Source organism: Streptomyces sp. NPDC111507 (assembly GCF_055638955.1).
In genome coordinates this window covers 1,284,923-1,513,927 of sequence record NZ_JBVKBU010000001.1, presented here as the reverse complement: position 1 = coordinate 1,513,927, position 229,005 = coordinate 1,284,923, and the positions used below count along the sequence as shown (strand labels likewise).

The window sequence follows — 229,005 nt, the reverse complement described above, 5'->3', positions numbered from 1 at the left end:
CCGGGCTCGGCTCCGGCGGGGGAGGCCGACCAGGTGCCGACCCAGGTGCCGGCGGAGGCGGGGGCGGCCCGGTCGCGCGGGGCGCGGTTGTCGGTGGTGGCGTTGCGGGTGCCGCCGGTGCCGTCGTCGGCGGCGACACCCACGTATATGGCTCCGGATATGGCCACGATCACGGCGATGACGGCGGCCAGCAGGGCATAACCATGACGCTTGGTCATGCGGTGCGTGTCTCCTCGGGCGAGGGGAGCCCGAGGCTCCGAAGTGATGATCACATGATGGGGTACGGGGTGGGGACGAAATCGACGGGACCCCCCTCCCGCGGCCTCGAACGACCCGCAGGCGCCCCGGAGGTGCCCCTGAGACGCCCCCGAGATGTCCCGGAGACGGCCCCAGGATTCCCCTGAGTTCCCCCCGTCCGAACAGACGCAGGGAACTCCTGTTCCGTTCCGGGAGTCGGTCAGGAAGGGACAATGGGTACGGAGCCCTCGGACGGCTCGGCGGACGGGTGGAGTGAATGGAACGAACAGAACCGGAAGACGCGGGCGCCGAAGGGCGGTCCGCCCTGCCCGGCGCCCCCGGCAACCGCGCGACGACCGCCGTCGACCAGGCCGAACGCACCTCGGCCGGCCCCGGCCGTGAGCGCCGCGCGGGGACCGTCCCCGGCCCGACGAACCGCGCGATGACCTCGTTCAGCCCCGCCGACGAGGAGAAGCGTCGCGGTGTCCGCCAGATGAAGCTGACGGCCACCGGCCTGCTGCTCTTCGTCGCCCTCGTGTACGTCCTCGCGACATGGGCGTCCCACGAGGGCGCCGGAGCCTGGGCCGGTTATGTCGCGGCGGCCGCCGAGGCCGGCATGGTCGGCGCGCTCGCCGACTGGTTCGCGGTCACGGCCCTCTTCCGCCACCCGCTCGGGCTGCCCATCCCGCACACCGCGATCATCCCCACCAAGAAGGACCAGCTGGGCGTCTCGCTCGGCGAGTTCGTCGGCGAGAACTTCCTCTCCTCCGACGTCGTACGCCAGCGCCTGCGCGCCGTGGGCATCGGCAGCCGTCTCGGTGCCTGGCTCGCCGAACCGGAGCACGCCGACCGGGTCACCGCCGAGCTCGCCGCCGCGCTCAGAGGCGCCCTGACCGTGCTGCGCGACTCCGATGTGCAGGCAGTGGTCGGAGAGGCGATCACCCGCCGCGCCGACGCCCAGGAGATAGCGCCCGGCATAGGGAAGATGCTGGAGAAGATCGTCGCGGACGGCGGCCACAAGCGGGTCGTGGACCTGATCTGCATCCGCGCCCAGGACTGGCTGGTGCTCCACGACGAGCAGGTCATGGACGCGATCCAGGGCGGCGCGCCCGGCTGGACCCCGCGCTTCGTCGACAAGAAGGTCGGCGAGCGGGTCTACAAGGAGCTGCTCCGCTTCGTCACCGAGATGCGCGACGCCCCCTCCCACCCGGCCCGCGGCGCCCTCGACCGCTTCCTCACCGACTTCGCCTCCGACCTCCAGTCCGACACCGACACCCGCGCGCGCGTGGAGCGCCTGAAGGGTGAGGTGCTCGGCCGCGGCGAGGTCCAGGACCTGATCGCCTCCGCCTGGACGGCCGTACGATCCATGATCGTTTCCGCTGCCGAGGACGAGCGCAGTGAGCTGCGGCTGCGCGTGCGGGCCTCCCTGCTCTCGCTGGGCGCCCGCATGGCCACCGATCCCAAGCTCCAGGCCAAGGTCGACCGGTGGGTCGAGGGCGCGGCGGTCTACGTGGTGACGACGTACCGGACCGAGATCACCTCCCTCATCACCGACACGGTGGCGGGCTGGGACGCCGAGCACACGACCAGGAAGATCGAGGCCCACATCGGCCGTGACCTGCAGTTCATCCGGATCAACGGCACGGTGGTGGGCTCGTTGGCCGGGTTGCTGATCTTCACGGTGTCGCGGATCGTGGGGGCGTAGATCCCTCTCGGGAGGGTGTGACCGCACTCGGGCGGGCGTAGGCCGTGCTCCGGAGGGAACCCGGGCAGGCGTCGCTCGACGAGGAGGGAGCCTCATGTCCACCGTTGAGGAGAAGGGCCGGGGGGAAGGCCGGGACCAAGCCGGGGGCCGGGTCACCACCGCCGTTCCCGCCCGTCTCGACCGCCTCCCGTGGTCACGCTGGCACTGGACCGTGGTGATCGGCCTCGGCACGGTGTGGATCCTCGACGGCCTGGAAGTCACGATCGTCGGCAACATCGCCGGACGCCTCTCCGAGCCCGGCAGCGGCCTGCCGATCACCTCCGCGCAGGTCACCGGCACCGCGGCCGCCCTCTATGTGGCCGGTGCGTGCGTGGGGGCGCTGTTCTTCGGCCGCCTCACCGACCGCTTCGGCCGCAGGAAACTGTTCATGGTCACCCTGGCGGTGTATCTGGGGGCCACGGCCCTGACCGCCGTCTCCTTCGAGCCCTGGTGGTTCTTCACCTTCCGCTTCCTCACGGGCTTCGGCATCGGCGGCGAGTACGCGGCCATCAACTCCGCGATCGACGAGCTGATCCCCTCCCACTACCGCGGCCGGGTCGACCTGATCATCAACGGCAGTTTCTGGCTGGGCGCGATCGGCGGCTCCCTGCTGTCGATCGTCGCTCTGGACACCGCCCTCTTCCCGGCGAACATCGGCTGGCGGCTGACCTTCGCCCTCGGCGTGGTCCTCGGCCTGGTCATCCTCGTCGTACGCCGCAATGTCCCGGAGAGCCCACGGTGGCTGCTGATCCACGGCAGGCAGGAAGAGGCCGAGCAACTGGTGGCGTCGGTGGAGGAACGGGTCCGCGCCGACCTCGGCGGCCGCGAACTGCCGCCCCCCGCCGGGGAGATCACCATCCACCAGCGCAAGACCATCGGCTTCCTCACCATCGCCCGCACGGTCCTCGCGACCTACCGCAAACGCGCCGCGCTCGGCCTCTCCCTCTTCATCGGCCAGGCGTTCCTCTACAACGCGATCACCTTCGGCTTCGGCGCGATCCTGACCACGTTCTACGACGTCCCGGCGGGCTCCACCGGCTACTACTTCGCCGTGATCGCGCTCGGCAACTTCCTCGGCCCGCTGCTGCTCGGCAAGCTCTTCGACACGGTAGGACGCCGCCGGATGATCTCGTCGACGTACCTGCTCTCCGGGCTGCTGCTGTTCGGCACGGCCTGGCTCTTCGGCCGGGGCTCGCTGAGCGCGGTGACCCTGACAGCCTGCTGGTGCGTGGCCCTCTTCTTCGCCTCGGCGGGCGCGTCGAGCGCCTACCTCACGGTCTCCGAGATCTTCCCCATGGAGACCCGCGCGATGGCCATCGCCTTCTTCTACGCCATCGGCACGGCGGCCGGCGGCATCAGCGGACCGCTGGTCTTCGCGAACCTCACCCAGTCCGGCGTGGTCGGCGACACCGTGCTGGCCTTCCAGATCGGCGCGGGCCTGATGTGCGCGGCGGGCCTGGTCGCCGCGTTCCTGGCGGTGAACGCCGAACGGCGCTCACTGGAGGACATCGCGCCCCCGCTGTCGACGGTGGCACCGGCGGACTCCGCCTGAGAGCGGGACCTGAGTACGGGACTGAGTACGGGAACCTGAGTACGCGTACTCTGTCGGGCCGCCGCCCGGGCGGGAACCCTCGTACGCATGACCGAGAAGCTGTTAGGCCCTCTGCGAACGCGCCCCTGGCCGGAACGCTGGCTGACGCGCGTGCTCGGCGCCGCCCTCTCCGGCGCGGCGTACCTCCTCTGCCTCCCCTGGGACCTGCGCAACCGCCCCGGGGCGACCGGGTCCATCACCGAGACGACCTCGGTGACCGTCCTCGGCGCCGTCCTCCTCGGCGTGGCCCTGCTGCTCCTGGCCGCCTACCTCGGCCGCCGGGACGCGCTGGCCTGGCCGTTGCTGCTGGTGGCGGGACCACCGGCAGCACTCATGTACATCTCCTTCCACTCCCACCCGGAGCCCCCGGACGCGGCGGTCTGGCCGCTCACCTGGGCGTTCTTCACGCTGGTGGTCGCGGCGGGCGTGTTGATCGCGACGGCGGTGGCGAGGCGGTACCGGGCGGCGGACTGGGCGAAGTCCGAGGGCTCCTGGGACTCTGGGGGCTCCAGCGGCTCCGGGAGCTCCGGGGACTCGTCGGACGAGGCGCTCAGCCTCGCCCGGTGGTGGTGAAACGCCCGGCGGGGAGGACTCACAGACTGTTGAACGGACGATTCACGCCCCGTAGAAGTACCGCGAGCCCTTCTCGATGAAGTACCCGGCGTAGACGCGCCCGAGGGCGGGCTTTCCGCGGTACATCCCCACGTAGGGCCGGGCACTGTCGACGACGACAGGCCGTGTCATACAGGCGAACCGGACCCGCTGGCGCTCCTCCGCCCACCGTACGGCGGCCGGGTCGACGCGGTCGCTGACCAGGACGGGGAAGGCGCCGACCCCGTTCTGCAGACCGACGGGCAGGCCGCCCTTGGTGTCCTTGGCGTACTTCGTCACCTGTTCGGTGAAGCCCTCGACGACGGGCACGGTGATCTCCGGAACCGCCGCGGCCACGGTGAACAGATGCAGCTTCGTCGCCATCCAGCGCAGCCGGAAGTCCGCCCGTCGCCCCACCAGCACGGGCACCCCGGCCCAGTCCTCCCAGCGGGTGGTGCACCCGTCGGCCGTCAGCCGGCCCTCCACGGCGGCGAGGTAGGCCGCCGGGGTCGAGGGCGTCGAGGGACCGTGCGGTCCGTTCACCTGTCCATCCATGAGCCGGATCCTAGGGCTAGGCGCCGGTGGTGGACCCCGGTCGGACGATCATCAGGACCGTGACGGTGGCCCAGAGAAGGTTGAACAGCCCGGTGAACATGGCGAGCCGGGCGGTGGCCCGGGCACTCACCGTGCCGGCGTCGCGCTGGATGCCCTCCACGATCGCGGTCTGCCGGGGCAGGACCAGCGCGGCGAGGACGACGGCGGCCAGGGTCGTCAGCGCGATCGAGACGATCAGCCAGGTGTCGCCGAGCACGCCCATGTTCTTGGCCGTGGCGAACCCGAACACGGGCACGGCGACGCCGACCGTCGCGTACACACGGCAGATGCGGTGCAGCACCCGCACGGTGGACAGGGCCTGGGCGTCCCCGGGCTCGGCGAGCGCCTTGCGCACACTGGGAGGGAACATGCTGGCGGCGACGGTGACGGGCCCGACGGCGACGATCGCGGCCAGGACATGCACGGCGAGGAGGAACTTGTTCACGGGCTGACGCTAGGGCGGCGCGCGATCTTGCAGAAGCGGCACTTCTGCCAGGGCCCAACGGATTCTCGCCAGCCGCCGCGCCGCAGGGAACCGGCGGCCCGGACACCGCCACCAGGCGGCCCGGACACAGCTGTACGAGGCTGCGGGCGGCGCCCTACGAGACCACGAGGCTACGGACGCCTACGAGGCCACGAGGCTACGAGCCCCCCGCTTGGCCACAATCCGCCGTATGCCTACGCTCTGGCCATGCACACCGTGGCCGTACTGGCGCTCGACCAGGTCATCCCGTTCGACCTCTCCGCCCCGATCGACACCTTCGGCTGGGCCCGGCTGCCGGACGGCCGGGAGCCCTACCGGATCCGGGTCTGCTCGCCCACGGCGGACGCGGAGGTGAGCGCGGGCGCGTTCACGATCCGCGCCCCCTACGGCCTGGAGGCGCTGGCCGAGGCCGACACGATCATCCTGCCCGGCGTCGCCGACCCGGCCGCCCCGCTCCCGCCGGGCGTGACGCAGGCGCTGCGCGCGGCGGCCCAGAACGGCACCCGGATCGCCTCGATCTGCGTGGGCGCCTTCGTCTTCGCCGCCACCGGCCTGCTGGACGGGCTGCGCGCCACCACCCACTGGGTCGCGGCGCAGAACCTGGCGGCCAGGTACCCCTCCGTGACCGTCGACCCGAACGTCCTCTACGTCGACAACGGCCAGTTCCTCACCTCGGCGGGCGCGGCCGCCGCCCTCGACATGTGCCTGCACATGATCCGCAACGATCACGGTTCGGCGGTCGCCGCGCACGCGGCCCGGATGTCGGTCATGCCGCTCGAACGGGAGGGCGGCCAGGCCCAGTTCATCATCCACGACCAGCCGCCGGTACCGGCCGGCACCACGATGGAGCCCCTCCTCGCCTGGCTGGAGGAGAACGCGGAGCGTGAGCTGACCCTGGAGGACATCGCCGCCCACGCCGGCATGAGCACCCGTACGCTCAACCGCCGCTTCCGCGACCAGACCGGCACCACACCGCTCCAGTGGCTGCACCGCGCCCGGGTCCGCCGCGCCCAGTACCTCCTGGAGACGACCACGTACCCGGTCGAACGCATCGCGACCCAGGCGGGGTTCGGCTCGCCGACGGCGTTCCGGGAGCGGTTCAAGCGGGTGGTGGGAACGAGCCCGTACGCGTACCGCCGGACGTTCCAGGGCACGGGCCCCACCTCGGTCCCGGTCCCTGCCGCTGTGCCGCTCCCGGAGTCCGTGCCCGCCGCGGCCTCGTAGACCCTCGGGCCTGCAGCGCCCTGTGCCTGCTCAGGCGCGCCGGTCGGCCACGGCCCACGAGGCGAGGGCCACGGCCCCGGCGACGCCGAACACGGAGGGCCAGGCGCCCACCTTCTTGGCCAGCGGGTGGGACCCGGCGAAGGCGGCGACGTACGCGACGGTCAGCGCACCGGCGGCCTTCCCGCCGGCCTGCCGCCGCCACTGCTGCGCGGCCGTGGCCCCGGCGGCTGCCAGCACCACCCCGCCGAGCTGCCGCTTCTTGGTCCACCGGGCCACGCCGTACCCGCCGATGAGCCCACCCGCGGCCACCGCCGCGGCCGGTACCTTCGCCATTGCTGCCTCCCGCTCCTGCCTGCGTCTTTCGAACAAACCGAGGCTAACGCGCACGAACGGACGCCCGGCGACCGCCCCACCCCCGCCCTACCCCCGGGCGACCGTACGGGGACTGTTGTAGGCGGACACGCTGAGCGCCGGACGGTTCGACGGCAACGCGTGCGCCGGCCAGGACAGGGTGACCGTCCGCGACTCGCCGGGCAGCAGCCAGAGGTAGTTGTCGCTGTACAGCGTCGGCAGGACGCGCTCACCGCTGTGATCGTCCAGCAGCGACAGCCGGACCATCGGGGCGAGGGCCGACCCACGGTTCTTGACGACAGCGGTCAGTTCACGTCGGTCACCGGTGCCGGCACCGGAGCGCGACACGCGGGTGATCGAGGCCGAGAGCCTGACCCGCGGGAGGTCGTTGAGCGCCTTCATCGCGGCCGGGGTCCGATGACGCCAGTAGGTGTTGGCCGAGAGCGTATGACCCGTGCGGTCCTCGAGGGTCAGTCGCAGCAGGTGCAGATCGGGCAGGTCGTCGGTCCAGTCCACGGCGAAGGCGGGTGTGGTGGAGGCCGACGCGACATCGACCACGGCTTTCCTGGTCCCGCCGATCCGGCGACCGGCGAGGTCGTGGAGCCGGGCGGTGACCGTCGCGCCCTCGACCTTCCCGCGCGTGTGGTTCACCACGAGGAGCCGCCATCTCAGCGGGTCGGCCTGGACGTGCAGGGGCTCGCAGGCGGTGCGGGCACCGTAGTAGGTGCCGTTGACGTCGAAGTCGTAGTCGTAGGTCTGCCAGACGGTGCTGTGCCAGGCGGGGTGGGACATCCAGAGCATGAGGCCGCTGGCGTCGTCCCACAGGTGGGCGTTCCATGCCTCGAACATGCTGCGTGCGTTCTCGTAGTTGACGAACTGCGCCTTGCCGGCGAAGTCGTCGAGGCCCGTCGCGGCGCCCAGGCGTGCTTCGATCGCCGCCCGGTACTGCTGCGGAGCCTGATTCCCGTGCTCACTCCAGTCGTGGTAGTACCACGCTCCGCCGATCGGCCACTCCTTCTCGTCGCCCACCAGATTGCGCATGCTCTCGGCGGTGGAGACGACCGGCATGCCGATCTCGGTGTGGAACCCGAAGCTGTTGCTGCCGTAGGTCGACGGGTCGTAGTACTTCTCGGGCTCGACCCAGTTGTAGGGGCCGCCGCCGGTGATGATGCCTCCGGCGGAGTTGTTCTGGTAGAGGATGCCGGGGGCCTGCTGCTCGACGGCGTCGCGCATGCCCTTGTCGATGGGGGCCGGCGGGTCGCCCTCGTTGGCGCCGCACCACACCACCACACAGGGGTGGATGCGGTAGCGCAGTACGGTGTCGCGCGCGATCGCGTTGAACGCGTCATGGTCCGGCGGGTCCATGGCCCAGGCATTGGGGAAGTCGTTCCACACCAGGATGCCGTGTTCGTCGCAACTGGCGTAGAACTCCTCGCGGTTGATGCTGCCGACCCAGTTGCGGATCACCGTGAAGTTCATGTCGCGGTGCATGCGCACCGCCGCGTCCATCCGCTCGGCCGGCATCCGCCGCAGCAGTTCGTCCCAGCCCCAGTTGCCGCCCCGGGCCAGCACCCGTACACCGTTCACGCTGATCTTCAGCGGCACCGGGCTGTTGTCCACGGACTTCACGTCCGTCCAGGTGCCACCGTCGGGCGACACCTGGATGACGTACGTCTTCGGATAGGCCTGCTCCCACAGGATGGCCACGCGGTCGAAGCTCTGGACGGAGCCGAGGTCGACCTGGATCCACTGGTGGTCCTCGTACTGCGACGACCACCGGCTGTCGGGGCTGCCGTCGGTGGCGGCTGCGGCCGGATGGTCGGACTCCTCCGTGGAGGCCGTGGCCGCCTTGTGCAGTGCCAGGTCGGTGCCCGGACGGGAGCTGTCGATCACCGAAAGGGACCACAGGGAGTTGCCCCAGCTGGTGTGGCGCACACCGCAGTTGATCCGTACGAAGCGGGCCGTGCGGGCGGTGAAGTCCTCCACCTGCAGGCTCGCCCGGTCGGTGTTGAACGGCAGTGGTACGGCGGTGTTGTCGACGGACTTCACGTCCGTCCAGGTCGAGTCGTCCGTGGACACCTGGACCACGTACGTCCGGGCGTAGGCCTGCTCCCACACGAGGTCGACGCCGTCGAAGGACTGCGGGGAGCCCAGGTCCACGCGGATCCACTGATCCTCCTGGTAGGCCGAGGACCAGCGGGTGCCGGGGTCACCGTCGGTGGCGTTGCCGGGGCCGTGGTCGTCGCCGTCCGTCGTGGAGGAGGTGGCGCTCGCGTGCAGGGCGAGGTCGGTGCCCGGCCTGGCGCTGTCGGTCACGGACAGGGTCCACAGGGAGTTGCCCCAGTCGGTGGCCCTGGTCAGGCACCTGACCCGCACATACCGGGCCTGCTGCCTTCCGACCTCCAGCGACTGGGCGCGGGCGTCGCCGGACGAGGTGAAGGGCAGCGGCACGTCGTACTCGTAGCCGAACTGGCGGATACCGAAGCGGGTGGTGCGCCGGTCGCTCTCCGTCCCGTCGACCGAGGCGGCCAGGGTGAGGTCGTGAAGGGTGGGGCTGCCGAGCCCGTTGGGCCACCACAGTGCGGCGTCGCGCAGCCGCAGCCGGCTGAAGGCGTCCGGGGTGAAGGTGACATCGACGCTCCGGCCGGCCGGGACGGTGACGGCCTTGGAGACACGTATGGCGCCGAACGACGCGGAGACGGTCGTGGTGTGCTCGGCCGCGTCGGCGTTGCGGACCGGGACGGTGAGGGTGAGTTCGGCGACGGAGGTGTCGGGCAACTCCGGCAGAACCGTGTCCACCCGGGGGTCGCCGATGACCACGGGCCCCGTGGATCTCAGCCGGACATGGTTCCAGATCCCCGCGACCCGGTCCCGTACGGCCGGCATCCAGTCCCACCCCGAAGCGGCCAGATACGTGGGCGAGTTGAGGTTCATCTGACCCGCGCCCGCGTCCACCCAGGATTCCCCGGCGGGCCCCTTGTCCCCCGGACTGCCGGGGACGGGCATCGGCGTGATCTTCACCGCCAGCGCGTTGTGGCCCTTCGTCCCCTTCTCGGCGAGCAACTCCGTCACGTCATGGGCCGAGCGGGCGAACGGGTAGGTGAGCCCTCCCACCTGATGCCCGTTGAGCCAGATGTCGGCCTGGTGGTTGATGCCGTCGAACTCCAGCCAGACCCGGCGGCCATGGCCGGTGCGCAGACCGGACGGCAGGTCGAAGTCACGCTTGTACCACCAGGAATGGCGGGAGAGCGCCTCAGGGATGTGCAGATTGTTCAGACCGGCGACCGGGTCCGGGAGCTTTCCCTGGTCGACGAGTGAGGCGAGGACCGTGCCGGGCACGGTGGCGGGCAGCCAGCCGCTGGTGTCCACGGTCGGCTTCGACAGGTCGGGGCCCTCGCCGTCGGCCCAGTCGTCCAGGGTCAGCCGCCAGCCGGACTCCAGCGGCACCGTGCCGTCCGCCGCGACGGCCAGCCCGGGAGCCTCGCCGTGGTGGGTTCCCCAGTCGGTCCAGCCGGTGACCGAGGGTCGTCGCCCGCCGGCCGTGCCGTACACCTCGAAACCGTTCAGCCCGAGCGGGTTGGGACTGGACCGCCGCTGAGCCGTCATCCGCACCCACCGCGCCGTCACGGACCGGGGCAGCGGAATGTCCACCACCCCGCCCGTACCGGCCGTCGTGCGGTACACGCTCGTCCAGGAGCCGCCGTCCCTGGACGTCTCGACCACGAAGGCGAGCGCGTAACTGGACAGGATCTCCTTGCCGGTGGTGCCTTCCGCCCTATTGCCGGTGGCGGGTGGAGTGAAAACCGGATCGCTCGCGTCGGCCTCGAAGGTGAGCCGGACCCGCGTGACCTGGCAGTCGGCCTGCAGATCGACCGAGATCCACTGCGGATCGTCCCCCGCCGCCGCGCGCCATCCGCTTCCCCGGACCCCGGGCGATGCGAGACGGTCGACGACGAACTCGCCCGGAGTCGGCGCGTAGTCCGTCGAGGAGACCTCGACGGGGCGGTAGGCGGCGAGTTCACCGGACGGCGCCGACGTGGCGGCCGCGTCGCCGCGCCCGGCGGCCGTGCTCGTCGCCGGGAACAGAGCGCTCAGACCGAACCCGCCCAGAAGAGTCGAACCCGTAGTGACCACCGACCGCCGGGAAGGACCGGAAGGATCCCGCGGCGCATGTGACTGACCTGCCATGAACGTGAGTCCCATCAGAAAACAGCGCGGCCGACGAATACGCGGTGGCGCCGGAGCCGTGGAATGACAACGTTGCCAGAGGTTGTGACAACGTTGCCAAAGGTGACCGCGCGCCCAAGCTCCTGTCAAGAGCTCTGACACGATCACCGTCGCTCCGACGCGGTCACGGCCCACCGGGCAGCAAGTCGCCCCAGGGGTAGGGGAGTCATGAAGTGTGTCCTGAAGTGCGCCGCGTGCCGGTGCACGACGTGCCCGTCGCCGAAAGCCCTCCACCGCACCGGCGAACCGGAACGGTTGATCACTCTCGCGGCCAGGCGACGACCGCGTCGACGCCATCACCGCCTGAAAATCCACCACCCAGGCTGGAAGCTCACCCGAGACCCCACAGGCACCACCACCTGGACGGGCCGCTAGGGCTCGCCCGGCGGATCACGGGCCGAGCCAGGGCCGGACCGAGGCGAGGGCCGGCCAGTGCCCTAATCGTGTTGACCGCCCCCGGCAGGCAGTGCTGGAGTCGGCACGTGGACAGCATCCCCGCCAACCGGCGGCTCTGGAACCAGATCAGCAGCGCCTACCAGCACAAGCACGACCCGCAAATCGGCGCCACACCCCGGCTGTGGGGCATGTACTCCATCCCCGACGCGCACCTGCACGCCCTGGGTGACGTCACCGGCAAGCGCGTCCTCGAACTCGGCTGCGGTGCCGGCCAGTGGTCCAGGGCGCTCGCTGCCGAGGGCGCCATCGTGGTCGGGCTCGACCTGTCCGAAGCCCAACTCGCCGCTGCGGCCCGCGCGATGGGAGCGGCCCGCTACCCGCTAGTGCAAGGCGCCGCCGAACAGCTCCCCTTCGCCGTCGACAGCTTCGACCTGGTGTTCTGCGACTTCGGTGGGCTCAGCTGGGCGCCCCCGCACCTGGCCGTCCCGGAGGCCGCACGCGTCTTGGGCCGAGGCGGGCGCCTGGTGTTCAACGTCGCCAGCCCATGGTTCGAAGCTTGCTACGACGAAGCCGCCAGCCGCGTGACCACGACGCTGCAGCAGGACTACTTCGGGCTGAACACCATCGCTGAAGACGACGGCGCGACCAGCTATCAGCTCACCTACGGCGACTGGGTCAAGGTCCTGCGCGGCGCGGGTCTCATCATCGACGGCCTCATCGAGCCGCGGCCCGAACTCGGAACACCCAACGGCTACAACGAAACCGACCCACCCGACTGGGCACACCGCTGGCCGGCGGAACTGCTCTGGGTAACCCACAAACCGTGAGCTCCGCCGCGCCGAGACGTGAAGGCATCCCCTCGCCGGACAGGCCCTAGGTGTATTGCCCCGATACGCGCCCGCGCGCCCACCCACTCCCCGCAGCCGCTGAGCCGACCCGGCGTGCTTGCGAGAGGCGCCCGCGCCCCGCAAACTGGGCCCACATCCCAGCCAACCGAAGCGCATGCCCACCTCGGGACCCCACCCCTCCGGACCGCGGAAGCACGAGACTGACTAGAAGCGGGCGATCCCACGGCACCGTCAACAGTCAGGCCTACGGCGTAACGAGTGTCCGCTCACGCCGCTGTCGGAGCGCCACTCTCCACGGTCTGTATGAAGGCTTGCCAAGCATCTGCGCGGAAGGCGACCACGGGCCCACCGGTCTTCTTGGAATCACGCACCAGGGTGCCGTCCACGCTGCGGGCGCACTCGACACATTCGCCGCCTGCGCCGTTGCTGTAGGAGGACTTGAACCAAGGAGAGGCATAGACGGGCACGGACGGTGCAGTGTTCATCTCGAGTGTTCCTTAAGAACGGTCTTGATCAGTTCGGCGGAGCGCTGAGGGCTCAACGCCGCTGCTCGCAGTCCGTCGAAGGCCCTCGTGTACTCACGCACATGATGCTCGCCTTCGAGATAGACGGCATCGGTGATGCCGTCTCGATATACGAGGTCGGGGTCCTCCTGGTCGGGGAAGCCAAGCATGGTGAACGAACCCGTGGCCGGATAGGTACCTGAATCGAAAGGCAGGACCTGCAAGGTCACACTCGACAACTCGGCCGACTCCAAGAGGCGTTCGAGCTGCTCGCGCATCAGCGTTCGGTCCCCGATGACATTGCGCAACGCACCCTCGTTCACGACGAACCAGGCGTCGGGACCGTCGGGCCGCGTCAGTATTGCCTGCCGTTCCATGCGCACACGAACCGCACGAGCGATGTCCTGAGCGGACATGTGTGCACCGGCCTTGTGGAGTTCGCCGGCGTACGCCGAGGTCTGCATGAGACCCGGCAACAACTCGCACTGGTACTGGCGAAACGTGGAGGCGTCCTGCTCCAGGCCGACGTAGATGGAGAACCACTCGGGAACTCCGGCGCCGTGCACCTGCCACCAACCACGCGTCCTGGCCTGCCGGGCCAGCGCCTTCAGGAACTCGCGCAACTCATCACTGGTGTCGTAGAACCGGCACAGGGCATCGATGTCGGACGGCTGGACCTTGCCGCTGCCGGTCTCCATCCGATTGACCTTGGAGCCGCTCCATTCCAACGCATCACCGACCTGCGCACAGGTCAGCGCATTCCGCTCGCGGAGCTTCTTCAGCTCGATCGAGAGACGTCGACGACGTGCAGTCGGCGATCCGGCCATCCCAGCCCCTTCCTGAAAAGGCTTCCTGATAACGGGCGTTCAGTCTCGCGCCAAGGGGTGTGCTTGCCAATCACTCGGAAGTGGGAATCCCGCCGTGCATATTGCACGGCGGGATGCGCGGGCGCCATCCTGGCAAGCAACACCACCCAGAGTGAGCACAGGTAACGCTCCGCCGAACAGGTAGGAGGCAAGGAAGTTGCCGACGATGAGAGGGGTCTCGGTGATCCACCAGACGTGTATGTCACGGAAGCCGTGGGACTTGGCCTTCACGGCAGAACCTGAAGAAGTAGCAGCTTTACGCCGCATCATGCGACTGCACCTTGACCTCTGGGGCTTGCACGAAGTCATCGACGCGGCCCAACTCTGCGTCAGTGAACTCGTCGCCAACGTGATCACGCATGTCGGCCCGGGTACCCCGACCACCCTCACCGTCTCAATGGATGGCACCCACCTGCGCATCGAGGTCCACGACCCCGACCCTCGGGCTCTTCCGACGCTCCTCGATGCGGGCGCCGACTCCGAGGGCGGTCGCGGCATGGCGCTCGTCGACGCCATCGCCGATCGTTGGGGCGTCCAACTCCATGCCGACCGAAAGGTCACCTGGTGCGAACTGGCCACCAGCCTGAGCTCGCCCAACGGTCATACAGGAGGTGTCCGTGTGGCAAGAGCAGGGGCAATGCTCGGTCTCTACGGCGCAGCGCAACTGAACCGGGGCGCGGGGGCGAGCACGTCAAGCGTGGCCGTGGTGGAGGAAACGGCGATCGCCGTCATCGCCGACCTCCTTCATTGGCTGCAAGCGCACGGCCGCGACGTGGACGAGGCGCTGGACCGTGCCCAGATGTACTTCGAGGCAGACGCCGGCGCTGAGGGAGACTCGGTCTGAGGGGTTAGCCGGCAGCGATCGCGGAGTATGTCCATACGTCCGCCGGAATCTCGTGTGCCAGCTTCCACGTGATCGCCATCGGCTTGCTTCCTTTGTGCTCGACGTACTCGGCGGGGCCGAGCAGCATCCACGGCTGGGCTCCGCCGATGTCAGTGCTCTTGTAGCGGCGTACGAAGAGCAAGACGTGGCTGCCCGTGATGGCGTGGTGCTGATAGCGGAGCCCAGTGGGTGAAGTGGCCGAGGTCTGGTTCTGGGATTCCCAGTGGAAGAGGCTCTCGCTGAGCGCATAGTCGTGGTAGCGGGTCTGCGGGGAGAAGTCCTTCTCGTCTTTGTCCAAGGTGATGAGCAAGGCGTCGGTCTTGATCGAATCACACCACTTCACCCCCTCACGGAAGTCGCCTGGCATGAAGCCGCCGATGAAGGATTGGCCGAGCGCGGGGAGGATCTCTTCGCGGCTGTAGGAAGCGTGCACGGTCAGTGGAATACCGGCCTCGCTACCGACCCCTAGGAGTGGGATCGGGACATGCTCGGTGTGGGCGAGGTTGTACTCCAGCACTTGGCGTAGCTCGTTGCGTACCGCGTGCTGGTGGTGCAGCATCGTGAACCCGGCGTCGTAATTGGCGAAGCCCTTGCGGGTGTTTCCGCCGAGCGGCCACAGTTGGAAGAAGAGCATGCGGGCGTAGGCTTGACCCTGCTCATCGAGTGCGCCGTATGCGGGGGCATCGTCTTCCAACAGCCTTGTGTACGCGGAAACGCGCAGCGGGTCGTCCACGTGCAGGAAGGCGGAAACCCGCTTGAGTAGCATGGCTTCGCCTTCAGGCGCCTCGCCCTTCAGGAGACCAGACCGACGGAGGAGCCCAGTCCATGAGTTCCCGTTTCCTCGGTAAAGCTCTTTTAGCTCGCGGCCGCTCTCATCGAGGTACCGGCTCAGCCTTGGCTCGGCATAGTCGGCGACTTCGCGAGCGAGAGCTGTCACATTGACGCCGATCTGATCCTTGATATTGGCGATGATGGTTTTCTTCGCCTTCTCTTCAAGGATGATCTGGCAGCCGGAGGGTAGCTGGGGGAAGCCATGCTCGATGTTGTCCAGGAGTCGCTTGCGGGTGAGGTTCGTTAGCGCTCGGAACTGGTTCTCGAAGCGGAATTCCTTGCGGTGTTGACCGATGAAGTCCAGCACGGTCAGCACTGCTTTTTCCTCAGTGCGTCGGAGGCCTCGGCCGAGCTGCTGAAGGAACACGGTTGCGCTGGAGGTGGGGCGCAGCAGGAGTAGGGTGTCGACGTCGGGGATGTCGAGGCCCTCGTTGAAGAGGTCGACCGAGAAGATCACCTGCAATGACCCCGTCCTGAGGTCAGACAGTGCCTGATGACGCTGGTCGGCTGGAGTCTCGCCTGACAGAGCTACGGCATTGAGGCCGGCCGCGCGAAAGTACTCTGCCATGAAGTGTGCGTGCGCGACCGACACACAGAAGCCTAGAGCCCGCATGGCTCCTGGCTCGGAGACCTTCTCCTTGACGGCCTTCACGACCAACAGGGCCCGCGCATCATTTTCCGTAAGAACATTGCTCAGAGCGCTCGCGTCGTACGCTCCACGCTTCCACTCCACCGCACTCAAGTCGGTGTTGTCACTGATACCGAAGTAGTGGAAAGGGCTGAGGAGATCGTTCTCCAAAGCCTCCCATAGGCGCATTTCGGCAGCGATCCGGCCATCGAAGAACTCATCTTGGATGTTCTTGCCGTCCATGCGCTCGGGGGTCGCTGTCAGGCCCAGCAGCTCCAACGGCTGGAAGTGATCGAGGATCTTCCGATACGTCGGTGAGGTTCCGTGATGGAACTCGTCGATCACGATCACGTCGAAGTGATCGGGAGCGAGCTGGTCCAGCGCTCGAGCGTTCAGCGACTGCACGCTGGCGAAGACGTGCGTCCAGCGCTCTGGGATCTCACCGCTGTGGAGGGATTCGCCGAAGTTTGGGTTCACCAAGACATCTTGGTAAGTCCGCAGAGACTGCTGCAAGATTTCCTTGCGATGCGCGACGAACAATAGTCGCAGGTCACGGCCATGCTTCTTGCGCAGCTGTTTGTAGTCGAGTGCCGCCATCACAGTCTTGCCGGTGCCAGTGGCGGCCACCAGCAGATTGCGATGCCGGTCATGAACCTCCCGCTCAACTTCCAGTCGCTCTAGCATGTCGCGCTGGTGCGGATACGGCCGTACCTCAAGGCCGGACAACGTGATCTTGCGGTCCGCGGAGGACGTTGAGGAGGTACCTCCAGCGATCGCCAACGCCTCCTGCAACCGGATTCCGTCCGCATCAGGATCGTATGTTTCGAACGAAGGGTCGCTCCAGTACGCCTCGAAGGTTGCTTCGAACTTTCGCAACACGTCGGGAGTGGCGATGGAAGACAGCCGGACGTTCCACTCCAGGCCATCGAGCAGGGCGGCTTTGGAGAGGTTGGAGCTGCCGACGTACGCCGTGTCGTAGCCACTCCCACGCCGGAACAGCCATGCTTTGGCGTGGAGTCGAGTAGAGCGTGTCTCGTAGTTGACCTTGACCTCGGCGTTGAAATCTTGCACCAGCCGATCCAGCGCGCGCCGTTCGGTCGCTCCGATGTACGTCGTCGTGATGACGCGTATCGGTACGCCCCGCTCATGGGCCGCCTTCAGGGATTGCTCGATGATGCGCAGACCGTGCCATTTCACGAACGCGCAGAGCAGGTCGACACGGTCAGCAGTGGCTAGCTCCGCGCGCAGCTCGAAGCCGAGGCTTGGATCCTCGGGCGAGTTTGTGATGAGCGCAGTATCAGAGAGCGGGATGCCTGGCCGTATGGCGAAGACACCTGGAGCCTCCTGCCGTGTCAGCGCCAGGAGTTGGCGAGGACCGTCCGCCACCAACTCCACCCACTCCTGTGCTCCTTCAAGAGTGCTGATGGACTCCAAGATGTGGTTCGCCGCGTAAACCCGCTCCTCGGCAGGGAGTCTGTGGAGAACACGGCGCACGGTCTGAGCGATATGTCTTGCCAGTACATGGGAAACGGACTCAGCTCCTACTGCATCGCTCACTGGATGCCACCCGAGGTTCGCGAACTCCTTCAGCTTCTGCTCAAAGCGCACGGTGATGAGCTCCTCGTACACCCCTACGGCAGGCTGCGTCAGATCCCCCGACTCGGACACGCTGGCTCCCTTGATCACTCAGACGGTTGTGCCCATGTGTAACAGAGGGCACTGACAGTGGGCAGGCGTTGACCGATCACTGGACGTGGGGATACCCCTTGGCGCTTGGCCAGACAGGGCACGATCGCCGCAAGCGCCCTGCATCGGTGTCCATGTAGCCGCTGCCTCACCCCAATCTTGATCCCCGAAGACGGTGCCAGTGGGGCATGCTTGGGCCAAAGTCAAGCTGCTGCAGCAGTTACTCCCACTGTATGCCGGAGTGGAGGGATCAAACTCCTAAGGTGCGTGCCGTAGTTATGCCACAGGGGCGGACTTCCATGGGCAACGGCGGTTCGCCGTAGCCGAGATGCCCCGTCCGCGTTGTCGTCCGTAGCTGCAGAAGTCTGTGGACTACTCTAGAATCATTTCATGTCTCAAGAGAAGCTTGGAAGAATCCTGGGCTCAGTGGCTATGCGAATGCGTGCAGATTTTGAGCAGTCAAGGAACTTCAGACATAACGGTGAAGCGGGAACTTCCCGAGAAGCTCTTGTTCGCGAGTTTCTCGCCAGCTATCTACCATCCCATGTGGAAACGGTACATAACGCTGAAATCATCACCGCCTCAGGTGAGACCTCTCCTCAATGCGACGTTGTTCTTGCGGATCGAGGAACCCCGCCTTTCACTACCCTAAACGGGTACCGAATTCTCCCAAATGAGTGCGTTTATGGCGTCGTTGAAGTAAAGACTAAACTAGACAAGGAACAACTTGTAGACGCATGTAACAAAATAAGTAAACTGCGCCGCATGTCGAAGGCTTCCTATCGCCCGACGCCTGGTCTTATTCCGCGAAAAACGTCAGCCTATGGGAAAGTGTACGACTTCTTTCCAACCTCTGGGATTATCGTCGCTTTTGACAGTCTCAAATTGGAGACCATCGGTAGCCACCTCATGGACTGGTGTCAAACCCGGCCTCCGACCGAATGGCCTGATAGCATATGGGTGTTGGGTAAGGGGCAACTGCAGTGGCAGAACCCTGACAATCGCCTTCTCGAACGCTCACCCGAGCCGGGGTCTCTACTCGCGCAAATAGATACGGATGCATCTCAGGATATCCTACTGGCTCTCGCGCTACACTTGAATATTCATTTCTCTGATGCGTGGATGAACCCCATTGACCTCGTGCCATACGCGGGAGCAACTCGCCTCGGCGTCATTTCGCGTCGATGGCGTATGTCTCCCGTAGGTAGGACATCTAAGATGTTAGAAGGCTGAGGGGAGCACTTCGAGGGCTTAGAGGATGTCTCACGTGGTGAGCTTCGCGAGTCGCTTGTAGCAGGTGAGTGCCGCAGCGAGCCCGAGGAAGGCAAGGAAGTGGTTGCCTTTTCGTTCGTACCGGATGGTGAGGCGGCGGTAGCCGAAGAGCCAGGCGATCGACCGCTCGATCTTCCAGCGGTGCCGGCCGAGGCGCTCGCCGGACTCGATGCCGGGCCGGGCGATCCGAGGAACGAGGCGGCGATCGCGGAGCCAGCGCAGGTATTTCGCGGAGTAATACGCCTTGTCCGCGCGGACCTTCATCGGTCGTCTGCGGCGGGGTCCGCGCCGGGAGCGGATGGCGGGTATCCCCAGGATGAGCGGCTTGAATGCCTGGCTGTCGTGCAGGTTCGCACCCGACACCGCCACGGCCAGCGGTAAGCCCTGGGCCTCGGACAGCACGTGTATTTTGCTGCCTTTCTTGCCGCGATCGACCGGATTCGGCCCGGTCAGCGAGCCCCCCTTTTTGCTCGCACCGACGCGGCATCGACGATCGCGGACGACCAGTCCAGCTCACCCCTGGTGCCGAGTTCGTCCAGCACCGCCCGGTGCAGCCTGCGCCACAACCCGGCCTCGGTCCACACGCTGAACCGACGGTGCGCGGTGGCTGGCGAGACACCAAACGTTTCCGGCAGATACCGCCACGCACACCCGCTGGTCAGTACGTACACCACAGCCGTGAACACCGCCTGCTCGTCACGCGGAGCGGTCCCGCCACCTTGCGGTCGAGCCGCGAATGTCGGCAGTAGCGGGGCGACCAGCTCCCAGAGCTCATCAGATACCAGACGCTTCGACAGATCAGCCCTCACGGCCGCCATCATGCTGCTCGAACATCAAATCGCGCGGCACAGCCCTCTATGCCTTGATCGATGCGGCCGATCTGGCGGCCTGTTCGATCTTCGCGTAGTAGGCGTCGCGGGCTTCCTGATCGATCCGCATCTCGTGTTCGGGCCGCATCCCGGTTCGGCCATCGACGTCTTCGCGCAGGATGTCGGCGTGCCCGGCATGCCGGTTGGTCTCGCCGAGGACATGGACCATGATGGCGAACAGGTTCGTGTTGGAATGAGGCTCCGGCCACCACGGCACCTGGCCGGGGGCGTCGAGGGGAAGCTCGTTGATCGTCGCGTCCGAGTGTTCCCACGTGCGCCGGTAGGACTCGATGATCTGATCGCGGGTCTCGTCCTCAGTCGCCCACAGATCGCTGCCGTCGTGGTCCTGCCACCGGAGCAGCGGTTCCGGGGAAGGGCGGTCGAAGACCTCGCCAAAGTACCTGGCCTCGACGCTGGCCACGTGTTTGACCAGGCCGAGGAGGTTGGTCCCGGTCACCGTCAAAGGTCGGCGGGCGTCGTATTCGGACAGGCCCTCGAGCTTCCAGAGCAGCGCCTTGCGGTCCCGCCGCAGTCTCCCGTGCAGGTTTTCCTTTGCGAATTCATCGATCATGCGGCATCAGCCTGCCATGGGCTGTTCGTGGTCTCAAGATCCCTTACGTGGTCCGCAACGACTGGCAGAGCCGAGACCCGGCTATGACCACCGCGCCCTGAGCAGCTACGAGAAGCTCGCGAAACTTGCCACGTGAGACAACCTCTTAGTCGGCAGGTACAGATTCACCAATGAAGCTGCCATTTTCTGATCTATAAATTATTTCAACCCCGTAAGATTCGCACAGATCGAACATGTCCAGATCTGGCTTTGCGGGGAGAAGGATGACCCGCTTGGGTGGCTCCGCGTGGTCCTCAGTCAGTACATAGCGGCTGTAGTCTAGAATTTGCCCGAGAGCCATTCTTACGTCCTCGCGGGCGCTAGATCCCTTAGCTTCGTAGAGTACGTGCTCCGTTGCATCATAGAGATCTGTCCTTAGGGTGGACGTAAGGCCCTTGACCTTTATTTGGAAGGCGCCAGTTTTGCGTCCCACAGATTTAAGAAAGGCCATGTAGGTACGGGTTAGCTCTGCTTCACGACGCACAGCGATGTGTGCTGCGGCCGACGAGCGAAGACTCATCTTCTTATTGAAGGCCTCCGAGACGACGAACGTGCCGCTGGTAGCGGCATTCTTGGCGGCCTTTCGCAAAGAGCTGGATTTATTTCTCTGCTTCTTAGGAAAGGCCAGCCCTCCAATAGTCGCGGGATCGCTTTGAAGGGTCGCTGCAGTAACTACCTCGAGGGGGACGAGTTCACATGTGGTCTCTTTCGCAACCGGGATCAAGCTATTTGAAGAGCGCTGCGTTTCCCCTTCCGGGCGAAGGCGAAAAACGATTGCATTGCGCTTCTTTCCGTCCTGGCCATGAACTCTGCGCCACACGTAAGCTTCCAATGGATCTAGAGTAAATTCCCCGAGGTACTGATGTGTCTTGGCGGCGCTTTTGGGATCCTGACCGACCTGTTTGAAAACTCGCAATGTTCGACCCTGTTCAGCGTGGCACAGGATGGCTCGGTTGCCCCCGCCGGCGGACCCGGCGAACGTCTGATTGCCAGACCTCCCAGCCCCGGTGTACTCGAAGATGGGCCCCAGATCATCTTCCTCTGCCAGCCAACCGTCGTAGTAGCCGTTTACCTCTCCGACGCTGGGGTCCGAGTAGAGGTTGACACTCCGCTCTTCGATTGCGGCGCATATACCGCCCTGTGTGCTTCCTCCGAACACCCGTTTGATCTCTGCTCGCGTGCGTACATTTCCGGGCACGATCGCATCAACTTCTGTCGCCATGTCATGACTCTAACAACTGCCCACGCGTTGACTTGAGTTGTCGGTAGTGAGGGGACAGCAGGCGAGTTTGAGGGAGGCTCCGTGGATGTCGGAGCGTGGTTCCCAGCGCAGGTGCCGGAGGTCGTGCAGCCAGGGGAAGGCGACCTGGACAGTCGGCGTCGCTGATGAGGCCGTGGCGTCGATCGGACACCCCAGACGCGCCCTGTGGTTCAGCGGGTCGTCGTCCTCGATACGGCGAACGTCACGTTGCTGCGTGCGGCCGGGCTGCCCGGGCTGGTCTGGAGATGGGCAGATCTGGGCTATGGCGTATTTTCCGGATCTCGCCGGGAACGGCTGAGGCTCTGCTCTTCAGCGCAGCCTCATGGGGAGTTCACGACGTTGACGCTCGTGCCGCTCGAGGGACGTCAGGAACTCTCGTAGCAGCAGCTCTGCCGTGGCGTGCCGCGAGGAACGGGACACGATGAACGCCTTCATGGCGTCTACCCGTAGGAGGGGGATCGGCCATGCGTGTGGGGATTACCGGGCATCGGGGTTTGAGCCGAGACGTTGAGCAGCGGGTTCGGCAGCTCCTCGAAGTGGCCGTTCGCGAAATCGATGCGGCTGAATTGGTAGGGGTTTCGTGCATCGCGGACGGTCCGGATGCGTGGTTCGCGGAGGCTGTGCTGACGCGTGGCGGAGTTCTCGAAGTCGTTGTCCCGCTGAGCAGTACCGCGAAGGTCTCCCGGAGAGTCACTGGCCGGTCTACGACGAGTTGATGGGTCGTGCGGCACGGGTGCACCACACGGGCAGGACGGCGTCGGACTCGGACGCACATATGACGGGCAGCGAGATTCTGGTCGGCTTGGCCGAGGAACTGTTCGCTGTCTGGGACGGGAAGCCGGCGTGGGGGTACGGAGGCACGGCGGATGTGGTGTCGTACGCCGAACGGAACGGGGTCCCGGGCCGCGTGCTGCGGCTGGAGGCGCAACACGTGAGTAGGACCGGATGTGGTGGGAGCCCGCACAGCACTTCTCAGGTAGTGGTGGCAGGCGGCACGGAGATCCGGTTGTCGCGGGCGAGTTGAGTCAGCCGGGTACCGACCTGGAACGGCACAGGGTCAGCATGCCCTGTTTGAACGGCCCCAGGGTGCGGATGCCCTTGCGGATTCCGAACGCTCGCGGTGTCTGATGCCGGGGCAGACCCTTTCTGAGGTTCCTGGTCAGGAAGATCTCGGATCTGTCGGACGGGTGGCATACGTTGAGACTCGTCCGCACTATCTGGGAGAGTCATGACAAGTAGGTTCACCGAGTTGGTCGTTGACTGCCACGATCCGGAGAGACTCGCGGCTTTCTGGTGCGAGGTCCTGGACTTCAAGGTGATCGACCGGAGCCAGGGCAAGGTCGAGATCGGCTCCTGGGTGCCGACCGTCGAGGATGTCCGGGCTCGCCAGATGCCGCCCACCTTGCTGTTCATCCAGGTACCCGAGGGCAAGACCGTGAAGAACCGGCTTCACCTCGATGTCAGCCCGATCGACGGCAGCACCGAGGACGAGGTGACCAGATTGCTCGGCCTCGGCGCCACCAAGACGGATGCGGGCCAGGGCTCAGACCGAAACTGGGTGGTCATGGCAGACCCCGAGGGCAACGAGTTCGACGTCCTACGCACCCTGGCGCCGCAGAGCTAGGCCGCCAGCGGGCACTCGCAGCCCGTCACACACCGCAACCATTGTGCTGCCGGGAAGGCCTCGGTGGCGTACGAGGGAATAGAGAGGGACGATCGAAGTGGGGGCAGAAATTTCGCAACCCCGCAAGTTCGGGGATGCGTACATCACCGAAGGCGACAACCATGAAAATGGCACAGCGCAACCTTAGGCGATGCTTCGGCGTTCTCGCCTCGCTTCTTCTTGCCTCGCTGGCGCTGTCACCAGCCGTTGCCGAGGCTGCTGTTGTCCCGCAATCGGCGACTTTGAAGGCGTCGTTCGCGGACACCCTGAGTCCTACCTCGAAACCGGGCAACTCACATCAGGACTGGAAGCGAGGTTACCGTCGAGGTTACTACGATGGGTCGGGCGACTACGGCTGCTATCTGCACGTGCCCTCGGTTGTGGGCTCAACGTCCTACAAGGCGGGCTATAGGAGTGGATACAAGGCGGGTTGGAAGAACCACCACTGTGTCGCCTGACAAAGCCGGTGCCGAGGCGGTGAGCTGAGCTCAACCCACAGTGCACGGCCCACAGCCCACTGCCCATCTTTCAATGACCCTTTCCACGGCCGCGCCCTGACGTCGAAGCGCGTGAAATACCGAGGCTAACTAGGACGGCAAAGCAGCGGCTTGGCCAGTTCGGCGCAGGGGCGGTCGCCGTGGGAGCGGATGATGTCCTTGCCGACCTCGTTGGCGAGGTAGCGCAGGAATCCCGCGGCGAGGGAGTCCGCGGGCGGCTCTCCGTAGGTGTACGCGTACTCGGTCTGCCAGTACGGGTATGCGCCCTCGTCCGCGCCTTCGAGGGTGGCCGGGTAGCCGTCGATGCGGATCTGCTGGATGTCGTCGTGTGCGGTGGCGGCGCCGACCTCGCTGTGGCCGAGGGCTCCGGGCGTTGAGGCCACGGTGCTCAGGAGGGTCTCGGTGTCGCTGACCTCGCAGCGGCCGGGCTTGGTCTCGTCCAGTGCCGTGCAGTCGTTCGCGGTGACCGCCAACAGGGGTGTGCCGGCCAGTACTTGGCGCTCCAGTGTGGTCCGGGTGCCCGAGCCGGGGTTGCGGCTGACGAGGTGGATGGGCACGTTGTTGCCCTTCACCTGGATCCAGTTGGTGATCTTTCCGGCGTAGATGTCCCTGATCTGCTTCAGGGACAGGTCCTGGACGCCGGCGTCCTTGTTGACGACCAGGGCGAACAGGGACAGGGCGACGGGTCTGGGGAGCAGTTGCGGACGGCCGTCGCTCTTGGGGCCGTCGCTGAACGCCAGCCGGTCGCCGAGTCCCTGGCTGCCTGTCGGTTTGGTCTTCCGGCCCGCCGCGGCCAGGTCGTCGAGTCCTGACACGCTGCCGTGGAACGTGTCGTTGGTGATGGGGATGAAGGCGTCGGGGCAGGTCTTGTGATACTGCTTCGCGGCCTCCCGGAGTACCGGCGCGAACGCGGTGGAGCCGGAGAGGGTGAGTGTCCCGGTGGCGCAGTCCAGTGGTGCGGCCGTGGCGTCGTGCCTGGTGAACGTGAGGATGGACTGGACGGCGCTGACCATGACGAGGAGGGCGAGCACCCACCTGACCGGCTTCGAGGCGAACGGGTAGTACTCGGTCTTCTTGATCTTCCCGCGGCGTACTCCGCCCACGATGCTCGCGACGACCTCGGGCTCGGGGAACTCCTCGTCCGTGAAGCTCTCCTCGCGTTCCAGGACCGCCAGCACCTTGTAGTGGTCGCCGCGGTTCAGTTTCACCTTGGGCAGTTCGATGACGCCGTCGGTGACGCCGAGGCCGGGGACGTGCGGGGTGGGGTGCTGGTCGTCGGTGCTCGGCGTGAAGAAGCCGCGCAGCTCGTTGCGGCTGAGTTCGGTCACGACCATGCCGACGACGCGGCGGCCCCGGCATTTGACCTGGATGCCCGCGTGGCCCCGGTCGGGCGCCAGATAGCTGTTCTCCACGATGGGGGCCCAGCCGCTGTTCTCGATCCGCAGCAGCACGAACGACGGGTCACGCAGCGGCCCGCCGTTGGTCCGCTGCATCTGCTGAAGCACCCCGGCGTACGGTAAGGCGCGTTCGTCCCGGGCGGTGGTGTCCATCTGGACCCGGTAGCCGAGCCGTTTGCGGCCGACGAGGACGAACTCCCAGAGCGCCGCGATCCCGGGAAGGGCCAAGCCCAGTACGGCGAACCCGAGTTGCCAGGAACCGTTCACGGTCGACTCCCGCGGAAGAAGAGGCTGGGAGGGCCATGGTGGCGGGCGGGTTCCCGGGGTGCCGGGGGTGCTCAGATCCTTGCGATTGTTTTCACCGGGGCGTCACCTGGGACACCTGGCGTTTGCCGAGCGGGGGGACGGCGGCACGACGCCGGGAGCCGAGAGGGCGGGCTGATGACGCCCGGTACCCCCGGCTCCGAGGCCGGGGAGTCGGGGAGCCGGGAGCCGGGAGTTGGGGAGCCGGGAGTCGGGGAGCCGGGGGGAAAGAGAGTCGCGTTACTCGGAGGTGGTTACTCGCATGCGGTTACTCGGCGGTGGTTCCGTGGCACTCTCCGTAACCCTGCTCCGAACCGCACCAGCACTCGACGCCCCGCTGCGGCGGCCAAGCCACCGCCAGCCCGCGCGCCGCCAGCGTCGTCGCGTACTGCGGGAGCAGGGTCGCGTCCGACGGGGAGGCGGCCTCCGAGGCGGCGAAGGCCTCGTAGGACGGGACGGTTCCGGTGACGATGCCGAGGTTCGGGGTGCCGGAGGTCGCCAGTTCCCGTAGCGACGCCTCTATCGTCGCGAGGTGCTCCTCGTGGGACGGGTACTCCGAGGTGAGGGTGGGGTACGCCGTGAGGAGTTCCGTCAGTTCGGTGGTCGGCCAGTGCAGGATCGCCACCGGGAACGGGCGGGACAGCGCCTCCCTGAACGTGCCCAGCTCCGCCCTGAGGCGGGAGATCTCCGCCTGGAGTTCGGCGGGGTTGTCCGAGCCGAGGGACCAGACGCGCTTCGGGTCGTGGAGTTCGTCGAGGGAGACCGGGGACGAGTGGAGGGTGTCGGCCAGGGCGTCCCAGTCGTCGTGGGCCGCGCCCAGCATGCGGCGGACGCGGTGGCGGCCGAAGAGGAGCGGGTAGGTGGCGTACGGGGGCTCCGACGTCTCCGTGAGGAGGAGCTGCGCGGCCTGGGTGAACGTCTCCTGCGCCGCTTCCAGTTCGTCGTGGGACTCCAGGGCCTCGGCCACGATCACCCAGGGGGCCGGGTCCCGGGGAGACGCGGCGCGGATGCCGTCGATGATCGCCCGGGCCTCGGCCTCGTGGCCGTACTCCCACAGGTTCGACGCCTTGAGGGCGCGGGCCAGGTGGGGGTGGTCCAGGGGGGTCGAGGACGACAGCAGGCGGTCGTAGAGCGCGGTGGCTCCGGGGCGGTCGCCGGCCAGTTCGAGGTGGGCCGCGGCCTGCACGAGCAGGTGTTCGGCGTCCTCGGGGTAGAGGCCTGCGGTCCGTTCCAGGCGCGCTGCTTCGGCGTTGTGGTCGACGTGCTCGGCAGACGTGTCGGGGCGCATGGGGGACACCGTACTGCCCATGCCGTTCGAGGGAGAGATACCTGCAGGCCAGAGGGTGGGATCTCGTCGGTGCCCCGGGGTGCCGGTGAACGGTTCGGGCGGTCATGGGGCTGGTGAGTTCGGGGCGCAGCCCTTATCTTGCGGGCCCGGTCAAGGAGGCGAGGCAGTCGAGGAGACGAGGCATCGGTATGCGGGCTCCCGGCATCGTGCGGCGCGGCCTCGGGGCTCCCGGCGTCGTGGATCACGGCACTCGGCGGCGGCGGGCCGCGTACCGGCGGGTGGTGTGGGGCGGGGGCGAGGTTCTCGTCACCGTCGGCCTCCTTCTCCTGCTTCTCGTCGTGCATCAGCTCTGGTGGACCAATCGGCAGGCCCGGGAGGGCGCCGAGAGGAAGGTCCAGGCGTTGGAGAAGGAGTGGGGGAGCGGGGAGGAGGACGGGAAGGGAGAGGGGAAGGAGCAGGAGCAGGGGGCGGGGGTGTCGGGTACGGGGAGTGGTTCGGGTGGCTCGGCGGGGGGTGGTGCGTCCGGTGGGGGTGGCTCCGGGGCGTCCACCGGGAGTGGGCGGGCGCAGGGAACGCCCCGGTTGTCCCAGGCGTACGCCGTGCTCTCCATTCCCCGGCTCGGTCTTCGTGTGCCGGTCGCGGAGGGGGTCGGCAAGCGGGATGTCCTCAACAAGGGGTACGTCGGGCACTACCCGCACACCCAACAGGCCGGACAGGCGGGGAACTTCGCGCTCGCGGGGCACCGGAACACTCATGGGGAGCCGTTCCGGTACATCAACCGGCTGCGGCGGGGGGACGAGATCGATGTCGAGACGGCGGCGGGGCGCTACGTCTACGTCGTCGACAGGACGCTTCCGCAGACCTCCGCGCATGACGGAGGGGTCATTAGGGAGGTGCCGCGCAGTACTGTTCGGCCCGCCTACGGGTACAGCGCGCCGGGGTACTACATCACCCTCACCACCTGCACGCCCGAGTACACCTCCCGGTATCGGCTCGTGGTGTGGGGAAAGCTGACCTCCATGCGCCCCCGTTGACCGCGGTCACCGTCCTCAGTCCGAGGAGCAAGTCAATTCCGGAATGTGACCGGCGGTACGGAGGTCGGCTCGTACGGCGAATGCGCCACCTGTGGAACCGTCGTACCCGTCCCGGACGTCGAAAATGATGCCGGGACCCGGACTCGATCCGGACCCGGCGGATCCGGTCAGTCGTGTGCTGCTGAGGCCGAAGCGTCTGCTGGAGCCGATCGACACCGGTCAGGCGTAAGACCGACACCGGTCACGCGTAAGCAGGTACGGGGGACGTGAGCCCGCGTACGAGAGGGCGAGAGGAGGGGTGGTCGTGGTCCGGAGCTCGGCGAACGCGCGAAATCTGCGCCCTGTCGCCCTTCTGCTCGTGCTGCTCCTCGAACTCGCCGTGCTGGATGCCGGCAGCCTCCCGGCGGCCGTCGCCGTCGCGTTCACCGCGACCGCCGCGGCCGGGGCCGCGCTCGCCGTCTGCGCCCTCATCGGCTCGCGCCGCGCGTCCGCCGTCCCGCGTACGCGGGTTCGTACGGCGATCCGCGACCGTGAGCACCGTACGGCGTTCCTGCCGCAACGCGATCCCGACGCCTCGGGGCGTCCGCGCCCCCGAGCGCCCGGGCGGGCCCTCCTGACGGCCGCCGCGTAGGGATCCCAGCAGGAACTCGCCCGTCGTACCACCCCTGTCTGCGTACCCCGCGCGGGTCGTCATGCCGAAGCGTCACTTCTCATTCCGGCACGACGAGACCCCCGGAGGGCTCACCCATGTCCGCCTTCATGCCCACATCCATGCCCACAACCATGCCCACATCGATGTCCGCATCCATGTCTGCTTCCACGCCCGCACCCATGTCCGCTTTCGCCGGGCTGGTCGAGCGGCTTGCCGATCTGCTCGAACCGCTGTTCCACGCTTCCGCGGCCGCCGCCGCGATCGTCCTGTTCACCGCGCTCGTACGGCTGCTCGTGCATCCCCTGTCCCGGGCGGCGGCGCGGGGACAGCGGGCGCGTGCCGCGTTGCAGCCGCGGCTCGCCGAGCTGCGCAAGAAGTACCGGAAGGATCCCGAGCGGATGCGGAAGGCGGTGCTGGAACTGCACGAGAAGGAGAAGGTGTCGCCGCTGTCGGGGATTCTGCCCGGGCTTCTTCAGCTGCCGGCCTTCATTCTTCTCTACCACCTGTTCTCCAGTTCCACCGTCGGCGGTGAGGCCAATGAGCTGCTGAGCCACCAGCTGTTCGCCGCGCCGCTCGGCGGACGGTGGCTGGACGTGCTCGGGGACGGTGGGGTGTTCGGTGCCGCCGGGTTCGTCTACCTCGCTCTGTTCGTGGCCGTCGGCGCGGTGGCCGTCTTCAACTACCGGCGTACGAAGCGGACGATGGCCGCCTCGTCGGCCGCGGCCGACGGGGCGGAGGCGCCCGGCCTCGGTGCGGTGAGTGCGTTTGTGCCGTTCCTGTCCTTCTTCACGCTGATCACCGTGGCGGTGGTGCCGCTGGCCGCCGCGTTGTACGTGGTGACCAGTACGGCCTGGAGTGCCGTGGAGCGGGCGGTCCTGTATCCCTGAGGGTGTGGCGGCGGTCCAGTCCGTGAACGGGGTATTGCGGAGTGGACGTGCAGCTTGGAGGATCGACCAGTCCTCCGATGGCTGCACCCGTCGGTGGCTGCCCGCGATCGAGGGAGACTGTGATCATGAAGCTGCTGCGAGTCGGTACGGCGGGATCGGAGCGGCCCGCGCTGCTCGACGCCGAAGGGGTTCTCCGGGATCTGTCGGGAGTCGTGCCGGACATCGACGGGGCGCTGCTCGCCGACGACGCGGCGCTCGGGCGGGTCCGTGCGGCCGGCGAGTCGGGGGAACTGCCCGTGCTGGACGCGGACGGGCTGCGTGTCGGGCCGCCGCTGGCCCGGATCGGCAAGATCGTCTGCATCGGGCTCAACTACCACGACCACGCCCGGGAGACCGGGGCCGAGCCGCCCGCCGAGCCGGTGATCTTCTTCAAGGCGGCGGACACGGTGGTCGGGCCGGACGACACCGTGCTCGTGCCGCGCGGGTCGGTCAAGACCGACTGGGAGGTCGAACTCGCGGTCGTCATCGGGCGTACCGCCCGCTATCTGGAGTCGCACGAGGAGGCGCTCGCGCGTGTCGCGGGGTACGCGGTGGCGCACGACGTCTCCGAGCGGGAGTTCCAGATCGAGCGCGGGGGGACGTGGGACAAGGGCAAGAACTGCGAGACGTTCAATCCGCTGGGGCCGTGGCTGGTGACGGCGGACGAGGTTTCCGACCCGCAGGATCTTTCGCTGAAGCTGTGGGTGAACGGTGAGCTGAAGCAGGACGGGACCACGGCCGAGCAGATCTTTCCGGTGGCGGAAGTCGTCCGGTACGTCAGTCAGTTCATGACGCTCTATCCGGGGGACGTCATCAATACGGGGACGCCGGCGGGGGTTGCCTTGGGGCAGCCGGAGCCGAAGCCGTATCTGCGGGCCGGAGATGTGGTGGAGCTGGAGATCGGGGGGCTGGGGCGGCAGCGGCAGGAGTTCAAACCGGCGTAGGCACTCCGTTGGGGTGGGCGGGGGGTGCGTGATCGGGTGCCGGTTCGTTGTGGCTGGTCGCGCAGTTCCCCGCGCCCCTGAAAGCCCGCGATCACCTGTGCGGCCAAGGCTCCGCGGTTCCCCGCGCCCCTGAAGAGACAGGGGCGCGGGTGTGGGGGCTACTTTTCCAGGAAGTGGCCCAGCGCCTCGACGACCATGGCGTGGTCCTCCAGTTGCGGCAGTCCCGACACCACCACCGTGCCGATCACGCCCGCGCCCTCGACGGCGATCGGGAACGCGCCGCCGTGCGCCGCGTACGTGTCGGGGTCGAGGCGCGAGGAGTCCTCGAAGGTCGTGCCCTTGGCGCGGAAGCGGGAGCCGACCAGCAGTGACGAGCAGCCGTAGCGCTCGACGACGCGGCGCTTGCGGTCGATCCAGGCGTCGTTGTCCGGGGTCGAGCCGGGCAGCGCCGCGTGGAAGAGCTGCTGACCGCCGCGGCGGATGTCGATCGCGACGGGGGCGCTCCGCTCACGGGCGAGCTCGACGAGCAGGGTCCCGAGGGCCCACGCGTCGTCGTGGGTGAAGTGCGGGAGCGTCAGCCGGCGCTCCTGTGCTTCCAGTTCGGCGATCTCCGGCGCGTTCACAGGGACACCGCCGTGCCCTCGGTGGCGGAGCGGCGGGCCGCCTCCAGGACGTCGAGGGCGGCCGCGGCCTCCTGCGCGGTGACCGGGTTCGGGGCGCCGTCGCGGAGGGCGGCGGCGATGGCCGCGTAGTACGCGGGGTACGCGCCGGGGAGGGTGGGCTCGGGGCGGCCGCCGCCCGTGAGCGGGGACTCGCCGGAGCCGACGCGGCCCCACAGGGACTCGGGCTCGACACCCCACTCGGCGGTCGCGTCGGGGCGCTTGCCCTCGCGCAGGTCCGCCTCCTGCGGATCGAGGCCGTACTTCACGTAACCGGCCGCCGAGCCCAGGACGCGCAGGCGCGGGCCGAGTTGGGCCGTCGTCGCGGAGACGTAGAGGTGGGAGCGGACGCCGTTCGTGTGCGTGATCGCGATGAAGGTGTCGTCGTCGGTCTGCGCGCCGGGGCGGCGGACGTCCGTCTCGGCGTACACCGAGGCCGCGGGGCCGAAGAGGACGAGGGCCTGGTCGACGACGTGGCTGCCGAGGTCGTAGAGGAGACCTCCGATCTCTGCCGGGTCGCCGGACTCGCGCCAGCCGCCCTTGGGCTGCGGACGCCACCGCTCGAAACGGGACTCGAAGCGCCATACGTCGCCCAGCTCGCCCTCGTCGAGCAGCTTGCGGAGGGTCAGGAAGTCGTTGTCCCAGCGGCGGTTCTGGAAGACGGAGAGGAGCAGACCGCGCTCTTCGGCCAGCGCGGCCAGCTCGCGGGCCTCCGCCGCCGTACCGGCGAGGGGCTTGTCGACGACGACCGGCAGGCCCGCCTTGAGGGCGGCGGTCGCGAGCGGGACGTGGGTCTTGTTCGGGGAGGCGATGACGATCAGGTCCAGCTCGTCGGCGCGCGCCCAGAGCTCTGCGGGCGTGGCGGCGAACGAGACTCCGTCGCCGAACTCGGCGCGGGCCTGCTCCTGCCGCTCCGGGTTCGAGGTGACGATCGTGTCCAGGGCCAGGCCCTCGGTCGCGGCGATCAGCGGGGCGTGGAAGACGGAGCCCGCGAGGCCGTAACCGACGAGGGCCACGCGGAGGGGAGGAGTAGCAGTCATGACGTCCACTTTCGCAACGCTGTTGCCAAAGTGCAAGCGCGGGGGACAATGGCGTACGTGAACAGGACCAACGCCGAGTCGGGAGTCAATCTGCTCGCCCTGCGCAGCCACAACGCCGCGCTCGTGCTCGATCTGCTGCGCACGGCCGGGGAGGGCGGCATCAGCCGGCTCGAACTCGCCGAGCGCACCGGGCTGACCCCGCAGGCCGTCAGCAAGATCACCGCTCGGCTGCGGGCGGACGGGCTGGCGGCGGAGGCGGGGCGCCGCGCGTCGACCGGCGGCAAGCCGCGGACCGTGCTGCGGCTCGTGCCCGAGGCCGGGCACGCGGTCGGGCTCCACCTCGACCGCGACGAGGTGACGGCCGTGCTGTGCGACCTCACCGGCGCGGTGGTCGCCGAGCGGCGGGTTCCGCTCGACCTGGGGGCCGGGGCGGACGCGGTCGTCGAGTCGGCGGCAGGGGAGGTCGAGGCGCTGCTCGCGGGGGCGGGGGTGTCCGTACTGGGCGTGGGCGTCGCCCTGCCGGGGCCGCTCGACCATGCCCGGGGTGTGCTGCATCGGGTCACCGGGTTTCCTGAGTGGGACGGATTCCCGCTGCGGGACGCGCTGGCGGGGCGGCTCGGGGTGCCCGTGGTGGTGGACAAGGACACGAACGCGGCCGCGTTGGGGATCGCGGTGGTGGGGCGTGGGGGTGGGAGAGGGAGTGGAGCCGGGGCGTCGGGGGGTGTCTCCGCCGACTCTTCCGGCGCCGCTGACTCTCTCGGCGCCGCTGACTCTCCCGGCACTCCCGGCCCCTCCAACCCCCTCGCATCCTTCGCCTATCTGCATCTCGGTACGGGGCTCGGGGCGGGGCTCGTGATCGGTGGGGGCGTGCACCGGGGTGCGCGTACGGGGGCGGGGGAGTTCGGGCATCAGGTCATCCAGCTGGACGGGCCCCCGTGCGGCTGCGGCAACCGTGGCTGCATCGAGGCCCTGTGCCTCGCCGCCGTGGACCGGGGTGCCGTGGGTGAGGCGGCGCGGGTGCTCGGGGTGGGCGCCGCGAATCTGGTGGGGTTGCTGGACATCGACCTCGTGCTGCTCGGCGGGCGTACCGTCGCCGCGCACGAGGAGGCCTTCGTACGGGGTGTCGGTGCCGTTCTTGAGGAACGGGCTCGGCTGGAGGGCGTGGACGACGGGGCGATTCCGGTGCGGGTGGCGCCCGGTGGGGCGCGTGGGGTCGCGGAAGGCGCGGCGCAGTTGTTGCTGGCGCCGTTGTTCGGGCGTGGGGAGGACTGAGCGGCCGGGCTGTTCGGGACGGTCCCCGGCCGGGTGGCCCGGCTGTCCTGAGGGGCTTCGGGGCGGGGTGACTCGGCCGTTCGAGGGGACTTCGGGGGCCGGGCGGGGTGTGTCGTGGGCGTGGCGGGGCGGTGGGCGCCGGACGGTGTGGGACGGTCACGGGGCCGTTGCCCTGTACGCCGTTGCCCTCATCGCCCGACGCCCCGAGCCCGCTCCCGACCCCCTCCCGCCGCCCTTGACCGGCAAAGGCCCCTCATGCGACTGCGCAAGACCAGCCCCTTCGCCCTGACCGCCGTTGCCCCCGCCCTGGGCCTCGGACTCGCACCGCCGCCCGCCGCACAGGCGCTCACGCCTCTCGGGCCCACCGCGAGTCCCCGCCCCACCTGTGCCGCGCCCGACACCCGGGCCTTCCCGATCAAGACCCGGATCCACGGCGGTCCGGACGCCTATGACGTCGGCGGCGACTTCCGGACCTGGTACATCGACCTGACCAACACCACGGCGCACACCTGCGGAAACATCCACCCGATCGTCGTACTCGTGGACAGCAAGCGGGTGCTGCGGCCGGGGCAGGCGCGGCTGGAGTTCTACGAGGGGGAGCGCACGCATCCCGTCGAGTTCGAGAAGAGCGACCAGGACGAGAACATCGGGGCGTTCGACGACGGGTTCCCGGGGTTCACGGTCGGACCCGGGCGGACGCTCACCGTGAAGGTCCGCCTCTCCGTGACCTCCGACGCCGCCGTGCCCAACGACGTCGTCGCCAACGCGGCCGTGGTGCAGCGCCACAACAACGACGGGGACTGGGTGGGGGAGTCGAACGCGTACCGCTTCCGGATCGACGACGAGAGCAAGACGAGCGACGGCGACGTTGTGGACGCGGGGGGCACGGGGGGCACGGGGGGCACGGGGGGCACCGGGGACGGTGGGGACGGTGGGGGCAGTGATGGCGGAGGCAGCGGCGGAGGCGGTGACGGCGGAAGCGGCGGAGGCGGCGGTGATGGCGGAGGCGGCGGCGGTACGAGCGCGGCTCCCGACGCCAGCGGTACCGCCACGGGCAGTAGCACCGGCAGCAGCACGGGCGGCGTCACCGGCACCGGCACCAGCAGCCCCACCGGTGCCGGTGACGGCGGTGGTGACGGCGGTGGCGGCGGTCGCGACGGCGGTGACGACGACGGCGACGCCGCAGGAAAGGAACGGGACGGGTCCTCGTCGGCGGACGACGGGTCCTCGTCCGCGGACGAGCTGGCCATGACCGGGCCGCGCGAGGCCGCTCTGGCGGTGGGCGTCGCCCTGCTCGCCGCCGGAGGCGTGCTCTTAGTGGCCTCCCGCTGGTCCCGGTCCCGGCGTCGCTGAGCCCTCCCACCGGCGCACCGCCCGTACCGCATCTGCGACCATCCCCCCGTGGACTACCCGAACGACCAATCGCCCGGCGCCCCCGTCCGCTCCGGCATCCCGGAGCACGGCCGTATCCCGAAGTACTACGCGGTCAAGGCGCACATCGCCGTGCTGATCGAGGAGTTGGGCGAAGGGGGGCTCCTGCCCACCGAGCGCGATCTCGCGGAGAAGTACGAGGTGGCCCGCGAGACCGTACGGCAGGCCCTGCGGGAGCTGCTGCTCGAAGGCAAGCTGCGGCGGCAGGGGCGCGGCACGGTCGTCGCGGGGCCGAAACTGGAGCAGCCGCTCTCCCTCGCGAGCTACACCGAAGGCGTACGGCGGCAGGGGCGCACCCCCGGTCGTACGCTCATCTCGCTCGACCGCTTCCCCTGTCCGCAGGCGCTGGCCACCGAGGCGGGGCTGACGCGCGGCGAGCCCGTCTGGCACATGGAGCGCGTGCTGCTCGCCGACGACGAGCGGGTCGGGCTGGAGAGTACGTACGTCGCCGTGGCCCGGGTGCCCGACCTCGACCGTGACTTCGACCCCGACTCCTCCTTCTACGCCTACCTCCACGACCGGCTCGGCATCGCGTTCGGCGACGCGGACGAGCGGATCGAGACGGTGCTGGCGACGCCGCGCGAGGCGCTGCTCATCGGTACGCCGCCCGCGCTGCCGATGCTGCTGATCCACCGGGTCTCGCGGGACACGAAGGGGCGCCCGCTGGAGCGGGTGCGGACGCTGTACCGGGGGGACCGGTTCTCGTTCACGGCGCACCTGGGCAGGTGACGTCCACTGCGTACCCCGGCAGCTGACGCGCGGCGGGCCGGGGCTGGCTGGAGATCGTCCTTTCGGCCAAGTATTGTCACGAGAAGATAACGGGTCTAGCCCAAACGTGATGGGCGGTTCACCATCTGGATGCTGTCCGGACCCCTCTGATTCCCCCTTCCCGAGGAGCGTGGCCGTCGTGAGAGTGATAGTCGTCGGAGCCGGCGTGGTGGGTACCCTGCACGCCTGGCACGCAGTGGAACGCGGCCACGAGGTCGTACAGATCGAGCGTGAGGCGGAGGCCCGCGGGGCCTCGCTGCGCAACTTCGGGCAGATCTGGGTGAGTGGTCGCGCCGGAGGAGAGGAGCTGGAGACCGCCCTGCGGGCGCGGGAGCTGTGGGAGGAGATCGGGGCACGCGTCCCGGACCTCGGCTTCCGGGCGTGCGGATCGCTGACCCCCGTGCGCAACCCGCGCGAACTCGCCGTCGCCGAGGCCGCGCTGGCCCGCGAGGACGCCGCCGCCCGCGGCTACGAACTGCTCGCCGCGGACGAGGCGCGCGCCGTGAACCCCGCCCTGCGGGGTGCGTTCGAAGCGGCCCTGTTCTGCGAGCGCGACGCGGCCGTCGAGCCGCGCACGGCCCAGCTCGCCCTCCGCGCCGAGCTGTCGAAGTCCCCGAACTACACCTTCCTGCCGGGGCGCGAGGTCCGTGACGTCGTCGGAGAACACGCCGTGCGCGACGACCACGGAGAGGTCCACACCGGTGACGTCGTCGTGCTGTGCACGGGCGCCTGGCTCGGCGGTCTCGTACGGGAGCTGGCCGGGCCCGAGCTGCCCGTACGGCGGGTGCGGCTGCAGATGATGCAGACCGAACCGCTGGGCGAGCCGCTCACCACCTCCGTCGCCGACGCCGACAGCTTCCGGTACTACCCCGCGTACCGCAGCCCCGCCCTCGACGACCTGGACGCACACCAGCCGCAGGCCCCGATCGCCGCCGCGCACCGGATGCAGCTGCTCATGGTGCAGCGCGCGGACGGTGGGCTGACCATCGGCGACACCCACGAGTACGAGCACCCCTTCGCCTTCGACACCCTCGAAGACCCCTACGACCACCTCACCGAGGTCGTCGAGTCCTTCCTCGGCCGCCCGCTGCCGAAGATCCGGCGCCGCTGGGCCGGGGTGTACGCGCAGTGCACCGACCCGAGCCGGGTCGTGCACCGGCAGCGGGTGCGGGACGGGGTGTGGCTGGTCACCGGGCCCGGCGGGCGCGGCATGACCTGTTCGCCCGCCATCGCCGAAACGACCGCCAACGACTTGGGCTGGTGAAAGAAATGACCGAGGACATACGACTCGTCGTGCTCGACATGGCGGGCACCACCGTCGCCGACGGCGGCCTGGTGGAGCAGGCCTTCGCCGTGGCCGCCGGGGAGCTGGGCGTCGAGCCCGGGTCCGCCGACCACACCAGGAAACTCGACCACGTCCGGGCCACCATGGGCGAGTCCAAGATCTCCGTCTTCCGGCACCTGTTCGGCGAGGAGTCCCTCGCCCGGCGGGCCAACGCCGCCTTCGAGAAGGCGTACGGGGAACTCGTCGACGGCGGGCGCCTCGCGCCGATCGCCGGGGCGCGCGAGGCGATCGAGGAGCTCCAGGCGGGCGGCCGTACCGTCGTCCTGACCACCGGGTTCGCCCGCGTCACCCAGGACGCCATCCTCGACGCCCTCGGCTGGCAGGGGCTGGTGCCGCTCACGCTGTGCCCGGCCGACGCCTCAGGTCGCGGGCGGCCGTACCCCGACATGGTCCTGGAGGCCTTCCTGCGCACCAAGGCCGCGGAGGGCGTCCAGCAGGTCGCGGTCGTGGGCGACACCTCGTACGACATGCTCAGCGGCGTACGCGCCGGGGCGGGCGTGGTGGCCGGTGTGCTCACCGGGGCGCACGGCGACGAGGCGCTGCGCGCGGCCGGGGCCGGTCATGTGCTCGGCTCGGTGGCCGAACTTCCCGCCCTGCTCGACGGACCCACCGGAGCCGACCCGCTCCCTGGAGACGATCCGTATCCCGGACGCGGGCGATGAGCGGCGGCAGCGGTATCCGCTTCGACCGGGTGTCCGTCGCGTACGACGGCACCACGGTCCTCGACTCCCTCGACCTCACCGTCGAGCCCGGCGAGGTGATGGCGTTGCTCGGGCCGTCCGGGTCCGGGAAGACCACCGCGCTGCGGGCCGTCGCCGGGTTCGTGCGGCCCGCCTCCGGCCGGGTGTTCATCGGCGACCGGGACGTGACCGCTCTGCCGCCCCACCGGCGCGGCGTCGGCATGGTGGTGCAGCAGTACGCGCTGTTCCCGCACATGCGGGTCGAGGACAACGTCGCCTTCGGGCTCAGGGCGCAGAAGGTCGCCAAGGGCGAGATCCGCGGACGGGTCGCCGAGGCGCTGGAGATGACTGGGATGGCGGCCTACGCCCGGCGCCATCCGCGGGAACTGTCCGGCGGGCAGCAGCAGCGGGTGGCCATCGCGCGGGCGCTCGCCATCCGGCCCGGCGTCCTCCTCCTCGACGAGCCGCTGTCCGCGCTCGACGCGCAGCTGCGGTCGGGGATGCTGGCCGAACTCGCCCGGCTGCACCGGGAGTTGCCCGACATGTCGATCCTGTACGTCACCCACGACCAGATCGAGGCGCTGACGCTGGCCGACCGGATCGCGGTGATGGACAAGGCGCGGTTGCAGGACGTGGGGACGCCGCGGGAGCTGTACCGGGCGCCGAGGACCGCGTTCACGGCGTCGTTCGTGGGCAACGCGAACCTGTTGCCGGTGACCGTGGGCGCGGGAGGTGTCGCCTTCGGCGGAACCGAGCTCGAGGTGTCGACGGGCAACGCCGTCGAGGGCGCGAGCGCCACGCTGTGCGTACGGCCGCACCTCGTCGGACTCGGCGGGGGGCCCAACGCCCTCACCGGGTCGGTGGCCGAGGTGCAGTGGCGCGGCGCCACCCACCGGCTCTACGTCGACGTGGACGGACACCGGCTCAAGGTGGACCTGCGGGAGTTGCGGCAGCCGCCCGCTCTCGGGGAGGAGATCACCGTGCACTTCGCAGCCGAGGACGCGGTGCTGCTCTCCGCAGAGGTGACCGCGGGGGTGACCGGGGATGTCTAGCGCCATGGCGGCCACCAGGTCCCGTCCGCGCGTACCGACCTGGGCCTGGGCCCTGCCGCCCGTCGCCGTCCTCGGACTCGTCTTCCTCTACCCCCTCGCACTCGTCGTCCAGCAGTCCTTCCAGCCGGACACCGGGGGCACCTCCCTCCAGCCGTACGCCGACGTCCTCGCGTCCCCGTCGTTCCTGGAGGCCCTCCGTACGACCGTCTGGATCGCCGTCGCGGCGACCGTCGGCTGTCTCGTGCTCGGGTTCGTGCTCGCCCTGGTCATCGCGTTCGTGCCGTTCCCCGGCGGGAAGGCCGTCGCCAGGTTCATCGACGTCTTCCTGTCCTTCCCGTCCTTTCTGATCACGCTCGCGCTGCTGTTCATCTACGGCACGGTGGGCATGGCCAACGGCCTGTGGACGGACGTGACCGGTGCCGCCGAGGGGCCGTTCCAGTTCCTCACCACTCCGTGGGGGGTCCTCCTCGCCGAGATCACGTACTTCACCCCGTTCGTGATGCGGCCCCTGCTCGCCGCCTTCTCGGGGATCGACACCGCCCAGCTGGAGGTGGCGTCCTCACTCGGGGCGCGGCCCGCCCGGATCGTGCGGCAGGTCATCCTGCCCGAGGCGCTGCCCGCGCTCGCGGCCGGCGGCAGCCTCGTCCTCGTGCTCTGCCTCAACGAGTTCGGGATCGTCCTGTTCACCGGGGCGAAGGGCGTCACGACCCTGCCGATGCTCGTCTACAGCAAGGCGATCCTGGAGTCCGACTATCCGGGCGCGTGCGTGGTCGCCGTCGTCAACGTCCTCGTCTCCGTCGGGCTCTACGGCCTCTACCGGGTGGTGAGCCGCCGTGCTGGTGCATAGCCGCAAGGGGAAGTGGGCCACCTGGGCCGTCTTCTTCCTGCTCTTCCTGCCCCTGTTCGCCCTGCCGCTGCTCGTCGTCCTCGCCGCGTCGTTCGCCACGAACTGGTCGAGCGTGCTCCCGTCCGGCTTCACCACCGGGCACTACACGGCCGCCACCCGTGGCGCGTCCCTCCAGGCCCTCACCACCAGCCTGGTCACGGCGGTCACCGCGAGCCTGCTCGCACTGGTCGTCGGCACCTGGGCGGCGCTCGCCGCGCACGCGCTGGGGAAGCGCGGCAGGCGGGTTCTCGATGCCCTGTTCATGCTGCCGGTCGCCGTGCCCTCGGTCGTCGTGGGCCTCGCGATCCTCGTCGCCTTCTCCAAACCGCCGATGCTGCTCAACGGCACCCGGTGGATCGTCATCCTCGCGCACACCGTGCTGGTCACGGCCTTCGCCCACCAGTCGGTGTCAGCCGCCCTCGCCCGTCTCGACCCGGCCTACGAACAGGCCGCGGCCTCGCTCGGCGCCCGGCCCTCGTACGTGCTGTGGAGGGTGCGGCTGCCGCTGCTGCTGCCCTCGCTGACCGCCGCCGCGGGGCTCTGCTTCGCCCTGTCCATGGGCGAGCTGAGCGCCACCATGATGCTCTACCCGCCCGACTGGACCCCGCTTCCCGTCCAGATCTACGCGGCCTCGGACCGCGGCGCCCTCTTCACCGGCTCCGCGCTCGCGGTCGTCCTCATGACCACGACGGTGCTCGTCCTGTTCGCCGTCTCCCGGATCCGCACCAAGGCCTCCTACCGCTGACCCCGATCAGATCCTGATCGGTCAACCTTCCGAACCTCGCAAGGAGTTCATCTCGCCATGCCCAGAAACCTCCACCACCTCAAGCCGATCGCCGCCGTCGTCGGCAGCCTCGCCCTCGCCGCCACCCTCACCGCCTGCGGCGGCGCCTCCAGCGCCTCCGACGCCAAGGTCGTCACCGTCTACAGCGCCGACGGCCTCAAGGGCGAGAACGGCGACGGCTGGTACGACCAGGTCTTCAAGGACTTCGAGAAGCAGACCGGGATCAAGGTCAAGTACGTCGAGGGCGGCTCGGGCGAGATGGTCCAGCGCGCCGTCCGCGAGAAGACCAACCCGCAGGCCGACGTCCTCGTCACCCTCCCGCCGTTCATCCAGCAGGCCGACGGCAAGGGGCTGCTCCAGAAGTACGCCCCGAAGGGCTCCGACCAGGTCGCCGGCGGCGACAAGGCCGCCGACGCCACCTGGACCTGCGTCGTCAACAACTACTTCGGTTTCGTCTACGACAAGAAGGAGCTGAAGCAGGCGCCCACCACCTGGGAGGAGCTGCTCGACGCGCGGTACAAGAACAAGCTCCAGTACTCCACCCCTGGCGTCGCCGGAGACGGAACCGCCGTGCTCGTCAAGGCGATCCACGACTTCGGCGGCAAGGAACAGGCGCTCGCCTACCTGAAGAAGCTCCAGGCCAACAACGTCGGCCCGTCCGCCTCCACCGGCAAGCTCGCGCCCAAGGTCGACAAGGGCGAACTCCTCGTCGCGAACGGCGACGTCCAGATGAACTACGCCCAGTCCAAGGACATGCCGAACCTGGGCATCTGGTTCCCGAAGGCCACGGACAAGGCCACCGACGCCGCCGGGAAGCCCACCACGTTCGCCCTCCCGTACGCCGCGGGACTCGTCACCAGGGCCCCGCACGCGGACAACGGCAGGAAGCTCCTCGACTTCATGCTCTCCGCCAAGGCGCAGCAGCAGGTCAGCGAGATCGGCGGCGGCTTCTCCGCACGGGGGGACGTCAAGGCCACCGACGCGAACGCCATCGCCCTGACCAAGCTCATGGACGGCGTCGCGCTCTTCGAGCCGGACTGGGCCGACATCGACAAGAACCTGACCTCGTACGTCGAGGACTGGAAGACGGCCACGGGAAGCTGACACGCCACCCTGACTAGGCTGGGGGCGTCGGCACATCGTCGTTCCGGCGCCCCCGGATCGTGTGCGTACGTACGCCAGGACGGCAGGAGAACCAGCACCATGGCAGAGCGCAAGCCCATCGAGTCGTGGCTCACCGACATGGACGGTGTCCTCATTCACGAGGGAGTGCCGATCCCCGGCGCGGACGCCTTCGTCAAGAAGCTGCGGGAGTCCGGGAAGCCGTTCCTGGTGCTCACCAACAACTCGATCTACACCGCTCGTGACCTGCACGCCAGGCTGCGGCGCATGGGCCTGGACGTGCCGGTCGAGAACATCTGGACCTCCGCGCTCGCCACCGCCAAGTTCCTGGACGACCAGCGGCCCGGCGGCACCGCGTACGTCATCGGCGAGGCGGGCCTGACCACGGCACTGCACGACATCGGGTACGTCCTGACCGACCACGAGCCGGACTACGTGGTCCTCGGCGAGACCCGTACGTACTCCTTCGAGGCCATGACCAAGGCGGTCCGGCTGATCAAGGGCGGCGCCCGGTTCATCGCCACCAACCCCGACGAGACCGGCCCGTCCGCCGAGGGCCCGCTGCCCGCGACCGGTGCGGTGGCCGCGCTGATCACCAAGGCGACCGGCAAGCAGCCCTACTTCGCCGGCAAGCCGAACCCGCTGATGATGCGGACGGGGCTCAACGCCATCGGGGCGCACTCCGAGACCAGCGCGATGATCGGCGACCGGATGGACACGGACGTCCTGGCCGGCCTCGAGGCGGGCATGGTGACCTATCTCGTCCTCACCGGGCTGACCACCCGCGAGGAGATCGAGCAGTATCCCTTCCGGCCCTCCAGGATCGTGGACTCGATCGCGGACCTCGTCGAGCGGATCTGACGCCGCGCGGGCCGAGGGCCACCGGCCCGCGCCAAACCTTTCGAGACCCGTTTGGAGTAGTCGGGGGCGTCTGAGGATGCGTCCCGCGACCGGGCGGGGGAGTCTCCAGATATCTGGAGGTTCACGATGGGTTCATGTCGACTCGCTCTCTGTGCGCGACTCACTCTCTGTGCCGGTGCGGTGCTCGCGGCGGCGTTCACTCCCGCCGCGTACGCGGCCGACGGCGGCGTCTCCGTCTCTCCCGTGTCCCCGGCCCCCGGCAGCGACGTCCAGCTGCGGGCGCTGGGCTGTACGGGGACGACCGGTACCGCGGTCTCGTCGGCGTTCGTCGCCGACGCGCGGCTCACCGGCCAGGGCGGGGTGCTCACCGGCGACACCCGCGTCCGCTCGTCGGCCACGCCCGGTGCCTACGAGGTCAAGGTCAGCTGTGACGGCCGCCAGGACCGGGTGACCGGCACGGTCACGGTCACCGCGCCGGGCGGCCCGACCTCCCTGAGGTCCGCCCTCGCCGTCCCGAACGCCTTGTCGTCCGCCCTTGCCGTCCCGAACGCCTTGACGTCCGCCCTCGCCGTCCCGACCGGCCCGGCCTCGCCCGTCGCCCCCGTGCACGCGGGCGGCGGCGGCACCGCGCACTTCGCCTCGGTGGACGCCCGCTCGTCGAGCCCCGGCACCAAGCACGCGGTGATCGGCCTCGTCCTCGCGAGCGCCGCCGCGGTGGCGGTCGCGGTCCGCAGCGCGCGCCGGGGCCACGACACCCGGGACTGACATGTCCGACGACATGCCCGTACACGGGCGTTCCTCCGGCGCCGGCCGGCTGCTGACCGGTGTCGCCTGGGCGGTGCTGCTGCTCGGGCTGTGGCTGTGGGGCCGCGACCTGACCGACGTACGGCAGGGGATAGCGGCGCCGACGACGGGGGACATCGCGGCGGTCGGACGACCGCCCGAGGTACGGCTGCCACCCGCGCTGAAGCCGCTGACGAGTGCCGCGCCGCAGCGCATCGACATTCCCTCGATGGGGGTGCAGGCGCCGGTCGTGGGCCGCGGGCTCGACGGGCAGGGGGCGATCGATCCGCCACCCTTCGATCAGCCGGGCGTGGTCGGCTGGTACGCCGCCGGGGTGCGGCCGGGGGCGGCCGGGACCGCGCTGTTCGTGGGGCACGTCGACACCGAGACCCGGCCCGCGGTCTTCTACAAACTCAGCACGGTACGGCCGGGGCAGACGGTCCGGGTGGTCCGCGACGACGGGACCGTCGCCGAGTTCACCGTGGACGACGTGCAGGTCTTCCCGCGCGACCACTTCGACGCCCGACAGGCCTACGGGCCACGGGAGTCGGGGCGGGCCGAGCTGCGGCTCGTCACCTGCGGCGGCACCTTCGACCGGGTGAGCCGCACCTACACCGCGAACGTGGTCGTGTCGGCGTACCTCACGGGCCACGGACGATGATTCGGGTGACTCGCGGACGATGATTCGGGTGAATGCGGCCGGTGCCCCGGTGACCGGTTCCACCTGGCCCGGTCGGCGGCCCGCTCCCCCCGGAGCCGCCGACCGGGCTGGTCCTCGACCGCGCGCGCACGGGCTGCGGGAGTAACCCGGCGGTCGGCGCGGGAGGTTCTGGGTCCGTTTGAGGCAACTCTAGAACGTATGAGCGTTCTGGCCTAGGACCTGTCCCCGGGGCTGTAACAGCTCACCGATAAGGCGCGGGCGATCTCGTGGGCGAGGCGCCACCTATGTCACGATTGACCCCAAGGACAGTGCACCCGAGGGGGAGTTGCATGTACGGCAGCAAGGGGGCCGGGGCTCGGGCGTCCGTCGCGGTGGTGGGGGCGTTGCTGGTGCTCGCGGGGTGTTCCTCCGGAGGCGGCGGCGACAAGAGCGACGGTTCCGGCTCCAAGGTCACTCAACAGCCCAAGAACTCCGACCCGTTCTGGGTCAACCCGGCGGGCAACGCGGCCGAGCAGGTCACCGCGTATGTCAAGGCGGGCAAGAAGGACGACGCCGAGCAGATCCGCAAGATAGCCGAACAGCCGACCGGCGAGTGGATCGGGCCGGAGAATCCCGAGCAGGAGGCGCGCGGCTTCACCGAGGCGGCGCAGCAGGCCGACCGGGCGGCCATCCTGGTCCTCTACAACATCCCGCACCGCGACTGCGGCCAGTTCTCGCAGGGTGGCGCGGCGGACGGCGACGCCTACAAGGCCTGGATCGACGGGGTCGCCCGCGGCATCCAGGACCGGCCCGCCACGGTGATCCTGGAGCCGGACGCGATTCTGCACCTGGTCAACCAGTGCACTCCGGCGCAGTTCCAGGAGGAGCGGTACTTCCTGCTCGAGACCGCGGTCACCAAGCTCAAGGCCCTGAAGAACACGAAGGTGTACCTCGACGCGGGCAACGCGGGCTGGGGTCACCCCGACCAGATCTTCCAGTCGCTGAAGCGGGCGGGCATCGACCGGGCCGACGGCTTCTCCGTCAACGTCTCCAACTTCTACTCGACCAAGGACTCCATCGCCTACGGCAGGCAACTGTCCGCGAAGGTCGGCGGCAAGCACTTCGTCATCGACACCAGCCGCAACGGAAACGGCCCCTACACGGCCGGCGACGCGGACGAGAGCTGGTGCAATCCGCCGGGGCGCGCGCTGGGCGAGACCCCGACGACCAAGACCGCCGATCCGCTCGTCGACGCGTATCTCTGGGTCAAGCGGCCCGGTGAGTCGGACGGGGAGTGCAAGGGGGGTCCGAAGGCGGGCGACTGGTGGGCGGAGTACGCGTTGAAGCTCGCGAAGGCCAGCGGCTGAGCGAACGAGCTCGGGGGCGCTGGTGGTTCGGCGGCTGCGGGTACGTCGTGGCGTGTCGCGCAGTTCCCCGCGCCCCTAGGCCCTGTCGTCAAATTCCCGTCTGCCCTGCGACGCCATGCACGCGCCCCCAAGTTCTCGACTTCGCTCGAACAGGGAGGGGCCCCCTTCGCCGCACCGGGCACAGACCCGAGTACATCCAGTACGAGGGCCTGTGCCCGGCACGCCGAGAGCACGCACCTGACGCCGCCGGGCCCGCCCTTCGGGCGGACGACGGGAATTTGACGGCAGGACCTAGGTGAGTTGGCGGCGACCTTCGCGAGGAAGTCGCCGCCACTCACGTACAACTCTCGAAAATCACGGAACCTTGACCCACTGCGCCGTGCTCGGCGTCCCCTGGTCGTCCGTCACGAACAGCATGTACCAACCGGACTCCACTAGATTCCGGTTCTTCGGCACGGTCACCGTGACCCCGTTCTTCGTCTTCTTGAAGTCCAGCGCGATGGACCGCTGATCGACGTCGGTGACGTGCGTGGACGCGCTCGGCCGGATCAGCCGGGCCGTCCTGATGGTCGACGCGTGCCGCGAGGTGAACGTCGCCGAGCCGCCGCGCGCGATCGTCTTCGGGCCGCCGGTCAGATCGGGCCGCGAGTCCCGGTAGAGGTACGGCGGCGTGTAGATCTCGATGCGCTGCTCGAACGTGGCCGGTTTGGTGTTGGCCTTGTCCGCGTAGAGCGAGTTGGAGCCGAAGAACATCACCCGGCCGTCGGGCAGCAGGATCGAGCCCGAGTGGTAGTTGCGGCCCACCAGCGGATCGGCGACCCGGTCGAAGGTGTTCGACTTGGTGTCGTAGATCCGCGCCTGGAGGATGTTGGAGTCGCTGCGCCCCCGGTAGTCCTCGGAGCCGCCGGACACGAGGACGGAGTCGTCCGGCAGGATCGAGGACTGCGGGTAACGGGTGCCCTTCTCCAGTTCGGGCCCGTCCACGAACCTCGGGTTCTTGTCCTTGAGGTCGATCAGCCGGGTCTTCTTGCTGGACAGCTTGGACTCGCCGACCCCGCCGCCGCCGATCACCATGTACTTCTCGTCCTGCGCGGGCGGCAGCAGCACCGTGCCGGACGTCTCCATCATGTTGGGGTCGCTCAGGCCCGGCAGCTTGGTGAACTTGTTGGTGGCCACGTCCCAGACGCCGGGGTCGCGGCCCACGTTGTCCGGTCCGTAGCCCGCGTTCGAGCCCGAGTAGAACATCTCGCCGTTCTGCATCAGGGAGATCGCCGGGTAGGTCGGGAACTGGCGGATCCCCTTGGTGTACGTCCATTTCTTGGTCTTCGGGTCGAACACCTCGTTCTTGCCCGGGACCAGCTGGCCGATCTCGTCCAGACCGGAGAGGCTGAGGATCTTGCCGTCGCTCATGGTGGTGAGCGTCGGGTACCAGCGGGCCTCGTTCATCGGGTCGACCTTGATGTACTTCTCGGCGACCGGATCGAACTCGTACGCGTCCCGAATGCCCTGGAAGTCCTTCTTGTCCAGGGCGAGCTTCTGGGCGATGCCGTAGGTGTTGCGGGCGTCGGTGCCGGTCAGGCCCTGGATGCGGTAGTTGTCCTGGGTGCCCGTCTCGTACTTCTGGCCGCTCTGCTGTGCCTCGACATAGATACGGCCGAGGCCCGGGTCGTTGCGCAGGAACTTGCCGGTCGCCTTGTCGAAGACCTTCGTCGCGCGCGGGACGAGCACCGGGTCCTTGGAGACGAACGTCTTGCCGTTCTCCTTGCCGGTGAACCTGGTGCCCGCGGGCAGCGTGATCGGCTTGTCCGGGTTCTCGTTGTGGACGACCATCAGGCCGCCCGCCTTGGTGACGTCACCCTTCAGCGTCTCGTACCGCTTGGTGCCGCCCGCGATCAGCAGATTGCCGTTGGCGAGCTGGGTGTGGCCCGTGCAGAACAGGTCGGCGGGCGTCGGGATCTTCTTGATGGTGCCCTTGACCGGGTCCCAGATCCGCGTGTCGAACTTCTTCGCGTCGAAGTTGTCCTGGTTGTTGCCCGAGCCCGCGATCAGCAGGATCTTGCCGGTGTGCAGCAGGGCCGCGTGGATGGTGTTCTGTCTGTACTCCTTGGGGAACTGGATGATGTCCCAGTGCCCGTTCTTGGCCTTGTACTCGGGCTTGTTGATCGTGTAGTCGTGGTATTTCTCCGTGCTGAAGCGGTACACCCACGGCCCGTTCATCCCGGCCAGCGCGAGCACCACCGCCCCGCCTATCGCAAGTCGACGAGCACGGCGGCGACGGGCACCGTCTTTCATTTTTTACGTCCCCCAAGGGAAATCTGCATGGTCTGGTCATTGCCCGCGCCGCTGCCGCCGCCCTGTCCCTGCGCCGCCGCCCAGCTGGGCTTGTGCTGCGGGGCGTGCGGCGCGTGCGGCGCGTGCTGCTCCTGCTGGGGCGCCGAGGCCTGAGCGGGCAGCGGCACCGTCTCCTCGGGTGAGGCGGGCGGCACCGACGGCTTCTTCTTCGCCTGGCGCAGGGCCCACCGCCAGGCGAGGATCGGCGAGGCGGTGATCAGCAGGGCGAAGGAGGCCCAGGTGATCATCGCGGGGTGGGAGTGCCCGAGCAGGAGTCCGGCGATGATCGAGCCGGCGAAGACCAGGATGAAGAACAGGTGGATCCGGAAGGTCCCGAACAGTGTGTCGGGACTGGCCGAATCACCCTTGGGGGTCACCACGAACTTGCTCTTGCGGCGCAGCACCGCGTCCATCAGCGAGCGGGCGTAGATCGGCGCGGAGAGCGCCGACATGATCATGCCCGCCACGCCGCCCGAGCCCTCGGGCTCGTGCGGGGAGACGTTGTGCCGGCGGTTCCACACGTACAGGCCGATCTGCAGCGCGGAGGCGTTGCCGTACAGCATCAGCCAGACCGTCGGGTCGATGTTCACACCGGATGCGCCCAGGCCCAGGAAGAGTGCGCAGCTGAGGGCCGCGAGGATCCAGTTGAGGGCGGACATCGGGTAGAAGATGATCATCATGGTGTAGTTGAAGAGCTTGCTCGGCGGCAGCGAGAAGAAGCCCTTCCAGTACTGCTTGAGGATCGTCTCGTACGTGCCCCGGGACCAGCGCAGCTGCTGGGTGAAGAAGTCCGTCCAGGCGTTCGGGCCCTCGCCGACCGCGAGGACGTCGGGGGTGTAGACCGAGCGCCACTTCTTGCCCGTCGCCGGGTTCTTGGCGCGGTGCATCTCGAAGCCGGTCGCCATGTCCTCGGTGATCGAGTCGTACAGACCGCCGATCTGCTTGAGCGCCTTGATGCGTACGGCGTTGGAGGTGCCCACGAACATCGGCGCGCCGTAGCGGTTGCCGGCCCGCTGGATCAGCGCGTGGAAGAGGAACTGCTGTGACTCGGCGGCCTTGGTGATGGGGTTGTCGTAGTTGCCGTAGACCTGCGGGCCGATGACGAAGCCGATGTCCGGGTCGCGGAAGAAGCCGAGCATCCGCTCCAGATAGTTGGGCAGCGGCACGTGGTCGGTGTCGACCGAGGCGAAGAAGTCGTACTCGTCGCCGTGCGCCTCCAGCCAGGCGTTGTAGTTGCCGTGCTTGGTCTTGGCGCGGTGCGGGCCCTTGGCCTGGTTCCACTTCGCGACGCCCTTGCGGGAGAAGTGGTGCACGCCCAGGCGCTCGCAGACCTCCTTCACCTCCGGGTCGTCGCCCTCGTCGAGGAGCCAGATGTGCAGAAGACCCCGGTGGCGCAGCTTGACGGCCGCCTCCAGGGTCTTGGTCACCATGGCAAGGGGTTCCTTGCCGGGCACGAAGGAGGTGAGGAAGGCGACTCTGGTGCCGGTCTCCGGGACCACCGGGATCGGGTCGCGGGCGACCAGGGTGGCGTGCGCGTTCGACAGCACGTTCATGCAGCGGAAGAACTCGATCAGACCGATCGAGACCAGCATCACGATGTCGAGCACCGGCAGGAAGTCGTAGGCCGGGTAGTCGCGTTCGGTCCAGTGCTCCGGCTGGAGCAGCCAGCCCAGCAGGATCAGCGACAGCAGCGGCGCGGCGCCCAGCATCAGGGCGGCTCGTACGCGGTGCGGCTCCTGGGACAGCAGCGAGCGGTACTGCACCTTGTACGGCTTGTCCGGATCGGGCTGTGTGAGGGGACCCGCGAGCCGGCTGTAGTGCTCGTAGTCGTATCTCGGCAGGGTCTTCTTGATCCTGCGGAAGTTGCTGCCGGTCCGGTGCGATGGCATCCGGAGCTGGGTCGTCTCAGACGGGTCGAAGTTCTGCCGGGCGCCCGTCGGCGTCGACGTCATGAGTCATTCCCCCCGCACGCACGTCCAGGTGCGTGTTCGTCGGTTCTTGTCGCCCGTTCGAGTCCCCCTTGACCGTCACGGACGCATGCTGGCAGGTCGGCATCGCCACATCCTCCACACAAGGGAGACATAGAAATGCGACCTTCCGGTTGCATGATGCCCCCCTCGGCATCGGTTCATGAACGGGGCCCCCAACCCCCCATGGTCGCAACCGGCCATACCCCCAACTGTCAGGTATCGACAGTCCCTTGAAGCCCAGGGTTCTACGGCGTTCATCATGATCGCAAGATGCGAAACGCGGTGTTAACCGGTCATACGCGCTAATTGGGACGCGTGTACGAAGATGGGGTCACCACCCCATACGCCGGGCGCATATGCCCGGCCTGTATGCGCCCCTATGCGACTCTTTGCGCCCGTTGTGTCCGTGGGGAGCCCGCCCCGCCCATCAAGGGATCCCGCCCCGCCCATAAGCCGAAGGGCCCCTCACGCTGGTGAGGAGCCCTTCGGTGTCGGTGCGCCGCCAGGGACTCGAACCCCGGACCCGCTGATTAAGAGTCAGCTGCTCTAACCAACTGAGCTAGCGGCGCCTGCTGACCCGAGAACTCTACCCGACCAGGGAGGGTGCTCCGGACCACGAGGGTGTCGTGAAGTGAGCGGTGAGGTGTCCCGAACCGGTCGGAAGTGGTCCCTGTACATCATTCGGACCGTCAACATGCGACAAGAGGCGACAGTTGCGAAACTGGCGATTGTGCAGAAGTGCGGAGACATGGACCTGTGGTGTGAGGGGAATCTCATGGAGGCTCCGGTATTCGAGGAATTCGATCCCGCGAGCGACTGCGATTGCCCCGGATGCGTGCACTGGCGGCGCGTCATTCCCCCTTCCTCACTCCCCGGGCCCGTGGGACACCCGGCGGCGCGGGGCGCGCTGCTGCTGGCCGCGGTGGCGGGCACCGTCCTCGCCGCCGGCCAGCCGGTACCGGCTGTGGCCGCCGCGCACGGACCCGCCCGGCCGGGCGACCCCCGAGGTGACCGGCCGGGCGACCCCCGAGGTGACGATTCCGACACCCCGCAGGGCGACCAGGCCCCGCTGCACGGCCCCGACGGGGGCCCGGCGGGGCCCGCGCAGCCCGGCGCGGGGGGCGAGCTCCCCGCGACCACCCGGGCGGCGATCATCAAGCGGGCCAAGAAGTGGGTCGCCTCGCGGGTGCCGTACAGCAACACCGAGTACTGGCCGGACGGATACCGGCAGGACTGCTCGGGCTTCGTCTCGATGGCCTGGAACCTGCCGGGAAACGAATGGACGGGCAGCCTCAGCACGTTCGGCGTACGCATTTCACGCGACCAGTTGCAGCCCGGCGACATGCTCCTGTTCCACAATTCGGCGGATCCGCAGAAAGGCTCGCACGTCGTCCTTTTCGGCGGCTGGTCGGACTACACCCACACCTATTACCTCGCCTATGAACAGACCAGCCCGCACGCCCGCGGGCAGTCCGCTCCGTACGCCTACTGGAGCAACTCGGGCCGCTATGTTCCCTACCGCTACAAGGGACTGGCCGAGGAGACGAGCGGCGCGGGCGTCTCCGCGTCGGGGGCGGGGAGCAGCCGCTACCCGGGCCGGTCCTTCTTCGGCCCGGGCGCGGACAACTCCCATGTCACCCGGCTGGCCCGGCTCCTCGTGGAACGCGGCGCGGACCGCTTCTACTCGACCGGACCCGGACCGAGCTGGTCGGACGCGGACCGGCGGGCCACCCAGGCGTTCCAGCGGGCGCAGGGCTGGCGGGGCACGGACGCGGACGGGCTGCCCGGGCCGCAGACCTGGTCCCACCTGGTGGGGAGGAAGGGCAGGGACATTCCGGCGGCGGGGAGGTCCGTGCCGGGGACCCCGGTGGCGGGCGGAGCGGGGACGAAGGGATTCTCGGCCCCGTCCGTTCCCGGCTATCCGGGGCGCGAACTGCTGCGGCCCGGCGCCGACAACGAGTTCGTCACCCGGCTCGGCGAGCAACTCGTGAAGAAGGGGTTCGGCACGTACGACACGTCGGGCCCGGGGCCGCGCTGGGGCGAGGCGGACCGGCGGGGCGTCGAGGCGTTCCAGCGGGCGCAGGGCTGGCGCGGCGGCGCGGCGGACGGCAGTCCGGGGCCGGAGACCTGGCGCCGGCTCTTCTCGTGAAGCCCCGGGTGGCAGGGCTCGCACCACGGCTCGCACCCGGGCTCCTACTAGGCAACGCGTCGGGCAGCACACCAGGGCTCACACCAAGGCTCGCACCAGGAATCGCACCAAGGCTCGTACCAGGCATCGCACTACGGCTCGCACCAGGAATCGCACCAGGGCTCGTCGCCCGGCCGGGATCACCCTTCCACGCGCGGAGGCATGGAGGCAGCTATGAGTACGACGACTTCACCCACCCCGGAGTCCGGGGGGACGCCGGAGGGCGGCGGCGCCTCACGGTCCGCCCGGCTCATCCACAACGAGGCGACCACCGAGATCCCCGTCCATCTGCTCTTCCGTGACGACCCCGAGCCGGTGTCCGTGCCGCTCTCGCCCGCCGTGGTGGGGCGGCGGCGTGGCACGGGCGAACAGCCCCGGATCCGGCGCCCCGTGCTGGGCAGGGCCCCGCGCCCGGTGCCGGAGGTCGACCCCGAACTGGTGGAGCGCCCCGCACGGGTGCTGCCCGGAGTGGCGGGTGTGCTGACCGGGGCCTGCGGGGTGGCCGGATGTGTACTCACCACTTGGTGGTCGGGTGTGCTGCCGCACAGCGCGGCGAGGGTGATCGGGCTGCCCTGGTACGCGGGGGCCGGGCTCGGCCCCGCGCAGTGGGCCGCGTACGCCGGGGCCGGCGCGCTCGGGCTGTTCGGGTTCGGCGGGCTCTCCCGCGGCCGGACCGGGGGCGCCTGGGTGCTCGGCCTCTTCGGCCGCTACCGGGGCACGGTCCGGCGCACCGGGCTGTTGTGGATCAACCCGATGGTGCTGCGGCGCCGGGTCGACGTACGGCTGCGGCACTGGCGCAGTGAGCCGATGTCGGTGGTCGACGCGAACGGGGTCGCGCTGCGGGTGGTGGTGCTCGTGGTGTGGCGGGTCAAGGACACCGCGCGGGCCGTGCTCGGCGTCGAGGACCACGAGACGTATCTGCGCGAGTGTGTGGAGGCGGCGATGTCGCGGATGCTCTCGCAGTTGCCGGCCGAGGCGCCGCCCGCCGTCATCAAGGACGTGGCGACCCTGCGCAACACGGACGTGGTCGGCGAGGTGCTCACCGGGATGATCGCCGCGGACACCGCGCCGGTCGGCCTGGAGGTGTTCTCGGCGCAGCCGACCCGGATCGAGTACGCCCCCGAGGTCGCGGCCGTGATGCAGCGCCGCCGGATCGCGACCCTGGACGCCGAGCACCGAGACACCGTGCTCACCTCCGTCGTCGACTCCGTCGAGGACACGGTGACCCGGCTGACCATGCGCGGGCTGGTCGAACTCGACGACTACGAGCGCAAAGCGCTGGTGAAGGACCTGACGGTGGCGTTCTACGCGGGGCGCAGGGACTCCTCGCCGTGACGGGGGGCCGGCAGCGGGGCCGTGACGGGGACCGAGAGCTCGGCTATTGGTCTGGACATGTTCAAGTTGCGGCAATAATCTGGGACTTGGTCTAGACCTGAAAATCGCGCGCACGGCTCACGAGAACCTCCCCCACGTCCTCCAGGAGCGGCAGCATGCGCATACGGACGACCAGGATCCCCGCGGCAAGGGTCCGTACCAGCAGGAAAGTCAAGCTGTACGCCGCTGTCGTGGGCCTCGCCACGGCGGGCACGTTCGTGCTCTCCACCGGCGGAGCCGACGCTCACGGCTACACCGATCAGCCCCTCAGCCGGCAGAAGTTGTGCGCCGCCAACGGCGGCAGTGTCGCGGGCTGCGGTGACATCCAGTGGGAACCGCAGAGCGTCGAGGGCCCTAAGGGCTTCCCGGCGGCGGGTCCCGCGGACGGACAGATCTGCTCCGCGAACCACACCAACTTCAGCCAGCTCGACCAGCCCAAGACCCCCTCGGGTGCGGCCTGGCCGACGACCAAGGTCACCGGCGGGCAGAGCTACACCTTCCGCTGGCAGTTCACGGCCGTGCACGCCACGACCGACTTCAAGTACTTCGTCACCAAGTCCGGCTGGAACCAGAACCACGCACTGACCAGGGCGGACCTGAACACCACCCCGTTCCTGACCGTCCCGTACAACGGGCAGCGCCCGCCGTCCACGTTCAGTCACACCGGCACGCTGCCCTCCGGGCTGAGCGGTCACCACGTCATTCTCGGCGTGTGGACGATCGCCGACACCGCGAACGCGTTCTACTCGTGCGCGGACGTCACGTTCTGAGCGTGCCCCGGCCGGAAATGTTCTGAGCCTCTCTTGAGGAGCTCGCGCACCCCCCACGGGTAGGTTCCACGCACGTCGACATGACCATGACGGCGTGCGTGGAGCTGTACCGGACAACGGGGGAATGTCATGGACGTCTTCTTCTATGCCGTGCCGGCGGTGATCATGGTCGGGGCGATCTTCATGGCGGTCGTGGTGGTCCGCCGGTCGCTGGACATCAACCGGGCGTGGGACAGCGGACTGATCGCGGAGGGGCGCTGTCTGCGGGCGTACACGACGACCAGTGGCGGCGGCGGTGACACGTCCGTCTCCACGACGCTGCACCACGTGTACGAGTTCATGACGCGTGACGGCCGCACCGTCCGCTTCGAGGAGCCGAACGGCCCGGCGACGATCATCGAGGGCGACATCGTCCCCGTCCACTACATCGCCGAGCGTCCCGAGAAGGCGACGGCCCACGCGCCGAGCCGGGGCCTGCTGGCGGCGGGCGCGGTCTTCACCCTCGTCTTCTGTACGGTGATCGTCCTCTTCTGCATCGGCTTCATGGTGGGCGTCCACGAGTTCTTCTCGATGTGGGACTCGGCCGGGAGCGGAGGGGACGAGTTCGAGGGCACGGGGCTCCCCTTCTGACGGTGCGTCAATTATGGTGCGCCCCCATGGGGTCCATGAGGCGTACCGTCGCGGAACTCGTACAGGAACGGTGGGGCGACCACCGGCCGGGACTGTGGTTCGAGGGGCGGGTGCTGAGCCACCACCGGGTGGCGGCGGGCGCGGCGGCGCGGGCGGCGCTCCTCGCCGACCTGCTGCCGCCCGGCGCCGCGCCGCACGTCGGGGCGCTGCTCGACAACACCCCCGAATATCCACTGTGGTTGAGCGCGGCGGCCCTCTCCGGTGCCGCCGTGGCCGGGATCAACCCGACCCGGCGCGGCCCCGAACTGGCCCGCGACATCCTGCACACCGAGTGCCGTGTCCTGGTCACCGAGCGGACCCATCTGCCCCTCCTCGACGGCCTCGAACTGCCTGGCGTACGCGTCCTGGTCACCGACACCGAGGCGTACGGGGAACTCCTCGCGCCGTACGAGGGCGCGAAGCCGGACGCGGCGCCCTCCGTGTCGCCGGACGCCCGCCTCCTCCTCTACTTCACCTCCGGCTCGACCGGCGCCCCCAAGGCGGCGATCTGCACCCAGGGCCGGCTGGCCGCCGCCGGGCGCTCGCTGGTCGACCAGTTCGGGGTGCGCCCGGACGACACGCACTACATCTGCATGCCGATGTTCCACGGCAACGCGGTGATCGCCGACTGGGCGCCCGCCCTGGCCGCGGGCGCGGGGATCGCGCTGAGGCGGCGCTTCTCGGCGTCGGGGTTCCTCACGGACGTACGGGCCTGCGGGGCGACGTACTTCACCTATGTGGGCCGCGCGGTGCAGTACCTGCTGGCCACGCCCGCCCGCGGCGACGACCGCGACAACCCGCTGCGGATGGGCTTCGGGACGGAGGCCGGGGCCGTGGACGCGGCCGCCTTCGAGGAGCGCTTCGGGGTGCGGCTGGTGGAGGGGTACGGCTCGTCCGAGGGCGGCGCCGCCATCCAGTGGACGCCCGGCGCCCCGGCGGGCGCGATCGGGCGGGCGGCACCCCGCGACGACCTCGCGGTGGTCGACCCGGAGACAGGAGCCGAGTGTCCGCCCGCCGTCTTCGCCGAGGACGGGAGGCTTCTCAACGGCGACGAGGCGATAGGGGAGTTGGTGAACCGCGGGCCCAACCCCTTCGAGGGGTACTGGCGCAACCCGGCCGCGGACGCCGACCGCCGCCGATGGGCGTCCCCCCGCCCGAGCGAAGCCGAGAGCGGCGGAGGCTGGTACTGGACCGGCGACCTCTTCTACCGCGACGCCGACGGCTTCCTCTACTTCGCCGGGCGGACGGACGACCGGCTGCGTGTCGACAGCGAGAACCTCGCCGCCGCGATGATCGAGAACATCCTCGCCCGTCACGAGGACGCCGCCGCCGTGGCGGTGTACGCGGTCCCCGACCCGGTGGCGGGGGACCAGGTGATGGCGGCGATCGCGCCGCGCGAGGGGGCGGGCTTCGATCCGTCGGCCTTCGCGGAGTTCCTCCTCGCCCAGCCCGACCTGGGGACCAAGATGGCACCCCGTTTCGTCCGGATCGTGACGCGGATGCCGGTCACCGCCACCAACAAGATCCACCGGGTGGGGCTGCGCCGCGAGGGCTTCCGCTGCGCCGACCCGGTGTGGTGGCGGCCACCGGGGGAGTCGGCGTACCGCAGACTGCGCGCGCCGGACATCGAGGGGCTGCTGGCCGAGTACCGGGCGCGCGGACGCGAGAAGTTGCTGCCGACCGGGTAGGTTCCGGGCGTGCTTCCCGCGCGGGCGCTCGCCGGCCGGAACTTTCGGCGGTCCGGCGGACGTCCCGTCTCAGGGAGTCCCGGGCAAGAGGAATCCTCTCCGCCCCACAGGGGGAGGATGCCCCCGGACACCTGTGTCGCCCGCGCCGAGGAAAGAGGGAACATGCGTCACCTGATCCGGGTCGTGAACATCGCCGATGCCGCACCGCCATGCGGCGGACGGGGGCGGGCGGCGGTCCGGGGACGGCGCGTGGCGCGGCACCGGTGACGGCCGAGGGGCGCTACCGCGTCCTGGTCGCCGGCTACTCCGTCTCCTCGTACGGCACCTTCCTCAACATGGTGGCGCTCAACCTGTTCGTCTACGCCACCACCCACAGCGCGCTCGCCATCGGACTGTTCATGGCGGTGCGGCTGGGCGCGGGGTTCCTGGCGGGGACGGTCGCGGGGCGCGTACAGGCGCGGTTCGGGGTCAAGCCGGTCATGCTGTGGGCCAATATCGCCCAAGCCGTTGTCATGTTCCTGCTGGTAGTGACGCCGGACGGGGGACTGCGGACCGGCGTGCTGTTCACGGTGTCCGCGGCCGTCGGGGCGTGCAGCACCGTGTTCATGGTCGCGCTGCGCAGCTCCATCCCCGACCTGGTCGGCGCGGACCGGCGCGCCTGGGCCAACTCGCTGATGGTGGGCGGCCGTTCGCTGGCGATGGTCGCCGGGTTCGCCTCGTCCGGTGTGGTGGTGCCCTGGCTCGGCTTCACCGCCGCGTTCCTGGTGGACGCGGCGAGCTTCCTGGTGTGCGCGGCGGCGGTCGCGTGGCTGCCGGGCATCGAACGCGCCCCCGAGCCCCCGCGGGCGCCCGACGAGCCTCGCGAGAAGCACGGCGTGTGGGCGGCGATGACGGCGCTGGCCACCGTGCCCGCCCTCGGCCTCATGATGTGTCTGCGCACCGTCGACGCCCTCGGCTCCTCCTCGCACAACGCGGCCCTGCCCGTCTACTCCAGCACGCTCCACCCGGACGACCCGGCCGCGTTCGTCAGCCGCTTCTGGCTGTTCTGGGCGCTGGGCAACGTCCTGGCGCAACAGGTCATCCAACGCTGGGCCAAACGCTCCGGACGGGCCGTCGGCGCGCTCGGCTTCGGTCTGGGCACCATCGTCATGTCCTCCGCGTTCATCCTCGGCTTCGCCGGGTTCCCGATGGCGGCGACCGTGCTGATCGCCCTCGTCGCGGGCGCCGCGGACGGGCTCACCGAGGTGTCGTACACCTCGCATCTGCAGACCCTGCCGGAGACCCTGCGCGGCCACGCCTTCGGGCTCACGGCGACGGTCGAGAACCTCGGCTTCGGGATCGGCATGATCGGTGTGTCGGCGGCCCTCGAATCGTTCTCCGCGTTCACCGTCGTGGCCTGGTCGCACGGCCTCGCCCTCGTGGTCGCGGGGATCTACCTGCTCCGGTTGTACGCGGTCCACGGCGCCGGCAAGGAGGGGACGAGCGGTGCGTACGGCAGTCGTCGGGATGGCGCTGAGGTTTCCGGGAGCTGACACCCCCGACGCGTACTGGCGGGACATCCGGGCGGGTGTGACGCACGTACGGCGGTTCACCGACGCCGAGCTGGCGGCGGCCGGGTTCGCCTCCGAGGAGTACGGCGCGCCCGACTTCGTGGCCGCGAGCGCCCCGCTGCCCGGCATCGACGGCTTCGACGCGGCCTTCTTCGGGATGAGCGCCCGCGAGGCCACGGTCACCGATCCGCAGCAACGGCTCTTCCTGGAGTGCGCCCACCACGCCTTGGAGGACGCGGGGTACGCACAGCCGCGCGCCGGAGTGCGGATCGGGGTGTGCGGGAGCACCGGCTACCGGCTCTACTCGCTGCACAGCTATCTCGCCAACAACCTGCGGGAGGAGGCGGGTTCGGGGGACTGGCAGCGGCAGAAGCAGGCGCAGGTCGGTACCTACCCCGATTTCGCGGCCCCTCGGGCGGCCCACCGCCTCGGACTGACGGGCCCGGCCCTGAACGTGGCCACGGCCTGCTCGTCGTCCCTGGTGTCCGTCCATCTCGCCTGCCAGGCCCTGCACTTCGGCGACGCGGACCTCATGGTCGTCGCCTCGGCCGCCCTGCACGTCCCCCAGGTCACCGGGCACCGGCACGTACGCGGCTCGACGATCTCGCGCTCCGGGACCGTGCGCGCCTTCGACGCCGACGCGGACGGCACCGTCGGCGGCAACGGCGTCGCCGCCGTCGTCCTCAAGCCGCTGGAGAAGGCGCTCGCCGACGGCGACACCGTGTACGCGGTGATCGCCGGGTCCGCCGTCACCAACGACGGCGCCGACCGCCCCGGGTTCGCCGCGCCGGGCTCCACCGGCCAGCGCGACGCGGTGCTCGGCGCGCTGCGCGCGGCCGGGGTGCCCGCCGACTCCCTCGGCTACCTGGAGGCGCACGGCACCGGCACGCTCAAGGGCGACCCGATCGAGTTCGCCGCCCTCACCGAGGCGTTCCGGCTGCACACCGACCGCACCGGGTTCTGCGCGCTGGGCTCCACGAAGCCGGCGATCGGCCACCTGGACAGCGCGGCCGGGCTGGCCGGGCTGATCAAGGCGGTGCTGGTGCTGCGCCACGGGGAGATACCGCCGCTGGTCCATCACACCCGCCCCAACCCGGCCCTGGACGTGACCGGGAGCCCCTTCGTCCTGCCGACCAGCGCGCTGCCCTGGCCCGCCGGGGAGGGCCGTCCGCGCCGGGCCGGGGTGCACTCCATCGGGATGGGCGGGACGAACGCCCACGTGATCCTGGAGGAAGCGCCGACCCCGGCCCCCTGCCCGCCGGACCGCGGGCAGGCCCCCGCACTGCTGCCGCTGTCCGGCCACACCCCCGAGGCGCTCCTCGCCTCCGCACGGGCCTTCCGCGACCACCTCACCGAACATCCCGGGACCGACCCCGCCGACCTGCTCCTCACCACCGCGCTCGGGCGACGGCACCTGGAGCACCGACTGGTGGTGACCGCCGCGGCCGGCCACACGACGACGGCGCTGGACGCCTTCGTACGGGGCGAGGCGGGGGCGTACGCGAACGGCGTCGCCGGGGCGGAGGCGGGCACGGGACCGGTGTTCCTCTTCACCGGCCAGGGCAGCGGGTACGACGGGATGGGCGCGGCGCTCGCCGAGCGGTTCCCGGTGGTGGCCCGCACCTTGGAGGAGTGCGCGCGGATCCACCGGGACGAGACGGGGGAGGAGGGATTCCTCGACCGGTTGCTGGGCGGCGCCGACGGTGGTCCTGCGGAGGCGGCGCGGGCCCAGGACCCGGAAGGAGCGCGGGTCTGGGACACCGCCTTCGCACAGCCCGCGCTCTTCGCCCTGCAAGTCGCGCAGGCACGGCTGTGGCGGCGGTTCGGCGTCGAACCGGTCGCGGTGGCCGGACACAGCGCCGGGGAGTACGCGGCCCTGTGCGTGGCCGGAGCGCTGACGCTGGAGGACGGACTGCGGCTGGTCTGCAGGCGGGGGCGGCTGATGCGCGACGGCACCCCGGCCGGGGCCATGCTCGCGGTGTTCGCCGCCGAGGACGTCGTACGGGGGCTGGTCACCGAGATCGACGGCCTCGAACTCGCCGTCGTCAACGGGCCCGGGCAGTACGTCGTGGGCGGACCGCCCGAGGCGGTGGCCGCCGCCCGCGCCCGGCTCGCGGAACGCGGCACGCCCGCGGAGCCCCTGCCGGTGGACCGCGCGTTCCACACCGCCCTGCTCGACCCCGTCCTGGCCGACTTCCGGGACGCCTGCGGAAAGGTACGACTGCGGCCCACCAGGACCGAGTTCGTGAGCGGTCCGGACGGGGTCCGGCACCCGGTGGGCTGGCTGCCGGACGCCGACCACCTCGTACGGGGGACCCGACGGCCGGTGGACTTCGCCGCCGTACTGCGCACGCTGGAGCGGACACCCGGGCGGCCGGTCCATCTGGAGATCGGCCCCGACGCGCCCCTCACCTTGCTCGTCCGGCGCGCCCGGCCGGACATCGCCGCCGTCCCCACCCAGCGCCGCGGCGACCGTGGCCTCGGCACCCTCTGGGCGGCCGTGGCCCGGCTGCACTGCGCGGGCCACCGGCTCGACTGGCTGGCCCTGCTCGACGGCAGCGGAGGCCGCCGGATCCCGCTGCCGCCGTACCCCTTCCAGCACCGGTCGTACTGGACAGGACCGCCGCCCACCCCCTTGGCCGACGACCGCAGGACGGAGGACGGCATGACCGAACAGGCCGTACTGGCACGGGTGCTGGCGCTCAGCGCCCGTCATCTCGGATACGCGCCGGAGGAGATCACCGCGGAGCGGACGTTCGTCGGGCTCGGCGCGGACTCGCTCCAACTCATAGGAATGGTGCGACAGCTGGAAGCCGAGTTCGGGGTGAAGATCGGAATGCGGGAGATCCTGGAGGAGGCGGGGACTCCACGGCTCGCGGCCCGGTTGATAGCGGAGCGGACGGAGCGGACGGAGCGGACCGGCCGGGGGACGGTCTCTGACGCTGCGGGCGTCACCCCGGACGACGAGCCCGTGCATGTCACCCCGGACGAGGAACCCGTCTACGCCACCCGTGCCGAGGTCGAGGAACTCGCCCGTCAGATACGCCAACTCGCCGAGACCCAGACCAGGATGCTCGGTCAGCTCTCCGAGGCCGTGGCCCTGCTCGCCGAGGGCCGCAAGGAGGTCGGGGGATGACCACGGTAGGGACCAGCCCCGAATCGCGGGCGAGCGCCGAGGCCGTCGCCCGAACCGTCGCCGTCTCCGGACGACTCGACGAACTCCTGACGGCGGCCCGCCACCGCCCCGAGCCGCCCGCCGGGCAACCTGCCGAGCCGCCGGCCGGGCAACTTGCCGAGCTGCCGGCCGGGCAACCCGTCGAGCCGCCTGCCGGGCACCCCGTCGAGCCGCCCGCCGGGCCACCCCTCCACCACGGCCCCCACGTCACCCTCCCCCCTGACTCCGGCATGACCGGCACCGGTGCGAGTGAGGCTCAGCGGGCCCATGCCGACGACCTGGTCCGCCGCTTCACCGAGCGCACCCGCGCGTCGAAGGAGCTGGCCCAGCGGCACCGGACGGTGCTGGCGGACAGCCGGGCCGTGGTCGGCTTCCGGCGGGTGACGAAGGAGATGCAGTACCCGATCGCGGCCCGCTCGGCGCACGGGGCCCGGCTGACGGACATCGACGGCAACGACTACACCGACATCACCATGGGCTTCGGCGCGCTGCTGCTCGGCCACGAGCCCGCCCCGGTGACGGAGGCCGTCCGCCGACACCTCGCCGGCGGACTGCGCCTCGGTCCGCGCTCCGAGGACACGGGCGTGGCCGCCGATCTGCTCGCGGAACTCACCGGCATGGAGCGGGTGGCGTTCGCGAACTCCGGCACCGAGGCCAACTCCGCCGCCCTGCGGCTCGCCCGCGCGGCCACCGGACGCGACCGCGTGGTCATGTTCCGCGGCTCCTACCACGGCCACATCGACTCGGTCCTCGGCCGCCCGGGCCCCGACGGCCGCCACGCCGTCCCCGTCTCGCGCGGCATCCCCGCGAGCGCGGTGTCCGAACTCCTCGTCCTCGAATACGGCAGCCAGGAGAGCCTGGAGGTCATCGACGAACTCGGCGACACGATCGCCGCGGTCCTCGTCGAACCGGTCCAGTGCCGCGACCCCGCCCTGCGTCCCGTCGCCTTCCTGCGCGCGCTGCGGGAGCTGACCGCCCGGCGCGCCATCGTCCTCCTCTTCGACGAGATGCTCACCGGCCTGCGCCCCCACCCCCGCGGCGCCCAGCACCACTACGGCGTCGTCCCCGACCTGGCCACCTACGGCAAGGCCCTCGGCAGCGGTCACCCCATCGGCGCGATCGCGGGCCGCGCCGACCTCATGGACGGCATCGACGGCGGCTTCTGGCGGTACGGGGACGACAGCCGCCCGACGCGCGACACGACCTTCTTCGGCGGTACGTACATCCAGCACCCCCTGTCGATGGCCGCCGCCCGCGCGGTCCTCACCCACCTCAAGGAGCGGGGCCCGGAGCTCCAGCGGACGCTGAACGCCCGCACCGACGCGCTCGCCGCCGACCTCGACGACTTCTTCCGCGCCGAGGAATTCCCCCTGGAAACCGCCCACTTCGGGTCCATGTTCCGCTTCACCCACCGCGCCGACATGGAACTGCTCTACCACCACCTCCTCCTGCGCGGGATCTACGTCTGGGAGTGGCGCTCCTTCTACCTCTCCACCGCGCACACCGACACCGACGTCGAACGGATCACGGACGCGGTGAAGGACTCGCTGCGGGAGCTGCGCGCGGGCGGCTACTTCCCGGCCACGGCCCGCCACGGCCGACGTCACGGTCACGGCGACGCCTCCGAGCGGCCCGCCCCCGACTTCGGCGTCTACTTCTTCGGCGACCACCCCGACGGCGAGGACAGCGTGGGGGCCTACGAACGGCTGATCGAGACCGCACGCTTCGCCGACACCCACGACTTCAGCACGCTCTGGCTCCCCGAACGCCACTTCCACTCCTTCGGCGGCCTCTTCCCCAACCCGTCCGTGCTGGCCGCCGCGCTCGCCCGCGAGACCCGCCGCATCCGTCTGCACGCGGGCTCGGTCGTCCTCCCGCTGCACGACCCCGTGCGGATCGCCGAGGAGTGGGCGGTGGCCGACAACCTCTCCGGCGGCCGGGTCGGCATCGGCTGCGCGAGCGGCTGGCACGCGAGCGACTTCGCCCTGCACCCCGACCGCTTCACCGACCGCACCGAGATCGCCTTCCAGCACCTGGAGGACGTACGGCGGTTGTGGCGCGGCGAGAGCGTCGCGCGCCGTACCGGCGAAGGGCACCCCATCGACGTACGCCTGCATCCGCGACCCGTGCAGGAGCTGCCGCCGATGTATCTGGCGACATCCGGGCGGCGTGCCTCGTACGAGGAGGCGGCCCGCCGCGACCTCGGCGTCGTCACCAACCTCATGAACCAGACGGTCGAACAGCTCGCGGCGAACATCCGCCACTACCGCCGGCTGCGCGCCGAGACCGGCCTCGACCCCGACGCGGGCCGCGTCACCGTCCTGCTCCACACCCACCTGGCCGAGGACCACGCCGCCGCCCGGGCCGCCGCGCGCGAGCCGATGAGCCGCTATCTGCGTTCCTCCCTCCAGATGCGTTCCGCCGCGAGCGCCCTCGGCGGCCGACCCGAGGACGTGGCCGACGCGAGCGAGGCCGACCTCGCCTACCTCTTCGACCGCGCCTACGACCGCTACTGCGACCAACGGGCCCTCATCGGCTCGCCGGACACCTGCGCGGCCACCGTCGACGCGCTGCGGGCCGCGGGGGTCGACGAGATCGCCGCCCTGGTCGACTTCGGGCTGCCGCCTGAGGAGATGAGGGCGGGCCTGGAGCAGCTGGACGTCCTGCGCCGTCGCTACCACGAGCCCCCGACGGAGCCGAAGAGGCCGAAGACGCCGAAGAGGCCCGAGGAACGGCGGGCTCCCGCGACCCCGGCTCAGCGCCGCCTCTGGCTCGCCGCCACGCTGCTCGCCAACCCGGCCGCGTACAACGAGATCCAGGGCGTACGGCTGCGGGGTCGGCTGGACGCCGGGGCCCTGCGGACCGCCGTGGACGGCCTCGTCCGCCGCCACGACGGGCTGCGGACCGCGTTCGTGGCCGGGGGAGACGGGGTCTTCCAGGTCGTACGGGAGGACCGGGACCGGCCATGCCCGGCCCTGATCGTCGACGACGTCCGGGGCCGGGACGCCGACGAGGTGATCCGCGCCGCCCTGCGGGAGGAGAGCGCCCGCGCGTACGACCTCGCGTCGGGGGCGCTGTTCACGCCCCGGCTGCTGCGGCTCGCCGAGGACGACCACGCGCTGATCCTCGGCATGCACCACCTCGTCACCGACGGCCACTCCGCGGCGCTGGTCGCCGCCGACCTCGGGGAGTTCTACCGGGCGGCGCTGGAAGGACGCGCGCCCCGCTTCGAGCGGGCCGCCGGGAGCACACTCGACACGATCGCGGTGACCGGGGAAGCGGACGACCTGGACTGGTGGCGCGCCCACCTCGGGGACGGGCCGGGCGCGCCCGTACTGCCCACGGACCGGCCGCGCACCCGCACCGTCGCCGGACGCGGCGGGGCCGTGGGGCTGCGGCTCGGCCCGGAGCGGGCGGGGCGGCTGCGGGAGTGGAGCGGGCGGCAGGGGGTCACCCTGTTCGCGACGCTGCTCACCGCCTGGCGGATCGTGCTGCGCCAGTACGCCGGACAGGACGACTTCGTCATCGGGTCCACCTTCGGCCGCCGCACCCCCGAGACGCGGGACACCGTCGGCTTCCACGTGTCCCTGCTGCCGCTGCGCGGGACCCTGACCGACGGCACGGCACTCACCGACGCCGTACGCGCCACCCGGGACACGCTCTTCGCCGCCGACGCCCGCCAACACGTCGACCTGGACGCCCTGTCGGCGGCCCGCCACCCCGACCCGGGCAACCCGCGCCCCCTCGTCACGGTCTCCGCCGACCTCGACACCGCGCCCCTGACCGCCCTCGCCCTGCCGGGCCTGCGTGCCACCCCCCTCGACGGCGGCACCGAGTCCGCGCCCCTCGAACTCGCCCTCATGGCGACCCGGCTCCCCGACGAGGACCTCGGCCTGCGCCTCCGCTACGACGCCGACCTGTTCGACGAGGCGACGGCACGGGGGTGCCTGGACCGTCTGGAGAGCGTGCTGGCCGGCATGACGGCGGGCGCCGCGGAGACGGTCGGCGACCTGACACCGGGCTCCGTCACCCCGGGCGTCCCCGACGGCGCCCACCGGCTCCGTACCCTCTGGCAGCACACCCTCGGCCCGGTCGGTGATCTCACCCCGGACGCCAACTTCTTCGAACTCGGGGGGAATTCGATCGGCGCGATCAGACTGGTGAACCGGGTCCGGGACAGCTTCGGCGTGGAATACCCCTTGGCGGACTTCTTCGCCGACGCCACGCTGGGGGCGATGACCGCCCGGCTCGCGCCACCCCGGGGCGTGACCGTGGTGGACACGGCGCCCGTCAGCGACCAGCAGGCCCGCATGATCGCGGGCGTCCTGAGCATGCCCCGCCCCGAGGTGTGGAACATCCCGACCCGGATCCGCTTCACCGGCCCCCTGGACGTAGCCGCGCTGCGCACCGCGGTGGCCGGGCTGCTCGACCGGCACCACGGACTGCGGTGCCGCTTCGCACCCGGAGACGGGCAGCCGGTCCCGTCGCAGGGAAAGGACGACGGGACCGGCTGGCGCCAGGAGGTTCTCGACGTGCCGCCCCCGGCGCTTCCCGTCGAGGACCTCACCGGCATCCCCGCCGAGTCCGAACGGCTCGCGCGCGCCGAGGAGTTGTGCCGGGAAGCCGCCGCGACGCCCATCACGCTGACCGACCCCGCGCTGCCCGTGCTGCGGCTGCTGCGCGTCGCGCCCGACCGGTGGACGCTGATGTTCGTCGTGCACCACATCTGCGTCGACGGCTGGTCCCTCTCCCTCCTCCTGAGCGAGCTCGCCGCGCTCTACACGGCCGCCGCCGCGGGCCGCCCGCACGGTCTGCCCGAACCGGCCGCGCAGTGCACGGACTACGCCCGCTGGCAGCGCGAGCACGCCGACCCCGCCGAGGAGGCCCGCAGGACGGCGTACTGGACCCGGTATCTGAAGGGGATCCCGGCCGCGGTCGAGATCCCCGGCGACCGGGCCCGGCCCGCCGTACCGAGCGGACACGGCGACACCTTGCGCGGCACCGCCCCCGGTCAACTGCGCAGGGCCGTCGAGGAGTTGGCCGCGGCCCGGCACACCACGCCCTTCGGGGTCGCGGCCACGGCGCTCGGCGTGCTGGTGGCCCGCCGGTCCGGGGTGCGGGACATCGCGATGGGTACGCCGTACGCCCACCGCGAGCGCAGCGCGTTCGAGTCGATGGTCGCGCTGACGTCCACCGGCGTGGTCGTCCGGGTGACGCCCGACCCGGACGAGACGCGCGGCGCCCTCGTGGAGCGCACCGGCGCCGGCGCCCTGGAGGCGACGGCCCACGTCCTGCCGACCGCGCGGATCGTGCGCGCCCTGCGCGAGAGCGGCGCCCGCGCGGTGCCCGAGCGCTTCCCGCTGACCATCGCCTTCCAGAACTCCCTGGACACGGACATCGAGATCCCCGGACTCGACGTCGAGGTCGACGACCTCGCCCCGCCCGTGTCCCGCGGTGACCTCTCCTTCGGTCTCGCCCCGCGCCGCGACCCGGCCAAGGGCTACCGCACCTTCCTGGAGTACTCCGCCGATCTGTGGGACCCCGCCACGGCTCAGGAGCTGCTCGACGACTGGCAGGCCGTCCTCGCCGAACTGTGCACTCGGCCGGACGCGCCCGTCGCTTCACTCCTCAACCCTCTCCAGCCCCTCCGAAAGGCGTGAGCGCCCATGTCCCCCACACATGACCGCAGTCACAGCGACGATCTGCTCTCCTTCGTCCGCTCCAGCCCCTCGCCCTACCACGTGGTCGCGAACGCGGCCCAGCGCCTGGAGAAGGCGGGCTTCCAGGAGCTGCGCGAGACGGACGACTGGACGGCGGGTGCCGAGGGCGGCCGATACGTCGTCCGCGCCGGAGCGCTGCTCGCCTGGTACGTCCCCGCGGGCGCCCCCGCCCGCACCCCGTTCCGGATCGTCGGCGCCCACACCGACTCCCCGAACCTGCGGATCAAGCCCGAGCCCGACACCGGCTCCGCGGGCTGGCGGCAGATCGCCGTGGAGATCTACGGCGGCGTCCCCCACAACACCTGGCTCGACCGCGACCTCGGCATCTCGGGCCGGCTGACGCTGCGCGACGGATCCAGCCGCCTCGTCTGCGTCGACCGGCCGCTGCTGCGCGTGCCCCAGCTAGCCATCCACCTCGACCGCACCGTCAACGAAGGCGTCGTGCTCGACCCGCAGCAGCACATGACCCCGCTGTGGGGCCTCGGCCCCGCCCGGCCCGGCGCCCTGCTCGCCCGGGTCGCCGCCGAGGCGGACACCGATGTCGCCGAGGTCCTCGGCTGGGACCTGATGCTGCACGACATCCAGCCGCCCGGCTACCTCGGTGCCGACGAGGAGTTCCTCGTCTCACCGCGTCTGGACAACCAGATCTCCGTGCACGCGGGCGTCACCGCGCTGGTCGCCGCCGCCACCGCCGTCCGGCCACCCGCCCACATCCCCGTGCTCGCCGCCTTCGACCACGAGGAGGTCGGCAGCGGCTCCCAGTCGGGCGCCCAGGGCCCCCTGCTGGAGCGGGTGCTCGGCCGGTCCGTCGCCGCGCGCGGGGGCAGCGCCGAGGACTTCAACCGGGCCCTCGCCGGCGCCTTCTGCGTCTCCGCCGACATGTCGCACGCCGTGCACCCCAACTACGCCGAACGCCACGACCCGGACCACCACCCCCTCCCCAACGGCGGCCCCGTCGTCAAGGTCAACGCCAACCAGCGGTACGCCACCGACGGCACCGGAGTCGCCGCCTTCGCCGCGGCCTGCGAGCGCGCCGAGGTGCCCTGGCAGCCGTTCGTCTCCCACAACGCCATGCCGTGCGGCACCTCGATCGGCCCGATCACCGCGGCCCGGCTGGGAGTCGCCACCGTCGACGTGGGCGTACCAGGGCTGTCGATGCACTCCGCGCGGGAGCTGTGCGGGGCGCAGGACCCCGGTCTGCTGGCCCGGGTCCTCACCGAGTTCGTCACCACGGGCTGAGCCCGGGCCCCTTCGTATCCGAAAGCCGAGACTCGGGAGCGATGTCAGCAGTGGAAGAGACCCACCTCGTCTGTCTGCCCTTCGCCGGGGCGGGCGCGTCCTTCTTCAAGCCGTGGCAGGACCGGGCGCCGGTCGGCCTGCGCGTCCTGCCGGTGCAACTGCCCGGCCGCGAGGAGCGGTTCGTGGAGGAACCCCACACGGACGCGGTACGGGCCGCCGCCGAGGCGCACGCCCAGGTGACCCGGCAGCTCCCGGAGGGCGCACGGGTGGCGGTGTTCGGGCACAGCCTCGGCGCGGTGCTCGGCTTCGAGCTGGCGCACCGGCTGGAGGCCGAGCCCGGTGTCCGCCTGGACGCCCTCGTCGTCAGCGGCGCGCCGGGCCCGTGGACCGGCCGCGCGGACCGTGCGAGCGGTCTGCCCGACGCGGAGTTCCTGGCCCGGGTGCGCACCTTCGCGGGGTACGCGCATCCGGCCCTGGAGCACCCGGAGATGCGCGAGCTGCTGCTCCCGCTGCTGCGGGCCGACGTACGGATGCACGAGACGTACCGGCCCGCCTGCGACCGCCCGCTCGCCGTCCCGGTCCTCGCCCTGCGCGGCCGCGACGACGAGCTGGTGAGCGCGGCCGAGGCCGCCGAGTGGTCCCGCGCCACCACCGGGAAGCTCACCACGGCGGAACTGGACGGCGGCCACATGTACCTGACCGAGAACCCGGGCGCGCTCCTGCGTCTGATCGGAGCCGAACTCCGCGCCGGAGGCACGCGGTGAGCCCGGGCGGTCCGAGGCTCTCGGGCAAGGTCGCCCTCGTCACCGGGGCGGCCCGCGGCATCGGCCGGGCGACCGCCGTCGCGTTCGCCCGCGAGGGCGCCGATCTGATGCTCGTGGACATCGCGGCGGACCTCCCGGGTGTGCCGTATCCGCTGGGCTCCGAGAGCCAGTTGGCGCACACGGCGGAGCTCTGCCGGGAGACGGGCGCCGCCGTCCGAACGGCCCGGGTCGACGTACGGGACCTGGCCGCGGTTCAGACGGCGGTGAAGGAGACGACGGCCCGCTTCGGACGGCTCGACGTCCTCGTCAACAACGCCGGGATCGCCGCGCCGTCCGGCCGGGCCGCCCACGAGATCGAGGAGCACGAGTGGCAGCTGATGCTGGACGTGGACCTCTCCGGGGCCTGGCGCACGATCCGCGCGGCGGGCGCCCTGATGACCGCGCGGGGCGCCGGCTCGATCATCAACATCGCCTCCACGGCCGGCCTGGTCGGCTACCGCCACTTCGCCGGGTACGTCGCCGCCAAGCACGGCCTGATCGGACTGACCAAGGCGGTCGCCCTCGACTACGCGCCCCGCCGGGTCCGCGTCAACGCCATCTGCCCCGGATCGGTCCGCGACGACCCCCGTGTGGAGGGCCGGATGCTCGCCGAGATCGCCCGCGCCCTGGACGTGCCGGTCGCCGAGCACGAGCAGACCTTCGTCCAGGCCCAGCCCATGAACGCCCTCGTCGAACCGGACGACGTCGCCACCGCCGCCCTCTGGCTCGCCTCCGACGAGTCCCGCCAGGTGACCGGCACCGTCCTCACGGTCGACGGAGGCTTCTCGGCCCGCTAGGCCCTGTCCCCAGGACATCGCGCACGTCCTGTCCGGTCACCGTGCCGGTACCGGCCGGGGCTTTCGACGCCCGTGGCAGACGAATGAAGGCCCCTCACCGTGGTGAAGGGCCTTCTCATGTGCGCCGCCAGGGACTCGAACCCCGGACCCGCTGATTAAGAGTCAGCTGCTCTAACCAACTGAGCTAGCGGCGCATGACTCTCGCCTCCCGCTTCCGCGGTCGGCGACAAAAGAAATACTACCTGGTCCGGACGGGTGCTTCCGACCACCCAGGGCGTGATCCGAAGGAGCGGGTCCTAGATGGCCAGGGAGAGCAGGACGGGGGTGGCGCCGCGGTTGAGCGTGTCCGCGGCGCGGCGCAGGCGGTGGGCGTGTTCGACCGGGAGGGAGAGGGCGAGGCAGCCGACCGAGGAGCCCGCCGTGATGGGGACGGCCGCGCAGACCGTGCCGATCGCGTACTCCTGGAGGTCGAGCACCGGCACCGTGGCCGGCTGGGCGTCGAGCCGGGACAGCAGCAGCCGCTCGTTGGTGATGGTCCGCGAGGTGAGGCGGGCCATCTTGTGGCGGGAGAGGTGGTCGCGCCGGGCGTTCAGGTCGAGCTGGCCGAGAAGGCTCTTGCCGACCGCGCTGGCGTGGGCCGAGGAGCGGAAGTCGACCCATTCGTTGACCGCGGGGGTCGCCGGACCCTCGGCGCACTGGGTGACGTGCACCTCGCCGTCGATGTAGCGGCTGATGTAGATCGCGGCGCCGACGGAGTCGCGCAGCCGGTCGATGGTCTGCTGGAGTTTCTCGCGCAGTGCCTGGTCGCGGCCGTGGGCGGAGCCCAGCCGGCCGAGGGCGGCACCGGCGACGTACGCGCCGTCGCCGACCTGCTCGACGTACCCCTCCCGGCGCAGCATCCGCAGCAGTGCGGTCAGGCGCTCCGTGCCGAGGCCCGTCTGGCGGGCCAGCTCGACGTCGGTGACACCGCCGGAGTGCCGGGCCACCGTCTCCAGGACGCGCAGGGCGTCCTGGGCCGAGTGGTACGGCGCGGTCGGCTCGTTCATCAGCGCCACGGTTTCCCCCTGCGCTTTTTGGGCCATCGATCCGGACAGCTGAGCTCCTCCACGATAACTGTCAAACGCTTGGTGGGGAGGGGCTGTTGGCGAGAAAGTCGGTGCGCTCCGGTTCGCTCAGCAGGAGTGCGACACCCTGGCATATGCCGAGGTCATGGCTCGACGGGCATGCCACATGGTCCGGACCTCGTACCTTGTCGCGTTCACTACGTGTAGTCACAGGATCGCGCTGAGGAATTCCCGGGTCCTTTCGTGCTCCGGATCGGTGAAGATCCGGTCGGGCGAACCGGACTCGATGACATGGCCGGAATCGAACATCAGCACCTGGTCCGAGATGTCGCGGGCGAAATTCATCTCATGGGTCACACAGAGCATCGTGATGTCGGTGGTGTGGGCGATGTCTCGGAGGACGTCGAGGACGCCCGTGACCAGTTCGGGGTCGAGCGCGGACGTCACCTCGTCCAGAAGCAGCACCTGGGGCCGCATCGCCAGCGCCCGCGCGATCGCCACCCGCTGCTGCTGTCCGCCGGACAACTGACTCGGGTAGGCGTCGCACTTGTCCGCGAGGCCCACCATCTCCAGCAGCTCCCGGGCCCGCGCCTCGGCCTCGTCCCCGGACAGCCCGAGGACGGTGACCGGCGCCTCGGTGATGTTGCGGAGCACCTTCATGTTCGGGAAGAGGTTGAACTGCTGGAAGACCATCCCGATCTTCTTGCGGACCTCCCGGATCTGCTTCTCGGGGGCCGGGTGGAGCCGCTCACCGGCGACCGTGATCGTGCCCTCGTCGGGCTTGGCCAGGGTCATCAGCAGCCGAAGGATCGTCGTCTTGCCGGAGCCGGACGGGCCGATCAGTGTGACGTGCTTGCCGGAGTCGACGCGGAAGTCGAGGCCGTCGAGGACGGTGTTGTCCCCGAAGCGCTTGGTGACCTTGTCGAAACGGATCAGCTCGCCGCCGTCCACCGGCGGATTGGCCGTGCTGTCGGCTTTGTCTTCGGGGTTCGTCGAGGTGTCGAGGGGAGTGTCAGCGGACAAGACGTCGCTCCAGGGCTCGCAGAAGGAGGGAAGCGGGATAGGAAACGAGGATGAAGGCCACGCCGATGACCGTGAGTGGTTCGGTGAACTGGAAGTGCTCCTGCGAGTACAGCCGCGCCTCACCGAGCATCTCCAGCACGGTGATCGCCATCAGCATCGGGGTGTCCTTGAGCATCGAGATGACGTAGTTGCCGAGCGCGGGTACCACCCGGCGGATCGCCTGCGGAAGGATCACCGCGGTCCAGGTGTGCCGCAGCGGCAGGTTGAGCGCCGTGGCCGCTTCCCACTGGCCGGCCGGCACGCCCTCGATACCGGCCCGGTAGACCTGCATCGTGTACGTCGAGTAGTGCAGCCCGATCGCGACGACACCGGTGGTCAGCGCGGAGAACGTGATGTTCCACTCGGGCAGCACGTAGAAGAGGAAGAACAGCTGCACCAGCAGCGGGGTGTTGCGGATGAACTCCGTGACGACCCCGACCGGCCAGCGCACCCAGCGGGTCGGTGTGCGCATCAGCAGCGCCCACACCAGACCCAGGGCGAAGGAGATCACCGAGCCGAGCGCCAGCGCCTGGAGGGTGATCAGCAGTCCGTCCCAGAAGTGCGGCATGAAGTCGCGCACCGCGCCCCAGTCCCAGTTCATGCGGCACCTCCCGTCGCGCCGACGCCGGTGGCTTCCGCGCGTCGCGGTGGGGTCTTGGCGGGCTGGGGCGCCTTGCCGATCCCGGCCTTCAGCCGCCGCTCCAGCGCCCGCATCAGCCGGGTGATCACGAAGGCGATCGCGAAGTAGATCAGCAGGACGTACGCGTAGATCTCCGCGCTCTCCTGGAGCGCGAGCCGTACGAGGTTGCCGCTGAACGTCAGATCGCCCATGCCCATGATCGACACCAGGGCCGTGCCCTTGAGTAGTTCGACCAGCAGGTTGCAGAAGGAGGGGATCATCTCGGGCACCGCCTGCGGCAGCAGGATCAGCCGCATCCGCTGCCAGGGCGTGAAGCTGAGCGCGATGCCGCCCTCGCGCTGGGCGGGGTCGACGGCGTTCAGGGCGCCGCGCACGATCTCACTGCCGTACGCCCCGTAGGTCAGCCCCAGCGCCAGCGTGCCCGCCCACATCGGGACGAGCTGCCAGCCGAAGGCGAGCGGCAGCACGAAGTACACCCAGAAGATCATGATCAGGGCGGAGGTGCCGCGGAACACCTCGGTGTACAGGCCCGCGAGGAAGCGGACGATCCACCGCCGCGAGGTGCGCGCGACACCGACGGCGAACGAGACGGCCCCGGCCACCAGCGAGCTGAGGAACAGCAACTGGACGGTGACCCAGACACCTTTGAGTACGAGTTCCCAGAGTCCCGAGGTCATCCGCGGCAGAGCTCCTTCGCGGTCATGTCGGTCATCTCGGCCCGGGTGAACCCGAAGGGCCGCAGAATGCGGAACAACTCCCCGTCGGCCTTCAGCTTCTTCAGCTCCACGTTGAAGGCGTCGCGCAGCCGCGTCTCGGCGGAACGGAACGCGAAGCCGCCGCCGTCGACGTGCGGCTTGCCCTTCACCAGGGGCGTGAAGGGCTTCGTGCTCTCGGCCTTGCGGGACTTCGTGGCCACCTGGCGCGTGGTCAGCGCGGTCCCGGCGAAGACGTCGACACGGCCTGCCTCGACCGCGTTCAGCCCGGCGACCTGATCGGGCACGATCAGGATGTCGCTCTCCTTGTACCCGGCCTCGACGGCGTACTGGATCTCGGCGTACCCGGTGCCGGTCGCGAACCTGGCCTTCTTCGCCACGACGTCCTTGTAGTCGTGCAGGCCCTTCGGATTGCCCTTGCGCACGATGAAGGCGTCCAGCATCTGGTAGTCCGGGTCGGCGAAGACGACCTGCTGACAGCGTTCCGGGTTGATGTACATCCCGGCGGACACGATGTCGAACTGCTGCGAGTTGAGCCCGGGAATGAGCGAGCCGAACTCGGTCGGGACGGGTTGCACCCGGTCGACGCCCAGCCGCTTGAAGATCACCTTGGCGAGTTCGGGTGCCTCGCCGGTCAGTTCACCGTTCTTGTCGATGTAGCCGAACGGGATCTCACCGGCTATGCCCAGCCGTACGACGCCCTGCGCCTTGAGCCGGTCGAGGAGATCACCGCCGTTGCCGGACGTGGTGGCGACCCGGGTGCAGCCGGCGGCGCCCAGCGCGCCGACGGCACCGAGCGCGGAGACACCCGCGAGCAGCGACCGCCGACTCGGACTTCGTCTCTGCGCGTCGGTCCCGTCATTCCCGTCATTCCTGAGTGGTGGAGCCATGGCCGCGCGGCTACCCGAGAGCATGCGAAGTATTCGGATCGATTTCGGCCCCGTACGACGCCGAGTGGTGTCGAGGCGCCCTTGACTCCGGGGAGACCATGGAATGCATGGCTGATCGATTCATCGAGGTCTCGCTGGTCAAGCGCGGAATCCACTGCACCGCGAAACTGCTCGACGACCGGGCGCCGGTCACCTGCGCGGCGGTGTGGGACGCGCTACCCCTGGGCGGCGACGTCTACCACGCGAAGTACGCACGCAATGAGATCTACGCCCTTTTCCCGCCTTTCGCGAAATCGGAGCCACCGCTGGAAAATCCGACAGTCACCCCCATTCCCGGAGACCTCTGCTATTTCGCCTTCGCGGGCACGGAACTGGGTACGAAGGCCTACGGCTACGACACCGACGTACGCCCCGGCACCACGGTCGTCGACCTCGCCCTCTTCTACGAACGCAACAACCTGCTGCTCAACGGCGACGTGGGCTGGGTCCCGGGCATCGTCTGGGGCCAGGTGACCGAGGGCCTGGAGGCGATGGCCGAGGCCTGCAACGACCTCTGGCGCTCGGGCGCCCTGGGGGAGACGCTCAGCTTCCGCAGGACGTGAGGACCGGCGGTGCGATGCCCGCGACGCCCGCCTCGTACAGCGTGTGCGCCGTGCGCAGGACGAGGTCGTCGCGGTGGCGGGCGGCGACGATCTGCAGGCCGACCGGGAGGCCGTCGCCGTCCGTGCCGACCGGGACGCTCGCGGCGGGCTGCTGGGTCATGTTGAAGGGGTACGTGAACGGGGTCCACCCCGTCCAGCGGCGGTGGCCGGAGCCCGGCGGCACCTCCATCCCCGCCGCGAACGCCGTCAGCGGCAGGGTCGGCGTCACCAGCACGTCGTACGACTCGTGGAAGCGCCCCATCCGCCGCCCGAGCTCCATCCGGACGTCCACCGCGGCCAGGTAGTCCAGCGCGCTGAACCGGGCGCCCCGTGCGCAGATCTCCCGCAGCCCCGCGTCCAGCAACTCCCGCTGCCGAGGCCCGAGCCGCTGGGCCACCCGGGCCGCACCGCCGAACCACAGGACGTGGAAGGCCTCCACCGGGTCGGTGAGGTCGGGGTCGGCCTCGGTGACGTACGCTCCGAGCCCCGCGAGCCGCTCCACCGCCCGCCGCACCGCCGCCGCGACGGCCGGCTGGACCGCGACCTGCCCGCCGAGGGACGGCGAGTACGCGACCCGCAGCCCGCGCACCCCACCCCCGAGGGCCTCGACGAAGGACCCGTCCACCGGCCCGAGCGCCGACCAGTCACGGGCGTCCGGCCCGCTGATCACGTCCATCATCAGCGCCGCGTCGGCCGCGTCCCGTGTCATCGGCCCCACGTGCGAGAGCGTCCCGAACGCGCTCGCGGGGTACAGCGGCACCCTCCCGTACGTCGGCTTCAGACCGAAGATCCCGCAGAACGCGGCCGGGATGCGCACGCTGCCGCCCCCGTCCGTGCCCAGCGCCAGCGGCCCCGCCCCGAGCGCGACGGCCGCCGCGCTGCCGCCGCTCGAGCCGCCCGCCGTGCGCGTGACGTCGTACGGATTGCGGGTGACCCCCGACAGCGGCGAATCCGTGACGCCCTTCCAGCCGAACTCGGGTGTCGTCGTCCTCCCGAGGAACACCGCTCCGTGCTCGCGCAGCCGGGCGACGGACGGCGCGTCCTCGTCCCAACGTCCCTGCGGATCAACGGTCCTGGAGCCGCGCAGGGTCGGTCCGCCGCGCATCAGCAGGATGTCCTTGACGCAGACCGGTACCCCGTCCAGCAGCCCGGCGGGCTCACCCCGCCGCCAGCGGTCCGCGGACCGGGCCGCCTGCGCGAGGGCCGCGTCCGCGTCGAGACGTACGAACGCGTTCACGGCCGGCTGGATCTCCACGGCCCTGCGCAACGCCGCCCGCGTGGCGTCCACGGGGCTGAACTCGCCCTTGCGGTAGCCGTCGAGGAGTTGTACCGCGGTCAGCTCGACGAGTTCCGACATCGGCCCCTCCAGAGGGAGTCTCAGTGCCCCGGTACGTATCCGCGCTTCTTGTCGACCACGTTCGGCAGCGGTCTGCCCGCCTCCCAGCGCTCGTACATCTCCACGAACTGCGCCCCGAGTTCGTCCCGCCAGCCGACCGTGTCCCCGCTCATGTGCGGCGACACGATCAGCCCGGGGACACCCCACAGCGGGCTGTCCGGGCCGAGCGGCTCGTCCAGGAAGACATCGAGGGCCGCGCCCGCGATCCACCGCTTCGACAGCGCCTCGGCGAGCGCGTCCTCGACGACCAACTGCCCACGGCCGACGTTGATGAAGCGCGCCGAGGGCTGCATCATCCCGAAGCGCCGCGCGTCGAACATGCCGTACGTGGCCTCGGTGAGCGGCGCCGCCGACACCACCCAGTCGGCGCGCGCCATCAGCCGGTCGAGCTCCTCGGGCCCGTGGATCCCGGTGCGCGCGGTACGCCCCACCAGGGCCGTCGTCACCCCGAGCGCCTTGAGCGTCTTGACGATCGTCCGCCCGATCGGCCCGGAACCGACCACACACGCGCGCGTGCCCGCCACCCGCTGCGACTCCCGGTGCCGCCACTCCCGCTGCCGTTGAAGGTCCCACGTCCTCGGCAGGTCCTTGGCCATCGCGAGGACCAGCGCGGCGACGTACTCGGCGATCGGCCGGTCGAAGATCCCGCGCGCGTTGGTCACCACCGTGTCGGACGCGGCGAGTTCGGGGCACAGGAGATGGTCGACGCCCGCGCTCGCCGTGTGCACCCAGCGCGGCCGGGGACCCTCGCCGGGCCAGGCGCGGCGCACCGCGTGCGAGGTGAAGTCCCAGACCAGCAGTACGTCCGCGCGCGGCAGTCGCTCGGCCAGCGTCGACTCGTCGGCGTGCTCGATCCGCACCCGGCCGGTGAGTCTGCCGAGGCGGGGGAGCGGCTCGGCGTCCAGGACGAGGAGGGTGGTGCGGGACCCGGCGCCGGACCCGGAGGCCGGGGCCGGCGCGGATACGGGGCGGGGCGGGCGAGGGAAACCGTTTCGCAATGCGTCCGCTTTCCTGGGTTCCTGAGTTCCTGAGGGGACGAACGTGCGGGGTGGGCGGGGGCGGCCGGAGCCGTCTGAGATGCGCGGATTGACCACGCTCGCACCCGAACCTACCTTCGTCAACACGGACGTACACACGGTCCGTTGCCCCTTCGTCTCCCTTCGTGAGGCCGGTGCTGCCATGGACGTCTCCTTTCTCGGCGGCCCCCGCCCCCAGCGCGGGATCGGCGTCGTCGCCCCCTTCGACTTCGCCCTCGACCGCGAGCTGTGGCGCTGGGTCCCCGACGACGTCTCCCTGCATCTGACCCGTACCCCGTTCGTGCCGGTCGAGGTGAGCCTGGACCTGGCCCGCCTGGTCTCCGAGCACGAGACGCTCGGCGACGCGGTCCGCGCGCTGAACGCGGTCGCGCCCGAGGTCGTGGCGTACGCGTGCACCTCCGGCAGTTTCGTGGGCGGGGTCGCGGGCGAGCGGGCGATGTGCGAGGCGATGACGCGGGCGGGGGAGGTGCGCGCGCTGACCACCTCCGGCGCGCTGCTGGAGGCGCTCACCGAGCTGGCCGCCCACCGGATCGCGCTCGTCACGCCCTACACGGTCTCGGTGACCCAGTCCCTGGAGGAGTACCTCGCCGAGGCGGGCGTCCAGGTCACCAGGCGCGCCTTCATGGGGCTGACCAGGCACATCTGGAAAGTCCCGTACCGTGATGTGGTCGACATGGCCCGCCGCGCGGTGCGGGGTGAAGGGGCCGACGCCCTCTTCATCAGCTGCACCAACCTGCCGACGTACGACGTCATCCCCCAGCTGGAGGCGGAACTGCGCATACCGGTGATCTCGGCCAACCAGGTGACGATGTGGGCGGCACTGCGTCACCTGGGTACCCGGGCGGTGGGCCCCTATCAGCGGCTGATCGATCAGTCCGCCCGCGGGGGACCTGTACTGCCGGAAGAACAGGAAGGTTGGGCATGACCGCACTCGGATTCCTCTACCCGGGCCACTCGGCCGAGGACGACTACCCGCGCATCGAACAGCTCCTGGGCAGCGACGTCCGCCTCCAGCTCGTCCACACGGACATCGGGGAGGACGCCCACCGGGTCGACGCGCTGCGCGAGATGGGCTCGGCGGTCCGGCTCTCGGCGGGCGTCGAGGAGCTGCGGCTGTCCGGTGCGGAGGCCGTGGTCTGGGCGTGCACCAGCGGTAGTTTCGTGTACGGCTGGGAGGGCGCCCACGAGCAGGTGCGCGCCCTGGCCCGGGCGGCCGGGCTGCCCGCCTCCTCCACGTCCTTCGCGTTCGCGCACGCCGTCCGGGAAGTCGGGGCCCGGCGGGTCGCGATCGCGGCGACGTATCCGCAGGACGTGGCGGACCTCTTCGCCGCGTTCCTTCGGGAGGCGGGGGTGGAGGTCGTGTCGATCAGGGCCTCGGGGATCGTCACGGCGGCGGAGGTCGGGACCTGGGGTGAGGCGGAGGTCCTCGAGCTCGCCCGGGCCGGCGACCGTTCCGACGCGGACGCCGTCCTTCTGCCCGACACGGCCCTCCATACGGCGGCGCACCTTTCGGCCCTGGAGAAGGACCTCTCCAAGCCGGTCCTCACCGCCAACCAGGTCTCGGTCTGGGAGGCCCTACGCCTCGCCGACCGCAAGGTGAACGCCCCCGCCCTCGGCACCCTCTTCACAAAGGAGCCCATCATCCAGGCGTAACGCCTCCCGGGGCGCGCACGTCGTCTGCGGCCGGGTGGGGGCCGTTCGCGCAGTTCCCCGCGCCCCTAAGGGCGGGGCTTCGCCCCACATCCCCCCGCCCGAAGTTCTTCGGCTGACGGCCGGTGGAGGCTGGTCGCGCAGTTCCCCGCGCCCCCAAAAAGCCCCTGGGCCGCGTCTTCAGCCCGTCCGGCGTTTGAGGACGAGGCCGTTCAGGCCGATGCGGGGGTCCAGGGGGCGCAGCGCCCCTGGTGGGGGCTGGGGCGGAGCCCCAGAGGGATGGGACGGGTAGGGGCGGCGGGGGCGAGAGACCCTTCCGGCGTGCCGGGGCGCGATGGCGGGAATAAACGGGGACTGTCTCCTGTTGGCGCCCTGAGGACAGCAACACGTACGCAACAGGAGGCACCCCGGTGGATGACACGGACGAGATCCGAGGCACCGCGCAAGGCACCGCGCCCGTACCCCTCTCCGTACTGGACCTGGTCACCGTAGGCGCCGGCCGCACCGCGACCGACGCCCTGCGCACCAGCGTCGCCATCTCCCGCCTCGCAGAGTCCCGCGGCTTCCACCGCTACTGGGTCGCCGAACACCACTCCATGCCGGGCGTGGCCTCCTCCTCACCCGCGGTGATCCTCGCCCACCTCGCCGCCCACACGACCCGCATCCGCCTGGGCTCGGGCGGCGTCATGCTCCCGAACCACGCCCCCCTGGTGATCGCGGAGCAGTTCGGCACGCTGGAAGCCATGGCCCCGGGCCGAGTGGACCTGGGCCTGGGCCGAGCCCCCGGCACGGACGGCGCCACCGCCGCCGCCCTCCGCCGCACCGAGCGCCTCCACGAGGGCGCCGACGACTTCCCCGAGCAGCTCGCGGAGCTGACCCGCTTCCTGGACGACGACTTCCCGGCCGGTCACCCCTACGCCCGCATCCACGCGGTCCCGGGCCCCGTCCAGTCGACCTCCCCGGGTGGCGTACAGTCCCCGCACCGCCCCCCGATCTGGCTCCTCGGCTCCTCCGGTTTCAGCGCCCGCCTGGCCGGCGTCCTCGGCCTCCCCTTCGCCTTCGCGCACCACTTCTCGGCCCAGAACACGATCCCGGCGCTGGACCTCTACCGCGAGTCCTTCCGGCCGAGCGCCGTGCTGGACGCCCCTTACGCCCTGATCGGCGTCTCCGCCCTCGCGACGGACGACGAGAAGGAGGCCCGCCGTCAGGTCAGGGCCGCGGCCCTGAACATGGTCCGTCTGCGCACCGGCCGTCCGGGTCTCGTCCCGACCCCCGAGGAGGCGGAGGCGTACGACTTCAGCCCGATGGAACGTGAGTTCGTCGACTCCTGGAACGCCAACGTCATCCACGGCACCGCGGACGAGGTCCGCGCCGGCCTCGACGACCTCCACAAGCGCACCGGCGCCGACGAGCTGATGCTCACGGGCAACGCCCACGGCGGCGACGTACGCCTGCGCTCGTACGAACTGATCGCGGACGCGTACGGGCTGCCGACCGCGGACTAGGACCCGTTCGCCGTCAGGAACTCGCGGTCAAGAGGGCGGAGATACGATCCGGCGCCACCGGGCGGGAGTACAGCCAGCCCTGCCCGGTGTCGCAGCCGATCCCGCGCAGCCGGGTGGCCTGGGAGGCGGTCTCCACGCACTCGGCGGTGACCGTCAGGCCGAGCCGGTGGGCGAGTTGGATGAGGGCCTCGACGATGACCTCGTCGGCGGGGTTGGGGTGGACGCCGCCGGCACCGCCGTCGGGCCCCTCGTACTGGAAGCCGCGCACGAAAGAGCCGTCCAGCTTCAGGACGGAGACCGGCAGGCGGCTGAGGTAGGCGAGGTTGGAGTACCCGGTGCCGAAGTCGTCGATGGCGATGCGCACGCCCATGTCGCTGAGGGCCTGAAGGGCCTGGAGGGGCCGCCCGGCCGAGCCCATCACCGCCGACTCCGTCAGCTCCAACTGGAGCAGATGCGGGGCCAGACCCGTCTCCGCGAGGATCTCCGCCACGTCCGCGACCAGGTCGGAGTCCCACACCTGCCGTACGGCGACGTTGACGCTGACGAAGATCGGCACCGCGTCGGGATGGTCCAGCTGCCAACGTCGGGCCTGGCGGCAGGCCGTGGCCAGTACCCAACGGCCGAGCTGCACGATCGAACCGTCTTCCTCGGCCAATCCGATGAACCGATTCGGCGTCAGCGTGCCGAACTGCGGATGGTTCCAGCGGACCAGCGCCTCGACCCCGCGCACCCCGCCGTCCTCCATGCCCACCAAGGGCTGGTACTCCAGGGCGAATTCGTTCCGGTCGATCGCCGCCCGGAGGGTGGAGGAGAGCGCCTGACGGGTCATCCGGTGAGCGTTGCGCTCCGGGTCGAACAGCGTCCAGCGGCCCTTGCCGTCCGCCTTCGCCCAGTACAGCGTGGTGTCCGCGGCCTGCATCAGATGGGTCGCGCTCGTCCCGGCGGCGCGCCGCTCGACGACCCCGATCGACGCGGAGACCGACAGCCGCTGCCCGGAGAGGTCGAAGGGCGCCTGCAGTGACTTCAGGACGGACTCGGCGAGGTCGGCCAACTGGTCCGTCCCGGTCGAGTCCTCGACCAGCAGCGCGAACTCGTCGCCGCCCAGCCGGGCGACCAGGGGAGTGGCCCCCCGGGCGTAACCCGCCTCGTCGGCGCAGCGCGTCAGCCGTTCGGCGACGGCCGCGAGCAGCCGGTCGCCGACCCGGTGGCCGAGTGTGTCGTTGACCGCCTTGAACCCGTCCAGATCCAGATAGCAGAGCCCGATCCGGCCGGTGCCGCCCTCCTCGTACGCCTCCGCCTCCAGGGCGGACGAGAGCCGCTCGAAGAACAGCGTGCGGTTGGGCAGCCGGGTCACCGGGTCGTGCATCTGCAAGTGCCGCAGCCGCGCCTGGAGTTCACGGCGGGCGCTGATGTCCGCGATGGACAGCAGTACCGCCTCCTCCCGCGCCGGCAGCGGAGCGACCGTCACCTGCACCCAGAGCGAGTGCCCGTCGGGATGCTTGAGGCGGCGGGTGCAGCGCAGCCTGGCCTGCCGGCCACGCAGCACCTCGCGGTACGCGTGCCAGGTGCGGGCGTCGGAGGCCAGATCCACCAGATCGGCCGCGATCCGTCCCTCGAGCGCGCCCGATCCGGTGCCGAGCAGCGCGCCGAGCGACTCGTTGGCGGTGACGACCAGGCCCTCGCGGTCGACCACGGCCATCGGAAGGGGCGCGGCGCCGAAGGCGGCACGGAAGGCGCCGGGAGATGTCGAGGTCCCGGCGGGCGGGATGAGTGCCGCATCGGGGACGGACTCGCAAACGCCGGGCATGGACTCGGGCGGGTCGGAGATGGGCCCGGGCGTGTCGAGGGGGGACTCAGGCGTGTCGAGGGTGTCGAGGAGTGTTTCCGCCGGGGCGTACGTGCCGGGAGAGGCCTCGGCGCAAGGGGATGCGTCAGGGGGTGAAACGGCGGAGACGGATGTGCCGGGAGGCACCCCGGCGTACGTACGAGGAGACGTACGCGGAGATGTGTCGATGTGACGCTCTGTGACGGCCGACCGGATGAGATCTGCCGCGGGCGTCGGCCCTTCGGACGTTCCGCTCACCGCTCGCTCCCGCAGTGCACTCGTTCTTCGTATGGGTCTCTCGGGTGGTCGGCCGGTGCTGGACGGCCGAACAAGCCGTGTCCGTGCAGGAAAGTGTGCCGATCATAGAGGCTGGTTCCGGAGCCTTCCAGCCACAGTCCAGTGTCCCGGAACAACCACCGGTTCTGACAGATCGTTTCTGCCTGCATCTGGGCCGGTTCCTGTGCCTGGCGATCGCCTGTGACGTTCCGTGAGTGTTCGGGGTGTCGTTCGGGGTTTCGGCCGCTCATGGTCCCTCACCCGTCTGGTGCAGACAAACAGGGCAAAGTGTCACGAACTCACCCAGTCTGGGTGCGGTGTCCCGAAAACCGCATCCGGAGGTCGACGTGCCGCGTCAGCGCCCCCTGAGGGATCTCGCCCGAGAGGCCCGGCGGCGTCGAACCCGTGACGTTTCGCGGGTTCCTGACGTCCTGACGGTTCTCGGCGTGCCGCGGGTCCCCGCTCGTCCGGGCGCGCTGTGGGCCGTCGCTCGTACGGGCGCGCTGCGGGCCTTTCTTCGTCAGGGTGCGCCGCGCTGGCGCAGTACCGCGGCCGTGTTCACCTCCATGACGGCGCTGGCGGCGACCTCCCTGATCACGGGCCCCGCACTCGCCGAACCCCTCTTCTCCCCCTGTGCCCTGAGGCGGACCGAGGCCCACCACTCGGAGGGCCTGGACACCTGGAACGCCGACTATCCGCGCCCCACCCGCTCCCTCGACGCGGTGCTCGTCTATCTGTCCTTCCCGGACTCCCGGCCCCGCACCACCCCCGCCGAACTGGCCGCCGACTACTTCCCGGCCACCAGCCAGTTCTTCGAGCGCGCCTCGTACGGCAGGTTCACGCTGCGCCCGCATCCGCAGCGCGACTGGATCCGGATGCCGCACGCCTCCACCTCGTACGCCATAAAGCGCGACTGGAACGCCGCGCGGCGCGGCGCCTATCTGCGTGACGCGGTCGCCGCGGCCGACCGGCAGGTCGACTTCTCCCGCTACGACATCGTCTATTTCGTGGCCGACCCGGACGCGCCGGGCGTCGACTCGGACGCGACGAAGGTCGTCAACCTCGACACCCCCATCGAGGCCGACGGCAAGGACATCCGCCGTGTCGTCACCGTCTTCGAGAAGCACCCGCCGGACCGCCTCGTCCTCGCCCACGAGACGGGGCACGTCTTCGACCTGCCCGACCTCTACCATCGCCCCACCGACGGCAAGGGCGACTGGGACACCTACGTCGGCGACTGGGACCTCATGGGCAGCCAGTTCGGCCTTGCCCCCGACCTCTTCGGCTGGCACAAGTGGAAACTGGGCTGGCTGGAAACTCGCCAGGTGGCCTGTCTGCGGGAGCACGGGACCACGAGGCTGACGTTGGAGCCGCTGGGGTCGGGTCCGGTGACGGGCGGGGCGGGGACTGCGGCATCGGGAGCGCCGGTCTCCGTCGCGAGCGCCGCTGCCCAGGCCGGTCCGGGACCGGCTCTGGGTTCCGCGGGGTCGACCTCGGACTCGGAGGGCTCCGCCTCGGGGTCCGGGGGGTCGGTTCCCGGTCCCGGGATGCCCCGCTCGGGCTCCGTCTCCGGGGGGCCCGTCTCGGGCTCCGGGGCGCGGACCTCGGCCCTGCCTGCCCCGGCCCCGCCGGCCTTGGGGGCGGTTCTGCCCACCTCGGCCCCAGGGGCGCGCCTCTTCGGTTCCGGTCGCGGTACGAAGTTGGCGGTGGTCCGTACGGGGCCCGACAGTGCGCTGGCCTTCGAGGCGCGCACCTCGACGGGCAACGACGGCGCCACCTGCACCCAGGGCGTCCTGATCTACCGCATCCGCAGCGAGGCCGACTCCGGCGGTGGCCCGGTCGAGGTCATCGACGCCCACCCGCACACCGAGTCCTGCTGGGGCGAATCGGTCTACCCGCCCCTGGCGGACGCGCCGGTCGGACTCGGGGAGAGTTTCACGGTCCCCGGCGAGAAGGTGCGTGTCGAGGTCGAGGGCCGGACGGCTTCCGGGGCGTGGACGGTGAAGATCACGACAGGCTGAGCCCCTCGCCCGCGCTGAGCCGGACACGCAAGAAGCCCCTCGCTTTCGCGAGGGGCTTCCTACCGTCTGTGCGCCGCCAGGGACTCGAACCCCGGACCCGCTGATTAAGAGTCAGCTGCTCTAACCAACTGAGCTAGCGGCGCCTGCTGACGTCGTAGACCTTAGCATCCTGATCGGCGGGAGGAAAAATCGATATCCGCACCGCGGCGGAGGCGGCCGTGCGGGCCGCCCGGACGGCCGCCCACACCAGGATCTCGGGCCCCGGAAGCCACGGATGCCGGGTGTCGGGGGCCACCAGCCAGCGGGATGTGAGGTGGGCGACGGGGCTCAGGGCGGGCACGGTCACGGCGTCGCCGACCCCATGGCAGAGCAACGGAGGAATGGCGTCGACGCGCCCGGATCCCCCCGACTCGCCCGCCCCCCACTCCTCCCACTCCAGGAGTGACGGCAGGCGCTGTGCGGTGCCCGGCGCGCTGAACAGCAGCGTCCGCCCGCGGTGCACGGCCACCGGGCCCGAGCCCGGCCCCTCGTCCCACAGCTGGTCGAGCATCCGCCGGCCGAAGATCGCGGGCACGTTGATGATGTCGAAGGCGGTGCCGCAGGGCAGGACGACCGGGGAGGTCGGGCGTTCCTCCCAGAGGGCGAGGGTGCTGCGCGGATACGTTCCTGCCGAGGCGAGCCAGGCGGCTCCGTCCGGGGTGACGCCACAGACGTCGAACCGGTCGGGCAACGGGGCGGCGGAGCTTGCCGGATTCCGTGTGCTGCTCATGGCTATGAGATCTACCGTCGGTAAGCACCCGGCCCCCGAGAGTTGCGAAAACCCGGGACAGGACGCGGGGGGAGGAGTACCTTGCCCCGCGGCATATGCCAGACCCTTGAGGCCTTCAGGGGTGCGGGGAACTGCGCGACCAGCTCAGGCCGCGGAGGCGGGAGACCCCCCGACTACACCGGAACGACCGGCTCACGCATGGTCGCCCACTCCATGCCCAAGCCCCCGCCCATCACCCTCGGCTCCCCGCAGCAGATCCCGCCCGAACTCGATCATCTTCTTCGCATAGTCCTCGGTCCACTCGGCCCGCTCGGCGATCGAAGCCGGCGTGAGCCGATCGAACCGCCGGGGATCGGCCAGCTGCGCGGCGGCGATCGCCTGGAACTCGAGCGCCCGATCGGCCGCGGCGCGAAACGCGAGCGTCAGCTCCGTGGCCCGTGCCAGCAGCGCCCGAGGATCGTCGATCGACTCGAGATCGAAGAAGTGCTCCGGATCACCGGCCGCCTCCGCGGGCTCGAAGAGCAGGGGCGCGGGGCGTAGCCGCGGTTCGTTCCGACGCGGCGTGGGCTCCGCCATGTCTTCTCCTCCTCGTACGGTTCAGGGGCCCGCTTCGTGGGTGGGCCACCGTCCATTCTCCCCCGTCCGCGCAAGTAGGCCCGCGTGAGCGGACCCGTACAACCGTGCCATCCGGACCCACGGCCGCCCCTGTGGATCCGCTGTGGATCCATGGGTGGATCTACGGTCGCCACGGCACCCGATGCTCCGCCAAATGCGACAACACCGCGTGATTGGCCTCCCAGCCGTCCGGAAACTTCACCGTGACCCCCAGCTGCACCGGCTCCGTCGACGGATGGTCGTCCAGCAGTTCCGTCACCCCCGCCCGGCACACCACGATGCACGCGTGCCGATGCCGCGAGGCGAGGACGCACAGCCGCCCCGTCTCCAGGTGGAACGCGGTCGCGTCGGGCCGCCCGGACAGCGGATGCAGCACCACGGTGACGTCGAACTCCCGCCCCTGAAGCCGGTTCGCCGTGTCGACGGTGACGTCCGCGACCCCGAGGTCGGCGAGCGCCGCCCGTACGGCCGCCGCCTGGTCCCGGTGCGCCGTGCCGACGGCGATCCGGTCGGCGGTCAGCGGCACCGGCTCGTCCGCCCGCTCCGAGGTGGCCGCACCGCCCCGGTCCAGCAGCCGTCGTACGACCTGGGCCACGGCCCGCACCGCCTCCGGGTCCGTACGCGGCGTGTGCCGGGCGGGCAGCTCCAGCAGCCCCCAACCCGCCTCCGCCGCCTCGTCGATGACCCGGTCGGGACCCGAACCGTCCGACGCCACGGCGAACTTCAGCCGCCGGTCACCATGTCCGGTGCCGCTGCGGAACGGCGTGTACGGGTAGAACGCGTCCGAGACGAGCGGCGCCGCGGAGGCCGGCAGCCGCCAGGACACCGGGAGGCGGTGCTGCGGCAGTTCGGGGTTGTGGGCCAGCAGGGTCGTCACCGCGGACGCCGACGGGTCGTACGACAGCCCCGCCCACTGCTCCGAGCCGACGATCGCGAACGGGTCCAACTGCCCGGGGTCGCCCACGAACAGCGCCCGCTCGAAGAGCCCCGCCACGGCCAGCAGCGCGTCCGACCGCATCTGGTAGGCCTCGTCGACGATCGCGTGCCGCCACGGCTCGACCCCCTTGACATGGGCCCACTTGGCGGCGGTCGAGATGACCACGTTCAGGCCGGCCAGATCGCCGGCCTTGGTGGACTTGCGTACGTTCGGCAGGTCGTCCAGCGCCTTGTCGTAGGGGTCGGGATCGCTGCTGTGCAAGCGCCCCACCGGCAGCTCCCCGTTCTTCTCGGCGAGCCGCAGCACCAGGTCGTCGACCTGGGCGTTGGTCTGCGCGATGACCATCAACGGGCGCCCCGCGGAGGCGAGTTCGAGCGCCGCGCGGACGACGAGGGTGGATTTCCCGGCACCCGGGGGCGAGTCGACCACGACGCCGCGGTGCGTGCCGTGCAGGGTGTCGTCCAGGATCGCGTCGGTGGCGCGGCCGGCCGCGGCCGCGGGATCGAAGACCGTCGTCACAGGATGTCCTCCTCCGTCACCGGGTCCGGCCGCGGTACCGCGTCGGGCTCGCCCGGCGGTCCGCCGTGCGTCCACGGGGTCTCCTCCGGGTCGGGCAGCTTCGCGCCGCCCCGCTGCTCGTGCTCGAAGAGCGTGAAGCAGAGGAGGTCCCCCTTCTCCGGCACGGACCCGGTCTCGGGTTCCTTGCCGCGCCCCATCTTGTCGACGATCCGCAGGACCACCAGCCCGTCGCCCTCCGACGACTCCTCGTACCCGACGAACTCGGCCGCCTGCGGCTTCCCGCCCAGCGACCGGTACACCTTCGTCCGCTCCCCGAGGTGCGGCCGGTCGTCCGTGCGCACGGTCACCAGGGGGCGGGGGCTCGGCCGCTTGCTCTCGCTGTACGCCATGACGACGTCCGTGACCTCACCCGCGAAGGCCTCCCCGACCAGCCGCCGCCCGGCCATGACCAGCGGATCGTCGAGGGCTTCCTGCGCGTCCAGGCGAGCCTGTTCGCGCTCGCGCGTGGCCAGCTTGTTCGCCGCGGTGACCGCGTCGTCACGGCGTGGCTGCGGGGGCTCGCCCGCGGTGATCCGGTCACGGTGGCCGGTGAACGACCAGCGGTCACGGGTCCACCGGTCGGCCGCGTGCGTGCCCTCGGGGAGCGTCCGCAGCAGGTCGAGGCCGCGCCACACCGCGTCCCAGGTGGGCCGGGTGACCTGCTCGACGAGAGCGCGGATCTCCCGCTCGGCGGCGGTGAGTTCACCGAGCCGGTCGTCCGCCTCCAAGCCGTCCTCGGCGGCGGCCAGAGCGGTCCGCGCGCGGTCGTAGCGCTCGATGGCGGGAGCGAGCAGTTGGTTGTCGAAGGCGGGATCGGTGGCCGGGCCCGCGGGCGGGCACACGAGCTGTCCCCGGGCATCCCGCCGCAACTCGGCCCGCAGCGCGCCCGCCGCGCCCGACGCACCCTCCGGGGGGTCGATCCAGGCGAGCAGCGCCCCCAGGTGCTGGTCCTCCAGGCTGCTCTGGCCGGTCGCCCAGTGCCGGGACAGTACGTCGGTGAGGGCGAGCAGCAGGGCGGAGCCGGGCACCCGGGCCCGCTCCCCGAAGTGCGTCAGCCACCGCCCGAGCAACGGCACCCGGGGCGGCGCCGGATGGGGTGCCTCCGGCTCCTGCTCCGCGGTGCGCCGAAACCGCGTGGAGCGGCCGAGGAGCCGTACGAACTCCACGCCCGCGCGGCTCGGCACGATCAGCTGCGGGGCGTCCGCGCACAGTTCGACCTCGACCTTGACGCGCTTGCCGGTCTCGGGATCGGTCTCGCTGCGCTCGGCCGCCTCCACCACGTCCGCGTACGTGTCCACGTACGGCAGTACGACATCGGCCAGCTCCGCGAGGAACGCGAACCGCAGGTCGCGGTCCCGGGGCTGCGGCACGACCAGCAGGCGGGGCGCGTCCCGGTCCGCGCCCACCAGCGCCCCGAGCGGGGCCCCGGCCTCACCCGCGGTGGTCAGCGGTACGAACACCAGGGGCCGCTCGGTGAGATGCCGGTGCCGCACGGTGGCGAGGGGCTGGGCCCGCCCGCTCTCGACGGCCTCCAGCCGGGCGAGGGTGGCGATCAGCGACAAGGGGCCACCTCCGGGAGGACTTCGCCGGCGGGCTCCGACCGGCCGGTGGGAGGCGTCGCGCGCTCCCGCAGGGCCTCCGCCCGCAGCGCCGCGGCCCTGCGCAAGGCCACGACCGCCGGGTCGTCGGGGTCCCCGGCCGCGCCGTGGGCCGCCGCGAGGACCTCACCGATCGTCGTCAGCCCGCCCAGTTCGGAGCGGAGTGACCGCCCCAGGGCCGTCACCACGCCTTCGGCGCGGGAGCGGTCGCGGCAGTGGAAGGCGAGCTCGCAGGCGGCCAGGCACTCGGGGGCGTAGGTCGCGGGGACGGACTCGACGGCGCTCGTCAGGTCGGCGGCCGGGAGGTCGGGGGCGAAGCAGGTGCCCTCGGGGAGGGTGTCCGCGATGTCCTCGACGCGTGTGAGGCGGTCCAGCTGGCGGCGGGTGACCGCGCGCTGCTTGCGGATGTCGACGGCCGACGCGGTGGGCAGGTTGGAGAAGTCCTTGGGGCAGACCAGCAGGACCCGGTGGCGAACGTCGGGGACGGCGCCGCCGTCCCGGGCGCCACGCCCCTGTGGCCCCGCACCGAGGCGCGCGGCCACCTCCTCCAGGGCCAGCACGTAGACCGCGGACTGGCGGGCGGCGGCGCCCACCTTCGCCGGGTCCGCGGAGCCGTCCAGCATCGGGAAGGACTTGATCTCGACGACCGTCCAGCTTCCGTCGGGGTGGACGACGACGGCGTCCGGCTCCAGGAACGCGGGGGAGCCCGCGACGTCGAGGGCGAGCATGGGGTGGTCGAGCAGGGTCCAGGCGGCGGCCGTGGTGGCCTCGCGCAGGGCGAGCGCCGTACGCGCCGCGCGCCCCTCGGGGCCGACCGCGCTCAGGTCGGGGACGACACCGGCCGCGGGCGGCTCGGCGCCCGGGTCGAGCTTCTCGTGCACCAGCCGCAGCAGCTCCGCGCCGCCGTCGGCCTTGACCCGCGCCTCGAACGCGTTGCCCCGCATGAAGGCGAACTGGGACTGGCCGAAGGCGGACGGCGAGCCCAGCGCGTCCGCCAGCTTCGCCTTGTCGACGCCCGCGCCGTCCAGCAGGGCGCGCCGATCGCACCCTGGGTTCGCGGCGAGCGCCGCGAGGGCCCGCGCGTCCAGCGCCTTGGGCGGTACGGCGGAACCGCGCAGCTCAGCGAGCCGCTGCCGCAGCACCTTCCCCGGCATCCTTGGGGGAGGCACCCGGCTCGGCTTCGGGCCCGGTTCGGGACTCGCGCTGTCGGGGAATTCGCTCACCCGCGGAAGTCTGGCATCCGCCACTGACAATTGAGGAACGTGCGCCGCGCGAGGCGCCCGCGACCCACGGGATGCGGGCACTGAGCAGCCCCCGCACGCGGTCCGCGAGCCGCAGCACGTACGGGGTCAGCAGCAGCCCGATGCCCATCACCGTGGCGCCCGCCGCCGCGTCGAGGAAGTAGTGGTTGGCGGTGCCCATCACGACGATCGTGGTCAGCAGCGGGTAGGCGATGCCCGCGAGCCGGACGACGGGTGTGCGGCCGTAGCGCCACAGCATCACTCCGCACCACAGCGACCAGCCCACGTGCAGGCTGGGCATCGCCGCGTACTGGTTGGTCATGCCGCCGAGGCCGCGCGGCGCGCTCGCCTCGCCGCCCCACCAGCCGTACGAGCTGTACTGGGCCATCGTGTCGACGAAGCCGTGGCCCGCGGAGAGCAGCCGGGGCGGGCAGGTCGGCATCAGCGTGAAGCCGATCAGCCCGATCAGCGTGGATGTCATCAGCCAGGTGCGGGCGGCGCGGTAGCGCACGGCCCGGGAGCGGAAGAGCCAGATCAGGATCGCGGGCGTCACCAGGTAGTGCAGCGACGCGTACCAGAAGTCGGCGGGGACGCCGAGCCAGGCCTCGCGGGTGAACAGCCGGTTCAGCGGGTGCTCGGCGTTGAGGTGGAGGGCCTTCTCGATGCGCAGGATCTCCAGGCCGTGATCGACGGCGTCGTCGGTGTCGCCCCGGGCGAGCAGCCGGCCCGCCGAGTACGACGCGTACACCATCACGAGCAGCGGCAACTCGGTCCACCAGCGCAGCCGGGTGTGCGATGCGGCGGTGCGCAGTTCGGTCCACCGGCGGAGCCGGGCGCGCGGTGCCGCCTCGGTTCGCCGTGCATCGGTCTGCGGCATCCGATCGCCCTCCCCCATCTGCTTGCGTGACCTGTGGTTGTTGCCTACGTGACCAGCCGATTGCGCTCCGATGACGCGGCCATCCGATTTTACGGTGTATGTGAACGGCTTAAGGAGGCGCCCCCTGGTCGTCAAAGACGCAGAGATCGCCCGCCGGGTTGCCCGAGGCGGGGGTGGGACATGATGGAATGACCCATCTCTCAGGTCCGCGTGTCCTCCTCGTCCCGCACGTCCTCCACGCGCACCGGAAAGGCTTCTCTTCATGGCACCGCGCATCCTGCTGGCCCGGCACGGCCAGACGGAGTGGTCACTGTCCGGAAAGCACACCGGCAGGACCGACATCCCGCTCCTGGAAGAGGGCCGACGCGGCGCCAAGGTGCTGGGGGAGCGACTGCACCGGGCGCCCTTCGACGGGCTCTCGGGGGTCGAGGTGCGCACCAGTCCGCTGGCACGCGCGCGTGAGACGTGCGAACTGGCCGGCTTCGGTGAGCGTGCCACCACCTGGGACATGCTCATGGAGTGGGACTACGGCGCGTACGAGGGCATGACCCCGGCCGAGATCCAGGCGGTGCGCCCGGGCTGGTTCATCTGGCGCGACGGTGTTCCCGAGGGGGAGAGCCTGGAGCAGGTCACCGCGCGCGCGGACGAGGTCGTCGCCTGGGCCCGTGCGGAGGACCGGGATGTGCTGGTCTTCGCGCACGGGCACATCCTGCGCTCGATCGGCGCCCGCTGGCTCGGCCTCCCGCTCGACTTCGCGGCCCGTATCCGCCTCAACCCGACCTCGCTGTCGGTGCTCGGCTGGGCCTATGGAGAGCCCGCGATCGAGGCGTGGAACGACTGCGGGCACCTGGCCGCGTAAGCACCGGTCGGCGGCCGGGATCACGCGATGCGCGGCAGACTCGCGTGGCGCTCGAGGAACGCCGACACACCTGACGCCCGGCGGTGCGGCAGCAGTACGCGCGCGGTGCCCGCCAACATGGTCTGGATGCGCGACGACTGGACCTCGCCCAGCAGGTCGATGACGCGCAGACCCGCGAGGGCGGCCTCGTCGGGGCGGCCGCCGCGCGCGAGGTCGTCGGCGAGCTCGGCCGTGTAGAGGGCGATGTTGCGGGTGAAGTGCGGGTCCTGGAGGTGCGCGGCGCGCCGGGCGTGGCGGGCCGCGCGGGTCCAGTCGCCCAGCGTCGACCAGCACTGCGCCTCCAGACCCTCCAGTTCGGCCTCTCCGTAGAAGGTCATCCACTCGGGATCGGTCTCCGAGGGGCCGCGTTCGAAGAGCGTCTGCGCGCGGACGAGCGCCTGCTCGCACCCTGGGCGGTCGGCGAGTCCGGCCCAGCCGCCCGCCTCGCGCAGCGCGAGCAGCGAGAGCAGCCGCGGGGAGCCGAGCGGGCGTGCCGCGCGCTGCGCCGCCTGCGCCGCGCGCACCGCCTCGCGCGGGCGCCCCGCGTCGCGTGCAAGGAACGCCGTGTTGCAGAAGGCGTGCGCCTCGAGGGCCGCGTCGCCGGACATTCTGGCGGTCGCCAGCGCCTCGGCGTAGTGCGAGCGCGCGTCCTCGAAGCGCCCGGAGTCGTGTGCCAACCAGCCCACCGAGATCGCCAGTTCGCCCGCCCCCGCGTACAGCCGGTCGGCGGTGGTCTGCCGGGTGGTGCCCGCGTCGAGCAGCTCGTAGGCCGTGCGCAGCGGCGCCGCGGCCCGCCGGTAGAGGCCGTCGGCCCCGTGCCGGTCGTCGAGCAGCCGGATCCGGCGGACGGCCTCTTCGAGGGCGCCCGCCTCGGACGTCCCCACCCGGTGAACCCGACGGTCCGCGGCCGCGGCCGGAGTGCCGAAGGCGACCCCGAAGGGGCCCAGTGAGGCTGCCGCCACGGTGGCGGTGCCTCCAGTCATGAATGCGCGACGTTGCACGTCGCTCTCCTCGTGGTTCTCGTGCGTGTCATACGGGTCCTGCGTGTCATACGTCTCGTGCGTCTCCTCCGTCTCACCGGTGGCGTACGTCGGGCTCGTGGTGTGGAGAGGGGGCGCCTCGTCCGTGTCGCGCGCCCCTCGGCCGCGTACGGACGAGCGGGGCGAGAAGCCCAGGTCGGTCAGCGTGCGGCCGGGGAACATGTGCAGGAACACGCGTTCGTAGGCGTAGTTGGGGCAGCGGATCTCGCCTGCCTCGACCCGCCCGATGTAGCGCGCGTCACAGCTGACCCGCTCTCCGATCTCGCGCGCGGCCCTCCGTACCGCCGCGGCGAACTCGCCCGGCGAGCGCTGTCCGCGCAGCCGCCGGAAGGCGAGATTCGGCCGTGGTGGCCGGGGGGACTGGGACGAGGTCACCGCTGACGACGCCATGGCCGGGCCCTCTCTTGCGAACCGTCGAACCATGCCGGACTCAAGACGAGTTGTCCGTGTTGCGGCGTGTGTCGCCTTGTCCCGGCGGAGCAAGAACGTACCTGCTGTGACGGCGTCGCCACGCTGGGTTTGGCTACAAAACGGATATCTCATCCACGATCTGCCATGAACTGCCATCCTTTGCGGCTGTGTTGTGCCGTAGCCGTTGACGTTCTGACGCGTTGAACCCGGTGGACCGGGAGCGCACCCGAACTCCCGACCCACTCGTGCAGGAGGAGGGGTTCCGTGTTGGAGGCCGGGATGGAGAGCACCGAGTTTCGTACGCCGCTGCCGACCGACGGGCACCGGCCGTCCCCCGAGTGCGACGCCCCGCCGGAGCCGGTCGCCGACTGCGACCTCGTGACCGTTCCGGCGCGCCAGGGGCTGGAGGCGGTCGACATCCTCCGCCGCGGCTCCTGCGCCCTGGTCGGGCCCGTCCTGCTCGACGACGGCTGCGACACCCTCGGCTTCCTGGTGCCGCCCGGCACCGCGGACGCCTGGGACATGCCGGGCAGCACCTGCACCCAGACCAACGGTCGCGGCCTCAGCCTGGTGGCACCCGAGCCCCCGGTCGAGGGCTCGGACTGGCTGCTGCCGCCCGGCGACGCGGACCTCGCGACCGACCCGGCCGTGCTGCGGGCGGCGCTGGGCGAGGCGGCCCGGCTGATCGAGGCCGCAGACAACTGCCGCTGACACCGGGGACACCGGGCGGCGCCCCCCACGGGTTGCCGCTGCGCCGACCTCCCTGTACGCCCTGATAATGGCAGGATGGGAAGGTCGAGGAACAAGCGGTCCGACGACGCACAGGGCGCGGCGCGTGACGCGTCGCGCGGTTCGCGCCGCGGGCAGGCGTCGGCCGACGCCGTCGTCGAGACGGTCGAGGGCGGCCTCGCCGAGCTGATACCCGACCGGGACCGCCCGCGCGCCTGGACCCTCCTCATCGACGGCGCCCCCCAGTCCCACGTCGACCTCGACGACCCCGCCCATCTGAGCTTCGAGTACCAGCGCCGCCTCGGCCATGTCATCGACCTCGTGGCCCCGCCCGGCAAGCCCGTGCACGCCGTCCACCTCGGCGGCGGCGCACTCACCCTCGCCCGCTACACCGCCGCGACCCGCCCCCGCTCCACCCAGCAGGTCGTCGAACGCGACGGGGCCCTCGTCCAACTGGTCCGTCGCGAGCTCCCCCTGGACCCGAACGCCCGTATCCGCGTGCGCTCCCTGGACGCCCGCGAAGGCCTCGCCAAGGTCCCCGACGGCTGGGCGGACCTGGTGATAGCGGACGTGTTCAGCGGCGCCCGCACCCCCGCACACCTCACCTCGGTCGAGTTCCTCACCGACGTCCGCAGAGCCGTCAAACCCAGTGGCCTGTACGCCGCCAACCTCGCCGACGGCCCCCCGCTGGCCCACCTGCGCGGCCAGATCGCCACCGCCGCGACCGTCTTCCCCGAACTCGCCCTCATCGCCGACCCCACGGTCCTGCGCGGCAAACGCTTCGGCAACGCCGTCCTCGTGGCCTCCGGCCACCCCCTGCCCCTGGCCGAACTCACCCGCCGCGCCGCCTCGGACCCGCACCCGGCGAGACTCGAACACGGCAGACAGCTCACCGACTTCACCGGGGGAGCGCTGCCGGTGCTGGACGCGGCGGCGGTGGCATCCCCGGCCCCGCCGGCTTCCGTGTTCCGGTAGGGGCACGGGGAACTACGCGCCCAGCCACAACAAACCCGCACCCGACCCGCAAGGCCTGCGCAGCTAGTACGTGCCGATCTCCACCCGCGGCGGCCCGTCGTGCCACGTACAGAACACCGACACCCGATCCGCCCCCGAAGTGAACTCCACCCGAATCCACGACTCCGTCTTCCACACCTGCATCGACCACCCCGAACCAGGCGTCGCCGAGACGAGCGTCGCGGAGGTCGTGCCGAGATCGAAGACGGCCCGCCCCCCGTCGGTGTCGTAACTCTTGACCCGCCCCGCCGGTCCGGAGGCGCTCGGACCCGGGTCGGTGGAGGGCGATGCCGAGGCAACCGGCGTCGCGCTCGGCCGCGGGCTCGCCGTCGGCTTCGAGGCGGCGGGGCTCGGACTCGCCGAGGGCCGACTCGTCGACGAGGCAAGCGCCTTGGCCTCCTGCGTCGTCGTCCCGCCCGCCACGATGGGCAGCGCGCGCGGCGGATCGTAGGCCGTCCCCGTCATGACCGTGTGGACACCCCACCACGACAGCGTGACCGCCGCGCCCGTGGCGAGCGACCAAGCCAGTACGTGTACGAATCCTCGGAGCATCGCCAGCCATACTGCCTCACGCGCCCCATGGGCGTCTCCCGTCTCTCGGGACAGGACGGCGGCCCGAGTTGTCCACAGGCACCGGACCGGCATCGCACGGATGGCGTACGGTGCGGCGCATGGCAAGTGTGCTCGTGGTCGAGGACGACCAGTTCGTACGCAGCGCTCTCATCCGGCATCTGACCGAAGCCGCGCACACGGTGCGCAGTGTCGGCACCGCCCTTGAGGCGCTGCGCGAGGTTGCCCATTTCTCTTTCGACGTCGTCATCCTGGACCTCGGACTGCCCGATCTGGACGGGGCGGAGGCGCTGAAGATGCTGCGCGGTATCACCGACGTCCCGGTGATCATCGCCACCGCGCGGGACGACGAGACGGAGATCGTCCGCCTGCTGAACGACGGGGCGGACGACTATCTGACCAAGCCGTTCTCGGTCGAGCACCTGTCCGCGCGGATGGCCGCCGTCCTGCGCCGCTCGCGGGCGACGGGGGACACGCCCGCGTCGCCGGTCATCCGGGTCGGCGGCCTGTCCATCGACCCGCTGCGCCGCCAGGCCGAGCTGGACGGCGCCCGACTGGACCTCACCCGGCGCGAGTTCGACCTGCTCGCGTTTCTCGCCGGGCGGCCCGGTGTCGTCGTCGCGCGCAAGGAGCTGCTCGCCGAGGTGTGGCAGCAGTCGTACGGGGACGACCAGACCATCGACGTCCATCTGTCGTGGCTGCGCCGGAAGCTGGGCGAGACGGCGGCGCGGCCGCGCTATCTGCACACGCTCCGCGGGGTCGGTGTGAAGCTGGAACCACCGGGCTTGGAGCCGCCACGATGAGGTGGGCACTGGTCAAGGTGTGCGTGGCGGTGACCACGATGGTCGTGGTGGCCTTCGCGGTCCCCCTGGGGCTCGTCATCAAGGAGATGGCCAGGGACCGCGCGTTCTCGAACGCCGAGCGGCAGGCCGCGGCCATCGCGCCCGCGCTGTCCATCACCACCGACCGGGACCAGCTGGAGCGGGTCGTCGCCTCCGCCGGCTCGGACGACGGGATGGCCGTGCACATACCGGCGAGCGACGGCGCCAAGGCGGTCGACATCGGACGGCAGCGCGCCGCCGCCAAGGACATCGCGACCACACGGAGCATCGGCCGGGCCTCCACCACCGAGGTCCCCGGCGGCTCCACCCTGCTCCAGCCCACCGCGCTGAGCTCCGGCGAGATCGCGGTCGTCGAGGTGTACGTCCCCGAGTCCGAGGTCAGCAACGGGGTCGGCACCGCCTGGGCGGTGCTCGCCGCGGTCGGGGTCGCGCTCATCATCGGCTCGGTCGCGGTCGCCGACCGGCTGGGGGTACGGATGGTGCAGCCGGCACAGCGGCTGGTCGAGGGCGCGCACGAGCTGGGGGAGGGGAAGCTCGGCGCGAGGGTACCCGAGGAGGGGCCGAACGAACTGCGGCTGGCGGCGGTGGCGTTCAACTCCATGGCGGATCAGGTCGTACAACTCCTGGCGAACGAGCGGGAGCTGGCCGCTGATCTCTCGCACCGCCTGCGCACCCCGCTGACCGTGCTGCGGCTCAACACGGCCTCGCTCGGTGACGGGCCGGCCGCCGAGCAGACGCGGGCGGCGGTGGCGCAGTTGGAGCGGGAGGTCGACACGATCATCAGGACCGCCCGGGAGGCCAAGCCGCAGACGGCGGCGACCATCATCGGCGCCGGGTGCGACGCCTCCGAGGTCGTCCGCGAGCGGATGGACTTCTGGTCGGCGCTCGCCGAGGACGAGGGACGCAAGGTGCGGGTCGCGGGAGTGGACCGTCCCGTACGGATACCCGTCGCCCGGGCCGACCTCGTCGCCGCCCTCGACGCACTCCTCGGGAACGTGTTCCGGCACACCCCCGAGGGCACGGCCTTCGCGGTCGACGTGCACAACGGCGAGGACGCGGTGATCGTGCTGGTGTCGGACGCGGGACCGGGCATCGTGGACCCGGAGGCGGCGATGGCGCGCGGGAAGGGTTCCGGGAGCGACGGTTCGACCGGCCTGGGTCTGGACATCGTGCGCCGGCTCGCGGAGTCGACGGGTGGGGACGTGCGGATCGGTTCCTCGGTGCTGGGCGGCACCGAGGTGCGCCTGTGGATCCAGCTGGACGGGCGGGCTCCGGTACGGCGCGGGCACAGGGGATCCGTGCGGCGTCGTAGGCGGGGCGTGGGAGCGAGCCGGGCGTGAGGCGAATTGGTCTCTACCTTTAACCGTCCCCGATGCCTTCCTTAAGCGCACCATAAGATCGCCAACGGGCGTCCCGATCAGGCGTTTTGCCCGATCTCGGATCGCTAGCGTGCTGCCGCACCCCACCCCCCCGTGAACGGCGAAGGCAGGCACACGCGATGAGCACTACGCACCGGCGCAAGGTCAGTGGCAGGAACAAGGCGATAGGCGGGATCGTCGCCGCGGCCGTGGTCGGTGGTGGCGCCTTCCTGTTCTCCGGGACCGCGCTGGCGGCCGGCGTCGGTGCCGCGTACACCAAGACCAGTGACTGGTCGACGGGTTACACCGCGCAGTACGTCATCACCAACGACACCGGCCAGGCGAAGGGGGACTGGACGCTGGAGTTCGACCTGCCGTCGGGTGCCGGGCTCAGCTCGCTGTGGAACGGAACGTCGACGGTGAGCGGGCAGCACGTCACCGTCAAGCCGCCGTCCTGGGACAAGGACGGGCTGGCGGCCGGCGAGTCGGTCACCGTCGGCTTCGTCGTGAACGGCACCGCGGACCCGAAGGGCTGTGTCATCGACGGCGCCAAGTGCTCCGTGGACGACGGCGCGACGCCGGAGCCGAGCGGCCGCCCGACCCAGTCGCCCACCCCGACCCCGACACCCACCGCCACTCGGCCGCCCACGTCGACCCCGACCTCCACGCCCACGCCCACCCCCACCCCCACTCCCTCCGCCTCGCAGACCACCGGCAGTGGCACGACGACCGGCGCGGGCTTCGCGCCGTACGTCGACACCTCCCTCTACCCGGCCTTCGACCTGGTCGGCAGCGCCACGGCCGCCGGTGTGAAGGACTACAACCTGGCCTTCATCACCGACGGCGGCGGCTGTACGCCGAAGTGGGGCGGGGTGACCGACCTCGCCAGTGACGGCGTGGCGTCGCAGATCGGCGCGCTGCGGGCGAAGGGCGGCGACGTCAGGGTGTCCTTCGGCGGCGCCTCGGGCTCGGAGCTGGCGACGACCTGCTCGTCGGCGGACGCGCTGGCGGCGGCGTACGGGAAGGCCGTGGACGCGTACAACCTGACCAAGGTCGACTTCGACGTCGAGGGCGGCGCGCTGCCGAACACGACCGCGAACACGAACCGGGCGAAGGCGATCGCGAAGCTCCAGCAGCAACACCCGGACCTGGACGTGTCCTTCACCCTCCCGGTCATGCCCGAGGGCCTGACCCAGGACGGCGTGAGCCTGCTCTCCGACGCCAAGTCGAACGGCGTGAAGATCTCCGCGGTCAACATCATGGCGATGGACTACGGCCCCGCGTACAACGGTGACATGGGCACCTACGCCGAGCAGGCCGCCACCGCCACCCAGGCCCAGGTGAAGAGTGTCCTCGGGCTGTCGGACAGCGCGGCGTGGAAGTCCGTCGCCATCACCCCGATGATCGGGGTCAACGACGTCGCCGCCGAGACCTTCAAGGTCGACGACGCGGCCCAGCTGGTCGACTTCGCCAAGTCGAAGGGCCTCGGCTGGCTCTCCATGTGGTCCGCCGCCCGCGACAAGCAGTGCCCGGGCGGTGCGAAGAACTCCGCCGACGCGACCTGCAGCTCGATCGTGCAGGACGCGGGCGCGTTCTCGAAGGCGTTCGGCGCGTACAAGTAGCCGACCCCGCCCGGGGGTCACCCGTCGCGGCGGAACAGAGCCGTCCAGAGGAACGGCTCACCGAAGAGCCCGGACTCGGGCGGCTCGTCGCGCATGCGGCGCAGTTCGACCTCGGTCAGGTCGGAGAAGACCCAGCGCAGGGACTCCGGTGTGTAGGCGAGTCCGCCGTGCAGTGTGGACTGCCGGTAGAAGGCCTCGTCGGGGAGTTCGCACCCCATCGCGCCGGCGGCGAAGCAGGTGAGGGCGAGGTGGCCGCCCGGGGCGAGGACGCGGTCGAGCAGGGCGAGGTAGCTGATGCGGCGGTGCGGCGGCAGATGGTGGAAGCAGCCCGAGTCGTGGACGAGGTCGTACGGGCCGCCCCAGTCGGGGTCGGTGAGCGCGAACGCGTCACCGCAGTGGAAGCGGATCTCGGCCCCGGCCTCGCGCGCACGGTCCTGCGCCCAGGCGATGGCCGTCGGGGAGAGGTCGACCGCGTCCACCCGAAAGCCCGCAGCGGCCAGATGAAGGGCGTTGCGCCCCGGCCCGCAGCCCAGATCGAGGGCGCGGCCCGGGGCGATCAGGTTCTTGTCGAGGTATCCGGCCAGGTTCTCGTCCGGCTTCGCGACGAAGAACGGTACGGGCTTGGAGCGGTCGGCGTAGAAGCCGTCCCACCAGGCGGCGCCACCCGCCGTCCACCGATCGGCCCCCGGCGCGAACAGGCCGTCCAGCAGCTTCAGCACATCGTCGACGGTGCGTATGTTCCGGTCCATACGGTCCCCTTCCAGGATGGGGGAACTGTAGGACCGAAGGCCACGAAAGGCCAGGTCAGGGCGGTTTTCCGGAGGGGCGGGAAGGGGCTTTGCGGGACCCGGGACGGGAGGCCGCGCCCACCCCGCCGGAGGTGCGCCGCACGGTCGCCCAGCCCCCCTTCGACCGGCGCGCCGGGGGCCTTCCCGAAGGCGCCGAGACCACTTTCTGCCGGGCCTGCCGGTGGAGCCGGGGACGACGGGGTGTCCCGCACCGGCGGCATCGGCCCCTTCTGCTCGACCGCGTCGGGGGCGCGGCACCCCCCCAGGTGCCGCGCCCCCTCCCCCCTCCCCCGCTTCCCCCGGACCATGGACTCTGTGGCCTACGCGGCGCCGGCCGGCGCCGCCGTCGGCAGGGAACCCGTCCGCGCCACCTGCCCGTACCAGTGCGCGCTGGACTTGGGCGTACGGGCCAGGGTCGCGTAGTCGACGTACACCGCCCCGAACCGCTTGTCGTAGCCGTACGCCCACTCGAAGTTGTCCATCAGGGACCAGAGGTAGTAGCCCCGCACGTCCGCGCCGTCGGCGATCGCGCCGCGCACCGCCGCCAGATGGCCGTGCAGGTACGCGATGCGCTCGGGGTCGTGGACGCGGCCCTCCGGGTCCGGCTTGTCGTCGTAGGCCGCGCCGTTCTCCGTGATGTACAGCGGCAGACCCGGGGCCTCCCGCGAGTAGCGCATGATCAGGTCGTGCAGGCCGGTCGGGTCGATCGTCCAGCCCATCTCCGTACGCTCGCCGGGGGTCTGGTGGAACGCGACATCGTCCGCACCCGGCCACGGCGAGTACGCGCTCGCCCCGTGCCCGTCCGCGCGCGGGCCGTCCGCCGACTTCTCCGCCGCCGACACCAGCGCCGGGGTGTAGTAGTTCAGACCGAGCGCGTCCAGCGGCTGCTTGATCACCGCGAGGTCGCCGTCCAGGACGTACGACCAGTCCGTGATCGAGGAGGTCTCCGCGAACAGGCCCTCCGGGTAGGCGCCGTGCAGCATCGGGCCGTGGAAGACGCCGTTGGCCAGGTTGTCGATGCGCCGGACCGCCGCCAGGTCCGCCGGGGACGGGGAAAGGGGCCTGACCACCGACGAGTTCAGGCTGACCGCGACCGTGTTGCGGGCCGGCATCGCGGACCTCAGCGCGGTGGTGCCCAGGCCGTGCGCCAGGTTCAGGTGGTGGGCGGCCTTGAGCGAGGCCGCCGCGTCCGTACGGCCGGGCGCGTGCACACCCGAACCGTAGCCCAGGAACGCGCTGCACCACGGCTCGTTCAGGGTGATCCACTGCTCCACACGGTCGCCCAGCGCCTCACCCATGATCTGCGCGTACTCGGCGAAACGAAACGCCGTGTCGCGCTCCGGCCAGCCGCCCGCGTCCTCCAGCTCCTGCGGGAGGTCCCAGTGGTAGAGGGTGACGGCCGGCTTGATGCCGTGCGAGAGGAGCTCGTCGACGAGGTTGCGGTAGAAGTCCAGGCCGCGCTGGACCGCGGGACCACGGCCCGTCGGCTGCACCCGGGACCAGGAGACCGAGAAGCGGTACGCGGACAGGCCCAGCTCCGCCATCAGCGCCACGTCGTCCCGGTAGCGGTGGTAGTGGTCGACAGCGATGTCACCGGTCTCACCACCGGCCGTCTTGCCGGGCGTGTGGCTGAAGGTGTCCCAGATGGAGGGCGTACGGCCGTCCTCCCGTACCGCACCCTCGATCTGGTACGCGGAGGTCGCCGCGCCCCAGAGGAAGGCGGGGGGAAAGGTCACGGACGATGCGGACTCAGGCATGGAAGCGCTCCCATAGGAGGTCGTGGAGACCGACAGTAAGAAGAAGAGGGGGAGGGGCGAGAGGGAGAGAAGAGGGGGAGGAGGGGCCGGGGCGGCGGTGGCCCGGCTCCCCTTCTCCCACCGGCGAACGAGGTCAGCCCTTGACGGCTCCCTGCATGATGCCGCCGACGATCTGCTTGCCGAACAGGGCGAAGACGAAGAGCAGCGGCAGCGTGCCGAGCAGCGCGCCCGCCATGATCAGGGACTGGTCGGGAGTGAAACCGCGGCCGAGTCCCGCGACCGCGACCTGCACGGTCGGGTTGCCGGTCTGGGTGAGCACCAGGAACGGCCACAGGAAGTCGTTCCACGTCTGCACGAACACCAGCATGCCGAGCACCGCCATGGCGGGCCGGGCGGCCGGGAACACCACGTGCCAGATCACCCGCCAGCTGCTCGCGCCGTCGACACGGGCCGCCTCGATCAGCTCGTCCGGCAGCGCCTGGATCAGGTACTGCCGCATGAAGAACACCCCGAACGCGCTCACCAGCGACGGGAAGATCACCGCCTGGAGCTGGTCCGTCCAGTCGAGCTTGGCGACCATCATGTAGAGCGGGATCACGCTGAGCTGCGGCGGCACCATCATCGTGCCGACGACGATCAGCATGAGGGCGCCCCGGCCCTTGAAGCGCAGCTTGGCGAAGGCGAACCCGGCGAGCGTCGACAGGAAGACGACGGTCACCGCGGAAACGCCCGCCACGAACGTGGTGTTGACGAAGGCCTCGCCCAGGTTGGCCTCCGTCCAGGCGACATCGAGATTGTGGAAGAGGTTCGAGCCGAACCAGAACGGCGGCGGGGACTGCGCCAGCCGGTTGGTGTCGCGGGAGGCGGCGATCGCGGTCCACACCAGCGGGCCCAGCGAGCCGATCGTGAACAGCGCGAGGATGACGTACGCGAGGGGTCCCGCGTGCATCTGCCCGCCCGCGCGCGCCGACTTGGGGCGCCGCGGACGCTTCGGCGGTTCGGGTACCGCGTCCGCCGGGGGTTTCGTCAGGGTCGTCGTCACGGCCGGTTCTCCTTAACTACTGGCGCGCAGCCGGCGCGAGATGACGTAATTGACGATCCCGATCACGATGAGGATCAGGAACATCGTCCAGGCGATCGCGGAGGCGCGGCCCAGGTGCTGGTTCACCCAGCCCTGCTCGTAGAGGTACAGGCCGAGTGTCTGGAACTGGTGCTCGGCGCCGCCGGACGCGCCCTTGTTGGCGTCGAACAGCAGCGGCTCGCCGAAGACCTGGCTCGCTCCGATGGTCGAGACGACGACGGTGAACAGGATCGTCGGCCGCAGCGACGGCAGGGTCACGTGGAAGAACTGCTGCCAGCGGTTGGCCCCGTCGAGGGCCGCCGACTCGTACAGGTCCTGCGGGATCGCCTGCATCGCCGCCAGGTAGATCAGCGCGTTGTAGCCGGTCCAGCGCCAGATGACGATCGTCGAGACGGCGATCTGCGAGGGCCACTTGTCGTTCTGCCAGTCGATCTTGTCGAAACCGATGGCGTGCAGCGCCCAGTTGATCATGCCGTAGTCGCGGCCGAACAGCAGCACGAACACGAGCGAGGCGGAGGCGATCGACGTCGCGTACGGCGCGAGCATCATGACCCGGTAGAAGATCGAGCCGCGCAGCTTGTAGTTGAGGATGTGGGCGAGGCCCATCGCCATCAGCAACTGCGGGACGGTCGAGATGATCCCGATGGTCAGGGTGTTCTTCGCCGCGTTCCAGAAGAAGTCGTCGTCGAAGATGCGGGTGTAGTTGCGCAGGCCCGCCCATTGCATGTCGGTGGGTGCCGTCAGCTCCACCGTGTGCAGCGAGGCCCAGCCCGTGTAGATGAGCGGGAACAGGCCGAACGCGAGGAACAGCAGGAAGAACGGTGAGACGAACGCGTACGGGCTCCACCGTATGTCCCGCTGCCAGCGGCGGGAGAGCCGGTTGCGGCGCCGCTGCTCCTTCTCGTCGGGTACGGCGGCGGGCGGACGGCCCGGGGCCGCGCCCCCCTCCTCGGTGGGGGGCGCGGCGGTGTCGTGCCGGGTGGCCATACCGGTCACTTCTCCAGGTTGTTGTCGATGGTCTTGGTGGCCGTCTTCCAGGCCTCCGCGGCCGACTTGCCCTTCGTGACGAGGATGACGCCGTTGTCGGTCAGACCCTGCTGGATGATCTGGTCCTTCGGGCCGATCACCTGGGTCGGGATGGCCTTGGCGGCCTCGGCGAAGACCGTGCCGATCGGGGTGTCACCGGTCATCGTGTTCTTCGCGCCGGTCACCAGGGGCAGGTTGTAGGCACCGGGTGCGCTCGGGAAGCTGCCCTGCACGCTGAACAGCTTGGCCTGCTGGGCGGGGGCGGTCAGCCAGGTGACCAGCTTCTCGGCCTCCGTGACGTGCTTGCCGTTCTTGGGCACGGCCAGGAAGGTGCCGCCCCAGTTGCCGGACTTGGGCGCGGCGGCCACGTCCCACTTGCCGGCGGCGTCCGGCTTCGACTTGCCCTTGAGGTAGCCGAGCATCCACGGCGGGCAGGCCACCGCGGCGAACTTGCTGTTGGCGATCGTCGTGTCCCAGGCCGGCTGGAACTGCGTCTGGGCGCCGACCAGGCCCTCCGAGGCGGCCTTCGCGGTCAGGTCGAAGGCGGACTTGATGGCCGGGTTCGTCTTGTAGACGACCTTGCCGGAGGAGTCGTAGAACTTCTCCTGGTTGCTGCTGATGATCGCGTTGAGCAGACCACCGGGCGAGTCCATGAAGGTGGTGCCGCTGGGCGCCTTCTTCTTGTACGTCTCACCCGCGGCGACGAGCTTGTTCCAGTCGCCCGCCCACAGCTGCCCGACCTTGTCGCGGTCGGTGGGCAGGCCGGCCTGCTGGAAGAGGTCCTTGCGGTAGCAGATCGCCATCGGGCCGATGTCGGTGCCGAGTCCGATCGTCTGGCCGTCCTGGGTCGTGGCCTGCTGCCACTTCCAGTCCAGCCAGTTGCTCTTGCTCACGCCCGAGACCTTGGACAGGTCGACGAGCTTGCTCGCCTGGGTCTGTACGACCTCGGCGATGTTGCCGACTTCGACGGCCTGGACGTCCTGCAGGCCGCTGTTGGTGGTGAGGTGGTTGACGAGCGCCGGGTAGTAGTTCTCGTTGCGCTCGACGACGTTCTCGGCGATCTTGATGTTCGGGTTGAGCTTCTCGTACTCGGCGTAGAGACCGGCCTCCTTGAATCCCTGAGTACCGAAGAGACCCAAGGTGATCGTGGTCTTGCCCTTGCCTCCGCCCGTGTCGCTGCTGCTCCCATCGCTGCTTCCACCACTGTCGTCGGCACAGCCGGCCAGCAGCCCTGTGGTCAGCGCGGCGACGGCCGCGAGGGCCCCCAGACTGCGGGACCGACGGGTGATCGTGCGCATTGCGTCCTCCTGTTGCCTGACGTGCCGACCCCCCGGCCAACTGCACTGTTGGGCCCGTTGTTTCTCGCTGCGGCTCGGGCGGGGAACGTGCGGGATGTGTATGTGTCAGGTACCGTGGGAGCGCTCCCACAGGTGATGTGTTGAAGAGTCGTCGGTTCGCGCGGGGGTGTCAAGGGAGCCGACGCGGAGAGATGCGTTCAGTTATCGGCCTGTTAGCTAACTCCGGGGGAGGAGCGGGAGAGGCATCGCGGACGGTTGAAGTGGCTCGTGTCAGTGGGGTATTGGCCCCGGCGGGACGGTCGGTCGAGGGTCCCTGGCCGGGATGGACGGAACCTCGTCCACGTACGGGTTGCCGAGGTCCGGGTGATGAACGGGACTGTTAGATTCCAGGCCAGTCGCGGAGCGCGCGACGTCGACGGGAGGCGGACCATGGCAAGCCACGGAGCGCGGGGCCGGGGAGGCGGCCGGCCGACCTTGGAAGAGGTCGCGGCACGCGCGGGCGTGGGCCGCGGCACGGTGTCCCGGGTCATCAACGGCTCCCCGAGGGTCAGCGACGCGACCCGCGCGGCCGTCGAGGCGGCGGTCGCCGAACTCGGCTACGTCCCGAACACGGCGGCACGCGCCCTCGCCGCCAACCGCACGGACGCGATCGCCCTCGTCGTCCCCGAGCCCGAGACCCGCTTCTTCGCGGAACCGTACTTCTCGGACATGCTGCGCGGTGTCGGCGCGGAGCTCTCCGACACCGAGATGCAGCTGCTGCTGATCTTCGCGGGCAGCGACCGGGAGCGGCATCGCCTCGCCCAGTACCTGGCCGCGCACCGCGTCGACGGCGTACTCCTCGTCTCCGTCCACGCCGACGACCCGCTGCCCGACCTCCTCTCCCAGCTGGAGATCCCGGCCGTGATCAGCGGTCGCCGCTCGGCGGACGAGACACTGCCGTCCGTGGACTCCGACAACTACGGCGGCGGCCGCATGGCCGTCGAGCACCTGATCGCCGGGGGACGTCGGAGGATCGTCCACCTGGCGGGGCGCCTCGACGTCTTCGGCGCCCAGCGCCGTGTCGACGGCTACCGCGAGGGGTTGCGCGCGGCCGGACACGACGTGGACGACCGGCTGATCGTCCCGGGCGACTTCACCGAGGAGGGCGGCCGGCGCGCGATGACCGAGCTGCTGGCCCGCTGCCCGGACCTGGACGCGGTGTTCGCGGGCTCGGACGTGATGGCGGCGGGCGCTCGCCAGGTCCTGCGCGAGCTGGGCCGCCGCATACCTGACGACGTCGCCCTCGTCGGCTACGACGACTCCGCCATCGCCCGCCACATGGACCCGCCCCTGACGAGCGTGCGCCAGCCGATCGTGGAGATGGGGCGCGCCATGATCGATCTGCTGCTCGGGGAAATCGCCGACCGTCGCCCCGCGGTTTCGCGCGGTCTGGAGAAGCGGCAGGTCGTCCTGCCGTCCGAACTGGTGGTGCGGGCCTCGTCCTGACGCGCGGAAAGGCTTCGATAGTGCAATCTGATCGGTATGGTCCTCCATCCGTTGCTCGGAGTCGATGAAGTACCCGCCATGGAGCCCTACCTGGGCAGGGTGGGGGAGGTGTTCCAAGCGTTCCCGGAGCAGGACTCGGGGTGCGTGTCGTACGGCGTCCGTCTGCTCGACGGCGCACGCTGGTTCGTCAAGGAGGCGGCGACCGACCGCGGCCGGCACTCGCTCGAACGCGCCTGGGCCTTCCACCGGGCCGTACGGCACCGGGCGATCGTCCCGCAGGTCCACCGCATCGCCGTGGGCCGCGGCGGCGCGGCGGTGGTGATGCCCTGGCGGGAGGGCGAGGTGCTGTACCCGGCCATGGTGGGCGGACCGCGCGACCGTACGGGCCCCAGCAGCCCCATGGCCCGCTTCCGCGCCCTGCCGATCTCCCGCGTCCTCGCCGCCTTCGAACGCGTCCTCGACGCCCATCTCGCGGTGGAGGTCGCCGGGCATGTCGCCGTCGACTTCTACGACGGCGCGCTGCTCTACGACTTCGGGGGCGACGTCGTCCATCTGGTCGACCTCGACGAGTACCGGCCGGGCCCGTTCGTGGTCGAGGAGGAACGCCTGCCGGGTTCGCGCCGGTTCATGGCTCCCGAGGAGTTCGTGTGCGGGGCCGTGATCGACACCCGTACGACGGTCTTCACCCTGGGCCGCACCGCCCGGCTCCTGCTGGACGCGGGCGACGAGGAACGTGCCTGGCGGGGCACCCCGGCCCAGCAGGCGGTGATCGTCCGGGCGACCCGGTCCGACCCCGGGGAACGCTTCGAGGACGTCCACCGGTTCGCCGACGCGTGGCGGGCCGCCAATCGCCCGCACGAGGGCTGAGTCACCGCCGCAGCGGCAGCTCCCACCGGACTTCGCCGTCCTGGTACCGGTCGGTCGGGCCCAGGCCGGCGGCCGCGGCGACGGCCGCGGAGGCCCGGTGGTCAGGGTGGACATGCGCGACGACCGTACGGACGCCGGGCTCCTCGGCCAACCGGCCGACCAGCCCCCGCGCCGCCTCCCCGGCGAACCCCCGCCCCTGCCAGGGCGTGCCCACCACCCAGGCGATCTCCGCGACCTCCCCGGTGACCGTCGCCTGGACCGTACCGACGAGACACCCCTCCTCGCGCAGCCGCAGTACCCAGTTGCACCAGACGACGGCCGGGTCGGGGGAGCCCGCGACGAGGCGTTCATAGCGTGAACGCAAGGCTTCTGGAGTGGCGGGTGCGCCGCCGATGAACGTATGCAGCGCCGGGTCGGACAGCACCTCGGCCATTTCCCCGGCGTGTTCGACACGCAGGGGAAGGAGATCGAGACGGGCGGTGCCCAGGGTGTGGGCGGGGAGGTGGGGTGGAGGCATTGGGTGAGCCTAGAGGGCGCGCCGGACGCGCACGGACCCGACCGCACGGCTCCACGGTATGACCGCACGACCGAGGCCCGGTCCGCTTGTGCGGACCGGGCCTCAGTCGATCAGGGTGAGTGACGGGACTTGAACCCGCGACATCCTGGACCACAACCAGGTGCTCTACCAGCTGAGCTACACCCACCACGACCGGTCTTGGTTTCCCTGACCGGCCGAGAAAAAGTGTACAGGGTCCGAAGGGGTGCTCGCGCCAGGCTTTCTCCGGGGTCCCTCGGGGCCCCGGACATGCGTCATTCGGCGGGCAGCACGTGCTTCGCCGCGATGGTGCGCGCGGTGTCCGAGTCGGGGCCGGGCTGCGGGACGAAGATCGCCTCGCGGTAGTAGCGGAGCTCCGCGATGGATTCGCGGATGTCGGCGAGGGCGCGGTGGTTGCCGTTCTTCTCCGGGCTGTTGAAGTACGCCCGGGGATACCAGCGGCGGGCCAGCTCCTTCACCGAGGAGACGTCCACGATGCGGTAGTGGAGGTAGTCCTCGAGGGCCGGCATGTCGCGCGACAGGAAGCCACGGTCCGTGCCGACCGAGTTTCCGCACAGCGGGGCCTTGCCCGGCTCCTTGACGTGCTCACGTACGTAGGCGAGGACCTGTGCCTCGGCGTCGGCCAGGGTCGTGCCCTCGGCCAGTTCGTCGAGGAGACCGGAAGCCGTGTGCATCTGGCGCACCACGTCCGGCATCGTCTCCAGCGCCCGCTCCGGCGGGCGGATCACGATGTCCACCCCTTCGCCGAGCACGTTCAGTTCCGAGTCGGTGACCAGCGCGGCCACCTCGATGAGTGCGTCCTCCGACAGCGAGAGCCCGGTCATCTCGCAGTCGATCCACACCATGCGATCGTTCATGGCCCTAACCCTACGGCGCGCTTCGGCACACGGGCAGATCCGGGACGGCGGTGACCTGCGTGGTGGCCTGGGACGGGGGCGGCCCGGAACCCTCGTCGGGTCCCGGGCCGCCCCGTCTCGCATCATCGCCTCAGGGCGCGCTGCGCTGCCCCGGCAGGCGCCCGGCCGCGTACAGCTCGGTGCCCGTCTTGCCCGGCTCCGTCGACAGGGACGTCGACGGGCCCAGGGCGGTGGCGGCCGCCGTGCGGCGGGTCTGCAGCGGCACCGGGCTCTCCTGGTTCAGGACGGGCGACGGCCCGGCCTGGCCCGCGGAGCCGTCCACGTCCGACGGCCGTTCCGACTGCGGCCTGCGCGCGCGGTACGCCGCCCGGTACGCGGCCGGGGACGAGCCGAGCTGGCGCCGGAAGTGACCCCGCAGCGCGACCGGCGAACGGAAGCCGCAGCGTCCGGCGACCTCGTCGACCGAGTAGTCGGAGGTCTCCAGCAGCCGCTGCGCCTGCAGTACGCGCTGAGTGATCAGCCACTGCAGGGGAGCGCTCCCGGTGAGCGAGCGGAACCGGCGGTCGAAGGTGCGGCGGCTCATGTACGCGCGCGCCGCCAGCGTCTCGACGTCGAACTGCTCGTGGAGGTGCTCCAGCGCCCAGGCGACGACCTCCGCGAGGGGGTCGGCGCCGATCTCCTCCGGTAAAGATCGATCGAGATAGCGCTCCTGACCGCCGCTCCGGCGCGGTGGCACGACAAGACGGCGGGCCAGCGCGCCGGCCGCCTCGTTGCCGTGGTCCGTCCGCACGATGTGGAGACAGAGATCGATTCCGGCCGCCGTACCCGCGGAGGTCAGTACGTCTCCGTCGTCCACGAAGAGTTCTCGCGGGTCGACGTGGACCGACGGGTAGCGCTTGGCCAGCGTCGGTGCGTACATCCAGTGGGTCGTCGCCGGTCGGCCGTCCAGCAGTCCGGCGGCGGCCAGCACGAACGCGCCGGTGCACAGTCCGACTATGCGGGCTCCCTCCTCGTGCGCCCGGCGCAGCGCGTCGAGCGCCTCCTCCGGTGGCGGTGAGGTGATCGAACGCCAGGCCGGCACCACGACGGTGCCCGCCCGTGAGATCGCCTCCAGGCCATGCGGCGCGGTGAGTTCCAGGCCTCCTGTGGTCCGCAGCGGGCCTTCTTCGCCGCCGCACACCAGAAGTCGGTAGCGCGGCACGCCGGCGTCCTGGCGGTCAATCCCGAACACCGACAGCGGTATGGAACTCTCGAAGATGGGGCCGCCGCTGAACAGCAGCACCGCGACGATCTCCTTGCGGCGTCGCCCGGAAAGTTTCCGGGCCGCGGCTTCCGGCGCGGCAGTGGAGTCGTGGCTCATACTGCTAAGCCCCCCTCGGTGGTCGCGGCTCCTCGGTTGTGTCGCTCCTGCACGTTTCCCCTCGGTCCTGCACGAGTCCCCCGCCGTAAGACAGTCAAGATCGAATCTACTGTGTCCCGTGGCGCCAAGGTGACCAGTTCGGCAGTCGGCAGAATGTCGACATGGCAACTTGGCGTGAAGCATTCGATCACGAAGCGTTGCACTCGTGGGCCTTGCAGGGAAGTGCGCCTCGTGTCAGTGGCCAATCCCCATAGGGTGCGCGAGCCCTCCAGAGGGCTTTCGGCGCAGGTGGAACGGGGGTTGGGGGGTCGTTCGAGCAAGGGATGCGCGGGTGACCGAAGTTGGCTGAAAAGAAGCGGGGGCGTGCGCGGAAACCGGTCAGTCAACCGGCTTCTTCCCTCCGCTGTGACGCCCGCCCCTGTGCGCCCCCGAGCCACTACTGCCCCGCAAGCCGTTCATGATGTGCGAGTCGGTCAAATCCTGCGTGCCACGGTGCCGTGCGGGGTGCTCGAGCGGGACGCCGCCGCGAGGGGCGTCGCGCGGTGTGTCCTGGTCACGCGTGTCCCGGCCCCGGACCTGGACGCGGGTGTCCGGATCCTGTGCGTCCCGGTTCCAGCCGCCCGGGTCCCACGTGATCAGGTTTCGCGGGGCACGGTCCCAGGTGATCAGGTTCTCCGGGTGCCCGTCTCGTCCGGTCAGGTTTCCCGGGGTCCGCTCCCATGCGGTCGGGTTCGCGGTGTCGTGTGCCTGTGTGCCGGGATCGCGTCCGACCGCATCCCGGCCGTCCGGATTCTGTGTGTCCCGGTCCCGTGCGTCCCGGTTCCGTGTACCCCGGTCCTGTCCGTTCCGGTCCCCCACGGTCTGGCCCTCCACGTTCCGGCCCCCCGCGTTCCGGTCCCGAGCGGCGCGGCTCTGGTCGCTGCGGGCCCCGGCGCCGGGGCTCCGTGCGCCGGGGGTGGTCCCCTCGGCGTGGGCCGTCTCGCCGTGGGCCCCGCCACCGCCGTCCCGAGGGCCGCCTCCCCTCTCCGCACCGCCCGCTCCTGGATGGCCCCCGTGGCCCCGGTCGCCCCCGTCGCCGCGATCCCGCGTGCCGGGGTCCGCCTCCCCGCGGGGCGCCTCGGCGCGACCCCGGCGCCCACGCCCGGGGCGGCCGTGGTGGTGGTGCGGAGCGCCTCCGTGGAGGCCGGTCCTGCTGTGCCGGGCCCGGGGCGAGGCCGGCTCATCCGCACGGAGGCGGGCCGCGACGCGCTCGGACTGACGCAGCAGGACGAGGCAGGCACCGGTCACGGCAGCCAGGCCCAGCGCCGTGCCGGCCGCGCCGGCGAGGGAGGTGCCGAACCCGACGAGGACGACGGGGACCAGGACGCAGCTGAAGGCCGCCCACCGCACCACCTCGCTCGCCGTGTCCGGCCCGGGCGACGCGGCGGGTGCCGGGGAGGAGCGGTGGGACGCGGTCTCTGGTCCTGGCACGGTCTGCTCCCTGGTTTCCTGGTACTCCAGTGCTCTCCATGGCGGTGGCTCATCGGTTCAACGCGTGTTCGACCCGCCGGTCACCTACGAAAGGGCTTGAGCCTGGGTGAACCCTGTGCAAACCGCCTGTACGGGGCAGCAACCATTGCGTTAAGGGCGCCTCTCATGCATGCTCCGGGGAACGCCGCGCAGTGCGCGCGAGATCTGGGCAGAGGAGGCGTGCCGCCGTACCCTTGGGGGTATGGGGTTGGGAAGATGATTCCCGGACACAGCTCTGCCGCACGTTGTCGTCCCCACCACGAGGATCTAAACGCCGAGATACCCATGGCCGGTCACGAATACTTTGATCCCGCGGACCGCAAGCGCCCGCTCGCCGATCCCACGGCGGCCGAGCCCCTGGCGGCGGAAGAACCCCGCCAGTCCTGCGATCCTGCCTTCAAGCACGGCGTCGTCGTCGGTTTCGACGGCTCGACGTCCAGCGAGCGCGCCCTCGCCTACGCGATCGGCATGGCCCACCGCTCCGGCTCGGGCCTGATCATCGTGCATGTCGCGAACCGGCTGCCCACCACGGTGTGGGCGGGCTGTGAACCACCGGTCTTCGTCGACGTGCCCGACCACCGCACCGAGGTGCTCGGCCTCGAACTCGCATGCGCCGAATATCTGGCCGAGGTGCCCTGGATCCTCGTTGAGCGCGGCGGTGACATCTGCCACGAACTCGAAGAGGTCGGACGGGAGTACGAGGCGGACGCGATCGTCGTCGGCTCCACGCACGGCATCGTCGGGCGCATCTTCGGCTCGGTGGCCGGACGGCTCGCGAAGCGTGCGCAGCGCCCGGTGATCGTCATCCCCTGACACATCCTCCGACGCGCCCCTGACCCACCGTCAACTCCCTTTGGCGAGTGTCTGAAACGGCATGAATCTACTCGCGCGTAGAGGTGGTTTGTGCCCTTGTGAAGGGTACATACCGGTCACCGGACCAACCGTACGGCCGGTACCACGCAGCACAACTGCACATGCATGAAGGGAGCCCGCCGTGGACAAAGACGTCTCCGCGGGAAGCATCACCTCGACCCTCGGCCACCTCGCGCTCGGCCTCACCCTGTTGCTCTTCGGCCTCGGTAACACCCAAGTGATCGACGGCGTGACAGCGGCCGACTCCGTCTCCCTCGCCACCTATGTCGGTGGCATCGCGCTCTTCGTAGCCGGGCTGTTCGCCTTCCGCGACCACGACGCCTTCACCGGTACGGCCTTCACGGCGCTCGGCGCGTTCTGGTTCACCTGGGGCGTCACGGCCGGCACGCAGATGTCCGCCAACGCGACCGGTCTCTTCCTGCTCCTGTTCGCGCTCGTCGCGCTCAGTCTGACCGCCGGCGCGAGCGGCGCCCCCCTTCTCAACCGGGGAACGTACGCACTGCTCTTCGTCGCCCTTCTCCTGCTGGCCGTCGGGCAGTTCGGCGACAGCGGAGGGCTGGGGAAGGTCGGCGGCTGGTTCGCCGTCGCGAGCGGCGCGCTCGCCTGGTACGGGGCCACGGCGGCCATGGCTCACTGGCCCACCGCACTGCCCGGACGCGCCGCCGGCCGGGGGGTGACGGCCACCGGCTGACGTCGGCGCGGGCCGGGGCATGGGCGGCCCCGGCCCCCTGAAGGAACGGGTCCCTGTGCGGTGGTGGCGCGCACAGGGACCCGTTCTCGGCGTTTGCGCCTAAACCGGCGCCGCTCTCGCGGAGGTGGTTGCGCGCCGCGAGGGTTCCTCGATTGTCGCTTCGGTGGGCCGGTGGATCTTTACTCCACCGTCACCGACTTGGCCAGGTTGCGCGGCTTGTCGATGTCGCGGCCCAGGGCCAATGCCGTGTGGTAGGCGAGGAGTTGGAGCGGGATGCCCATGAGGATCGGGTCCAGCTCGTCCTCGTTCTTCGGGACGACGATCGTCTGGTCGGCCTTCTCCTGCTCCTGGTGCGCCACCGCGAGGATCCGGCCGCTGCGGGCCTTGATCTCCTCCAGGGCGGCGCGGTTCTTCTCCAGGAGGTCGTCGTCGGGGACGATCGCGACCGTGGGCAGCGCGGGCTCGATGAGCGCCAGCGGGCCGTGCTTGAGCTCGGAGGCCGGGTAGGCCTCGGCGTGGATGTACGAGACCTCCTTGAGCTTCAGTGAGGCCTCACGGGCCACCGGGTAGCCCCGGACGCGGCCGATGAAGAGCATCGAGCGGGCCTCGGCGTACTCCTCGGCCAGCTTCTTGATCTCGTCCTCCTGCTCCAGGATCTCGGAGATCTGCGCGGGCAGCCTGCGCAGGCCCTCGATGATCCGCTTGCCGTCGCGGACCGACAGGTCGCGGGTGCGGCCGAGGTGCAGGGCGAGCAGCGCGAAGGCGACGGTCGTGTTGGTGAAGCACTTCGTCGAGACGACGCAGACCTCGGGGCCCGCGTGGACGTACATGCCGCCGTCCGCCTCGCGGGCGATCGCCGAGCCGACGACGTTGACCACACCGAGCACCCGCGCGCCCTTGCGCTTCAACTCCTGCACGGCGGCCAGTACGTCGTACGTCTCACCGGACTGGGACACGGCCACGTACAGGGTGTCGGGGTCGACGACCGCGTTGCGGTAGCGGAACTCGGAGGCCGGCTCGGCGTCCGCGGGGATGCGGGCGAGCTCCTCGATCATCTGGGCGCCGATCATGCCCGCGTGGTATGAGGTGCCGCAGCCGAGGATCTTCACGCGGCGGATCTGGCGGGCCTCACGGGCGTCCAGGTTCAGGCCACCGAGGTGCACGGTGGAGAACCGGTCGTCGATGCGGCCGCGCAGCACCCGGTCCACGGCCTCGGCCTGCTCGTGGATCTCCTTGTGCATGTACGTGTCGTGGCCGCCCATGTCGTACGAGGCCGCCTCCCACTCCACGGTGGTCGGCTCGGCCGTCGTACGGGTGCCCTCGGTGGTGTACGTGCGGAAGTCGTCGGCCTTGAGGGTGGCCATCTCGCCGTCGTCCAGGGTCACTATCTGGCGGGTGTGGGTGACCAGGGCGGCGATGTCCGAGGCGACGAACATCTCCTTCTCGCCGATGCCGAGGACGACCGGGGAGCCGTTGCGGGCCACCACGATGCGGTCGGTGAAGTCGGCGTGCAGGACCGCGATGCCGTACGTGCCCTCGATCACCCGGAGTGCGTCGCGGACCTTGTCCTCGAGCTTCTCGGCCTGGGAGCGGGCGATCAGGTGGGTGAGGACCTCGGTGTCGGTCTCCGAGAGGAACTCGACACCGTCCGCCTCGAGCTTCTTGCGCAGGTCGGAGGCGTTGTCGATGATGCCGTTGTGGACGACCGCGACCTTGCTGTCGCCGGACATGTGGGGGTGCGCGTTCACGTCGGAGGGGGCGCCGTGGGTGGCCCAGCGGGTGTGGGCGATGCCGGTCGTGCCCTTGAAGCGTGCGGGGACCTTGGCCTCCAGGTCACGGACCCGGCCCTTGGCCTTGACCATCTTCAGACCGGCCGACTTCGGCGTCGTGACGACGATGCCCGCCGAGTCGTAGCCGCGGTACTCGAGGCGCTGGAGGCCTTCGAGCAGCAGCGGTGCCACGTCACGCCTGCCGATGTATCCGACGATTCCGCACATGTATATGTATTCCTCAGCCGTAGACAATGCGGCGCAGCTGCCTGAGCGTGAGCTCCGGCGGCGCGACCGCGCGGTACTTCAGGTCCGCCTCGATCCGTTCGAAGATCGTCACGTTGACCAGGCCCTGGGCCTGGAGCTCGCGGTGGCGGCGACGGACGTAGTCCTCGGTCGTCTCGTCGAAGTAGGCGAGCACGTCCTGGATCACCCGCAGTGCCTCGCCCCGGTTCAGGGGGGTGGAGCGCGTCAGGTGATCAACAAGTTCGTCGTGCACCCGTTGATCCTGGGGTACCGGGAGCCGATTCGCAAGAATCCTGCCCGATATCGGGCAAGTGGCTGTTGAAGGTCTTATGGGGGGCTGTTAGCAAACTGTCCATCCTGCGTCTTGTGCCGCGTCGATTGCCGGGAGCAACTTCTGTGGCCATGGACATTCCACGCATGGGCGTACCGGAGAAGCTCGCCGAGCGCATGACCATGGCAGAGCAGCACGAGTATCTCCGCGCCAAGTTCTCCCGGCGCAACATGATCAGAGGCGGGGCCGTGACCCTCGGCGCCGTCGCGGGCGGCGCCTTCGTGCCCGGCGCCGTCGCACAGGCCGCTGTCCCGACGCGGGCCACCACCTCCTCGGCCGAGAAGGTCGACGGCGCCCTCGTCGCCCCCTTCGGCCGTCACCTCGCCTTCGGTAATGACCCGCGTACGGAGATCACGGTCTCCTGGCAGGTTCCGGCCGCGGTGAAGAAGCCGTTCATCCGCATCGGCGCCCACCCCTGGGACCTCTCCCGCAAGATCGAGGCCGAGGTCCGCGCCCTCTACACCCCGGCGGGCGTCGGCGCGAGCGGCGACCACACGCAGTACTACGTGCACGCCAAGCTCAGCCACCTGCGCCCCGGCAAGACGTACTACTACGGTGTCGGCCACGCGGGCTTCGACCCGGCCGAGCCCCACCTGCTGGGCACCCTCGGTACCTTCACCACCGCTCCCTCGCACGCCGAGCCGTTCACCTTCACGGCCTTCGGCGACCAGGGCGTCAGCTACCACGCCCTGGCCAACGACAGCCTGATCCTCGGCCAGAACCCGGCCTTCCACCTGCACGCCGGCGACATCGCCTACGGCGACCCGGCCGGCCAGGGCAAGACCTCCGACACGGTGTTCGACTCGCGCACCTGGGACCAGTTCCTCGCCCAGACCGAGTCCGTCTCCAAGTCCGTGCCGTGGATGGTGTCGTACGGCAACCACGACATGGAGGCCTGGTACTCGCCCAACGGCTACGGCGGCGAGGAAGCCCGCTGGACGCTCCCCGACAACGGTCCGGACAAGAAGAACCTCCCCGGTGTCTACTCCTTCGTCTATGGCAACACGGCGATCATCTCGCTGGACCCCAACGACGTCTCCTTCGAGATCCCGGCCAACCTCGGCATCTCCGGCGGCACCCAGACGAAGTGGTTCGAGGGCCAGCTGAAGAAGTTCCGTGCCGCGAAGGACATCGACTTCATCATCGTGTTCTTCCACCACTGCGCGTACTGCACCTCCACGGCGCACGCCTCGGAGGGGGGCGTGCGACAGGAGTGGGTGCCGCTGTTCGACAAGTACACGGTGGACCTGGTCATCAACGGCCACAACCACCAGTACGAGCGCACGGACGTCATCAAGGGCAACGAGATCACCAAGAAGCTGCCGATCGGCGACACGGCGTACTCCGAGACGGAGGGCGTGGTGTACGTCACGGCGGGTGCGGCGGGCCGCAGCCTGTACGCCTTCACTGCCCCGGACTCGTACGAGGGCCACGAGAACGAGGTCGACTCCGTGGCCTCCTTCATCAACCTCAAGGACGGCAAGCAGAACGAGACCGTCGCCTGGTCGCGCGTTCGCTACCTGAACTACTCCTTCCTGCGCGTGGACGTCACCCCCGCGCCGAAGGGCCACTACACCACCCTGAAGGTCCAGGGCATCGCCGAGACCGGTGACCGGATCGACCACTTCACGGTGGCGCGCAGGGCGAAGTAGCCTCACCGCCTGCCCGGAAGACGAGGCGTACGGCATCCGGGCAGGCGGTCCGCGCCGGCGCTGTTCCTAGATGCGCCTGAGGACCGCCTGCTTGGCCAGGGCGAACTCCTCGTCCGTCAGGACGCCGGACCTGTGGAGGTCCCCCAGTTCGCGCAGGCGGCGGAGCAGGGCGTCGTGGTCGTCCTCCGGGGCGGCCGCGGCCGGCCGCTCCGTCGCCTGCGCGGCTTCCGGAGAGGCCGTGGGATGCGGGAGCCGGGCCTGTACAGCCGCCGCGACCAACGCCATCAGCGGGTCCTTCTTGAAGCCCCACAGTTCGACGGAGTTGGGGTCGTACTTCGGCGGGGCCTTGGTCTCCGCGCCGCGGACGGTGAAGCGCAGGTAGCCGTTCTCCAGGCCGACCGCGGGGTGCCACTCGACGGTGGTGAGGTCGGTGAGGGCGAGCGAGCGGGCTCCGGCGGCGGACTTCGAGTCCTCGGTCTTCCAGTTCCACTCCAGGCGCACGTGCTCGCCGTCGAAGCTCGCGGTGCCGTCGCCGGCGGCGACGGACAGCGGCACGGAGGGGCCCGGGAGCAGATAGCCGTCGACCGGGTCGGCCGGCACCCGGTCCAGGAGCAGCGCGTCCCGGACCTCGTCCACGACGTACTCGGCGACGCCGTAGCGGTCGGACTCCACGGCGAGCTGGTAGGGGTCGTTCGGCTCGGCGAGCCTGCCACCGGTCGCCTGGAGCAGCGGGTCGGCGCCGTCGCGCAGCCGGAGCCGCAACCGGCCGCTCTTCCTGCCCTGTTCGAAGGAAATCCCCGCCAACGCTCCCAGCGGGAGCGTCAGTTCACCCAAGGTTCTGCGGAGCAGGCTCACGTTCTTGTCGCGCCCCGGAGTCAGCCGCAGCGCGTCGCCGTCGAAGGTCCACGTCCCGTCCTTCTGGATGATTTCCGCCATGAGGGGGATTGTTTCACCGGGTCTGCGGAAGAGTGGTCTATACCCATTCGCAATTCATTTGCAGGGTCCTTCGAAGGGAGCGCATGTGAGACAGCACAGAACGCCCCGTCTTCTCGGTACGCTGCTGCTCGTGGCGGCCGCCGGTATCTCAGTCGCCGGTGCCGCACACTCCGAGTCGGGCCGCACCGCGACCCCGCTCGGGCAGGTGGTGCCGGCCCCCGCCTCGGTCCACGCGGGCGGATCCCCGTACCGCATCACCGACGGCACCCGTATCCGGGTCGAGGACTCGCCTCAGGCCCGCCGGGTCGGCGCGTATCTGGCCGACGTCCTGCGTCCCTCCACCGGGTACCGACTGCCCGTCACCACGCACGGCGCGGGCGGTATCCGGCTGCGGATCGCGGCGGGGACGACGGGCACCGAGGGCTATCGCCTGGACAGCGGGCGGGACGGTGTCACCATCACGGCCGCCGCGCCCGCCGGGCTCTTCCACGGCGTCCAGACGCTGCGCCAACTGCTGCCCGCCGCCGTCGAGAAGAACTCCGTGCAGCCCGGCCCCTGGCTCGTCGCGGGCGGCACCATCAAGGACAGCCCGCGCTACGGCTACCGCGGCGCGATGCTCGACGTCTCCCGGCATTTCTTCGGTGTCGCGCAAGTCAAGCGGTACATCGACGAGTTGGCCCTCTACAAGGTCAACAAACTGCATCTGCACCTGAGCGACGACCAGGGCTGGCGCATCGCGATCGACTCCTGGCCGCGGCTCGCCACATACGGAGGGTCCACGCAGGTCGGTGGCGGGCACGGGGGTTACTACACCAAGGCCGACTACAAGGAGATCGTGCGGTACGCGGCCTCCCGCTATCTGGAGGTCGTCCCGGAGATCGACATGCCGGGCCACACCAACGCCGCGCTCGCCTCGTACGCCCAGCTGAACTGCAACGGGACCGCGCCCCCGCTCTACACCGGCACCGACGTCGGGTTCAGCTCGCTGTGCGTGGCGAAGCCGGTGACGTACGACTTCGTGGACGACGTCGTGCGGGAGCTGGCGGCGCTCACGCCGGGCAAGTACCTGCACATCGGTGGGGACGAGGCCCACTCCACCAGCCACGCCGACTACGTCACCTTCATGGACAAGGTGCAGCCGGTCGTCGCGAAGTACGGGAAGACGGTGGTCGGCTGGCACCAGCTGACCGGGGCGCACCCGGTGAAGGGCGCGATCGCGCAGTACTGGGGGCTCGACGACACCAGTGCCACGGAGAAGGCGCAGGTCGCCGAGGCCGCGCGGAACGGCACGGGGCTCGTGCTGTCGCCCGCCGACCGGGTCTACCTCGACATGAAGTACACCGCCGACACCCCGCTCGGGCAGGACTGGGCAGGCCTGGTGGAGGTGAAACGGTCGTACGACTGGGATCCGGGCGCCTATCTTCCGGGAGCGCCGGCTTCGGCGATCCGGGGCGTCGAGGCGCCGCTGTGGACGGAGACCATCGTCACGGGGGCCGACATCGACTACATGACCTTCCCGCGGCTGCCCGGCGCGGCCGAGCTCGGCTGGTCGCCCGCGTCGACGCACGACTGGAACACCTACAAGGTGCGGCTCGCGGCGCAGGGGCCGCGTTGGGAGGCCCTGGGGATCGGCTACTACCGCTCGCCCCAGGTGCCCTGGCCCACGGCGTAAGCGCTCCGCTGGAAGTGCGGGGAGGTGCCGTCGATCGTCTGCGGCTCCGTCGTGGCCGGTCGCGCAGTTCCCCGCGCCCCTTCAGGGCGCGGCCGAGAAGATGGGGCTCAGGAGGACCGTACTCCTGAGCCCCACCGGTTTCAGAGACCCGCGATCGGGTTCTTCAGGCTGCCGACCAGCTGAAGCGCGCCGGACGGATCGGCCAGGTCCACCATCTGCTTGTTGTTGCGCAGCTGGAGCCGGTTCAGGCAGGACAGCGCGAACTCGGGCGCGAACATGTCGTACTGCCGGAACTTGTCGGCGAGTTCGGGCGCCGACGCCTGGTACTCGCGCACGGACTCGGCGACCGTCCGCCAGAAGTCGTCCTCGTCGAGGATGCCCTCGTCGGCCAGGCCGGCCGCCAGGAAGCGGAAGAAGCAGTCGAAGACGTCCGTGAAGATGGACAGGAGTTTCTTGTCCTCGGGGACCTCGACGCGGATCCGCTCGACCATGGGCGGCAGCACCGCCTGCGGGTCCATGACGGCGATCTCCTCGGCGATGTCCTTGTAGATCGCGCGCTGCACGGCGCCGTCCTTGAGGACGAGGATGACGTTCTCGCCGTGCGGCATGTAGACCAGGTCGTAGGCGTAGAAGCTGTGCAGGAGGGGTGTGAAGTAGGCGCGCAGATAGCGGCGCAGCCACTCCACGGGGGTCAGCCCGGACCGCTCGATCAGCGCGCCCGCGAAGGAGGCGCCCGTGTGGTCGACATGGACGAGGGAGGCCATGGTGGCCAGGCTCTCGCCCTCCTGGAGCGAGGGGACCGGGCTCTCGCGCCACAGGGCCGCGAGCATCTTGCGGTACGGGGAGTAGCGGTCGGTGGCGGCCTCGTACTCCAGGTGGCGGTAGCCGACGGCGGCGCGCTCGCGGATGACCGACAGGCCGGTGGACTTGAGCACCGGGTCGTTCTCGACGAGCTGGGCCAGCCAGTCGTTGATCGCCGGTGTCGCCTCCATGTAGGCGGCGGACAGACCGCGCATGAAGCCCATGTTGAGGACGCTCAGCGCCGTCTTCACATAGTGCTTCCCGGGGCTGGTGGTGTTGAAGAACGTCCGGATGGACTGCTGGGCCAGGTACTCGTCGTCGCCCTCGCCGAGACAGACCAGGTGGCGCCGGGCGACCTCGGCCGCGAAGGTCATCGAGAGCTTGTTCCACCACTGCCAGGGGTGGACGGGGATGAGCAGGTAGTCCTCGGGGTCGAGGCCCTGTTCGGTGAGGGTGGCGGTGAACCGCTCGACCGTCCCGGCCCCCAGCTCCTCGCGCACGAAGGACTCGTACTCGATGCCCACACCCGCGGTGAAGGAGGCCCGGGAGCGGTGCGCGGCCAGCCACACCAGCCGGACCGGGCTCGCGGTCTCGGGGGCGTACGAGAGGTACTCGTGCACGCCGAAGCCGAGCCGCCCGTTGTTGGCGACGAAACAGGGGTGGCCCTCGGTCATGCCGGTCTCGATCTCCTGGAAGGAGGACTTCGCGAGTTCGGCGGAGGGGATCTGCGGCTTGGTGAGTTTGAAGCAGGTGCCCGAGAGGGTGGAGGAGATCTCCTCCAGGTAGACCGGGAGCACCTCGTCGCTCAGGCCCAGCGACGTCTTCAGCTCGATGAAGAAGTCGAGTGCGGCCAGCGGGAGTTCGGTTCCGTCGCGGTGGCGGGTGATCGACTCGGGGTCGACCTGCCAGTGGTCGAGGGAGCGGAGGGTGGCGGTGAAGCGGTAGCGGGTCAGGCCGTCGTCGCTGCGGACGACGTACCTGCCGTCGCCCTCGGGCTCCGGAGTGATGAGGCGCTCGTGCGCGAACTCGGCGAGGGCCTTGCGGACGAGAAGGCGGCCCGCGCGCTCCCAGCGCTCGGGGGAGAGGTGGGCCACGGCGTCGGCGAGGCTCATACGGTCACCCCTGCCGTCCGCTCGAACCGCTCCCGGGTGCAGAAGCTCAGCAACGCCCTTTTCTCCGGCTTCTGTATCTCGCGCTCGGGCACGAACCCGACGGCTTCGTTCAGCGCGTGCACGGCCGTGTTGCGCACGTCGGGCTCGACGACGACCCGCGCGGTCGTCGGGTCGGCGAACAGATGCTCCATCACCGCGGTGATCACTGCCCGGGTGAACCCGTGCACCGGCGTCTCCGTCGGCGCGACCAGGAAGTGCATGCCGACATCTCCGGGCGCGGGCTCGTACAGACCGACCAGCTCCACGTGCGCCGGGTCGTACCGCTCCATCAGGAACACGGGTTCGCCGTCCAGCGACCCCAGGAACGCGTCGTGGTACTCGCTGGCCGCGATGGCCATGTACTCGCGCTCCACGTCGTGCAGTTTCGCCTCCTGCATCATCCAGAAGGCGGCCTTGGGGTGGGTCACCCAGCAGTGCAGCAACTCGGCGTCCTGGAGGGCGTCGAGAGGGCGGATGGTGAAGGTGCCCACGTCGGTGGTCGTGCCTGTACGGCTTGTGGTGCTCATACGCTGAACTCCTGGAACGCGATCGTCTTCTCGACCGGGTAGTACTCGGTGCCGAGCAGCTCACGGATGATGGACGCGTTGCGGTACGGGCCCATGCCCAGGTCGGGGCTGGTGATGCTGTGGGTGTGGACGCCCGCGTTCTGCAGGAAGACGCCGCTGCCCGTGGTGTCGATGGCGTAGTTGCGGGCCACGTCGAAGTTGCCGCGGGTGTCGTAGCGCAGCCGCTCGCGGACCGGCTTCAGGAACTCCGGCTCGGCGTACTTGTAGCCGGTGGCCAGGATCAGGCCCTCGGAGTTCAGCTCGTAGTCCTTGCCCTGCTCCTCCTGGCGCAGGCCCAGGGTGTACGTGCCGTTCTCGTGAGCGGCCGTGTTCAGGGAGGAGTTGGTGAGCAGCCGCGTCGGGACGGGGCCGCCGAGGTTCTTCTGGTAGAGCAGATCGAAGATCGCGTCGATCAGCTCGCCGTCGATGCCCTTGAACAGGCCCTTCTGCTCCGTCTGGAGGCGGTAGCGGGTCGGCTCGGGCAGCGCGTGGAAGTAGTCGATGTACTCCGGGGAGGTCATCTCCAGCGTGAGTTTGGTGTACTCGAGCGGGAAGAAGCGCGGAGAGCGCGTGACCCAGTTCAGCCGGTAGCCGTGGACGTCGATCTCGCTGAGCAGGTCGTAGTAGATCTCGGCGGCGGACTGGCCGCTGCCGACGAGCGTGATCGACTTCTTCGCCTGGAGTTCCCGCTTGTGCTGGAGGTAGCGGGAGTTGTGGATGAAGTCGCCGCCGAGGTCCGCGCAGGCCTCGGGGATGTACGGGGGTGTTCCGGTGCCGAGGACCAGGTGGCGGGCGCGGAACACCTCGCCGGCCGCCGTCCGCACGTGGTACAGATCGCCCTCGTACGTCACTTCCTCGACCGTCGTGCTGAAGCGGACGCTGCTCAGTTTCGAGGCGGCCCAGCGGCAGTAGTCGTCGTACTCGACCCGGAGCGGGTAGAAGTTCTCGCGGATGTAGAAGGAGTACAGCCGCCCGGACTCCTTGAGGTAGTTGAGGAAGGAATACGGGGAGGTCGGGTCGGCGAGGGTCACCAGGTCCGACATGAACGGGGTCTGGAGATGCGCCCCCTCCAGGAACATCCCGGAGTGCCACTCGAAGTCCGGCTTGGACTCGAGGAAGACGCCGTCCAGTTCGGCGATCGGCTCGGTGAGGCAGGCGAGGCCGAGGTTGAAGGGCCCGAGCCCGATCCCCACGAAGTCGTAGGTCTTTCCAGTGGCTTCGACGGATTCAGGAAGCGCGGTCAAGGGACTCTCCCAGGTACTGCTCGGCGTGGCCGGCGATCAGATCGAGCACGGCGGCGATGTCGTCGGTCGTGGTCTCGGGGTTGAGCAGGGTGAACTTCAGGTAGTGGCGGCCGCCGACCTTGGTGCCCGCGACGACGGCGTCACCGGAGGCGAACAGGGCCTTGCGGGCGTAGAGGTTGGCGCGGTCGATCTCGGCCGGGTCGGTGACGGCGACCGGGATGAAGCGGAAGACGAGGGTGGACAGGGACGGCTCGACCACCACGTCGAAGCGGGGGTCTGCGACGAGCAGCTTCCAGCCCTCCTGGGCCAGGTCGCAGACCTCGTCGAAGAGTTCGCCGATGCCGTCGGCGCCCATCACACGCAGCGTCATCCACAGCTTGAGGGCGTCGAAGCGGCGGGTGGTCTGCAGGGACTTGTCGACCTGGTTGGGGATGCGCTCCTGGACCATGCGGCGCGGGTTCAGGTACTCCGCGTGGTAGGTGGCGTGGCGCAGGGTGGCGGCGTCGCGGACCAGCACGGCGGACGAACTCACGGGCTGGAAGAAGGACTTGTGGTAGTCGACGGTGACGGAGTCGGCGCGCTCGATGCCGTCGAGGCGGTCCCGGTTCTTGAGGGAGGTGAGCAGTCCGCAGCCGTAGGCCGCGTCCACGTGCATCCACGCGCCGAACTGGGCGCACAGCTCCGCGATCTCGGGCAGCGGGTCGATGGAGCCGAAGTCGGTGGTGCCGGCGGTGGCGACGACGGCCATCGGGATCAGGCCGTCGCGCTCGCAGCGCTCCAGCTCGTGGGCGAGGGCGAGCGTCTGCATGCGCTTGTTCTGGTCGACGGGGATCGAGACGACGGAGTCCGCGCCGAGGCCCAGGAGTTTGGCCGACTTCTTGACGCTGAAGTGGCTGGCCTCGGAGGCGAAGATGCGGAGTTCGGCGGCGTTGTCGCCCGGTCCGCTCCGCGGCTTGGCCTCCTCGCGGGCCAGCAGAAGGGCCTGGAGGTTGGACTGGCTGCCGCCGCTGGTGAACACGCCGTCGGCGGCCGGGCCGAGGCCGATGCGCTCGTTGGTCCAGTCGATGAGCCGGCGCTCGATGAGGGTGCCGCCGGCCGACTGGTCCCAGGTGTCCAGGGAGGAGTTGACGGCGGACAGGACGGCCTCGCCGAGCACGGCGGGTATGACCACCGGGCAGTTGAGGTGCGCGAGGTAGCGCGGGTGGTGGAAGTAGATCGCGTCCCGGAGGTAGACCTCTTCGAGCTCGTCGAGGACGGCGCTGGTGTCGTGCAGCGGGCGGTCCAGGTCGATCTGCTCGATACGGGGAGCGAGGGCGTCGACCGTGACACCCGTGAACGGTCGGTCGGTGGTGGCGAGTTTGGCCGCCACCCGCTCGATTCCTTCGGTCACGGAGCGGCGGTACCGCTCCGCGGTCGTGTCATTGAGCAGGTGCGAGCGCATGTGGGGGTCCTCCGTGCGGGAGAGTCCGAGCGGGACGGGTGGGGCGAGGGCTGCGCCGGGACGAGAAGCGGGGCGGGGTCCTGGCGTTCGATTTAGGTTAGCCTAACCTAAGTCGATCTGCGACCCCGCCCCACCTGTGACTTCTCGTGAACGGTCACTCCTGCTCGCGCAGTTGCTCCTCGGTCAGCCCGCGCCGCCAGTAGCCGACGAAGGTGACCCGCCTGCGGTCGATGCCGCGCTCGCGTACGAGATGACGGCGCATCTCCTTCACGCACCCGGACTCGCCCGCGATCCAGGCGTACGGACTCCCGGCGGCCGGAAGCCGGGCGGCGCGTACCGCGTCGACGGCCGGGGGAGCCCCGTCGTCGCGTACGAGCCAGGTGATCTCCGCCTCGGCGGTGACCGGCAGGTCCTGGACGTCCTCGGCGTGCTGGACCTCCAGCCAGGCGCGGACACGGGTGCCGGCGGGCAGGGACTCGAGGATCGCGGAGGCGGCGGGCAGCGCGGTCTCATCCGCCCACAGGACGACCAGGTCGGTGTCGGCGGGCGGGCGGAAGCGGATCGCCCGGTTGTCCTCGACCGCCGGGCCGAGCAGTACGACGCGGTCACCGGCCGACGCGCGGGAGGCCCACTGGGACGCCGGCCCCGCGGGGACCTCGGCGTCCGGCTCCACACCGTGCAGGACGAAGTCGATGTCGATCTCGCTCGTACGGCCCCGGGCGTCCCGGCGCAGCGCCCGCAGCGTGTACGAGCGCATCACCGCCCGTTCGTCGTCGGGGAGTTCGCGCCAGCCCTGCCACCAGCGGTCGCCCAGTTCATAGGGGACGGCGGGCTCGGTCTGGCCGGGGTGCGGCAGGAAGAGGGAGAGGCTCTGGTCCCGGCCGTGGGAGGCGAAGGCCGGCAGGTCGTCGCCGGCGAAGGTGATCCGGACCAGCGACGGACCGAGCCGCCTCGTCCGTACGACCTGGAGGGAGAAGAAACGGAACGGGGCGGCTACGGCCGTCGTCATAAGTGCTCCTGAGTCATCGTCAGGTGGTCACGTCAGGGGGTGTCAGGCGACCTTCTTGGCCTTCTCGATCGCCTCGGCGAGGTTGTCGAGGAGCGGGGTGCACTTGTCGTACGACACGATCGGCTCGGGGGAGCGGGCGATGACCTGGCCGGCCTTGACCGCGGGCAGCTTCTTCCAGGTGGCCTCGGTGATGTCGGCCGGCTGGATGGTCGCGCTGCGGTCGTCCATGACGATGATGTCCGCGGGGTACTTGTCGACGTTCTCCCAGCTCAGGTTCTCGAACCAGCCACCGCTGGCCTTCAGGGCCTTGGCGGAGGGCTCGACGATGTTCACGCCGAGTGCCTTGAAGTACTCCAGGTCGATGGAGAGGTTCGAGCCGGAGACGTAGAAGATGTCCTGGCTCGCGGAACCGGCGAGGACCTTGATCTCGGGGCGGGCCTTGGCCGCGGTGCGCAGCCGCTCCGCGGCCGTCTCGAACTTCTTCTTGGCCTCGGCGATCTTGGCGGACTTCTCGTCGGCGCCCAGCGACACGGCGAGCGCGAGCATGCGCTGCAACGACACGGGCATCTGCCGGTCGTAGACGGAGATGCCGACGCTCGGGGCGAGCTTGAGGATCTTCGCCTTGGACTCCTCGGGGACGTACCAGAGGGTGCCCGCGGAGTCGAACATGGTGGAGATCAGCACGTCGGGCGCGAGGGCCGCGTACTTCTCGATGTTGAACTGGCCCCACTCGTTGCCGAGGACGGTCAGCTTGCTGACGTCCATGTCGCCGGCCTGGACGTCGGCCTTGCCGTCCTTGGTCGTGGTCGGGCCGAAGACGCCCTTGACCTCGATGCCGTAGTCGTAGAGGGCGGCGGCGACACCGGTGAAGGCGACGATGTTCGCCGGGATCTTGTCCAGCTTCACCGTCGTGCCGCGGTCGTCCTTGAAGGTCCAGGGACCGGACTTGGCGGCGGCGGCCTTCGTCGACTCCGAGCCACCGCTTTTGCCGTCGTCGTCGCCACAGGCGGCGAGGACGGCACCGAGACCGAGGGCGCCGCCGGCGGCGAGGATGCCGCGTCGGGTGAGGTGGGTGGCACGGGCGTTGGACATGTGTGTGGCTGCTTTCGGCACGGGGCGGTAGCGCCCGCCGGACAAGTTCGAAGGTAGGTTAGCCTAACCTCACTAATTGTCCAGAGGGCGGGCGCCCTCCGCCCGAACCTGTGGGCCACCCGTGTGCCGCCCGTGTGCCGGTCGGGCGGTCAGGCCTTGCCCTTGGACACCACCCACTTGCCGTGCACCCAGTTGCCGACGGTCTCGTAGCCGGAACGGAAGGAACCGAGCCGGTTCAGCGTCAGGTTGGCCTCGGCGGTGGACCTGACGGGCGTGTAACTGCCCGCGTCGTCCGCCGGGCCGCCCGTGGTGTTCTCGGCGACGTAGGGGAAGGGGTAGACGGGACGGCCGGCGGTGGTGTTACCGCCGCTGTCCACGGACCTGGTCGTCAGACTGCTCGGCGCCTCGCCCTCGGTGACCCAGTCGGTCATCGCGGTCAACGCGTCGAAGGTGTCCGGGCCCTGGCCGCCGCCGCAGTGCGCGACGCCGGGCAGCAGGAACATGATTCGGTGCTTTCGCGGAGGTGGACCGTCCCCGTGGGAGGGGCGGCGACGTATACCGTCCGGGACGGTAATGGTGCGGCTGCTTCGTTTGGCCCCTTGATCCTGTCGCCCATGGGCTGGTTTGTTGTCCTGTGACAACAGCAGCGGTGCTATGACGAACCCCATTGCCGCAGAGCGGACAGCGGTCGCACTGCGGCAATGGGGTGTGGGGTGGGGGCGGGTCAGGCGCCGGTGCCCGCCTGGAAGGCCGTCAGGTTCGCGGCGGAGGAGACGGGTACCGCGCCGCCTGTCCAGTCCACCTTCAGGGAGACCTTTTCGTCCGGCGGCGTGATCAGGATCCCCGTGGGTGTGGCCTTGCGGGCCCCACTGACCTCGGGGTTGCCGAAGCTCAGTCCCGCCCAGGCGCTCTTGCCCGGCGCCAGCGTGATCTTGGTGGGGCTTCCGGAGCCGCGCTTGGGGTCCGGTCCCAGCTGCTTGCCGGAGCCGTTCACGAAGGCGACGCCCGGGTAGCCGTCGATGGTGCAGGTGCGCCCGGAGAAGTTGGTCACGACAAGGGGGAAGTTCTCCTGCCCGGCGCCCGGGTTGTTCTCGCCGACGTGCCCGCGCAGTTCGGAGGCGTTGCAGCGAGTGCTCGTGGCGCCGCCCCCGGAGACCGACGTGCCGCCGGAGCCCTTCGACGCACCGGTGCCGGTGGAGGTGGCGCCCGTGTTCGGCGTGGTGTCGGCGGTGCTCGAGTCATCACCGGAGGCCTGCTGGCCCGACCCGGATGTCGTCTTCGGAGCGCTGGCGGTGCCTTGACCGTCGTTGCAGGCTGTGAGCAGGCTCAGGGCGGCTACTGCACCGAGCGCGGACACCACACGTCGTGCCGTCAGGAAGGTTGCCATGTCTGTTTACTCCTTGAAACTTACAGCCCGAGACGAGCGTGTGAGCGGCGCCATGTGCCCCGTCATCCCTGTGTGATGCACGCCGGCGCGGAAAAGTTCGCGCGTATCTCCGGATGCTGTAGGGGCGCTCTCCCCGGGCCGTGTCAGCCGGTGACCGCACCGGGTCCAGGACTCGGTCGGTCGCGTCGCCGCCGCCGTCCTGGGGTGGCTGTACGTACTGGAGCACGGCCTGATCAAGGCAGGAAGCACGTCGGCTCCGGCCCCGCATGGCTAGGGCCTGTCCGGCGGATCACGCTGGTGAGCCGCCGCCCGGTTCCTGTGACCTGATCCGCTGGGCAGGCCCTAACGAGGGTCGGCCGACGTCTTGAGGGTCCGTATCAGGGACTTGAGGGCAGCGGGCGTGGTCGTGAGGATGGTTTCCGGTTCGTCGCTTTCGCGGAGGTGGACCGTCCCGGTGGGAGTGGCGGCGACGTAGACGCAGTTCGAGCTGTCGCCGCTGTAGGTGGACTTCTGCCAATGGATGGTCTGCACGGTCGCTCTCTTTCAGGTGTCCCGGATGAGGCGGTGGATGAAGTTGCGTGACTCGGCGGGGCCGAGCGCGCAGGACTCCATGTGATCGAGCACAGAACGGTACTTACTCAACTGTGCCTCCGCGTCCAGGAATCCACAGCCGCCGTGGTGCGTGTCCAACTGGACGGTGTCCAGCTGCGGAACGGGCCCCTCGACGTAGTCGAAGGACTGGCCGGTGCTCGGGAAGTAGTCCGTACCGAAGGGGATCACCCTGACACCGACATGGGCGAGTTCGCCCATGTCGAGCAGGTGCTTGAGCTGCCCACGGGCGACGGCGGGGCCTCCGAAGCCCATGCGGAGGGCCGACTCGTGGATGATCGCCGAGTACGGGGGTGGACTCTCGCGGTGCAGGATGCCCTGGCGCTTGATGCGGTGGGTCAGTCGGTGCTCGATCTCGTACTGCCGCATGGGCGGGACCACGGACCGGAACAGGGCGCGGGCGTGATCAGTGGTCTGCAGGAGCGCCGGGATGTGGAGCACGAGCGCCACGCGCAACCTCATTGCGTGGTGTTCCAGTTCGGCAAGGTCGACCAATGCGGCGGGCAGGTGCTCCTGGTACGTCTCCCACCAGCCGCGCGTTCGCCGCCCAGTCATCGCGGTCAAGGCGTCGACAAGCAGATCGTCCGAGCAGTCGTACGCGCGTGCAATAGAGCGGACGCGGTCGGCGCTGATGGGTGTGCGGCCGGTCTCGATCATGCTGACGCGAGCCTGGTTGACGCCGAGCAGCTCGGCGGCCCCGGTTGCGGTGAGCCCGGCCCGTTCGCGGAGCTTGCGCAGCTCCGCGCCGAATCTCCGCTGCCGCAGGGTGGGGCTGCTGGTGGGCGGCAAAGCCTCTCCTTCCCGGCCGCGGCGCGGCGTTCCTCTCCCTCACACGAGTGAAGGTTGGATTCTTCGCGTAGGAATGGTTAGAGGTATCTAACCGTCTGCTCTACGGTGGTCACGTACCGCCCAACTGCCCGCGCCCCTAAGCCGGAAGCGCACCAACCCAGGCATTGCCGCCGCACGGCGCCGACGTTGAGCGAGCCCAAGCCCCTTCTCTCCTGGAGGTGTTCATGGTCACCGTATCCCCGCCCGATACGTGGGTGTACGCCCTTCGGCTGCCCCCTGACCCCCGCGCCGCACGCGTCGCACGTATGACCGTGCGGGCCGCACTCGACGGGCATGGCATGCGCGAAGTTCTCGACGTGGTCGAGCTGTTGACGTCCGAATTGGTCACCAATGCTTACCGGCACACGAAAGGGCCCGCCTCCCTGCGGTTGACCGCGTTGGGAGGCGGGCGGTTACGGGTGGGAGTGTGGGACAGCAGCCCGTACATCCCCGCGCCCTTCGATCAGTCGCCCGGTCGCCGGGTCGCTTCCGTTCCGGCGGACGCCGACGGTGGGCGCGGGCTGCTGCTCGTACAGGAATGCGCGCACTCGTGGGGCGGCTGGGCGCTCGGCGACGACCTCCTGGGGCGGGGTGCCGGGAAGCTGCTGTGGTTCGAGGTGGGCGGTGACGGGGCGGCGGCTCGGCGATCCATCGCCACTATCGGCGGATGAACGCCCTCGCGGGACTGTCGGCATGACTTCCCTGCGCGGGCGTTCGTGTTACCGGGCCTCGGCCCAGGCAGGCGCTCAGCCCGTCAGCCCCAGTTCCCTCGCGATCAGCATCCGCTGTACCTCGCTCGTGCCCTCGCCGATCTCCAGGATCTTGGAGTCGCGCCACATGCGGGCCACCGGGTACTCGTTCATGAAGCCGTAGCCGCCGTGGACCTGGGTGGCGTCGCGGGCGTTGTCGACGGCGATGGTGGAGGAGTAGAGCTTGGCGACCGCCGCCTCCTTCTTGAAGGGCTCGCCCGCGACGAGGCGGGACGCGGCGTCGCGCCAGCCGACGCGGGCCATGTGGGCCTTCATCTCCATGTCGGCGATCTTGAACTGGATGGCCTGGTTCGCGCCGATCGGGCGTCCGAACGCGTGCCGCTCCTTGGCGTACTTCACCGACTCGTCGACGCAGCCCTGCGCGAGGCCGGTCGCCAGGGCCGCGATGGCGATGCGGCCCTCGTCCAGGATGCGCAGGAACTGGGCGTAGCCGCGGCCCTCCTCGCCGAGCAGGTTCGCGGCCGGGACGCGGACGTCGGCGAAGGACAGCTCGCGGGTGTCGGAGGCGTTCCAGCCGACCTTCGAGTACGGGGCGGCGACCGTGAAGCCGGGGGTGCCGGACGGGACGATGATCGCGGAGATGAGCGGTTTGCCGTCAGGCCCCCGACCGGTGACGGCGGTGACCGTGACCAGGCCCGTGATGTCCGTGCCGGAGTTGGTGATGAAGCACTTGCTGCCGTTGATGACCCACTCGTTCGTGTCCGGGTCGAGACGGGCCGTCGTGCGGGTCGCGCCCGCGTCCGAGCCGCCGTCCGGCTCCGTCAGACCGAAGGCACCGAGGATCTCGCCGGAGCAGAGGCGGGGGAGCCACTCCCGCTTCTGGGCCTCCGTGCCGAAGAGGTGGATCGGCATCGCGCCGAGCGAGACGCCCGCCTCCAGGGTGATGGCGACGGAGGAGTCCACCCGGGCGAGCTCCTCCAGGGCGATCCCGAGGGCGAGATAGTCGCCGCCCATGCCGCCGTACTCCTCGGGGAAGGGCAGTCCGAACAGGCCCATGCGGCCCATCTCCCGCACGATCTCGTACGGGAACTCGTGCCGCTCGTAGAAGTCGCCGATCTTCGGGGCCACGACGTCGTGGGCGAACTCCTCGACCGTACGGCGGAGTTCTTCGAGTTCGGGGGAGAGACGGTGGTCCAGGGACATGGGGATCATTCCTTGTGGGAGAGGGCTTTGACCGTGCGGGACGGGCTGGGTCGGCCCAGTCGCTCGGCCATCCACACGCTGGTGGCGGTGAGGCGGGCGAGGTCGACACCGGTGTCGATGCCGAGGCCCTGGAGCATCCATACGAGGTCTTCGGTGGCGAGGTTGCCGGTGGCGGACTTGGCGTAGGGGCAGCCGCCGAGGCCTCCCGCGGAGGCGTCGACGGTGGTGACGCCGTGCTGGAGGGCGGCCAGGGTGTTGGCGAGCGCCTGGCCGTAGGTGTCGTGGAAGTGCACACCGAGCGCGCTGGTCGGCACGCCCTCCTCGTTCAGCTCGGCGAGGAGGGTCTGCACATGACCCGGTGTCGCCACGCCGATCGTGTCGCCGAGGCTCAGTTCGTCGCAGCCCATGTCCCTCAGGGCCTTGCAGACGCGTACGACCTGGTGGATGGGTACGGGCCCCTCCCACGGGTCGCCGAAACACATCGAGATATAGCTGCGGACGTGCACCTTGTCCGCCTTGGCCCGGGACACCACCGGCTCGAACATGGCCAGGGACTCGTCGACGGTCCGGTTGAGGTTCGCCTTCGCGAAGGACTCCGTCGCGCTGGCGAACAGGGCGACATGGCGGGCGCCGAGGGCCAGCGCCCGGTCCAGACCCCGTTCGTTGGGTACGAGGACCGGGAGGTGCACCCCCGAGGACCTGCCCAGGTCGCTCACGAGCGGGTACAGCTGCTCCGCGTCCGCCAGCTGGGGCACCCACTTGGGGTGGACGAAGCTGGTGGCCTCGATGGTGGTCAGGCCCGAGTCCGCGAGGCGCCGGACGAACTCGGCCTTCACCTCCGTCGGCACGGTCGCCTTCTCGTTCTGCAGCCCGTCGCGTGCGCCGACCTCGTAGATCCGCACCCGCGCGGGCAGGTCCGGGGCCGGTACGACCATGGGGAGGCCGAGTTCGGGGGTGCTCATGTCGTCTCCTCGTACGGTGTCGTCTCCTCGTACGGCGTGATCACGGCCAGCACCTGGTCCATGGCGACCGTGGTGCCCGGCGTGACGTCCAGCTCGCTGACGGTCCCGGCGTGCGGGGCGGAGATGACGTGCTCCATCTTCATCGCCTCGACCACCAACAGGCTCTGTCCCGCGGTCACTTCGTCGCCCACGGCCACCTTCACGACGGTCACCGTGCCGGGCATGGGCGCGGTGAGCGAGTCCACCCCCGCGTGCGCCGCGCCGGTGAGGGAGGCGGCCACGGGGTCGTGGTCGCGCACGTGCCAGGCGTCACCCTCGCGGCCGAGCCAGTCGCCGGCGCGGTGGAAGGTGTGGCGTACGCCGTCCAGCACCACCGACACCTGGCCGGCGGTGACGGTGCTCGCGCCTCGCGGGTGGTGAGCGACGGGTTCGAGTCCCGGCGCGCGCAGGTGGAACACCACGGGTGCGGGCTCACCGCCCAGGCGCCAACCACTCGGCACCGAGAAGGGGTCGGTCCAGCCGCCCTCCGCCGGGGCCAGCGACGACAGCCGTACCGCGGCAGCGGCGTCGTACACCTCCTCCGGTACGTCGCCGGAACCGGAGAGCAGCTCCTCCGCCTCCCGCTCCACCAACCCGGTGTCCAGGTCCCCCGCCACCACGGCCGGATGGGCCAGCAGCCGTCGCAGGAACCCGGCGTTGGTCTGCACGCCGAGCGTGACCGTCTCCGCGAGGGCGGCACGCAGCTTGCGCAGCGCGGTCGCGCGGTCCGGCCCGTACGCGATGACCTTGGACAGCATCGGGTCGTAGAGCGAACCGACCTCCGTGCCCTCGCTCAGCCCCGAGTCGGTGCGCACTCCGTCGCCCTGCGGCTCGTGCAGGGCGAGCACCGTGCCGCCGGACGGCAGGAAGCCGCGTGCGGGGTCCTCGGCGCAGATGCGTGCCTCCACCGCGTGTCCGGTGAGGGTGATGTCCTCCTGCCCGTACGGCAGTCGCTCGCCCGCGGCGACCCGCAGCTGCCACTCGACCAGGTCGATCCCCGTGACCAGTTCGGTGACCGGGTGCTCCACCTGGAGGCGGGTGTTCATCTCCATGAAGTAGTACGACGACGGGTCGGAGCCGGGGACGATGAACTCGACCGTGCCCGCACCCTCGTACCCGCAGGAGCGGGCCGCCTGGACGGCCGCCTCGCCCATCGCGGCGCGGGTGCCGGCGTCGAGGAGCACGCTCGGCGCCTCTTCGATGATCTTCTGGTGGCGGCGCTGGAGGGAGCACTCGCGCTCGCCCAGGTGGACGACGTTGCCGTGGCCGTCGGCCAGGACCTGGATCTCGATGTGCCGGGGGCGGTCGACCCAGCGCTCGACGAGGAGGGTGTCGTCGCCGAAGGAGGCGCGGGCCTCGCGGCGGGCCGCGGCGATCTCCTCGCCCAGCGCCGACGCGTCCCGCACCAGCCGCATGCCCTTGCCGCCGCCGCCCGCCGACGGCTTGAGCAGCACGGGCATGCCGATCTCCCGTGCGGCCTCGGCCAGCTGAGCGTCCGTAAGGCCGCTGCCGGACGAGCCGGGGACGACCGGGACCCCGGCCGCCTTCACCGTCTCCTTGGCGCGGATCTTGTCGCCCATCAGCGCGATCGCGTCCGCGGGCGGGCCGATGAAGACGAGCCCGGCCTCGGTGCACGCGCGCGCGAACGAGGCGTTCTCGGCGAGGAAGCCGTACCCGGGGTGCACCGCCTGGGCCCCGGTGCGAGCGGCGGCTTCGAGGAGCCGCTCCACCGACAGATAGCTCTCGGCGGCCGGCGCCGGACCGATCCGTACCGCCGTGTCCGCCTCGCGCACATGCCGGGCGTCGGCGTCCGCGTCGGAGAAGACGGCGACCGAGCGCACGCCGAGCGCGCGCAGGGTGCGGATGACGCGTACGGCGATCTCGCCCCGGTTGGCCACAAGGACTGTGTCGAACATCTCGGGCACCCTCATCACATCCGGAAGACGCCGAACTGGGGGTCACCCAGTGGCGCGTTGGCGCAGGCGGTCAGTGCGAGCCCCAGCACCTGCCGGGTCTCCAGCGGGTCGATCACGCCGTCGTCCCAGAGGCGGGCCGTCGCGTAGTAGGCGCTGCCCTGCCGCTCGTACTGGGCGCGGATCGGGGCTTTGAAGGCGTCCTCGTCCTCGGCGGGCCAGGAGTCCCCGCGCGCCTCCAGCTGGTCGCGCTTGACGGTCGCGAGGACGGACGCGGCCTGCTCGCCGCCCATCACGGAGATCTTGGCGCCGGGCCACATCCACAGGAAGCGCGGCGAGTACGCCCGGCCGCACATCGAGTAGTTGCCCGCGCCGTACGAACCGCCGATCACCACGGTCAGCTTGGGCACGCGGGTGCAGGCGACGGCCGTGACCATCTTGGCGCCGTGCTTGGCGATGCCACCGGCCTCGTACTGACGCCCCACCATGAAGCCCGAGATGTTCTGCAGGAACACCAGGGGGATGCCGCGCTGGTCGCACAGCTCGATGAAGTGGGCGCCCTTCTGGGCGGACTCGGAGAACAGGATGCCGTTGTTGGCGACGATCCCGACCGGGTGTCCGTGGATGCGCGCGAAGCCCGTGACCAGGGTCTGCCCGAACTCCGCCTTGAACTCGGCGAAGCGTGAACCGTCCACCACGCGCGCGATGACCTCGCGTACGTCGTAGGGGGTGCGGGAGTCGACGGGCACCGCGCCGTAGAGCCCGTACGGATCCACCTTGGGCTCGACGGACTGCTCGACCGCCCAGGGGAGGGGCCCGCGCGCGGGGAGCGTGGCCGCGATGTTCCGTACGATCCGCAGCGCGTGCGCGTCGTCCTCCGCGAGGTGGTCGGTGACGCCCGACACACGCGCGTGGACCTCGCCGCCGCCCAGCTCCTCGGCGGTGACGACCTCGCCGGTGGCGGCCTTCACCAACGGGGGCCCGCCGAGGAAGATCGTGCCCTGATTGCGCACGATCACGGCCTCGTCGCTCATCGCCGGGACGTACGCGCCGCCGGCCGTGCACGAGCCGAGGACGGCGGCGATCTGCGGGATCCCGGCCCCCGACATCCGCGCCTGGTTGTAGAAGATCCGCCCGAAGTGGTCGCGGTCCGGGAAGACCTCGTCCTGCATGGGCAGGAAGGCGCCTCCGGAGTCGACGAGATAGACACAGGGGAGGCGGTTCTCGAGCGCCACCTCCTGTGCCCGCAGGTGCTTCTTCACGGTCATCGGGTAGTACGTGCCGCCCTTGACGGTGGCGTCATTGGCGACGATCACGCACTCGCGGCCGCTGACCCTGCCGATCCCGGCGATCACCCCCGCGGCCGGTGCCTGCCCGTCGTACATCCCGTGGGCCGCCAGCGGGGCCAGCTCCAGGAAGGGCGAGCCCGGGTCGAGAAGCGTGTCCACGCGCTCGCGCGGGAGCAGCTTCCCGCGCGCGGTGTGGCGCTCCCGGGCCCGCTCACCGCCCCCGAGGCGTGCCTCGGCGAGCTTGGCGCGCAGCTCCTCGCCGAGGGCGCGATGGGCCGCCTCGTTGGCCCGCCAGGCCTCCGACGCGGGATCTGCCGCGCTCGTCAGCTCCGGTGCTTCGTGCATGTCCCGCGGTCCCCTCACCAGTGGTCCACCAGTTAATGAGCGTTAACGCATGTCGTCCAGGTTAACGACCGCTAACCTCCCTGTCTAGAATTGCTTCCATGGCCACGAGAACCGACGCCCCCACCCGACGCGAGCAGATCCTCCGGGAGGCTGCCCGGCTCTTCGCCGAGCGCGGCTTCCACGGCGTCGGGGTGGACGAGATAGGAGCGGCGGTCGGCATCAGCGGCCCCGGTCTGTACCGGCACTTCGCGGGCAAGGACGCGATGCTCGCCGAGCTGCTGGTGGGGATCAGTGGGCAGCTGCTCACCGGCGGCAAGCGCCGGGTGGCGGAGGCCGACGGGGGTGCGGAGGCGGTCCTCGACTCGCTCGTCGAGGGTCACATCGACTTCGCGCTCGACGACCGTCCCCTGATCACCCTGCACGACCGCGAGCTGGACCGCCTGCGGGACAGCGACCGCAAGCTCGTACGACAGCTGCAGCGGCAGTACGTCGAGCTGTGGGTGGAGGTCGTGCGCGAGGTGTATCCGGCCCTCACCGAACCCACCGCCCGCTCGGCGGTGCACTCGGTCTTCGGCCTCCTGAACTCGACACCCCACCTCGGGCGGCCCGGGGCGCTGCCGGGGCGCGGCGTGACGGCGGCCCTGCTGCACCGGATGGCGCGGGGCGCCTTCGCGGCGGCGGCGGGGGACAGCGTTCTTTGATGCGGATCCCTTGATGCGGGTTTTGTGCATATGGGCCTTTATGTGCACGGGCCTCTATGTATACGGGTTTTTATACGAGCGGCGGCTCTGTCTCCTGCGCCATGATGGCGGCCATGAATGGACACATGGCCATGAGCGAACAGGCTTCCGACTGGGTGACCCTCTTCCGCTTCGAGAACGTCCCCGGCTGCCCGCGGCCGGGGCGGCTGATGGCGGTTTGACTGCGTGACCGTGGCATCGACTGGGACCCCTTCGCTGTACGGGATGTACGGATCGACCTCATGTGCGGGGTCCGGTCGGACGGTCACTGGCACGGCACGGTCGTCGTCCGCGTGCGCGCCGACACCCTGCGCAGGCTAGGTCTCCATCCCGATCAGCCGACCTCGGCGCCGGCCGACCCGATGCCGCCCAAGTGGTGGGGGCCATGGGCGCGTTGATCCGTGATCGTGGCCATCTTCGGTCGCGTGCCGGCCGCCGAATACATGGTCGCGGCCTCGGCGATCCTCGCCACAGGCGGTGAGCTGAACGTCTCCATCTCGCTGGTGGACATGACCGCCTGGCTGATACCCAGCGGCACGTTCGGCGAGATGGTCGCCGAGCCCAGTGCCAGGGGGCGCTTCCGGTTCTCGGCGTCGATGAAGCCGGACTCCGAGGACCGCTGGACCCCGTTCCGGTTGATCGCCGTGGAGCTTCCACAGCGCGTCCTCGCCCGGCCGGCCGAGCTGGAACGGGCGTGACGAGCGTCAAGCGGGCGTGACGAGCGTCATGAGGGAGGGCAGCCGATGGCTCTGGACGGCCGTCGTGACCGACGGGTAACCTGGCGTCTGAGCAAGCGCTTAGATTTGGGACCGCAACCATCAATTGAGGTACCCAGACGGCGCGCAACCAGGTACGCGAGAGCGGCGCCGGCTTAGGCGCAAGGAAGGGTGGCGGCGGTGCGCCGTACGGTGTTCAACGAGGACCACGAGGCGTTCCGGGAGACCCTGCGGGCCTTCATAGAGGCCGAGGTCGTTCCCGTCTACGACGAGTGGTTCGCCGCGGGCCAGGCGCCGCGCGACTTCTACTACAAGCTCGCCGAGCTCGGCGTCTTCGGCATCCGCGTGGACGAGGAGTTCGGCGGCGCCGGCATCGACTCGTACAAGTTCGAGGCGGTGATGTACGAGGAGACCGCGCGCGCGGGTGTGCAGTTCGGCGGCTCCGGTGTGCACGTGCTGCTCGGCCTGCCCTACATCAAGATGCTCGCCACCGACGAGCAGAAGAAGCGGTTCCTGCCGAAGTTCGTCTCCGCCGAGGAGATGTGGGCCCTCGCGATGACCGAGCCGGGCACCGGCTCCGACCTCGCGGGCATGAAGACCACCGCCAAGCTCTCCGAGGACGGCACGCACTACGTCCTCAACGGCTCCAAGACCTTCATCACCGGTGGCGTGCACGCCGACCGCGTGATCGTCTGCGCCCGCACCTCCGCGCCCACGGCCGAGGACCGCCGCCACGGCATCTCCCTCTTCGCCGTCGACACCAAGTCCGAGGGCTACTCCATCGGCCGCAAGCTCGACAAGCTGGGCCTGAAGACCTCCGACACCGCCGAGCTGGCGTTCGTCGACGTCAAGGTCCCGGTCGAGGACCTCCTCGGCGAGGAGAACAAGGGCTTCTACTACCTCGGCCACAACCTCGCCTCCGAGCGCTGGGGCATCGCCTTCGGCGCCTACGCGCAGGCCAAGGCCGCCGTCCGGTTCGCCAAGGAGTACGTGCAGGAGCGCACCGTCTTCGGCAAGCCGGTCGCGCACTTCCAGAACACCAAGTTCGAGCTGGCCGCCTGCCAGGCCGAGGTGGACGCCGCCGAGGCCGTCGCCGACCGCGCCCTGGAGGCCCTGGACGCGGGCGAGCTGACCCCGGCCGAGGCCGCGTCGGCCAAGCTGTTCTGCACCGAGGTCGCGCACCGTGTCATCGACCGCTGCCTCCAGCTGCACGGCGGCTACGGCTTCATGAACGAGTACCCGATCGCCCGCCTGTACGCGGACAACCGCGTCAACCGTATCTACGGCGGCACCAGCGAGATCATGAAGTCGATCATCGCGAAGGACATGGGCCTGTAAGGCCCGCGAAAGATCACCGGAAACAACCGCACGATACAACTGACGCATGAGTCAGGCACTTGAGTCCCTGCTCGATCTGCTCGACCTGGAGCGGATCGAGCAGGACATCTTCCGCGGCCAGTCCCGCTCCGCCGTCGTCCCGCGCGTCTTCGGCGGGCAGGTGGCGGCGCAGGCACTGGTGGCCGCCGGGCGCACGGTCCCCGAGGACCGGCACGCGCACTCCCTGCACGCGTACTTCCTGCGTCCGGGGGACCCCGGCGCGCCCATCGTGTACACGGTGGACCGCATCCGCGACGGGCGCTCCTTCACCACCCGCCGCGTCGTCGCCATCCAGCACGGGCAGCCGATCTTCCACCTCTCCGCGTCCTTCCAGACGTACGAGGAGGGCATGGAGCACCAGGCCCCGATGCCGCCCGCGCCCGACCCGGAGACGCTGCCCACGGCCGCCGAACTGCTGCCGCTGTACGCCGATGTCATCAAGGACCCGTTCGTCGTCGAACGGCTCCTCGAAGCGCGCGAGTCCGTCGACCTGCGCTATGTCGACGCGCCTCCGTACGGCACGGTGGGCGAGATCCGCGAACCGCACTCCCAGGTGTGGTTCCGCACCAACGGCAAGCTGGCCGACGATCCCCTCCTCCACGTCGTCCTCGCCACCTACGTCTCCGACATGACGCTCCTCGACTCGATCCTGCTCGCGCACGGGCGCGGCGGCTGGGTGACCGGGGACGTCGTCGGGGCCTCGCTGGACCACGCGATGTGGTTCCACCGCCCCTTCCGCGCCGACGAATGGCTGCTGTACGACCAGGAGTCGCCGTCCGCCTCCGGCGGCCGCGGCCTCGGCCAGGCCCGCATCTACACCCAGGACGGACGGCTCGCCATCTCGGTGATCCAGGAGGGCGTGGTCCGGGTGCCGAGGTGAGCCGCACCGGCGCACGGAAAGTCACGCCTGTGGAGGCGACGTAAGTCCAGACCTCTAATCCCCGTTCCGTTGGAACGTCACGGCGGCGAGCATCGCCCAGCTTTGGCGCCCTCCCCGGTGTCGGGTCCACCTCGACCCGACACCGGGCTGCGCCCAACGCCGCCACGAGGGCCTGAACCCTTGGCCGTGGGGCTGCCCCGGAGTGCTCAGTCGCGGCGGATCAACTCCGGGTTCACGCGGCGGCCGATCAGCGGGAGCGTGCCGAGCGCGGCCACCGCCACCGCGCCCACGGCGACGAGAGCGAGCGGCGCGAGGCCGGCACCGTCCCAGAACACCGCACCGCCGCCGGTGACGAGATAGCTGGACTCGGCGAGCTTGCCCGCCACGAGCGCCAGAGCCAGGCCGATGCCCAGCGGCAGCACGACCTGGGCGCACTGCACGGCCCGCAGGGTTCTCGCACGGGCCCCGATCAGGGAGAGCGCGGTGACGTGCGCGCGGCGCTCCACGGCGCGGTCCGTCACGGAGACCAGGAACGCCGCGATGCCGATGATCAGACCCATGACCATGCCGAGCGCCAGCAGCGTCTCGATGACGGCGATCTGCTGCAGCCCGTCGATGTTGACGCCGATCGGGTTGACGTCGGCGGTCGGCGCCGCGGCTCCGATGCCGTCCAGCACGCGGCGGACGGTGCCGGGCTGCGAATCGCTGGTCAGCACGTACTGCGCCGAGGCCGGGCGCGCGTCGGCCGGCAGCGCGGACGGCGGGACGAGGACGGCGGCACCTCCGACCGCCGAGGGGTCGTACGCGCGATAGGCGATCGCGGCGGACGGCAGCGTGATCGACAAGGTCTTCTGCCGGCCGCCCTGTTGGAAGCGGTAGGGGAAGGTGGCCCCGGCGCGCACGCCCGGGTCCGCGGCCGTGTCGGGATCGGTGAGCCGCAGCACCCGTCCGTCCACACAGCCCTCTGAGTGCCTTACCAGCTCAGTCAGTTGGGCGCAGGTGGCGACGAGGGCGGTCGCCCGTGACTGGACGGCGGAGCCGGAGTAGCGCGGGTCGGTCCAGGAGTCCATCGTCAGCGCGTGCGCGCGGACACCCGGCACCGAGGCGAGGTCGTGCCGCTGGCGGTCGGTGAGGCCGGACAGCGCGATCGAGTAGTCCTGTGCGGGGCTGTCCGGCCGGGTGACCTGGTTCTCCTCGATCAGGATGCCCTGGGCGAGGGAGGCGGCGTACACGAGCAGGACGAGGCCGGTGACGACCCGCATGGTGCTGCCGGGCTCCACCTCGTTGCGGCGCATCGCCAGGTTCAGGGTCAGGGAGCGGGTCCGCTCGGCGAGGCCCCGGGCGAGGGCGTACGTGAGGAGCGGCAGGGTCAGTACGAGGCCGGCGCCGGTCAGCAGGACGCCCGCCGGGACGAGCAGCGCGGAGGGGCCGTCGCTGGAGGCCGGGTGGGCGGTGAGGCCGGTCACGCAGTAGCCGCTGACGATGCCCAGACCGGTGACGAGCAGCAGGCCGCCCCATTTCGACGGGGGGCGCGGGACGGCGGTGCGGCGTGCGGCCAGCGGGTTGGCGGCCGCGGTGCGTGCGCTCGCCCGGCCGACGAACCAGGCGAGCGCCGGGCAGCCGAGCAGGCAGATGGCGATCGTGGACGCGGACAGGGCGCCGTCCGCCGGGTACCACTTCAGGTCGGGCAGCCCGGTCCTGGACATCACCTGGTTGAGGACCCAGTACTCGCCGAGCCCGAGCAGCGCGCCGAACAGGGCCGCCACGACGGTCTCCGCGGCGTTCACACGCTGGGTGCCCTTGGCACTCAGACCCAGCAGTCGCAGGGCGGCGAGACGCCGGGTGCGGCTCGCGGCGGAGAGCCGGGCACAGACGGAGAGGAAGACGCCCAGGGGGAGCAGGACCAGGGTGGCGAGGGCGAAGCGGAGGATGGTGAGGGTGGAGGGGTCGACGGCGGGGGTCGGCGCGTAGCCGAGGTCGAAGCCGGTCAACGCCCGCCCCGTGTGGGCCAGTTCGGCGCGGGTGGTGCCGACGTACGCGTACAGCTCGTCGGGGTCGGTGAGGCCCGCGCCGCCGATCAGGCCCTTTTCGGTGCCCGGGAGCAGACCTTTGAGGGCGGGTTCGGCACGCAGCAGGGCGTGGACGCGGGGGGAGACGAACACCTCGCCGGGGGCGGGGAGCCGGGGCAGCCCGGGAGGAGCCTGTGCCGCCGTGTCCTTCCCGGTGCCGGGAGCGACGAAGATGCGGGTGAACGCCTTGGAGCCGTGCGGGTCCGAGCGTTCCAGGACGAGGGGCGCGCTCGTCGTGTGGGCGGCGGAGGTCCGCAGGGCCCGGGCGGCGGCGCGTCCGTCGTGGGCGTCGAGGATCGCCGGGATGGTGAGGACCAGGGCCAGGCAGCACACTCCGAGGGAGCCGCCGGCCGCCATCAGCAGAAAACGTACGCGGTTGCCGCGACCGGCGCCGAGCAGCAGCCGCAGTCCGAGCAGGAACTCCCTCACGCCGCGCTCCGGGGGGTGAGGACACCGTCGGACATCGTGTAGTGGCTGTCGGCCTGCGCCGCGACCGCGGGGTCGTGCGTCACCAGGACGACCGCGGTGCCCTGGGAGCGGGCCAGGTCGAGGAACTCCTTGAGGACGGCGGAGGCGTTGGCGCTGTCCAGGGAGCCGGTCGGCTCGTCCGCGAAGACGACGGCGGGGCGGTGGACCAGGGCCCGCGCGACGGCGACGCGCTGGCTCTGGCCGCCGGAGACCTGCGAGGGGCGGCGGCCGCGCAGCTCGCCGAGCCCGAGCCGTTCGAGGACGGCGCCCGCGGCGGCGAGGGCGGGCTGCTTGCGCTGCCCGGCGAGGCGCAGCGGCAGGGCGGTGTTCTCCTCGATGGTCAGCTCCGGCAGCAACTCGCCGTACTGGAAGACGAATCCGAAGCGTTCGCGGCGCAGTGCGCTGATCTCTTCGTCGCCGAGGTCACCGAGCGACCGTCCCTCGAAACGCACCTGCCCGCGCTGAGCGGGAAGCACCCCGGCCAGACAGTACAAGAGTGAGGACTTGCCGGAACCGCTCTGTCCGGTGACGGCGGCGACCTCGCCGGAGGTGACGGAGAAGTGGGCGTCCCGGACGGCGAGCTGATTGCCGTAGGAGAGGTCGACTCCGGTGGCGGAGAGGATCGCTGACGTACTGCGGATCTCTGACGTACTGATGGCTTCCCCCAAGAAGCGATCGGGCCCAGGTGTACAACCTGGGCCCGGGTCAAGCTGGTTCGCTGCGTGGCCCGGCAGTGCCTGGTCTACCTGGCCGGTGCCGGGTCTACCGGCTGTAGTGCTTGGTCACGGAGCAGTTGTCCGGGTGAAGGGAGCCCCGGTCCCGGCACACACGTATGTACGCGTCCTGCGTGTACAGCTCGTCGCCGCTCCAGTTGACGTAGTCGAGCGGAACAGACTTCTTCTGGGTGCCGTTGTAGCGGTTCCAGTCGTAGCCCTCGATGCGCACCTGCGTGTAGACGTTGTGTCCGTCGCCGTTGTCGGCGTCCCTGAGGTTGCCCTTCCACTCGAAGCCACCGTGCTTCGTGCCCGAGGGCCAGAAGGTGTACTGGCCGGAGTTGAACTCCGCGCCACCGGTGGTGAGTTTGGGGATGGTGTGCCACGAGGCGGCGACCGCGGATCCTGCCCCCATGGCGAAAAGGCCCGCTGCGAGGGCGCCTACTGCCAGCTTCCGCACTGTGTTCTCCCGTTTTTGTGTTCTGTTGTGAGCCCTGGCTGGTCAAGGCCAGGGGCCTGGCGGCCCGGGTGGTCATGCCAAGGCCGCGGCGAAACGTAGCAACGGTGAACCGGCAGATGTGGGTGGGGAGTTGGTGTTCTGTCGCCTCTGTGACGTTTTGGGGTGCGGGGTATTTGCGATGATCTTGCTGTCGCTTGGTGGTCGCTTGCCGAGTTATTGCCGCTTATTTGACCTGGACATGATCTCAGGTGGCTCGGAATGACTCAGATCAGACCGGCGGAAGCCAGCAGATACGCCGTCAGCGGGTCGTAGAACCGCGGGCTTGTGACGTGGTCGTCGAGGGGGACCGTCACCTGGACCGTGCCCTCGGACTCGGCGAGGAAGAGGGCCGGGTCGTTGCAGTCGGCGTAGCCGACGGAGTCGACGCCGAGCTGGCCCGCGCAGCCGGCCCAGCCGTGGTCCGCGACGACCAGGTCGGGCAGGGGTTGGCCCGCGCCCTCCAGGCCCTTGAGGATCGCGCGCATCGGCTCGCCCGAGTGGGTGTGCCACAGCGTGGCCCCGTGCTCCAGCACCGCCACGTCCGCGAACTGCATGACGTACCCCTCGTCCGTCTGGAGCCCGTCCGGAATGACGACGATCTCGCAGCCGGCGCCGCGCAGCGCGGCGGCGGTGGCACGGTGCACGTCGAGCAGGCCGCCGGGGTGGCCGGTCGCGAACAGCACCCGCTGCTCACCGTCCGCCGCCTTGCGCAGCCGCGCCGCCATCCGGTCCAGGGCGTCGACGGTCAGCTCGGGGTCGATGGTGTCCTGGCCGTAGCGGTACTCCGGGTCGTCGTTCACACCGCACCGCTCCGCCATCACGGCGAGCACGTCCTGCTCGTCGGTCCAGCGGTCGCCGAGTTCCAGGCCGAGCCAGAAGTTGCGGTCGCCGTTGGCGAGCTTGCGGTAGTGGGAAAGGTTGTTCTCGCGGGGCGTGGCGACGTCGCCCGCGATACGGGTCTTCACGAGGTGGTCGACGAGCTCAGCGCGGCTGGGGGTCCCGGATATCGGCATGCCACCCATTGTGCCGGGGCGCTCCGTTGGGAGGGTGGTTGTCCTGAACCGTGGGATGTGGGTCACTCGGCGTGAGGAGACCGTTGTTGTTCTCCCGCTCACCCATCCGTCTCGGCACGTCGAGAGGCGAGCGTCGAGGGGTGTGTTTCCCGGGTTCTTCCCCGGTTCTCAGGTTTCCCTCAGTGCGAACCACAACTCCATCCGTACGTCCGCGTCGTCGAGGTCCGCCTCCAGCAACGCCGCACACCGTGCGATGCGTTGACGGACGGTGTTGCGGTGGACGGAGAGGGCTACGGCCGTGCGGTCCCAACTGCCGTGCAGGGAGAGCCAGGTGCGGAGGGTCTCGGTGAGGGCGGGGGTGGCGGCGATGGGGGCGAGGAGGGCGCGCGCGTGGGCCGCGGCGTCGCCCGGGGGCACGAGGTCCGCCAGCGCGGGGCGCTCGCCGTGGCGGACGAGGGGCGTGCGGGTCGCCCGGGCGCGGGCCAGGGCGCGGGCCGCCTGCCCGTCGGCGGACGCCCACTCGTGCGGGCCGACCGCCGCGCTGACCCCGCAGATCCAGCCCTTCTGCGCGGTCGGCTCGCGGTCGCCGGGGACGAGGACGCGTACGACACTCCCACCGGTGTCGATGAGCGCGGATCCCAGTGCCGTCCCCAGCGCGGACGCGGCGACGGCGTCCGGCGCCGGACCGTCCGCCGCGGGGTGGGCGTGCACGACGGTCCACCGGTCCCCGCCGAGCAGCGGGGCCACCTCCTCGGGCGCGGCGCCCAGCAGGAGCCGTACGAGCGCCGCCGAACGCGCCGAGCCGCTCCCGCTCTGCTGTTCCCCGGTGAGGAGGGAGAGGAGGACGGCCGCGACGGAGGCGATGGTGTGGTCAGCGGGGTCCCGGCGCGGCGCCGCGACCCCGAGGACGAAACCCCGCCCGCCGCCGAGGGCGTACGCGGCCAGGTGGGTGCCGCCCACGGTGTCGGTGGCGGAGGAGGGGGTGGGAGAGGGGGTGGGAGTGGAGGCGGGAGTCGGGGCGGGGGGTGGAGTGGGGCCCTGGGGGACCGCGGGCCGGTGTGGCCCGGGGCGTACGACGGCGGCCAGGGCGCCGAGTGCGGCCACGGGGCCGTCCTGCGGTGTTCTTCCCGCGCGTGCCAGCTCCGCGCCCTCCGGTCCGTACAGCACCGCCCAGCCGCCCACCCGCTGGGCCAGCTGCCGCAGCACCGCCGCCACCGGGTCCGGGCGCGCGGCGGCCGCCGCCAGACTCTGCTGGGCCTCCGTGACCCGCCGCAGCTCCGCCAGCCGGGCCTGCGCCATCAGCTGCCACACCGCGCGGGCCACGCCCGAGAAGGTGGTCTGGGGCGGGACCTCCAGCAGGGGCAGGCCGTAGGTGTCGCAGGCCGCGACCAGCGCGCGCGGGACCGCGTCGTGCACCGGCGCCAGGCCGAAGCCGAGCGCCGCGCCGCCCGCCGCCACGATCCGGGAGACGTAGTCGTCGAAGTAGGTGCCCGAGCCCGCCGCCTCCGGGATGTGCACCCCGGCGGTCAGCAGCAGCTCTCCGCCCAGCAGATACGGGTACGGGTCCGCCATCTCGGACGTGTGCGCCCAGTGGATCACCGTGTCCGGGCCGACGGGGCCCGCGATGTGGCGCAGGCCGAGGTCCTCCCGGGCCAGGAGGGCGGACAGCGGGACCGGTGGGGTGGGTGGGACAGGCGGGATCGGTGTGGCGGATGTGGCAGATGTGTCCGGCATGGTGGACGTTCCCTCCATCCGGATCGGCTGCAATGGATGAAACGTACACTTCAGAGTCATCTTCCGGCCACCTAAGGTCAGTGCCGTCGGCAGCCGCGGGTACGGGCGTATGTCCCCGCGATCAGCTGCCGGACTCCCGGCCGGGTATCGCTCGCCCGGCCCGCGTCCCCACGTCCATCTGCACGACACGCCACCGATGAGTGCGCGAAGGAGGCCCCCTATGGCCGTCGACTACACAGTGATCGTCATCTATCTGGCCGGCATGCTGGCCATGGGCTGGTGGGGCATGCGCCGCGCCAAGTCGAAGAGTGAGTTCCTGGTGGCCGGACGGCGCCTGGGCCCCGCGATGTACTCCGGGACCATGGCCGCGATCGTCCTCGGCGGCGCGTCCACCATCGGCGGCGTCGGGCTCGGATACAAGTACGGGCTCTCCGGCGCCTGGATGGTGTTCACCATCGGCCTCGGACTCCTCGCCCTCTCGGTGTTCTTCTCCGCCCGCATCGCCCGGCTGAAGGTCTACACCGTCTCCGAGATGCTCGACCTCCGCTACGGCGGCCGGGCCGGTGTCATCTCCGGTGTCGTCATGTGGGCGTACACCCTGATGCTCGCGGTCACCTCGACCATCGCGTACGCCACCATCTTCGACGTCCTCTTCGACATGAACCGGACGCTCGCGATCATCATCGGCGGCTCCATCGTCGTCGCGTACTCCACGCTCGGCGGCATGTGGTCGATCACCCTCACCGACATGGTGCAGTTCGTCGTGAAGACGGTCGGCGTGCTGCTCCTCCTGCTCCCCATCGCGGTGATCAAGGCCGGTGGGTTCAGCGAGATGAAGGCCAAGCTGCCCACGGAGTACTTCGACCCGCTGGGCATCGGCGGCGAGACGATCTTCACCTACGTGCTGATCTACACCTTCGGCATGCTCATCGGCCAGGACATCTGGCAGCGCGTGTTCACCGCCCGCAGCGACACGACCGCCAAGTGGGGCGGCACCGTCGCCGGCACCTACTGCCTGGTGTACGCCGTCGCCGGCGCCGTCATCGGCACGGCGGCCAAGGTGCTCTACCCGACGCTGCCCAGCGCCGACACCGCCTTCGCGACCATCGTCAAGGACGAGCTTCCGGTCGGCGTACGGGGCCTGGTGCTCGCCGCCGCCCTCGCCGCCGTGATGTCCACGTCCTCCGGCGCCCTCATCGCGTGCGCCACCGTCGCCAACAACGACATCTGGGCCAAGCTGCGCGGGGCCGTACGGCCCCGGGGGGACGACCACGACGAGGTCAAGGGGAACCGGGTCTTCATCCTCGTCATGGGCATCGCCGTGATCTGTACCGCCATCGCCCTCAACAACGTCGTCGAGGCGCTGACCGTCGCGTACAACCTGCTCGTCGGCGGTCTGCTCGTCCCGATCCTCGGCGGACTGCTGTGGAAGCGCGGGACCGTGCACGGCGCGCTCGCCTCCGTCGTCGTCGGCGGGCTCGCGGTCGTCGGACTGATGGCGACGTACGGCATCCTTGCGAACGAGCCCGTCTACTACGGGCTGCTTTCCTCGCTGGTCGCGTACGTGATCGTCTCCCTGGCCACACCCGCGACCGACCCGGCGGTCCTGGCCGCCTGGCGCGAGCGGCTGGCAGGGCGCGGCGCGGATGCCGAGTCCGAGTCCGAGCCGGCGGCCGTGGTCGCCTAGCCACCGTCACCCCAGCCCTCGAAGAGCTTCGGCCCGGCCGCCGCACGGCGACCGGGCCGGGCGGCCCCCGGTCAGCGGGGTCCGCGACACTGGAAAAGCACCACTTGTAAGACGCACCACTTGTAAGACGCATCACCTGTACGACGCATCACCTGTACGACGCATTAACTCTGCGACGCACCACCCGTACCACGCATCACCCGTACCACCTGGAGGAGTCCGACGATGAGCAGCACCGAGTTCCCGGCAGCAGGCGACAGTCAGCCACGCGGCCCCGTCGACTCGTCCCGCGTCCCGCGGTACGCGGGCCCCGCGACCTTCGCCCGGCTGCCGCGCCTCGACGAGGTCGGCCGCGCCGACGTCGCCGTGGTCGGCGTGCCCTTCGACTCCGGGGTCTCCTACCGGCCCGGCGCCCGCTTCGGCGGCAACGCCATCCGCGAGGCCTCCCGCCTGCTGCGCCCGTACAACCCGGCGCAGGACGCCTCCCCCTTCGCCCTCGCCCAGGTCGCCGACGCCGGTGACATCGCGGCGAACCCGTTCAACATCAACGAGGCCGTGGAGACGGTCGAGGCCGCGGCCGACGAGCTGCTCGGCACGGGCGCCCGCCTGATGACGCTGGGCGGCGACCACACCATCGCCCTCCCGCTCCTGCGCTCCGTCGCCAAGAAGCACGGCCCGGTGGCCCTGCTCCACTTCGACGCGCACCTCGACACCTGGGACACCTACTTCGGCGCCGAGTACACGCACGGCACCCCGTTCCGCCGGGCGGTGGAGGAGGGGATCCTGGACACGGAGGCCCTCTCCCACGTCGGCACCCGCGGCCCGCTGTACGGCAAGCAGGACCTCACCGACGACGAGAAGATGGGCTTCGGCATCGTCACCTCGGCGGACATCTACCGCCGCGGCGCCGACGAGGTCGCCGACCAGCTGCGCCAGCGCATCGGCAACCGCCCGCTCTACATCTCCATCGACATCGACTGCCTCGACCCGGCGCACGCCCCCGGCACGGGCACGCCGGAGGCCGGTGGCATGACCTCCCGCGAGCTGCTGGAGATCCTGCGCGGACTGTCCTCCTGCAACCTGGTCTCCGCGGACGTGGTCGAGGTCGCGCCCGCGTACGACCACGCCGAGATCACGGCGGTGGCCGCGTCCCACACGGCGTACGAACTGACGACGATCATGTCCCGCCAGATCGCGGCGGCCAGGGCTCAGGAGGCCGGGAACAAGTGACTCACGACCACGACCTGGTGCTCCGTCCGTCGGCGGCGCAGACGGAGGCCGCGCTGAATCCGCCCCCCGGCCGCAACGGCGGAGACCTGGTCGTGGAGACCCTCTCCGGTCTCGGCGCCACGACCGTCTTCGGCCTGCCCGGCCAGCACGCGCTCGGCATGTTCGACGCCCTGCGCCGGTCCTCGTTGCAGTACATCGGGCTGCGGGTGGAGAACAACGCGGGGTTCGCGGCCGACGCGTACGGCCGCATCACGGGTGAGGCCGCGCCCCTGCTGCTCTCCACCGGCCCGGGAGCGCTGACCTCCCTGGCCGCGCTCCAGGAGGCCGCCGCGGCCTCCGCCCCCGTCCTCGCCATCAGCAGCCAGATCCCCACCGCGGGGCTGGGCGGCGGACGCCACGGCTATCTGCACGAACTCCCCGACCAGCAGGCCTCGTTCAGGGGCGTCGTCAAGTCCGTCCACACGGTCCGTACGCAGTCGCAGATCCCCTCCGCGATCGCGGCGGCCTGGGAGTCGGCGCTGACCGCCCCGCACGGCCCGGTCTGGGTGGAGATCCCGCAGGACGTCCTGCTCGCCGAGACCCACCTGCCGCAGGTCACGGCGATGGACGCGACTCCGGAGGACGTCGTCCCGCGCCCCGAACTGACGGCGCTGGCCGCCCACTTGCTGTCCTCGGCGGCCCGCCCCGCGATCATCGCGGGCGGCGGGGTCGTACGGTCGGACGCGTCCGGCAAGCTGAGGTCCCTGGCGGAGAAGCTGAACGCGCCGGTCGTCACCACCTTCGGCGGCAAGGGCGCCTTCCCCTGGACCCACCCGCTCTCGCTCCAGTCCTGGCTGGAGGACCGGCACACCACGGACTTCCTGGAGGACGCGGACGTCCTGCTGGTCGTCGGCTCCGGCCTCGGCGAACTGTCCTCGAACTACCACACGTTCAAGCCCCGCGGCCGGGTCATCCAGATCGAGGCCGACCTCGGCAAGCTGGAGTCCAACCACCCGGCGATCGGCATCCACGCGGACGCCAGGCTCGCGCTCTCCGCGCTCCTGGAGACCGTCGAGGACCGCCCCGACCCGACGGCGGCGGACCGTGTCCGGGCGCTGCTCGACCGGGTGGGGGAGCGCATCGCCGCACAGGAACTCACTCTGGAACAGGAGGTGCTGGCGTCCGTCCGCCGGGCCCTCCCGTCCACCTCCCCGTCCTTCTGGGACATGACCATCCTGGCGTACTGGGCGTGGTCCGCGTTCGACCCGCGCGGAAAGAACACCATGCACTCCGCCCAGGGCGCGGGCGGCCTCGGCTACGGCTTCCCGGCGGCCCTCGGCGCGGCGGCGGCCGACCCCACCCGCTCGGTCCTCGCGGTCTCCGGCGACGGCGGCGCGCTGTACTCGATCGCCGAACTCGCCACGGCGAGGCAGTACGACCTGAACGTCACCTGGCTGATCGTCGACGACGGCGGCTACGGCATCCTGCGCGAGTACATGACCGATGCCTTCGGCCAGGCCACGGCGACGGAGCTGACCCGCCCCGACTACGTGGCACTGGCCGAGTCCTTCGGCGTCCCGGGGGTCCGTACGAGCCCCGAGACACTGGAGGAGGACCTGGCGAAGGCCCTCGCGAGCCCCGGCCCGTCCGTGGTGCTGCTCCCGGCGGTGCTGCGGATGTTCGCGCCCACCCACCTCGGGAGCTGACGGCGCGGCCGACCGGGCCGTGGCCGGTCGCCCGCCACCATGGCCGTCTACCAGATCGCGTCGACCCACTCCGGGTGGTCGATGAACGGGTTGCGGTTGTGCTGGTAGGTGTCGTAGATGACCTGGTTGCGCTTCTCCTCGAAGGCGCTCGGCGGGTCCTCGTCGCTCCACGCCTTGAGCACGGAGAGCTTGCCGATGTAGGGGTTGCTTCCGTTGTTCACCTTCTCGTTGGGCTCGAGGTCGGCGAAGCCGTCGCCGCCGTCGTAGCGCACCGCCATGTAGAGGATCATGCGTGCCACGTCGCCCTTGTCCGCGTCACGCGGCTCGAACGAGTCGGAGTCGGTGAGGCTGCCGCCCCCGCCGCTGACCGTGCTGCCGCCGTTGTCGAAGTCCTTGTTGCCACGGATGCTGTTGACCTGGACGTCCGCGGGACGCAGGTGGTGCAGGTCCGTGCCGGGACCGGTCACCTCGCCGAAGTCGCCGTGGGACTTGGCCCACACGTGCTCGCGGTTCCAGTCGCCGACGTCTCCGCCGTTGAGCGACTTGGCGCGCGAGGTGCCGCTGTACAGCAGGATCACGTTGTTGCTGTTGTTCGGGTCCTGGTCGGTGACCATGAGCGCGTTCCAGACCGCGGAGTACGAGATCTTGGTCTGGCTGCTGATGATCGTGTGCAGCGAGGACTTCAGGCTGCTGCCGGTCTTGCCGATCGCGTTCTTGTAGTACGTGCTGTCGTACGCGGTCGTCGTGGCGCTCGCGGGAGTGGCGGTCATCGTCGGCAGGGTGAGGCCTACCAGGACGGCCGAGGTGGTCAGCGCCAGCGTCTTCCAGCGGCGTACGTGCGTTGTCGCGGGCATCGTGGGGAGTCCGTTCTACGCGGGTTGATTGAGCGGGCAACCGGAGCGTGACATGGACATGCGTTTCAGGGAATGAACGGAGGGTGTCGGTTGAGTGACGGAAACCGGCAAGTCGCTTGTCGTGGGCGCGAGATGGCATGGCGAAGGGCCCCTGGCCAGAGGTGGGCGGATCAGGGGCCCTTCGTTGTGAGGGGGAGTCAGTTCACGTCGGACGGGTCCAGGCGGTAGAGCGTCGAGGCCGACTGGGCCGACTGGTCGTTCTCCGACTCGGAGCCCGTGGTCGAACTCGACTTGGATGAACTCGACTCGGACGACGAGGTCTTGCTGTAAGCGCTCTCCTTCACCGCCGTGGCGTTCTTCTGCACCCAGGCGGTGACGGCGGAGCTGACGCTGTTGTTGCCGCCCATGCCGCCGCCCATGCCCGAGCCGCCGACCTGGATGTAGTGCAGCTCGCCCTTCTTCACCAGCTCCTTGAGCTTGGCGACCGTCATGCCCTTGTCGGTGCCGGTGAAGCCGTACATGGAGATGACGGGCTTGTGGGTGCTCAGGATCAGCTGCCCGGCGCTCTGCGAATTGGACACCGCGAGCAGCCACTTGGCGCCGTCCTGGTGCTTCTCCAGGTACGAGATCAGCTCGCTGCTGGTCTCGCCGCCCATGCCGCCACCGCCGCCGAAGCCGCCGCGCTGACCGCCCGTGCCGCCCGGGGCGCTGCCGCTGTCGCCACCGGCCTGGCCGCCCGTGCCGCCGCCCGGGAACTCGCCGTTCTGGCCGCCCGTGCCGCCGCCGGGGAAGCCGCCGTTCTCGCCGCCCTGCGGGGCGCCGCCGGGCAGTTCGCCGGTTCCACCGCCGCCGGGCGTCATCTGGCCGCCCTCCTGGCCGGCCGCCTGTCCGCCCTGCTGGGTGCCGCCGGGCATCTCGCCGCCGCCCGGACCGCCTGCGTTGCCGCCCGGACCGCCCCGTCCGCCGCCGAAGCCGCCACCGCCGGTGGACGGTCCCGCGGTCGGATTGGTGCCGCCCATGCCGCCGCCCGCGCCGCCCGCACCGGCCGGGACGGCGAACGAGTACGCCGCCGGGCCCGCGAGAGCCGCGACGACCGCCGCCGCCAGGGACGCGGCCAGCAGCCGTACGCGGTTGCCGGAGCGGAAGACGAACAGGCCGACGACGCCCAGCGCCATGACCACCGCGATGGCCGGCCACAGCCAGGTGTTCCAGTCGGTGGCCCGGCGCAACAGCACGACGGCCCAGATGCCGGTGACCGCGAGCCCGGCGGGCAGCACCCAGGACCAGCGGACGTCGCCGCCGCGGAAGGCACGCAGCAGCATGACGCCGCCGCCCCCGCACAGGGCCGCGATACCGGGGGCGACCGCGGTCGTGTAGTACGGGTGCATGGTGCCCTCGGCTGTGGCGAACGTCAGGTAGTGCAGCAGCAGCCAGCCGCCCCACAGCACCAGCGCCGCACGGGTCGGGTCGGTACGCGGAGCGCGCCCGCACAGCACCAGGCCGCCGACGAGGGCGATGCCCGCGAAGGGGATCAGCCAGGAGATCTGGCCGCCCAGGATGTCGTTGAACAGCCGGCCGAGGCCCGCGGAACCGGAGAAGCCGCCGCCACCACCTCCGCCGCCACCGCCGTTGCCCTCACCGCCGAGGACGCGGCCCAGGCCGTTGTAGCCGAAGATCAGGTTCCAGGCGGTGCCGTCCGTCGAACCCCCGATGTAGGGGCGGTCGTCGGCGGGCACCAGCGAGACGGCCGTCGCCCACCAGAAGCTGGACACGGCCAGGGCCACGGCGGCCAGCAGCAGGTTGCGGATCCGCTTCGCCCAGCCGAGGTGCGACGCGTACAGGTAGACCGCGAAGACGGCGGGCAGCGCGATGTAGCCCTGGAGCATCTTCGTGTTGAAGGCGAGCCCGAAGCAGACCGCCGAGCCGAGCAGCGGCAGCAGCCTGCCGTCGCGGGTCGCGCGCAGGCCGAGGGCCGCACCCGACACCATCAGGAGGAGGAGCAGGGTGTCGGGGTTGTTGTCGCGGTTGATGGCGACGGTGATCGGGGTGAGCGCGAGCACCAGCGCGGCGATCGCGGCGGCGGCGTGGCCGAACACCCGCTTCACGCAGGAGTGCAGGATCCAGATCGTGCCGAGGGCGGCCACGATCATCGGCAGCATCATCTGCCAGGTGCCGAAGCCGAAGATCCGGCACGACAGGCCCATGACCATGAGGGCGAGCGGCGGCTTGTCGACGGTCAGGAAGTTGCCCGCGTCGAGCGAGCCGAAGAACCACGCCTTCCAGCTCTGGGTTCCGCTGTAGATCGCGGAACTGTAGAAGCTGTTGAGGCCGGAGCCGGACAGGTTCCAGGAGTACAGCACCGCGGCCAGCGCCATGATCGCGATCATGGCGGGGAGGGACCAGCGGGGCGCGGCGGAGGTGGGGGACGGCTCCTGGGGCGGCGCGGCGGCCGGTGCGCCGGGGGCCACGGAGCGGCCGGGGGCCGGGGGCAGTGGGTCGGTGGCAGATGTCACCAGTGCACCATGCATACCGCCGATGGGTACGGACTGTGCCCTGCCTGGGGGCGAGCTGTGGATGGATGAGATGCGGGTAAGAGAGCCGGCCCCTCACCAGTGCACCGGCAGCTCTCGGTGTCTTCAGGCGCGCGGATGGCCGCCTTTGACGGCTGTGACGAACGGACGGGTCCGGAAGGCGGACCCTGCTACCTCATCACCGACGGGAACGGTCACCTCCCCCGCGTCGCCGACACCGTCGAGAGCGTGCGGCTCGGCAGGGCGGGTGAGCTCCTCGACCCTGCGGCCGACCTGCTCGCCGGTCGCGGTGTCACCGCCGCGCAACTCCGCTTCCTCGCGGGCCGTATGGCCGAGTCGCTGCGCCACGTCCACCGCATCGGGGAGAGCCGGGGCGCGCGCTTTGCGAACGCGCGTACAACTTTCGGCCGTCTGAACGAGTCATGAGAGGCGAGTGCGCCACAGGCGCGCTCGTATTGGTAGAAGGGGATGGGGAACCTCCATGACTCACCGGATATCCCGGCGTGCCCGTGTGCTCGCTGCGAGCCTCGGCGCCGGGGTGATCGTGCCGTTCGCGGCCGCCGCCGCACCGGCCGCCGCCGCCACGGCACCGCAGGTCAGCTGTACGTCGAGCAAGACGGGCCTGGCCGCCAAGCTGCAGAAGGACATCACCACGGCGCTCAGGGGCCGCGCCGGCACCGTCGCCGTCGGTCTCTACGACCGTACGACGAAGACCACCTGCTCCCTGCGGAGCAGCTCGGCCTACGACTCCGCCAGCGTCGTCAAGGCCACCGTGCTGGCCACGCTGCTGTGGGACGCCAAGAAGCACAACCGGTATCTGACCACCCGTGAGCAGAGCCTCGCCACGGCCATGATCACCAAGTCGGACAACAACGCCACCAGCACCCTGTGGAAGCAGCTCGGCGTGACCAAGGTGAAGGGTTTCCTCGCCGCTGCCGGGATGACCCAGACCAAGCCGGGTGCCAACAACTACTGGGGTCTCACCCAGATCACCGTCCGGGACGAGCAGAAGCTGCTCGCACTGCTCACCGCCAAGAACTCCGTGCTGAGCGACAACTCCCGCGCCTACGAGCTGAAGTTGATGGGCAAGGTCATCTCCTCGCAGCGCTGGGGCACCCCGGCCGGAGCGCCCTCCTCGGTCGCCGTGCACGTCAAGAACGGCTGGCTGTCGCGTGCCACGCACGGCTGGCGCGTGCACAGCATCGGCACGTTCAACGGCGCGGGCCACGACTACATGATGACCGTGCTGACGCAGGACAACGGCACCATGCAGTACGGCGTCAACACCATCCAGGCCGTCGCCAAGGCCATCCACAAGGACCTGGTGCCGACCGCCTCCACGACCAGCGCGAGCGTGCTGCGCTACGTGCCCACGGCCAACCCCCAGGAAGCGATCCCGGCGGTGCCGTCCGCGGGCTGACGCTTCACGAGGCGGTCTCCCGCGCGTCACCCGGCCGTCCTACCGTGACCGGCATGCGTATGAGATCCGTACTCGCCACCGTCACCGCCGGCCTGGCGGCGGCCACCTGTGTGACCGCCGCCGCTCCGGCCGACGCCCACAGCGGCAGCGCCCCGGGCGTCCACGCCTGCTCGCCCGCCGTCTCGATCACGAGTTACTCCGACGCGCTCGACAAGACGACCTACGACGGCACCTTCGTCGGCAACCTCTCCGCGCTCGCCGTCGACCGCGGCGGCCGGATCGCCGCGCTCTCCGACCGGTCCTCGCTCTTCACCCTGGACCGCGAGACGCTGAAGCCGACGAGCGTCGTGAACCTCGTCGACGAGAAGGGCGCCGCCCTCGACTCCGAGGGCCTGGCCGTGGACCGCGACGGCACCCGTCTCGTCACCTCCGAGACCGAGCCCTCCGTACGCCGCTACGAGCGCGACGGCACCCTCGTCGGGAGCCTCCCCGTACCGGACGCGCTCAAGGTCGCTCCCGCGGGCCGCGCCACCTCCAACCTGACCTTCGAAGGGCTCACGCTCCTCCCCGGCGGTCACACCCTGCTCGCCGCCATGGAGGGGTCACTGAGCGGTGACACCGCCGGCATCGTGCGCTTCCAGACCTGGGACCGCGCGACCCGGCAGGGCGACTTCCGGCTCTCCGCCCAGTACGGCTACCGCGCCGACACCGGCCTCGGCGTCTCCGAGGCGCAGGCCACCCCCGACGGCCGGCTCCTCGTTCTGGAGCGCGGCTTCACCGCGGGCGTCGGCAACACCGTCCGCCTCTACCTCGCCGACCTCCGCCACGCCACGGACACCCGCCGTGTCGACACCCTGACCGGTCAGGACGGCGTGCGGCTCGCCCGCAAGACCCTTCTCGCCGACCTCGTGAACTGTCCTTCACTGGGCGCCCAGGCCAAGCAGCCGCAGCCCAACCCCCTCCTCGACAACATCGAGGGCCTGACGATCACCGGCCGTACCCCGGACGGCCGTCTCAAGCTTCTCCTGGTCAGCGACGACAACCAGAACGCCGTCCAGACCACCCGCCTGTACTCCCTGAGCGCCCGCCTGCCGCACCCGGGGAACGGCTGATTATTGCGGAGGGATGAAATCCGCTTGTTTCAGCGTTGGTGCCTTCCGGTGGAGTGAGATCTACGGAAGGCACCGGCGTGGCATTTGAGCAAGGGGACAAGGGCGGCTGGGCACAGCGGCTCGCGGGGTACGCATGGCGGTACCCGAAGTACGTCCTGCTCGCGCTCGGCTCCTCGCTCGGCGGCATGGCGGTCCTGGCGGTCGTCCCGCTGATCACCAAGGTGATCATCGACGACGTCATCGGGAACCACAGCAAACCCATGGCGCCCTGGGCGGGCGCGCTCATAGGCGCCGCCGTCCTCGTCTACGTCCTCACCTACATCCGCCGCTACTACGGCGGCCGCCTCGCACTCGACGTCCAGCACGACCTGCGGACCGAGATGTACGGGACGATCACCCGGCTCGACGGACGACGCCAGGACGAGCTGTCCACCGGCCAGGTCGTCGGCCGCGCCACCAGCGACCTCCAGCTGATCCAGGGCCTGCTCTTCATGCTCCCGATGACCATCGGGAACGTACTGCTGTTCCTGATCTCCCTCGGGATCATGGCCTCGCTCTCCTGGCCCCTCACCCTGGTCGCGCTCGCCGTCGCCCCCGCCCTCTGGGTCGTCGCCAAGCGCAGCCGCTCCAAGCTGCACCCCGCCACCTGGTACGCGCAGGCGCAGGCCGCCGCCGTGGCGGGCGTGGTCGACGGCGCCGTCAGCGGCGTACGCGTCGTGAAGGGCTTCGGGCAGGAGGAGCAGGAGACCGGGAAGCTCCGGGACGTCGGGCGGCGGCTCTTCGCGGGGCGGCTGCGGACCATCCGGCTCAACGCCAGGTACACCCCGGCCCTCCAGGCCGTGCCCGCCCTCGGCCAGGTCGCGATGCTCGCGCTGGGCGGCTGGCTCGCCGTACGGGGACAGATCACGCTCGGCACCTTCGTCGCGTTCTCCTCGTACCTCTCCCAGCTCGTGGGACCCGTACGGATGCTCGCCGTGGTCCTCACCGTCGGGCAGCAGGCCCGCGCGGGCGCCGAGCGCGTCCTCGAGCTCATCGACACCGAGCCGTCGATCAAGGACGGCACCAAGACCCTCCCGGCCGACGCGCCCGCGACCGTCGAGTTCGACGACGTGTCCTTCGCCTACGAGGGCACCTCGAAAAATCAGCCGGTGCTCGACGGGCTGAGCTTCGAGATCCGCCCCGGCGAGACCCTCGCCGTGGTCGGCTCCTCCGGCTCCGGCAAGTCGACGGTCTCGCTCCTGATACCCCGCTTCTACGACGTGACGCACGGCGCCGTCCTCATCGGCGGGCACGACGTCCGCGAGCTGACGCAGGAGTCGCTGCGCGCCGCGATCGGCCTGGTCCCCGAGGACTCCTTCCTCTTCTCCGACACCGTGCGCGCCAACATCGCCTACGGCCGCGCGGACGCCACCCAGGAGGAGATCGAGACCGCGGCCCGCGCCGCCCAGGCGGACCGTTTCATCGCCGAGCTGCCCGAGGGCTACGACACCAAGGTGGGCGAGCACGGCCTCACCCTCTCCGGCGGCCAGCGCCAGCGCGTCGCCCTCGCCCGCGCCATCCTCACCGACCCCCGCCTGCTCGTCCTGGACGACGCCACCTCCGCCGTGGACGCCCGCGTCGAGCACGAGATCCACGAGGCCCTCAAGGGGGTCATGGAGGGGCGCACCACCCTCCTCATCGCCCACCGCCGCTCCACCCTCAACCTCGCCGACCGCATCGCCGTCCTCGACGGCGGCCGCCTCGCCGAGATCGGCACCCACGAGGAACTCCAGCAGCGCTCCCCGCTGTACCGCCGGCTCCTGACCGACCCGGACGAGCTGGGCGGCGTCTCGCCCGGCCACGCCCTGCCCGCCGTGCCGCAGGAGGACACCTCCGTACGGGACGAGCTGGATGCCGAGTTCGACGCCGAGCGCGGGGTCACCCCCCATCTGTGGACCGGCGACCGGGAGCCCAAGGACAACGCCCTGTCCGGCATGCCCGCCACGCCCGAACTCCTCACCCTGGTCGAGGCGCTGCCCCCGGCCACCGACACCCCCGGCATCGACGAGGCGCGTGCGGTCAGGCCCGAGGAGTCGTACGGGCTGCGCAGGCTGCTGCGCGGCTTCGGCCTCCCGCTGCTCGTCAGCCTGGGTCTCGTGGCCGTGGACGCGGGCATGAGCCTGCTGCTGCCGGTGCTGATCCGGCACGGCATCGACCAGGGCGTCACCCGGATGGCGATCGGCGCGGTGTGGGCGGCCGCCTCGCTGGCGCTGGTCACCGTGCTCGTCCAGTGGGCCGCGCAGATCGGCGAGACCCGGATGACGGGCCGGACCGGCGAGCGGGTCCTCTACTCCCTCCGCCTGAAGATCTTCGCGCAGCTCCAGCGCCTCGGGCTCGACTACTACGAGCGGGAGCTGACCGGCCGGATCATGACCCGGATGACGACGGACGTCGACGCGCTGTCGACGTTCCTCCAGACGGGCCTGGTCACCGCCTTCGTCTCGGTCGTCACCTTCTTCGGCATCATGGGCGCGCTGCTGGTGATCGACGTGCAGCTCGCGCTGGTCGTCTTCGTCACCCTTCCGCCGCTGGTCATCGGCACGTTCTTCTTCCGCCGGGCGAGCGTGAAGGCGTACGAACTCGCCCGCGAGCGGGTGTCGGCGGTCAACGCCGACCTCCAGGAGTCGGTCTCCGGACTGCTGATCCTCCAGGCGTTCCGGCGCGAGCGCGTGGGCAGGCAGCGGTTCGCGGAGGGCAGCGACAGCTACCGCACGGCGCGCATCCGCGGCCAGTGGCTGATATCGATCTACTTCCCCTTCGTGCAGCTGCTGTCGTCGGTCGCGTCGGCGGCCGTGCTGATCGTGGGCGCGCACCGGGTGGACGCCGGCACCCTCACGACGGGCGCGCTGGTCGCCTACCTCCTCTACATCGACCTGTTCTTCGCGCCCGTGCAGCAGCTCTCGCAGGTCTTCGACGGCTACCAGCAGGCCACGGTCTCGCTGGGCCGCATCCAGGAACTGCTCCAGGAGCCGACCTCGACGAAGGCCGCCGACGAACCGCTGGAGGTCCTCTCCCTGCGGGGCGACATCGCTTTCGAGGACGTCGACTTCGCCTACGGGGACGACGAGGAGGCGCTCAGCGCTGTCTCGCTGAGCATCCCGGCCGGACAGACGGTCGCCTTCGTCGGCGAGACCGGCGCGGGCAAGTCCACGCTGGTGAAGCTGGTCGCCCGGTTCTACGACCCGACGAGCGGGCGAGTGACGGTCGACGGCACGGATCTGCGCTCGCTCGACCTGACCTCGTACCGGCACCGGCTCGGCGTCGTCCCCCAGGAGGCGTACCTCTTCCAGGGGACCGTCCGGGACGCCATCGCCTACGGGCGTCCCGACGCGACCGATGCCGAGGTGGAGGCCGCGGCCCGCGCGGTCGGCGCCCACGACATGATCGCCACGTTCGACGGCGGCTACCTCCACGAGGTCGCCGAGCGCGGCCGCAACCTCTCCGCCGGGCAGCGCCAGCTGATCGCGCTGGCCCGCGCCGAACTCGTGGACCCGGACGTGCTGCTCCTCGACGAGGCGACGGCGGCGCTGGACCTGGCGACGGAGGCCCTGGTCAACCAGGCCACCGACCGCATCGCCGGCCGCCGTACGACCCTCGTCGTCGCCCACCGTCTGACGACGGCCGCGCGCGCCGACCGGGTCGTGGTCATGGACCACGGCCGCGTCGCCGAGGACGGCACCCACGACGAACTCCTCCAACTGGGCGGCCAGTACGCGGAGTTGTGGAGGACGTTCGTCGGGGCCCCGGAGGAGGAAGAGCCGGTTCCCTCGTCGGCCTGAGAGGGAGCGTGCCGCGGACCTGTCAGCTCTTCGCCTTGATGTCGGAGATCTTCTTCGTGGCCAGGTCCGACTGCACGGTCAGATAGGTGTACGTGGGGTGCTGGGCGGAGCCCCAGGTGAGGCGCACCGTCGACCAGGTGTGGCCCGCGCCGCTGTCTCCCGCCGTCACCTTCCACGCCCGCGGCACGTCCTGCGCGCGCAGCACCCCGTCGGCGTGCTCGCGGCTCTCCCACTTCGCCAGGCGGGTGCGGAGATCCTTGGTCAGGTAGAAGGTGCGCAGCTGGGAGTCGAGGTGACCGCTTCCCTCGTCGGTGACCGCGTCGATGTAGGCGCCGTAGAAGTCGGCCACCCGGTCGTAGGCGGGACCGTTGGCGCCGCTGCGGGCGGGCGGGGGAGCGCTGGAGCCGGCGAACGCGGGTACGGAGGCACCCGCCGTGGCGAGGAGCGCCGCGGCGACGAGCGCGCCGACGGCCGTACGTGAACGTGACGTGCGGGACATGGATGAGTGCCTTTCGTTCGGTTTTCCGACCAGTTGGACACTGAACAAAGGGGTGTGGTTGCCCCAAACGCGGAAGAAAACCTCTCTCGGGTGAAGGCAACCATCCGATGTACGTCCTGCGTCCGTACACCAGTACGCTGAATGGCCGGGGGAGGACGACAGTGGACCGTGGTGGTGCGATACGCCGGCGCCTGGCGCTGGGCCTTGCGGTGTTGACCGCGGCCGGGCTGATGGCGTTGATGAGTCCGGGCAGCGCGCAGGCCGCCGACTCGTACTGCTCGGGTCGCAAGGTCAGAACGCTCAGCTTCTCGACCGGCTCCGTGCAGATCTTCAAGCGCGACGGCTATGTCTGCGCGATGACCGTCCCGAAGGATCAGCAGTCCCGCAAACGGACGATGTCGGTCAGCGTGCAGGCGCGCGGCAGCCGACCCGTGGTCGACCGGGGCAGCTTCTCGCACCACGCGGGCCCGGTGACCGTCCACGCGGGCCACCGCTGCGTCCGCGTCACGGGCTCGGTCGGCTCGGGTTCGGTGAGCTCGAACTGGATCCTCTGCTGAGCCGGCCGGGTGCTTGACCGGCCGGGTGCCGATTCGGCCGAGACGCCGCCTTCCTTCCAGGGTTTTCCCCATCTCCCCTGGTGCGCCTGTGAGTTGCTCCGATAGCTTCCAGCGCACATCCGTTTCACAGGGGAGTGTGCATGCGCAAGGCGCTCAGATGGCTGCTGGCGCTCACGGTGCTCATAGGCACGTTGAGCACGGCCGGGGCGGCCACCGCCGCCCAGCCGGAGGCGGCACCAGGCACCACAAGCACGGACACCGACATCAAGGACCAGCTGCTCGCGATACCGGGCATGAGTCTGATCGAGGAGAAGCCGTACACCGGCTACCGCTTCTTCGTTCTGAACTACACCCAGCCGATCGACCACCGGCACCCGTCCAAGGGCACGTTCCAGCAGCGGATCACCGTGCTGCACAAGGACGTCTCCCGCCCGACGGTCTTCTACACCGGCGGCTACAACGTCTCCACGAACCCGGGCCGTCGTGAGCCCACCCAGATCGTGGACGGCAACCAGGTCTCGATGGAGTACCGCTTCTTCACCCCCTCCCGGCCCGATCCGGCCGACTGGTCGAAGCTCGACATCTGGCAGGCGGCGAGCGACCAGCACCGCATCTTCGAGGCCCTCAAGCCGATCTACCGCCAGAAGTGGCTCTCCACGGGCGGCTCGAAGGGCGGCATGACCGCCACGTACTACGAGCGCTTCTACCCGCGCGACATGGACGGCGTCGTCGCCTACGTCGCCCCCAACGACGTGGTGAACGACGAGGACTCGGCGTACGACCGCTTCTTCAGGAACGTCGGCACCAAGGAGTGCCGCGACAAGCTGAACGCCGTGCAGCGCGAGGCGCTGGTGCGGCGCGCACCGCTGGAGAAGAAGTACGAGGCGTACGCCGCCGACAACGGCTACACCTTCACCACCATCGGAAGCCTCGACAAGGCCTACGAGGCGGTCGTGCTCGACTACGTGTGGGGCTTCTGGCAGTACAGCCTGCTCTCGGACTGCGCCTCGATCCCGGCCGACGCCGCCCACGCCACCGATGACGCGATCTGGGACTCCGTCGACACCATCTCCGGCTTCTCGGCCTACACCGACCAGGGCCTGGACACGTACACGCCGTACTACTACCAGGCGGGTACGCAGCTCGGCGCGCCCACGATCCACTTCCCGGCCATCGAGAAGAAATACATCCGCTACGGCTACCAGCCGCCGCGGAACTTCGTGCCGCGCTCGATCCCGATGAGGTTCCAGCCGTGGGCCATGGCGGACGTGGACTCCTGGGTCCGCTACCACGCCGACCACATGCTCTTCGTCTACGGCCAGAACGACCCCTGGGGCGCGGAGCGCTTCCGGCTCGGCAAGGGCGCGCGTGACTCGTACGTCTTCACCGCCCCCGGTCTCAATCACGGTGCCAACGTCGCCGGGCTCGTCCCCGACGAGAAGGCCCTCGCGACGGCCCGCATCCTGGAGTGGGCGGGTGTCGCCTCGGCGACGGTCCAGGAGAACCCGTCGGCGGCCAGGCCGCTCGCGAAGTTCGACGCGAAGCTGGACCAGCGGGACATCGAGCGCGAGCCCGCGCTGCGACCGTAACCCGGTTCACCGGCCGCGTCCGCCCCTCGGCTACACGGGGCGGGCGCAGCCCACCGGTCTGCTGCCGCCCAGTTGGACGTAGAGGGCCGTGGACGACGGGCAGTCGGCGCGGTCGAGGACCGCCGACGTCACCTTGTAGTCCGGGGGCTTCTTGCCCTTGCCGTCGCACGCCGTCTCCCGCACCTGCCCGTCACCGGAGCTGTAGACACAGTCGCCGACGATGGTGCGGGGCCCGCCGCCCCCGCCCGGATCGCCGGGGTGCGGGGCCTCCAGCTTGCGCATGCAGGCGTAACCCTGGGGCACGACCCCGTCGCCATTCTCGTCGGAGGCGGGCCGGGTCTCGCTGATGTGCAGTACGAAGTCCGTGGTCGCGGGGCACAGTGGCCCGTCGGCCACCTTGCCGTCGTAACGGGCGATCACCCGCGCGGCGGCCCGTTCGCTGGTGCAGGGCACCTCGGTGAAGCTGGTCGTCCCGAAGGAACTGCATTCGTCGACCGCGAGGAACACCGCCCCGTAGCCCGAGGGCTGCGTCGACGTCGTCCCCGCGCCGGGCTCGGCGCTCCCCGACTCCGACCAGCGGTCGCACCCCGCGAGCGCGGCGACGAGCAGCAGCAGCGCGCACACCACCCCGACGCAACGCCGACCCGACGAGCTGGCTCGCATGGCTTCCCCCCGATACCCCCGCCCAGCGTGACCCGTCGCGACGGGCACACGCCAGACATCCGGGGTGCTTTGCGTCCTTTGGGGGGAGTGCGCCGGGTGTGCGGCGTAGGGCCTGTACGTCAATCCCCACCCGGGGCGGTACGTCGGCCCATACCGGACCTAGTACGTCAATCCATACCCGATCGGATACAGCGCCTTCGTCGGGTCGTCCGCCCGCTGCACCTCCACCGGCAGCCTCCCGCGGGGCCTCGCGCTGCCCGCGATCACCCGTGCGGCGGCGCGCAGTTCGACGTCCGTCCAGGAGTAGGTCGCCAAGTAAGCGCGCACGTCAGGGAGTTGGGCCACGTCGTACGGGTTGCGGATCGCGATCGCGACCACCGGGACGCCGGTGGCGACGAGCCGCTCGACGAGGGTCTTCTGCGACCCGGTCGCCGTCACGTTGTACGTGCCGACGACGACCGCGTCCACACCCCCGGCCGCCGCCACCGCGTTGTCGATGCTCGCCGCGGAGGGTGCCGTTCCGGTGGACAGTGCCGTCGCGGCGAAACCCAGCTCGGTGAGGGCGGTCGCGAGGACGGTCGTGGGCGGTCCGTCGGTACCGGACGGCGAGGCGGGATCGGCGCCGACGACGAGGACGCGCGGGGTGCTCCGGCGTGAGAGCGGGAGCAGGCGCTCCTGGTTGACCAGCAGTGTCGTCGTGCGCTCGGCGATCCGGTCGGCCGCCCTGCGGTGCGCGGCGGTGCCGACCGTGTGGTCGACGCCGGAGTCGCTGACGTACGGATTCTCCAGCAGGCCCAGCTTGGCCTTGAGACGCAGGACGCGCAGGACGGACTCGTCGAGGCGGGCCTCGGTGAGCTCGCCGCCGTGCACGGCGTTCAGGACCGCGTTCCAGGCCACGTGGATGGACGGCGGGTTGAGGAGCTGGTCGACACCGGCCTTGAGCGCGAGTACGGGGACGCGGTCGTCGCCGTACTTCGTCCGGACGCCCTCCATGCCGAGCGAATCGGTCACCACGAGCCCGTCGTAGCCGAGTTCCTCCCGCAGGATGCCGGTGAGGATCGGGTGGGAGAGCGTCGCGGGGTCCCCGGACGGGTCGAGCGCCGGGACCATGATGTGGGCGGTCATGACCGAGTCGATGCCGGCGCGGACGGCGGCCCGGAAGGGCACGGCGTCGAGGGACGACCACAGCTCGCGGCTGTGCGTGATGACGGGGAAGCCGAAGTGGCTGTCGACGGCGGTGTCCCCGTGTCCCGGGAAGTGCTTCGCCGTGGCCGCGACCCCGGCGCTCTGATAGCCCTTCACCTCGGCCGTCACCAGCCCGGCCACGGCGTCCGGATCGGCGCCGAAGGAGCGTACGCCGATGACCGGGTTGGCCGGGTTGACGTTCACGTCGGCGACCGGGGAGTAGTCCTGTCGGATGCCGAGGGCGCGCAGTTCGGCGCCACCGAGGCGCCCGACCGTACGAGCGTCCTCCCGCGAGCCGCCCGCGCCCAGCGCCATCGCCCCCGGGAACAGCGTCGCGGGCTTGCCCACCCGGGCCACCGCTCCGTACTCCTGGTCGGTGGAGATGAGGACGGGCAGCCCGCGCGGCTGGTCGAGGGAGACCTTCTGGATGCCGTTCGAGAGGGCCGCGATCTGGTGCGGGTCACGGGTGTTGTGCGCCCAGGTGAAGTAGATGATCCCGCCGACGCGGTACCTGGCGATCAGCTCGGCGGCCGTCCTGACGCCCAGTTCCTCGAGGTTGGTGTCGATGTCGGCCTGGTCGGGCGCGGTGGCCGAGTGCCCGTACACCCGCATCACGAAGAGCTGGCCGACCTTCTCCTCCAGCGTCATCCGGGAGACGAGCGCCCGGAGTGACGATTCGTCAGGTCTCTCCTCGGCCGCCCGGACGGAGGTGGTGCTCAAGGTCAGGGCCGCGGTGGTCCCGGCGGTGGCGGCGAGAACGGTACGTCTGGACGGTCTGGAAGAACTCGATGGCCCCACGTGCGCTCCTCCCTCATGAAGGAAACTTCCGAGGAGTCACGAATATCCGGGAAGTTTCTTCCAGTCAAGGGTGTGCACAGTATCCCGGGGAGGGGCCGTCACCGGCGCAGTTGGAGGGGGGCGCGCCGGTGACGGCGTGCTGCCGGCCGCAGGCGGCGGAGAGGGTGGTCAGCGTTCGCAGCCAGCAGCGAGGCCGACACCGCTCTGCGGAGACTCATCCGGCAGTGTGCGGATTGGACGAAGCGGTGCGGGTCGGGGTTCCCCGGTTTTTGCCGGTTCGGGGAATTGGTGCGGGTGGGGCGAATGGGTGGGACGGTTCGACGCCGGGCTCGCGCAGACAGGTCCATTTGGCGGACGTTCCCACGCCGGAGCGGGTCGGGGAGCCAGCATGAGGACATGGCCGTCGTCGACATCCCCGGTTCCAAGTCCATCACCGCGCGTGCGCTCTTCCTGGCGGCGGCGGCCGACGGGGTCACGACCCTCGTACGGCCGCTCCGGTCGGACGACACGGAAGGTTTCACGGAGGGCCTGACCCGACTCGGCTACCGCGTCGGACGCACCCCGCACGCCTGGCAGATCGACGGCCGCCCCCAGGGCCCGGCGGCCACCGACGCCGACGTGTACTGCCGCGACGGCGCGACCACCGCCCGCTTCCTGCCGACCCTCGCCGCCGCCGGACACGGCACCTACCGCTTCGACGCCTCCCCGCAGATGCGCCGCCGCCCGCTGCTCCCGCTCACCCGCGCCCTGCGCGACCTCGGTGTCGACCTGCGGCACGACGAGGCGGAGGGCCACCATCCGCTGCGGATCGCGGCGGCCGGCGTGGAGGGCGGCGACGTGACGCTCGACGCGGGCCAGTCCTCCCAGTACCTGACCGCCCTCCTGCTGCTCGGTCCGCTGACCCGCAAGGGCCTGCGCATCACCGTCACGGACCTGGTCTCGGCGCCGTACGTCGAGATCACGCTCGCCATGATGCGGACGTTCGGCGCGTCCGTGCGCCGGGAGGGCGAGGTGTTCGTGGTCTCGCCCGGCGGCTACCGCGCCACCACCTACGCCGTCGAGCCCGACGCCTCCACCGCGAGCTACTTCTTCGCCGCGGCCGCCCTGACCGGCCGCGAGGTGACGGTCCCCGGCCTGGGCACCGGAGCGCTCCAGGGTGATCTGGGCTTCGTCGACGTACTGCGGCGGATGGGAGCGCGGGTGGAGGTCGGCTCCGGCGGGACGACGGTCGCGGGCACCGGCGAACTGCGCGGCCTCACGGTCAACATGCGGGACATCTCCGACGCCATGCCGACGCTGGCCGCGATCGCGCCCTTCGCCTCGGGCCCGGTCCGCATCGAGGACGTCGCCAACACACGCGTGAAGGAGTGCGACCGCCTGGACGCCTGCGCGGAGAACCTCCGGCGGCTGGGCGTACGGGTGGAGACCGGGGCCGACTGGATCGAGATCCACCCCGGTGCGGAACCCGTGCCGGGCGCGGAGATCAAGACGTACGGTGATCACCGCATCGTCATGTCCTTCGCGGTGACCGGACTCCGCGCGCCGGGTGGCGTCTCGTTCGACGACCCCGGCTGTGTACGGAAGACGTTCCCCGCCTTCCACGAGGCCTTCGCCGCCTGGGCCGGCCCGCTCGGGTGATCAGTGCGGGATGTCGTCGATCAGTTCGCGGGCGCCCTGGCGCAACAGGGCGACGGCGACCGACGTGCCGAGTGTCGCGGCGTCGAGGCGGCCCGCCCACTCGTGGGCGTTCAGTACGGTCTTGCCGTCCGGGGTGAACACGCAGGCACGCAGGGACAGTTCGCCACCGCGGTGGGCCTTCGCGTAACCGGCGATCGGTGAGTTGCAGTGGCCCTGGAGGACGTGCAGGAACATCCGCTCCGCCGTGGCCTCGCGGTGCGTGTTCGGGTCACCGAGGTCGCTGATCGTCTCGATCACGTCGGTGTCGCCCTCACGGCACTGGAGGGCGAGGATGCCCGCCCCGATCGGCGGCATCATCGTCTCGGGCGACAGGATCTCCGTGATCACGTCCGCCCGGCCGATCCGCTCCAGCCCCGACACCGCCAGCATCAGCGCGTCCGCCTCACCCGCCGCCAGCTTCTCCAGCCGCCGGTTGGCGTTCCCCCGGAACGGCACGCACTCCAAGTGCGGGTGCGAGGCGGCCAGCTGAGCGCCCCGCCGTACGGACGAGGTGCCGATCCGTGTCCCCTGCGGGAGCTCGTCCAGCGTGAGCCCGCCCGGGTGGACGAGGGCGTCCCGGATGTCGTCCCGTGCCAGGAACGCGGCGAACATCGTCCCCGCCGGGAGGGGACGGTCCGCGGGGATGTCCTTCACGCAGTGCACCGCGAGATCGGCCTCACCGGCCAGCAGCGCCGCGTCGACCTCCTTGGTGAACGCGCCCTTCCCCTCGACCTTGGCCAGGTCGCCCATCCACTTGTCACCGGTCGTCCTCACGGGCACGACCTCGGTACGGATGTGCGGATGGAGCGCGCCCAACTCGGCACGGACACGCTCCACTTGGGCCAGGGCCATGGGCGAGTCGCGGGAGACGATACGGATCAGTTCCGGTGCCGACATGCGCTCCACGATAGCCCGTCGGCTAGGGGCGGCGAGCCGCGGGACGCCCGCCCGGGCGGGTGCGCGCGTCGCCCCGACCGGTCCTAGGCGGAGTCGTTCAGCAGGCGCCCGAGGTGCTCCCGGCCCGGTCCCAGCAGCTCAGGCAGCGGCGCGGCCCCCTCGTACCACCGCTTCTCGTACTCCCAGCACAGCCAGCCGTCCCAGCCCTCCCGGGAGAGGAGTTCCACACAGTCGGCGAGGGGCAGGACGCCCGCGCCGAGGGGGAGCGGGGTGGTGTCCTCGGCGGAGGCGATGTCCTTGACCTGGAGGTAGCCGAGGTAGGTGCACAGGGCCGCGTAGGTCTCCGGCGGCTCCTCGCCGCCGAGCCAGGTGTGCATGATGTCCCACAGCGAGCCCACGTGGTGATGGCCGACCAGGCCCAGGATCCTGATCGCGTCCGCGCCGGTGCGGTGCGAGTCATGGGTCTCCAGCAGGATCCGTACGCCCAGGTCGGCGGCGTACTCCGCGGCCGTGCCGAGCCGCCGAGCCGCCGTCGCGTCCGCCTCCTCGACGCTCTGCTCGGAACTCGCGCCAGGGAAGACGCGTACGAACGGGGCGCCGAGGTCGTGGGCGAGGTCGAGGAGCTCCTTGATCTCGGCGACGACGATGTCGTCGTCGCCCGGCGCCGCCACCCGCGCATAGCCCGCCACGCCCAGGATCTCGATGCCGCCCGCCTTGAACCCGGCGACCACCTCGGCCCGCTCGGCCGCCCCGATCCCGGGGTGCACCGGCTCCTCGGGATGCGCGCGCAGCTCCACCCCGTGGTAGCCGTGCGCGGCGGCGAGTCGTACGACGTCGGGGATGGGAAGCCCGGGCACGCCGAGCGTGGAGAAGGCCAGCTTCATGGGCATGGACCCTACCTTTTCCGCCAGCACCGCGACGTGCCCTTTGTGTCGCTGAGATGCCGAAATCGCCGGCGTGCGAGCGGTGGTGGGAGGCGTCGGCTTCGACGGGGCGAGGGGAAAGGTCCGCGACCGTTCACTCCTGCGGGGAGTGCAGATCCAACCGCCAGTCCTGGCCGGTCAGGTCCGCTCCGAACGAGCGGTGCGGTTTCTCGGCGACGAGGACGAAACCGTGGCGCTGGTAGATGCGGCGGGCGGCGGAGAGCACGTCGTTGGTCCACAGGACCAGGTCCCGGTAGCCGCCGTCCCGCGCGAAGTCGATGACGGCCTCGACCAGCCGGTCGCCGATGCGCAGCCCGCGCGCGTCGGGCTCGACGAGGAGGAGGCGGAGGCGGGCGGTCCCGGGCGCGTCGTCGCGTACGCACATCACGCAGCCCACCGGCCGGCCGTCCAGCTCGGCGATCCACACCCGCTCCAGGTGCGGATCGTGGTCCTCGGCGAAGTCCGCCACGATCCGGGCGACCAGGCCTTCGTAGTCGGCGTTCCAGCCGTACTCGGCGGCGTACAGCGCGGCGTTGCGCTGCACGATCCAGCCGAGGTCGCCGGGTCCGGGGTCGCGCAGGACGACGTCCTCGCGGCGGGGTGGGCGCCCGGAGGAGAGCAGCGTGCGCACGGTCCGCATCGCCTCGGCGAGCCGGGGGCGGTCGTCGGCCGGCACGGTCGCCAGCAGCGCCCCCACCGATTCCCGTGAGCGCTCGTCCAGCAGGGACGCCGTCTCCCTGCCCTGTGTCGTGAGCGTGATGCGGCGCCGCCGGGGGTCCCGCTCCGAGGGCGTCCGCTCGATCAGGCCGTCCTGCTCGAACTTGTTCAGGATGCGGCTCAGGTAACCGGCGTCCAGGGACAGTTCGCCGCGGAGGTCGGCGGCGTCGGTGCGGGGGGAGTGGGCGAGCTCGTACAGCACACGGGACTCGGTGAGGGTGTAGGGGGCGTAGAGGTGGCGGCCGTAGTCGAGGGCCCCGATGACGTTCGTGTAGAAGCGGTTGAAGGAGCGGATGTCCTGGACGGTCATGATCACTCAACCCCGGATGGTCGGCGCTGGTTGTTCCGGTCTGGCTCAGCGGCCTTGGCTGCTCGGACCTGATAGTGGTTGCTCGGACCTGATAGTTGACTCAGTCAGAGGTATGTGTCGAGCCTACGGCTTCGGCCAAGCGTGGGCAACGGTCGGGCAACTCCCCGGCAACCCGGGTCATGACGTGGCCGACCCCTCGACCACACCTCGGCGGTGCAGTTCCTGGAGCACTTCAGGGGGGGCGAGGCGCCCGACGTTCGGTGATCTCACGTCGGTGTTCCGCTTCTCGCACGTGAGCAGCTGGAGAAGGCGAGGGAGGAGGTCGCGACGCTTCCGAAGCCGACGCTGCACGCTGCCGACCAGTCGTTCCCCCGTCAGGAGAAGGGGCGCCGTCCGCACGTGTGATCGCGGGGCCCGGTGGGTGGGTCGGGGCCGTGCCGGTACGTCGAGCCCGTCGCCGCCGGATCAGACGTGGGCCGGGCAAGCGAGCCGCTGCTCGATCCGAACGTAAGCGACGGGCTTGCGACGTACCACCACGCCCCCTTCCGCCCCACACCCGGCTGCGGGTGGGGGGGACCGCCACGCTCCCTCACGTGCGCTACTCGGCTGCGGGTGGAGCAGGGGGCTGGTGCGGTCCCTTGCGCGCGCTAATCGGCTGCGGGTGGGACTGGGGGCCCTTCCGTGCGTGGTTCCGTCACGGGTGGGTGGGCGCTCCTTGGGGGCGCCGGGGCGCAGCCCCCGCCCAGGGGCGCGGGGAGCTGCACGACCAGCCCCAACCGGCCCGCAGCCGGCACACCCACCGGGGGTCCGGGGGCGGAGCCTCCAGGTTGAGGAGGGGACGGGGAGGGGCGGCGGGGGCGAAAGCCCCGCCGTTCAGGCCCGCGGCACCCCCGTGGACCCCCGCACCATCAACTCCCCCCGCACCGTCGCGATCCCGCCCGGCGGCGGCTCCTCGCGGCCCATCGCGATACGCCCGGCCCTGGCCCCCGCCTCCGAGAGGGGCAACCGCACCGTCGTGAGCGCGGGGACGGCGTCGATGCTGAAGGGGAGGTCGTCGAAACCGGCGACGGACACGTCGTCGGGGATGCGCAGGCCCGACTCGCGCAGCGCGGCACACGCGCCGAGCGCGACGGTGTCGTTGGCGGCGACGACGGCCGTCAACGACGGGTCACGGCGCAGGAGTTCGAGGGTCGCCTCGTAGCCGGCGCGACGGTCGTAGCGTCCGTGCACCGTGCGGCGCGGATCGTCCTCGATGTCGTGCGCGGCGAGCGCGGCGCGGTGCCCCTCGAGGCGGTGCCGGGTCGTCGTCCGCTCCTCCGGGCCCGCGATGTAGCCGAGCCTGCGGTGGCCGAGCCCGATCAGATGCTCGGTGAGCTGCTGTCCGCCGCCCCTGTTGTCGAAGGTGAGCGCGATCGCCTCGGGGGCGTCGGGCGCGGGCGGCCGTCCGCACAGGACCACCTGGGTCCCCGCGTCCCCGAGCTTGCGCAGCTTCGCCGCGACCGCCGCCGCGTGCGGCGCGTCTTCGACGGCACCGCCCGTCAGGACGACCGCGGCGGCGCGCTGGCGCTGAAGGAGGGTGAGGTAGGTCAGCTCACGCTCCGGGGAGCCGCCGGTGTTGCACACGACCCCGAGCCGTTCGCCGCCCGCACGTCCCCCGGGCCCGCCGATCTCCGACTGGATCGCGGCCGCCATGATTCCGAAGAAGGGGTCGGCGATGTCGTTCACCAGGATGCCGACCAGGTCGGAGGTGGCGGCGGCCAGCGAACTCGCGGGTCCGTTCAGTACGTAGTCCAGGTCGTCCACCGCGCGCAGCACCCGCTCGCGCGTGGACGCCGCGACGGGATAGTTCCCGTTCAGCACCCGGGACACGGTCGCGGGCGAGACCTGCGCACGCGCCGCCACGTCCGCCAGGGTCACGGTCATCTCGTCGTCCTCCGGTCACGCATCTCGTAGCACCTCATCGTGCTTCTCGTGCTCGCTGTGCTCTTTGGCCTGCCGTACCCGTCGTACCTGTCGTACCTGTCGTGCTCGTACTGCTCGTAGTGCTCCATCCGACCGTGCCACGCCCCCTACGTCCAGCCGTCCGGACGGTCGAACATCTCGTCGTCCGTATGGTCTTGTCCAATCGGCTCGACAGAGGCTAACTTCTTCTTATGTAGAAAGCGCTTGCTGTCACGTTCACCAGTGGGGCGTACGCGGCGCGGAACCCGCGTACGAAGGGAATCACGTGACACGCAAGACGGTGCGAATCGCCATGAACGGCGTGACGGGGCGCATGGGCTACCGCCAGCACCTCGTCCGCTCGATTCTCGCCCTGCGCGACCAGGGCGGCCTCGACCTCGGCGACGGCACGGTGCTGTGGCCCGAGCCGGTCCTCCTGGGCCGCCGCGAGCACGCGCTGAAGGCGCTCGCCGAGCAGCACGGCCTGGAGCACTGGTCGACGGACGTGGACGAGGTCCTCGCCGACCCGACCGTGGAGATCTACTTCGACGCCCAGGTGACCTCCGCCCGGGAGGAGGCCATCAAGAAGGCCATCGCGGCGGGTAAGCACATCTACACCGAGAAGCCCACCGCCACCGGCCTCGACGGCGCCCTGGAGCTGGCCCGCCTCGCCCACGAGAAGGGCATCAAGCACGGGGTCGTGCAGGACAAGCTCTTCCTCCCGGGGCTGCTGAAACTCAAGCGGCTCATCGACGGGGGCTTCTTCGGGCGGATCCTGTCCATCCGCGGGGAGTTCGGGTACTGGGTCTTCGAGGGCGACTGGCAGAGCGCCCAGCGGCCCTCCTGGAACTATCGCGCGGAGGACGGCGGCGGCATCGTCGTCGACATGTTCCCGCACTGGGAGTACGTGCTCCACGAGCTGTTCGGCCGGGTCACCTCCGTCCAGGCGCTCACCGCCACCCACATCCCGCAGCGCTGGGACGAGCAGGACAAGCCGTACGACGCCACGGCCGACGACGCCGCGTACGGCGTCTTCGAGCTGGAGGGCGGCGCCATCGCCCAGATCAACTCCTCCTGGGCGGTGCGCGTCAACCGCGACGAGCTGGTCGAGTTCCAGGTCGACGGAACGGAGGGGTCGGCCGTCGCGGGGCTGCGCAACTGCCGCGTCCAGCACCGCTCGGCGACCCCCAAGCCGGTCTGGAACCCCGACATCCCGGCCACCTACTCCTTCCGCGACCAGTGGCAGGAGATCCCCGACAACGCCGAGTTCGACAACGGCTTCAAGGCACAGTGGGAGCTGTTCCTGCGGCATGTGTACGCCGACGCCCCCTACCACTGGGACCTCCTCGCCGGCGCCCGCGGCGTCCAGCTCGCCGAACTGGGGCTGAGGTCCTCGGCCGAGGGCCGCCGTCTCGACGTGCCGGAGATCTCGCTGTGACCATCCGACTGCCCTCCGCCAGTGGGCGGTTGAAGGCCTATGAGCCGCGTGCCGTCCCGCTCGCCCTCACCACCGGCGCGCCCTTCACCTCCCGTACGGTCTTCTCCGCCGCGCACGTCGTCGCCGACCCGTTCGCGGACGTCTCGCCCGACTCGGCCGCCGCCGTCGACTGGGACGCCACCCTCGCCTTCCGCCGCCACCTGTGGTCCCACGGGCTCGGCGTCGCCGAGGCGATGGACACCGCGCAGCGCGGAATGGGCCTGGACTGGGCGGGCGCGGCGGAACTCATCCGCCGGTCCGCCGCGGAGGCGAAGGCGGTCGGGGGCCGTATCGCGTGCGGTGTCGGCACCGATCAGCTCACCGGCCCGGCCTCGCTGGAGGAGGTGCGGACGGCCTACGAGGAGCAGCTCGCCCTCGTCGAGGAGTCCGGTGCGCAGGCCATCCTCATGGCCTCCCGGGCGCTGGCGGCGACCGCGAAGGGGTCCGAGGACTACCTGGAGGTCTATGGGCATCTGCTCCGCCAGGCGGCCGAGCCCGTGGTCCTGCACTGGCTCGGCCCCATGTTCGACCCCGCCCTTGAGGGCTACTGGGGGTCGGGCGACCTGGACGCGGCTACGGACGTGTTCCTGGAGGTCATCGCCGCCCACCCGGACAAGGTCGACGGCATCAAGGTCTCCCTCCTCGACGCCCGACGTGAGATCGACCTGCGCCGCCGCCTGCCGCAGGGCGTCCGCTGCTACACGGGTGACGACTTCAACTACCCCGAACTGATCGCGGGCGACGAGCAGGGCTTCAGCCACGCCCTGCTCGGCATCTTCGATCCGCTGGGTCCGCTCGCGGCCGAGGCGGTACGGGTGCTCGACACCGGTGACGTGAAGGGCTTCCGTGAGCTTCTCGACCCCACCGTCGAGCTCTCCCGCCATCTCTTCGAGGCGCCGACCCGGTTCTACAAGACGGGCGTCGTCCTGCTGGCGTGGCTGGCCGGGCACCAGGAACACTTCACCATGGTCGGCGGGCTCCAGTCGGCCCGCTCGCTGCCGCACTTCGCCCGGGCGTACGAGCTGGCGGACACCCTGGGCCTGTTCCCGAACCCGGAGCTCGCCGAGGCCCGGATGAAGACCTTGCTGGCTCTGTACGGAGTGACCTCATGACCAGCCTCGCCCGTTTCTCCATCAACCAGATGACGGTCAAGCAGCTGTCGATGCCCGAACTGGTCGAGTCCTGCCTCGAGCTGGGGATCCCGGGTGTCGGACTCTGGCGTGAACCCGTCCAGTCGTACGGCCTGGACGCCACCGCCAAACTCGTCCGCGACGCCGGTCTGGCCGTCACCACGCTCTGCCGTGGCGGCTTCTTCACGGCGATCGACCCGCAGGAGCGGGCCCGCGCCCTGGACGACAACCGTGCGGCCGTCGACGAGGCCGCGACCCTCGGCACCGACACCCTGGTTCTGGTCTCCGGGGGGCTGCCGGCCGGCTCGAAGGACCTGCACGGCGCGCGGGAGCGGATCGCCGACGCGCTGGGGGAGCTGGGCCCGTACGCCGCCGAGCGGGGCGTGCGGCTGGCCATCGAGCCCCTCCACCCCATGTACGCCGCGGACCGTTGTGTGGTGTCCACCCTCGCCCAGGCCCTGGACCTCGCGGAACGCTTCCCGGCGGACCAGGTGGGCGTCACCGTCGACACCTACCACATCTGGTGGGACGACACGGCTCCCGCTCAGATCGCCCGTGCGGGCGCCGGCGGCCGTATCCACACCTTCCAGCTCGCCGACTGGACGACTCCGCTGCCCGAGGGCGTCCTCAACGGCCGCGGTCAGATCGGCGACGGTTCGATCGACATGCGGGAGTGGCGGGGGTACGTCGAGGCGGCCGGATATTCCGGGCCGATCGAGGTCGAGCTGTTCAACGACGGGCTGTGGGCGCGCGACGGGCGGGAGGTGCTGGCGGAGACGGCGGCGCGGTTCGTGGAGCACGCCGGGTAGCCCCGTCGGCGGCCGCTGTCACTTCCCGGTCACTTCTTGCGTGCCGCCCGCTTGCTGAGGACCGCCAGGACGACCGGGACGAGCATCTCGATGACACGGGTGACCGTGGCCACCGGGATGCCCGTCTTCTTGGCGACGGCGTTCGCGACCGGCTTGCTCACCCTGGCCAGCACCCCGGCCATCAGACCGCCGGTGCCGAACCCGCCCAGGGTGGACACGCCCTGGAGCGGGGCCTCCTCCTCGGGCGCCGCCGCGGCCTCCTCCTGTACGGGGCCGGCGAGTGCCGAGACCGTGGTCCCGACCACCTCCTGGGCGCCCGCCGTGTCGGTCCCCAGCAGCCCCGCGATCTCCTGGAGCTTGTCGTCGCCCAGCTCACCGAGCAGGTCGTCCTCGAAGGAGGAAGCGGATTCACTCATGCCGGAAAGCATCCCGAAAAAATCTCGGAAGGCCGTGCAACCCTTCCCGCAGCCCGCGTGTCGTACTTGGCATCAGGACTTCTGGAGGGGGATCTGGGGGGATCGCGGGGGTTCTGATGTCGGAGGGGAAAACCGAGGGGCCTGGTCGACGGACCGGGCCCCTCGAAGCATGTCGGGCACCGGGCTAGAAGAACACCCCGCACCGCAGCAGCACGTTCGCGTACGGCCGTGCCTCTCCCGTGCGGACGATCAGCTTCGCGCCCGCCGACAGCGACTTCAGTTCCTCGTGGGAGACCGTCGACAGCGTGGGGAAACGGGCGTCCAGCAGGGCCGTCGCCTCCGGGTTGGCCCCGCGGACCTCGTGCGCGGCCGTGGCCCCCTCCACCACGAGTTCCTCCAGCAGCCCGTCGAGCACCTCGGCGAAGGACGGCACCCCGGCCCGGAAGGCCAGGTCCACGACGCGCGGACCGGCGGGGATGGGCATCCCGGCATCGCAGACGAGCACCCCGTCCCCATGGCCCAGCTCGGCCAGCGCGCCCGACAGATGGCGGTTCAGGATTCCGGCCTTCTTCACCGGGACTCACCTCGCAAGGACTCTCCGGCCGCCCGCTCCGGCCCGCTTGTCCGGCCGGGGGTCCGGGGGTTGTCCCCCGGGACGGCACAGCGCAGGGATGCGATCTCCTCGGCCGTCGGGAAGGACTCCTGTGCGCCGGCGCGGGTGACCGCCGCCGCACCGACCAGGGCGGCGTACGCGGCCGCCTCGGCGAGCGGCTCGTCGAGCCCGAGCCGCCACGCCAGCGCCGCCGTGAACGCGTCCCCCGCGCCCGTCGTGTCCACCGTCTCCACCTTCACCGACGGCACCCGCGCGGCGCCCTCGGCGGAGGCCACCAGCGCGCCCCGCGCGCCCAGCGTGATCACCACCGAGCGCGGGCCGAGGGCGAGCAGGGCGGACGCCCAGTCCTCCGGTGAGTCCCCGAGATCCGTGCCGGCGATCACCCGCGCCTCGTGCTCGTTCACGATCAGCGGATCGCAGGCCGCGAGCACCTCGGCGGGCAGCGCGCGCGGCGGCGACGGGTTCAGTACGAAACGGCTGCCGGGAGCGAGATCCCGTACGACCTCCACGACCGTCTCCAACGGGATCTCCAGCTGTGCCGAGACCACGCGGGAGGCCGCCAGGAGGTTTCCGGCGGACCGCACGTCCTCGGGTGTGAGGCGGCCGTTGGCACCGGGCGAGACCACGATGCTGTTGTCCCCGGAAGGGTCCACCGTGATGAGCGCGACCCCGGTCGGCGCCCCGCCGACGAGCACGCCCGCCGTGTCGACCCCGGCTGCCCGCTGCGAGTCGAGCAACAGCCGCCCGTGCGCGTCGTCGCCGACCCGGGCCAGCAGCGCCGTACGGGCTCCGAGGCGGCCTGCGGCGACCGCCTGGTTGGCGCCCTTGCCGCCCGGGTGGACGACGAGGTCGGAGCCGAGCACCGTCTCGCCGGCCGCAGGCCGCCGCTCGACCCCGATCACCAGGTCGGCGTTGGCCGATCCCACGACCAGCAGGTCGTAGTCGTACATGAACTTTCTCCCTACGAAGGTGAGTCGAAGCAACGGGGCGAGCCGCCCGGCGGCGGCGGAGGTCGTCCGCGTCGCGCTGCCCGGGCGGCCCGCTCAGGTCATCCGCCGAAGCCGGCCACATTCTCCTTCGTGACCACCTTCACCGGCACCATCACCGTCTTCTCGACCTTCTTGCCCTCGGCGGCGTTCAGCGCGTTCTCCACCGCGATCCGGCCGAGCTCCTTCGGCTGCTGGGCCACGGACGCGTACATCGTGCCGTCCTTGACCGCCTTCAGGCCGTCCGGTTCGCCGTCGAAGCCGATGACCGAGACCGACGTACCGGCCTTGGAGCCGAGCGCCTTGACCGCGCCGAGCGCCATCTCGTCGTTCTCGGCGAAGACGCCCTGGATGTCGGGGTGCGCCTGAAGCAGGTTCGTCATCACGTCGAGGCCCTTGGTGCGGTCGAAGTCCGCGGGCTGCCGGGCGACGACCTGGATGCCCGGGTAGGCCTTCAGACCCTCGGCGAAGCCCGCGCCACGCTCACGGCTCGCGGACGTTCCGGCCAGGCCCTGCAGGATCACGATCTTGCCCTTGCCGCCCAGCTTCTCGGCCATCGCCTTGGCGCCGAGCTTGCCGCCCGCGATGTTGTCGGAGGCGACCAACGCGGCCGTGTCGGCCTTGTTCACGCCCCGGTCCACACCGACGACGGGGATGCCGGCCTTGTTCGCGGAGCGGACCGCCGGGCCCGCCGCGTCCGAGTCCACCGGATTGACGATGATCGAACCGAGACCCGAACTGGTGAAGTTCTGGAGCTGGTTGGCCTGCTGCGAGGCGTCGTTCTGCGCGTCCGTGACCGTCAGGTCCACGCCGAGCTTCTTCGCCTCCTGCTGGGCACCCGACTTGATCTGCACGAAGAACGGGTTGTTCAGGGTGGAGAGGGACAGGCCCACCTTCTTCGTCGCCGACGAGGAGGAGCCGTTGTGCAGGAAGGACATCGCACCGACGACGGCCGCCGCGACCACGGCCGCGATGATGTAGGTCGCCGCCTGCTTGCCCCTGCCGCCCGGCGCACCCGTCCCGGCGGCCACCGGAGTCGTCCCGGCCTTGCGCCGCAGCGTGTCCAGCAGCACCGCCAGCGCGATCACGACACCGATGACGACCTGCTGCCAGAAGGCGGAGACGGAGAGCAGGTTCAGACCGTTGCGGAGCACCGCGAGTATGAGGGCGCCGATCAGCGTGCCGGACGCCTTGCCGGTGCCGCCCGCCAGGGAGGCGCCGCCGATGACGACCGCGGCGATCGCGTCCAGCTCGTAGCCCTGCGCGGCCTGCGGCTGCGCGGAGGAGAGCCGGGAGGCGAGCACGATGCCCGCGGCCGCCGCGAAGAGACCCGACAGGGCGTAGATCGCGAGCTTCTGCTTCTTCACCCGCAGCCCCGAGAGGCGCGCGGCCTCCTCGTTGCCGCCGATCGCGTACATGGAGCGGCCGATGTAGGTACGGCCCAGGATCAGGGCGGTGATCAGGCCCATGACGACCATCACCAGGACGGGGACCGGCAGCCAGCCGCCGAGGGTGTCACCGAGGTGCGAGACCGAGTCGGGGAAGGCGATGGGCGAGCCCTGCGAGATCACCAGGGACAGACCGCGGCCCACCGACAGCATCGCGAGCGTCGCGATGAACGGCGGGAGCTTCCCGTAGGCGATCAGGACGCCGTTGACCAGGCCGCACGCCATGCCGGTCGCGACCGCGAGGATCACCGCGATCCAGACCGGGACGCCCTCCGATGTCGCCATCCAGGCGAGGACGGTGGCGGACAGCGCGGCGACCGAGCCGACCGACAGGTCGATGCCCGCCGAGACGATCACGAAGGTCACACCGAAGGCGAGAATGGCGGTCACGGCCGCCTGGACGCCGATGTTGAGCAGGTTGTCCGTCGTCAGGAAGTCGCCGGACAGCGCCGACATCGCGATGACGAGGGCGATGAGCGCGGTGAGCGCCCCGTTGTCGAGCAGAAGGCGGCGGACCGCCGAGGCGCCACTCGCGCCCGTAGTGCTCTTGAGCGTGTCAGTGGCCACGGGAGCCCTCCACAGCGGTAACAGTGTTGGTGGTCGGTGTACTGACGGCGAGTGCCATCACGGAGTCCTGGGTCGCCTCGTCGGCGGACAGTTCGCCCGCGATCCGGCCCTGGGCCATCACCAGCACCCGGTCGCTCATGCCGAGCACCTCGGGCAGATCGCTGGAGATCATCAGGACGGCCGCGCCGGCGGCCGTCAGTTCGTTGACGAGTTGGTAGATCTCGACCTTGGCGCCCACGTCGATGCCACGGGTGGGCTCGTCGAGGATCAGCACCTTGGTGTCGGCCAGCAGCCACTTGCCGATGACGACCTTCTGCTGGTTGCCACCGGAGAGCGTGCGCACGTGCTGGCCGAGACCGGCCATCCGGACGCCGAGCTGCTCGGCGATCCGCGCGGCGGCCACCCGCTGGCCCTTGAGGTCGACGAGCCCGCCATGGGTCGCCGCCCGCATCGTGACCAGGCCGAGGTTCTCCTCGACGGAGGCGTCCAGGAGCAGCCCCTGGCCCTTGCGGTCCTCGGGGATGAGCCCGATCCCGGCCGCCATCGCCGCGTTCACGTCGTGCCGCCGCAGCGCGGAACCGGCGACCTTGACGGCCCCCTTGTCGTACGGATCGGCCCCGAAGACCGCTCGTACGACCTCCGTACGCCCGGCCCCCACGAGCCCCGCGATACCGACGACCTCACCGGCCCGCACCTCGAAACTCACGTCGTGGAAGACCCCGTCGCGGGTCAGCCCCTCGACGGTCAGCAGGGCGACCCCGGAGCCGCCGTCACCAGTGGCCCGCACGCGTGGATACTGCTGCTCGATCGACCGCCCCACCATGAGCCGTACGAGCTCGTCCTCGGTGGTGGAGGCCGGGACCTGCCCGACGCTCTTGCCGTCCCGGATGACGGTGACCCGGTCCCCCAGGGCGGCGATCTCCTCCAGGTGGTGCGTGATGAAGACGATGCCGACACCGTCCTCGCGCAGCCGGCGCACGATGGAGAAGAGTTTTTCGACCTCTTCGGAGGTGAGCACCGCGGTCGGCTCGTCCATGATCAGCACGCGGGCGTTCAGGCTCAGCGCCTTCGCGATCTCGACCATCTGGAGACGTGCGATTCCGAGTTCACGCACCCGCGCGCGCGGGGAGACGCTGACACCCACCCGCTCCAGCAGTTCGGCGGCCTCGGCCTCCATCGTCTTCCGGTCGATCAGCCCGTAGCGGCGCGGCTGCCGCCCCAGGAAGATGTTCTCGGCGACCGTCAGATCGGGAACGAGGTTGAACTCCTGGTAGATGGTCGCGATCCCGAGGCGCTCGGAGTCCTGCGCACCGTGGATGCGCACCTCCTCGCCGTCGACGAGGACGCGCCCGGAGTCGGGCTGGTAGGCGCCCGAGAGCATCTTGATGAGCGTGCTCTTGCCGGCACCGTTCTCGCCGAGCAGCACATGCACCTCGCCGCGGCGCAGATCGAAGTCGACGCTGTCGAGCGCGACCACGCCGGGGAAGGTCTTTCGGATGCCCTCGATGCGCAGCAACTCGTCCTGGTTGCTCACGACGTGCTCCTGTTCGTTACGGGGGAGTGCGGGGTGGGGGCCGGTTCGCCGCACGAGCGGCGGACGACGAGACGGGCGGCCAGGGTGACCGACTGCGGGGGGCGCCCCTCGATCCGGTCGACGAGCGCGCGTACGGCGGCCCGCCCCAGCTCGCCGGTCGGCTGGGCCACCGCGGTGATCGGCGGGTCGGTGTGCACGAACCACGGGATGTCGTCGAACGCCGCGAGCGCGATGTCCTCGGGAACCCGCAGCCCGCGCGCGCGGACCGCGTCCAGCGCGCCGAGTGCCATCAGGTTGTCGGCGGCGAAGACGACCTCGGGCGGCTCGGGCAGGTCGAGGAAGCCCTCGGTGACCCGCCGTCCGCTCTCGGCCTGGAAGTCGCCCTGGCCTATGTAGGCGTCCGGGAGCGGCAGCCCGTGCTCGGCCATGGCCTCCCGGAAGGCCTCGACGCGCTCGCTGCCGGTGGTGGTCGCCGCGGGCCCCGCGATGATCGCGAGCCGGCGGTGTCCGAGCCCGTGCAGATGCGCCACGAGATCCCGGACCGCCGTCCGGCCGTCCGCCCGTACGACGGGCACGTCCACGCCCGGGATCCAGCGGTCCACGAAGACCATCGGCGTCCCCGCACGCGCGGCGTCCAGCATCCCGGGGGAGCCGCCGTCGGCGGGGGAGACGAGCAGTCCGTCGATCCGCCGGTCCAGCAGGGTCCGTACGTGGTGGTCCTGGAGGTCCGGCCGTTCGTCGGCGTTGCCGATGATCACGCTGTAGCCGAGGGCGCGGGCCTCCTCCTCGACGGAGCGGGCCAGCTCGGTGAAGTACGGGTTGAGTACGTCGCTGATGACCAGGCCGAGGGTGCGGGTCTGGTCGGTGCGCAGGGAGCGGGCGACGGCATTCGGGCGGTAGCCCAGGGTCTGCACGGCGGCCAGCACGCGGGTGCGTGCGTCTTCGCTGACCGACGGATGATCGTTCAGGACGCGCGAGACCGTGGCGACGGATACGCCGGCCTCGGCGGCAACGTCCTTGATGCTCGCCATCGCCGCTCCACCTCCTCGTGGAATCGATTACATGGAGGATTGGAATCGATTACACGAGCATTAATCAAGACCTCAACCACATGCCGAGACCGGATCGTGATGAATCGCGCTCGGATGAGCGGGGTGAGATGGGGGCGGGCAGGGGGTGGAGCATCCCCGGGGTACAGGGGTGGAGCACCCTCGGGGTACGGGGGCGGAGCACTCCGGGGCAGGGCGGTGGAGCACCCGTCCCTTGCGGATCGCGGGTGCTCCCGTGGGGCTACTTCAGCCAGTCGGTGCAGCGCGTGGCGGCGATGCGGGCGCCCGTTCTGATGGTGAGGACGTCGCCGTGGGCCGCGGCGATCGGCTGGATGGGGGTGCGGGGCAGGCGGACGGTGTCGCCGTCGGTGGTCCAGGACGGGACGGCGTCGACGAACTCCATGAACTGGGTGACCCGGACGACGGAGTACGGGACGGGGCCGCCCTTGAGGATGTCCTCCTACGGCCTGTGACCCGATCAGCCCGGTCCGCCGATGACCACGAACGTCATGTGACGCCCTGCGATCCGTCTCCGTCTCCGTCTCCGTCGCCGGCCTGGCGCCGCCGTCCGCCGCGGCGCCCCGGCTGTCAGTCGTCACGGGTACCTTCGGATCATGTCCAATCAGGCGGGGAACCGGCAGGTGCAACTGGCGGTTGTCGAGGGCGTGCTCGAGCGGATCACGTACGCCAACGAGGAGAACGGGTACACGGTCGCGAGGGTGGACACCGGCCGCGGCGCCGGCGACCTGCTCACCGTCGTGGGTGCGCTCCTCGGCGCCCAGGTGGGCGAGTCGCTCCGGATGGAGGGCCGTTGGGGCTCCCACCCGCAGTACGGCAAGCAGTTCACGGTGGAGAACTACACGACCGTCCTGCCCGCCACCGTCCAGGGCATCCGCCGCTACCTCGGCTCCGGTCTGGTCAAGGGCATCGGCCCGATCTTCGCCGACCGCATCACCCAGCACTTCGGGCTGGACACGCTCCAGATCATCGAGGAGGAGCCGAAGCGCCTCATCGAGGTCCCCGGCCTCGGCCCCAAGCGCACCAAGAAGATCGCCGACGCCTGGGAGGAGCAGAAGGCGATCAAGGAGGTCATGCTCTTCCTTCAGACCGTCGAGGTGTCGACGTCGATCGCGGTGCGCATCTACAAGAAGTACGGCGACGCGTCGATCTCGGTCGTCAAGAACCAGCCCTACCGCCTGGCCGCCGACGTCTGGGGCATCGGCTTCCTCACCGCGGACAAGATCGCCCAGTCCGTCGGCATCCCGCACGACAGCCCCGAGCGCGTCAAGGCGGGCCTCCAGTACGCCCTGTCGCAGTCCGCCGACCAGGGCCACTGCTTCCTCCCCGAGGAGCAGCTGATCGCCGACGCGGTGAAACTGCTCCAGGTGGACACGGGCCTGGTCATCGAATGCCTGGCGGAACTGGCGGAGCCGACCGAGGACGAGAACGAGCCCGGTGGCGTACGGGAGCCGGGCGTCGTACGCGAGAAGGTCCCCGGTCCCGACGGCGGCCCGGACACGGTCACGGCCGTCTATCTGGTCCCCTTCCACCGCGCCGAACTCTCCCTCTCGGCCCAGCTGTTGCGTCTCCTGCGCACCACCGAGGACCGGATGCCCGGTTTCCATGACGTGGCCTGGGACAAGGCACTGACCTGGCTGAAGGGGCGTACGGGTGCGGAGCTGGCACCAGGGCAGGAGGAGGCCGTCCGGCTGGCGCTCACCAAGAAGGTCGCGGTGCTCACCGGGGGCCCCGGCTGCGGCAAGTCGTTCACGGTCCGCTCGATCGTGGAGCTGGCGCGCGCCAAGCGGGCGAAGGTGGTGCTCGCGGCGCCGACGGGCCGTGCCGCCAAGCGACTCGCCGAGCTGACCGGAGCGGACGCCTCCACCGTGCACCGGCTCCTGGAGCTCAGGCCGGGCGGGGACGCGGCGTACGACAAGGACCGGCCGCTGGACGCCGACCTGGTGGTCGTGGACGAGGCCTCCATGCTCGACCTCCTGCTCGCCAACAAGCTGGTCAAGGCGGTGCCGCCGGGCGCCCATCTGCTGTTCGTCGGGGACGTCGACCAACTCCCCAGCGTCGGCGCCGGAGAGGTCCTGCGCGACCTGCTCGCCGACCGCAGCCCCATCCCCTCCGTCCGTCTGACCCAGGTCTTCCGCCAGGCCCAGCAGTCCGGAGTGGTGACGAACGCGCACCGGATCAACTCCGGGCAGCACCCCGTCACCGACGGCATGAAGGACTTCTTCCTCTTCGTCGAGGACGAGACCGAGGAGGCCGGGCGGCTCACCGTGGATGTGGCGGCACGGCGGATTCCCGCCAAGTTCGGGCTCGACCCGCGCCGGGACATCCAGGTGCTGGCACCCATGCACCGGGGCCCGGCGGGCGCGGGCACCCTCAACGGCCTGTTGCAGCAGGCGATTACGCCCGGCCGCCCCGACCTGCCCGAGAAACGCTTCGGCGGCCGGGTCTTCCGGGTCGGCGACAAGGTGACCCAGATCCGCAACAACTACGAAAAGGGCGAGAACGGCGTCTTCAACGGCACCGTGGGCGTGGTCACCTCACTCGACTCCGAGGAGCAGCGTCTGACGGTGCTGACGGACGAGGACGAGGAAGTCCCCTACGACTTCGACGAACTCGACGAGCTGGCCCACGCGTACGCGGTGACGATCCACCGCTCCCAGGGCAGTGAGTACCCCGCGGTGGTGATCCCGGTCACCACCGGCGCGTGGATGATGCTCCAGCGCAATCTGCTCTACACAGCGGTCACCCGGGCCAAGAAGCTCGTCGTCCTGGTGGGCTCCCGCAAGGCGATCGGCCAGGCGGTCCGCACGGTGTCGGCAGGCCGCCGCCACACATCCCTCCACCACCGCCTCACCGCCTGACGGCCCCGGGTTCTCAGCCCCGAGGGGAGGGGACACCCACCCCCCGCCCCGGGCATCACAAAAAATGATCGATCAAATGAGTCGCAAAGGTCACACAGCACTTCCGGAACCAGGGCGAAGGGGGGCAGGATGAGCAGGTTGGCGGCACTGAGTGCCGCCAATAGGCCCAATGGTCGACCCCGAGTGCACTCTCCAGGGCCAAATGGGGGATGGTAGAGACAGTCAGGGCACCTCGAAGAAGAGGCACAACGTCGGTGAGGGATGACGTGAGCGACAACTCTGTAGTACTGCGGTACGGCGATGGCGAGTACACCTACCCGGTGATCGACAGCACCGTCGGCGACAAGGGCTTCGACATCGGGAAGCTCCGCGCCCAGACCGGGCTGGTGACGCTGGACAGCGGGTACGGCAACACCGCCGCGTATAAATCCGCGATCACCTACCTCGACGGTGAGCAGGGCATCCTCCGGTACCGCGGCTACCCGATCGAGCAGCTGGCCGAGCGCTCCACCTTCCTTGAGGTGGCCTCTCTGCTGATCAACGGTGAGCTGCCGAACGTGGACGAGCTCTCCACCTTCAAGAACGAGATCACGCAGCACACCCTGCTGCACGAGGACGTCAAGCGCTTCTTCCAGGGCTTCCCGCGCGACGCTCACCCGATGGCGATGCTGTCGTCGGTGGTCAGTGCCCTGTCGACGTTCTACCAGGACAGCCACAACCCGTTCGACGAGAAGCAGCGTCACCTTTCGACGATCCGCCTTCTCGCCAAGCTTCCGACGATCGCGGCGTACGCCTACAAGAAGTCGATCGGTCACCCCTTCGTCTACCCGCGCAACGACCTCGGGTACGTCGAGAACTTCCTGCGCATGACCTTCTCGGTCCCCGCGCAGGACTACGAGCTCGACCCGGTCGTCGTCGCCGCGCTCGACAAGCTGCTCATCCTGCACGCCGACCACGAGCAGAACTGTTCGACCTCCACCGTGCGTCTGGTGGGCTCGTCGCAGGCGAACATGTTCGCGTCGATCTCCGCCGGCATCAGCGCGCTGTGGGGCCCCCTGCACGGTGGCGCCAACCAGTCCGTGCTGGAGATGCTGGAGGGCATCCAGGCCTCCGGCGGCGACGTCGACTCCTTCATCCGCAAGGTGAAGAACAAGGAGGACGGCGTCCGTCTGATGGGCTTCGGCCACCGCGTCTACAAGAACTTCGACCCCCGGGCGAAGATCATCAAGGCGGCGGCGCACGACGTCCTCTCGGCGCTCGGCAAGTCCGACGAGCTGCTGGACATCGCGCTCAAGCTGGAGGAGCACGCGCTCTCCGACGACTACTTCGTCTCGCGCAGCCTCTACCCGAACGTGGACTTCTACACCGGTCTGATCTACCGCGCCATGGGCTTCCCGACCGAGATGTTCACGGTCCTGTTCGCCCTCGGCCGCCTTCCGGGCTGGATCGCCCAGTGGCACGAGATGATCAAGGAGCCCGGCTCCCGCATCGGCCGCCCGCGCCAGATCTACACGGGCGTCGTCGAGCGCGACTTCGTCCCGGTCGAGGCCCGCTAGGCCCAAGGCACTCGCAAGAAAAACGGAAAGCGCCCTGCTACCGGTCCCCCCACGGGCCGGCAGTCAGGGCGCTTTCCTTGTCCCGGTGCGGATTCCCCCCACGGGATCCGGCCGGGCGTCTGTGGACAGCGCCTGAATCGCTGCGAGCGTGCTGACGCGTTGCTCCCGGACGGCCGGGCTGACCGGACCGGCCGTGAGCAAAACGAGCAAAACTCTCTGTACTACTGCGGTGCTGATGTGCTGCTGGGGTGCGGTCTGCCGGGACCCGTACCGACGGGAGGGCCGCTCAAAGCTCCCCGCTGCACGCGCCCCGGCAACGCAGTTCCGGGAACGTCCCCCAAGACATCCCCAGATGTCAGAGACGCCCCCCAAGACGTCTCCGGCATCGCCAACTTAGACTCACGAACCCCTTCGATGGTTACGTTCGCATCACTGTGATCTGCGTCTCTTGCGTATGTCCTGAAGATACGCAAGAGACTGATATGGCAAATCGAGACCCAAGCGTAAGGAAGATGCGCGAGCCTTGTGAAGAGCTTATGTGAGGCTCCCGTTGGACTCTAGGGGGACTCTTACTCCGTCGTCATGAGAATGTCCTGAGTCGAAGGCTGTTCGTCACCACGAACACCGACGAGAAGGCCATCGCGGCCCCCGCGATCATCGGGTTGAGGAGTCCGGCCGCGGCGAGCGGCAGCGCCGCCACGTTGTATCCGAACGCCCACACCAGGTTGCCCTTGATCGTGGACAGGGTCTTGCGTGACAGCCGGATCGCGTCCGCCGCCACCCGCAGATCCCCCCGGACCAGCGTCAGGTCGCTCGCCTCGATCGCCGCGTCCGTGCCCGTCCCCATCGCGAGGCCGAGGTCGGCGGTGGCGAGGGCCGCCGCGTCGTTCACCCCGTCGCCGACCATCGCCACGGTCCGCCCCTCGCTCTGGAGGCGCTTGACGACGGCGACCTTGTCCTCGGGCAGCACCTCGGCGATCACGTCCCCGGGGTCGATGCCGACGGCACGCGCCACGGACCGGGCGACCGCCCGGTTGTCCCCGGTGAGCAGAACCGGCGTGAGCCCCAGGCCGCGCAGTGCGCGCACCGCCTCGGCGCTGGTCTCCTTGATCGCGTCGGCGACGGTCACGACACCGAGTGCCACCCCGTCCCGGGTGACCACGACGGCCGTACGTCCGTCCGTCTGTGCCTCGTCCTTGGCGCGGGCCAGCGCCTCCGGGAGCTCGCCTTCGTGGAGCCGCCCCACCTGGATGTCGTGACCCTCCACGCGCCCGCGTACGCCGAGCCCGGGGACGTTCTCGAAATGCTCCACCGGAGGGAGGGCGCCAGTCCGCTCCTGAGCGCCCGCGGCGATCGCGCGGGCCACCGGATGCTCGGAGGCGTGTTCCAGGGCGCCTGCGAGCCGCAGGAGCTCCTTCTCGTCGGTGTCGGCGACGACGTACACCTCCCGCAAGGTCATCCGTCCGGTCGTCACCGTGCCGGTCTTGTCCAGGACGACCGTGTCGACGCGGCGCGTGGACTCCAGGACCTCGGGGCCCTTGATGAGGATGCCGAGTTGGGCGCCGCGGCCCGTGCCGACCATCAGGGCGGTCGGGGTCGCAAGGCCGAGGGCGCAGGGGCAGGCGATGATCAGCACCGCGACGGCCGCGGTGAAGGCGGCGACCGTGTCGCCGGTGACGCCGAGCCACACCCCGAAGGTGCCGAGCGCGATCACCAGCACCACCGGCACGAAGATCCCGGAGATCCGGTCGGCGAGGCGCTGCACCTCGGCCTTGCCGTTCTGCGCGTCCTCGACGAGTCGGGCCATCCTCGCGAGTTGGGTGTCGGCGCCGACCCGGGTCGCCTCGACGACGAGCCGTCCGCCGGCGTTCACGGTCGCGCCGGTGACGCCGGAACCCACCGTCACGTCCACCGGCACCGACTCGCCCGTCAGCATGGCGGCGTCGACGGCGGAGGAACCCTCCACCACCGTCCCGTCGGTGGCGATCTTCTCGCCGGGCCGTACGACGAAGCGGTCGCCCGTCGCCATCCGCGCGACCGGGATACGGACCTCACGGCCGTCCCGCAGCACCGCGACGTCCTTGGCCCCCAGCTCCATCAGCGCCCGCAGCGCCGCTCCGGCCCGCCGCTTGGAGCGGGCCTCCAGGTAGCGGCCCAGCAGGATGAACGCGACGACACCCGCGGCGACTTCCAGGTAGATCGTCGACGACCCCTCCGTACGCGAGACGGTGAGGTCGAACCCGTGCCGCATGCCTGGCATGCCCGCGTGCCCCCAGAACAGCGCCCACAGGGACCAGCCGAACGCGGCGAGCGTGCCGACCGAGACGAGGGTGTCCATGGTGGCCGCGCCGTGCCGCGCGTTGGTGAGCGCGGCCCGGTGGAAGGGCAGCGCGCCCCAGACCACGACGGGCGCGGCGAGGGTCAGCGAGAGCCACTGCCAGTTGTCGAACTGCAGCGCCGGGACCATCGACATCAGGACGACGGGGAGGGCGAGCAGGGCCGACACGACGAGCCGTTCGCGCAGGGAGGCGAGTTCGGGGTCCTCGTCGGTGCCGACGGCGTCGGTGGCCCGTTCCGGCGTTTCGAGTTCCGGCGTTTCGAGGCGCGGCGGCGGGGGTTCCTCGGCCGTGTATCCCGTCTTCACGACGGTGGCGATGAGGTCGGCGACCTGTACCCCCACGGGGTATGAGACCTTCGCCTTCTCCGTCGCGTAGTTGACCGTGGCGGTGACGCCGTCCATGCGGTTGAGCTTCTTCTCGACGCGGGCCGCGCAGGAGGCGCAGGTCATTCCGCCGATGGTGAGCTCCACCTCCGACGGCGCGGCTGTCGCGGTGGTCGGGGTGGTCGCGGTGGTCTGCGCCGTCTCGGCTATGGCCGGCTCGGGTGCTGCGGTGGTCATGGTCGGGCTCCAGGGAATGAGCCGGGCCGTACGGAGCCAGTATCAGCTGGTCGGTACGGCCCGGTGTGGAGAGCTGCGTGAAGTGCTGGGTGGCGCGGGGCGAACGGGTGATGCGGGTGATACGGGGAACTGGAAGGCGCGGGGGAGCGACTGCTGGGTGCGGGGCTGGTGACTCAGGCCTTGCCGGCGAGCTCGAAGCCCGCCTCGTCGACGGCTGCGCGCACGGCCTCCTCGTCGAGCGGCGCCGCGGAGACCACGGTCACCTCGCCGGTGGCGGCGACGGCCTTGACCGAGGTGACCCCGGTGATCTCGGAGATCTCGCCGGAGACGGAGCCCTCACAGTGCCCGCAGCTCATTCCGCTCACCTGGTAGACGGTCGTGACGGAACCCGGGGTCTCGGTCTGCGTGGTCATGGCGTACTCCTCGTCGAGGCGTGTGAGGTTCGGGTGGCTTGCTCAGGTGACCAACACTATACCCCTAGGGGGTATTTCTCCAAGCAAAGTCGCGGCGTGTCAGCGAACGCACCCAGCCGACCCCCGCGAGCGCCACGATGATCAGGCCACCCACCGAGAACAGCGTGAAGAGATGTTTCTGCTCGTCGGTGGGTCCTTGCAGGTACCCCAGTCCGAACGGCGTCCGGTCGAGCCCCGTCGTGGTCAGCCGCGCGACCAGCCAGAGCGCGATGCCGTGTGTCGAGTCCCACAGGGCGTGCAGCAGTGACACCCCGACGTAGGCGCCCGCGACCGGGCCGGCGTACTGGAAGCGCCCGTGCGGGTGGCGGTACGTGAGCAGCACCGCTCCGGTGATCGCCGTCCACAGGCCGTGCCCGAAGGGGGTGAGCAGCCCGCGCAGGATCTCCGTCTCCAGCAGTGCGCGCAGATCCAGTCCCTTGAGGGAGGCGGCGGCGTCGAACGCGTACCCCGCGCTCTCCAGTGCCGCGAAGCCGAAGCCGACGCTCGCGCCGAGCACGAGGCCGGCCCGCAGTCCCCGGAGCCGGGGGTGGCGGCGCAGGACGAACGCCAGGGCGGTCAACTTCGCCGCCTCCTCGACCAGTGCGACGCCGACGCACCTCGACGGCGAGGGATGGAGCAGGTGGTTCTCCATCACCGACGCGCCCAGCACCCCGAGGGTCCCGCCGGTCAGGAAGCAGCCGAGGATCACCTGGACACCGAGGTCGCGGCCGTGGCGCTCGTACGCCCAGAGCGTGAAGACGACGGGGGCCAGGAAGCTGCCGAGCAGGATCAGGGTGGGCAGCAGCGCGGTGTTCCTCGTCGTGTACGTGACGATCGCCGTCAGCGTCCAGAGCGCGAGCCCGCCGCCCAGGCAGCGTCGCCACAGTCCGCTGCGGATCTGGGGGTGCGACGGTGGGGGCTGCTGAGGTCCGGGAATGCGGGCCCGGGGCGCGCCGGGCGGCTGATTCTGGGTCACGGCTTGCCCCTTGGGCTCGGTCTGATTTATCCGAACCTTATGGCACATGTCTGCTTTGTCGCAGTATGGGGTACTCCGCCGTGATCGGGGCGCGAGGGGCCGCGCTCGACGGCCGGGTCGCCGTGCGTGGTCAGGGGGTTGGGGCCGTGAACTCCGCGGGGTCGGCGGTGGGGTCCGCCGGGGTGAGTGTTCTGTCGCGGATCATCGGCTCCAGGTAGCGGAGCAGGACGTCCTTCAACTCTCGGATGTACGCCTCGCGCTCGGCTCCCTGGTTCGAGAGGACCAGCTCCAGGCCGGCCTTGTAGATGCCCAGGCACACGTGCGCGATGCGCGTGACCTCGGTGGCGGGTGCGTCGGGCATGAGGGAGGAGAGCAGTCCCTCTATCCGTGAGATCAGGGTCGCGTGCAGGGCGTCGTGCTCCTCGGCGATGCGGCCCGGGATGTCGGGGCCGTGCATCAGCGCGAAGAACACGGGGTGATCGCAGTTGAAGGCGATGAACCGGTCGACCGCGGCGCCCACGGCCTCCTCCAGCGGGGTCGCGGGGTCGACCGGGGCCAGTGCCTCGCCGTACGTGTCGCGCATCTCGTGCATGAGCCGGTCGCCCAGCTCGATCGCGATGGCCTCTTTGTTCGGGAAGAACTGGTACAGCGTGCCCGGTGAGACGCCCGCCTCGCGGGCGATGGCGTTGGTGCTGGCGGCGGTGTAGCCGGTGGTGCAGAAGACGGAGGCGGCGGCCTCCAGCAGCTGGGCGATCCTGCGCTCGCCGCGGGCCTGCCGTCGGCGGGGCCGCTCGTCGGCGGTCTGCGCGTCGGCCGTCCGTGCGTCGGCGGTCCGTGCGTCGACGGTCCGCTGCGTCTCGGGCTTGTCGGGCACGAGTTATCCCCAGCTCTCCGAACGTGATTGACAAACACGAGCGGTCGCTCGCATTCTAGTGAAACGCGAGCGATCTCTCGTGTTTGCCATTCTATGGCAATAGTCGACCCCTGCCACCTGCGCACACGACCGGATGGTTGGACGGACGCCGCCGGGCGGACAGGGGGTCACGGTGAAGGGGACACCGCACGATGACCGAAGTCAACAGCGCTGATGACGGCCACGGGAGCGGCGCGGGGCGCGGGAGGGGCGCGAGCGTCGACGCGAGCGCGGGCGACCAGCCGCAGGTGGGCGGAGGCCCGCCGGAGAGCGGAAGCCCGCCGGGCAAGAGCGGTCCGCGGGCGGGTGGCGGCCGACGGACGGGCGACAGCAGAGGGGTGAGCGACGGTCAACGGGTGAGTGGTGGCCCGCGCACCGGTCGCGGTGTCCGGGTCGGTGGCTGGACCCGGTTCGTGACCGCGCGCCCCCGGCTCTCCCTGCTCGTTGCACTGCTGCTCACCGCGCTCGCCGTGGTCGCCGGCAGTGGGGTCGCCGACCGGCTGGGCAGCGGCGGCTGGCAGGACCCGACCGCCGAGTCGACGTACGCGACCAAGGCGCTGGAGCGGGAGTTCCCCGCCTCGCAGCCCAATCTGCTGCTCCTGGTCGACTCGGGGCGTGCCACGGTCGACGCTCCCTCGGTCGCGGCCGAGGCGAAGCGGCTCGCGGCGCGGCTCACCGGCGAGCGGGGCGTCACGGGGGTCGGTTCGTACTGGGCGTCGGGCGCACCGGCGCTGAAGGCGAAGGACGGCCACGAGGCGCTGATCGCCGCGCGGATCACGGGCGACGAGAAGACGGCGAGCGAGACGCTGGACCGCCTGGCGCCCTCCTACCGAGGGACGCACGGGCCCGTCGAGGTCAGGGTCGGCGGCCCGGTCGCGGTGCAGCACGAGATGCAGACGACCATCCGCGAGGACCTGACCCGGGCCGAGATGATCGCCCTGCCGGTGACCCTCGTGCTGCTGGTGATGGTCTTCGGCAGCGCGATCGCGGCCCTGCTGCCGCTCGGCGTGGGCATCGTCGCGATCCTGGGCACGAACGCGATACTGCGCGGCCTCACCGAGTTCACCGACGTCTCGGTCTTCGCGATGAACCTCACCACGGCCCTGGGACTCGGCCTCGCCATCGACTACGCCCTGTTCATCGTCCGCAGATTCCGCGAGGAACTGGCCAAGGGCGCCGTGCCTTCCCCGAGCTCTCCCGCGCGCTCGAACAGGGAAGACGCCATTGCGGCCATCGCCACAACCCTGCGTACCGCGGGCCGCACGGTCCTGTTCTCCTCCCTCACGGTCGCCGTCTCCCTGGCCGCGATGCTGCTCTTCCCGCAGTACTTCCTGCGCTCCTTCGCCTACGCGGGCATCGCCGTGGTGCTGCTGGCCGCGGCCGCCGCCCTGGTCCTGCTCCCGGCGGCGCTGGTGCTGCTCGGCCACCGGGTGAACTCGCTGGATCTGCGCCGCCTGTTCCGGCGCGGAAGGCCGGCGGCGAGCGCGGACGGGGCCGCCTGGGGACGCGTGGCCTCACTCGTCATGCGCAGGGCGCCGGTCTTCGCCGTCGCCACCACCGTCGGGCTGATCGTGCTCGGACTGCCCTTCCTGGGCGTGAAGTTCGGCACCGCGGACGACCGCCAGCTGCCCTCGGGCGCCGAGTCCCACGTCGTCCAGCAGCACATACGGGACGGCTTCCCGGGCAGCCCCGGTGGCGCCCTGGAGGTGCTCGCGGAGGGCCGGGCGACCGAGGCCCAGTACACGGCCTACAAGGACCGGATCGCCGCGCTGCCCGAGGTGCTGCGGGTGGACGGGCCCCTGGCGCAGGGCGACTCGGCCTACTTCACGGTGCTGCCGAAGGGCGAGGCCGTCGGCGACGGAGCCCAGCGGTTGGTGCGCGAACTGCGAGCCACGCAGGCCCCGTTCGACACGGCGGTGACCGGCACGGCGGCGGTCCTGGTCGACTCCAAGCACGCGATAGCCGACCGGCTCCCCTGGGCCGCGGCCTTCATAGCGATCGTCACCCTGCTCCTGGTCTTCCTCCTCACCGGCAGTGTGCTGATCCCGATCCAGGCGGTGCTGCTCAACGCGCTCAGCCTGACGGCGATGTTCGGCGCGGTGGTCTGGGTCTTCCAGGACGGCCATCTGTCGGGCCTGCTCGGCTTCACCAGCCCGGGATCGATCGAGACGACGCTTCCCGTCCTCATGTTCTGCGTCGCCTTCGGCCTCTCCATGGACTACGGAGTCTTCCTGCTCTCCCGGATGAAGGAGGAGTACGACCACACGGGCGACCACCGGGAGGCGGTCCGCTTCGGCCTCCAGCGCACCGGCGGACTCATCACCGCGGCCGCGGTCATCCTCGCCGTGGTGATGGTCGCGATCGGCACCTCACGCGTGACCAACACCAAGATGCTCGGCCTGGGCATCGCGCTCGCCGTGCTGATGGACGCGATGGTCGTCCGCAGCCTGCTGGTCCCGGCGGTCATGCGCCTCACGGGCCGTGCGACCTGGTGGGCACCGGGGCCGCTGCGGCGCTTCCACGACCGGTTCGGACTGAGCGAGGGCGAGGCGGAGCCGGACGGCACCCGGCAGGCGGACGACCGGGAGCACGACAGGGAGGACGACCAGGAACACGACCGGCGGCACGACCGGGAGGGCGGCAGGGAGGACGACCGGGAGCGGGACAAGGTCGAGGCACGCGGATAGCGTTCGCTCCGGAAGGGTGATCTTCGGGCGGAGGGGCGAGACGGATGCGGGCAGTGGTGTTCGAGCGGTACGAGGAGCCGGCCGAGGTGCGCGAGGTGGCGGACCCGGTGCCCGCGGAGCACGGGGTGGTGGTGCGGGTCGAGGCCACCGGGCTGTGCCGCAGCGACTGGCACGGCTGGATGGGGCACGACCCGGACATCACCCTGCCGCATGTGCCGGGCCACGAACTCGCGGGGACCGTCGAGGCGGTCGGAGCGCGGGTGACCGGCTGGCGCCCCGGCGACCGGGTCACCGTCCCGTTCGTCTGCGCCTGCGGGACGTGTCCCTCCTGCGCGGCGGGTGACCAGCAGGTGTGCGAGCGGCAGACCCAGCCGGGGTTCACCCACTGGGGTTCCTTCGCCCAGTACGTGGCACTCGACCACGCCGAGGTGAACCTGGTGGCGGTGCCGGACGAGCTGTCCTTCGCGACGGCGGCGTCGCTGGGCTGCCGGTTCGCCACGGCGTTCCGCGCGGTGGTCGCGCAGGGCCGGGTGGCGGCGGGGGAGTGGGTCGCGGTGCACGGCTGCGGAGGCGTGGGACTGTCGGCGGTGATGATCGCGGCGGCGGCCGGGGCGCGGGTCGTGGCCGTGGACCTCTCACCCCAGGCCCTGGACCTGGCACGGAAGTTCGGTGCGGTGGAGGTCGTGGACGCCTCGCGGGCCGGGGACACGGCGGCGGCGGTCCGGGAGCTGACCGGCGGCGGTGCCCATCTCTCCCTCGACGCGCTCGGCTCCCCGGTCACCTGCGCGGCCTCGGTGAACGGTCTGCGCCGCCGGGGGCGCCACGTCCAGGTCGGTCTGCTGCCCGAGGACCCCGCGGTTCCGATGGCCCGGGTGATCGGCTTCGAACTCGAACTCCTGGGCAGCCACGGCATGCAGGCACACGCCTACCCCCGCATGCTCGAACTGGTCCGCGCCGGGGTCCTCCGCCCCGACCTCCTGGTCACCTCCACCATCCCGCTGGACGCGGTCCCCGCGGCCTTGGCGGCGATGGGGACGGCGCCGGGGGCGGGGGTGACGGTCATCGAGCCGTGGAGCTGAGCCCGGACAGGGGCTGTGCCCCGCGCCCGGGCGAGGGGCGGGGCACAGCGCGTGGGCGCGGCGCGTGGGCACCGTGAATGCGTGTGACGAGCGTGGCGGGGCGCGTGGTCAGTCTCTTCGGCCGCGGTTTCCGGGGCGGGAGGCGACCCAGGCGCGGACGGTGTCCGCGTACCAGTAGGGCTTCCCGCTCTCCACGTGGTCGGGCGGCGGCAGCAGTCCGTGCTTGCGGTACGACCGCACGGTGTCCGGCTGCACCTTGATGTGCGCCGCGATCTCCTTGTACGACCAGAGCCTACGGTCGGTCATGAGTGGCACCTCCCTGCGCGCGCCGCGGCGGCGGCCGGGGGGTGGCCGTCGGGGGAGCCGGGTGCTGCGCTGGCGATCACAAAGCCTGCGCCCGTTGAACGACACAGAGTGACCGCAGGACAGGGCCTGTTGGCCGGGTGTGACGCAAGACCCGCGTACACGCGACATGTGTGACAGGGCGGTGGTTTTTGTGACACGCGTGACGCATTCGCGCCGAGGGGACCGTCGGAACGCATGCGCGTCGGGGGCCGTTGGCGGGCCGGGTGAGTCGTGCGTACGTGAGCGGTGGGCCGGACCTGCTCCAGGTCCGGACCACCAGCTCCCCGCATCCCCCTCGGAAGCCGACCGCATCCCCCCGTCGGATCAGCCGCCGGAGGTTCAGCCTGCAATCAACGGAGCCCACCGGTCTTGGAAAAAATCGCACCCCGGTCACTTTGATCGCTCCGGTCGGGGGAGAGCACCAGGCTGGTCGCCTCCCCGGCCATCCGATCGGCCCCCGGCGGACCGGGCCGTGGAACCGGCTGCGCTCCGCGGGCCGCCGTGAACTCCCGCGGCGTGCACCCCGTCATCGCGCGGAACTCGCCGCTGAGGTGGGCCTGGTCGTAGAACCCGCAGGCCGCCGCCGTCTCCGCCTGTGAGCGTCCCGCGGCGAGCAGTCGGCGGGCCCGTTCCAGGCGCAGCACCCGGGCCGCCGCCTTGGGGCCGAGCCCGATCTGCTCCCGGAAACGATTCTCCAACTGCCGTACGCTCCAGCCGACGTCCTCGGCGAGCCGGGCCACCGGCATCGCGCCCCAGGTCCGTTGCAGCTGCGTCCACGCCCGCACCACCCGTGCCGAACCGGGCGTCCCCGCCGAGCGCCAGCGCACGAGGACGTCGTCCAGCAGTTCGAAGCGTTCCGGCCATCCCGGCAACGCGGCCAGCGCGGCGGAGAGTTCACCGACGCTCCGCAGCCGGTTCCCACCCGGGCCCGCGTCCCGCGAGCCCAGCACATGGGGGAGCTCGTCGGGATCCAGGGTGCGGTCGGCGAGTTCGTACTGCGGTGTGCCGAAGAGTGTGAACGCGGCCCAGGGGGCGAGCAGTACTTCGATGCCGGCCAGCCGTCCGTCGTGTTCGCCGACGGCCGCGGTGGTGGCCGGTCCCGAGAACACCGACCTGAGGGTGACGGGGGGACGGCCCACGCGTGAGATGCGCAGGGGTTGTTCGAAGCCCAGCAACAGGGTCGCGGCGCCGATCGGCGCCTCCAGCCTGCGCCGCGGCCGGTCGAGTGCGAGCCGGATCCCGCGGTAGCTGATCACCCCGGGTCGCAGTCGTGGATGGGGCCGTGCGAGGGCCGTCTCCCAGGCACCGCCGGGACCGTGCCCCGCCCGCGAGACGATGCGCGTCACCATCGGCCCTCCCGTCGCCGCCCGCACCCGGGGAACCCCCATGGTGCAACGCGGCACGGCGACGCCGGAAGGCCCGCCGAGCCCCGGGCTCTCGACGGGCCCCACGGCCCCCCCCGCGGAGGGTCAGGCTCCGCGGGACGTTGTGAAGCGGTCACATCGAACGGTCAGGCCCCGCAGGACCTCAGGAACGCCCGGGTGCGCTGGGCGATGGGCAGCGGCTTGTCCGGCGGGCACGGGTACATGTCCTGCTCGACGATGGCGAAAAGTTCGACGTCGAGCTCCTGGGCGGCGGCGAGGACGGGTTCGAGCGCAGGTACACCGGACGGCGGTTCGCACATCACGCCCTTGGCCACCGCGGGCCCGAACGGCACCTCGTTCGCCCGCACCTCGGCCAGGATCAGCGGATCCACCTGCTTGAGGTGGAGGTAGCCGATGCGCTCCCCGTAGGTCTCGATGAGCTTGACGCTGTCGCCGCCGCAGTATGCGTAGTGGCCGGTGTCCAGGCACAGCGACACCAGGGAGGAGTCGGTCGCGTCGAGGAAACGCGTGACGTTCTCCTCGCTGTCGATGTGCGTGTCCGCGTGCGGGTGGACGACGATCTTCAGCCCGTAGCGCTCCCGCACCTCATGGGCGAGCCGCTCGGTCTGAGCGGTCAGATTGCGCCACTGCGTCGGCGTCAGCGCGCTGTCCTCCAGCACCTCGCCCGTCTTGTCGTCCCGCCAGAACGCCGGGATGACGACGAGGTGCTCGGCGCCCATCGCCTGGGTGAGCGCGGCGATGTCCGCGACGTGCGCCCAGGTGGCGTCCCACACCTCGGGACCCCGGTGCAGCCCGGTGAAGACGGTGCCGGCCGACACGGTGAGCCCGCGCCGCGCGGTCTCCTCCTGGAGCACCGCCGGATCCGTGGGCAGATAACCGTAGGGGCCCAGCTCGATCCACTCGTACCCGGACTGGGAGACCTCGTCGAGGAAGCGCTGCCAGGGGACCTGCTGGGGGTCGTCGGGGAACCAGACGCCCCAGGAGTCCGGAGCCGAACCGATCCGGATGCGGGACAGTGAGGACTGAGGTGATGCCTGCGGTGACAACGACGTCATGGGCGTCAGCTTCGGGCGGCACGAGGGAGGTGTCAAGGCCTGGTCCGAATGTCCGGACAAACTGTTGACAGGGCTCCCCGCGCGGCGCTAGACCTTGGGGGAGCCGAAGCGAAGGGAACTCGATGGCGTACGACCTGATCACCATGGGGCGGATCGGTGTGGACCTCTACCCGTTGCAGACGGGGGTCCCGCTGGCGCAGGTGACGTCCTTCGGGAAGTTCCTGGGCGGCTCGGCGACGAACGTCGCGGTGGCCGCGTCCCGGCTCGGACGGCGTACGGCGGTGATCACGCGCACCGGTGACGACCCCTTCGGCGCGTACCTCCACGAGGCGCTGCGCGGCTTCGGCGTGGACGACCGCTGGGTCACCCCGGTCGCCGGGCTGCCCACCCCGGTGACTTTCTGCGAGATCTTCCCGCCCGACGACTTCCCGCTGTACTTCTACCGGCAGCCCAAGGCCCCGGACCTGGAGATCGACGCGCACGACCTCGACCTGGACGCCGTCCGTGAGGCGCGCATCTTCTGGGTGACCGGGACCGGCCTGAGCGAAGAGCCCAGCCGGACGGCGACGCTCGCCGCGCTCGCCCACCGCGCCAAGTCCGCCACGACGGTCTTCGACCTCGACTGGCGGCCCATGTTTTGGAACAACACAGCCCGGAACAACACAGCCCGGAAGAACACAGCCCCGAAGGCCCCCGAGGACTCCGCCCGGGCCTTCTACGCCGAGGCCCTCCGCCACACCACCGTCGCCGTCGGCAACCTCGACGAGGTCGAGATCGCCACCGGCGTCCGCGAACCGCACGCGGCCGCCGAGGCCCTCCTCGAGGCGGGCGTCGAACTCGCCGTCGTCAAACAGGGCCCCAAGGGCGTCCTCGCCGTCCACCGCGACGGCACGTCGGCCGAGGTCCCGCCGCTCCCGGTGACGGTCCTCAACGGCCTCGGCGCCGGTGACGCGTTCGGCGGCTCCCTCTGTCACGGCCTGCTCGCCGGCTGGGACCTGGAGCGGATCATGCGGCACGCCAACGCGGCCGGTGCCATCGTCGCCTCCAGGCTGGAGTGTTCCTCCGCGATGCCGACCCCCGAAGAGGTCGAGGACGCGCTCATGGCGGGAGCGGTCCGATGAGGGCGGGACGCGTGGGACACGAGGGCGGAGACCCCGCCCTGCCCCCGGCTCCCCCCGTGCCGCTGAGAACCGTCGACGCGGCGGAGCTCGTCCGGCTCCGCGCCCACCGCCCCGAAGCCATCGCCGAGGCCGCCGCGCGCCGCCCCCGCCGCCCCCTCGTGGGCGACAACGGGCGGCTGATGATCATCGCCGCGGACCATCCGGCCCGCGGAGCGCTCGCCGTCGGCGACCGCAAGCTCGCCATGGCGAACCGCGCGGACCTCCTGGAACGGCTCTGCCTCGCGCTCTCCCGCCCCGGCGTCGACGGCGTCCTCGCGACCGCCGACATCCTCGACGACCTGCTGCTCCTGGGCGCCCTCGACCACAAGGTGGTCCTCGGCTCGATGAACCGCGGCGGCCTCCAGGGCGCCTCGTACGAGCTGGACGACCGTTTCACCGGTCACCGTCCGCAGGACATCGAGCGGCTCGGCTTCGACGCGGGCAAACTGCTGCTGCGCATCGACTACGACGATCCGGGCTCGCTGAACACCCTCGAGTCCACCGCCCGCGCGATCGACGAGATGGCGGAGCGTCGTCTCCCGGTCTTCGTCGAACCGTTCCTCAGCCGCCGCACCCCCGAGGGCAGGCTGGTCAACGACCTGAGCGCCGAGGCCGTCATCAAGTCCATCGCCATCGCCAGTGGCCTGGGCGGCAGTTCGGCGTACACCTGGCTGAAGGTCCCCGTCACCGACAACCCGGACGACATGGCCCGGGTCATGGAGACCTCCACCCTGCCCGCCGTCCTGCTCGGCGGGGATGTCGGCGAGGACCAGGAGAGCGCGTACGAGAAGTGGCGCGGTGCGCTCCAACTGCCCACCGTGCAGGGCCTGGTCGTCGGCCGCTCGCTGCTCTACCCCGCCGACGGGGACGTGACCGCCGCGGTGGACACCGCCGTAGGACTGCTGTGAGGACCCGATGACGGACCCCAGGACGCACTCGACGACGGACGCGCCCCGGAGCGACGGCCTGTACGTGCCCAAGGGCGCCACCGCGGGCGGGCTGTACGCCGTCGACATCGACCCCAAGTACGCCGGCTGGACCCACAGCAGCCTGCGCGTGGTCGACCTCGGACCGGGCGGCACCCACACCTTCACCACCGGCGACAGCGAGTGGATCGTGCTTCCACTGGGTGGCGCCTGTACGGTGCGCACAGAGGACGAAGAGTTCCAAATCCTGGGCAGGGAAAGCGTGTTCGCGGGGGTCTCCGACTTCGCGTACGTGCCCCGTGACGCCCGGGCCCAGATCGCCTCCGGTGCGGGAGGCCGCTTCGCCCTGGCAGGAGCGAAGTGCGAGCGCCGACTCCCCGCCCGCTACGGCCCCGCGCCGGAGGTCCCCGTCGAAGACCGAGGCAGTGGCAACTGCGCACGTCAGGTGCGCAACTTCGCCTCCGCCGACGCCTTCGAGTGCGACAAGCTCATCGCCGTCGAGGTCATCACCCCCGGCGGCAACTGGTCCTCGTATCCGCCGCACAAGCACGACGAGCACCGGCCCGGTGTCGAGTCGGAGCTGGAGGAGATCTACTACTTCGAGATCGACGGCCCGAACGGATTCGGCTATCAGCGCGTATTCCCTTCGCGCGAGGGCGGATCCGATGTCCTCGCCGAGGTCCGCACCGGCGATGCCGTCCTCGTCCCCGACGGATGGCACGGCCCGTCCATCGCCCAGCCCGGCCACACCATGTACTACCTGAACGTGATGGCCGGACCGGGCGAGGAGAGGGAGTGGCGGATCTGCTTCCACCCGGGACATCTAGAGAGCACAGAGGGATACCGATGACCTCAACGACGAGGCTGACGGTCGCACAAGCGCTGGTGCGCTTCCTGGCCGCCCAGTACACGGAGCGGGACGGCGAGCGGCGGCGGCTGATCAGTGCCACCTGGGGCATTTTCGGTCACGGCAACGTCGCCGGACTCGGCCAGGCGCTGATCGAGTACGCCGACGAGATGCCCTACCACCAGGGCCGTAACGAGCAGTCGATGGTGCACGCGGCGGTCGGCTACGCACGCCAGTCCAACCGGCTGTCGGCGCACGCCGTGACCACCTCCATCGGACCCGGCGCCACCAACCTCGTCACCGGCGCCGCGCTCGCGACGATCAACCACCTCCCGGTGCTCCTGCTGCCCGGCGACATCTTCGCGACCCGCCCCGCCGACCCGGTCCTCCAGCAGCTCGAAGTCCCCTACGCGGGCGATGTGTCGGTCAACGACTGTCTGCGCCCGGTGTCGAAGTACTTCGACCGCGTCACCCGGCCCGAGGCGCTGATCCCCGCCGCCCTGCAGGCCATGCGCGTGCTCACCGACCCGGTCGAGACCGGCGCCGTCACGCTCGCGCTGCCGCAGGACGTGCAGGCGGAGGCGTACGACTGGCCGGAGGAGTTCTTCCAGGAGCGGACCTGGACCGTGCGCCGCCCGGCGGCCGACGCCTCCGAGCTGGCCGCCGCCGTCACGGCGATCCGCGAGGCCAGGCGCCCGCTGATCATCGCGGGCGGCGGGGTCCACCACAGCCGCGCCGAGGACGTGCTCGCCGAACTCGCCGCCACCACCCGCATCCCCGTCGCCTCCACACAGGCGGGCAAGGGATCACTGAAGTGGGACCACCCGCAGGACGTCGGCGGTGTCGGACACACCGGCACGGCTACAGCGAACGAGCTCGCCCGCACCGCGGACCTGGTGATCGGCGTCGGCACCCGCTACACCGACTTCACCACCGCCTCCGGCACCCTCTTCACCGCCTCGAACGTCCGCTTCCTGAACCTCAACATCGCGCCGTACGACGGTCACAAGCTGTCGGGGATCCCGCTGATCGCGGACGCGCGGGCCGGTCTTGAAGCGCTCACCGAGGCGCTGCTGCTGCACGGGCACCGCGTCGAGCCCGCGTACGCCACCGAGTACACGGACGACAAGGAGCGCTGGGAGTACCGCGTCGACGCGGCGTACGAGGCCGAGGACATCGACATCCGGCCCACCCAGCCGCAGGTCCTCGGCGTCCTCGACGAACTCGTCACCGAGGACGACATCCTGATCAACGCGGCCGGATCGCTCCCCGGTGACCTGCACAAACTGTGGCGGGCCCGGTCGCGCGACCAGTACCACGTCGAGTACGGCTACTCGTGCATGGGCTACGAGATCCCGGCCGCGATCGGCGTCCGGATGGCGGCCCCCGACCGGCCCGTGTGGGCGCTGGTCGGCGACGGCACCTACCTGATGATGCCGACCGAGATCGTCACCGCCGTGCAGGAGGGCGTCGCGATCAAGGTCCTCATACTCCAGAACCACGGGTACGCCTCCATCGGCGGCCTCTCCGAGTCCGTGGGCGCCGAGCGGTACGGCACCGCCTACCGCTACCGCTCCGAGGACCGTACGTACACGGGCGCGCCGCTGCCCGTCGACCTCGCCGCCAACGCGGCCAGCCTCGGCATGCGGGTGCTGCGCGCGAAGACCGTCCGTGACCTGCGGGCGGCTCTTGCCGAGGCGCGCGCCGCGGACACTCCCACATGTGTCTACGTGGAGACCGAAACGGCAGACACAGTGTCGGGCGCGCCCCCGGCCCAAGCCTGGTGGGATGTACCTGTGGCCGAGACCGCGACCCGATCGTCGGCGGTCAAGGCACGTGAGGAGTACGACCGGCACGTCGCCGCCCGACGCCGCCATCTGTGAAGGAGTTTTTGGCCATGACGAAGACCGTCAACCACTGGATCGGTGGCAAGACTGTCGAGGGTGCGTCGGGTACGTACGGGCCGGTCACCGACCCGGCGACCGGCGCCGTGACCACCCAGGTCGCCTTCGCGACCGTCGACGAGGTGGACGCCGCGGTCGCCGCGGCCAAGGACGCGTACGCGACCTGGGGCCAGTCCTCGCTGGCCAAGCGGTCCACGATCCTCTTCAAGTTCCGGGCGCTGCTCGACGCGAACCGGGACGCGATCGCCGAGCTGATCACCGCCGAGCACGGCAAGGTGCACTCGGACGCGCTCGGCGAGGTGGCGCGCGGTCTGGAGATCGTCGACCTGGCGTGCGGGATCACCGTGCAGCTGAAGGGCGAGCTGTCGACCGAGGTGGCCTCCAAGGTCGACGTGGCGTCGATCCGGCAGCCGCTGGGCGTCGTCGCGGGCATCACGCCGTTCAACTTCCCGGCCATGGTGCCGATGTGGATGTTCCCGCTCGCCATCGCGTGCGGCAACACCTTCGTGCTGAAGCCGTCCGAGAAGGACCCGTCGGCCGCCATGAAGGTCGCCGAGCTGCTCGCCGAGGCCGGTCTGCCCGACGGTGTCTTCAACGTCGTCCACGGTGACAAGGTGGCCGTCGACCGGCTCCTGGAGCACCCGGACGTCAAGGCGGTGTCCTTCGTCGGCTCGACCCCGATCGCCCGCTACATCCACACCACGGCCTCCGCGAACGGCAAGCGCGTGCAGGCCCTGGGCGGCGCCAAGAACCACATGCTGGTGCTCCCGGACGCCGACCTGGACGCGGCCGCGGACGCCGCCGTGTCGGCCGCCTACGGCTCCGCCGGCGAGCGCTGCATGGCCATCTCCGCCGTCGTCGCGGTCGGCTCGGTCGGCGACGCGCTGGTGGAGAAGATCCGCGAGCGCGCCGAGAAGATCAAGATCGGCCCCGGCAACGACCCGGCCTCCGAGATGGGGCCGCTGATCACGGCCGTGCACCGCGACAAGGTGGCGTCCTACGTCACGGGCGCGGCGGCGCAGGGCTCCGAGGTCGTCCTCGACGGCACCGGGTACACGGTCGAGGGGTACGAGGACGGCCACTGGATCGGCCTCTCGCTGCTCGACAGGGTGCCGGTGACCTCGGACGCGTACAAGGACGAGATCTTCGGCCCGGTGCTGTGCGTGCTGCGCGTGGACACCTACGAGGAGGGTGTCGCCCTCATCAACGCGTCGCCCTTCGGCAACGGCACCGCGATCTTCACCCGGGACGGCGGCGCCGCCCGCCGGTTCCAGCTCGAGGTCGAGGCGGGCATGGTCGGCGTGAACGTGCCGATCCCGGTGCCCGTCGGCTATCACTCCTTCGGCGGCTGGAAGGACTCCCTCTTCGGGGACCACCACATCTACGGCAACGACGGCACGCACTTCTACACCCGCGGCAAGGTGGTCACCACCCGCTGGCCCGACCCGGCCGACGCCCCCACAGGCGTGGACCTGGGCTTCCCGCGCAACCACTGAGCGCCCCCTGGTGCCCCGCCCTCCGTCCCGGGGGGCGGGGCACCGCCGTGTTCGCGTCCTCAGCTCTGCTGCTGGGCGGCGGCCCTCAGCTCCTCCGTCATGTCACCGGTCCGCGCGGCGGGCGGAGCCCCGACCCCGGCCGTGGCGCCGAACTTCGCGAAGTCACGAAGAACGCGTCCAGAAGGGTGCTCTCGCTGTCGAAGGCCTCCTCCAGCCTGCCCTTGTGCGCCCGGTCGAGCACGGCGGCGTAGTGGGTCGCGCTCCGCCCGTTCACGGGCGCCCGGCCGAGGTCCTTCACGTCGGTGGCGTTCCTGAGCGCCTGCAGGGAGGCCGTCGGGCTGCTGCCGTCGTGGTTCCCGCTGAACTTCGCGGAGCCTTTCTCGCCGAACACCGCCGGCCCGTCGACCTTCATCCACTCCTTGCCCTTGAGCGGGCCGGAGGGCTGCGGGTCGACGTCGTAGTAGTAGGCGCCGTCGACGAACATCACGCGGAGTAGGTGCCCGTCATGGTGACGGGAGTGCTGCCCGGGCCCATGTCCATGGTCATCTTCACCTCGGCCGAGCCGAGCCGCTCGGTCCCCCGTGCCGCGTGTTTCCCCACCCCTGGCTGTGCTTGTGCTGTGGGGCGGGACTCTACTGTTCGGCGGGAGTCCCGGAGCGCGGACCAATCTTGGCTAATTTCGGAGCCTCGACTGCGGTTCTCGTCATGAGGTGATGAAACGGATGCCGGAGGCAGTTTGTGACTACTGCCTTTGAAAGCAAGGCAATATCCTCTTTGATCTTAGTGATTGCAATATAAGGCCGTCGGGGCCTGGGAAAGTGATGTGACCTGCGTCGCTTCGGCGGTGCGGATTCCGTAGGTAAACGGCCATTGACGCAACGGTTTCCGTCAAGGTTCCATCAACGTCGGGAGCGGACGACGAGATGAACGACGCGAGCCGCCGGAGGCGATAGCGCTCCCGACCGACACACCTGACGCACGAGTCGTCTTCTGACGCATAAGTCGATCGGAACCGCTTCATGACCGACACGATCCGCCCTGTCGAGCAGGCCCTCCCGGACGCCGCCCCCACGGCCACCGGTAGCCCCCAAAAGCTCAAGCGTTCCATCGGCATCGTCGGCGGCACCCTGCTGACGCTCTCGTGCGTGACGCCCGCCTCCACGCTCTTCGTGGTCGTGCCCGACCTGTTCTCGTCCCTCGGCACGGCGACCGCGCTCACCATCGCGATCGGCTCACTGCTCTGTATCGCCGTGGCGTTCTGCTATTCGGAGCTGGGCACCCTCATCCCCAGCGCGGGCGGCGAGTACGCCATGGTGTCGACGATGGCCGGACGACTCGCGGGCTGGCTGGTCTTCGTGCTCTCCCTCCTCGTCGTCATGATCGTGCCGCCGGTGATCGCGATGGGCACCGCGGACTACCTGGCGCCGATCGTGCACCTCAACCCGTCGATGGCGGGCGCGGGCGTGATGCTCCTGGCCACCCTCGCGGGCCTGCTCGACCTGCGGGCCAATGCCTGGATCACCGGCGTCTTCCTCGTCCTGGAGGTCATCGCGGCGGCCGTCGTGGCGGTGCTGGGCTTCACGCACAGCCAGCGCGGCGTCGGCAGCCTCACCTCGATGCAGGTGGCGGGCTCCGGCGGCCACACGGACACCGTGACGGCCATGCTGGTGGTCTCGGGGCTCGCGATCGCCCTCTTCATCACCCAGGGCTTCTCGACCGCGGTCTACCTCTCCGAGGAACTGGAGAACCCGCGCCGCAACGTCGCCCGTACGGTCCTGGCCACCCTCGCCATCTCGACCGTGATCATCCTGGTCCCGGTCGTCGCGATCACCATGGGCGCGTCGGACCTGTCCACCCTCACCGGCGGCGACATCAGCAGCATGGTCACCGCCTGGTCCAACTCCGCCGTCGGCACCTTCGTCAGCCTCTGCGTCGCCCTCGCGATCATCAACGCGGGCATCGTCATGGTCATCCAGAACTCCCGGGTGCTGTTCGCCTCCGCCCGTGACAAGGCCTGGCCCGAGCCGATCAACCAGAGCCTCTCCCGCCTCGGCCGCTTCGGCTCCCCGTGGGTCGCCACCCTCCTGGTGGGCGTCCCCGGCGCCCTCCTCTGCTTCGTCAACCTGGACACCCTGTACGGCGTGACGGGCGTCTCGGTGACCGCCATGTACCTGCTCGTCGCGGTCGCCGCCCTGCTCGCCCGGCGCGGCCAGCACCGCCACACCCCGGCCTGGCGCATGCCGCTGTGGCCCGCGATGCCGGTGCTCCTGATCGCGGTCCTCGCCTACATCCTGAGCCAGCAGGAGATGACGTACCTGCTGTGGACCGGCGGCATCACAGCCGTCGCCACCCTCTACTGGGCCTTCTACCTCCGCCCGCGCCGCGAGACCCGCTGGCTGGTGTCGATCCCCGAGGACGTCCAGGCCTGAGCCCTCCGGGGCGCACGCGAGGTCCCACGTCACCACCGCGCCCGTGAAGACGCCCGAGAGGGCTCGTACCACGGGCGCGGTATACGGGAGGGGCCTCGTACGCCCGGAGGAGGGGCGCGGGTTCAGACCGGCGGCTGCCTTCGTTGTCGGTGGCGGCCCGTACCGTTGACACATGGATCTTCGACTGCCCCGACTGCGCGGGCCCGCACGGCGAGGACGCCGACGGTGGCTCGCCGCCGCGGCCACCGTCGTCGTGCTCGCCGGCGCCGGCACGTGGACCGCTGTCGCCTCGGACGACGGGCCGGCCGTCCACCGCACCGACCGTGTGATGACCACGGGCGCCGGGGTGAACATCGACACGTCGTACTTCACCGCGGGCTCCGGCCGCCGCCCCGCCGTGCTCCTCGGGCACGGCTTCGGCGGCAGCAAGGACGACATGCGGCACGAGGCGGAGCAACTCGCCCGCGACGGATACGCGGTGATGACCTGGTCGGCGCGCGGCTTCGGCCGCTCCACCGGCAAGATCGGGCTGAACGACCCCAAGGGCGAGGTCGCCGACGTCTCCAAGCTCATCGACTGGCTGGCCGAGCGGCCCGAGGTCCGGCTCGACAAGAGCGGCGACCCGCGCGTGGGAGTAGCCGGAGGCTCGTACGGCGGAGCGATCTCCCTGCTGGCCGCCGGGTACGACAAGAGGGTCGACGCGATCGTCCCCTCGATCACGTACTGGAACCTGGCGGACGCGCTCTTCCCGAACGACGTGTTCAAGAAGCTCTGGGCCGGCATCTTCATCAACTCCGGCGGCGGCTGCGACCACTTCGAGGCGCAGCTGTGCGCGATGTACAACCGGGTGGCGGAGTCGGGGAAGCCGGACGCCCAGGCGCGCGCCCTGCTGGAGCAACGCTCACCGTCCGCCGTCGGCGACCGCATCAAGGTGCCCACGCTCATCCTGCAGGGCCAGACCGACTCGCTCTTCCCGCTCGGCCAGGCCGACGCGATGGCCAAGGCGATCCGGGCCAACGGCGCGCCCGTGGACGTCGACTGGATCGCCGGCGGGCACGACGGCGGAGACCCGGAGACGAGCCGCGTCGAGGCCCGTGTCGGCTCCTGGTTCGACCGCTATCTGAAGGACGACAAGAACGCCGACACCGGTCCCGCCTTCCGTATCACCCGCACCGGCGGCATCGACTCCACCGACGGCGCCGCGCGGCTGCGGGGCGCGAGCGGGGACGTCTACCCAGGCCTGGGGAGCGGCGAGCACGCCATCGCGCTGAGCGACGGCCGACGCGAGCAGACCTTCCAGAACCCCGCGGGCGCGAGTCCGCCCGCGATCTCCGCCCTCCCCGGACTCGGTGGCACCGGCGGCCTGTCGCAGCTGTCCGCGCTCGGGCTCGGGGTGTCCCTCGACTTCCCGGGCCAGTACGCGCAGTTCGACTCCGCGGCGCTCCGCCACGGCCTGCGGATCACCGGGGCGCCGACCGTGACCGTCCACGTCCGGTCGAGCACCGACGACGCGGTCCTCTTCGGGAAGGTGTACGACGTCGGGCCCGGCGCCACCCAGCCGGTACTGCCCTCGCAGCTGGTGGCGCCCGTGCGGGTGACCGGCGCGAAGGCGGGCAAGGACGTCACGATCGTGCTGCCCGCGATCGACCACGAGGTCCAGAAGGGCCACCGGCTGCGCCTGGTCCTCGCCTCGACGGACCTCGGCTACGCCTCGCCGGCGGCCCCGGCGACGTACACGGTCTCCCTGAAGAGCGACCTGCACGTGCCCACCGCGCCCGGTGTGAAGACCGCCGCCGCCGCGCTGCCCTCCTGGGTGTGGTGGCTGCCCCTGGCCGGCGCGCTCGCCGCCGCCGCACTCCTGCTGACCGGCCGTCGCCGGACGGCTCCGGTCGCGCCCGACCCCGAGCTCGCCGAAGTCCCGCTCCAGATCACCGACCTGAGCAAGCGGTACGCGAAGTCGGCGGACCGGTACGCGGTACGGGACCTGTCGTTCCGCGTGGAGAAGGGCCAGGTCCTGGGCCTGCTGGGGCCGAACGGCGCGGGCAAGACGACCACGCTGCGCATGCTGATGGGCCTCATCAAGCCCGACGGCGGCGAGATCCGCGTCTTCGGGCACGCGATCAGGCCCGGCGCCCCGGTGCTCTCCCGGGTCGGGGCGTTCGTCGAGGGCGCGGGTTTCCTGCCGCACCTCTCGGGCCGCGAGAACCTTGAGCTGTACTGGCAGGCGACGGGCCGTCCGGCCGAGGACGCCCACATGGAGGAGGCGCTGGAGATCGCGGGCCTGGGCGACGCGCTGGCCCGCGCGGTCCGCACCTACTCCCAGGGCATGCGCCAGCGCCTGGCGATCGCCCAGGCGATGCTGGGCCTCCCGGACCTCCTCATCCTCGACGAACCGACCAACGGTCTCGACCCGCCCCAGATCCGCGAGATGCGCGAGGTCATGATCCGCTACGCCGCCGCGGGCCGCACGGTCATCGTCTCCAGCCACCTGCTGGCCGAGGTCGAGCAGTCCTGCACCCACCTGGTGGTCATGGACCGCGGCCGGCTCATCCAGGCCGGCCCGGTGAGCGAGATCGTCGGCTCCGGCGACACCCTCCTCGTCGGTACGGGCGCGCCCGTGGAGGAGCCGGTCGTCGAGAAGGTCGGCGCGCTGCCCGGCGTGGCCTCGGCCGTCGCCGCCGAGGGCGGGCTGCTCGTCCGCCTCGACGAGAACGGCAGCGCCGAGCGCCTGCTCATAGAGCTCGTACGACTGGAGGTCCCCGTGCGGTCGGTGGGCCCCCACCGACGGCTGGAAGACGCGTTCCTCACCCTGATCGGAGGTGCCGCATGAGCACGCTCGTCGAACGGGCCGAGACGGCGGACGGGTACCGGGCGCGGCACACGCTGCCGCTCCGGGTCGAGCTGCTGCGGCAGTTGAAGCGGCGCCGCACACTCGTCATGGGCGCGATCCTCGCGGTGCTGCCCTTCGTGCTCGTCGTCGCCTTCGCCATCGGCGGTGACCCGGGCTCGCGCAACGGGCAGGTCACCCTGATGGACACGGCGACCGCGTCGGGCGCCAACTTCGCCGCGGTGAACCTCTTCGTCTCCGCGGGCTTCCTGCTGGTCATCCCCGTCGCGCTGTTCTGCGGGGACACGATCGCCTCCGAGGCGAGCTGGTCCTCGCTGCGCTATCTGCTCGCGGCCCCCGTACCGCGGGCCCGGCTGCTGTGGTCCAAGCTCACCGTCGCCCTCGGCCTCAGCCTCGCCGCGATGGTGCTGCTGCCGATCGTCGCGATCGCGGTGGGCACGGCGGCGTACGGCTGGGGGCCGCTGGAGATCCCCACCGGCGGCGCGCTCTCCGCGGGCACCGCGGCCCAGCGGCTCCTCGTGGTCATCGCGTACGTCTTCGTGTCCCAACTGGTCACGGCGGGGCTCGCGTTCTGGCTGTCCACCAAGACGGACGCGCCCCTGGGCGCGGTCGGCGGCGCGGTCGGCCTGACGATCGTGGGGAACGTCCTGGACGCGGTCACCGCCCTCGGCCACTGGCGCGACTTCCTGCCCGCACACTGGCAGTTCGCCTGGGCCGACGCCATCCAGCCCAACCCGGAGTGGGGCGGCATGATCCAGGGCACCGCGATTTCGATAACGTACGCCCTCGTCCTGTTCGCCCTGGCCTTCCGGGGTTTCCGGCGCAAGGACATCGTGTCGTAGATCTCCGGAGCGTCACCTACCGGTCTCGACGACCGCCCTTCGTGGCCGCTTCGAAATCCATCCGCAACGCTCCGTAGCGCACATCCGGGCCCCCTCGGGCGTCACAGTCACAGACGTCGGCCCATGGACGTCGGCAGACAGTCGGCGGACAGGCGACTCACCGAGGGGGCACGGATGACACGGACGGGGAACGACGAACACACAGGGCGACCGCGGCGGCAGCCGAGGAGCGGGCGACCGTGGCGACCGGTCGCCGCCCTGATCGGCCTGACGCTCGCGGGCGGCCTGCTCCTCACCGGCTGCGGCGCGAGCGACAGCAACGGCTCCTCGACGGACGGTTCCAACAAGTCCGGCGGACGCGGGTTCCCGCAGCCCGCCCCGAACCGGACCTCCGGGACCTCCCAGGGCGAACAGAAGGACACGCCGACGGGCGACGCGAGCCGCGAGTTCGCGCCGTCCCCCGACTACCTCTCCACCTTCGCCCTCGACGTCGACACCGCCTCCTACGGCTACGCCCGCCGCGCCCTCGCCGACGGCCGGCTGCCCGACGCGTCGACCGTCCGCCCCGAGGAGTTCGTCAACAGCTTCCGGCAGGACTACCGGCGGCCCGACGGCAACGGCTTCTCGGTCACCGTCGACGGAGCCCGCACCCAGGAGAAGGACTGGTCGCTGGTCCGCGTCGGCCTCGCCACCCGCACCGCGGCCCAGAGCGGTGAGCGCCCGCCCGCCGCCCTCACCTTCGTCATCGACATATCCGGCTCCATGGGCGAGCCCGGCCGGCTCGACCTCGCCCAGGACGCCCTCGGCGTGATGACGGACCGGCTGCGCGACGACGACTCGGTAGCCGTGGTCACCTTCAGCGACGAGGCCCGGACCGTGCTCCCGATGACCCGCCTCGGCCACCACCGCGACCGCGTCCACGACGTGATCAGGGGACTGGAACCGACGGAGTCGACCAATCTCGGCGCGGGCGTGCGCACCGGGTACGCCACGGCCGTCAAGGGTCTGCGCGAGGGCGCCACCAACCGCGTCGTGCTGATCTCCGACGCCCTCGCCAACACCGGCGAGACCGACGCGGACGCCATCCTCGAGAACATCTCCGCCGCCCGCCGCGAACACGGCATCACCCTCTTCGGTGTCGGCGTGGGCAGCGAGTACGGCGACGCCCTCATGGAGCGCCTCGCCGACAAGGGCGACGGCCACACGACGTACGTCTCGAACCCCGAGGACGCCCGCAAGGTCTTCTGCGAGCAGCTTCCGCAGAACATCGACCTCACGGCCCGCGACGCCAAGGCACAGGTCGCCTTCGACCCGGGGACCGTCAAGCAGTTCCGGCTGATCGGATACGACGACCGCCAGGTCGCCGACGAGGACTTCCGCAACGACCGGGTGGACGGCGGCGAGGTCGGGCCCGGCCACACGGTCACGGCCCTCTACGCGGTCCGCACCAGGCCCGGCGCCTCCGGCCACCTCGCCACCGCGAGCGTCCGCTGGCTCGACCCCGACACCCGCGCCCCGCACGAGGAGTCCGGCCAGCTGGAGACCGGCTCCCTCGACGAGGACCTGTGGACCTCCTCCACCCGCCTCCAGGTCGACGCCGTGGCCGCGTACTTCGCCGACGACCTGCGCACGGGCGACGACAAGGCGAACCCGCTCCCCGGCGCCCTCCCGCTGGGCGAACTCGCCGACCGCGCCCACCGGGTGGCGTCCGCCGCGGAGGACAAGGCGGTGGACGACCTGGCGGACGCGGTGGAGCGGGCGAGTGGACTCATGGGATAGCGGCGGCGTCGGTCCGTCACGGCGCTCACCGCGTCGGCATCGAGTCCGAGTCCGACGGCCGCATTGAACTTCCTTTACGAGTGAGTAAGTTGACTCCCGAGTAAGAACCCTGCGACCTGGTGGAGCCGTGATGGGCGTACGCAAGGATCTGAAACGGGCGAAGCGGCGCACGGACCTCGCGTCCCGCGGTGAGGTCGAGCTGATCAGGGACGGGACCGGCGCGGTGCGCGAGGTCCGCACCGCCCCCATGGCCCCGCGCCCCACCACCGGCAGCGTCGCCGACCTGCCCTTCACCAACGCGGCCCAGGCGCCCGACGCCGTGGTACTGCGCCGCGGGGACGGCGAAGGCCGGCGCCCGGTCACCGCGGCGGCCTTCGCCCGCGAAGTCACCGACACCGCCAAGGGGTTGATCGCGGCGGGCCTCGAACCGGGCGGCCGGGTCGCGGTGATGTCCCGTACGCGCTACGAGTGGACCGTTCTCGACTTCGCGATCTGGGCGGCCGGCGGCCGGTCCGTCCCCGTCTACCCGACCTCGTCGGCCGAGCAGGTGGAGTGGATCGTCCGGGACTCGGGGGCGCGCTTCGCGATCGTCGAGACGGTCCAGAACGCCGACACCGTGACCACCGCCACGGCCCGGCACCCCGAACCCCCGCGCGTCTGGCGGCTGGACACGAACGCGCTCGCCGAACTCACCGCCCTGGGACGGGACATCCCCGACGAGGAGGTCACCGAGCGCCGCGCCGCGCTCACCCCCGACACGGTCGCGACCCTCTGCTACACCTCAGGCACCACCGGACGGCCGAAGGGCTGCGTCCTCACCCACGCCAATCTGCACGCCGAGGCGGCCAACACGGTCGAACTGCTGCACCCCGTCTTCAAGGAGGTCACCGGCCAGACCGCCTCGACCCTCCTGTTCCTGCCGCTCGCCCACATCCTGGGCCGCACCCTCCAGATCGCCTGCCTGATGGCCCGCATCGAGCTGGGCCACTGCCCGAGCGTCAAACCGGACGAACTGCGGCCCGCGCTGCGGGAGTTCCGCCCCACCTTCCTCGTCGGCGTCCCGTACCTCTTCGAGAAGATCCACGACACCGGCCGCGCCACCGCCGAGAAGATCGGCCGCGGTGCCTCCTTCGACCGCGCCGACCGGGTCGGTGTCCGCTTCGGGCAGGCGTATCTGAACAGGTTCCTCGGGACGGGCAAGGGCCCAGGACCCGGCCTGTACGCCGCCTGGGCGCTGTACGACCTGCTGGTCTACCGCCGTGTCCGCAAGGAACTCGGCGGCCGTATGCGCTACGCCATCAGCGGCGGCTCCCCGCTCGACCGCGACCTCAACCTGTTCTTCTACGCCGCCGGAATCATCGTCTACGAGGGGTACGGCCTGACGGAGACCACCGCCGCGGCGACGATCGTGCCGCCCCTGCGGCCCCGCCCCGGCACCGTGGGCCTCCCGGTCCCCGGCACGGCCGTCCGTATCGCCGACGACGGCGAGGTGCTCGTCAAGGGCGGTGTCGTCTTCGGTGCCTACTGGAACAACGCGGCGGCGACGGAAGCGGCGCTGCGCGACGACTGGTTCGCGACCGGCGACCTCGGCGCCCTCGACGAGGACGGGTACCTCACCATCACCGGCCGCAAGAAGGACCTCCTCGTCACCTCGGGCGGCAAGAACGTCTCCCCGGCCGTCCTGGAGGACCGACTGCGCAGCCGCCCGCCGGTCGGCCAGTGCGTCGTCGTCGGCGACAACCGCCCGTTCGTCGCCGCGCTGATCACCCTGGACCCCGAGGCCCTCGCTCACTGGCTCACCGTCCGCAAACGGCCCGCCGACACCCCGCTGTCCGAAGTCGTGGGGGATCCCGCTCTGCGCGCCGATGTCCAGAAGGCCGTGGATCACGCGAACGAGGCCGTCTCGCGCGCCGAATCCATCCGCGCGTTCGCCCTGGTGGAGGGCGAGTTCAGCGAGGACAACGGCCTGCTCACCCCGTCCCTGAAGGTCAGGCGGCACGCGGTGACGGCGGCGTACGCGGCCGAGATCGAGGCGCTGTACGGGGGCTGAGAGCCGTACACACGGAAAAGCGGGCCGCCGAGGTGCTCGGCGGCCCGCTCTCGCGGTGCTGGGATCAGCGGTTGTTGGCACCGTTGCCCGAGAGGACCGGGATCTGGTCCAGGATGTGCGACAGCGGCTCGTCGCCCTTGGCCTGGGTCGAGTTCTCGACGCACTGCTGGTTCTGCGGGGCCGACAGGATCGGGATGTCCTGCACGGTGATCGGAACGGCGCCCGCGACCCCACCGAGGTTGAGCTTCGCCGGCAGGCCGATGCAGGGCTTGTTCAGCGAACCCTGGACCAGCGACAGCTGCGGGCTCATGTCGCCGAACGTGGCGGAGTTGCCGAACGACTGCTCGGCGCCGTTGCCGCTGACGGACGTGGTACCACCGTCGTCGCCGATCGCCAGCGCCTGGGGGGCGGCCGTGGCCGAGATCCCGGCGATGGAAGCGGCGATAGCAGCGGTTGCCCACAGCTTCTTCATGTTCATTCCCTTCGGAAAGCGGACTCCTGTTGGGGAGCTGCATGATCATTAACTGGATAGACCGCGTAAGGGTTGCGGGTTATACCCCATATGGCCCAGCGTGCGGAGGTTTCAACCGACATGTGTGCGCCGGTGAGCTCCCCGAGTCGCGGTCGAGGGTCATGTGTGCGCGGCGGGAAGGCCGACGGGCCGCCGAGGAATTCGGCGGCCCGTCGACGGGAGTCCCAGGAAGGATGCGGGGTACTAGTGGTTGTTCTTGCCGTTGCCCGAGAGGACCGGGATGTCGTCCAGGATGTGCGACAGCGGCTCGTCGCCCTTGGCCTGGGTCGAGTTCTCGACGCACTGCTGGTTCTGCGGGGCCGACAGGATCGGGACGTCCTGCACGGTGATCGGGACCGCGCCGAGGACGGAGCCGACGTTGCCCTTGACGGGCAGGCCGATGCAGGGCTTGTTCAGCGAGCCCTGGATGAGCGCCATCTGCGGGCTCATCTTGCCGTAGGTCGCCGAGTTGCCGAACGACTGCACCGCACCGTTGCCGCTGGTGGACGTCGTACCACCGTCGTTTCCGATGGCCAGCGCCTGCGGCGCGGCGGCAGCGGAAGCGCCGACGACGGAAGCGGCGACCGCCGCGGCGGCCATAACCTTCTTGATCACTAGCTAGTCCCTTCTGGAGAAACCCCGTCCACCGGAGCGTCCTGGTCAACTGCCGCGGACGCTCATGGTTGCTCCGGTTCACTCCGATGGCCCACATCGAAGAGTGATTCAGCGACCCGTGAGCGCCCTATGGATTCCCGTGAATTCCCCGCCGGTGAACGGACCGATCGGGTGAATCGCCGCAACCAATCCAGGGCCGCCGGGTTGAGTGCGAGAGCAGGAACATGTGTCTCTGCCAGGAAAGGACCGAGAAATGTTCAAGAAGGCAATGGCCGCGGCGGCGGTCGCCGCTTCCGTCGTCGGTGTCTCGGCGGCGGCCGCGCCCCAGGCGCTTGCCATCGGCGACGGCAACGGCACCACGTCGGTCAGCGGGAACGACGCCAAGCAGGCGTTCGGCAACTCCGTGACCAAGGGCAAGATGAGCCCCCAGCTCAGCCTGGCGCAGGGCACGCTGAACAAGCTCTGTGTCGGCCTGCCGGCCAAGGCGAACGCCGGTTCCCTCCTCGGTGCCGCCCCGATCACCGTGCAGGACGTCCCGATCCTGTCGGCCCCGCAGAACCAGCAGTGCGCCGAGAACTCGACCCAGGCCAAGGGCGACGAGCCGCTGTCGCACCTCGTGGACGACATCCCGGTCCTGTCCGGCAACGGCACGGGCAACCGCTGACCGTCGCCCTTTTCCTCGCCTGAAGAGCTCGGGCCCCCGTGCACCACGCGGCGGGGCCCGAGCTCTTCGGTGTCATAGGGGCGGCTTATTCAAGGGAAGCGTTTCTTCTCGTGGGCCCGTGTGAAGCTTCGGTGTTGATTCGAATGCGGGGCGATTCGGGTGAATTACCAAGCCGCACACGTTCTGTAGTTTCTTCCGACGTCTATCCCTCGTTTACAGCCTGCAGGTCATGGTGCGAGCCGTTCAAGCTGTGCTCGCTCGGTTTCGGCCGTCATAGGGGCATGACCGCAGAGAAGGGAAAGCACGTGAACCACAAGAAGAGCGCTGCTGTCGTCGCCGGCGCGATCATGACTCTGGGCATGGCCGCCCCGGCCTTCGCTGACGCCGGTGCCGAGGGCGCCGCCGTCGGGTCTCCGGGTGTCCTCTCGGGCAACGTGATCGAGATCCCCGTGCACGTGCCCGTCAACTTGTGCGGCGACACGGTCGACGCCATCGGCCTGCTGAACCCGACGTTCGGCAGCGCCTGCGTCAGCGACTGACGCGGAGCACAGCAGCCTTCCAGGCTGTGTCCTGGCCGGCCTTGGGCGCTCTTTCGGCTCCAAGGCCGGCTTTCCTCACTTCTTCAAGCAGGAAGACAACGAGATTGCGACAGACCCTGAGTAGGGGCATGGTCGTGGCCGCGGCCGCGACGAGCATCCTGTCCCTGTACGGCAGCCCCGTGTTCGCCGACGCGGACGCGCAGGGCGGCGCGTCGGACTCGCCCGGCGTGGCGTCGGGCAACACCGTTCAGCTCCCGGTGCATGTGCCGGTGAACGCGTGCGGCATCACCGTCAACGTGATCGCCGCGCTCAACCCGGCCTTCGGGAACTCCTGCGCCAGCGGCTCGGGTTCACGCGGGTCGCAGGGCAAGGAGAGTTCGGAGGGTTCGGAGGCTTCGGAGGGTTCGGAGGCTTCGCACGAGTCGCAGGCGTCGCAGGAGCCGGCCCCCCACGAGAGCGCCTCCGAGTATGGCTCCGGCTTCTCGGACAGCGACTACGGTGAGGAGCCGGGCCCGTACGGCGGTCCTTCCGGGTCCTCGGCGTACGGCGGTTCCTCCGACTCCTCGGCGTACGGCGAGCCTTCCGGTTCGGCGTACGGCGGCGCCTCGGCGTACGGCGAGGCGAACGGCTCGCCCGGTGTCGGGTCGGGCAACACCGTTCAGCTCCCGGTGCATGTGCCGGTGAACGCGTGCGGCGACACCGTCGACGTGATCGCCGCGCTCAACCCGGTGCTCGGCAACAAGTGCGAGAACGGTCCCGGCTACGGCGACACGCCGCCGACGACGCCCCCCACGACGCCTCCCACGACACCCCCCACCACTCCACCGACTACCCCGCCGACGACGCCCCCCACGACGCCGCCGACGACACCTCCCACCACCCCGCCGACGACGCCCCCCACGACGCCGCCGACGACACCTCCCACCACTCCCCCCGGGTACCCGCCCACCCTGCCCCACACCGGCAGTGAGAACGTGCTCGCGGCCTCGGCCGCCAGCGCCGCACTGCTGCTCGGCGGGACAGTGCTGTACCGACGAGGCCGAGCCGCGTCCCGTCGCTAGTACGACCCTCTGGGTGCCGGACGCCTCGCCGCGCCCGGCACCCGGGCTCGCGTCATCCATCGGGATCAAAGGACGCGGCCTCGGTTGGCGGGATTCGACTTCATATGACTGAGTGTCAGTAGAGGGAAAAGTATGAACAACTGACGGAAAACGCGTCCGAGCCATGGGAGTCGGCGCAGTCGGAGCTATGAGAGTGGAGAGGGGAGCAGGCATGGCCCCACGAAAACAACGGCCCCGAAGCGGAAGGCCGGCTGTCGTCGCGGCCGGCATCGTCGTCTCGGTCGCCCTGGCGGCCGGTCCCGGACACGCCGCCGGCGGTGCGCCGCGGGCCGCCGACCCCCCGGCGCCGACACCGACGACGGTGACACCGACACCGGCCACACAGCCGACATCGCCCACGGCCCCGACGACGGTGACGGTGAAACCCACATCCCCGACTCCGGCCTCGGTGACACCGTCCGCGACCACGCCCGTGACACCACCGGTGCCGGCGCCCGTCACGCCCACCGAACCGCCGACACCCGCGACGCCGACGAAACCCGCGCCCAAACCCGTCGAGCCGCTCTCCGCGTTCGGCGCCTACCTCGACTACGGCCCCCGGGGTGTGGCCCGGATCGCCCAGCTCAGCCAGTGGCTGGGCGGCGCCCGACTCCGCGTCGCGCACACGTATCTGCCGGGCGATCGCTGGAGCAACATCGAGGGGCCGCCCGGTTTCCTCGACGTCTGGGCGGACTGGCGGCATGAGCGGAAGGACCGGATGCTCGTCCTCAACGTGCCGATGATGGAGCGCAACGAGGAGAACGTCTCCGACGCCGAGGTCCGGATGCTGCTGCAGCAGGGTGCCGCCGGCGCGTTCGACGGGCACTTCCGCGCCCTCGCCCAGCGTCTGGTCGAGCTGGAGGTTCCGGACACCGTCATCGTCCTCGGCTGGGAGATGAACGGCATCACCTACACCCATCGCTGCGGGCCGGACCCGGAGGCGTGGAAGAGGTACTGGAACCGGATCGTCACGACGATGCGTTCGGTGCCGGGGCAGAAATTCCGGTTCGACTTCGCCCCGAGCCGCGGCCGGGACGCCGTGCCGTGGACGCAGTGCTATCCCGGGGACGACACGGTCGACATCGTCGGCATGGACTCGTACGACCAGCCGCGGGGGCTGTCATTCGACGAGGAGGTGAACGAGCCGTACGGCCTTCAGGAGCACGTGGACTTCGCCAAAGCCCATGGCAAACCCATCTCCTATCCCGAATGGGGTCTCTTCCGCAACGGCGACAACGCTGCGTACATGAAACGCATGCTCGCGTGGATGGACGACCACAAACCGCTGTACAACACGCTGACCGACTACTGCCCGCACGGCGTCTGGCAGTGCCGCCAGAACCCGAGGGCGTCCCAGGTGTACCGCGCGGTGCTCTTCGGCCGCACCGACCCCACACCGCAGCCGACTACACCCGTACCCACACCCGTGACGCCGGTACCGACACCCGTACCGACGCCTGTACCAACCCCCGTGCCGACGCCTGTGCCAACCCCCGTGCCGACTCCTGTGCCCACGCCGGTGGTGCCGCCCAACTGTTCGCCGCTGGACCTGGGCGACTGGGTGGAGTACTGGCTCGGCGGGAAGCTCTGTCTGCGCTTCGACTGGTGGTCGCGCACCCGGTGACACCGGCCCGGCGGCAGGCCCCTCACGGCCTGCCGCCACCGCCGCCACCACCACTGCCACCGTCGGCGCCGGCGTCCGTCCCACCTCCACCCCGCTCCTTCCACCGGTGCACCAGCTCCTTGCCCCGGCCGCGCGCGGCGACGTCGCAGAGGACCGCCGACATCAGCGGCGCCGTACGTCGCCGGGCGAGCAGCAGCCGCTGGTTGATCACGGGTTCCGGGCGCCAGTGGTGCTTGTAGGGCTCGTCGCCGCGCAGCAGGCTCAGCGTTCCGCGTCCGCCGCCCTCGGTGTGCCGGGCGCAGGCGTTGAGCAGCATCACCGCCACGTCCGCCTTGCGCTCCCGCAGCCCCGGGTGGGCCCCGTACAGATAGCCGCCCGCCAGGCGTCGTGACAGCAGAGTGAGGTCCACGGCCATCACGGTGTCGTCGAGCCGGAACTCGGTGACCACGGCGTCCCCGGAGCGCACCATCGGGCCCACCGACCGCACCAGATGCTCGGAGAACCGTTCCTGGAGGTGCTCGGTCGTCACCTTCCTGCCCTGCCACTGGAGTCGGTGCAGTTCCAGCAGCCGGCGCAGTGCCGCGTCCACCTCGTCGTGCGGGACGTCCCGCTGCTCGATGCCGAGCGAGGCGAGCTTGCGCAGCTTGGCCCGGACGCGCTGGGCCTTGGACGAGGGCAGCCGACCGACGAGGTCGTCCATGGAGGCGGCGGGCAGTTCCAGGCAGAGGGAGTCCCGGACCCGGCGGCGTGGTCCGCGCCAGCGCTCGTAGACCCGCTCCGCCGTGCCGCCGGGCGGTACCTCGCGGAAGTCGATCAGCGCGGTGCGGGCGACCGCGGACAGGCCCTCGGTGAGTGCCGCGGCGGCGCGGTCGGTGTGCTCGTCGTCGGTCCCGTCGTCGATGAGGACGTCGGCGTAGTCGGAGATCGCCCCGCCGAGCGGGACGAGCACGGGCAGCGGACGGTGTGCGCGCATCAGGGGCGCGACCGCGCGGAGTTCGCCGCCCTCGCGGACCAGGACCAGCCGCAGGCGGCCGGGGGAGCCGTAGGACAGCCACCAGGAGTGCAGCCAGGCGTGGCTCTGGAACGGGGTGGCGGCGGCGCACCGGTCGTACAGACGTCCCCAGGCCGGGGCGAGCGCGGCGAACTCCCGTTCGTCGATGACGACTTCGGACCGCAGTGATGTCCGGGTCGCGCGTACCCCGGTCCGCAGCGCCCCGCTCACCGTGGGCCGTGTCCGTCGGCGGCGGTGGCCGGGCTCGGCACGGAGGCCTGGAGCGCGGGGTCCGTGGTGCGCCGGGGACGGACCAGCAGGACCAGACCGCCCAGCAGCCCGCCGGCGCTCGCGCCGACCAGACCGGTCACTTTCGGGGAGGGCGAGGAGGCGGTGGTCGGCTTCGGCGCGCGGGAGAACTGCTGGAGTTCCACGTGGGTGCTGCTCTTGGTGTCGTTGGCGTGCCGGGTCAGGGCGCGCGCGACGGCGTTGGCCATGTCGGCGGCGAGATCCGGGCGCGAGGAGGTGGCGGAGACGGCGACCATCGGCGCGTCGGGCGAGGTCGCCGTCTGCACGCTCTGCTCCAGCGTCTTCACCGGCACCCCGGCCCACACCTGGGCGTCCCCGAGCACCGCGAGCTGCGTGGCGACCCGGCCGTACGCCTGCGCGAAGCCGAGCGCCGACGCCGGGTCCGACTTCTCGGTCGGGACGGCGATGACGTAACTCGTCGCCGTGTACGTCGGGGGCTTGAGGACGCCGTACGCGCCACCGAGCGCGCCCCCGAGAAGGACGCCGGCGGCGAGCAGTGACCACGGCGGCACGACCCGCCGGGCGAAGGCCGCGCGCGTCAGACCTGAGGGCAGGGACGGGCCGGAGGGTCCGGACGGGCGGTGCTGCCGGGTGGGATTTTCGGTCATGAGGAACTCACTCCCAGAGAGGTGCAGGAGACGGCGGCCGCGTACACGTCCATGAGCTGTGCGGCGCTGCGGGTGATGCAGTAGTGGTGGGCGGCGTCCGGTACCGAACGCGGCCCGGGGCCCTCCGCGCGGACCCGCAGGAGGGCTCGTACGAAGGAGTCGGCGCCGCCCTGGACCCGGCGGGCCCCCCGGGCGGCGCTCGGTGGCAGGTCCTCGACGGCCGGGCAGGAGACGTAGAGCACGGGCAGCCCGGCCGCCATCGCCTCCACCACCGCGAGTCCGAACGCCTCCTCGGCGCAGGGCGAGCAGAGGACGTCCATGGCCGCTGTCAGCGAGGGCAGATCGGCGCCCGGGAGGCCGCCGTCGGGGCGCTCGCCGGTGAACAGCACCCGGTCCCTGACCCCGGCGTCGTGCGCCGCCCGCCGCAGCACGCTCTCCTCGGCGCCGCCGCCGACCAGCAGCAGCCAGTAGGTGCGGGGCAGTTGGGCCAGCGCGCGGATCAGGATGTCGAACCGCTTGCCCGCGGTGAGTCGTCCGACGCCGCCGACGACGTACGCGTCCTCCGGCAGGCCGAGGCGGCGGCGGGTGCGTTCGCGCAGCACCGGGTCGAAGCGGAAGCGGGCGACGTCGATGCCGTTCGGCACGATCTCGATGCGGGGTCCGGGCACGCCCCAGCGCTGCAGCCGGTCGGCGACGGTCGGTGAGACGGCGACGGTGGCGTGGCCGAGGCGCTCGCTGGCCAGGTACAGGGCGCGGACGCCCGCGCTCAGCCTGCGGCCTTCCATCTGGGAGTCGCCGAGGGAGTGTTCGGTGGCCACGACGGCCTTCACCCCGGCCAGGCGGGCGGCGATCCGGCCGTACACGCAGGCCCGGTAGAGGTGGGTGTGGACGAGGTCGTAGCCGCCCGCGCGGATCAGCTTCACCAGGCGGGGGAGGGCGGCGAGGTCGCGGTTGCCGGTCATGCCGAGGTGGACGACACGGACGCCGTCGTCGATGAGGCCGTCGGCGACCGCGCCCGGGTTGGTGAGGGTGACGACGTCGCACTCGACGGGCAGGTGGCGCAGGAGCAGGCGCAGTTGCTGCTCCGCGCCGCCGACGCCGAGGCCGGTGATGATGTGCAGGGCCTTCATCAGGCCCCCTCGACCGGCCGGCGGCGCAGCCGGTGCAGCTTGAGCTTCAACAGCAGGCGTACGGAGCTGTCGTTCTGGCCGATGTGGACGCGGGGGAGGGCGTACGGGCCGGTCAGCGGGCCGGGGGCGATCGCGCAGCCGTAGGTGTATCCGGCGTCGCGCACGGCGTCGACGACCCGCTGGTCGACCGTTCCGTACGGGTAGCAGAAACCCTGGATGTGAGCACCGATCAACTCCGAGAGCACTGCTCTGCTTTCGGCGACCTCGGCGTGCACCAGAGCGTCGTCCGCCCGCGTCAGATCGACGTGGGTGAGCCCGTGCGAGCCGATCTCGATGCCCTCGGAGGCGGCGGCCAGCCGGATGCCCCGCTTGTCGAGCAGGCGCTTACGGGGGCCGAGCGGGTCCCAGGCGTTCTCGCCGGCCAGCCGGCCGGGCAGGACGAAGAGGGTCGCGCCGCAGTCGTGCCGGCGCAGGACGGGCAGGGCGGCCTCGACGAAGTCGGCGTACCCGTCGTCGAAGGTGAGACCGACCAGGTCCCTGCCCCCACCGCGCGCGCGGGCGGCGAGCAGCTCGGACACGCTCACCCCGCGCAGGCCGCGGCGCCGCAGCCAGCCGAGCTGGTGGTCGAGGCGGTCCGGGGAGACCGTGATGCGGTACGGGTCGTCGAAGCAGTCGCCCACGGAGTGGTACATCGCCACCCAGGGGGTCGCGTCGACGGAGCCGGTACCGGTACGTCTGACGCCGGCGGTACGTCTGCTGCCGGTACGTCTGATGCTGTGGGTGCTGTCAGCGGAAACGGACATGCGGGAGCCTTCGTGTGACGGAACGGAGGGCGGGTGCGAGGGCCTGGACCCGCAGGGCCCAGGCCAGCAGGGCGAACACGACGGTCACGACCGTGCCGCCGGTGAGGAGACCGAGCAGGGGGGAGCGCACATGGCTCGCGCAGAACGTCCCCGCGGCGGCGGCGACGAGCGCCGCGCGCACCGGTTTGCCGATTTCGGCGACCACGAGCCGGGTGCGGATCGGCACACTGCGCGGGCCCATGCCGTACAGCAGGAGCAGGGCGCTGAGGGTGACGCCGCCCGCGTTGGCCGCCGCGATCCCGCACACCCCCCAGGAGCCGACGGTCAGCGCGCCGATCCAGGAGGTCGCGATGATCCCCGCGGTCATCGCGAACAGCGGGTACCAGGTGGGCCGCCCCGAGGAGAAGTACGAGCGGACCAGCGCGCCCACGAGGGTGTGGCCGAGCAGCCCGAGGGCGTACACGCGCATGACGGCGGCGGTGGCCGCGGTGTCCTGGGGGGTGAACGCGCCCCGCTGGAACAGCAGCTGGATGATCTGCGGCGCACACGCGATGACCGCCGCCGCGCCGAGCAGCACCGTGCAGGAGACGACGGCCAGATCGTGTTCCACCCGGCTGCGGGCGCGCGCGGTGTCGCCCTCGGCCATGGCCTGCGCCACCACCGGGAAGGTGACGGTGCACAGCATCAGCGAGAGCACCATCGGCATCTGCGCGACCTTCTGCGCGTAGTTCAGGTGCGAGATGGCGCCTGCGGGCAGTGAGGAGGCCAGGTAGCGTTCGATCAGGACCTGGGACTGGCGGACCAGGGCGAAGAGCAGGACGGTGGTGACGAGGGTGAGGTCCATCGGGCGGGCGGCCTCGATCCTCTCGAGGCCCGCCTCCTTCCGGGCCGCCTCGCGTCGACCGAGCTGCCGCCACAGGGAGGGAGCCTGCGCGACCACCATCAGCGCACCGCCCACCGCGACCCCGAGGGCCGCCGCGCGCACCCCCCAGCGCCCGCCGAGCACGAACATCGCCGTGATGATGCCGGTGTTGTACGCGACGTAGATCGCCGCGGGTGCGACGAACCTGCGGTGCGCCCGCAGCGCCGCGCTGCAGTAGCCGGCCAGCCCGAAGCTCAGGACACAGGTGGCCGTCAACCGGGTGCAGTCGACGGCGAGATGGGGGTCGGGCAGTCCGGGCGCGAGGGCTTCGACCAGGTAGGGGGCTCCGGCGATGAGGAGGGCGGCGGTGGCCATGAAGGCGAGCGTCAGACGGGGCAGGGTGGCGGCGACCAGGGCGCGGACCGGGTCGCCGACGGATCCCCGGGCGCGCTGGGCCACCGCCATGCTGAACGCCGGTACGAGCACGAAGGCGAGGCCGTCCTCGATCAGCAGCGTCGCCGCGAACTCCGGCACGGTCCAGGCGACCAGGAAGGCGTCGGTGTCGGAGTCGGCCCCGAACAGGTGCGCGAGGGCCTGGTCGCGGCCCAGGCCCAGCAGCGCCCCGGCGATGGACAGGGCGATGGTGACGAGGGCGGCCTTGGCGAGGAAGCGGTTGGAGGAGGGTTCCGGGGGGTTCTGGGGGTCCGGGAGGTCTGGGGAACCTGGGTGGGGCGGGGAGTCCGGGGGTTCTGGGGGCGGGTCGGGTGTGGCGCGCGGTTCGGATGCGAGGCGTGTGCCGGATGCGGGGGGAGCGCTGCGGGCGGAGGGCAGTACGAGGGCGCCGCCGGGCTCGAAACCGGCCTCGTATCCGGGCTCGACACCGGGCTCGAAATCGGCCTGGGCCTGGGCGTCGGGCCAGGGATCGGCGTCGCGACCGGCCGTCGCCCGGGGAGGCTTCACCGTCATCGCGCCGCGGCCTCCTCAGGCGAGGGGCACAGCGACGAGCGGGACATCGACGAGGGGGACACCGGTGAGGCCGGATCCATCAGCGCCCACCACGCCACCAGCCCGAAGACCACGGCCGTCAGCACGGTGGAAGGCCCGCCGATGTCCGCGTACACGAAGTCGAACAACTGCCAGACGAGCAGCCCGCACCCGACGAGCGCGCAGTCGAGGCCCGACGGGGTCCGCCGTACCCTGGCCAGCCCGGTCAGCGCGCACACCAGGAGAGCCGCCCAGCCGCCCGCGAGGGCGAGCAGCCCGATCAGGCCCTGCTCGCTGAGGACGAGCAGGTACATGTTGTGCGGTGAGAGCAGCGGCTGTTTGCGGTAGGCGGAGCCCGCGCCCCCGATGTCGCTGCCCGAGGAGAGCGCGAGCGAGGCGTGGCCGTCGCGCTGGTCGGGGAAGGCCTTCAGCCCGACGCCGGTCAGCGGGTGGTCGCGCCACATGTCGAGCGCCGCCGCCCACATCGTGTACCGGTCGACGACGGACTGGTCCGGGGCGTCGGTGACCTGCGTGATGCTGTCGATGCGCTCCTGGAGCATGGCCGTGCCGATACCGAACCCGCCCACCAGGACGACGCCGGCGGCGGCCACCGCGACGCCCACCTTGACCGCGCGCCGCAGACCCGCCAGCACCAACTGGGCGCCGCACGCGACCACCGTGGCGATCCACGCGCCCCGGCTGAACGACAGCGCGAGCGGCAGCAGCAGCGCCGGCACGCACACCAGGGCGGCCGTCCGCTGCCGCGGGGTGACCGGCCCGAGCGCCAGCGCCACCGCGCACACCAGCCCGAACGCGACCACGGTCGCCATGCCCATCACGTCCGTCGGCCCGAAGGTGCCCACGGCCCGGATGTCCTCGCCCATGTACGTGGCCCCGGTCCCGGTGACGTACTGGTGCACTCCGACGGCCCCCTGCCACAGCGCGAGTCCGACGAACGACCAGGCGAGCAGCCGGAAGTCGCGGCGGTCGCGCACCGACAGCAGGACGGCCGCCGGGACCAGCACGAAGATCTGCAGATAGCGGGCGAGCCCGGTGATCCCGGCCCCGGGGCTCGCCGCCCCGGCCGCCGCGATCGCGATACCGGCCACGGGCAGTCCGAGGACCACCGCGGCGGTACGGGACAGGGGGCGCCGACGGGCCCGTACGAGACGTACCGCGCAGCACACCACGGCCAGAGCGGACATGGCGTCCGCGAGGTTCGCGCCGCCCTCGGTGTCCGGCGCGACCGGCAGTCCGAGCAGGGCGATCACCGCGACGACGGGCAGGACGGGCAGCGCGCGCCGGAGCGCGGCGGTCAGCGGGGCGAGTGGCGAGACCGGCAGTGCCTGGCTCATCGGCTCAGCTCCCCGTCGGACGGACGAGCGAGGCGGCCGTGCGCAGCAGGATGCAGATGTCCTGCCACAGCGACCAGTTGTCGATGTACGCGTTGTCGAACCGGCAGCGGTCCTCGATGGAGGTGTCGCCGCGCAGACCGTGGATCTGGGCCAGGCCCGTGATGCCGGTCCGCATCCGGTGGCGGGCCGCGTAGCCGGGGTAGGTCTGGCTGAACTTGCCGACGAAGTAGGGGCGTTCGGGGCGGGGGCCGACCAGGCTCATGTCGCCTCTCAGGACGTTCCAGAGCTGGAGCAGTTCGTCGAGCGAGGAGCGGCGCAGGAAGTGGCAGAAGCGGCCCATCTCCCGCTCGTCCGCGACGCTCCAGCGGGTCGCGGCCTCGTGCGCGTCGACGGGGCGATGGGTGCGGAACTTCAGCAGGGTGAAGGGTCGCCCGTCCTTGCCGATGCGCTCCTGCCGGAAGACCACGCCGGGCCCGTCGCTCAGCCGCAGCGCCGCCGCGCACATCAGCAGCAGCGGGCTGACCAGCAGGAGCAACGTCCCGGAGACGACGACGTCGAGGAGCCGTTTGGCGAGGTTCCCGTGACGCCGTGAGACGTCGATCCGTTCACAGGAGAACCCGGCGAGCCGGCTGCTCCCGGCCTTGTGCGAGGGGGAGTCCGCCGTGTGCGACGGGGAGTCCGCGTCGAGCTGCCACAGCGTGCAGCCCGCCTCGGCCAACGCCCTTAGCAGGGGGCCGTGTTCGCGGCGCGGTTCCACGACGAGCACGGCGCGCACGCCGTTCTGGATGAGGGCCCGCTGCACTTCCTCGCCGGTGGTCAGGACCGGCAGCCCGTCGGACCCGGCCGCGTGGTCGGCGACGACGCCCACCGGCCGCAGCCCGTAGCGAGGGTGGCGCAGTAACGCCGCGGCCACCCGGCGGCCGGTCGCCGCGGGGCCGATCACCAGCGCGGCGCTCGGGCGCAGGACCAGGGCCCTGCGCAGCCGCCAGTACACCGCGGCGCGGCCCGCGCAGCTCACCGCCGACTGGAGCACACAGCCCGCCGCCAGCGTGCGCGCGGACAGCGCGGTGGCCGGGACGAGCGCCGCCACCAGGGCCGCGAGCGCGCACCACGTCACCGCGATCCGCGCGCAGACGACCGGCAGTTCGTCCAGCACGGCGGGCACCGGCGCGGGGCGGTACAGGCCCGCGTGCGCGCTCAGCGTGAGGACGGCGAGCACCAGCGCGGCGACCAGCGGCGCGTGCGGCCGGACCTCGGCGAGCGCCAGAGCGGCGAGCAGCGCGGCGCCGCCGTCCGCGACGAGCAACGGCAGCGGCGCGCCGCGCGAGACGGAGCGCCGCGCGAGGTGCCGTGCGAAGTGGCGCGCGGAGGGCGGCCGTTGTCCGGCCGGGAATCTGAAGCCCTCGTCGGCCCCGCGCGGAGGAATGACCGAGACGGGCGAGAATCCGTACTCCCGGGGCTGTCCGCCGGGGGAGGGGACGGTGCTTTCCGCAGTCACGTGTGGCTGGACTCCCTGTACTCGGTGTGTTCCCCGCTCGCGGCGTGCGCGCCGGACGCCGGGGCGAG

At 70.7% G+C, this 229,005-nt stretch carries 187 protein-coding genes, 4 tRNA genes and 3 pseudogenes (2 of these 194 only partly in view); 91 read left to right on the top strand and 103 right to left on the bottom strand.

What is annotated here, in order from left to right; all coding sequences use genetic code 11:
• A protein-coding gene (locus ACZ7M2_RS06705) for an SGNH/GDSL hydrolase family protein (RefSeq protein WP_471594402.1) crosses the window boundary here: on the bottom strand, positions 1-218 show its beginning. The gene continues 1,117 nt to the left of window position 1, outside the view; the window shows 218 of its 1,335 coding nt (coding positions 1-218); the start codon lies at positions 216-218; its stop codon lies off the left edge, out of view.
• A 296-nt stretch (positions 219-514) separates the two neighbouring features.
• Here ACZ7M2_RS06705 and ACZ7M2_RS06700 point away from each other — a divergent pair, with 296 nt between their 5' ends.
• The 3 genes from ACZ7M2_RS06700 to ACZ7M2_RS06690 all read left to right on the top strand — a co-directional run bounded on the left by ACZ7M2_RS06700 (position 515) and on the right by ACZ7M2_RS06690 (position 4,145).
• Entirely contained in the window at positions 515-1,942 is a 1,428-nt protein-coding gene (locus tag ACZ7M2_RS06700; protein ID WP_471594401.1) for a DUF445 domain-containing protein, read from the top strand.
• Positions 1,943-2,036: 94 nt separating this feature from the next.
• Positions 2,037-3,533, top strand: a complete 1,497-nt coding sequence (locus ACZ7M2_RS06695; RefSeq protein ID WP_471594400.1) for an MFS transporter — start codon at positions 2,037-2,039, stop codon at positions 3,531-3,533.
• An 87-nt stretch (positions 3,534-3,620) separates the two neighbouring features.
• The gene (locus ACZ7M2_RS06690; RefSeq protein WP_471594399.1) at positions 3,621-4,145 is read left to right on the top strand and encodes a hypothetical protein; all 525 of its coding nucleotides are present in this window, start codon (positions 3,621-3,623) and stop codon (positions 4,143-4,145) included.
• A gap of 42 nt (positions 4,146-4,187) precedes the next feature.
• Here the strand turns inward: ACZ7M2_RS06690 and ACZ7M2_RS06685 are convergent, their stop codons facing one another.
• Positions 4,188-4,718, bottom strand: coding sequence for a levansucrase (locus ACZ7M2_RS06685; RefSeq protein ID WP_471594398.1), 531 nt, complete (start codon positions 4,716-4,718; stop codon positions 4,188-4,190).
• 16 nt (positions 4,719-4,734) lie between these two features.
• A complete protein-coding gene (locus ACZ7M2_RS06680; protein WP_471594397.1) occupies positions 4,735-5,202 on the bottom strand; it encodes a DUF2269 family protein in 468 nt (155 codons plus the stop codon).
• Between the two features lie 246 nt (positions 5,203-5,448).
• Here ACZ7M2_RS06680 and ACZ7M2_RS06675 point away from each other — a divergent pair, with 246 nt between their 5' ends.
• On the top strand, positions 5,449-6,465 hold the full coding sequence (locus ACZ7M2_RS06675) for a GlxA family transcriptional regulator (protein WP_471594396.1): 1,017 nt from the start codon (positions 5,449-5,451) through the stop codon (positions 6,463-6,465).
• Between the two features lie 30 nt (positions 6,466-6,495).
• On the opposite strand, the gene ACZ7M2_RS06670 is transcribed toward ACZ7M2_RS06675, so the two are convergent.
• Together ACZ7M2_RS06670 and ACZ7M2_RS06665 are read right to left on the bottom strand one after the other, a co-directional pair.
• Positions 6,496-6,798 (bottom strand): hypothetical protein, encoded by a 303-nt coding sequence (locus ACZ7M2_RS06670; RefSeq protein ID WP_075029125.1) that lies wholly within the window; start codon positions 6,796-6,798, stop codon positions 6,496-6,498.
• A gap of 87 nt (positions 6,799-6,885) precedes the next feature.
• Positions 6,886-11,004, bottom strand: a complete 4,119-nt coding sequence (locus ACZ7M2_RS06665; RefSeq protein ID WP_471594395.1) for a discoidin domain-containing protein — start codon at positions 11,002-11,004, stop codon at positions 6,886-6,888.
• Between the two features lie 521 nt (positions 11,005-11,525).
• Here ACZ7M2_RS06665 and ACZ7M2_RS06660 point away from each other — a divergent pair.
• On the top strand, positions 11,526-12,266 hold the full coding sequence (locus ACZ7M2_RS06660; protein WP_471594394.1) for a class I SAM-dependent methyltransferase: 741 nt from the start codon (positions 11,526-11,528) through the stop codon (positions 12,264-12,266).
• Positions 12,267-12,553: 287 nt separating this feature from the next.
• Here the strand turns inward: ACZ7M2_RS06660 and ACZ7M2_RS06655 are convergent, their stop codons facing one another.
• Both ACZ7M2_RS06655 and ACZ7M2_RS06650 read right to left on the bottom strand, forming a co-directional pair.
• Positions 12,554-12,772: a DUF397 domain-containing protein gene (locus ACZ7M2_RS06655; protein WP_471594393.1), complete on the bottom strand. Its 219-nt coding sequence runs from the start codon at positions 12,770-12,772 to the stop codon at positions 12,554-12,556.
• Positions 12,769-13,617 (bottom strand): helix-turn-helix domain-containing protein, encoded by an 849-nt coding sequence (locus ACZ7M2_RS06650; protein ID WP_471594392.1) that lies wholly within the window; start codon positions 13,615-13,617, stop codon positions 12,769-12,771. The genes ACZ7M2_RS06655 and ACZ7M2_RS06650 overlap by 4 nt, the downstream gene beginning before the upstream one ends.
• 238 nt (positions 13,618-13,855) lie before the next feature.
• Here ACZ7M2_RS06650 and ACZ7M2_RS06645 point away from each other — a divergent pair, with 238 nt between their 5' ends.
• Positions 13,856-14,500, top strand: coding sequence for an ATP-binding protein (locus ACZ7M2_RS06645; protein WP_471594536.1), 645 nt, complete (start codon positions 13,856-13,858; stop codon positions 14,498-14,500).
• A 4-nt stretch (positions 14,501-14,504) separates the two neighbouring features.
• Here ACZ7M2_RS06645 and ACZ7M2_RS06640 read toward each other — a convergent pair whose 3' ends face one another.
• Positions 14,505-17,666: a DEAD/DEAH box helicase gene (locus ACZ7M2_RS06640; RefSeq protein ID WP_471594391.1), complete on the bottom strand. Its 3,162-nt coding sequence runs from the start codon at positions 17,664-17,666 to the stop codon at positions 14,505-14,507.
• 408 nt (positions 17,667-18,074) lie between these two features.
• Here ACZ7M2_RS06640 and ACZ7M2_RS06635 point away from each other — a divergent pair, with 408 nt between their 5' ends.
• Complete coding sequence (locus tag ACZ7M2_RS06635) at positions 18,075-18,917, top strand: DUF6602 domain-containing protein (RefSeq protein ID WP_471594390.1); 843 nt, start codon at positions 18,075-18,077, stop codon at positions 18,915-18,917.
• Positions 18,918-18,947: 30 nt separating this feature from the next.
• Here ACZ7M2_RS06635 and ACZ7M2_RS06630 read toward each other — a convergent pair.
• From ACZ7M2_RS06630 to ACZ7M2_RS06615, 4 genes are all read right to left on the bottom strand, one after another.
• A protein-coding gene (locus tag ACZ7M2_RS06630; protein WP_471594535.1) for an IS5 family transposase occupies positions 18,948-19,774 on the bottom strand; the annotation gives its coding sequence in 2 pieces (ribosomal slippage) (positions 18,948-19,426 and positions 19,426-19,774; 828 coding nt in all).
• A 37-nt stretch (positions 19,775-19,811) separates the two neighbouring features.
• The gene (locus ACZ7M2_RS06625) at positions 19,812-20,396 is read right to left on the bottom strand and encodes a DinB family protein (RefSeq protein WP_471594389.1); all 585 of its coding nucleotides are present in this window, start codon (positions 20,394-20,396) and stop codon (positions 19,812-19,814) included.
• Positions 20,397-20,541: 145 nt separating this feature from the next.
• Positions 20,542-21,657: an SRA domain-containing endonuclease gene (locus ACZ7M2_RS06620; RefSeq protein ID WP_471594388.1), complete on the bottom strand. Its 1,116-nt coding sequence runs from the start codon at positions 21,655-21,657 to the stop codon at positions 20,542-20,544.
• A 348-nt stretch (positions 21,658-22,005) separates the two neighbouring features.
• On the bottom strand, positions 22,006-22,131 hold the full coding sequence (locus tag ACZ7M2_RS06615) for a hypothetical protein (RefSeq protein ID WP_471594387.1): 126 nt from the start codon (positions 22,129-22,131) through the stop codon (positions 22,006-22,008).
• A 29-nt stretch (positions 22,132-22,160) separates the two neighbouring features.
• Here ACZ7M2_RS06615 and ACZ7M2_RS06610 point away from each other — a divergent pair.
• Both ACZ7M2_RS06610 and ACZ7M2_RS06605 read left to right on the top strand, forming a co-directional pair.
• Positions 22,161-22,635 (top strand): annotated as a pseudogene (locus tag ACZ7M2_RS06610) (hypothetical protein).
• Positions 22,636-22,924: 289 nt separating this feature from the next.
• Positions 22,925-23,320 (top strand): VOC family protein, encoded by a 396-nt coding sequence (locus ACZ7M2_RS06605; protein ID WP_471594386.1) that lies wholly within the window; start codon positions 22,925-22,927, stop codon positions 23,318-23,320.
• A 622-nt stretch (positions 23,321-23,942) separates the two neighbouring features.
• Here ACZ7M2_RS06605 and ACZ7M2_RS06600 read toward each other — a convergent pair.
• Together ACZ7M2_RS06600 and ACZ7M2_RS06595 are read right to left on the bottom strand one after the other, a co-directional pair.
• Positions 23,943-25,520 carry a substrate-binding domain-containing protein gene (locus tag ACZ7M2_RS06600; protein WP_471594385.1) on the bottom strand — a complete coding sequence of 526 codons (1,578 nt, stop codon included), beginning with the start codon at positions 25,518-25,520 and terminating at the stop codon, positions 23,943-23,945.
• A gap of 304 nt (positions 25,521-25,824) precedes the next feature.
• Positions 25,825-26,844: a hypothetical protein gene (locus ACZ7M2_RS06595; protein WP_471594384.1), complete on the bottom strand. Its 1,020-nt coding sequence runs from the start codon at positions 26,842-26,844 to the stop codon at positions 25,825-25,827.
• Between the two features lie 188 nt (positions 26,845-27,032).
• Between ACZ7M2_RS06595 and ACZ7M2_RS06590 the strand changes: the two genes are divergently transcribed.
• The 5 genes and pseudogenes from ACZ7M2_RS06590 to ACZ7M2_RS06570 all read left to right on the top strand — a co-directional run bounded on the left by ACZ7M2_RS06590 (position 27,033) and on the right by ACZ7M2_RS06570 (position 30,400).
• The gene (locus ACZ7M2_RS06590; RefSeq protein ID WP_471594383.1) at positions 27,033-27,878 is read left to right on the top strand and encodes a class E sortase; all 846 of its coding nucleotides are present in this window, start codon (positions 27,033-27,035) and stop codon (positions 27,876-27,878) included.
• Between the two features lie 36 nt (positions 27,879-27,914).
• Positions 27,915-28,107: pseudogene (locus ACZ7M2_RS06585) on the top strand (winged helix-turn-helix transcriptional regulator); the annotation flags it as partial.
• A gap of 75 nt (positions 28,108-28,182) precedes the next feature.
• Positions 28,183-28,509 (top strand): DUF6412 domain-containing protein, encoded by a 327-nt coding sequence (locus ACZ7M2_RS06580; protein WP_099922465.1) that lies wholly within the window; start codon positions 28,183-28,185, stop codon positions 28,507-28,509.
• Between the two features lie 200 nt (positions 28,510-28,709).
• The gene (locus ACZ7M2_RS06575; RefSeq protein ID WP_471594382.1) at positions 28,710-29,417 is read left to right on the top strand and encodes a YidC/Oxa1 family membrane protein insertase; all 708 of its coding nucleotides are present in this window, start codon (positions 28,710-28,712) and stop codon (positions 29,415-29,417) included.
• Between the two features lie 125 nt (positions 29,418-29,542).
• The gene (locus ACZ7M2_RS06570; RefSeq protein ID WP_471594381.1) at positions 29,543-30,400 is read left to right on the top strand and encodes a fumarylacetoacetate hydrolase family protein; all 858 of its coding nucleotides are present in this window, start codon (positions 29,543-29,545) and stop codon (positions 30,398-30,400) included.
• Between the two features lie 158 nt (positions 30,401-30,558).
• Here the strand turns inward: ACZ7M2_RS06570 and ACZ7M2_RS06565 are convergent, their stop codons facing one another.
• Both ACZ7M2_RS06565 and ACZ7M2_RS06560 read right to left on the bottom strand, forming a co-directional pair.
• Positions 30,559-31,023: a heme-degrading domain-containing protein gene (locus ACZ7M2_RS06565; protein WP_471594380.1), complete on the bottom strand. Its 465-nt coding sequence runs from the start codon at positions 31,021-31,023 to the stop codon at positions 30,559-30,561.
• Entirely contained in the window at positions 31,020-32,099 is a 1,080-nt protein-coding gene (locus ACZ7M2_RS06560) for a Gfo/Idh/MocA family oxidoreductase (protein WP_471594379.1), read from the bottom strand. Before ACZ7M2_RS06560 ends, ACZ7M2_RS06565 begins: the two co-directional genes overlap by 4 nt.
• 48 nt (positions 32,100-32,147) lie before the next feature.
• Between ACZ7M2_RS06560 and ACZ7M2_RS06555 the strand changes: the two genes are divergently transcribed.
• The 13 genes from ACZ7M2_RS06555 (at position 32,148) to ACZ7M2_RS06495 (ending at position 45,090) form a co-directional block, all read left to right on the top strand.
• Positions 32,148-33,371 (top strand): ROK family transcriptional regulator, encoded by a 1,224-nt coding sequence (locus ACZ7M2_RS06555; RefSeq protein ID WP_471594378.1) that lies wholly within the window; start codon positions 32,148-32,150, stop codon positions 33,369-33,371.
• Positions 33,372-33,626: 255 nt separating this feature from the next.
• Positions 33,627-34,724 (top strand): hypothetical protein, encoded by a 1,098-nt coding sequence (locus ACZ7M2_RS06550; RefSeq protein WP_471594377.1) that lies wholly within the window; start codon positions 33,627-33,629, stop codon positions 34,722-34,724.
• 48 nt (positions 34,725-34,772) lie between these two features.
• Positions 34,773-35,531 (top strand): GntR family transcriptional regulator, encoded by a 759-nt coding sequence (locus ACZ7M2_RS06545; protein ID WP_319747772.1) that lies wholly within the window; start codon positions 34,773-34,775, stop codon positions 35,529-35,531.
• Between the two features lie 178 nt (positions 35,532-35,709).
• Positions 35,710-36,834: a TIGR03364 family FAD-dependent oxidoreductase gene (locus ACZ7M2_RS06540; protein ID WP_471594376.1), complete on the top strand. Its 1,125-nt coding sequence runs from the start codon at positions 35,710-35,712 to the stop codon at positions 36,832-36,834.
• Between the two features lie 5 nt (positions 36,835-36,839).
• Entirely contained in the window at positions 36,840-37,577 is a 738-nt protein-coding gene (locus ACZ7M2_RS06535; RefSeq protein ID WP_471594375.1) for an HAD family hydrolase, read from the top strand.
• Entirely contained in the window at positions 37,574-38,647 is a 1,074-nt protein-coding gene (locus ACZ7M2_RS06530) for an ABC transporter ATP-binding protein (protein WP_471594374.1), read from the top strand. The genes ACZ7M2_RS06535 and ACZ7M2_RS06530 overlap by 4 nt, the downstream gene beginning before the upstream one ends.
• Positions 38,640-39,494: a 2-aminoethylphosphonate ABC transporter permease subunit gene (locus ACZ7M2_RS06525; protein ID WP_471594373.1), complete on the top strand. Its 855-nt coding sequence runs from the start codon at positions 38,640-38,642 to the stop codon at positions 39,492-39,494. Before ACZ7M2_RS06530 ends, ACZ7M2_RS06525 begins: the two co-directional genes overlap by 8 nt.
• Complete coding sequence (locus ACZ7M2_RS06520; protein WP_471594372.1) at positions 39,481-40,278, top strand: ABC transporter permease; 798 nt, start codon at positions 39,481-39,483, stop codon at positions 40,276-40,278. Before ACZ7M2_RS06525 ends, ACZ7M2_RS06520 begins: the two co-directional genes overlap by 14 nt.
• A gap of 57 nt (positions 40,279-40,335) precedes the next feature.
• Positions 40,336-41,421 (top strand): 2-aminoethylphosphonate ABC transporter substrate-binding protein, encoded by a 1,086-nt coding sequence (locus ACZ7M2_RS06515; protein WP_471594371.1) that lies wholly within the window; start codon positions 40,336-40,338, stop codon positions 41,419-41,421.
• A 99-nt stretch (positions 41,422-41,520) separates the two neighbouring features.
• Positions 41,521-42,300 carry an HAD-IIA family hydrolase gene (locus ACZ7M2_RS06510; protein WP_075029148.1) on the top strand — a complete coding sequence of 260 codons (780 nt, stop codon included), beginning with the start codon at positions 41,521-41,523 and terminating at the stop codon, positions 42,298-42,300.
• Between the two features lie 126 nt (positions 42,301-42,426).
• Positions 42,427-43,065: a hypothetical protein gene (locus ACZ7M2_RS06505; RefSeq protein ID WP_471594370.1), complete on the top strand. Its 639-nt coding sequence runs from the start codon at positions 42,427-42,429 to the stop codon at positions 43,063-43,065.
• Position 43,066: 1 nt separating this feature from the next.
• Complete coding sequence (locus ACZ7M2_RS06500) at positions 43,067-43,744, top strand: class F sortase (RefSeq protein ID WP_471594369.1); 678 nt, start codon at positions 43,067-43,069, stop codon at positions 43,742-43,744.
• Positions 43,745-44,073: 329 nt separating this feature from the next.
• Positions 44,074-45,090, top strand: a complete 1,017-nt coding sequence (locus ACZ7M2_RS06495) for a glycoside hydrolase family 6 protein (protein WP_471594368.1) — start codon at positions 44,074-44,076, stop codon at positions 45,088-45,090.
• A 354-nt stretch (positions 45,091-45,444) separates the two neighbouring features.
• On the opposite strand, the gene glxA is transcribed toward ACZ7M2_RS06495, so the two are convergent.
• The 3 genes from glxA to ACZ7M2_RS06480 all read right to left on the bottom strand — a co-directional run bounded on the left by glxA (position 45,445) and on the right by ACZ7M2_RS06480 (position 49,960).
• The gene (gene glxA / locus ACZ7M2_RS06490) at positions 45,445-47,382 is read right to left on the bottom strand and encodes a radical copper oxidase GlxA (protein ID WP_471594367.1); all 1,938 of its coding nucleotides are present in this window, start codon (positions 47,380-47,382) and stop codon (positions 45,445-45,447) included.
• Positions 47,379-49,373: a glycosyltransferase family 2 protein gene (locus ACZ7M2_RS06485; protein ID WP_471594366.1), complete on the bottom strand. Its 1,995-nt coding sequence runs from the start codon at positions 49,371-49,373 to the stop codon at positions 47,379-47,381. Before ACZ7M2_RS06485 ends, glxA begins: the two co-directional genes overlap by 4 nt.
• A gap of 513 nt (positions 49,374-49,886) precedes the next feature.
• Positions 49,887-49,960 (bottom strand) — tRNA-Lys (locus tag ACZ7M2_RS06480).
• Positions 49,961-50,166: 206 nt separating this feature from the next.
• Here ACZ7M2_RS06480 and ACZ7M2_RS06475 point away from each other — a divergent pair.
• The 11 genes from ACZ7M2_RS06475 to ACZ7M2_RS06425 all read left to right on the top strand — a co-directional run bounded on the left by ACZ7M2_RS06475 (position 50,167) and on the right by ACZ7M2_RS06425 (position 69,364).
• The gene (locus ACZ7M2_RS06475) at positions 50,167-51,540 is read left to right on the top strand and encodes a peptidoglycan-binding protein (RefSeq protein WP_471594365.1); all 1,374 of its coding nucleotides are present in this window, start codon (positions 50,167-50,169) and stop codon (positions 51,538-51,540) included.
• Positions 51,541-51,753: 213 nt separating this feature from the next.
• On the top strand, positions 51,754-52,914 hold the full coding sequence (locus ACZ7M2_RS06470; RefSeq protein WP_471594364.1) for an SPFH domain-containing protein: 1,161 nt from the start codon (positions 51,754-51,756) through the stop codon (positions 52,912-52,914).
• A gap of 155 nt (positions 52,915-53,069) precedes the next feature.
• Entirely contained in the window at positions 53,070-53,723 is a 654-nt protein-coding gene (locus ACZ7M2_RS06465) for a lytic polysaccharide monooxygenase auxiliary activity family 9 protein (protein WP_054235554.1), read from the top strand.
• Between the two features lie 129 nt (positions 53,724-53,852).
• On the top strand, positions 53,853-54,353 hold the full coding sequence (locus ACZ7M2_RS06460; RefSeq protein ID WP_471594363.1) for a hypothetical protein: 501 nt from the start codon (positions 53,853-53,855) through the stop codon (positions 54,351-54,353).
• A 26-nt stretch (positions 54,354-54,379) separates the two neighbouring features.
• Complete coding sequence (locus tag ACZ7M2_RS06455; protein ID WP_471594362.1) at positions 54,380-56,080, top strand: AMP-binding protein; 1,701 nt, start codon at positions 54,380-54,382, stop codon at positions 56,078-56,080.
• Between the two features lie 209 nt (positions 56,081-56,289).
• The gene (locus tag ACZ7M2_RS06450) at positions 56,290-57,612 is read left to right on the top strand and encodes an MFS transporter (RefSeq protein WP_471594361.1); all 1,323 of its coding nucleotides are present in this window, start codon (positions 56,290-56,292) and stop codon (positions 57,610-57,612) included.
• Positions 57,566-60,766 (top strand): type I polyketide synthase, encoded by a 3,201-nt coding sequence (locus ACZ7M2_RS06445; RefSeq protein WP_471594360.1) that lies wholly within the window; start codon positions 57,566-57,568, stop codon positions 60,764-60,766. The genes ACZ7M2_RS06450 and ACZ7M2_RS06445 overlap by 47 nt, the downstream gene beginning before the upstream one ends.
• A complete protein-coding gene (locus tag ACZ7M2_RS06440) occupies positions 60,763-66,465 on the top strand; it encodes a MupA/Atu3671 family FMN-dependent luciferase-like monooxygenase (RefSeq protein WP_471594359.1) in 5,703 nt (1,900 codons plus the stop codon). The genes ACZ7M2_RS06445 and ACZ7M2_RS06440 overlap by 4 nt, the downstream gene beginning before the upstream one ends.
• 6 nt (positions 66,466-66,471) lie before the next feature.
• The gene (locus ACZ7M2_RS06435; protein ID WP_352046998.1) at positions 66,472-67,764 is read left to right on the top strand and encodes a M18 family aminopeptidase; all 1,293 of its coding nucleotides are present in this window, start codon (positions 66,472-66,474) and stop codon (positions 67,762-67,764) included.
• A gap of 41 nt (positions 67,765-67,805) precedes the next feature.
• The gene (locus ACZ7M2_RS06430; protein WP_471594358.1) at positions 67,806-68,528 is read left to right on the top strand and encodes a thioesterase II family protein; all 723 of its coding nucleotides are present in this window, start codon (positions 67,806-67,808) and stop codon (positions 68,526-68,528) included.
• Positions 68,525-69,364, top strand: a complete 840-nt coding sequence (locus ACZ7M2_RS06425) for a mycofactocin-coupled SDR family oxidoreductase (RefSeq protein WP_471594357.1) — start codon at positions 68,525-68,527, stop codon at positions 69,362-69,364. Before ACZ7M2_RS06430 ends, ACZ7M2_RS06425 begins: the two co-directional genes overlap by 4 nt.
• Before the next feature lie 120 nt (positions 69,365-69,484).
• On the opposite strand, the gene ACZ7M2_RS06420 is transcribed toward ACZ7M2_RS06425, so the two are convergent.
• The 6 genes from ACZ7M2_RS06420 to ehuB all read right to left on the bottom strand — a co-directional run bounded on the left by ACZ7M2_RS06420 (position 69,485) and on the right by ehuB (position 73,733).
• Positions 69,485-69,558, bottom strand: a tRNA-Lys gene (locus ACZ7M2_RS06420).
• A 102-nt stretch (positions 69,559-69,660) separates the two neighbouring features.
• Positions 69,661-70,419 carry an IclR family transcriptional regulator gene (locus ACZ7M2_RS06415; protein WP_352046995.1) on the bottom strand — a complete coding sequence of 253 codons (759 nt, stop codon included), beginning with the start codon at positions 70,417-70,419 and terminating at the stop codon, positions 69,661-69,663.
• Positions 70,420-70,635: 216 nt separating this feature from the next.
• Positions 70,636-71,451 (bottom strand): ectoine/hydroxyectoine ABC transporter ATP-binding protein EhuA, encoded by an 816-nt coding sequence (ehuA, locus tag ACZ7M2_RS06410; RefSeq protein WP_471594356.1) that lies wholly within the window; start codon positions 71,449-71,451, stop codon positions 70,636-70,638.
• Positions 71,441-72,091 (bottom strand): ectoine/hydroxyectoine ABC transporter permease subunit EhuD, encoded by a 651-nt coding sequence (gene ehuD / locus ACZ7M2_RS06405; RefSeq protein ID WP_471594355.1) that lies wholly within the window; start codon positions 72,089-72,091, stop codon positions 71,441-71,443. The genes ehuA and ehuD overlap by 11 nt, the downstream gene beginning before the upstream one ends.
• Complete coding sequence (ehuC, locus tag ACZ7M2_RS06400) at positions 72,088-72,807, bottom strand: ectoine/hydroxyectoine ABC transporter permease subunit EhuC (RefSeq protein WP_471594354.1); 720 nt, start codon at positions 72,805-72,807, stop codon at positions 72,088-72,090. Before ehuC ends, ehuD begins: the two co-directional genes overlap by 4 nt.
• Complete coding sequence (gene ehuB, locus ACZ7M2_RS06395) at positions 72,804-73,733, bottom strand: ectoine/hydroxyectoine ABC transporter substrate-binding protein EhuB (RefSeq protein ID WP_471594353.1); 930 nt, start codon at positions 73,731-73,733, stop codon at positions 72,804-72,806. Before ehuB ends, ehuC begins: the two co-directional genes overlap by 4 nt.
• Before the next feature lie 107 nt (positions 73,734-73,840).
• Here ehuB and ACZ7M2_RS06390 point away from each other — a divergent pair, with 107 nt between their 5' ends.
• A complete protein-coding gene (locus ACZ7M2_RS06390) occupies positions 73,841-74,335 on the top strand; it encodes a DUF3830 family protein (RefSeq protein WP_471594352.1) in 495 nt (164 codons plus the stop codon).
• Here the strand turns inward: ACZ7M2_RS06390 and ACZ7M2_RS06385 are convergent.
• Together ACZ7M2_RS06385 and ACZ7M2_RS06380 are read right to left on the bottom strand one after the other, a co-directional pair.
• Positions 74,316-75,731 carry an amidase gene (locus tag ACZ7M2_RS06385; protein ID WP_471594351.1) on the bottom strand — a complete coding sequence of 472 codons (1,416 nt, stop codon included), beginning with the start codon at positions 75,729-75,731 and terminating at the stop codon, positions 74,316-74,318. The genes ACZ7M2_RS06390 and ACZ7M2_RS06385 overlap by 20 nt on opposite strands.
• 20 nt (positions 75,732-75,751) lie before the next feature.
• Positions 75,752-76,675, bottom strand: a complete 924-nt coding sequence (locus ACZ7M2_RS06380; protein WP_471594534.1) for a D-2-hydroxyacid dehydrogenase — start codon at positions 76,673-76,675, stop codon at positions 75,752-75,754.
• A gap of 274 nt (positions 76,676-76,949) precedes the next feature.
• Here ACZ7M2_RS06380 and ACZ7M2_RS06375 point away from each other — a divergent pair, with 274 nt between their 5' ends.
• The 3 genes from ACZ7M2_RS06375 to ACZ7M2_RS06365 all read left to right on the top strand — a co-directional run bounded on the left by ACZ7M2_RS06375 (position 76,950) and on the right by ACZ7M2_RS06365 (position 79,962).
• Positions 76,950-77,732: a maleate cis-trans isomerase family protein gene (locus tag ACZ7M2_RS06375; RefSeq protein WP_471594350.1), complete on the top strand. Its 783-nt coding sequence runs from the start codon at positions 76,950-76,952 to the stop codon at positions 77,730-77,732.
• Entirely contained in the window at positions 77,729-78,460 is a 732-nt protein-coding gene (locus ACZ7M2_RS06370) for a maleate cis-trans isomerase family protein (protein ID WP_471594349.1), read from the top strand. Before ACZ7M2_RS06375 ends, ACZ7M2_RS06370 begins: the two co-directional genes overlap by 4 nt.
• Positions 78,461-78,867: 407 nt before the next feature.
• On the top strand, positions 78,868-79,962 hold the full coding sequence (locus ACZ7M2_RS06365) for an LLM class flavin-dependent oxidoreductase (protein WP_471594348.1): 1,095 nt from the start codon (positions 78,868-78,870) through the stop codon (positions 79,960-79,962).
• A 13-nt stretch (positions 79,963-79,975) separates the two neighbouring features.
• On the opposite strand, the gene ACZ7M2_RS06360 is transcribed toward ACZ7M2_RS06365, so the two are convergent.
• The gene (locus ACZ7M2_RS06360) at positions 79,976-82,045 is read right to left on the bottom strand and encodes an EAL domain-containing protein (RefSeq protein WP_471594347.1); all 2,070 of its coding nucleotides are present in this window, start codon (positions 82,043-82,045) and stop codon (positions 79,976-79,978) included.
• 494 nt (positions 82,046-82,539) lie between these two features.
• Between ACZ7M2_RS06360 and ACZ7M2_RS06355 the strand changes: the two genes are divergently transcribed.
• On the top strand, positions 82,540-84,084 hold the full coding sequence (locus ACZ7M2_RS06355; protein ID WP_471594533.1) for a M6 family metalloprotease domain-containing protein: 1,545 nt from the start codon (positions 82,540-82,542) through the stop codon (positions 84,082-84,084).
• Positions 84,085-84,153: 69 nt separating this feature from the next.
• Here ACZ7M2_RS06355 and ACZ7M2_RS06350 read toward each other — a convergent pair.
• The 7 genes from ACZ7M2_RS06350 to ACZ7M2_RS06320 all read right to left on the bottom strand — a co-directional run bounded on the left by ACZ7M2_RS06350 (position 84,154) and on the right by ACZ7M2_RS06320 (position 90,679).
• Positions 84,154-84,227, bottom strand: a tRNA-Lys gene (locus tag ACZ7M2_RS06350).
• A complete protein-coding gene (locus ACZ7M2_RS06345) occupies positions 84,218-84,853 on the bottom strand; it encodes a bifunctional DNA primase/polymerase (RefSeq protein ID WP_471594346.1) in 636 nt (211 codons plus the stop codon). Before ACZ7M2_RS06345 ends, ACZ7M2_RS06350 begins: the two co-directional genes overlap by 10 nt.
• Positions 84,854-85,045: 192 nt before the next feature.
• Positions 85,046-85,429 (bottom strand): hypothetical protein, encoded by a 384-nt coding sequence (locus ACZ7M2_RS06340; RefSeq protein ID WP_054232844.1) that lies wholly within the window; start codon positions 85,427-85,429, stop codon positions 85,046-85,048.
• Positions 85,430-85,589: 160 nt separating this feature from the next.
• The gene (locus tag ACZ7M2_RS06335) at positions 85,590-86,924 is read right to left on the bottom strand and encodes an AAA domain-containing protein (protein ID WP_471594345.1); all 1,335 of its coding nucleotides are present in this window, start codon (positions 86,922-86,924) and stop codon (positions 85,590-85,592) included.
• Positions 86,921-88,525, bottom strand: coding sequence for a hypothetical protein (locus ACZ7M2_RS06330; protein WP_471594344.1), 1,605 nt, complete (start codon positions 88,523-88,525; stop codon positions 86,921-86,923). Before ACZ7M2_RS06330 ends, ACZ7M2_RS06335 begins: the two co-directional genes overlap by 4 nt.
• Positions 88,516-89,730: a hypothetical protein gene (locus ACZ7M2_RS06325; RefSeq protein ID WP_471594532.1), complete on the bottom strand. Its 1,215-nt coding sequence runs from the start codon at positions 89,728-89,730 to the stop codon at positions 88,516-88,518. The genes ACZ7M2_RS06330 and ACZ7M2_RS06325 overlap by 10 nt, the downstream gene beginning before the upstream one ends.
• Positions 89,681-90,679, bottom strand: a complete 999-nt coding sequence (locus ACZ7M2_RS06320) for a phosphatase PAP2 family protein (RefSeq protein WP_471594343.1) — start codon at positions 90,677-90,679, stop codon at positions 89,681-89,683. Before ACZ7M2_RS06320 ends, ACZ7M2_RS06325 begins: the two co-directional genes overlap by 50 nt.
• 262 nt (positions 90,680-90,941) lie before the next feature.
• Here ACZ7M2_RS06320 and ACZ7M2_RS06315 point away from each other — a divergent pair, with 262 nt between their 5' ends.
• The gene (locus ACZ7M2_RS06315; RefSeq protein WP_471594342.1) at positions 90,942-91,538 is read left to right on the top strand and encodes a histidine phosphatase family protein; all 597 of its coding nucleotides are present in this window, start codon (positions 90,942-90,944) and stop codon (positions 91,536-91,538) included.
• A gap of 20 nt (positions 91,539-91,558) precedes the next feature.
• Here the strand turns inward: ACZ7M2_RS06315 and ACZ7M2_RS06310 are convergent, their stop codons facing one another.
• A complete protein-coding gene (locus ACZ7M2_RS06310) occupies positions 91,559-93,007 on the bottom strand; it encodes a hypothetical protein (RefSeq protein WP_471594341.1) in 1,449 nt (482 codons plus the stop codon).
• A gap of 300 nt (positions 93,008-93,307) precedes the next feature.
• On the opposite strand from ACZ7M2_RS06310, the gene ACZ7M2_RS06305 reads away from it, so the two are divergent.
• Both ACZ7M2_RS06305 and ACZ7M2_RS06300 read left to right on the top strand, forming a co-directional pair.
• Positions 93,308-93,739 carry a hypothetical protein gene (locus ACZ7M2_RS06305; RefSeq protein ID WP_352046980.1) on the top strand — a complete coding sequence of 144 codons (432 nt, stop codon included), beginning with the start codon at positions 93,308-93,310 and terminating at the stop codon, positions 93,737-93,739.
• Positions 93,740-93,814: 75 nt separating this feature from the next.
• On the top strand, positions 93,815-94,732 hold the full coding sequence (locus tag ACZ7M2_RS06300; protein ID WP_471594340.1) for a spermidine synthase: 918 nt from the start codon (positions 93,815-93,817) through the stop codon (positions 94,730-94,732).
• Positions 94,733-94,795: 63 nt separating this feature from the next.
• On the opposite strand, the gene ACZ7M2_RS06295 is transcribed toward ACZ7M2_RS06300, so the two are convergent.
• Entirely contained in the window at positions 94,796-95,323 is a 528-nt protein-coding gene (locus tag ACZ7M2_RS06295; protein WP_471594339.1) for a hypothetical protein, read from the bottom strand.
• Positions 95,324-95,442: 119 nt separating this feature from the next.
• Between ACZ7M2_RS06295 and ACZ7M2_RS06290 the strand changes: the two genes are divergently transcribed.
• The 3 genes from ACZ7M2_RS06290 (at position 95,443) to ACZ7M2_RS06280 (ending at position 99,163) form a co-directional block, all read left to right on the top strand.
• Positions 95,443-96,144: a response regulator transcription factor gene (locus ACZ7M2_RS06290; protein WP_319747852.1), complete on the top strand. Its 702-nt coding sequence runs from the start codon at positions 95,443-95,445 to the stop codon at positions 96,142-96,144.
• Positions 96,141-97,523, top strand: a complete 1,383-nt coding sequence (locus ACZ7M2_RS06285; RefSeq protein WP_471594338.1) for a sensor histidine kinase — start codon at positions 96,141-96,143, stop codon at positions 97,521-97,523. Before ACZ7M2_RS06290 ends, ACZ7M2_RS06285 begins: the two co-directional genes overlap by 4 nt.
• A gap of 158 nt (positions 97,524-97,681) precedes the next feature.
• Positions 97,682-99,163, top strand: a complete 1,482-nt coding sequence (locus tag ACZ7M2_RS06280) for a glycoside hydrolase family 18 protein (protein WP_471594337.1) — start codon at positions 97,682-97,684, stop codon at positions 99,161-99,163.
• A 17-nt stretch (positions 99,164-99,180) separates the two neighbouring features.
• On the opposite strand, the gene ACZ7M2_RS06275 is transcribed toward ACZ7M2_RS06280, so the two are convergent.
• The 5 genes from ACZ7M2_RS06275 to ACZ7M2_RS06255 form a co-directional block, all read right to left on the bottom strand.
• Positions 99,181-99,912 (bottom strand): class I SAM-dependent methyltransferase, encoded by a 732-nt coding sequence (locus ACZ7M2_RS06275; RefSeq protein ID WP_471594336.1) that lies wholly within the window; start codon positions 99,910-99,912, stop codon positions 99,181-99,183.
• A 359-nt stretch (positions 99,913-100,271) separates the two neighbouring features.
• A complete protein-coding gene (locus tag ACZ7M2_RS06270; protein WP_471594335.1) occupies positions 100,272-101,708 on the bottom strand; it encodes a GH1 family beta-glucosidase in 1,437 nt (478 codons plus the stop codon).
• Between the two features lie 133 nt (positions 101,709-101,841).
• Positions 101,842-102,750: a carbohydrate ABC transporter permease gene (locus tag ACZ7M2_RS06265; protein WP_471594334.1), complete on the bottom strand. Its 909-nt coding sequence runs from the start codon at positions 102,748-102,750 to the stop codon at positions 101,842-101,844.
• A 12-nt stretch (positions 102,751-102,762) separates the two neighbouring features.
• Entirely contained in the window at positions 102,763-103,776 is a 1,014-nt protein-coding gene (locus tag ACZ7M2_RS06260; protein ID WP_168491858.1) for a carbohydrate ABC transporter permease, read from the bottom strand.
• A 5-nt stretch (positions 103,777-103,781) separates the two neighbouring features.
• Positions 103,782-105,113, bottom strand: coding sequence for an ABC transporter substrate-binding protein (locus tag ACZ7M2_RS06255; protein WP_471594333.1), 1,332 nt, complete (start codon positions 105,111-105,113; stop codon positions 103,782-103,784).
• 429 nt (positions 105,114-105,542) lie between these two features.
• Between ACZ7M2_RS06255 and ACZ7M2_RS06250 the strand changes: the two genes are divergently transcribed.
• Positions 105,543-106,598 (top strand): LacI family DNA-binding transcriptional regulator, encoded by a 1,056-nt coding sequence (locus ACZ7M2_RS06250; RefSeq protein WP_471594332.1) that lies wholly within the window; start codon positions 105,543-105,545, stop codon positions 106,596-106,598.
• A gap of 36 nt (positions 106,599-106,634) precedes the next feature.
• Complete coding sequence (locus ACZ7M2_RS06245; RefSeq protein WP_471594331.1) at positions 106,635-107,465, top strand: serine/threonine protein kinase; 831 nt, start codon at positions 106,635-106,637, stop codon at positions 107,463-107,465.
• A gap of 1 nt (position 107,466) precedes the next feature.
• Here the strand turns inward: ACZ7M2_RS06245 and ACZ7M2_RS06240 are convergent, their stop codons facing one another.
• From ACZ7M2_RS06240 to ACZ7M2_RS06220, 5 genes are all read right to left on the bottom strand, one after another.
• Complete coding sequence (locus tag ACZ7M2_RS06240) at positions 107,467-107,982, bottom strand: GNAT family N-acetyltransferase (RefSeq protein ID WP_471594330.1); 516 nt, start codon at positions 107,980-107,982, stop codon at positions 107,467-107,469.
• Between the two features lie 114 nt (positions 107,983-108,096).
• A tRNA-His gene (locus tag ACZ7M2_RS06235) sits at positions 108,097-108,169 on the bottom strand.
• A gap of 106 nt (positions 108,170-108,275) precedes the next feature.
• Positions 108,276-108,878, bottom strand: a complete 603-nt coding sequence (gene orn, locus ACZ7M2_RS06230; RefSeq protein ID WP_060901895.1) for an oligoribonuclease — start codon at positions 108,876-108,878, stop codon at positions 108,276-108,278.
• A 130-nt stretch (positions 108,879-109,008) separates the two neighbouring features.
• On the bottom strand, positions 109,009-110,238 hold the full coding sequence (locus ACZ7M2_RS06225; protein ID WP_075029202.1) for a helix-turn-helix domain-containing protein: 1,230 nt from the start codon (positions 110,236-110,238) through the stop codon (positions 109,009-109,011).
• Between the two features lie 378 nt (positions 110,239-110,616).
• The gene (locus ACZ7M2_RS06220) at positions 110,617-111,708 is read right to left on the bottom strand and encodes a hypothetical protein (RefSeq protein ID WP_471594329.1); all 1,092 of its coding nucleotides are present in this window, start codon (positions 111,706-111,708) and stop codon (positions 110,617-110,619) included.
• 324 nt (positions 111,709-112,032) lie between these two features.
• Between ACZ7M2_RS06220 and ACZ7M2_RS06215 the strand changes: the two genes are divergently transcribed.
• Positions 112,033-112,560: a universal stress protein gene (locus ACZ7M2_RS06215; RefSeq protein ID WP_168491841.1), complete on the top strand. Its 528-nt coding sequence runs from the start codon at positions 112,033-112,035 to the stop codon at positions 112,558-112,560.
• Between the two features lie 181 nt (positions 112,561-112,741).
• Positions 112,742-113,311 carry an acetate uptake transporter gene (locus ACZ7M2_RS06210; RefSeq protein ID WP_471594328.1) on the top strand — a complete coding sequence of 190 codons (570 nt, stop codon included), beginning with the start codon at positions 112,742-112,744 and terminating at the stop codon, positions 113,309-113,311.
• Positions 113,312-113,490: 179 nt separating this feature from the next.
• Here ACZ7M2_RS06210 and glmS read toward each other — a convergent pair whose 3' ends face one another.
• Entirely contained in the window at positions 113,491-115,308 is a 1,818-nt protein-coding gene (gene glmS / locus ACZ7M2_RS06205) for a glutamine--fructose-6-phosphate transaminase (isomerizing) (RefSeq protein WP_471594327.1), read from the bottom strand.
• Positions 115,309-115,321: 13 nt separating this feature from the next.
• Positions 115,322-115,579, bottom strand: coding sequence for a hypothetical protein (locus ACZ7M2_RS06200; protein ID WP_355308900.1), 258 nt, complete (start codon positions 115,577-115,579; stop codon positions 115,322-115,324).
• 164 nt (positions 115,580-115,743) lie between these two features.
• Here ACZ7M2_RS06200 and ACZ7M2_RS06195 point away from each other — a divergent pair, with 164 nt between their 5' ends.
• The gene (locus tag ACZ7M2_RS06195) at positions 115,744-117,309 is read left to right on the top strand and encodes a purple acid phosphatase family protein (protein WP_352047055.1); all 1,566 of its coding nucleotides are present in this window, start codon (positions 115,744-115,746) and stop codon (positions 117,307-117,309) included.
• A 66-nt stretch (positions 117,310-117,375) separates the two neighbouring features.
• Here the strand turns inward: ACZ7M2_RS06195 and ACZ7M2_RS06190 are convergent, their stop codons facing one another.
• On the bottom strand, positions 117,376-118,245 hold the full coding sequence (locus ACZ7M2_RS06190; RefSeq protein ID WP_471594326.1) for a DUF4429 domain-containing protein: 870 nt from the start codon (positions 118,243-118,245) through the stop codon (positions 117,376-117,378).
• A gap of 85 nt (positions 118,246-118,330) precedes the next feature.
• On the opposite strand from ACZ7M2_RS06190, the gene ACZ7M2_RS06185 reads away from it, so the two are divergent.
• Complete coding sequence (locus ACZ7M2_RS06185; RefSeq protein WP_471594325.1) at positions 118,331-119,917, top strand: beta-N-acetylhexosaminidase; 1,587 nt, start codon at positions 118,331-118,333, stop codon at positions 119,915-119,917.
• 140 nt (positions 119,918-120,057) lie between these two features.
• Here the strand turns inward: ACZ7M2_RS06185 and ACZ7M2_RS06180 are convergent, their stop codons facing one another.
• The 10 genes from ACZ7M2_RS06180 to ACZ7M2_RS06135 all read right to left on the bottom strand — a co-directional run bounded on the left by ACZ7M2_RS06180 (position 120,058) and on the right by ACZ7M2_RS06135 (position 130,006).
• Positions 120,058-121,830 carry an IucA/IucC family protein gene (locus tag ACZ7M2_RS06180; protein WP_471594324.1) on the bottom strand — a complete coding sequence of 591 codons (1,773 nt, stop codon included), beginning with the start codon at positions 121,828-121,830 and terminating at the stop codon, positions 120,058-120,060.
• The gene (locus tag ACZ7M2_RS06175) at positions 121,827-122,396 is read right to left on the bottom strand and encodes a GNAT family N-acetyltransferase (protein ID WP_471594323.1); all 570 of its coding nucleotides are present in this window, start codon (positions 122,394-122,396) and stop codon (positions 121,827-121,829) included. Before ACZ7M2_RS06175 ends, ACZ7M2_RS06180 begins: the two co-directional genes overlap by 4 nt.
• Entirely contained in the window at positions 122,393-123,679 is a 1,287-nt protein-coding gene (locus ACZ7M2_RS06170) for a lysine N(6)-hydroxylase/L-ornithine N(5)-oxygenase family protein (RefSeq protein WP_471594322.1), read from the bottom strand. Before ACZ7M2_RS06170 ends, ACZ7M2_RS06175 begins: the two co-directional genes overlap by 4 nt.
• The gene (desA, locus tag ACZ7M2_RS06165) at positions 123,663-125,120 is read right to left on the bottom strand and encodes a lysine decarboxylase DesA (protein WP_471594321.1); all 1,458 of its coding nucleotides are present in this window, start codon (positions 125,118-125,120) and stop codon (positions 123,663-123,665) included. Before desA ends, ACZ7M2_RS06170 begins: the two co-directional genes overlap by 17 nt.
• A 154-nt stretch (positions 125,121-125,274) precedes the next feature.
• On the bottom strand, positions 125,275-126,129 hold the full coding sequence (locus ACZ7M2_RS06160; RefSeq protein ID WP_471594320.1) for a siderophore-interacting protein: 855 nt from the start codon (positions 126,127-126,129) through the stop codon (positions 125,275-125,277).
• A 42-nt stretch (positions 126,130-126,171) separates the two neighbouring features.
• Complete coding sequence (locus tag ACZ7M2_RS06155; RefSeq protein WP_471594319.1) at positions 126,172-127,221, bottom strand: ABC transporter substrate-binding protein; 1,050 nt, start codon at positions 127,219-127,221, stop codon at positions 126,172-126,174.
• A gap of 149 nt (positions 127,222-127,370) precedes the next feature.
• Entirely contained in the window at positions 127,371-127,724 is a 354-nt protein-coding gene (locus ACZ7M2_RS06150) for a tannase/feruloyl esterase family alpha/beta hydrolase (RefSeq protein ID WP_471594318.1), read from the bottom strand.
• A gap of 221 nt (positions 127,725-127,945) precedes the next feature.
• Positions 127,946-128,608 carry a DUF4232 domain-containing protein gene (locus tag ACZ7M2_RS06145; protein WP_471594317.1) on the bottom strand — a complete coding sequence of 221 codons (663 nt, stop codon included), beginning with the start codon at positions 128,606-128,608 and terminating at the stop codon, positions 127,946-127,948.
• Between the two features lie 342 nt (positions 128,609-128,950).
• Complete coding sequence (locus ACZ7M2_RS06140; RefSeq protein WP_471594316.1) at positions 128,951-129,139, bottom strand: DUF397 domain-containing protein; 189 nt, start codon at positions 129,137-129,139, stop codon at positions 128,951-128,953.
• Positions 129,140-129,151: 12 nt separating this feature from the next.
• Positions 129,152-130,006, bottom strand: coding sequence for a helix-turn-helix domain-containing protein (locus tag ACZ7M2_RS06135; protein ID WP_471594315.1), 855 nt, complete (start codon positions 130,004-130,006; stop codon positions 129,152-129,154).
• Between the two features lie 224 nt (positions 130,007-130,230).
• On the opposite strand from ACZ7M2_RS06135, the gene ACZ7M2_RS06130 reads away from it, so the two are divergent.
• Positions 130,231-130,716 carry an ATP-binding protein gene (locus tag ACZ7M2_RS06130; protein ID WP_471594314.1) on the top strand — a complete coding sequence of 162 codons (486 nt, stop codon included), beginning with the start codon at positions 130,231-130,233 and terminating at the stop codon, positions 130,714-130,716.
• Positions 130,717-130,791: 75 nt separating this feature from the next.
• On the opposite strand, the gene ACZ7M2_RS06125 is transcribed toward ACZ7M2_RS06130, so the two are convergent.
• Genes ACZ7M2_RS06125 through ACZ7M2_RS06110 form a run of 4 tightly spaced genes read right to left on the bottom strand, consistent with a single transcriptional unit; the run spans position 130,792 to position 136,506 of the window.
• Complete coding sequence (locus tag ACZ7M2_RS06125) at positions 130,792-131,952, bottom strand: acyl-CoA dehydrogenase family protein (protein WP_352047054.1); 1,161 nt, start codon at positions 131,950-131,952, stop codon at positions 130,792-130,794.
• Between the two features lie 11 nt (positions 131,953-131,963).
• The gene (locus ACZ7M2_RS06120) at positions 131,964-132,920 is read right to left on the bottom strand and encodes a hydroxymethylglutaryl-CoA lyase (RefSeq protein WP_471594313.1); all 957 of its coding nucleotides are present in this window, start codon (positions 132,918-132,920) and stop codon (positions 131,964-131,966) included.
• On the bottom strand, positions 132,917-134,875 hold the full coding sequence (locus tag ACZ7M2_RS06115; protein WP_471594312.1) for an acetyl/propionyl/methylcrotonyl-CoA carboxylase subunit alpha: 1,959 nt from the start codon (positions 134,873-134,875) through the stop codon (positions 132,917-132,919). The genes ACZ7M2_RS06120 and ACZ7M2_RS06115 overlap by 4 nt, the downstream gene beginning before the upstream one ends.
• A 14-nt stretch (positions 134,876-134,889) precedes the next feature.
• The gene (locus ACZ7M2_RS06110) at positions 134,890-136,506 is read right to left on the bottom strand and encodes a carboxyl transferase domain-containing protein (RefSeq protein ID WP_352046953.1); all 1,617 of its coding nucleotides are present in this window, start codon (positions 136,504-136,506) and stop codon (positions 134,890-134,892) included.
• A 98-nt stretch (positions 136,507-136,604) separates the two neighbouring features.
• On the opposite strand from ACZ7M2_RS06110, the gene ACZ7M2_RS06105 reads away from it, so the two are divergent.
• The 4 genes from ACZ7M2_RS06105 to tesB all read left to right on the top strand — a co-directional run bounded on the left by ACZ7M2_RS06105 (position 136,605) and on the right by tesB (position 140,219).
• On the top strand, positions 136,605-137,207 hold the full coding sequence (locus ACZ7M2_RS06105) for an SACE_7040 family transcriptional regulator (protein WP_471594311.1): 603 nt from the start codon (positions 136,605-136,607) through the stop codon (positions 137,205-137,207).
• A gap of 464 nt (positions 137,208-137,671) precedes the next feature.
• Positions 137,672-137,944, top strand: coding sequence for a hypothetical protein (locus ACZ7M2_RS06100; protein WP_471594310.1), 273 nt, complete (start codon positions 137,672-137,674; stop codon positions 137,942-137,944).
• Positions 137,945-138,142: 198 nt separating this feature from the next.
• A complete protein-coding gene (locus tag ACZ7M2_RS06095) occupies positions 138,143-139,300 on the top strand; it encodes an acyl-CoA dehydrogenase family protein (protein ID WP_403695715.1) in 1,158 nt (385 codons plus the stop codon).
• Positions 139,301-139,346: 46 nt separating this feature from the next.
• Complete coding sequence (gene tesB, locus ACZ7M2_RS06090; protein WP_352046951.1) at positions 139,347-140,219, top strand: acyl-CoA thioesterase II; 873 nt, start codon at positions 139,347-139,349, stop codon at positions 140,217-140,219.
• A gap of 206 nt (positions 140,220-140,425) precedes the next feature.
• Here the strand turns inward: tesB and ACZ7M2_RS06085 are convergent, their stop codons facing one another.
• The 5 genes from ACZ7M2_RS06085 to ACZ7M2_RS06065 form a co-directional block, all read right to left on the bottom strand.
• Positions 140,426-142,717 carry an ABC transporter permease gene (locus ACZ7M2_RS06085; protein ID WP_471594309.1) on the bottom strand — a complete coding sequence of 764 codons (2,292 nt, stop codon included), beginning with the start codon at positions 142,715-142,717 and terminating at the stop codon, positions 140,426-140,428.
• A complete protein-coding gene (locus ACZ7M2_RS06080) occupies positions 142,714-143,424 on the bottom strand; it encodes an ABC transporter ATP-binding protein (protein ID WP_471594308.1) in 711 nt (236 codons plus the stop codon). The genes ACZ7M2_RS06085 and ACZ7M2_RS06080 overlap by 4 nt, the downstream gene beginning before the upstream one ends.
• Before the next feature lie 94 nt (positions 143,425-143,518).
• Positions 143,519-143,884 (bottom strand): hypothetical protein, encoded by a 366-nt coding sequence (locus ACZ7M2_RS06075; RefSeq protein WP_471594307.1) that lies wholly within the window; start codon positions 143,882-143,884, stop codon positions 143,519-143,521.
• Positions 143,885-144,192: 308 nt separating this feature from the next.
• A complete protein-coding gene (locus tag ACZ7M2_RS06070) occupies positions 144,193-144,981 on the bottom strand; it encodes a phosphatase (RefSeq protein ID WP_471594306.1) in 789 nt (262 codons plus the stop codon).
• Positions 144,982-145,149: 168 nt separating this feature from the next.
• Entirely contained in the window at positions 145,150-146,733 is a 1,584-nt protein-coding gene (locus ACZ7M2_RS06065; RefSeq protein WP_471594305.1) for a PucR family transcriptional regulator, read from the bottom strand.
• 202 nt (positions 146,734-146,935) lie between these two features.
• On the opposite strand from ACZ7M2_RS06065, the gene ACZ7M2_RS06060 reads away from it, so the two are divergent.
• From ACZ7M2_RS06060 to ACZ7M2_RS06050, 3 genes are all read left to right on the top strand, one after another.
• Positions 146,936-148,402, top strand: coding sequence for a sodium:solute symporter family protein (locus ACZ7M2_RS06060; protein ID WP_471594304.1), 1,467 nt, complete (start codon positions 146,936-146,938; stop codon positions 148,400-148,402).
• Between the two features lie 225 nt (positions 148,403-148,627).
• Positions 148,628-149,632 (top strand): agmatinase, encoded by a 1,005-nt coding sequence (gene speB / locus ACZ7M2_RS06055; protein WP_470045756.1) that lies wholly within the window; start codon positions 148,628-148,630, stop codon positions 149,630-149,632.
• Complete coding sequence (locus tag ACZ7M2_RS06050) at positions 149,629-151,317, top strand: thiamine pyrophosphate-binding protein (protein ID WP_471594303.1); 1,689 nt, start codon at positions 149,629-149,631, stop codon at positions 151,315-151,317. Before speB ends, ACZ7M2_RS06050 begins: the two co-directional genes overlap by 4 nt.
• A 47-nt stretch (positions 151,318-151,364) precedes the next feature.
• On the opposite strand, the gene ACZ7M2_RS06045 is transcribed toward ACZ7M2_RS06050, so the two are convergent.
• Both ACZ7M2_RS06045 and ACZ7M2_RS06040 read right to left on the bottom strand, forming a co-directional pair.
• On the bottom strand, positions 151,365-152,171 hold the full coding sequence (locus ACZ7M2_RS06045; RefSeq protein ID WP_471594302.1) for an endonuclease I family protein: 807 nt from the start codon (positions 152,169-152,171) through the stop codon (positions 151,365-151,367).
• A gap of 197 nt (positions 152,172-152,368) precedes the next feature.
• The gene (locus ACZ7M2_RS06040) at positions 152,369-154,684 is read right to left on the bottom strand and encodes a mannosyltransferase YkcB-related protein (RefSeq protein ID WP_471594301.1); all 2,316 of its coding nucleotides are present in this window, start codon (positions 154,682-154,684) and stop codon (positions 152,369-152,371) included.
• Between the two features lie 135 nt (positions 154,685-154,819).
• Here ACZ7M2_RS06040 and ACZ7M2_RS06035 point away from each other — a divergent pair, with 135 nt between their 5' ends.
• From ACZ7M2_RS06035 to ACZ7M2_RS06020, 4 genes are all read left to right on the top strand, one after another.
• Positions 154,820-155,128: a hypothetical protein gene (locus ACZ7M2_RS06035; RefSeq protein WP_471594300.1), complete on the top strand. Its 309-nt coding sequence runs from the start codon at positions 154,820-154,822 to the stop codon at positions 155,126-155,128.
• Between the two features lie 55 nt (positions 155,129-155,183).
• Positions 155,184-156,122: a serine hydrolase gene (locus tag ACZ7M2_RS06030; RefSeq protein ID WP_471594299.1), complete on the top strand. Its 939-nt coding sequence runs from the start codon at positions 155,184-155,186 to the stop codon at positions 156,120-156,122.
• A gap of 53 nt (positions 156,123-156,175) precedes the next feature.
• The gene (locus ACZ7M2_RS06025; RefSeq protein ID WP_471594298.1) at positions 156,176-157,234 is read left to right on the top strand and encodes an esterase-like activity of phytase family protein; all 1,059 of its coding nucleotides are present in this window, start codon (positions 156,176-156,178) and stop codon (positions 157,232-157,234) included.
• Between the two features lie 77 nt (positions 157,235-157,311).
• Complete coding sequence (locus ACZ7M2_RS06020) at positions 157,312-161,052, top strand: ABC transporter ATP-binding protein (RefSeq protein WP_471594297.1); 3,741 nt, start codon at positions 157,312-157,314, stop codon at positions 161,050-161,052.
• A 22-nt stretch (positions 161,053-161,074) separates the two neighbouring features.
• Here ACZ7M2_RS06020 and ACZ7M2_RS06015 read toward each other — a convergent pair whose 3' ends face one another.
• Positions 161,075-161,551, bottom strand: a complete 477-nt coding sequence (locus tag ACZ7M2_RS06015; RefSeq protein ID WP_471594296.1) for a hypothetical protein — start codon at positions 161,549-161,551, stop codon at positions 161,075-161,077.
• 230 nt (positions 161,552-161,781) lie between these two features.
• On the opposite strand from ACZ7M2_RS06015, the gene ACZ7M2_RS06010 reads away from it, so the two are divergent.
• The gene (locus ACZ7M2_RS06010; protein WP_471594531.1) at positions 161,782-162,108 is read left to right on the top strand and encodes a hypothetical protein; all 327 of its coding nucleotides are present in this window, start codon (positions 161,782-161,784) and stop codon (positions 162,106-162,108) included.
• Between the two features lie 140 nt (positions 162,109-162,248).
• On the top strand, positions 162,249-163,697 hold the full coding sequence (locus tag ACZ7M2_RS06005; RefSeq protein ID WP_471594295.1) for a S28 family serine protease: 1,449 nt from the start codon (positions 162,249-162,251) through the stop codon (positions 163,695-163,697).
• 30 nt (positions 163,698-163,727) lie between these two features.
• Here ACZ7M2_RS06005 and ACZ7M2_RS06000 read toward each other — a convergent pair whose 3' ends face one another.
• Positions 163,728-164,360, bottom strand: a complete 633-nt coding sequence (locus tag ACZ7M2_RS06000; protein WP_471594294.1) for a hypothetical protein — start codon at positions 164,358-164,360, stop codon at positions 163,728-163,730.
• 159 nt (positions 164,361-164,519) lie between these two features.
• Positions 164,520-166,343: a glycoside hydrolase family 3 protein gene (locus ACZ7M2_RS05995; protein WP_471594293.1), complete on the bottom strand. Its 1,824-nt coding sequence runs from the start codon at positions 166,341-166,343 to the stop codon at positions 164,520-164,522.
• A gap of 396 nt (positions 166,344-166,739) precedes the next feature.
• On the opposite strand from ACZ7M2_RS05995, the gene aroA reads away from it, so the two are divergent.
• Positions 166,740-167,981: a 3-phosphoshikimate 1-carboxyvinyltransferase gene (gene aroA / locus ACZ7M2_RS05990; RefSeq protein ID WP_471594292.1), complete on the top strand. Its 1,242-nt coding sequence runs from the start codon at positions 166,740-166,742 to the stop codon at positions 167,979-167,981.
• On the opposite strand, the gene hemC is transcribed toward aroA, so the two are convergent.
• The 4 genes from hemC to ACZ7M2_RS05970 form a co-directional block, all read right to left on the bottom strand.
• A complete protein-coding gene (hemC, locus tag ACZ7M2_RS05985) occupies positions 167,982-168,917 on the bottom strand; it encodes a hydroxymethylbilane synthase (RefSeq protein ID WP_471594291.1) in 936 nt (311 codons plus the stop codon).
• An 83-nt stretch (positions 168,918-169,000) separates the two neighbouring features.
• Positions 169,001-169,801, bottom strand: a complete 801-nt coding sequence (locus tag ACZ7M2_RS05980; protein WP_471594530.1) for a sugar phosphate isomerase/epimerase family protein — start codon at positions 169,799-169,801, stop codon at positions 169,001-169,003.
• A 133-nt stretch (positions 169,802-169,934) separates the two neighbouring features.
• Complete coding sequence (locus ACZ7M2_RS05975) at positions 169,935-170,867, bottom strand: bifunctional helix-turn-helix transcriptional regulator/GNAT family N-acetyltransferase (protein ID WP_471594290.1); 933 nt, start codon at positions 170,865-170,867, stop codon at positions 169,935-169,937.
• A gap of 873 nt (positions 170,868-171,740) precedes the next feature.
• Positions 171,741-172,790 (bottom strand): LacI family DNA-binding transcriptional regulator, encoded by a 1,050-nt coding sequence (locus ACZ7M2_RS05970; protein WP_471594289.1) that lies wholly within the window; start codon positions 172,788-172,790, stop codon positions 171,741-171,743.
• Positions 172,791-173,094: 304 nt separating this feature from the next.
• Between ACZ7M2_RS05970 and ACZ7M2_RS05965 the strand changes: the two genes are divergently transcribed.
• Genes ACZ7M2_RS05965 through ACZ7M2_RS05955 form a run of 3 tightly spaced genes read left to right on the top strand, consistent with a single transcriptional unit; the run spans position 173,095 to position 176,224 of the window.
• The gene (locus ACZ7M2_RS05965; protein WP_388521268.1) at positions 173,095-174,246 is read left to right on the top strand and encodes a Gfo/Idh/MocA family protein; all 1,152 of its coding nucleotides are present in this window, start codon (positions 173,095-173,097) and stop codon (positions 174,244-174,246) included.
• Positions 174,243-175,397, top strand: coding sequence for a dihydrodipicolinate synthase family protein (locus ACZ7M2_RS05960; RefSeq protein WP_471594288.1), 1,155 nt, complete (start codon positions 174,243-174,245; stop codon positions 175,395-175,397). Before ACZ7M2_RS05965 ends, ACZ7M2_RS05960 begins: the two co-directional genes overlap by 4 nt.
• Positions 175,394-176,224, top strand: coding sequence for a sugar phosphate isomerase/epimerase family protein (locus tag ACZ7M2_RS05955; protein WP_388126025.1), 831 nt, complete (start codon positions 175,394-175,396; stop codon positions 176,222-176,224). Before ACZ7M2_RS05960 ends, ACZ7M2_RS05955 begins: the two co-directional genes overlap by 4 nt.
• 29 nt (positions 176,225-176,253) lie before the next feature.
• Here ACZ7M2_RS05955 and ACZ7M2_RS05950 read toward each other — a convergent pair whose 3' ends face one another.
• The 7 genes and pseudogenes from ACZ7M2_RS05950 to ACZ7M2_RS05920 all read right to left on the bottom strand — a co-directional run.
• Positions 176,254-176,640 carry a DUF937 domain-containing protein gene (locus tag ACZ7M2_RS05950; protein ID WP_471594287.1) on the bottom strand — a complete coding sequence of 129 codons (387 nt, stop codon included), beginning with the start codon at positions 176,638-176,640 and terminating at the stop codon, positions 176,254-176,256.
• Positions 176,641-176,824: 184 nt separating this feature from the next.
• Positions 176,825-177,214: a D-ribose pyranase gene (gene rbsD, locus ACZ7M2_RS05945; RefSeq protein WP_261684776.1), complete on the bottom strand. Its 390-nt coding sequence runs from the start codon at positions 177,212-177,214 to the stop codon at positions 176,825-176,827.
• Positions 177,211-178,203 (bottom strand): ribokinase, encoded by a 993-nt coding sequence (locus ACZ7M2_RS05940; RefSeq protein WP_471594286.1) that lies wholly within the window; start codon positions 178,201-178,203, stop codon positions 177,211-177,213. The genes rbsD and ACZ7M2_RS05940 overlap by 4 nt, the downstream gene beginning before the upstream one ends.
• 98 nt (positions 178,204-178,301) lie before the next feature.
• Positions 178,302-180,254, bottom strand: coding sequence for an ABC transporter permease/substrate-binding protein (locus ACZ7M2_RS05935; RefSeq protein ID WP_471594285.1), 1,953 nt, complete (start codon positions 180,252-180,254; stop codon positions 178,302-178,304).
• Positions 180,244-181,788, bottom strand: a complete 1,545-nt coding sequence (locus ACZ7M2_RS05930; protein WP_471594284.1) for a sugar ABC transporter ATP-binding protein — start codon at positions 181,786-181,788, stop codon at positions 180,244-180,246. The genes ACZ7M2_RS05935 and ACZ7M2_RS05930 overlap by 11 nt, the downstream gene beginning before the upstream one ends.
• A complete protein-coding gene (locus ACZ7M2_RS05925; protein ID WP_352046920.1) occupies positions 181,785-182,819 on the bottom strand; it encodes a LacI family DNA-binding transcriptional regulator in 1,035 nt (344 codons plus the stop codon). The genes ACZ7M2_RS05930 and ACZ7M2_RS05925 overlap by 4 nt, the downstream gene beginning before the upstream one ends.
• Positions 182,820-183,078: 259 nt before the next feature.
• Positions 183,079-183,297: pseudogene (locus ACZ7M2_RS05920) on the bottom strand (LysR family transcriptional regulator); the annotation flags it as partial.
• Positions 183,298-183,451: 154 nt separating this feature from the next.
• On the opposite strand from ACZ7M2_RS05920, the gene recD2 reads away from it, so the two are divergent.
• On the top strand, positions 183,452-185,716 hold the full coding sequence (gene recD2, locus ACZ7M2_RS05915) for an SF1B family DNA helicase RecD2 (RefSeq protein ID WP_471594283.1): 2,265 nt from the start codon (positions 183,452-183,454) through the stop codon (positions 185,714-185,716).
• 266 nt (positions 185,717-185,982) lie between these two features.
• Positions 185,983-187,272, top strand: coding sequence for a citrate synthase (locus tag ACZ7M2_RS05910; protein WP_054231840.1), 1,290 nt, complete (start codon positions 185,983-185,985; stop codon positions 187,270-187,272).
• A gap of 580 nt (positions 187,273-187,852) precedes the next feature.
• Here the strand turns inward: ACZ7M2_RS05910 and ACZ7M2_RS05905 are convergent.
• The 4 genes from ACZ7M2_RS05905 to ACZ7M2_RS05890 all read right to left on the bottom strand — a co-directional run bounded on the left by ACZ7M2_RS05905 (position 187,853) and on the right by ACZ7M2_RS05890 (position 192,353).
• Positions 187,853-190,171 carry a heavy metal translocating P-type ATPase gene (locus tag ACZ7M2_RS05905; protein WP_471594282.1) on the bottom strand — a complete coding sequence of 773 codons (2,319 nt, stop codon included), beginning with the start codon at positions 190,169-190,171 and terminating at the stop codon, positions 187,853-187,855.
• 173 nt (positions 190,172-190,344) lie between these two features.
• Positions 190,345-190,584, bottom strand: coding sequence for a heavy-metal-associated domain-containing protein (locus ACZ7M2_RS05900; RefSeq protein WP_471594281.1), 240 nt, complete (start codon positions 190,582-190,584; stop codon positions 190,345-190,347).
• 64 nt (positions 190,585-190,648) lie between these two features.
• Positions 190,649-191,599, bottom strand: coding sequence for a PrsW family intramembrane metalloprotease (locus tag ACZ7M2_RS05895; RefSeq protein WP_471594280.1), 951 nt, complete (start codon positions 191,597-191,599; stop codon positions 190,649-190,651).
• A gap of 130 nt (positions 191,600-191,729) precedes the next feature.
• Positions 191,730-192,353: a TetR/AcrR family transcriptional regulator gene (locus ACZ7M2_RS05890; protein ID WP_471594529.1), complete on the bottom strand. Its 624-nt coding sequence runs from the start codon at positions 192,351-192,353 to the stop codon at positions 191,730-191,732.
• 311 nt (positions 192,354-192,664) lie between these two features.
• On the opposite strand from ACZ7M2_RS05890, the gene ACZ7M2_RS05885 reads away from it, so the two are divergent.
• Together ACZ7M2_RS05885 and ACZ7M2_RS05880 are read left to right on the top strand one after the other, a co-directional pair.
• Positions 192,665-195,199, top strand: coding sequence for an MMPL family transporter (locus ACZ7M2_RS05885; protein WP_471594279.1), 2,535 nt, complete (start codon positions 192,665-192,667; stop codon positions 195,197-195,199).
• A gap of 44 nt (positions 195,200-195,243) precedes the next feature.
• Positions 195,244-196,278, top strand: a complete 1,035-nt coding sequence (locus ACZ7M2_RS05880) for a zinc-dependent alcohol dehydrogenase family protein (protein WP_471594278.1) — start codon at positions 195,244-195,246, stop codon at positions 196,276-196,278.
• A gap of 108 nt (positions 196,279-196,386) precedes the next feature.
• On the opposite strand, the gene ACZ7M2_RS05875 is transcribed toward ACZ7M2_RS05880, so the two are convergent.
• The 3 genes from ACZ7M2_RS05875 to ACZ7M2_RS05865 form a co-directional block, all read right to left on the bottom strand.
• On the bottom strand, positions 196,387-196,584 hold the full coding sequence (locus ACZ7M2_RS05875) for a helix-turn-helix transcriptional regulator (protein ID WP_054231835.1): 198 nt from the start codon (positions 196,582-196,584) through the stop codon (positions 196,387-196,389).
• A gap of 389 nt (positions 196,585-196,973) precedes the next feature.
• Positions 196,974-197,972 carry a helix-turn-helix domain-containing protein gene (locus tag ACZ7M2_RS05870; RefSeq protein ID WP_471594277.1) on the bottom strand — a complete coding sequence of 333 codons (999 nt, stop codon included), beginning with the start codon at positions 197,970-197,972 and terminating at the stop codon, positions 196,974-196,976.
• Between the two features lie 161 nt (positions 197,973-198,133).
• Positions 198,134-199,063 (bottom strand): sugar phosphate isomerase/epimerase family protein, encoded by a 930-nt coding sequence (locus tag ACZ7M2_RS05865; RefSeq protein ID WP_352046911.1) that lies wholly within the window; start codon positions 199,061-199,063, stop codon positions 198,134-198,136.
• 122 nt (positions 199,064-199,185) lie between these two features.
• Here ACZ7M2_RS05865 and iolC point away from each other — a divergent pair, with 122 nt between their 5' ends.
• The 5 genes from iolC to mmsA are packed head-to-tail and all read left to right on the top strand — an operon-like array spanning position 199,186 to position 205,396.
• Positions 199,186-200,184 (top strand): 5-dehydro-2-deoxygluconokinase, encoded by a 999-nt coding sequence (gene iolC / locus ACZ7M2_RS05860; RefSeq protein WP_471594276.1) that lies wholly within the window; start codon positions 199,186-199,188, stop codon positions 200,182-200,184.
• Entirely contained in the window at positions 200,181-201,131 is a 951-nt protein-coding gene (locus ACZ7M2_RS05855) for a Cgl0159 family (beta/alpha)8-fold protein (protein ID WP_471594275.1), read from the top strand. The genes iolC and ACZ7M2_RS05855 overlap by 4 nt, the downstream gene beginning before the upstream one ends.
• Before the next feature lie 7 nt (positions 201,132-201,138).
• Positions 201,139-201,999 carry a 5-deoxy-glucuronate isomerase gene (gene iolB / locus ACZ7M2_RS05850; RefSeq protein ID WP_471594274.1) on the top strand — a complete coding sequence of 287 codons (861 nt, stop codon included), beginning with the start codon at positions 201,139-201,141 and terminating at the stop codon, positions 201,997-201,999.
• Positions 201,996-203,879, top strand: a complete 1,884-nt coding sequence (gene iolD / locus ACZ7M2_RS05845; protein ID WP_471594273.1) for a 3D-(3,5/4)-trihydroxycyclohexane-1,2-dione acylhydrolase (decyclizing) — start codon at positions 201,996-201,998, stop codon at positions 203,877-203,879. The genes iolB and iolD overlap by 4 nt, the downstream gene beginning before the upstream one ends.
• Positions 203,880-203,893: 14 nt before the next feature.
• Positions 203,894-205,396: a CoA-acylating methylmalonate-semialdehyde dehydrogenase gene (mmsA, locus tag ACZ7M2_RS05840; protein WP_471594272.1), complete on the top strand. Its 1,503-nt coding sequence runs from the start codon at positions 203,894-203,896 to the stop codon at positions 205,394-205,396.
• A 97-nt stretch (positions 205,397-205,493) separates the two neighbouring features.
• Here the strand turns inward: mmsA and ACZ7M2_RS05835 are convergent, their stop codons facing one another.
• The gene (locus tag ACZ7M2_RS05835; RefSeq protein ID WP_471594271.1) at positions 205,494-205,880 is read right to left on the bottom strand and encodes an SCO4651 family lipoprotein; all 387 of its coding nucleotides are present in this window, start codon (positions 205,878-205,880) and stop codon (positions 205,494-205,496) included.
• Positions 205,881-206,415: 535 nt separating this feature from the next.
• Here ACZ7M2_RS05835 and ACZ7M2_RS05830 point away from each other — a divergent pair.
• The 5 genes from ACZ7M2_RS05830 (at position 206,416) to ACZ7M2_RS05810 (ending at position 215,344) form a co-directional block, all read left to right on the top strand.
• Positions 206,416-207,825 carry an APC family permease gene (locus tag ACZ7M2_RS05830; RefSeq protein ID WP_352046903.1) on the top strand — a complete coding sequence of 470 codons (1,410 nt, stop codon included), beginning with the start codon at positions 206,416-206,418 and terminating at the stop codon, positions 207,823-207,825.
• Between the two features lie 172 nt (positions 207,826-207,997).
• Entirely contained in the window at positions 207,998-210,655 is a 2,658-nt protein-coding gene (locus ACZ7M2_RS05825; protein ID WP_471594270.1) for an alpha/beta fold hydrolase, read from the top strand.
• Positions 210,652-211,515: an ABC transporter permease gene (locus tag ACZ7M2_RS05820; RefSeq protein ID WP_217566591.1), complete on the top strand. Its 864-nt coding sequence runs from the start codon at positions 210,652-210,654 to the stop codon at positions 211,513-211,515. The genes ACZ7M2_RS05825 and ACZ7M2_RS05820 overlap by 4 nt, the downstream gene beginning before the upstream one ends.
• 174 nt (positions 211,516-211,689) lie before the next feature.
• Positions 211,690-213,294, top strand: coding sequence for a vWA domain-containing protein (locus tag ACZ7M2_RS05815; protein ID WP_471594269.1), 1,605 nt, complete (start codon positions 211,690-211,692; stop codon positions 213,292-213,294).
• A 130-nt stretch (positions 213,295-213,424) separates the two neighbouring features.
• Positions 213,425-215,344, top strand: a complete 1,920-nt coding sequence (locus tag ACZ7M2_RS05810) for an AMP-dependent synthetase/ligase (RefSeq protein ID WP_471594268.1) — start codon at positions 213,425-213,427, stop codon at positions 215,342-215,344.
• Positions 215,345-215,408: 64 nt separating this feature from the next.
• On the opposite strand, the gene ACZ7M2_RS05805 is transcribed toward ACZ7M2_RS05810, so the two are convergent.
• Both ACZ7M2_RS05805 and ACZ7M2_RS05800 read right to left on the bottom strand, forming a co-directional pair.
• On the bottom strand, positions 215,409-215,816 hold the full coding sequence (locus ACZ7M2_RS05805; protein ID WP_471594267.1) for a rodlin: 408 nt from the start codon (positions 215,814-215,816) through the stop codon (positions 215,409-215,411).
• Positions 215,817-216,059: 243 nt separating this feature from the next.
• Positions 216,060-216,470, bottom strand: coding sequence for a rodlin (locus ACZ7M2_RS05800; RefSeq protein ID WP_471594266.1), 411 nt, complete (start codon positions 216,468-216,470; stop codon positions 216,060-216,062).
• Between the two features lie 253 nt (positions 216,471-216,723).
• Between ACZ7M2_RS05800 and ACZ7M2_RS05795 the strand changes: the two genes are divergently transcribed.
• From ACZ7M2_RS05795 to ACZ7M2_RS05780, 4 genes are all read left to right on the top strand, one after another.
• Entirely contained in the window at positions 216,724-217,134 is a 411-nt protein-coding gene (locus ACZ7M2_RS05795) for a rodlin (protein WP_471594265.1), read from the top strand.
• A gap of 281 nt (positions 217,135-217,415) precedes the next feature.
• A complete protein-coding gene (locus tag ACZ7M2_RS05790; RefSeq protein ID WP_471594264.1) occupies positions 217,416-217,673 on the top strand; it encodes a chaplin in 258 nt (85 codons plus the stop codon).
• Between the two features lie 128 nt (positions 217,674-217,801).
• On the top strand, positions 217,802-218,734 hold the full coding sequence (locus ACZ7M2_RS05785; protein WP_471594263.1) for a chaplin: 933 nt from the start codon (positions 217,802-217,804) through the stop codon (positions 218,732-218,734).
• A gap of 211 nt (positions 218,735-218,945) precedes the next feature.
• Positions 218,946-220,397 carry a glycoside hydrolase family 26 protein gene (locus ACZ7M2_RS05780; protein ID WP_471594262.1) on the top strand — a complete coding sequence of 484 codons (1,452 nt, stop codon included), beginning with the start codon at positions 218,946-218,948 and terminating at the stop codon, positions 220,395-220,397.
• Positions 220,398-220,419: 22 nt separating this feature from the next.
• Here the strand turns inward: ACZ7M2_RS05780 and ACZ7M2_RS05775 are convergent, their stop codons facing one another.
• From ACZ7M2_RS05775 to ACZ7M2_RS05740, 8 genes are all read right to left on the bottom strand, one after another.
• A complete protein-coding gene (locus ACZ7M2_RS05775; protein ID WP_471594528.1) occupies positions 220,420-221,607 on the bottom strand; it encodes a GNAT family N-acetyltransferase in 1,188 nt (395 codons plus the stop codon).
• An 8-nt stretch (positions 221,608-221,615) separates the two neighbouring features.
• The gene (locus ACZ7M2_RS05770) at positions 221,616-222,305 is read right to left on the bottom strand and encodes a YveK family protein (protein WP_471594261.1); all 690 of its coding nucleotides are present in this window, start codon (positions 222,303-222,305) and stop codon (positions 221,616-221,618) included.
• A complete protein-coding gene (locus ACZ7M2_RS05765; RefSeq protein WP_471594260.1) occupies positions 222,302-223,435 on the bottom strand; it encodes a glycosyltransferase in 1,134 nt (377 codons plus the stop codon). Before ACZ7M2_RS05765 ends, ACZ7M2_RS05770 begins: the two co-directional genes overlap by 4 nt.
• Complete coding sequence (locus ACZ7M2_RS05760; RefSeq protein ID WP_471594527.1) at positions 223,435-224,127, bottom strand: polysaccharide deacetylase family protein; 693 nt, start codon at positions 224,125-224,127, stop codon at positions 223,435-223,437. Before ACZ7M2_RS05760 ends, ACZ7M2_RS05765 begins: the two co-directional genes overlap by 1 nt.
• 94 nt (positions 224,128-224,221) lie before the next feature.
• Complete coding sequence (murJ, locus tag ACZ7M2_RS05755; RefSeq protein ID WP_471594259.1) at positions 224,222-226,066, bottom strand: murein biosynthesis integral membrane protein MurJ; 1,845 nt, start codon at positions 226,064-226,066, stop codon at positions 224,222-224,224.
• Positions 226,063-227,439, bottom strand: coding sequence for an O-antigen ligase family protein (locus ACZ7M2_RS05750; protein WP_471594258.1), 1,377 nt, complete (start codon positions 227,437-227,439; stop codon positions 226,063-226,065). Before ACZ7M2_RS05750 ends, murJ begins: the two co-directional genes overlap by 4 nt.
• Positions 227,440-227,443: 4 nt before the next feature.
• Complete coding sequence (locus ACZ7M2_RS05745) at positions 227,444-228,937, bottom strand: exopolysaccharide biosynthesis polyprenyl glycosylphosphotransferase (protein ID WP_471594257.1); 1,494 nt, start codon at positions 228,935-228,937, stop codon at positions 227,444-227,446.
• A protein-coding gene (locus tag ACZ7M2_RS05740; RefSeq protein ID WP_471594256.1) for a glycosyltransferase crosses the window boundary here: on the bottom strand, positions 228,934-229,005 show its end. 1,125 nt of this gene lie beyond the right edge of the window; the window shows 72 of its 1,197 coding nt (coding positions 1,126-1,197); its start codon lies beyond the right edge, outside the window; it ends in the stop codon at positions 228,934-228,936. The genes ACZ7M2_RS05745 and ACZ7M2_RS05740 overlap by 4 nt, the downstream gene beginning before the upstream one ends.

Bases quoted from the DNA above. Each gene is read 5' to 3' on its own strand.
- ACZ7M2_RS06700 (WP_471594401.1), top strand. From the start codon at position 515: ATGGAACGAACAGAACCGGAAGACGCGGGCGCCGAAGGGCGGTCCGCC.
- ACZ7M2_RS06695 (WP_471594400.1), top strand. From the start codon at position 2,037: ATGTCCACCGTTGAGGAGAAGGGCCGGGGGGAAGGCCGGGACCAAGCC.
- ACZ7M2_RS06690 (WP_471594399.1), top strand. From the start codon at position 3,621: ATGACCGAGAAGCTGTTAGGCCCTCTGCGAACGCGCCCCTGGCCGGAA.
- ACZ7M2_RS06685 (WP_471594398.1), bottom strand. From the start codon at position 4,718: ATGGATGGACAGGTGAACGGACCGCACGGTCCCTCGACGCCCTCGACC.
- ACZ7M2_RS06675 (WP_471594396.1), top strand. From the start codon at position 5,449: ATGCACACCGTGGCCGTACTGGCGCTCGACCAGGTCATCCCGTTCGAC.
- ACZ7M2_RS06670 (WP_075029125.1), bottom strand. From the start codon at position 6,798: ATGGCGAAGGTACCGGCCGCGGCGGTGGCCGCGGGTGGGCTCATCGGC.
- ACZ7M2_RS06665 (WP_471594395.1), bottom strand. From the start codon at position 11,004: ATGGCAGGTCAGTCACATGCGCCGCGGGATCCTTCCGGTCCTTCCCGG.
- ACZ7M2_RS06655 (WP_471594393.1), bottom strand. From the start codon at position 12,772: ATGAACACTGCACCGTCCGTGCCCGTCTATGCCTCTCCTTGGTTCAAG.
- ACZ7M2_RS06650 (WP_471594392.1), bottom strand. From the start codon at position 13,617: ATGGCCGGATCGCCGACTGCACGTCGTCGACGTCTCTCGATCGAGCTG.
- ACZ7M2_RS06645 (WP_471594536.1), top strand. From the start codon at position 13,856: ATGTCACGGAAGCCGTGGGACTTGGCCTTCACGGCAGAACCTGAAGAA.
- ACZ7M2_RS06635 (WP_471594390.1), top strand. From the start codon at position 18,075: ATGTCTCAAGAGAAGCTTGGAAGAATCCTGGGCTCAGTGGCTATGCGA.
- ACZ7M2_RS06625 (WP_471594389.1), bottom strand. From the start codon at position 20,396: ATGATCGATGAATTCGCAAAGGAAAACCTGCACGGGAGACTGCGGCGG.
- ACZ7M2_RS06620 (WP_471594388.1), bottom strand. From the start codon at position 21,657: ATGGCGACAGAAGTTGATGCGATCGTGCCCGGAAATGTACGCACGCGA.
- ACZ7M2_RS06615 (WP_471594387.1), bottom strand. From the start codon at position 22,131: ATGAAGGCGTTCATCGTGTCCCGTTCCTCGCGGCACGCCACGGCAGAG.
- ACZ7M2_RS06605 (WP_471594386.1), top strand. From the start codon at position 22,925: ATGACAAGTAGGTTCACCGAGTTGGTCGTTGACTGCCACGATCCGGAG.
- ACZ7M2_RS06595 (WP_471594384.1), bottom strand. From the start codon at position 26,844: ATGCGCCCCGACACGTCTGCCGAGCACGTCGACCACAACGCCGAAGCA.
- ACZ7M2_RS06590 (WP_471594383.1), top strand. From the start codon at position 27,033: ATGCGGGCTCCCGGCATCGTGCGGCGCGGCCTCGGGGCTCCCGGCGTC.
- ACZ7M2_RS06575 (WP_471594382.1), top strand. From the start codon at position 28,710: ATGTCCGCTTTCGCCGGGCTGGTCGAGCGGCTTGCCGATCTGCTCGAA.
- ACZ7M2_RS06570 (WP_471594381.1), top strand. From the start codon at position 29,543: ATGAAGCTGCTGCGAGTCGGTACGGCGGGATCGGAGCGGCCCGCGCTG.
- ACZ7M2_RS06560 (WP_471594379.1), bottom strand. From the start codon at position 32,099: ATGACTGCTACTCCTCCCCTCCGCGTGGCCCTCGTCGGTTACGGCCTC.
- ACZ7M2_RS06555 (WP_471594378.1), top strand. From the start codon at position 32,148: ATGGCGTACGTGAACAGGACCAACGCCGAGTCGGGAGTCAATCTGCTC.
- ACZ7M2_RS06550 (WP_471594377.1), top strand. From the start codon at position 33,627: ATGCGACTGCGCAAGACCAGCCCCTTCGCCCTGACCGCCGTTGCCCCC.
- ACZ7M2_RS06535 (WP_471594375.1), top strand. From the start codon at position 36,840: ATGACCGAGGACATACGACTCGTCGTGCTCGACATGGCGGGCACCACC.
- ACZ7M2_RS06530 (WP_471594374.1), top strand. From the start codon at position 37,574: ATGAGCGGCGGCAGCGGTATCCGCTTCGACCGGGTGTCCGTCGCGTAC.
- ACZ7M2_RS06525 (WP_471594373.1), top strand. From the start codon at position 38,640: ATGTCTAGCGCCATGGCGGCCACCAGGTCCCGTCCGCGCGTACCGACC.
- ACZ7M2_RS06515 (WP_471594371.1), top strand. From the start codon at position 40,336: ATGCCCAGAAACCTCCACCACCTCAAGCCGATCGCCGCCGTCGTCGGC.
- ACZ7M2_RS06510 (WP_075029148.1), top strand. From the start codon at position 41,521: ATGGCAGAGCGCAAGCCCATCGAGTCGTGGCTCACCGACATGGACGGT.
- ACZ7M2_RS06505 (WP_471594370.1), top strand. From the start codon at position 42,427: ATGGGTTCATGTCGACTCGCTCTCTGTGCGCGACTCACTCTCTGTGCC.
- ACZ7M2_RS06500 (WP_471594369.1), top strand. From the start codon at position 43,067: ATGTCCGACGACATGCCCGTACACGGGCGTTCCTCCGGCGCCGGCCGG.
- ACZ7M2_RS06495 (WP_471594368.1), top strand. From the start codon at position 44,074: ATGTACGGCAGCAAGGGGGCCGGGGCTCGGGCGTCCGTCGCGGTGGTG.
- glxA (WP_471594367.1), bottom strand. From the start codon at position 47,382: ATGAAAGACGGTGCCCGTCGCCGCCGTGCTCGTCGACTTGCGATAGGC.
- ACZ7M2_RS06485 (WP_471594366.1), bottom strand. From the start codon at position 49,373: ATGACGTCGACGCCGACGGGCGCCCGGCAGAACTTCGACCCGTCTGAG.
- ACZ7M2_RS06475 (WP_471594365.1), top strand. From the start codon at position 50,167: ATGGAGGCTCCGGTATTCGAGGAATTCGATCCCGCGAGCGACTGCGAT.
- ACZ7M2_RS06470 (WP_471594364.1), top strand. From the start codon at position 51,754: ATGAGTACGACGACTTCACCCACCCCGGAGTCCGGGGGGACGCCGGAG.
- ACZ7M2_RS06465 (WP_054235554.1), top strand. From the start codon at position 53,070: ATGCGCATACGGACGACCAGGATCCCCGCGGCAAGGGTCCGTACCAGC.
- ACZ7M2_RS06460 (WP_471594363.1), top strand. From the start codon at position 53,853: ATGGACGTCTTCTTCTATGCCGTGCCGGCGGTGATCATGGTCGGGGCG.
- ACZ7M2_RS06455 (WP_471594362.1), top strand. From the start codon at position 54,380: ATGGGGTCCATGAGGCGTACCGTCGCGGAACTCGTACAGGAACGGTGG.
- ACZ7M2_RS06450 (WP_471594361.1), top strand. From the start codon at position 56,290: ATGCGGCGGACGGGGGCGGGCGGCGGTCCGGGGACGGCGCGTGGCGCG.
- ACZ7M2_RS06440 (WP_471594359.1), top strand. From the start codon at position 60,763: ATGACCACGGTAGGGACCAGCCCCGAATCGCGGGCGAGCGCCGAGGCC.
- ACZ7M2_RS06435 (WP_352046998.1), top strand. From the start codon at position 66,472: ATGTCCCCCACACATGACCGCAGTCACAGCGACGATCTGCTCTCCTTC.
- ACZ7M2_RS06430 (WP_471594358.1), top strand. From the start codon at position 67,806: ATGTCAGCAGTGGAAGAGACCCACCTCGTCTGTCTGCCCTTCGCCGGG.
- ehuD (WP_471594355.1), bottom strand. From the start codon at position 72,091: ATGAACTGGGACTGGGGCGCGGTGCGCGACTTCATGCCGCACTTCTGG.
- ehuC (WP_471594354.1), bottom strand. From the start codon at position 72,807: ATGACCTCGGGACTCTGGGAACTCGTACTCAAAGGTGTCTGGGTCACC.
- ehuB (WP_471594353.1), bottom strand. From the start codon at position 73,733: ATGGCTCCACCACTCAGGAATGACGGGAATGACGGGACCGACGCGCAG.
- ACZ7M2_RS06390 (WP_471594352.1), top strand. From the start codon at position 73,841: ATGGCTGATCGATTCATCGAGGTCTCGCTGGTCAAGCGCGGAATCCAC.
- ACZ7M2_RS06385 (WP_471594351.1), bottom strand. From the start codon at position 75,731: ATGTCGGAACTCGTCGAGCTGACCGCGGTACAACTCCTCGACGGCTAC.
- ACZ7M2_RS06375 (WP_471594350.1), top strand. From the start codon at position 76,950: ATGGACGTCTCCTTTCTCGGCGGCCCCCGCCCCCAGCGCGGGATCGGC.
- ACZ7M2_RS06370 (WP_471594349.1), top strand. From the start codon at position 77,729: ATGACCGCACTCGGATTCCTCTACCCGGGCCACTCGGCCGAGGACGAC.
- ACZ7M2_RS06345 (WP_471594346.1), bottom strand. From the start codon at position 84,853: ATGAGCAGCACACGGAATCCGGCAAGCTCCGCCGCCCCGTTGCCCGAC.
- ACZ7M2_RS06340 (WP_054232844.1), bottom strand. From the start codon at position 85,429: ATGGCGGAGCCCACGCCGCGTCGGAACGAACCGCGGCTACGCCCCGCG.
- ACZ7M2_RS06320 (WP_471594343.1), bottom strand. From the start codon at position 90,679: ATGCCGCAGACCGATGCACGGCGAACCGAGGCGGCACCGCGCGCCCGG.
- ACZ7M2_RS06315 (WP_471594342.1), top strand. From the start codon at position 90,942: ATGGCACCGCGCATCCTGCTGGCCCGGCACGGCCAGACGGAGTGGTCA.
- ACZ7M2_RS06310 (WP_471594341.1), bottom strand. From the start codon at position 93,007: ATGGCGTCGTCAGCGGTGACCTCGTCCCAGTCCCCCCGGCCACCACGG.
- ACZ7M2_RS06305 (WP_352046980.1), top strand. From the start codon at position 93,308: ATGGAGAGCACCGAGTTTCGTACGCCGCTGCCGACCGACGGGCACCGG.
- ACZ7M2_RS06300 (WP_471594340.1), top strand. From the start codon at position 93,815: ATGGGAAGGTCGAGGAACAAGCGGTCCGACGACGCACAGGGCGCGGCG.
- ACZ7M2_RS06295 (WP_471594339.1), bottom strand. From the start codon at position 95,323: ATGCTCCGAGGATTCGTACACGTACTGGCTTGGTCGCTCGCCACGGGC.
- ACZ7M2_RS06290 (WP_319747852.1), top strand. From the start codon at position 95,443: ATGGCAAGTGTGCTCGTGGTCGAGGACGACCAGTTCGTACGCAGCGCT.
- ACZ7M2_RS06285 (WP_471594338.1), top strand. From the start codon at position 96,141: ATGAGGTGGGCACTGGTCAAGGTGTGCGTGGCGGTGACCACGATGGTC.
- ACZ7M2_RS06280 (WP_471594337.1), top strand. From the start codon at position 97,682: ATGAGCACTACGCACCGGCGCAAGGTCAGTGGCAGGAACAAGGCGATA.
- ACZ7M2_RS06275 (WP_471594336.1), bottom strand. From the start codon at position 99,912: ATGGACCGGAACATACGCACCGTCGACGATGTGCTGAAGCTGCTGGAC.
- ACZ7M2_RS06270 (WP_471594335.1), bottom strand. From the start codon at position 101,708: ATGCCTGAGTCCGCATCGTCCGTGACCTTTCCCCCCGCCTTCCTCTGG.
- ACZ7M2_RS06260 (WP_168491858.1), bottom strand. From the start codon at position 103,776: ATGGCCACCCGGCACGACACCGCCGCGCCCCCCACCGAGGAGGGGGGC.
- ACZ7M2_RS06255 (WP_471594333.1), bottom strand. From the start codon at position 105,113: ATGCGCACGATCACCCGTCGGTCCCGCAGTCTGGGGGCCCTCGCGGCC.
- ACZ7M2_RS06250 (WP_471594332.1), top strand. From the start codon at position 105,543: ATGGCAAGCCACGGAGCGCGGGGCCGGGGAGGCGGCCGGCCGACCTTG.
- ACZ7M2_RS06245 (WP_471594331.1), top strand. From the start codon at position 106,635: ATGGTCCTCCATCCGTTGCTCGGAGTCGATGAAGTACCCGCCATGGAG.
- ACZ7M2_RS06240 (WP_471594330.1), bottom strand. From the start codon at position 107,982: ATGCCTCCACCCCACCTCCCCGCCCACACCCTGGGCACCGCCCGTCTC.
- orn (WP_060901895.1), bottom strand. From the start codon at position 108,878: ATGAACGATCGCATGGTGTGGATCGACTGCGAGATGACCGGGCTCTCG.
- ACZ7M2_RS06225 (WP_075029202.1), bottom strand. From the start codon at position 110,238: ATGAGCCACGACTCCACTGCCGCGCCGGAAGCCGCGGCCCGGAAACTT.
- ACZ7M2_RS06215 (WP_168491841.1), top strand. From the start codon at position 112,033: ATGGCCGGTCACGAATACTTTGATCCCGCGGACCGCAAGCGCCCGCTC.
- glmS (WP_471594327.1), bottom strand. From the start codon at position 115,308: ATGTGCGGAATCGTCGGATACATCGGCAGGCGTGACGTGGCACCGCTG.
- ACZ7M2_RS06195 (WP_352047055.1), top strand. From the start codon at position 115,744: ATGGGCGTACCGGAGAAGCTCGCCGAGCGCATGACCATGGCAGAGCAG.
- ACZ7M2_RS06190 (WP_471594326.1), bottom strand. From the start codon at position 118,245: ATGGCGGAAATCATCCAGAAGGACGGGACGTGGACCTTCGACGGCGAC.
- ACZ7M2_RS06180 (WP_471594324.1), bottom strand. From the start codon at position 121,830: ATGAGCCTCGCCGACGCCGTGGCCCACCTCTCCCCCGAGCGCTGGGAG.
- ACZ7M2_RS06175 (WP_471594323.1), bottom strand. From the start codon at position 122,396: ATGAGCACCACAAGCCGTACAGGCACGACCACCGACGTGGGCACCTTC.
- desA (WP_471594321.1), bottom strand. From the start codon at position 125,120: ATGCGCTCGCACCTGCTCAATGACACGACCGCGGAGCGGTACCGCCGC.
- ACZ7M2_RS06160 (WP_471594320.1), bottom strand. From the start codon at position 126,129: ATGACGACGGCCGTAGCCGCCCCGTTCCGTTTCTTCTCCCTCCAGGTC.
- ACZ7M2_RS06155 (WP_471594319.1), bottom strand. From the start codon at position 127,221: ATGTCCAACGCCCGTGCCACCCACCTCACCCGACGCGGCATCCTCGCC.
- ACZ7M2_RS06150 (WP_471594318.1), bottom strand. From the start codon at position 127,724: ATGTTCCTGCTGCCCGGCGTCGCGCACTGCGGCGGCGGCCAGGGCCCG.
- ACZ7M2_RS06145 (WP_471594317.1), bottom strand. From the start codon at position 128,608: ATGGCAACCTTCCTGACGGCACGACGTGTGGTGTCCGCGCTCGGTGCA.
- ACZ7M2_RS06130 (WP_471594314.1), top strand. From the start codon at position 130,231: ATGGTCACCGTATCCCCGCCCGATACGTGGGTGTACGCCCTTCGGCTG.
- ACZ7M2_RS06120 (WP_471594313.1), bottom strand. From the start codon at position 132,920: ATGAGCACCCCCGAACTCGGCCTCCCCATGGTCGTACCGGCCCCGGAC.
- ACZ7M2_RS06115 (WP_471594312.1), bottom strand. From the start codon at position 134,875: ATGTTCGACACAGTCCTTGTGGCCAACCGGGGCGAGATCGCCGTACGC.
- ACZ7M2_RS06110 (WP_352046953.1), bottom strand. From the start codon at position 136,506: ATGCACGAAGCACCGGAGCTGACGAGCGCGGCAGATCCCGCGTCGGAG.
- ACZ7M2_RS06105 (WP_471594311.1), top strand. From the start codon at position 136,605: ATGGCCACGAGAACCGACGCCCCCACCCGACGCGAGCAGATCCTCCGG.
- tesB (WP_352046951.1), top strand. From the start codon at position 139,347: ATGAGTCAGGCACTTGAGTCCCTGCTCGATCTGCTCGACCTGGAGCGG.
- ACZ7M2_RS06075 (WP_471594307.1), bottom strand. From the start codon at position 143,884: ATGGGGGCAGGATCCGCGGTCGCCGCCTCGTGGCACACCATCCCCAAA.
- ACZ7M2_RS06070 (WP_471594306.1), bottom strand. From the start codon at position 144,981: ATGCCGATATCCGGGACCCCCAGCCGCGCTGAGCTCGTCGACCACCTC.
- ACZ7M2_RS06065 (WP_471594305.1), bottom strand. From the start codon at position 146,733: ATGGAGGGAACGTCCACCATGCCGGACACATCTGCCACATCCGCCACA.
- ACZ7M2_RS06060 (WP_471594304.1), top strand. From the start codon at position 146,936: ATGGCCGTCGACTACACAGTGATCGTCATCTATCTGGCCGGCATGCTG.
- speB (WP_470045756.1), top strand. From the start codon at position 148,628: ATGAGCAGCACCGAGTTCCCGGCAGCAGGCGACAGTCAGCCACGCGGC.
- ACZ7M2_RS06045 (WP_471594302.1), bottom strand. From the start codon at position 152,171: ATGCCCGCGACAACGCACGTACGCCGCTGGAAGACGCTGGCGCTGACC.
- ACZ7M2_RS06035 (WP_471594300.1), top strand. From the start codon at position 154,820: ATGGCCGCCTTTGACGGCTGTGACGAACGGACGGGTCCGGAAGGCGGA.
- ACZ7M2_RS06030 (WP_471594299.1), top strand. From the start codon at position 155,184: ATGACTCACCGGATATCCCGGCGTGCCCGTGTGCTCGCTGCGAGCCTC.
- ACZ7M2_RS06025 (WP_471594298.1), top strand. From the start codon at position 156,176: ATGCGTATGAGATCCGTACTCGCCACCGTCACCGCCGGCCTGGCGGCG.
- ACZ7M2_RS06015 (WP_471594296.1), bottom strand. From the start codon at position 161,551: ATGTCCCGCACGTCACGTTCACGTACGGCCGTCGGCGCGCTCGTCGCC.
- ACZ7M2_RS06010 (WP_471594531.1), top strand. From the start codon at position 161,782: ATGGCGTTGATGAGTCCGGGCAGCGCGCAGGCCGCCGACTCGTACTGC.
- ACZ7M2_RS06005 (WP_471594295.1), top strand. From the start codon at position 162,249: ATGCGCAAGGCGCTCAGATGGCTGCTGGCGCTCACGGTGCTCATAGGC.
- ACZ7M2_RS06000 (WP_471594294.1), bottom strand. From the start codon at position 164,360: ATGCGAGCCAGCTCGTCGGGTCGGCGTTGCGTCGGGGTGGTGTGCGCG.
- aroA (WP_471594292.1), top strand. From the start codon at position 166,740: ATGGCCGTCGTCGACATCCCCGGTTCCAAGTCCATCACCGCGCGTGCG.
- hemC (WP_471594291.1), bottom strand. From the start codon at position 168,917: ATGTCGGCACCGGAACTGATCCGTATCGTCTCCCGCGACTCGCCCATG.
- ACZ7M2_RS05980 (WP_471594530.1), bottom strand. From the start codon at position 169,801: ATGAAGCTGGCCTTCTCCACGCTCGGCGTGCCCGGGCTTCCCATCCCC.
- ACZ7M2_RS05975 (WP_471594290.1), bottom strand. From the start codon at position 170,867: ATGACCGTCCAGGACATCCGCTCCTTCAACCGCTTCTACACGAACGTC.
- ACZ7M2_RS05970 (WP_471594289.1), bottom strand. From the start codon at position 172,790: ATGACCGTGACCCTGGCGGACGTGGCGGCGCGTGCGCAGGTCTCGCCC.
- ACZ7M2_RS05955 (WP_388126025.1), top strand. From the start codon at position 175,394: ATGACCAGCCTCGCCCGTTTCTCCATCAACCAGATGACGGTCAAGCAG.
- ACZ7M2_RS05950 (WP_471594287.1), bottom strand. From the start codon at position 176,640: ATGAGTGAATCCGCTTCCTCCTTCGAGGACGACCTGCTCGGTGAGCTG.
- ACZ7M2_RS05940 (WP_471594286.1), bottom strand. From the start codon at position 178,203: ATGTACGACTACGACCTGCTGGTCGTGGGATCGGCCAACGCCGACCTG.
- ACZ7M2_RS05925 (WP_352046920.1), bottom strand. From the start codon at position 182,819: ATGGCGAGCATCAAGGACGTTGCCGCCGAGGCCGGCGTATCCGTCGCC.
- recD2 (WP_471594283.1), top strand. From the start codon at position 183,452: ATGTCCAATCAGGCGGGGAACCGGCAGGTGCAACTGGCGGTTGTCGAG.
- ACZ7M2_RS05905 (WP_471594282.1), bottom strand. From the start codon at position 190,171: ATGACCACCGCAGCACCCGAGCCGGCCATAGCCGAGACGGCGCAGACC.
- ACZ7M2_RS05900 (WP_471594281.1), bottom strand. From the start codon at position 190,584: ATGACCACGCAGACCGAGACCCCGGGTTCCGTCACGACCGTCTACCAG.
- ACZ7M2_RS05885 (WP_471594279.1), top strand. From the start codon at position 192,665: ATGACCGAAGTCAACAGCGCTGATGACGGCCACGGGAGCGGCGCGGGG.
- ACZ7M2_RS05880 (WP_471594278.1), top strand. From the start codon at position 195,244: ATGCGGGCAGTGGTGTTCGAGCGGTACGAGGAGCCGGCCGAGGTGCGC.
- ACZ7M2_RS05875 (WP_054231835.1), bottom strand. From the start codon at position 196,584: ATGACCGACCGTAGGCTCTGGTCGTACAAGGAGATCGCGGCGCACATC.
- ACZ7M2_RS05870 (WP_471594277.1), bottom strand. From the start codon at position 197,972: ATGGTGACGCGCATCGTCTCGCGGGCGGGGCACGGTCCCGGCGGTGCC.
- ACZ7M2_RS05865 (WP_352046911.1), bottom strand. From the start codon at position 199,063: ATGACGTCGTTGTCACCGCAGGCATCACCTCAGTCCTCACTGTCCCGC.
- iolC (WP_471594276.1), top strand. From the start codon at position 199,186: ATGGCGTACGACCTGATCACCATGGGGCGGATCGGTGTGGACCTCTAC.
- ACZ7M2_RS05855 (WP_471594275.1), top strand. From the start codon at position 200,181: ATGAGGGCGGGACGCGTGGGACACGAGGGCGGAGACCCCGCCCTGCCC.
- iolB (WP_471594274.1), top strand. From the start codon at position 201,139: ATGACGGACCCCAGGACGCACTCGACGACGGACGCGCCCCGGAGCGAC.
- iolD (WP_471594273.1), top strand. From the start codon at position 201,996: ATGACCTCAACGACGAGGCTGACGGTCGCACAAGCGCTGGTGCGCTTC.
- mmsA (WP_471594272.1), top strand. From the start codon at position 203,894: ATGACGAAGACCGTCAACCACTGGATCGGTGGCAAGACTGTCGAGGGT.
- ACZ7M2_RS05835 (WP_471594271.1), bottom strand. From the start codon at position 205,880: ATGTTCGTCGACGGCGCCTACTACTACGACGTCGACCCGCAGCCCTCC.
- ACZ7M2_RS05830 (WP_352046903.1), top strand. From the start codon at position 206,416: ATGACCGACACGATCCGCCCTGTCGAGCAGGCCCTCCCGGACGCCGCC.
- ACZ7M2_RS05825 (WP_471594270.1), top strand. From the start codon at position 207,998: ATGGATCTTCGACTGCCCCGACTGCGCGGGCCCGCACGGCGAGGACGC.
- ACZ7M2_RS05820 (WP_217566591.1), top strand. From the start codon at position 210,652: ATGAGCACGCTCGTCGAACGGGCCGAGACGGCGGACGGGTACCGGGCG.
- ACZ7M2_RS05815 (WP_471594269.1), top strand. From the start codon at position 211,690: ATGACACGGACGGGGAACGACGAACACACAGGGCGACCGCGGCGGCAG.
- ACZ7M2_RS05810 (WP_471594268.1), top strand. From the start codon at position 213,425: ATGGGCGTACGCAAGGATCTGAAACGGGCGAAGCGGCGCACGGACCTC.
- ACZ7M2_RS05805 (WP_471594267.1), bottom strand. From the start codon at position 215,816: ATGAAGAAGCTGTGGGCAACCGCTGCTATCGCCGCTTCCATCGCCGGG.
- ACZ7M2_RS05795 (WP_471594265.1), top strand. From the start codon at position 216,724: ATGTTCAAGAAGGCAATGGCCGCGGCGGCGGTCGCCGCTTCCGTCGTC.
- ACZ7M2_RS05790 (WP_471594264.1), top strand. From the start codon at position 217,416: ATGACCGCAGAGAAGGGAAAGCACGTGAACCACAAGAAGAGCGCTGCT.
- ACZ7M2_RS05785 (WP_471594263.1), top strand. From the start codon at position 217,802: ATGGTCGTGGCCGCGGCCGCGACGAGCATCCTGTCCCTGTACGGCAGC.
- ACZ7M2_RS05780 (WP_471594262.1), top strand. From the start codon at position 218,946: ATGGCCCCACGAAAACAACGGCCCCGAAGCGGAAGGCCGGCTGTCGTC.
- ACZ7M2_RS05770 (WP_471594261.1), bottom strand. From the start codon at position 222,305: ATGACCGAAAATCCCACCCGGCAGCACCGCCCGTCCGGACCCTCCGGC.
- ACZ7M2_RS05765 (WP_471594260.1), bottom strand. From the start codon at position 223,435: ATGAAGGCCCTGCACATCATCACCGGCCTCGGCGTCGGCGGCGCGGAG.
- ACZ7M2_RS05760 (WP_471594527.1), bottom strand. From the start codon at position 224,127: ATGTACCACTCCGTGGGCGACTGCTTCGACGACCCGTACCGCATCACG.
- murJ (WP_471594259.1), bottom strand. From the start codon at position 226,066: ATGACGGTGAAGCCTCCCCGGGCGACGGCCGGTCGCGACGCCGATCCC.
- ACZ7M2_RS05750 (WP_471594258.1), bottom strand. From the start codon at position 227,439: ATGAGCCAGGCACTGCCGGTCTCGCCACTCGCCCCGCTGACCGCCGCG.